202 protein-coding genes, 2 tRNA genes and 5 pseudogenes (1 of these 209 only partly in view) are annotated in these 228,786 nt (G+C 59.2%); 99 read left to right on the forward strand and 110 right to left on the reverse strand.

Annotated features, from left to right (window positions below; all coding sequences use genetic code 11):
• Positions 1-298: 298 nt before the first annotated feature.
• Both PSEUDOMOFG3G_RS00005 and PSEUDOMOFG3G_RS00010 read right to left on the reverse strand, forming a co-directional pair.
• Positions 299-1,192 (reverse strand): PA4780 family RIO1-like protein kinase, encoded by an 894-nt coding sequence (locus PSEUDOMOFG3G_RS00005; protein ID WP_047227411.1) that lies wholly within the window; start codon positions 1,190-1,192, stop codon positions 299-301.
• Positions 1,193-1,417: 225 nt separating this feature from the next.
• Positions 1,418-2,209, reverse strand: coding sequence for a helix-turn-helix transcriptional regulator (locus PSEUDOMOFG3G_RS00010; protein WP_139048467.1), 792 nt, complete (start codon positions 2,207-2,209; stop codon positions 1,418-1,420).
• A 79-nt stretch (positions 2,210-2,288) separates the two neighbouring features.
• Here PSEUDOMOFG3G_RS00010 and PSEUDOMOFG3G_RS00015 point away from each other — a divergent pair, with 79 nt between their 5' ends.
• Positions 2,289-3,317 (forward strand): bile acid:sodium symporter family protein, encoded by a 1,029-nt coding sequence (locus PSEUDOMOFG3G_RS00015; RefSeq protein WP_139048468.1) that lies wholly within the window; start codon positions 2,289-2,291, stop codon positions 3,315-3,317.
• Here the strand turns inward: PSEUDOMOFG3G_RS00015 and PSEUDOMOFG3G_RS00020 are convergent.
• Positions 3,304-4,581 carry an acetyl-CoA C-acetyltransferase gene (locus PSEUDOMOFG3G_RS00020; protein WP_139048469.1) on the reverse strand — a complete coding sequence of 426 codons (1,278 nt, stop codon included), beginning with the start codon at positions 4,579-4,581 and terminating at the stop codon, positions 3,304-3,306. The two genes, PSEUDOMOFG3G_RS00015 and PSEUDOMOFG3G_RS00020, sit on opposite strands and share 14 nt — an antisense overlap.
• A gap of 145 nt (positions 4,582-4,726) precedes the next feature.
• Between PSEUDOMOFG3G_RS00020 and PSEUDOMOFG3G_RS00025 the strand changes: the two genes are divergently transcribed.
• Positions 4,727-6,079 carry a 3-oxoacyl-ACP reductase gene (locus PSEUDOMOFG3G_RS00025; protein WP_076382814.1) on the forward strand — a complete coding sequence of 451 codons (1,353 nt, stop codon included), beginning with the start codon at positions 4,727-4,729 and terminating at the stop codon, positions 6,077-6,079.
• Positions 6,080-6,081: 2 nt separating this feature from the next.
• Complete coding sequence (locus PSEUDOMOFG3G_RS00030) at positions 6,082-6,936, forward strand: MaoC/PaaZ C-terminal domain-containing protein (RefSeq protein ID WP_139048470.1); 855 nt, start codon at positions 6,082-6,084, stop codon at positions 6,934-6,936.
• A 292-nt stretch (positions 6,937-7,228) separates the two neighbouring features.
• Here PSEUDOMOFG3G_RS00030 and PSEUDOMOFG3G_RS00035 read toward each other — a convergent pair whose 3' ends face one another.
• The 4 genes from PSEUDOMOFG3G_RS00035 to PSEUDOMOFG3G_RS00050 are packed head-to-tail and all read right to left on the reverse strand — an operon-like array spanning position 7,229 to position 9,502.
• The gene (locus tag PSEUDOMOFG3G_RS00035; protein ID WP_139048471.1) at positions 7,229-7,786 is read right to left on the reverse strand and encodes a DUF4136 domain-containing protein; all 558 of its coding nucleotides are present in this window, start codon (positions 7,784-7,786) and stop codon (positions 7,229-7,231) included.
• A gap of 20 nt (positions 7,787-7,806) precedes the next feature.
• Positions 7,807-8,424: a DUF4136 domain-containing protein gene (locus PSEUDOMOFG3G_RS00040; RefSeq protein ID WP_076382818.1), complete on the reverse strand. Its 618-nt coding sequence runs from the start codon at positions 8,422-8,424 to the stop codon at positions 7,807-7,809.
• Positions 8,425-8,450: 26 nt separating this feature from the next.
• The gene (locus PSEUDOMOFG3G_RS00045) at positions 8,451-9,200 is read right to left on the reverse strand and encodes a methyltransferase (RefSeq protein WP_047227403.1); all 750 of its coding nucleotides are present in this window, start codon (positions 9,198-9,200) and stop codon (positions 8,451-8,453) included.
• Positions 9,197-9,502 carry a MazG-like family protein gene (locus PSEUDOMOFG3G_RS00050; RefSeq protein ID WP_076382820.1) on the reverse strand — a complete coding sequence of 102 codons (306 nt, stop codon included), beginning with the start codon at positions 9,500-9,502 and terminating at the stop codon, positions 9,197-9,199. Before PSEUDOMOFG3G_RS00050 ends, PSEUDOMOFG3G_RS00045 begins: the two co-directional genes overlap by 4 nt.
• Before the next feature lie 164 nt (positions 9,503-9,666).
• Between PSEUDOMOFG3G_RS00050 and PSEUDOMOFG3G_RS00055 the strand changes: the two genes are divergently transcribed.
• Both PSEUDOMOFG3G_RS00055 and PSEUDOMOFG3G_RS00060 read left to right on the forward strand, forming a co-directional pair.
• Entirely contained in the window at positions 9,667-9,960 is a 294-nt protein-coding gene (locus PSEUDOMOFG3G_RS00055; protein WP_047227401.1) for a hypothetical protein, read from the forward strand.
• Between the two features lie 210 nt (positions 9,961-10,170).
• On the forward strand, positions 10,171-11,520 hold the full coding sequence (locus tag PSEUDOMOFG3G_RS00060; RefSeq protein WP_047227400.1) for an MATE family efflux transporter: 1,350 nt from the start codon (positions 10,171-10,173) through the stop codon (positions 11,518-11,520).
• A gap of 5 nt (positions 11,521-11,525) precedes the next feature.
• Here PSEUDOMOFG3G_RS00060 and PSEUDOMOFG3G_RS00065 read toward each other — a convergent pair whose 3' ends face one another.
• From PSEUDOMOFG3G_RS00065 to PSEUDOMOFG3G_RS00090, 6 genes are all read right to left on the reverse strand, one after another.
• Positions 11,526-12,323 (reverse strand): DUF4123 domain-containing protein, encoded by a 798-nt coding sequence (locus PSEUDOMOFG3G_RS00065; protein ID WP_139048472.1) that lies wholly within the window; start codon positions 12,321-12,323, stop codon positions 11,526-11,528.
• Positions 12,320-13,636 carry a type VI secretion system Vgr family protein gene (locus PSEUDOMOFG3G_RS00070; protein WP_139048473.1) on the reverse strand — a complete coding sequence of 439 codons (1,317 nt, stop codon included), beginning with the start codon at positions 13,634-13,636 and terminating at the stop codon, positions 12,320-12,322. Before PSEUDOMOFG3G_RS00070 ends, PSEUDOMOFG3G_RS00065 begins: the two co-directional genes overlap by 4 nt.
• 234 nt (positions 13,637-13,870) lie before the next feature.
• Positions 13,871-15,784: an arginine decarboxylase gene (gene speA / locus PSEUDOMOFG3G_RS00075; RefSeq protein ID WP_047227397.1), complete on the reverse strand. Its 1,914-nt coding sequence runs from the start codon at positions 15,782-15,784 to the stop codon at positions 13,871-13,873.
• Positions 15,785-16,007: 223 nt separating this feature from the next.
• Positions 16,008-16,379 (reverse strand): translation initiation factor Sui1, encoded by a 372-nt coding sequence (locus PSEUDOMOFG3G_RS00080; protein ID WP_047227396.1) that lies wholly within the window; start codon positions 16,377-16,379, stop codon positions 16,008-16,010.
• Positions 16,380-16,550: 171 nt separating this feature from the next.
• A complete protein-coding gene (locus PSEUDOMOFG3G_RS00085; protein ID WP_139048474.1) occupies positions 16,551-17,108 on the reverse strand; it encodes an NUDIX hydrolase in 558 nt (185 codons plus the stop codon).
• A 3-nt stretch (positions 17,109-17,111) separates the two neighbouring features.
• Positions 17,112-18,179, reverse strand: a complete 1,068-nt coding sequence (locus tag PSEUDOMOFG3G_RS00090; protein ID WP_047227394.1) for a DUF2333 family protein — start codon at positions 18,177-18,179, stop codon at positions 17,112-17,114.
• 285 nt (positions 18,180-18,464) lie between these two features.
• Between PSEUDOMOFG3G_RS00090 and PSEUDOMOFG3G_RS00095 the strand changes: the two genes are divergently transcribed.
• The 5 genes and pseudogenes from PSEUDOMOFG3G_RS00095 to accC all read left to right on the forward strand — a co-directional run bounded on the left by PSEUDOMOFG3G_RS00095 (position 18,465) and on the right by accC (position 24,882).
• Positions 18,465-20,135 carry a PleD family two-component system response regulator gene (locus PSEUDOMOFG3G_RS00095; protein WP_047227393.1) on the forward strand — a complete coding sequence of 557 codons (1,671 nt, stop codon included), beginning with the start codon at positions 18,465-18,467 and terminating at the stop codon, positions 20,133-20,135.
• A gap of 1,492 nt (positions 20,136-21,627) precedes the next feature.
• Positions 21,628-22,134, forward strand: a pseudogene (locus PSEUDOMOFG3G_RS28265) (methyl-accepting chemotaxis protein); the annotation flags it as partial.
• A 412-nt stretch (positions 22,135-22,546) separates the two neighbouring features.
• Complete coding sequence (aroQ, locus tag PSEUDOMOFG3G_RS00105) at positions 22,547-22,999, forward strand: type II 3-dehydroquinate dehydratase (protein ID WP_139048476.1); 453 nt, start codon at positions 22,547-22,549, stop codon at positions 22,997-22,999.
• A gap of 48 nt (positions 23,000-23,047) precedes the next feature.
• Entirely contained in the window at positions 23,048-23,509 is a 462-nt protein-coding gene (gene accB, locus PSEUDOMOFG3G_RS00110) for an acetyl-CoA carboxylase biotin carboxyl carrier protein (RefSeq protein WP_047227391.1), read from the forward strand.
• 17 nt (positions 23,510-23,526) lie between these two features.
• Positions 23,527-24,882 carry an acetyl-CoA carboxylase biotin carboxylase subunit gene (accC, locus tag PSEUDOMOFG3G_RS00115; protein WP_139048477.1) on the forward strand — a complete coding sequence of 452 codons (1,356 nt, stop codon included), beginning with the start codon at positions 23,527-23,529 and terminating at the stop codon, positions 24,880-24,882.
• Between the two features lie 81 nt (positions 24,883-24,963).
• On the opposite strand, the gene PSEUDOMOFG3G_RS00120 is transcribed toward accC, so the two are convergent.
• Positions 24,964-29,049, reverse strand: coding sequence for a dermonecrotic toxin domain-containing protein (locus PSEUDOMOFG3G_RS00120; RefSeq protein ID WP_257220605.1), 4,086 nt, complete (start codon positions 29,047-29,049; stop codon positions 24,964-24,966).
• Positions 29,050-29,130: 81 nt separating this feature from the next.
• On the opposite strand from PSEUDOMOFG3G_RS00120, the gene prmA reads away from it, so the two are divergent.
• From prmA to PSEUDOMOFG3G_RS00160, 8 genes are all read left to right on the forward strand, one after another.
• The gene (gene prmA / locus PSEUDOMOFG3G_RS00125) at positions 29,131-30,009 is read left to right on the forward strand and encodes a 50S ribosomal protein L11 methyltransferase (RefSeq protein WP_047227388.1); all 879 of its coding nucleotides are present in this window, start codon (positions 29,131-29,133) and stop codon (positions 30,007-30,009) included.
• A gap of 30 nt (positions 30,010-30,039) precedes the next feature.
• Entirely contained in the window at positions 30,040-31,284 is a 1,245-nt protein-coding gene (locus PSEUDOMOFG3G_RS00130; RefSeq protein WP_139048478.1) for a DUF3426 domain-containing protein, read from the forward strand.
• A 185-nt stretch (positions 31,285-31,469) separates the two neighbouring features.
• Positions 31,470-32,477, forward strand: coding sequence for a tRNA dihydrouridine synthase DusB (gene dusB / locus PSEUDOMOFG3G_RS00135; protein ID WP_047227386.1), 1,008 nt, complete (start codon positions 31,470-31,472; stop codon positions 32,475-32,477).
• Positions 32,474-32,794: a DNA-binding transcriptional regulator Fis gene (gene fis, locus PSEUDOMOFG3G_RS00140; protein WP_025211617.1), complete on the forward strand. Its 321-nt coding sequence runs from the start codon at positions 32,474-32,476 to the stop codon at positions 32,792-32,794. Before dusB ends, fis begins: the two co-directional genes overlap by 4 nt.
• Before the next feature lie 83 nt (positions 32,795-32,877).
• Positions 32,878-34,485, forward strand: coding sequence for a bifunctional phosphoribosylaminoimidazolecarboxamide formyltransferase/IMP cyclohydrolase (gene purH / locus PSEUDOMOFG3G_RS00145; RefSeq protein WP_139048479.1), 1,608 nt, complete (start codon positions 32,878-32,880; stop codon positions 34,483-34,485).
• Positions 34,486-34,673: 188 nt separating this feature from the next.
• Positions 34,674-35,969 (forward strand): phosphoribosylamine--glycine ligase, encoded by a 1,296-nt coding sequence (purD, locus tag PSEUDOMOFG3G_RS00150; protein ID WP_047227384.1) that lies wholly within the window; start codon positions 34,674-34,676, stop codon positions 35,967-35,969.
• 99 nt (positions 35,970-36,068) lie between these two features.
• Complete coding sequence (locus tag PSEUDOMOFG3G_RS00155; RefSeq protein WP_076382840.1) at positions 36,069-38,843, forward strand: hybrid sensor histidine kinase/response regulator; 2,775 nt, start codon at positions 36,069-36,071, stop codon at positions 38,841-38,843.
• A gap of 63 nt (positions 38,844-38,906) precedes the next feature.
• On the forward strand, positions 38,907-39,503 hold the full coding sequence (locus PSEUDOMOFG3G_RS00160) for a MarC family protein (RefSeq protein ID WP_047227382.1): 597 nt from the start codon (positions 38,907-38,909) through the stop codon (positions 39,501-39,503).
• 54 nt (positions 39,504-39,557) lie between these two features.
• Here PSEUDOMOFG3G_RS00160 and PSEUDOMOFG3G_RS00165 read toward each other — a convergent pair whose 3' ends face one another.
• The 5 genes from PSEUDOMOFG3G_RS00165 to cobG all read right to left on the reverse strand — a co-directional run bounded on the left by PSEUDOMOFG3G_RS00165 (position 39,558) and on the right by cobG (position 51,457).
• A complete protein-coding gene (locus tag PSEUDOMOFG3G_RS00165; protein ID WP_139048480.1) occupies positions 39,558-46,631 on the reverse strand; it encodes a TcdA/TcdB pore-forming domain-containing protein in 7,074 nt (2,357 codons plus the stop codon).
• 465 nt (positions 46,632-47,096) lie between these two features.
• A complete protein-coding gene (cobJ, locus tag PSEUDOMOFG3G_RS00170) occupies positions 47,097-48,788 on the reverse strand; it encodes a precorrin-3B C(17)-methyltransferase (protein WP_139048481.1) in 1,692 nt (563 codons plus the stop codon).
• Positions 48,788-49,522: a precorrin-2 C(20)-methyltransferase gene (locus PSEUDOMOFG3G_RS00175; protein ID WP_139048482.1), complete on the reverse strand. Its 735-nt coding sequence runs from the start codon at positions 49,520-49,522 to the stop codon at positions 48,788-48,790. Before PSEUDOMOFG3G_RS00175 ends, cobJ begins: the two co-directional genes overlap by 1 nt.
• Complete coding sequence (locus tag PSEUDOMOFG3G_RS00180; RefSeq protein ID WP_139048483.1) at positions 49,519-50,145, reverse strand: precorrin-8X methylmutase; 627 nt, start codon at positions 50,143-50,145, stop codon at positions 49,519-49,521. The genes PSEUDOMOFG3G_RS00175 and PSEUDOMOFG3G_RS00180 overlap by 4 nt, the downstream gene beginning before the upstream one ends.
• Positions 50,138-51,457 carry a precorrin-3B synthase gene (cobG, locus tag PSEUDOMOFG3G_RS00185; RefSeq protein WP_257220606.1) on the reverse strand — a complete coding sequence of 440 codons (1,320 nt, stop codon included), beginning with the start codon at positions 51,455-51,457 and terminating at the stop codon, positions 50,138-50,140. Before cobG ends, PSEUDOMOFG3G_RS00180 begins: the two co-directional genes overlap by 8 nt.
• 405 nt (positions 51,458-51,862) lie before the next feature.
• Between cobG and PSEUDOMOFG3G_RS00190 the strand changes: the two genes are divergently transcribed.
• From PSEUDOMOFG3G_RS00190 to ureC, 23 genes are all read left to right on the forward strand, one after another.
• Positions 51,863-52,768: a zeta toxin family protein gene (locus tag PSEUDOMOFG3G_RS00190; RefSeq protein WP_139048485.1), complete on the forward strand. Its 906-nt coding sequence runs from the start codon at positions 51,863-51,865 to the stop codon at positions 52,766-52,768.
• Between the two features lie 277 nt (positions 52,769-53,045).
• Positions 53,046-54,257, forward strand: coding sequence for a precorrin-6y C5,15-methyltransferase (decarboxylating) subunit CbiE (cbiE, locus tag PSEUDOMOFG3G_RS00195; RefSeq protein ID WP_139048486.1), 1,212 nt, complete (start codon positions 53,046-53,048; stop codon positions 54,255-54,257).
• A complete protein-coding gene (locus PSEUDOMOFG3G_RS00200) occupies positions 54,250-55,347 on the forward strand; it encodes a cobalt-precorrin-5B (C(1))-methyltransferase (RefSeq protein ID WP_139048487.1) in 1,098 nt (365 codons plus the stop codon). The genes cbiE and PSEUDOMOFG3G_RS00200 overlap by 8 nt, the downstream gene beginning before the upstream one ends.
• Positions 55,344-56,072, forward strand: a complete 729-nt coding sequence (locus PSEUDOMOFG3G_RS00205) for a cobalt-precorrin-6A reductase (protein WP_139048488.1) — start codon at positions 55,344-55,346, stop codon at positions 56,070-56,072. Before PSEUDOMOFG3G_RS00200 ends, PSEUDOMOFG3G_RS00205 begins: the two co-directional genes overlap by 4 nt.
• Positions 56,073-56,282: 210 nt before the next feature.
• Positions 56,283-56,687, forward strand: coding sequence for a DUF2946 domain-containing protein (locus PSEUDOMOFG3G_RS00210; protein ID WP_139048489.1), 405 nt, complete (start codon positions 56,283-56,285; stop codon positions 56,685-56,687).
• Positions 56,688-56,734: 47 nt separating this feature from the next.
• Positions 56,735-57,214 carry a copper chaperone PCu(A)C gene (locus PSEUDOMOFG3G_RS00215; protein ID WP_047227371.1) on the forward strand — a complete coding sequence of 160 codons (480 nt, stop codon included), beginning with the start codon at positions 56,735-56,737 and terminating at the stop codon, positions 57,212-57,214.
• Between the two features lie 57 nt (positions 57,215-57,271).
• The gene (locus PSEUDOMOFG3G_RS00220) at positions 57,272-57,664 is read left to right on the forward strand and encodes a DUF2946 domain-containing protein (protein WP_139048576.1); all 393 of its coding nucleotides are present in this window, start codon (positions 57,272-57,274) and stop codon (positions 57,662-57,664) included.
• An 84-nt stretch (positions 57,665-57,748) separates the two neighbouring features.
• On the forward strand, positions 57,749-59,875 hold the full coding sequence (locus PSEUDOMOFG3G_RS00225) for a TonB-dependent copper receptor (RefSeq protein ID WP_139048490.1): 2,127 nt from the start codon (positions 57,749-57,751) through the stop codon (positions 59,873-59,875).
• Positions 59,876-60,046: 171 nt separating this feature from the next.
• Positions 60,047-61,426, forward strand: coding sequence for a PepSY domain-containing protein (locus tag PSEUDOMOFG3G_RS00230; protein WP_139048491.1), 1,380 nt, complete (start codon positions 60,047-60,049; stop codon positions 61,424-61,426).
• Positions 61,427-61,626: 200 nt separating this feature from the next.
• A complete protein-coding gene (locus PSEUDOMOFG3G_RS00235; protein ID WP_139048492.1) occupies positions 61,627-62,415 on the forward strand; it encodes an ABC transporter ATP-binding protein in 789 nt (262 codons plus the stop codon).
• Positions 62,412-63,359, forward strand: coding sequence for an ABC transporter substrate-binding protein (locus tag PSEUDOMOFG3G_RS00240; RefSeq protein WP_139048493.1), 948 nt, complete (start codon positions 62,412-62,414; stop codon positions 63,357-63,359). The genes PSEUDOMOFG3G_RS00235 and PSEUDOMOFG3G_RS00240 overlap by 4 nt, the downstream gene beginning before the upstream one ends.
• Positions 63,356-64,366, forward strand: a complete 1,011-nt coding sequence (locus PSEUDOMOFG3G_RS00245) for an iron ABC transporter permease (RefSeq protein ID WP_092395852.1) — start codon at positions 63,356-63,358, stop codon at positions 64,364-64,366. The genes PSEUDOMOFG3G_RS00240 and PSEUDOMOFG3G_RS00245 overlap by 4 nt, the downstream gene beginning before the upstream one ends.
• 243 nt (positions 64,367-64,609) lie before the next feature.
• On the forward strand, positions 64,610-65,875 hold the full coding sequence (gene urtA, locus PSEUDOMOFG3G_RS00250; protein ID WP_058545695.1) for an urea ABC transporter substrate-binding protein: 1,266 nt from the start codon (positions 64,610-64,612) through the stop codon (positions 65,873-65,875).
• Positions 65,876-66,036: 161 nt separating this feature from the next.
• A complete protein-coding gene (gene urtB, locus PSEUDOMOFG3G_RS00255; RefSeq protein WP_139048494.1) occupies positions 66,037-67,539 on the forward strand; it encodes an urea ABC transporter permease subunit UrtB in 1,503 nt (500 codons plus the stop codon).
• Positions 67,539-68,615, forward strand: a complete 1,077-nt coding sequence (urtC, locus tag PSEUDOMOFG3G_RS00260) for an urea ABC transporter permease subunit UrtC (RefSeq protein ID WP_047227363.1) — start codon at positions 67,539-67,541, stop codon at positions 68,613-68,615. Before urtB ends, urtC begins: the two co-directional genes overlap by 1 nt.
• On the forward strand, positions 68,615-69,475 hold the full coding sequence (gene urtD, locus PSEUDOMOFG3G_RS00265) for an urea ABC transporter ATP-binding protein UrtD (protein ID WP_047227437.1): 861 nt from the start codon (positions 68,615-68,617) through the stop codon (positions 69,473-69,475). Before urtC ends, urtD begins: the two co-directional genes overlap by 1 nt.
• 132 nt (positions 69,476-69,607) lie before the next feature.
• Positions 69,608-70,306 (forward strand): urea ABC transporter ATP-binding subunit UrtE, encoded by a 699-nt coding sequence (gene urtE / locus PSEUDOMOFG3G_RS00270; RefSeq protein WP_047227362.1) that lies wholly within the window; start codon positions 69,608-69,610, stop codon positions 70,304-70,306.
• Between the two features lie 30 nt (positions 70,307-70,336).
• Entirely contained in the window at positions 70,337-71,188 is an 852-nt protein-coding gene (locus PSEUDOMOFG3G_RS00275; RefSeq protein ID WP_139048495.1) for an urease accessory protein UreD, read from the forward strand.
• 167 nt (positions 71,189-71,355) lie between these two features.
• Positions 71,356-71,658, forward strand: a complete 303-nt coding sequence (ureA, locus tag PSEUDOMOFG3G_RS00280) for an urease subunit gamma (RefSeq protein ID WP_047227360.1) — start codon at positions 71,356-71,358, stop codon at positions 71,656-71,658.
• A gap of 9 nt (positions 71,659-71,667) precedes the next feature.
• Positions 71,668-72,201: a GNAT family N-acetyltransferase gene (locus tag PSEUDOMOFG3G_RS00285; protein ID WP_139048496.1), complete on the forward strand. Its 534-nt coding sequence runs from the start codon at positions 71,668-71,670 to the stop codon at positions 72,199-72,201.
• A 5-nt stretch (positions 72,202-72,206) separates the two neighbouring features.
• Entirely contained in the window at positions 72,207-72,740 is a 534-nt protein-coding gene (locus PSEUDOMOFG3G_RS00290) for an N-acetyltransferase (protein ID WP_003197345.1), read from the forward strand.
• Complete coding sequence (locus PSEUDOMOFG3G_RS00295) at positions 72,737-73,042, forward strand: urease subunit beta (protein WP_014336352.1); 306 nt, start codon at positions 72,737-72,739, stop codon at positions 73,040-73,042. Before PSEUDOMOFG3G_RS00290 ends, PSEUDOMOFG3G_RS00295 begins: the two co-directional genes overlap by 4 nt.
• Before the next feature lie 141 nt (positions 73,043-73,183).
• Positions 73,184-74,884 carry an urease subunit alpha gene (gene ureC / locus PSEUDOMOFG3G_RS00300; RefSeq protein ID WP_047227358.1) on the forward strand — a complete coding sequence of 567 codons (1,701 nt, stop codon included), beginning with the start codon at positions 73,184-73,186 and terminating at the stop codon, positions 74,882-74,884.
• Between the two features lie 169 nt (positions 74,885-75,053).
• Here the strand turns inward: ureC and PSEUDOMOFG3G_RS00305 are convergent, their stop codons facing one another.
• Both PSEUDOMOFG3G_RS00305 and PSEUDOMOFG3G_RS00310 read right to left on the reverse strand, forming a co-directional pair.
• Positions 75,054-75,353, reverse strand: a complete 300-nt coding sequence (locus tag PSEUDOMOFG3G_RS00305) for a chaperone modulator CbpM (RefSeq protein WP_047227357.1) — start codon at positions 75,351-75,353, stop codon at positions 75,054-75,056.
• A gap of 50 nt (positions 75,354-75,403) precedes the next feature.
• Entirely contained in the window at positions 75,404-76,345 is a 942-nt protein-coding gene (locus PSEUDOMOFG3G_RS00310; protein WP_047227356.1) for a DnaJ C-terminal domain-containing protein, read from the reverse strand.
• 297 nt (positions 76,346-76,642) lie between these two features.
• On the opposite strand from PSEUDOMOFG3G_RS00310, the gene PSEUDOMOFG3G_RS00315 reads away from it, so the two are divergent.
• Complete coding sequence (locus tag PSEUDOMOFG3G_RS00315; protein ID WP_047227355.1) at positions 76,643-77,917, forward strand: Hsp70 family protein; 1,275 nt, start codon at positions 76,643-76,645, stop codon at positions 77,915-77,917.
• Between the two features lie 132 nt (positions 77,918-78,049).
• Here the strand turns inward: PSEUDOMOFG3G_RS00315 and PSEUDOMOFG3G_RS00320 are convergent, their stop codons facing one another.
• The 4 genes from PSEUDOMOFG3G_RS00320 to PSEUDOMOFG3G_RS00335 all read right to left on the reverse strand — a co-directional run bounded on the left by PSEUDOMOFG3G_RS00320 (position 78,050) and on the right by PSEUDOMOFG3G_RS00335 (position 81,398).
• Positions 78,050-79,063 (reverse strand): AI-2E family transporter, encoded by a 1,014-nt coding sequence (locus PSEUDOMOFG3G_RS00320; protein WP_047227354.1) that lies wholly within the window; start codon positions 79,061-79,063, stop codon positions 78,050-78,052.
• Positions 79,064-79,295: 232 nt separating this feature from the next.
• Positions 79,296-79,586: a PsiF family protein gene (locus PSEUDOMOFG3G_RS00325; protein WP_047227353.1), complete on the reverse strand. Its 291-nt coding sequence runs from the start codon at positions 79,584-79,586 to the stop codon at positions 79,296-79,298.
• 213 nt (positions 79,587-79,799) lie between these two features.
• On the reverse strand, positions 79,800-80,690 hold the full coding sequence (locus tag PSEUDOMOFG3G_RS00330; protein ID WP_139048497.1) for a triacylglycerol lipase: 891 nt from the start codon (positions 80,688-80,690) through the stop codon (positions 79,800-79,802).
• Positions 80,691-80,759: 69 nt separating this feature from the next.
• Complete coding sequence (locus PSEUDOMOFG3G_RS00335) at positions 80,760-81,398, reverse strand: FMN-dependent NADH-azoreductase (RefSeq protein ID WP_139048498.1); 639 nt, start codon at positions 81,396-81,398, stop codon at positions 80,760-80,762.
• A 138-nt stretch (positions 81,399-81,536) separates the two neighbouring features.
• Here PSEUDOMOFG3G_RS00335 and PSEUDOMOFG3G_RS00340 point away from each other — a divergent pair, with 138 nt between their 5' ends.
• Both PSEUDOMOFG3G_RS00340 and PSEUDOMOFG3G_RS00345 read left to right on the forward strand, forming a co-directional pair.
• Positions 81,537-82,478: a LysR substrate-binding domain-containing protein gene (locus tag PSEUDOMOFG3G_RS00340; protein WP_139048499.1), complete on the forward strand. Its 942-nt coding sequence runs from the start codon at positions 81,537-81,539 to the stop codon at positions 82,476-82,478.
• A 56-nt stretch (positions 82,479-82,534) separates the two neighbouring features.
• On the forward strand, positions 82,535-83,065 hold the full coding sequence (locus tag PSEUDOMOFG3G_RS00345) for a bacterioferritin (protein WP_047227349.1): 531 nt from the start codon (positions 82,535-82,537) through the stop codon (positions 83,063-83,065).
• Between the two features lie 109 nt (positions 83,066-83,174).
• Here the strand turns inward: PSEUDOMOFG3G_RS00345 and PSEUDOMOFG3G_RS00350 are convergent, their stop codons facing one another.
• Complete coding sequence (locus tag PSEUDOMOFG3G_RS00350) at positions 83,175-85,250, reverse strand: AsmA family protein (protein WP_139048500.1); 2,076 nt, start codon at positions 85,248-85,250, stop codon at positions 83,175-83,177.
• A 386-nt stretch (positions 85,251-85,636) separates the two neighbouring features.
• Between PSEUDOMOFG3G_RS00350 and PSEUDOMOFG3G_RS00355 the strand changes: the two genes are divergently transcribed.
• From PSEUDOMOFG3G_RS00355 to PSEUDOMOFG3G_RS00385, 7 genes are all read left to right on the forward strand, one after another.
• The gene (locus PSEUDOMOFG3G_RS00355; protein WP_139048501.1) at positions 85,637-86,059 is read left to right on the forward strand and encodes a hypothetical protein; all 423 of its coding nucleotides are present in this window, start codon (positions 85,637-85,639) and stop codon (positions 86,057-86,059) included.
• A gap of 155 nt (positions 86,060-86,214) precedes the next feature.
• Positions 86,215-86,847 (forward strand): TetR family transcriptional regulator, encoded by a 633-nt coding sequence (locus tag PSEUDOMOFG3G_RS00360; protein ID WP_047227346.1) that lies wholly within the window; start codon positions 86,215-86,217, stop codon positions 86,845-86,847.
• Positions 86,848-87,118: 271 nt separating this feature from the next.
• Positions 87,119-87,619 (forward strand): urease accessory protein UreE, encoded by a 501-nt coding sequence (ureE, locus tag PSEUDOMOFG3G_RS00365; protein ID WP_047227345.1) that lies wholly within the window; start codon positions 87,119-87,121, stop codon positions 87,617-87,619.
• The gene (locus PSEUDOMOFG3G_RS00370) at positions 87,616-88,290 is read left to right on the forward strand and encodes an urease accessory protein UreF (RefSeq protein ID WP_076382884.1); all 675 of its coding nucleotides are present in this window, start codon (positions 87,616-87,618) and stop codon (positions 88,288-88,290) included. Before ureE ends, PSEUDOMOFG3G_RS00370 begins: the two co-directional genes overlap by 4 nt.
• Before the next feature lie 9 nt (positions 88,291-88,299).
• Positions 88,300-88,914 (forward strand): urease accessory protein UreG, encoded by a 615-nt coding sequence (gene ureG, locus PSEUDOMOFG3G_RS00375; protein ID WP_047227343.1) that lies wholly within the window; start codon positions 88,300-88,302, stop codon positions 88,912-88,914.
• A 44-nt stretch (positions 88,915-88,958) separates the two neighbouring features.
• The gene (locus PSEUDOMOFG3G_RS00380; protein ID WP_047227342.1) at positions 88,959-89,531 is read left to right on the forward strand and encodes a HupE/UreJ family protein; all 573 of its coding nucleotides are present in this window, start codon (positions 88,959-88,961) and stop codon (positions 89,529-89,531) included.
• A gap of 180 nt (positions 89,532-89,711) precedes the next feature.
• Complete coding sequence (locus tag PSEUDOMOFG3G_RS00385) at positions 89,712-90,842, forward strand: AGE family epimerase/isomerase (RefSeq protein WP_139048502.1); 1,131 nt, start codon at positions 89,712-89,714, stop codon at positions 90,840-90,842.
• 118 nt (positions 90,843-90,960) lie between these two features.
• On the opposite strand, the gene PSEUDOMOFG3G_RS00390 is transcribed toward PSEUDOMOFG3G_RS00385, so the two are convergent.
• The 8 genes from PSEUDOMOFG3G_RS00390 to PSEUDOMOFG3G_RS00425 all read right to left on the reverse strand — a co-directional run bounded on the left by PSEUDOMOFG3G_RS00390 (position 90,961) and on the right by PSEUDOMOFG3G_RS00425 (position 100,969).
• Positions 90,961-91,725: an SDR family oxidoreductase gene (locus tag PSEUDOMOFG3G_RS00390; RefSeq protein ID WP_047227340.1), complete on the reverse strand. Its 765-nt coding sequence runs from the start codon at positions 91,723-91,725 to the stop codon at positions 90,961-90,963.
• A gap of 853 nt (positions 91,726-92,578) precedes the next feature.
• Entirely contained in the window at positions 92,579-93,295 is a 717-nt protein-coding gene (locus PSEUDOMOFG3G_RS00395) for an ABC transporter ATP-binding protein (protein WP_076382886.1), read from the reverse strand.
• Complete coding sequence (locus tag PSEUDOMOFG3G_RS00400; protein ID WP_047227338.1) at positions 93,292-94,164, reverse strand: ABC transporter ATP-binding protein; 873 nt, start codon at positions 94,162-94,164, stop codon at positions 93,292-93,294. The genes PSEUDOMOFG3G_RS00395 and PSEUDOMOFG3G_RS00400 overlap by 4 nt, the downstream gene beginning before the upstream one ends.
• On the reverse strand, positions 94,161-95,441 hold the full coding sequence (livM, locus tag PSEUDOMOFG3G_RS00405) for a high-affinity branched-chain amino acid ABC transporter permease LivM (RefSeq protein WP_076382888.1): 1,281 nt from the start codon (positions 95,439-95,441) through the stop codon (positions 94,161-94,163). Before livM ends, PSEUDOMOFG3G_RS00400 begins: the two co-directional genes overlap by 4 nt.
• A 2-nt stretch (positions 95,442-95,443) precedes the next feature.
• Complete coding sequence (locus PSEUDOMOFG3G_RS00410) at positions 95,444-96,358, reverse strand: branched-chain amino acid ABC transporter permease (RefSeq protein ID WP_047227336.1); 915 nt, start codon at positions 96,356-96,358, stop codon at positions 95,444-95,446.
• A gap of 170 nt (positions 96,359-96,528) precedes the next feature.
• Positions 96,529-97,665, reverse strand: coding sequence for a branched-chain amino acid ABC transporter substrate-binding protein (locus PSEUDOMOFG3G_RS00415; protein WP_139048504.1), 1,137 nt, complete (start codon positions 97,663-97,665; stop codon positions 96,529-96,531).
• 365 nt (positions 97,666-98,030) lie between these two features.
• Complete coding sequence (locus tag PSEUDOMOFG3G_RS00420) at positions 98,031-99,314, reverse strand: FAD-binding oxidoreductase (RefSeq protein WP_139048505.1); 1,284 nt, start codon at positions 99,312-99,314, stop codon at positions 98,031-98,033.
• A gap of 164 nt (positions 99,315-99,478) precedes the next feature.
• Positions 99,479-100,969 (reverse strand): aldehyde dehydrogenase family protein, encoded by a 1,491-nt coding sequence (locus tag PSEUDOMOFG3G_RS00425; RefSeq protein WP_139048506.1) that lies wholly within the window; start codon positions 100,967-100,969, stop codon positions 99,479-99,481.
• Between the two features lie 177 nt (positions 100,970-101,146).
• On the opposite strand from PSEUDOMOFG3G_RS00425, the gene PSEUDOMOFG3G_RS00430 reads away from it, so the two are divergent.
• The 8 genes and pseudogenes from PSEUDOMOFG3G_RS00430 (at position 101,147) to PSEUDOMOFG3G_RS00465 (ending at position 111,452) form a co-directional block, all read left to right on the forward strand.
• Positions 101,147-102,052 (forward strand): LysR family transcriptional regulator, encoded by a 906-nt coding sequence (locus PSEUDOMOFG3G_RS00430; RefSeq protein ID WP_047227332.1) that lies wholly within the window; start codon positions 101,147-101,149, stop codon positions 102,050-102,052.
• A gap of 243 nt (positions 102,053-102,295) precedes the next feature.
• Positions 102,296-103,501 carry a nicotinate phosphoribosyltransferase gene (gene pncB, locus PSEUDOMOFG3G_RS00435; protein WP_047227331.1) on the forward strand — a complete coding sequence of 402 codons (1,206 nt, stop codon included), beginning with the start codon at positions 102,296-102,298 and terminating at the stop codon, positions 103,499-103,501.
• A 23-nt stretch (positions 103,502-103,524) separates the two neighbouring features.
• Positions 103,525-104,049 (forward strand): annotated as a pseudogene (nadE, locus tag PSEUDOMOFG3G_RS00440) (NAD(+) synthase); the annotation flags it as partial.
• A gap of 122 nt (positions 104,050-104,171) precedes the next feature.
• Complete coding sequence (locus PSEUDOMOFG3G_RS00445) at positions 104,172-105,434, forward strand: tyrosine-type recombinase/integrase (protein ID WP_139048507.1); 1,263 nt, start codon at positions 104,172-104,174, stop codon at positions 105,432-105,434.
• A gap of 332 nt (positions 105,435-105,766) precedes the next feature.
• Positions 105,767-108,208, forward strand: coding sequence for a tyrosine-type recombinase/integrase (locus tag PSEUDOMOFG3G_RS00450; protein ID WP_139048508.1), 2,442 nt, complete (start codon positions 105,767-105,769; stop codon positions 108,206-108,208).
• Positions 108,205-110,334 carry a phage integrase family protein gene (locus PSEUDOMOFG3G_RS00455; RefSeq protein ID WP_139048509.1) on the forward strand — a complete coding sequence of 710 codons (2,130 nt, stop codon included), beginning with the start codon at positions 108,205-108,207 and terminating at the stop codon, positions 110,332-110,334. Before PSEUDOMOFG3G_RS00450 ends, PSEUDOMOFG3G_RS00455 begins: the two co-directional genes overlap by 4 nt.
• Positions 110,331-110,837 (forward strand): hypothetical protein, encoded by a 507-nt coding sequence (locus tag PSEUDOMOFG3G_RS00460; protein ID WP_139048510.1) that lies wholly within the window; start codon positions 110,331-110,333, stop codon positions 110,835-110,837. Before PSEUDOMOFG3G_RS00455 ends, PSEUDOMOFG3G_RS00460 begins: the two co-directional genes overlap by 4 nt.
• Before the next feature lie 66 nt (positions 110,838-110,903).
• Positions 110,904-111,452: a hypothetical protein gene (locus PSEUDOMOFG3G_RS00465; RefSeq protein ID WP_131672243.1), complete on the forward strand. Its 549-nt coding sequence runs from the start codon at positions 110,904-110,906 to the stop codon at positions 111,450-111,452.
• 12 nt (positions 111,453-111,464) lie between these two features.
• Here the strand turns inward: PSEUDOMOFG3G_RS00465 and PSEUDOMOFG3G_RS27935 are convergent, their stop codons facing one another.
• The 4 genes from PSEUDOMOFG3G_RS27935 to PSEUDOMOFG3G_RS00480 form a co-directional block, all read right to left on the reverse strand.
• Positions 111,465-111,674 (reverse strand): hypothetical protein, encoded by a 210-nt coding sequence (locus PSEUDOMOFG3G_RS27935; protein WP_139048511.1) that lies wholly within the window; start codon positions 111,672-111,674, stop codon positions 111,465-111,467.
• A 222-nt stretch (positions 111,675-111,896) separates the two neighbouring features.
• Positions 111,897-112,394: a GNAT family N-acetyltransferase gene (locus PSEUDOMOFG3G_RS28270; protein ID WP_139048577.1), complete on the reverse strand. Its 498-nt coding sequence runs from the start codon at positions 112,392-112,394 to the stop codon at positions 111,897-111,899.
• Positions 112,395-112,595: 201 nt separating this feature from the next.
• Positions 112,596-113,297, reverse strand: a complete 702-nt coding sequence (locus tag PSEUDOMOFG3G_RS00475) for a DUF3223 domain-containing protein (protein WP_139048512.1) — start codon at positions 113,295-113,297, stop codon at positions 112,596-112,598.
• 69 nt (positions 113,298-113,366) lie between these two features.
• Positions 113,367-113,831 carry a hypothetical protein gene (locus PSEUDOMOFG3G_RS00480; protein WP_139048513.1) on the reverse strand — a complete coding sequence of 155 codons (465 nt, stop codon included), beginning with the start codon at positions 113,829-113,831 and terminating at the stop codon, positions 113,367-113,369.
• A gap of 809 nt (positions 113,832-114,640) precedes the next feature.
• Between PSEUDOMOFG3G_RS00480 and PSEUDOMOFG3G_RS00485 the strand changes: the two genes are divergently transcribed.
• From PSEUDOMOFG3G_RS00485 to chrA, 5 genes and pseudogenes are all read left to right on the forward strand, one after another.
• Positions 114,641-114,883, forward strand: a complete 243-nt coding sequence (locus PSEUDOMOFG3G_RS00485; protein ID WP_306670300.1) for a hypothetical protein — start codon at positions 114,641-114,643, stop codon at positions 114,881-114,883.
• 203 nt (positions 114,884-115,086) lie between these two features.
• Positions 115,087-115,296 carry a hypothetical protein gene (locus PSEUDOMOFG3G_RS27945; RefSeq protein WP_139048515.1) on the forward strand — a complete coding sequence of 70 codons (210 nt, stop codon included), beginning with the start codon at positions 115,087-115,089 and terminating at the stop codon, positions 115,294-115,296.
• Positions 115,293-115,770, forward strand: a pseudogene (locus tag PSEUDOMOFG3G_RS00490) (hypothetical protein). The gene PSEUDOMOFG3G_RS27945 and the pseudogene PSEUDOMOFG3G_RS00490 overlap by 4 nt, the downstream one beginning before the upstream one ends.
• A 158-nt stretch (positions 115,771-115,928) precedes the next feature.
• The gene (locus PSEUDOMOFG3G_RS00495; protein ID WP_139048516.1) at positions 115,929-116,873 is read left to right on the forward strand and encodes a chromate resistance protein ChrB domain-containing protein; all 945 of its coding nucleotides are present in this window, start codon (positions 115,929-115,931) and stop codon (positions 116,871-116,873) included.
• Entirely contained in the window at positions 116,866-118,224 is a 1,359-nt protein-coding gene (gene chrA / locus PSEUDOMOFG3G_RS00500) for a chromate efflux transporter (protein ID WP_139048517.1), read from the forward strand. Before PSEUDOMOFG3G_RS00495 ends, chrA begins: the two co-directional genes overlap by 8 nt.
• A gap of 104 nt (positions 118,225-118,328) precedes the next feature.
• Here chrA and PSEUDOMOFG3G_RS00505 read toward each other — a convergent pair whose 3' ends face one another.
• A complete protein-coding gene (locus PSEUDOMOFG3G_RS00505) occupies positions 118,329-118,481 on the reverse strand; it encodes a YHYH domain-containing protein (protein ID WP_223656464.1) in 153 nt (50 codons plus the stop codon).
• Positions 118,482-118,736: 255 nt separating this feature from the next.
• Between PSEUDOMOFG3G_RS00505 and PSEUDOMOFG3G_RS00510 the strand changes: the two genes are divergently transcribed.
• Positions 118,737-120,047, forward strand: a complete 1,311-nt coding sequence (locus PSEUDOMOFG3G_RS00510) for an MFS transporter (protein ID WP_139048518.1) — start codon at positions 118,737-118,739, stop codon at positions 120,045-120,047.
• 40 nt (positions 120,048-120,087) lie between these two features.
• Here the strand turns inward: PSEUDOMOFG3G_RS00510 and PSEUDOMOFG3G_RS00515 are convergent, their stop codons facing one another.
• Genes PSEUDOMOFG3G_RS00515 through PSEUDOMOFG3G_RS00530 form a run of 4 tightly spaced genes read right to left on the reverse strand, consistent with a single transcriptional unit; the run spans position 120,088 to position 122,723 of the window.
• Entirely contained in the window at positions 120,088-120,828 is a 741-nt protein-coding gene (locus tag PSEUDOMOFG3G_RS00515) for a TraX family protein (RefSeq protein WP_139048519.1), read from the reverse strand.
• Positions 120,825-121,262, reverse strand: a complete 438-nt coding sequence (locus PSEUDOMOFG3G_RS00520; protein WP_139048520.1) for a YqaA family protein — start codon at positions 121,260-121,262, stop codon at positions 120,825-120,827. The genes PSEUDOMOFG3G_RS00515 and PSEUDOMOFG3G_RS00520 overlap by 4 nt, the downstream gene beginning before the upstream one ends.
• A gap of 12 nt (positions 121,263-121,274) precedes the next feature.
• Positions 121,275-122,411 carry a nickel/cobalt efflux protein RcnA gene (locus tag PSEUDOMOFG3G_RS00525; RefSeq protein WP_139048521.1) on the reverse strand — a complete coding sequence of 379 codons (1,137 nt, stop codon included), beginning with the start codon at positions 122,409-122,411 and terminating at the stop codon, positions 121,275-121,277.
• Between the two features lie 6 nt (positions 122,412-122,417).
• The gene (locus PSEUDOMOFG3G_RS00530) at positions 122,418-122,723 is read right to left on the reverse strand and encodes a metal-sensing transcriptional repressor (RefSeq protein ID WP_139048522.1); all 306 of its coding nucleotides are present in this window, start codon (positions 122,721-122,723) and stop codon (positions 122,418-122,420) included.
• 513 nt (positions 122,724-123,236) lie between these two features.
• On the opposite strand from PSEUDOMOFG3G_RS00530, the gene PSEUDOMOFG3G_RS00535 reads away from it, so the two are divergent.
• The gene (locus PSEUDOMOFG3G_RS00535; protein WP_139048524.1) at positions 123,237-123,974 is read left to right on the forward strand and encodes a HupE/UreJ family protein; all 738 of its coding nucleotides are present in this window, start codon (positions 123,237-123,239) and stop codon (positions 123,972-123,974) included.
• A 12-nt stretch (positions 123,975-123,986) separates the two neighbouring features.
• Positions 123,987-124,622, forward strand: coding sequence for a transmembrane anchor protein (locus PSEUDOMOFG3G_RS00540; protein WP_139048525.1), 636 nt, complete (start codon positions 123,987-123,989; stop codon positions 124,620-124,622).
• A 325-nt stretch (positions 124,623-124,947) separates the two neighbouring features.
• Here the strand turns inward: PSEUDOMOFG3G_RS00540 and PSEUDOMOFG3G_RS00545 are convergent, their stop codons facing one another.
• On the reverse strand, positions 124,948-125,403 hold the full coding sequence (locus PSEUDOMOFG3G_RS00545) for a helix-turn-helix domain-containing protein (RefSeq protein ID WP_139048526.1): 456 nt from the start codon (positions 125,401-125,403) through the stop codon (positions 124,948-124,950).
• A gap of 159 nt (positions 125,404-125,562) precedes the next feature.
• Here PSEUDOMOFG3G_RS00545 and PSEUDOMOFG3G_RS00550 point away from each other — a divergent pair, with 159 nt between their 5' ends.
• Genes PSEUDOMOFG3G_RS00550 through PSEUDOMOFG3G_RS00560 form a run of 3 tightly spaced genes read left to right on the forward strand, consistent with a single transcriptional unit; the run spans position 125,563 to position 126,863 of the window.
• Complete coding sequence (locus tag PSEUDOMOFG3G_RS00550; protein WP_139048527.1) at positions 125,563-125,958, forward strand: hypothetical protein; 396 nt, start codon at positions 125,563-125,565, stop codon at positions 125,956-125,958.
• A gap of 42 nt (positions 125,959-126,000) precedes the next feature.
• Complete coding sequence (locus tag PSEUDOMOFG3G_RS00555; RefSeq protein WP_139048528.1) at positions 126,001-126,471, forward strand: hypothetical protein; 471 nt, start codon at positions 126,001-126,003, stop codon at positions 126,469-126,471.
• 2 nt (positions 126,472-126,473) lie between these two features.
• Positions 126,474-126,863 carry a hypothetical protein gene (locus PSEUDOMOFG3G_RS00560; protein WP_139048529.1) on the forward strand — a complete coding sequence of 130 codons (390 nt, stop codon included), beginning with the start codon at positions 126,474-126,476 and terminating at the stop codon, positions 126,861-126,863.
• A gap of 273 nt (positions 126,864-127,136) precedes the next feature.
• Here PSEUDOMOFG3G_RS00560 and PSEUDOMOFG3G_RS00565 read toward each other — a convergent pair whose 3' ends face one another.
• Together PSEUDOMOFG3G_RS00565 and PSEUDOMOFG3G_RS00570 are read right to left on the reverse strand one after the other, a co-directional pair.
• Positions 127,137-128,618 carry a Shedu immune nuclease family protein gene (locus PSEUDOMOFG3G_RS00565; protein ID WP_139048530.1) on the reverse strand — a complete coding sequence of 494 codons (1,482 nt, stop codon included), beginning with the start codon at positions 128,616-128,618 and terminating at the stop codon, positions 127,137-127,139.
• A 157-nt stretch (positions 128,619-128,775) separates the two neighbouring features.
• Entirely contained in the window at positions 128,776-129,216 is a 441-nt protein-coding gene (locus PSEUDOMOFG3G_RS00570; protein ID WP_139048531.1) for a 3'-5' exoribonuclease, read from the reverse strand.
• 468 nt (positions 129,217-129,684) lie between these two features.
• Between PSEUDOMOFG3G_RS00570 and PSEUDOMOFG3G_RS00575 the strand changes: the two genes are divergently transcribed.
• Complete coding sequence (locus tag PSEUDOMOFG3G_RS00575) at positions 129,685-130,017, forward strand: hypothetical protein (protein WP_139048533.1); 333 nt, start codon at positions 129,685-129,687, stop codon at positions 130,015-130,017.
• A gap of 177 nt (positions 130,018-130,194) precedes the next feature.
• Here PSEUDOMOFG3G_RS00575 and PSEUDOMOFG3G_RS00580 read toward each other — a convergent pair whose 3' ends face one another.
• From PSEUDOMOFG3G_RS00580 to PSEUDOMOFG3G_RS00605, 7 genes and pseudogenes are all read right to left on the reverse strand, one after another.
• On the reverse strand, positions 130,195-130,545 hold the full coding sequence (locus tag PSEUDOMOFG3G_RS00580) for a copper-binding protein (RefSeq protein WP_139048534.1): 351 nt from the start codon (positions 130,543-130,545) through the stop codon (positions 130,195-130,197).
• Positions 130,542-132,560 (reverse strand): annotated as a pseudogene (locus PSEUDOMOFG3G_RS00585) (efflux RND transporter permease subunit); the annotation flags it as partial. The gene PSEUDOMOFG3G_RS00580 and the pseudogene PSEUDOMOFG3G_RS00585, both read right to left, overlap by 4 nt.
• Positions 132,445-133,875, reverse strand: coding sequence for an efflux RND transporter periplasmic adaptor subunit (locus PSEUDOMOFG3G_RS00590; RefSeq protein ID WP_139048535.1), 1,431 nt, complete (start codon positions 133,873-133,875; stop codon positions 132,445-132,447). The pseudogene PSEUDOMOFG3G_RS00585 and the gene PSEUDOMOFG3G_RS00590, both read right to left, overlap by 116 nt.
• A complete protein-coding gene (locus tag PSEUDOMOFG3G_RS00595) occupies positions 133,872-135,128 on the reverse strand; it encodes a TolC family protein (protein WP_139048536.1) in 1,257 nt (418 codons plus the stop codon). Before PSEUDOMOFG3G_RS00595 ends, PSEUDOMOFG3G_RS00590 begins: the two co-directional genes overlap by 4 nt.
• 99 nt (positions 135,129-135,227) lie before the next feature.
• Positions 135,228-135,569, reverse strand: a complete 342-nt coding sequence (locus PSEUDOMOFG3G_RS27950) for a hypothetical protein (RefSeq protein WP_139048537.1) — start codon at positions 135,567-135,569, stop codon at positions 135,228-135,230.
• A gap of 98 nt (positions 135,570-135,667) precedes the next feature.
• Positions 135,668-137,056, reverse strand: a complete 1,389-nt coding sequence (locus tag PSEUDOMOFG3G_RS00600; protein ID WP_139048538.1) for a heavy metal sensor histidine kinase — start codon at positions 137,054-137,056, stop codon at positions 135,668-135,670.
• On the reverse strand, positions 137,053-137,736 hold the full coding sequence (locus PSEUDOMOFG3G_RS00605) for a heavy metal response regulator transcription factor (RefSeq protein ID WP_007247298.1): 684 nt from the start codon (positions 137,734-137,736) through the stop codon (positions 137,053-137,055). Before PSEUDOMOFG3G_RS00605 ends, PSEUDOMOFG3G_RS00600 begins: the two co-directional genes overlap by 4 nt.
• Before the next feature lie 279 nt (positions 137,737-138,015).
• On the opposite strand from PSEUDOMOFG3G_RS00605, the gene PSEUDOMOFG3G_RS00610 reads away from it, so the two are divergent.
• Positions 138,016-138,453, forward strand: a complete 438-nt coding sequence (locus PSEUDOMOFG3G_RS00610; protein WP_139048579.1) for a DUF411 domain-containing protein — start codon at positions 138,016-138,018, stop codon at positions 138,451-138,453.
• Between the two features lie 48 nt (positions 138,454-138,501).
• Here PSEUDOMOFG3G_RS00610 and copD read toward each other — a convergent pair whose 3' ends face one another.
• The 5 genes from copD to PSEUDOMOFG3G_RS00635 form a co-directional block, all read right to left on the reverse strand.
• Positions 138,502-139,437: a copper homeostasis membrane protein CopD gene (gene copD / locus PSEUDOMOFG3G_RS00615; protein ID WP_139048539.1), complete on the reverse strand. Its 936-nt coding sequence runs from the start codon at positions 139,435-139,437 to the stop codon at positions 138,502-138,504.
• Positions 139,438-139,439: 2 nt separating this feature from the next.
• A complete protein-coding gene (gene copC, locus PSEUDOMOFG3G_RS00620; protein ID WP_139048540.1) occupies positions 139,440-139,823 on the reverse strand; it encodes a copper homeostasis periplasmic binding protein CopC in 384 nt (127 codons plus the stop codon).
• Between the two features lie 69 nt (positions 139,824-139,892).
• Positions 139,893-140,978: a copper resistance protein B gene (locus PSEUDOMOFG3G_RS00625; protein ID WP_139048541.1), complete on the reverse strand. Its 1,086-nt coding sequence runs from the start codon at positions 140,976-140,978 to the stop codon at positions 139,893-139,895.
• Positions 140,979-140,988: 10 nt separating this feature from the next.
• A complete protein-coding gene (locus PSEUDOMOFG3G_RS00630) occupies positions 140,989-142,854 on the reverse strand; it encodes a copper resistance system multicopper oxidase (RefSeq protein WP_139048542.1) in 1,866 nt (621 codons plus the stop codon).
• 148 nt (positions 142,855-143,002) lie between these two features.
• On the reverse strand, positions 143,003-143,212 hold the full coding sequence (locus PSEUDOMOFG3G_RS00635; RefSeq protein ID WP_105223821.1) for a co-regulatory protein PtrA N-terminal domain-containing protein: 210 nt from the start codon (positions 143,210-143,212) through the stop codon (positions 143,003-143,005).
• 421 nt (positions 143,213-143,633) lie between these two features.
• Here PSEUDOMOFG3G_RS00635 and PSEUDOMOFG3G_RS00640 point away from each other — a divergent pair, with 421 nt between their 5' ends.
• Positions 143,634-143,960, forward strand: a complete 327-nt coding sequence (locus PSEUDOMOFG3G_RS00640; protein WP_007247291.1) for a four-helix bundle copper-binding protein — start codon at positions 143,634-143,636, stop codon at positions 143,958-143,960.
• A gap of 201 nt (positions 143,961-144,161) precedes the next feature.
• On the forward strand, positions 144,162-144,719 hold the full coding sequence (locus PSEUDOMOFG3G_RS00645; RefSeq protein WP_139048543.1) for an arsinothricin resistance N-acetyltransferase ArsN1 family B: 558 nt from the start codon (positions 144,162-144,164) through the stop codon (positions 144,717-144,719).
• Here PSEUDOMOFG3G_RS00645 and PSEUDOMOFG3G_RS00650 read toward each other — a convergent pair.
• Positions 144,676-145,242: a hypothetical protein gene (locus tag PSEUDOMOFG3G_RS00650; RefSeq protein WP_257220607.1), complete on the reverse strand. Its 567-nt coding sequence runs from the start codon at positions 145,240-145,242 to the stop codon at positions 144,676-144,678. The two genes, PSEUDOMOFG3G_RS00645 and PSEUDOMOFG3G_RS00650, sit on opposite strands and share 44 nt — an antisense overlap.
• Positions 145,243-145,288: 46 nt before the next feature.
• On the opposite strand from PSEUDOMOFG3G_RS00650, the gene PSEUDOMOFG3G_RS00655 reads away from it, so the two are divergent.
• From PSEUDOMOFG3G_RS00655 to PSEUDOMOFG3G_RS00665, 3 genes are all read left to right on the forward strand, one after another.
• A complete protein-coding gene (locus PSEUDOMOFG3G_RS00655) occupies positions 145,289-145,621 on the forward strand; it encodes a transposase (RefSeq protein WP_139048544.1) in 333 nt (110 codons plus the stop codon).
• Positions 145,618-145,953: an IS66 family insertion sequence element accessory protein TnpB gene (gene tnpB / locus PSEUDOMOFG3G_RS27955; RefSeq protein WP_139048545.1), complete on the forward strand. Its 336-nt coding sequence runs from the start codon at positions 145,618-145,620 to the stop codon at positions 145,951-145,953. Before PSEUDOMOFG3G_RS00655 ends, tnpB begins: the two co-directional genes overlap by 4 nt.
• A gap of 61 nt (positions 145,954-146,014) precedes the next feature.
• Complete coding sequence (locus tag PSEUDOMOFG3G_RS00665; RefSeq protein WP_139048546.1) at positions 146,015-147,550, forward strand: IS66 family transposase; 1,536 nt, start codon at positions 146,015-146,017, stop codon at positions 147,548-147,550.
• 33 nt (positions 147,551-147,583) lie between these two features.
• On the opposite strand, the gene PSEUDOMOFG3G_RS00670 is transcribed toward PSEUDOMOFG3G_RS00665, so the two are convergent.
• The 11 genes from PSEUDOMOFG3G_RS00670 to PSEUDOMOFG3G_RS00720 all read right to left on the reverse strand — a co-directional run bounded on the left by PSEUDOMOFG3G_RS00670 (position 147,584) and on the right by PSEUDOMOFG3G_RS00720 (position 156,578).
• Positions 147,584-148,117: an NUDIX hydrolase gene (locus PSEUDOMOFG3G_RS00670; RefSeq protein WP_139048547.1), complete on the reverse strand. Its 534-nt coding sequence runs from the start codon at positions 148,115-148,117 to the stop codon at positions 147,584-147,586.
• 92 nt (positions 148,118-148,209) lie between these two features.
• Positions 148,210-149,061 carry a universal stress protein gene (locus PSEUDOMOFG3G_RS00675; RefSeq protein ID WP_139048548.1) on the reverse strand — a complete coding sequence of 284 codons (852 nt, stop codon included), beginning with the start codon at positions 149,059-149,061 and terminating at the stop codon, positions 148,210-148,212.
• A gap of 11 nt (positions 149,062-149,072) precedes the next feature.
• On the reverse strand, positions 149,073-150,560 hold the full coding sequence (locus tag PSEUDOMOFG3G_RS00680; protein WP_139048549.1) for a SulP family inorganic anion transporter: 1,488 nt from the start codon (positions 150,558-150,560) through the stop codon (positions 149,073-149,075).
• A 419-nt stretch (positions 150,561-150,979) separates the two neighbouring features.
• Entirely contained in the window at positions 150,980-151,693 is a 714-nt protein-coding gene (locus PSEUDOMOFG3G_RS00685; protein WP_306670301.1) for an MFS transporter, read from the reverse strand.
• Entirely contained in the window at positions 151,693-152,766 is a 1,074-nt protein-coding gene (locus PSEUDOMOFG3G_RS00690) for an ArsO family NAD(P)H-dependent flavin-containing monooxygenase (RefSeq protein ID WP_139048550.1), read from the reverse strand. The genes PSEUDOMOFG3G_RS00685 and PSEUDOMOFG3G_RS00690 overlap by 1 nt, the downstream gene beginning before the upstream one ends.
• Positions 152,767-152,803: 37 nt before the next feature.
• Positions 152,804-153,226, reverse strand: a complete 423-nt coding sequence (gene arsC, locus PSEUDOMOFG3G_RS00695) for an arsenate reductase (glutaredoxin) (protein WP_007247287.1) — start codon at positions 153,224-153,226, stop codon at positions 152,804-152,806.
• Between the two features lie 20 nt (positions 153,227-153,246).
• Positions 153,247-153,960: an arsenical resistance protein ArsH gene (gene arsH / locus PSEUDOMOFG3G_RS00700; RefSeq protein WP_139048551.1), complete on the reverse strand. Its 714-nt coding sequence runs from the start codon at positions 153,958-153,960 to the stop codon at positions 153,247-153,249.
• 47 nt (positions 153,961-154,007) lie between these two features.
• A complete protein-coding gene (locus tag PSEUDOMOFG3G_RS00705; RefSeq protein WP_139048552.1) occupies positions 154,008-154,478 on the reverse strand; it encodes an arsenate reductase ArsC in 471 nt (156 codons plus the stop codon).
• Between the two features lie 16 nt (positions 154,479-154,494).
• Positions 154,495-155,778 (reverse strand): arsenic transporter, encoded by a 1,284-nt coding sequence (locus tag PSEUDOMOFG3G_RS00710; protein ID WP_131672255.1) that lies wholly within the window; start codon positions 155,776-155,778, stop codon positions 154,495-154,497.
• Between the two features lie 24 nt (positions 155,779-155,802).
• Complete coding sequence (locus PSEUDOMOFG3G_RS00715; RefSeq protein WP_007247283.1) at positions 155,803-156,147, reverse strand: metalloregulator ArsR/SmtB family transcription factor; 345 nt, start codon at positions 156,145-156,147, stop codon at positions 155,803-155,805.
• Positions 156,148-156,155: 8 nt separating this feature from the next.
• Complete coding sequence (locus PSEUDOMOFG3G_RS00720; protein ID WP_131672256.1) at positions 156,156-156,578, reverse strand: arsenate reductase ArsC; 423 nt, start codon at positions 156,576-156,578, stop codon at positions 156,156-156,158.
• 141 nt (positions 156,579-156,719) lie between these two features.
• Here PSEUDOMOFG3G_RS00720 and arsN2 point away from each other — a divergent pair, with 141 nt between their 5' ends.
• The 3 genes from arsN2 to PSEUDOMOFG3G_RS00735 all read left to right on the forward strand — a co-directional run bounded on the left by arsN2 (position 156,720) and on the right by PSEUDOMOFG3G_RS00735 (position 159,005).
• Complete coding sequence (gene arsN2, locus PSEUDOMOFG3G_RS00725; protein WP_233096766.1) at positions 156,720-157,172, forward strand: arsenic resistance N-acetyltransferase ArsN2; 453 nt, start codon at positions 156,720-156,722, stop codon at positions 157,170-157,172.
• 902 nt (positions 157,173-158,074) lie between these two features.
• Positions 158,075-158,443: a hypothetical protein gene (locus PSEUDOMOFG3G_RS00730; protein ID WP_131672258.1), complete on the forward strand. Its 369-nt coding sequence runs from the start codon at positions 158,075-158,077 to the stop codon at positions 158,441-158,443.
• Positions 158,444-158,519: 76 nt separating this feature from the next.
• Entirely contained in the window at positions 158,520-159,005 is a 486-nt protein-coding gene (locus tag PSEUDOMOFG3G_RS00735; protein ID WP_131672259.1) for a GIY-YIG nuclease family protein, read from the forward strand.
• Positions 159,006-159,125: 120 nt separating this feature from the next.
• On the opposite strand, the gene PSEUDOMOFG3G_RS00740 is transcribed toward PSEUDOMOFG3G_RS00735, so the two are convergent.
• Positions 159,126-161,723 (reverse strand): hypothetical protein, encoded by a 2,598-nt coding sequence (locus PSEUDOMOFG3G_RS00740; protein WP_139048553.1) that lies wholly within the window; start codon positions 161,721-161,723, stop codon positions 159,126-159,128.
• 421 nt (positions 161,724-162,144) lie between these two features.
• Here PSEUDOMOFG3G_RS00740 and PSEUDOMOFG3G_RS00745 point away from each other — a divergent pair, with 421 nt between their 5' ends.
• The 4 genes from PSEUDOMOFG3G_RS00745 to PSEUDOMOFG3G_RS00760 all read left to right on the forward strand — a co-directional run bounded on the left by PSEUDOMOFG3G_RS00745 (position 162,145) and on the right by PSEUDOMOFG3G_RS00760 (position 166,411).
• Positions 162,145-162,963 (forward strand): hypothetical protein, encoded by an 819-nt coding sequence (locus PSEUDOMOFG3G_RS00745; RefSeq protein ID WP_131672052.1) that lies wholly within the window; start codon positions 162,145-162,147, stop codon positions 162,961-162,963.
• Positions 162,964-163,902: 939 nt separating this feature from the next.
• Positions 163,903-164,493, forward strand: a complete 591-nt coding sequence (locus PSEUDOMOFG3G_RS00750; RefSeq protein WP_060765755.1) for a hypothetical protein — start codon at positions 163,903-163,905, stop codon at positions 164,491-164,493.
• Positions 164,490-164,726: an ABC-three component system middle component 6 gene (locus tag PSEUDOMOFG3G_RS00755; RefSeq protein WP_060765754.1), complete on the forward strand. Its 237-nt coding sequence runs from the start codon at positions 164,490-164,492 to the stop codon at positions 164,724-164,726. Before PSEUDOMOFG3G_RS00750 ends, PSEUDOMOFG3G_RS00755 begins: the two co-directional genes overlap by 4 nt.
• A complete protein-coding gene (locus tag PSEUDOMOFG3G_RS00760; protein WP_139048554.1) occupies positions 164,717-166,411 on the forward strand; it encodes a DUF2326 domain-containing protein in 1,695 nt (564 codons plus the stop codon). Before PSEUDOMOFG3G_RS00755 ends, PSEUDOMOFG3G_RS00760 begins: the two co-directional genes overlap by 10 nt.
• Positions 166,412-166,482: 71 nt before the next feature.
• Here the strand turns inward: PSEUDOMOFG3G_RS00760 and PSEUDOMOFG3G_RS00765 are convergent, their stop codons facing one another.
• On the reverse strand, positions 166,483-168,114 hold the full coding sequence (locus PSEUDOMOFG3G_RS00765; protein ID WP_139048580.1) for an NAD+ synthase: 1,632 nt from the start codon (positions 168,112-168,114) through the stop codon (positions 166,483-166,485).
• Positions 168,115-168,467: 353 nt separating this feature from the next.
• Between PSEUDOMOFG3G_RS00765 and nadE (PSEUDOMOFG3G_RS00770) the strand changes: the two are divergent.
• Positions 168,468-168,779: pseudogene (gene nadE, locus PSEUDOMOFG3G_RS00770) on the forward strand (NAD(+) synthase); the annotation flags it as partial.
• A gap of 170 nt (positions 168,780-168,949) precedes the next feature.
• Here the strand turns inward: nadE (PSEUDOMOFG3G_RS00770) and azu are convergent.
• Positions 168,950-169,396, reverse strand: coding sequence for an azurin (gene azu / locus PSEUDOMOFG3G_RS00775; protein ID WP_107321469.1), 447 nt, complete (start codon positions 169,394-169,396; stop codon positions 168,950-168,952).
• Positions 169,397-169,552: 156 nt separating this feature from the next.
• On the opposite strand from azu, the gene PSEUDOMOFG3G_RS27960 reads away from it, so the two are divergent.
• The 3 genes from PSEUDOMOFG3G_RS27960 to PSEUDOMOFG3G_RS00785 all read left to right on the forward strand — a co-directional run bounded on the left by PSEUDOMOFG3G_RS27960 (position 169,553) and on the right by PSEUDOMOFG3G_RS00785 (position 170,587).
• Positions 169,553-169,678, forward strand: a complete 126-nt coding sequence (locus PSEUDOMOFG3G_RS27960) for a hypothetical protein (protein WP_257220608.1) — start codon at positions 169,553-169,555, stop codon at positions 169,676-169,678.
• 61 nt (positions 169,679-169,739) lie between these two features.
• Positions 169,740-170,327, forward strand: coding sequence for a TIGR00730 family Rossman fold protein (locus PSEUDOMOFG3G_RS00780; RefSeq protein ID WP_107321468.1), 588 nt, complete (start codon positions 169,740-169,742; stop codon positions 170,325-170,327).
• A gap of 68 nt (positions 170,328-170,395) precedes the next feature.
• Positions 170,396-170,587, forward strand: coding sequence for a hypothetical protein (locus PSEUDOMOFG3G_RS00785; protein ID WP_047227327.1), 192 nt, complete (start codon positions 170,396-170,398; stop codon positions 170,585-170,587).
• A gap of 107 nt (positions 170,588-170,694) precedes the next feature.
• Here PSEUDOMOFG3G_RS00785 and PSEUDOMOFG3G_RS00790 read toward each other — a convergent pair whose 3' ends face one another.
• The 14 genes from PSEUDOMOFG3G_RS00790 to rnr all read right to left on the reverse strand — a co-directional run bounded on the left by PSEUDOMOFG3G_RS00790 (position 170,695) and on the right by rnr (position 189,544).
• On the reverse strand, positions 170,695-171,588 hold the full coding sequence (locus PSEUDOMOFG3G_RS00790; protein ID WP_092395774.1) for a transglutaminase family protein: 894 nt from the start codon (positions 171,586-171,588) through the stop codon (positions 170,695-170,697).
• Positions 171,588-174,074, reverse strand: coding sequence for a circularly permuted type 2 ATP-grasp protein (locus PSEUDOMOFG3G_RS00795; protein WP_139048555.1), 2,487 nt, complete (start codon positions 174,072-174,074; stop codon positions 171,588-171,590). The genes PSEUDOMOFG3G_RS00790 and PSEUDOMOFG3G_RS00795 overlap by 1 nt, the downstream gene beginning before the upstream one ends.
• Positions 174,075-174,175: 101 nt before the next feature.
• Entirely contained in the window at positions 174,176-177,451 is a 3,276-nt protein-coding gene (locus PSEUDOMOFG3G_RS00800) for a DUF2126 domain-containing protein (RefSeq protein ID WP_139048556.1), read from the reverse strand.
• 175 nt (positions 177,452-177,626) lie between these two features.
• Complete coding sequence (locus PSEUDOMOFG3G_RS00805) at positions 177,627-178,088, reverse strand: hypothetical protein (RefSeq protein WP_076382894.1); 462 nt, start codon at positions 178,086-178,088, stop codon at positions 177,627-177,629.
• Positions 178,089-178,550: a hypothetical protein gene (locus PSEUDOMOFG3G_RS00810; RefSeq protein WP_047227322.1), complete on the reverse strand. Its 462-nt coding sequence runs from the start codon at positions 178,548-178,550 to the stop codon at positions 178,089-178,091.
• Positions 178,550-179,467 (reverse strand): hypothetical protein, encoded by a 918-nt coding sequence (locus PSEUDOMOFG3G_RS00815; RefSeq protein WP_047227321.1) that lies wholly within the window; start codon positions 179,465-179,467, stop codon positions 178,550-178,552. The genes PSEUDOMOFG3G_RS00810 and PSEUDOMOFG3G_RS00815 overlap by 1 nt, the downstream gene beginning before the upstream one ends.
• Before the next feature lie 224 nt (positions 179,468-179,691).
• Positions 179,692-181,992, reverse strand: a complete 2,301-nt coding sequence (locus PSEUDOMOFG3G_RS00820) for a YgiQ family radical SAM protein (protein ID WP_047227320.1) — start codon at positions 181,990-181,992, stop codon at positions 179,692-179,694.
• Between the two features lie 251 nt (positions 181,993-182,243).
• Positions 182,244-183,641 carry a replicative DNA helicase gene (gene dnaB / locus PSEUDOMOFG3G_RS00825; protein ID WP_027911801.1) on the reverse strand — a complete coding sequence of 466 codons (1,398 nt, stop codon included), beginning with the start codon at positions 183,639-183,641 and terminating at the stop codon, positions 182,244-182,246.
• Positions 183,642-183,777: 136 nt separating this feature from the next.
• Positions 183,778-184,224 carry a 50S ribosomal protein L9 gene (rplI, locus tag PSEUDOMOFG3G_RS00830; protein WP_047227319.1) on the reverse strand — a complete coding sequence of 149 codons (447 nt, stop codon included), beginning with the start codon at positions 184,222-184,224 and terminating at the stop codon, positions 183,778-183,780.
• A gap of 18 nt (positions 184,225-184,242) precedes the next feature.
• The gene (locus tag PSEUDOMOFG3G_RS00835) at positions 184,243-185,136 is read right to left on the reverse strand and encodes a hypothetical protein (RefSeq protein ID WP_047227318.1); all 894 of its coding nucleotides are present in this window, start codon (positions 185,134-185,136) and stop codon (positions 184,243-184,245) included.
• Between the two features lie 36 nt (positions 185,137-185,172).
• Positions 185,173-185,403 carry a 30S ribosomal protein S18 gene (rpsR, locus tag PSEUDOMOFG3G_RS00840; protein WP_002551829.1) on the reverse strand — a complete coding sequence of 77 codons (231 nt, stop codon included), beginning with the start codon at positions 185,401-185,403 and terminating at the stop codon, positions 185,173-185,175.
• Between the two features lie 28 nt (positions 185,404-185,431).
• On the reverse strand, positions 185,432-185,860 hold the full coding sequence (gene rpsF, locus PSEUDOMOFG3G_RS00845; protein ID WP_003186395.1) for a 30S ribosomal protein S6: 429 nt from the start codon (positions 185,858-185,860) through the stop codon (positions 185,432-185,434).
• 301 nt (positions 185,861-186,161) lie between these two features.
• On the reverse strand, positions 186,162-186,929 hold the full coding sequence (gene rlmB, locus PSEUDOMOFG3G_RS00850) for a 23S rRNA (guanosine(2251)-2'-O)-methyltransferase RlmB (protein ID WP_107321462.1): 768 nt from the start codon (positions 186,927-186,929) through the stop codon (positions 186,162-186,164).
• On the reverse strand, positions 186,926-189,544 hold the full coding sequence (rnr, locus tag PSEUDOMOFG3G_RS00855; protein WP_139048557.1) for a ribonuclease R: 2,619 nt from the start codon (positions 189,542-189,544) through the stop codon (positions 186,926-186,928). The genes rlmB and rnr overlap by 4 nt, the downstream gene beginning before the upstream one ends.
• 226 nt (positions 189,545-189,770) lie before the next feature.
• Between rnr and PSEUDOMOFG3G_RS00860 the strand changes: the two genes are divergently transcribed.
• Positions 189,771-189,857, forward strand: a tRNA-Leu gene (locus PSEUDOMOFG3G_RS00860).
• A 175-nt stretch (positions 189,858-190,032) separates the two neighbouring features.
• Positions 190,033-190,119: transfer RNA gene (locus tag PSEUDOMOFG3G_RS00865), tRNA-Leu, on the forward strand.
• 223 nt (positions 190,120-190,342) lie between these two features.
• Here the strand turns inward: PSEUDOMOFG3G_RS00865 and PSEUDOMOFG3G_RS00870 are convergent.
• From PSEUDOMOFG3G_RS00870 to PSEUDOMOFG3G_RS00925, 12 genes are all read right to left on the reverse strand, one after another.
• Positions 190,343-192,277, reverse strand: a complete 1,935-nt coding sequence (locus PSEUDOMOFG3G_RS00870) for a methyl-accepting chemotaxis protein (protein WP_139048558.1) — start codon at positions 192,275-192,277, stop codon at positions 190,343-190,345.
• 150 nt (positions 192,278-192,427) lie between these two features.
• Complete coding sequence (locus tag PSEUDOMOFG3G_RS00875; RefSeq protein WP_003186407.1) at positions 192,428-193,720, reverse strand: adenylosuccinate synthase; 1,293 nt, start codon at positions 193,718-193,720, stop codon at positions 192,428-192,430.
• 54 nt (positions 193,721-193,774) lie between these two features.
• The gene (locus PSEUDOMOFG3G_RS00880; RefSeq protein WP_047227314.1) at positions 193,775-194,962 is read right to left on the reverse strand and encodes an ATP phosphoribosyltransferase regulatory subunit; all 1,188 of its coding nucleotides are present in this window, start codon (positions 194,960-194,962) and stop codon (positions 193,775-193,777) included.
• A gap of 313 nt (positions 194,963-195,275) precedes the next feature.
• Positions 195,276-196,145, reverse strand: coding sequence for a protease modulator HflC (gene hflC, locus PSEUDOMOFG3G_RS00885; RefSeq protein ID WP_047227313.1), 870 nt, complete (start codon positions 196,143-196,145; stop codon positions 195,276-195,278).
• On the reverse strand, positions 196,145-197,317 hold the full coding sequence (hflK, locus tag PSEUDOMOFG3G_RS00890) for an FtsH protease activity modulator HflK (protein ID WP_139048559.1): 1,173 nt from the start codon (positions 197,315-197,317) through the stop codon (positions 196,145-196,147). The genes hflC and hflK overlap by 1 nt, the downstream gene beginning before the upstream one ends.
• 85 nt (positions 197,318-197,402) lie before the next feature.
• Entirely contained in the window at positions 197,403-198,704 is a 1,302-nt protein-coding gene (gene hflX, locus PSEUDOMOFG3G_RS00895; RefSeq protein WP_047227311.1) for a ribosome rescue GTPase HflX, read from the reverse strand.
• A gap of 12 nt (positions 198,705-198,716) precedes the next feature.
• Positions 198,717-198,977 carry an RNA chaperone Hfq gene (hfq, locus tag PSEUDOMOFG3G_RS00900; RefSeq protein WP_047227310.1) on the reverse strand — a complete coding sequence of 87 codons (261 nt, stop codon included), beginning with the start codon at positions 198,975-198,977 and terminating at the stop codon, positions 198,717-198,719.
• Between the two features lie 91 nt (positions 198,978-199,068).
• Positions 199,069-200,040: a tRNA (adenosine(37)-N6)-dimethylallyltransferase MiaA gene (gene miaA / locus PSEUDOMOFG3G_RS00905; RefSeq protein WP_139048560.1), complete on the reverse strand. Its 972-nt coding sequence runs from the start codon at positions 200,038-200,040 to the stop codon at positions 199,069-199,071.
• Complete coding sequence (gene mutL / locus PSEUDOMOFG3G_RS00910; protein WP_076382898.1) at positions 200,040-201,953, reverse strand: DNA mismatch repair endonuclease MutL; 1,914 nt, start codon at positions 201,951-201,953, stop codon at positions 200,040-200,042. Before mutL ends, miaA begins: the two co-directional genes overlap by 1 nt.
• On the reverse strand, positions 201,950-203,380 hold the full coding sequence (locus PSEUDOMOFG3G_RS00915) for an N-acetylmuramoyl-L-alanine amidase (protein ID WP_047227307.1): 1,431 nt from the start codon (positions 203,378-203,380) through the stop codon (positions 201,950-201,952). Before PSEUDOMOFG3G_RS00915 ends, mutL begins: the two co-directional genes overlap by 4 nt.
• Positions 203,380-203,850 (reverse strand): tRNA (adenosine(37)-N6)-threonylcarbamoyltransferase complex ATPase subunit type 1 TsaE, encoded by a 471-nt coding sequence (gene tsaE / locus PSEUDOMOFG3G_RS00920; RefSeq protein WP_047227306.1) that lies wholly within the window; start codon positions 203,848-203,850, stop codon positions 203,380-203,382. Before tsaE ends, PSEUDOMOFG3G_RS00915 begins: the two co-directional genes overlap by 1 nt.
• On the reverse strand, positions 203,838-205,337 hold the full coding sequence (locus tag PSEUDOMOFG3G_RS00925) for an NAD(P)H-hydrate dehydratase (protein ID WP_139048561.1): 1,500 nt from the start codon (positions 205,335-205,337) through the stop codon (positions 203,838-203,840). Before PSEUDOMOFG3G_RS00925 ends, tsaE begins: the two co-directional genes overlap by 13 nt.
• 63 nt (positions 205,338-205,400) lie before the next feature.
• Here PSEUDOMOFG3G_RS00925 and queG point away from each other — a divergent pair, with 63 nt between their 5' ends.
• Complete coding sequence (gene queG, locus PSEUDOMOFG3G_RS00930; RefSeq protein WP_139048562.1) at positions 205,401-206,480, forward strand: tRNA epoxyqueuosine(34) reductase QueG; 1,080 nt, start codon at positions 205,401-205,403, stop codon at positions 206,478-206,480.
• On the opposite strand, the gene PSEUDOMOFG3G_RS00935 is transcribed toward queG, so the two are convergent.
• Both PSEUDOMOFG3G_RS00935 and orn read right to left on the reverse strand, forming a co-directional pair.
• Positions 206,462-207,076 (reverse strand): trimeric intracellular cation channel family protein, encoded by a 615-nt coding sequence (locus tag PSEUDOMOFG3G_RS00935; RefSeq protein WP_171061284.1) that lies wholly within the window; start codon positions 207,074-207,076, stop codon positions 206,462-206,464. The two genes, queG and PSEUDOMOFG3G_RS00935, sit on opposite strands and share 19 nt — an antisense overlap.
• Before the next feature lie 259 nt (positions 207,077-207,335).
• Positions 207,336-207,878, reverse strand: a complete 543-nt coding sequence (gene orn, locus PSEUDOMOFG3G_RS00940; RefSeq protein ID WP_047227302.1) for an oligoribonuclease — start codon at positions 207,876-207,878, stop codon at positions 207,336-207,338.
• Positions 207,879-208,130: 252 nt separating this feature from the next.
• On the opposite strand from orn, the gene rsgA reads away from it, so the two are divergent.
• Positions 208,131-209,162, forward strand: a complete 1,032-nt coding sequence (gene rsgA, locus PSEUDOMOFG3G_RS00945; RefSeq protein ID WP_047227301.1) for a small ribosomal subunit biogenesis GTPase RsgA — start codon at positions 208,131-208,133, stop codon at positions 209,160-209,162.
• Positions 209,163-209,330: 168 nt separating this feature from the next.
• On the opposite strand, the gene motB is transcribed toward rsgA, so the two are convergent.
• Positions 209,331-210,368: a flagellar motor protein MotB gene (gene motB, locus PSEUDOMOFG3G_RS00950; protein WP_139048563.1), complete on the reverse strand. Its 1,038-nt coding sequence runs from the start codon at positions 210,366-210,368 to the stop codon at positions 209,331-209,333.
• Between the two features lies 1 nt (position 210,369).
• Positions 210,370-211,221, reverse strand: coding sequence for a flagellar motor stator protein MotA (gene motA / locus PSEUDOMOFG3G_RS00955; protein WP_139048564.1), 852 nt, complete (start codon positions 211,219-211,221; stop codon positions 210,370-210,372).
• A 166-nt stretch (positions 211,222-211,387) separates the two neighbouring features.
• On the opposite strand from motA, the gene PSEUDOMOFG3G_RS00960 reads away from it, so the two are divergent.
• From PSEUDOMOFG3G_RS00960 to PSEUDOMOFG3G_RS00985, 6 genes are all read left to right on the forward strand, one after another.
• On the forward strand, positions 211,388-212,926 hold the full coding sequence (locus PSEUDOMOFG3G_RS00960; RefSeq protein WP_139048565.1) for an HDOD domain-containing protein: 1,539 nt from the start codon (positions 211,388-211,390) through the stop codon (positions 212,924-212,926).
• A gap of 42 nt (positions 212,927-212,968) precedes the next feature.
• Complete coding sequence (locus PSEUDOMOFG3G_RS00965) at positions 212,969-213,784, forward strand: rhodanese-like domain-containing protein (RefSeq protein WP_139048566.1); 816 nt, start codon at positions 212,969-212,971, stop codon at positions 213,782-213,784.
• Between the two features lie 19 nt (positions 213,785-213,803).
• The gene (gene asd / locus PSEUDOMOFG3G_RS00970) at positions 213,804-214,667 is read left to right on the forward strand and encodes an archaetidylserine decarboxylase (RefSeq protein ID WP_139048567.1); all 864 of its coding nucleotides are present in this window, start codon (positions 213,804-213,806) and stop codon (positions 214,665-214,667) included.
• Between the two features lie 104 nt (positions 214,668-214,771).
• Positions 214,772-215,989 (forward strand): O-antigen ligase, encoded by a 1,218-nt coding sequence (locus PSEUDOMOFG3G_RS00975; protein WP_139048568.1) that lies wholly within the window; start codon positions 214,772-214,774, stop codon positions 215,987-215,989.
• Positions 215,979-216,575, forward strand: coding sequence for a serine acetyltransferase (locus PSEUDOMOFG3G_RS00980; RefSeq protein ID WP_139048569.1), 597 nt, complete (start codon positions 215,979-215,981; stop codon positions 216,573-216,575). Before PSEUDOMOFG3G_RS00975 ends, PSEUDOMOFG3G_RS00980 begins: the two co-directional genes overlap by 11 nt.
• Positions 216,576-216,708: 133 nt before the next feature.
• On the forward strand, positions 216,709-218,469 hold the full coding sequence (locus tag PSEUDOMOFG3G_RS00985) for a molecular chaperone (protein WP_139048570.1): 1,761 nt from the start codon (positions 216,709-216,711) through the stop codon (positions 218,467-218,469).
• 92 nt (positions 218,470-218,561) lie between these two features.
• Here PSEUDOMOFG3G_RS00985 and serB read toward each other — a convergent pair whose 3' ends face one another.
• Positions 218,562-219,776 (reverse strand): phosphoserine phosphatase SerB, encoded by a 1,215-nt coding sequence (serB, locus tag PSEUDOMOFG3G_RS00990; protein WP_076382904.1) that lies wholly within the window; start codon positions 219,774-219,776, stop codon positions 218,562-218,564.
• 133 nt (positions 219,777-219,909) lie between these two features.
• Between serB and PSEUDOMOFG3G_RS00995 the strand changes: the two genes are divergently transcribed.
• A complete protein-coding gene (locus tag PSEUDOMOFG3G_RS00995; protein ID WP_047227293.1) occupies positions 219,910-221,427 on the forward strand; it encodes an AhpA/YtjB family protein in 1,518 nt (505 codons plus the stop codon).
• A gap of 237 nt (positions 221,428-221,664) precedes the next feature.
• On the opposite strand, the gene PSEUDOMOFG3G_RS01000 is transcribed toward PSEUDOMOFG3G_RS00995, so the two are convergent.
• From PSEUDOMOFG3G_RS01000 to PSEUDOMOFG3G_RS01025, 6 genes are all read right to left on the reverse strand, one after another.
• Positions 221,665-222,369, reverse strand: a complete 705-nt coding sequence (locus tag PSEUDOMOFG3G_RS01000) for a membrane integrity-associated transporter subunit PqiC (protein WP_047227292.1) — start codon at positions 222,367-222,369, stop codon at positions 221,665-221,667.
• A gap of 179 nt (positions 222,370-222,548) precedes the next feature.
• On the reverse strand, positions 222,549-224,813 hold the full coding sequence (parC, locus tag PSEUDOMOFG3G_RS01005) for a DNA topoisomerase IV subunit A (protein ID WP_139048571.1): 2,265 nt from the start codon (positions 224,811-224,813) through the stop codon (positions 222,549-222,551).
• Positions 224,814-224,823: 10 nt separating this feature from the next.
• On the reverse strand, positions 224,824-225,345 hold the full coding sequence (locus PSEUDOMOFG3G_RS01010; RefSeq protein ID WP_076382906.1) for a TIGR02281 family clan AA aspartic protease: 522 nt from the start codon (positions 225,343-225,345) through the stop codon (positions 224,824-224,826).
• Positions 225,342-226,328 carry an esterase-like activity of phytase family protein gene (locus PSEUDOMOFG3G_RS01015; RefSeq protein ID WP_139048572.1) on the reverse strand — a complete coding sequence of 329 codons (987 nt, stop codon included), beginning with the start codon at positions 226,326-226,328 and terminating at the stop codon, positions 225,342-225,344. The genes PSEUDOMOFG3G_RS01010 and PSEUDOMOFG3G_RS01015 overlap by 4 nt, the downstream gene beginning before the upstream one ends.
• Positions 226,328-228,232, reverse strand: coding sequence for a DNA topoisomerase IV subunit B (gene parE / locus PSEUDOMOFG3G_RS01020; protein ID WP_047227288.1), 1,905 nt, complete (start codon positions 228,230-228,232; stop codon positions 226,328-226,330). Before parE ends, PSEUDOMOFG3G_RS01015 begins: the two co-directional genes overlap by 1 nt.
• A 41-nt stretch (positions 228,233-228,273) precedes the next feature.
• Positions 228,274-228,786 carry the 3' portion of a YqiA/YcfP family alpha/beta fold hydrolase gene (locus PSEUDOMOFG3G_RS01025; RefSeq protein ID WP_139048573.1) on the reverse strand. It continues 96 nt past the right edge of the window, so only the last 513 of its 609 coding nucleotides appear in the window; its start codon lies beyond the right edge, outside the window — the gene reads right to left on this strand; its stop codon occupies positions 228,274-228,276.

Genomic DNA, 228,786 nt, shown 5'->3' on the forward strand with positions numbered 1-228,786 from the left:
CACATCCTACATCCATGCAAGCTGATCCACCGCTATCGCGAGCAAGCTCGCTCCCACAGGGGATTTGTGCAGGACGCAGGATCCATATACCCCCGAGAACCAATGTGGGAGCGAGCCTGCTCGCGATGACGCCGGCATATCCTGCATCCATGCAAGCTGATACATCGCTATCGCGAGCAGGCTCGCTCCCACAGGGAGTTGGTGGCGGACGCAGGTGTTGAGGGCCTCACAAAAACACTGTGGGATTTTTTGGGCGGCCACAAAAAACCCGGCCTGGGCCGGGTTTCTGGTCAAGCGCTCACTGCATCCACGGCGGAGGCGGTTCTTCGGTTTTGCCGGGTGGAGCGTCGTCAGCGGCGCGGACGGCCTGGCGGCGTTCCTCGTCCAGACGGGCAGCCTCGATTTCACGCATGATCCCGCCGACATCCGCCAGCTCTTCCGGCTCATCGAACTCGCCGGTCAGCACGCTGGCCGGGTGCAAGGTGCCGGCCTCATACAACGCCCACATTTCCTTGGCGTACCGGGTGCGCTTGAGCTCCGGGGCAAACCGGCCGAAGTAGGACGCCATGTTGCCCACATCCCGCTCCAGCATGCTGAAGGCATGATTGTTGCCAGCGGCGTCCACCGCCTGCGGCAGATCGATGATCACCGGGCCCGTCGGCGTAAGCAGCACGTTGAACTCCGACAGGTCACCGTGCACCAGACCGGTACACAGCATCAACACGATCTGGGAGATCAGGAACGCGTGATACTCACGGGCCTGATCCGGCTCCAGTACCACATCGTTCAGACGCGGTGCCGCATCGCCGTATTCGTCAGCCACCAGCTCCATCAGCAGCACGCCTTCGAGGAAGTCGTACGGCTTGGGCACTCGCACGCCCGCACCGGCCAACCGGAACAGCGCCGCCACTTCGGCATTCTGCCAGGCGTCTTCAGTTTCCTTGCGCCCGAACTTGGAGCCCTTGGCCATGGCCCGGGCCTGGCGGCTGTTACGCACCTTGCGGCCTTCCTGGTATTCGGCCGCCTGACGAAAACTTCGCTTGTTCGCCTCCTTGTAGACTTTGGCGCAACGTAGCTCGTTGCCGCAGCGCACCACATAAACAGCTGCTTCTTTACCACTCATGAGTGGGCGCAGCACCTCGTCGACCAGACCGTCCTCGATCAGGGGTTCAATGCGTTTTGGAGTCTTCATCAGCTTTTATTGTGGGTCCTTTATTACCGAACACGCGAATGACAGTCGTTATACGGCAATCCTCCCTCCACGGGGAGGGGTTGCCGACTTATGAACCCTTCGATGCACACAATGTGCCGGATTAAATCGACCGAGCCGATCATAGCCGAGACAGCGCATAGCGTTGGCAACTGAATGCAAAGGCATTTGCGACAAGAGCTGACAGCCATGCCCAGTGCAGCTGATTCAATGTTTAAACAACTCCCCCGGGGTCAATCCAAACATCCCCTTGAACGCCACTATGAAAGCGGACGTGGAATCGTAGCCACAGGACAACGCCGCGCCGGTCACGCTATCGCCTTTTTCCAACGACCCCAGGGACGACAACAGCCGCGTACGCTGGCGCCAGGCGCGAAAGCTCAGGCCGGTTTCGCGCTGGAACAGACGCATCAGGGTTTTTTCCGATGTGCCCAAGCGCTCGGCCCACACTTGCAAAGTCACGTTCTGGTCGGGCTGTTCGATCAGCTCGTTGCACAACGCCAGCAGACGCGCATGCCGGGGAAGTGGCAGGCAAAAGCCAACCTCCGGCAGTGCTGCCAACTGGTCCAGCAACACTTGCACCAGTCGCGCTTGCTGGGTATCGCCCTGAGCGTAATCGGCCGGCAACTGACAAAAAGCCTTGATCAGCTCCCGCGCCAGCGGCGTGACCTCCAGCACTCGGCAGCGTTCATCGGCCCACGGACAGGCTTCACGACGGACATAAAGGCTACGCATTTCTGCCCGGGTGGAGGTCACCACATGATGCTCCAGATCGGCAGGAATCCAGATGGCCCATTGTGGCGGGGCGAAAAAACTGCCTTCGGCGGTGTGCACACCCAGCACGCCACTGATGGCGTAGGAAAACTGCACCCAATCATGACGATGGGCCTGGGTCCACGAACCGGCGCTCAAGCTTTCGACACGGGCATAAAGCGGCCTGGGCAATTCCGTCAGGTCGGGAATGCGTCTTTCGAGTTGTTGGTGTCCGTTAGTCGGCATGGATTGGCCTTATGTCGCAAGACGGCTGCAAGTGCCGACGTTAGGCTAAGTCGACTTTTCTTACAACTTGCGGTGCCGTATGCACATTTTCAGACACCTCAAACGCCTGGTAACCGACTGGTTCCTGTGCGGCATGCTGCTTGCCACGTTGCTGGCGTATCTGTTTCCCAGCTTTGGCGCTACGGGTGGCGCCATGCATGCCGAGTGGGTGGTCAATATCGGCATCTTTGTCGTGTTCTTCCTGCACGGGATAAACCTGTCCGGCGAGCAGATCCGCCACGGTCTGAGAAACACCCGACTGCACTTGATGGTGCAGGTCTTTACCTTCGGCGTGTTTCCGTTGATCTGGCTGGTCAGCGATTGGCTTCTGGGCCGCCATGTGCCGTCACTGCTGATGCTGGGGTTCTTCTACCTGTGCGTCCTGCCCTCGACCATTTCATCCTCGGTGGCCCTGACCGGCAGCGCCGGCGGTAACGTACCGGCGGCGATTCTGAACGCGAGCCTGTCCAGCGTGCTGGGGATTTTCCTGACGCCACTGCTGGTCAGTTTCGTGGTCGGCAGCGGCGCCGGGGGTATCGATCTGGGTGCGACTTTGCTCGACCTTTGCCTGATGTTGCTGCTGCCGCTGGTGCTCGGACAGTTACTGCGGCGCTGGCTGGCCGGTTTTTTCGGGCGGTACAAACGCTACACCAGCATCATCGACAAACTGGTGATCCTGCTGCTGGTCTACGCGGCGTTCTGCAATTCGATGGTGTCCGGGATCTGGCAACAACAAGGCAACACCGTGCTGCTCAGTGCATTGCTTGGCAGTGCCGTGTTGCTGGCAATCATTTTGTGGATGACCACCCGCACCGCTCGGGCCCTGCGGTTCAGCAACGCCGATGAGATTGCTGCGGTGTTCTGCGCCAGCAAGAAATCCCTGGCGGCCGGGGTGCCGATGGCCGCGTTGATTTTCGGCAACAACCCCGGCCTGGGGCTGATCCTGCTGCCGATCATGATCTATCACCCGTTGCAGCTGATCGTCTGTTCGATCCTGGCCGAACGCTACGCCAACCGCCAACGGGAACTCATTCATCAACAACGCGAGGCGCCCCTCAACGCTCAATGATTGCCGTCACACCCTGGCCACCGGCCGCGCAGATGGAAATCAGACCGCGGCCCCGCCCCGCCGCGTCCAGCAACTTGGCGAGGTTGGCGACGATTCTTCCACCCGTGGCGGCAAACGGGTGGCCGGCGGCCAGGGAGCTGCCTTTCACGTTCAGCCGGCTGCGGTCTATGCTGCCCAACGGAGCGTCGAGGCCCAGGCGCGTCTTGCAATAATCCGGGTCTTCCCAGGCTTTGAGCGTGCATAACACTTGAGCGGCAAATGCCTCGTGGATCTCGTAGTAATCAAAGTCCTGCAACGTCAGGCCGTTGCGCGCCAGTAACCGAGGCACGGCGTAGGCCGGCGCCATCAACAACCCTTCTGCTCCGTTGACGAAATCCACCGCTGCCGTTTCGCCGTCGCGCACATACGCCAGGATCGGCAACCCCCGGGACATGGCCCACTCTTCACTGCCCAGCAGCACCAGTGACGCGCCATCGGTCAATGGTGTGGAGTTGCCCGCCGTCATCGTGCCCTTGGCGCTTTTTTCGAAGGCCGGCTGGAGGGCGGTGAGTTTTTCCAGGGTCAGGTCCGGACGCAGGTTGTTGTCCCGTGTCAGGCCGAGAAACGGCGTCATCAAGTCGTTCTGCCAGCCTTCGGCGTAGGACGCGGCCATTTTCTGATGACTTTCCAGGGCCAATTGGTCCTGCTCCTCCCTGGGAATCTGCCAGGTCTGAGCCATCAGTTCGCAATGCTGGCCCATGGACAGGCCGGTTCGTGGCTCGCCATTGCGCGGCAGTTCGGGAACGAGGTGCTGGGGACGCAGTTGCAGGAAGGTCTTGATTTTCTCAGCGGTGGTTTTGGCGCGATTGGCTTGCAGCAGGATTCTGCGCAGCCCTTCGTTGACGCCAATCGGCGCATCCGAGGTGGTGTCTACGCCGCCGGCAATGGCACTGTCGATCTGCCCGAGGGCGATCTTGTTGGCCGTCAACAGCACAGTCTCCAACCCCGTGCCGCAAGCCTGTTGCAGATCGTAGGCCGGGGTGGTGGGCGATAGCCGCGAGCCGAGCACGCATTCGCGGGTCAGGTTCAGATCCCGGGAAAGCTTGAGCACCGCACCGGCGGCCACCTCACCGATGTGCAGGCCATGCAGGTTATAGCGCTCGATCAGCCCCTCGAGCGCGGCGGTCAGCATCGCCTGGTTGCTGGCGGTGGCATAGGCCCCGTTGGAGCGGGCGAAGGGGATGCGGTTACCACCAATGATCGCGACGCGGCGTAGCTGTGTCATGAGGAACTCCCTGTGTATGTCCGGATGCGCCAATGGGCCTGCGGAAACCCGGCTCCCGCACAAGCTTAGGCTTTATCTGGCCAATCGAACGACTGATTGCCAATCATGGTCCACACTTTGAACCTCATCAGCCGGAGTGTGTTCCATGTCAGACCGTTATATCGACTTCGCCAATTCGCCCCTGGGCCTGCGTCTGGTCGGTGCGCTGGGCCTGCCATCGCCGGCCCGCCTGGAGCGCTGGCAGGCCGGGCGGCTGCGGCCGATCGAAGGTGCGTTGCTGTTGGGCGGCGGGCCGTTGACCGAACAGATCGGTGCATTTGCCAAGCGCCTGACCGATGCGATCTTCATCTACGGGGGCGAACCGACACTGGCCACCGAATGGATCCCCGGTCACGGTCCGAAAATCAAGGCGGTGGTGTACGACGCCAGTCATCTGGCGCAGGCCGACCAGCTCAAGCAACTGCGCGAGTTCTTCCAACCCCTGATGAAGAACCTCGACCACAGCGCCCATGTCGTCATCCTCGGCCGCGCTCCGGAAGGTCTCGCCGATCCGTTTGCCGCCAGCACGCAGCGGGCCTTGGAGGGCTTCAGCCGTTCCCTGGCCAAAGAGTTGCGCCACGGCGGGACGCTGCAATTGCTGTATGTGGGTGACGGCGCCGAGGCCCAACTGGAAGGTGCGCTGCGGTTTTTCCTGTCGCCCAAGAGCGCCTACGTTTCCGGGCAGGTCATTCGCCTTGATGCCTGCCAGGCCCAGGTCCAGGACTGGACGCGTCCGCTCACCGGCCTCAAGGCTCTGGTCACCGGCGCGGCCCGCGGGATCGGCGCCTCCATTGCCGAAACCCTGTCCCGCGATGGCGCCGACGTGATCCTGCTGGACGTCCCGCAGGCCAAGGCCGATCTCGAAGCCCTGGCTGCACGCCTTAGCGGGCGCAGCGTGACGCTGGACATTTGTGCTGAAGACGCCGCTACACAGTTGACTGAACACCTGCCCGACGGCATCGACATCGTGGTACACAACGCTGGCATCACCCGGGACAAGACGCTCGCCAATATGACCCCGGAATTCTGGGACGCGGTGCTGGCGGTCAACCTCAACGCGCCGCAGGTGCTGACCAAGGCCCTGCTCGACAGTGGCACTCTTCGGGACAATGGCCGAGTGATTCTGCTGGCGTCCATCAGCGGCATCGCCGGCAATCGCGGCCAGACCAATTACGCGGCGAGCAAGGCCGGGTTGATCGGTCTGGCCCAGGCCTGGGCGCCGGTCCTGCAACCTCGGGGGATCAGCATCAACGCCGTAGCCCCGGGTTTTATTGAAACCCGCATGACCGCCGACATCCCTTTCGCCCTGCGCGAAGCCGGGCGGCGCATGAGTTCCCTGGGCCAGGGCGGCCTGCCACAGGACGTCGCCGAAGCCGTGGCCTGGCTCGCCCAGCCGGGGACGGGCGCCGTTACCGGCCAAACGCTGCGGGTGTGCGGGCAAAGCCTCCTGGGAGCATGACCATGACGATCCAATGGCATGAAGTAAACGCCGCGCCCGGTATGTCCTCGCTGTACGTGAAAGCCGCGACACGGCGCAAGGTCACTGGAAAAACCTTGCCCCAGGACGGACTGCGCCAAGTGATACAGGTCGATCCGCAACGCCTGGCTGCCTATCGCAAGGTCTGCGGTTTTGCCGAAAACGGACTGCTGCCGCCGACCTACCCCCACGTACTGGCGTTTGCCCTGCAGATGCAATTGCTCACCGCCCGGGACTTTCCGTTCCCGTTGCTGGGGCTGATCCACTTGAGCAATCGCATCCGCCTACTGCGGCCCATGGGCGGGGTCAGCCAAGTGCAGGCTCGCGTCAACGTGCAGAATCTGCAAGCTCACCCCAAGGGCGCGGTGTTCGACCTTGTGACTCGCATTGATGATCAATTGGGGCCGTTGTGGGAGGCCGAGAGCCAGATGCTTTGCAAGGGCGTCCAGCTTGACGGCGCGCTGGTGGAAGAGCCGCTGCAAGAGATCCAGGCATTGACTGAAGTGGCGCACTGGACCGCGCCGGCTGACATTGGCCGGCAATATGCCAAGGTGTCCGGCGATTACAACCCGATCCATCTGAGCGGCCTCAGCGCCCGGCTGTTCGGCTTCCCTACCGCCATCGCCCACGGCCTGTGGAACAAGGCCAGGACCCTGGCGGCGCTGGACGAACACTTGCCCGATGCCAACGTCGAGATCGATGTCACCTTCAAGAAGCCGGTGCGCCTGCCCAGCGAAGTGACACTGCTGGCGAGTGCCGCGGGGTCCAGCGGGGACTTGCGATTGATCGGTTCGGGGGACTTGGAGCATATGGTGGGGAGCTGGCGGCCGGCTGGCTGAGGACCGGCATCTTTGTTGAATGTGCGATGGCTATCGCGAGCAGGCTCGCTCCCACATGGGTTCTCGGGCGTCATGGGCCTGCGTCCGACACAAATCCCCTGTGGGAGCGAGCCTGCTCGCGATAGCGGTGGGTCAGTTGGCTTCGATGCTGAATGGGCCGCCGTCATCGCGAGCAGGCTCGCTCCCACATGGGTTCTCGGGCGTTCATGGGGTCTGCGTTCGGCACAAATCCCTGTGGGAGCGAGCCTGCTCGCGATAGCGGTGGGTCAGTTGGCGTCGATGCTGAGTCCGCCTACCGCGGCGGATAGTTCGCCAGGATCCGCGCAACCGTCTCACGCACTGCGGTGCTGCGATCCGTCGGATTGGGCGAGTTGCTGAGCATTCGTTCATCACTGCCACGCCACACCAGCTTGCCGTCCTTGCCATCGAGCAGGTCAATCTGCACCGTGGCGACCTTGTAGCTGATGTTGCGGGTTTCGTTGTACATCGGCCCGCCCCAATAGCCATTCCAAGGGCTGCCCCAACCACCGCCGTAGTTGGTCGTGATCTGTTGCTGGCGATCCTCGACGATCAGGTAGGCCTGGACCATCACATCCCCTCGCCCGCCAGCCTGGGCCGGGCGCAGACCGCGCTGGTCGAGTTGATCGGCAACCGCCTGACGGATCCGCTGTTCGGTCAGGTCGCTCTTGATGCGCGGATCATCGGGACGATATTGCAGCGCCGGCTCTTTCCAGCTCCAACTGCGGTAAGCCGAGAAATCCCGGCTGGTGTCAAAGTCGTGGTTGACCGGGGTACCCGCACAGGCGCCGAGCAACAGGGTAAAAGCCAGTAGAGCGATACGGCGTAACATGGTTTTTCTCCGTTGCGTAATCAACTTGGAGGATAAGCCGACAGGGCTTTTTCCACCGCTTCGCGAATGGCATCGGTGCGCGCGCTCTGACTGCCGCGCTGGCTGGTCTCGGCGCTGGCGCTCCACACCGGCTGACCATTACGGGCATCGAACAGGTCCACTCGCACCACCACGACCTGCTCCCGATAAGTGCGCACCACCGGCACCGAGTGATACATGCCATAGCCGGGGCCGTAGCGGTCGTAACGGTTGTAGCCGCCGTAGTAACCGGAATCATAGTCGTCCCGAACCTGACGCACGCGCGTTTCCAGGCGCAGGTCGGCGCTGACGAACAGGTCGGCCGGGCGGTTGTCATGCAATGGACGCAGGCCGCGTTGATCCAGGGCGTTGCTCACCGCTTCAGCCACCTGGGCCGAGTCCGCCCAAGCGGTGCCCGGTGGCAGTCGCCCGTTGAGCCAGGCCCAACTGCGATAGCGCCCGTAGTCACGGGGTGGCGCGGGGTAAGCGCTGCGGTCAAATACCGTGGCGGCCTGCGGCGGCGCCGGTGGCAGCGGGTTAGACGTGGCGACATACGGGTTGCTGCCCTGGCAGGCAGCCAGTCCCAGGCACAACACCAACAACCCTGAACGACCTTTCATTTCGCGCTCCGATTTGCTCTTTCAGATCAGAGGGGACGGCAGACCCAGTGCAGATAACGCCCCAACCCGGCAAACGCCGGATGGCGGCGGTGAGCCAGCTCCATCTCCAGCAACTGCGCCAGCTCCACGCGGCCCTGGAACTCCACCGGCATGTAGTCATGGAAAACCCGCACGCCACTTTGAGTTTCGACCTGCCACACGCCTTCAAGTTGCGCCGCCAATTCCCGCGGATCAAGGGGTTGTTGCGGGGTCAGGCTCTGTTTTTCACCGGCCATGTCATTTTTGCGCAACTTGCGAAAATGCCCCTTGAGCAGATTGCGATAAACCAGCGCGTCGCGGTTGTAGAACGCCAGGGACAACCAGCCGCCCGGGACCGTGAGTTGATGCAGCACCGGCAGGATCGCATGGGGTTCGGCCAGCCATTCCAGCACCGCGTGGCACAGCACCAGGTCGTAAGGCTCAGTGAGCTGGTCGGGCAGCGCCTGCCACGGTGCCTGAATGAACGTTGCGCTCTGACCGGCATCGGCGAATCGCTGACGGGCACCTTCGAGCATGGGCTCGGCTGGCTCGGCCAGGGTCACTTGATGGCCGCGCTCGGCCAGCCACAACGACATGTGGCCCAAGCCGGCGCCTATGTCCAACACACGCAACGGACGCTCAGGCAAGGCTTCAAGCAGATCGGCCTGCAGCACCGCCAGGCGGATCGCACCTTTGGCCCCACCGTAGATTTTTTCAGCAAAGCGCGTGGCGAGCTGATCGAAATGACGGTCGCTCATTGGCCGAACCGCCGCTCGCTGTCGGCCAGCTTGCTGCGCACCACAGCCTCCATATCCAACCCCAGCTCGCTGCACAGCAGCAACAGGTACAACACAATGTCACCGACTTCCTGCCCAGCGTGGGCCAGCTTGTCCGCCGGCAACTGGCGCGACTGGTCCTCGGTCAGCCACTGGAAAATCTCCACCAGTTCGGCCATTTCCACACTGGCGGCCATGGCGAGGTTTTTCGGGCTGTGAAATTGCCGCCAATCGTTATGGTCACGAATGGCATGCAGGCGTTCGGTCAGTTCAACAAGGTTCATCGGGGTCTCCTGAATGCGCATAGCTTCGGGGGGATGACGAGGGAAGGCAAGCGTCTCGGTACGAAGCGGCGTTTTGCCCCATAATCGAACGATCTTGGCCTTCAGCCGCTCTTACAACCAGAAGCCCAAGGCTCGATTCCGATCTCTCTCATCAGGATGTACACATGCAGGTAGAAAGCTTTTTCGAATGGCTCGGCCAGGCGCTCGGTTCGGTGATCCGGTTTATCGTCGACCTGCTCAGCGGCCTGTTCAACACCCTGGCCAATGCTGGCGGCAACTTTGTCGATGGCCTGTCGCGCACACTGGGCATGGACACCTCGATCATCAGCATCATTGCGCTGATCCTCGGGCTGATGCTGCTGTACTCGGCAATCCGCGCCTTCATGCGGGCGTCGATCATCCTGGGCATTATCTGGTTGGTGCTGGGGTTGTGGTTGTTGAGCTGGATCATTCACTAGGGCCGAGAGCACTGTGTGGGAGCAAAGGCTTGCTCGCGATACAGGCGCCTCGGCGCCCTGAAAGACCGCGTCATCTTCATCGCGGGCAAGCCTTGCTCCCACAGAGTTTTTTGAGATCGAACGCGGAGCGTCCCTAGAGGCATTCCCACGCGGAGCATGAGAACGATCATGCGAGAACCCGCTACAATCGCGCTCCGCCAAGGAGCTCGCATGTCCAACCTGATCACCGACTGGCGCGACCGTCTTACCCACCGCCGGGTATGGGCGCTGGCCGCGCCGATGATTCTCTCGAACATTTCCGTGCCGCTGGTGGCGCTGGTGGACAGCACCGTCATCGGCCACTTGCCCCATGCCCATCAGTTAGGCGCGGTGGCGGTCGGGGCGAGTTTGTATACGGTGCTGGCCTGGGCCATGGGTTTCTTGCGCATGGGCACCACCGGGTTCGCCGCCCAGGCAGCCGGGCGTGGGGATGGAGCGGCGTTGCGGCAGGTGCTGCTGCAAGGTCTGCTGCTGGCGATGGGGTTGGCGCTGGTGCTGGGGGCGGTCGGCGTGCCGTTGAGTGGCGTGGCGTTGCATTTCATGCAGCCATCCGCCGAGCTTGAGCAGTTGACCCGGGACTTTTTCCACACCCGGCTGTTTGGCTTGCCAGCGGCGCTGGCCAGTTATGCGCTGGTGGGCTGGTTTCTCGGTGCTCAGAATGCCCGGGCGCCGTTGGCGATCCTGCTGGTGACCAACCTGGTGAACATCGCCCTGAACCTGTGGTTCGTGATCGGCCTGGACTGGGGCGTGACCGGTTCGGCCCGGGCGTCGGTGATTGCCGAGTGGACCGGCGCCCTGGTCGGTCTGATCCTGGCGCGCAACACGCTGCAGGCCTGGCCGGGGCAGATCGCCTGGGCGGCCCTGGGGGTGTGGCAAAGCTGGCGGCCGTTGCTGGCGGTGAACCGGGACATTTTCATTCGCAGCCTGGCGCTGCAAGCGGTGTTCTTCCTGATCACGGTGCAAGGCGCGCGTCTGGGGGATGCGACCGTGGCAGCCAACGCGCTGCTGCTCAATGGTCTGCTGCTGACAGCCCACGCCCTGGACGGTCTGGCCCATGCCGTCGAAGCGCTGTGCGGTCACGCCATCGGCGCCCGCGACCGCCTGGCCCTGCGCCGCTCGCTGGTGGTGGCCTGCGGATGGTCATTGATTGCCAGCGTAGGGTTTGCCCTGCTGTTTCTGCTCGCCGGCCACCTGTTCATCGATATGCAGACCGATATTCCGGACGTGCGCGACACCGCTTACCGCTACCTGCCTTACCTGGCAGCGCTGCCGTTGATTGCGGTCTGGAGTTATTTGCTCGATGGCCTGTTCATCGGCGCCACTCGTGCCAGGGAAATGCGCAACGGCATGCTGTTGACCCTGTTGCTGGTGTCGCCGTTTGCCTGGGTACTGCAAGCGCTGGGCAACCACGGGCTGTGGATCACCTTCCTGCTGTTCATGGCTTTGCGCAGCCTGACCCTGGGTGCTTTCGCCTGGCGCATGCAACAGCGCGATAGCTGGTTCGGTGCCGGCGCCCATTGACCTTTTCAACCTTGATTGTCCTGCCACAGCCGCCGCAGGTGATCCAGGCGTTCGCGCTGCGAACCGCCTTTGAGCCCCGGCACGGGTCGGGCATTGGGGTACTGCAGGCGCAGCCATAACCAGTCGTCGAGTACCGGTCGTTCGGTGAACCCCAGGGTCAGCCCTTGCTGCAAGTCCTCCCAGAGCAGGCGGAAATCCCGCCCGGTAGAACAAGACCACTGCCAGACGTGGCGTTCCAGCAGACATCGCTGCAACTGACTCTGCTGCCAATGGCTGAGACTGTGTTCATTTTCCAGTGCCGGTACTGCCAGCCCCGGATTGCAGAGTTGCTGCCAGCCCTGGCTGCCGATGGTCCTGTCGCCCCAGGTCCCGCCGAACCAGCGCACCAGGCTGATCGGCCCCAGCCAGCAACTGAGTTCCCGAGGATCGCAACCGTCGAAGAAATAACTGGCCGTGTGAGGGTTGTAATAGTTCAGCAAGGCCTTGTGATGCAGGCCTAACGTCACCGTCAACATGCGCCGCAGATGCGCCAGTAATTGCGCCTCTGACGCTCGGCTGACCAACAACAGCCCCGGCCAGGCGCCGGCATCCAGGTGACACAGGCTGGCCAGTGCCGGCGATTGCTGCAAATCCACCAGCAACGGACCATGCTCCCTCAGCCCGTGCAATTCGGTGCCTTCGAACAAGGCAAAGCGCCGGATCTCGGCGAACTGCTCCTGCAAACGCTGCGCGGTGTCCGGCGCACCGGGTACGTCGAGCAGCAGCCATTGCGGCGCTGATGCAGACATGGCGGCAGCATTCATGGAGCAGCGCCCGCGCCGAGCTGCGTGAGCATGCGGCAGGTGCACAACGGCTGGCTACAGGGGTTGAAGCTGCCGCCCCCGGGCAACAGACACAACAACACCAACGGCTCGGCACTCTGGATCGCCGCCAACAGAAGCGGGTCGAAGCCAGAGGCCTCATGGACTGGTCGGGATGTTTCGCTCAGGAGTGACTCATCCCCTTCTTCCCGAGATGCCGGCGCGTCGAGCAATGCGCTGATCAATGGACGATCCGGGTCGCCCTCGATAAAACTCACCAGCACCTCGGTGCCCTTGCCAATGGCGTGCCCCCAAGCGGCCAGCTCAGGGGCCAACGGCAGCCAGCAATGACTGGGACTGGCTCCCTCCCCCTGATAGACCCAGTCGAACTGCACCGCCACTCGCCCCGCCACCTGCATCTGCGGCTCATCGACCGTGACCACCCAGCCGCGCTGCCGACTCAGCATGCGAGGTTTTGCCGCAACCCCGGTCGCCACGAACGGCCATCCCGCAGGAATGGCGCGAAAATGGTTGCCATACACGCCGGCCTGCGCGCGATGCTCGACTTTCGTCAACAGCCAGGTCTGGTTCCAGCCTTCGACAGGGTGCCCTGCCAGCGACAGCGTCCGGCCGCAATGCAGCCCCATCAGATCGCTGCGGCCCAAGGCTACCTGCTCCCCCGAAACATCGCTTTGTACACGCCAGTTGCGCACCGCCGGAGCCGTTCCCTCGAGCCTGTAAAGCGTCTCGCCATCGGGCAGGGAATCGTCCGTGCTGTCAGCAAAAACCAGACAATGCCCATCCCGAGCCTGCTCGAAATGGAAGTAAATGCCCGCCTCGGCGCACACGCGTTGGAGAAACTGCAGATCTGACTCCCGATATTGGGTACAGAAATCGCGCAGCGGATAATCGCCACTCAAAGCCAGGCACACCTGGCGTCCGGCAATGCCGTGGGCCTTGAGCACCTGGCGAATGATTTGCGGCACTGAGCGGGCACTGAACACCCGCTGGCTGAATCGTTGCGCCAGGCACGCCAGCTTCGGCCCGATGCGTACCCGGCAACCAGCGCCCTGACGATGCTGGACAAGCTCGTGAATCTGCCCATGGATGCCCCGCCCTCCAGCGTCGAAACTCAACCAGACGCTGCGGTAGAGCAACCCGGCAAGGTCCAGGGGCGTATCGCCGATCAACAGCTCCACATCAAAGACAAAGGGTTCGCTGATGGCTTCGCTGCCCGTGAAGGCCACGACAACAAAGGATTCGGGCAGACCGGCTATCTCCAGACGAAATGACGGCTCGCTGGCTGGATCGGACATCGGCGTTTCTCTACAGGAGGGGCGGCTGAGGATTCTCGCTGAGAGCCATGGCCGAGTAGAGAGCCCAAGTACAAGTTAGGAAAGGGACTACACGAAATAAGGACACCACCGGTTAAATGCACCAGTGTTCGGAAATAACAGCGGCACAAATAAAAACGCCCTCCGGGACTATCCGAAAAAACCCGCAGCACACGGTGTATTTTCTGACAGTCCCGGAGGGCGTTCAGGCCGCCATCAGGAAGACAGGTAGGACGACCGCGTCAACCCCAGGCGCAGGGCATCCAAGAACTGGGTGCGTTCCGCGGCGCTGATACGGGCGCTGGCGCATTTGTCGCGGTAGTGGGTCATCAACTCCTCCGGCGACAGGTGCACGTAGCGCAGCATATCTTCGATGGTGTCGTGGGTTTCGATACCGGCGTGGTACACGCTGCCGTCGGCATTCTGGTAGATGTTCACCGAGTCGGTGTCACCGAACAGGTTGTGCATGTCGCCAAGGATTTCCTGGTAGGCACCCACCAGGAAGATGCCCAACAGGTAATCTTCGCCCGGATTGAGGGAATGCACCGGCAGGCTGGTTTCGATGCTCTGCTCGTCGACGTACTGCTTGATCTTGCCGTCGGAGTCGCAGGTCAGGTCTTGCAGCACGGCGCGGCGCAACGGCTCTTCATCGAGGCGATGCAGCGGCAGGATCGGCAGCACCTGACCGATGGCCCAGGTGTCCGGCAGGCTCTGGAACACCGAGAAGTTGCAGATGTACTTGTCGGCGAGCTTGTCGTTGAGTTCATCCAGCACCTGGCGATGGGAACGCTGGCGGGCCTTCAACGAGTTATGCAGGCGACGGCACACGGCGAAGTAGCACTGCTCGGCCAGGGCTTTTTCCGCCAGGGTCAGCTTGCCGTCGGCGTACTGGGCGGCCACGTCACTCATGTAGTGGGTGGCGCGCCAGTAGGTCTCGGTGACCATCTCGATATCGGTCGGGCCCAGCAGGTCAACCAGCCACTGCACGGTCTCCGGCAGGCTTTCCTTGTTTTCGATCACCGGCACGTCGTCGTGGTGCTTCTCGACGTCGGTCACCTGCACCACCAGCATCGCGTGGTGGGCGGTCAGGGAGCGACCACTTTCCGAGAAAATGTGCGGATGCGGCAGGCTCTGGGCATCGCAGAACTCCTTGAGCATGCCAACCACGACACCAGCGTAATCGTCCATGTCGTAGTTGATCGAACTGGCATTGCGCGAGTGCGTACCGTCGTAGTCCACGCCCAGGCCACCGCCAACATCGATGTGATCCACCGGCAGGCCGAGGTTGCGCAGCTCACCGTAGTAGCGGATCGCTTCCTTGAAGCCATGTTGGTAATCCGCCAGGTTGGCGATCTGCGAGCCCATGTGGAAATGCAGCAGGCGGATGCCCTGATCCAGGCCAGCGGCGCGGAAGCGCTCGACCACCGACAGCAGTTGCGCAGCAGACAAGCCGAACTTGGACTTTTCGCCACCGGTATCGGCCCACTTGCTCGACGCCAGGGACGACAGGCGTACCCGCAGGCCGACCTGTGGCTTGACCTTGAGCGACGCGGCTTCTTCGATCACCAGGCCGACTTCGGATTCTTTCTCGATCACGATGAAGACGTTATGGCCCAGTTTCTGGCCCATCAGCGCCAGGCGAATGAACTCGCGGTCCTTGTAACCGTTGCAGACGATAGTCCCGCCCTTGGGCGCCAGGGCCAGCACCGCCAGCAGCTCGGGCTTGGAGCCGGCCTCAAGACCGATGGAAACGTTCTGGGTGGCGATGATGTTTTCGATCACCGCTTCCTGCTGGTTGACCTTGATCGGATAGAGCGCGGTGTACTGGCTCTGGTATTCCAGGCGCGCGATGTTGCTGTCGAACGCACCGGTGAGCTGGCGCACGCGGTCTTGCAGGATGTCGGGGAAGCGCACCAGCAAGGGCAGCGACAGGCCGCTCTGGCGCAACTGGTCGACTTGCTCGAACAGGTCGATGGGCGAACTGCCTGGACCGTTCGGACGGACTTCGACGCGACCGGCGTCATTGATCGCGAAATACCCGGCCCCCCAATGGCGGATCCCGTAAACACTGCGGCTGTCCGCAACTGTCCATTGGCTGCCATCGTCTTTGCGTGTGCGTCGTACGGACATCGAAGTCCCCTATAAAGAAGTCAAAATGCACCATCCGGTAGGAGGCTGGAGCAGTCTAGAGAATGGAAATGACGATTTGCCTGTAAGCAAGGTAGACCCTGCTCACAGCGCTGAGTTTAGAAACCCGTTCAGAACAGGCTCTGTGAAAACCATGTGGGCGACTTCGAACCGTGCTTCGTAGAAAGGGTTCGAATCAAGCCGAGGGTGGTTTTCACAGAGGCTGCTAGCCGCCGGACTTTTTCGCCTTGAAGCCGTGTCGGGTCAGTTCCGCCAGCAGCAGCTCGACGTGATCGCCCTGGATCTCGATGATGCCGTCTTTCAAAGCACCACCGGTGCCACAGCGTTTCTTCAACGTGGTAGCCAGTTCCTTGAGCGCGTCCTCGGCCAGCGGCACGCCAGTGATCGTGGTCACCGTCTTGCCGCCGCGACCTTTGCTTTCACGGCGCACGCGAGCGATACCGTCACCTTCCGGGATGGTGGTCTGTTTGCAGATGCAGGCATCCACCGGCTGGCGGCAATCAGGGCAATGACGACCGGCGTCGGTAGAAAATACCAGGCCGCCCAAGGCGGCGAAGGATGCGGCTTTTTTGGCCACCGGCAATCCTCTTGGGAGGACAAAGACTGGCCGGGCAAAAGTAAGTGCCCCGACCGCGAAGCCCCACTCAGGCAGGGGCAGCGCTACTGGATCGCAGACAGCGATTCAGCTTGAAAAGTCGCGCAGTGTAACGGCAAAAAGCTAACTTGCTAAGGGCCAATCGGCGCCAATTTAGCGCTTCTTTGCGACATCATCGCCATGGGCTCGCAAATAGCGCTCCAGTGCCGCCAGAGAGTCCGGGCAGTAAGGCTTGTGCTGGATTTCATCGAGCACCTGGTCGACCGCCAGGAAACGCGCCTCGAGTACCTCTTCAGGTTGCAGAATCAGCGGCCCGTCCCACACGGCCGAGAACGCCGAGCACCACAGGCGACTGCCGCTGTCTTCGAAATAAAAATGGTCATGGGCCGTCAGTTCGACGCCGCTCACGCCCAACTCTTCCGCCAGCTCTCGAGCCGCCGACTCGGCATAGGTCTCGTTGGCCTGCACCATCCCGCCGGCCGCCACGTCCCAGAAACCCGGATAGATTGCCTTGCTCAGGGTCCGCCGATGAACGCACAACTCACCGGCCGAGTTGAACAGCATGATGTAGGTGCCGCGCCCGATCAGACCGCGCTCACGCAGGTCCGCACGCACCAGGCTGCCAAGCAGGTTGTCGTCTTTATCGACCCAAGCGATGAGCTCGGCATCCGAGGCCACTCGATGAGCGACCTCCCGCGGACTTTCTTCCATCTGTCAGCCCTGGTTCAGCAGTTGCCGCAAGTCGATCACCGCCGCGTTGGCGCGGGAAATGTAGTTGGCCATCACCAGCGAATGGTTCGCCAATACACCGAAGCCGCTGCCATTGAGGATCATCGGGCTCCAGACCGGCTCCTGGGAGGCTTCGAGTTCACGAATGATCTGCCGCACGCTGACCGTGGCGTTTTTCTTTGCCAGCACATCGGCGAAATCCACTTCGATTGCGCGCAGCAAATGCGACAGCGCCCAGGCCTGGCCGCGAGCTTCGTAGAACACGTTGTCGATTTGCATCCACGGGGTTTCGACCACCTCCTCGTCCACTTGCGGTACCTGGCCCGGGGCCGTGACTTCGGTTTTCAGCGAGGTGTTGAGCTTGACCCGGCCCACGCTGGCCGACAGGCGCTGGGACAGCGAACCCAGACGAGTGCCGACATCGCCCAGCCAATTATTCAGGTTATCGGCGCGGGCATAGAACAGCGCGCTTTTCTGGTTCGGATCGGACAGGCGCGCCTGATAGCGGCTCAGCAGAGTGATGCCTTCCTGGTACTCCGACTCACTGGAGGGCAGCACCCAGCTGCGGTTATCGAAGTTGAAGCGCGGCTCGGCCTTGGCCAGGTCGGCGTCCTCGGCGGACTGGGACTGGGATCGGGCGAAGTCCTTGCGCAGAGCGCGGCTCAGGTCGCGTACCTGCACCAGCACGCCATATTCCCAGCTCGGCATGTTGTCCATCCACAGGCCCGGCGGGAAACGGTCGTTGGAAATGTAGCCACCTGGCTTGGTCAGCAGCGTTTCGGCCACGGTCTTGAGGGTCTCGACGGTGGTGTAGCCGATCACCATTTGCCGGCCTTCCTTCTCCGCGGCCGCCTGGGCGTTCTGCTGCACGGGGAACAGGGCGGGCTCCTGGCTCCAGTACCAGCCGACGGCAATGGTCACCAGCAAATACAGGCCGACCAGGGTGGCCAGTGCCCGGCTGAAAAAAAGCCCACCCAGGTAGCTGCGGGTGGCCGATTTCGGCTCGGCGGCACGTTCAGGCGCGCTGCCCGCGCGGTTTTTCCAGTCCAGCATGGCGATGTCCCTTCAATCACTTGAGTTCACGGTTCGACCACAACCCTACGCCATCGTGCCTGATTTGAAACGCGATAATGCGGCGCAAATCATGCCGACCACGACAGGGCAATCGAACGGCCACTATAAAGGAAGCGCTGTCACCAGCCTACGAAACTGACCGGTCATAAACTGAATACCCTCCCAAGACAGATTATTGACGTATGACACTCATGCGAATGAAAAGAGGTGCTAGCATAGAGCCACCAGTCGATCTCAGCATGCACCCTAACTAGTAGTCAGGATATGACCGAGCCAGAAGACCCCAGCCGTGAGCGCCTCAAGCACCACTTTGCCCAGCGGGTAATTCACCAGGCTCGTCAGATCCTGGAGATCTGGCAGCGCCTGCAACGCAGTGAATGGTCAGGCGTCGACCTGTCGGAGCTCAGCGAAGCCAACCTGCGTCTGCTGCGCTTTGCCGAGCGCTTCGAGCAACCGGAGCATTGCCAGCTCGCCCAGGGCATCAGTCAATCGCTGCAAGCGGTGGAAGCCAATCGCGGGCGTCTGAGCAGCCACCTGATCACTGAAATCAATCGACTGATGCAGCGCCTGTCCCGCACCGGCCTGCGCCATGGCGATCAGCTCGAACAGACCTTCCTGCCGCCGCTGCGCAAACCCATCTACGTGATGTTGCAGGACCATGACCGCGCCGAGCGGCTGGCCAAGCAGTTGGAGTTCTTCGGCCTCAGCGCCCAGGCGCTCGACAGCGTGGCGGCGTTTCGGGCTTCGATGGTCGAGCGCCTGCCGGCCGCGATTGTCATGGACGTGGACTTCAGCGGCCCCGGCATCGGCCTGAAACTGGCCGCCGAAGCTCAGGAAGGTCTGGAGCAGCCGTTGCCGCTATTGTTCTTCAGCCTGCTGGAAACCGACACGCCGACACGCCTGGCGGCGGTGCGCGCCGGCGGGCAGGAGTTCCTCACTGGCACCCTGGAAGCCTCGAGCCTGCTGGAAAAGATCGAAGTGCTGACCTGCGTTGCCCAGTACGAACCCTACAAAGTGCTGATCATTGATGACTCCCGTGCCCAGGCCCTGCACACCGAGCGCCTGCTCAACAGCGCCGGTATCGTCACCCGCACGCTGATCGAACCGATCCAGGCCATGGCCGAGCTGGCGGATTTCCAGCCTGATCTGATCATCCTCGACATGTACATGCCCGCCTGCACCGGCACGGAGCTGGCGAAGGTGATCCGCCACAATGACCGCTATGTCAGCGTGCCGATCATTTACCTGTCCGCCGAAGACGACCTGGACAAACAGCTCGACGCCATGAGTGAAGGCGGCGACGACTTCCTGACCAAACCGATCAAACCCCGGCACCTGATCACCACCGTGCGCAACCGAGCGGCCCGGGCGCGCAACCTCAAGGCGCGGATGGTCCGCGACAGCCTCACCGGTCTTTACAACCACACCCATATCCTGCAATTGCTCGAAGACTGCTGCTTCCGCGCTCGCCGCGAAGGCAAGCCGTTGAGCTTTGCCATGCTCGACATCGACCATTTCAAACGGGTCAACGACAGCCACGGCCACCCCATGGGCGACCGGGTGATCAAAAGCCTGGCGCTGTTTCTCAAGCAGCGTCTGCGCAAGACCGACTTCATCGGCCGTTACGGCGGTGAAGAGTTCGCCATCGTCATGCCAGACACGGATATCGATGCGGCCTACAAGGTACTGGATGAAATCCGCCAGCGTTTTGCCGAAATTCACTACCCGGCGCAGCCCCAGGACCTGTGGTGCACCTTCAGCGCGGGCGTGGTGCAGATGAGCGAAGAGTCCGACAGCCTGATGATGGCCAGCCAGGCGGACGAAGCGCTGTACCGCGCCAAGCACGCAGGGCGCAATCGGGTACAAAGCGCGCGGCAGTCAAAGCAAAGTGCCACCTTTTCATCGGAATCCACCGATTCAGTCATAAACCTGTAACCCAAACGCAATAACTTCAAGCACTTACGATTCTGCCCTTGGTAGACCCTTGATGCGCCTGAAGCTGCTGACCAATCTCAATACCCTTCTTTTAGTTGCCGTGTGCCTTGGCCTGGCTTGCACCCTGTGGTGGTCGCAAATCGCGCTGGAGCGCCCCTATCTGTTGATGGAGCGCTACCTGAGCCTGTCGCGGCAGTTCCAGGGCGAGGTGGCGCGCAACATCGAAGATTACCTGGCCAGCGGCGACGCCTTGCGCCTCAGCGCAGCGACCCAGTCCATTGATACCTTGCAAAAGGACCTCGACCAATTTCCGCCCGAACTGGCCAAGAGCTTGCGCCCAAGCCTGTCCAGCCTCGACGGCTTCAGCAAGACCGATCTGCTGGCCGCCGGTAAGCTGGCGGGCGATCCGCAAGCCCTGCTGTTGCAGGCCGAACGGGAGCTGAGCGCGAGCCTGGACCGCCTTGCGCAATACGCCAATGGCGCCCCGGCCTACCTGCCGCCGTTGTTCGCCGCTTCGCAACATCTGGGCCGACTGTCCCTCGCCCGGGACAAACTGGTCAGCAGCGGACGCAGCGAATTGGCCGCCGATGTCGAACGGGAACTGCAGAGCATCCGCACACAGGCCGAGAGCCTCGACAGCCTGCCGCTGCTGGGCGTGACAGCCAGCAACGAAGCGCAGGGCGATGATTTCGCTGCGCTGATGGGCTTGCAGACCCAGGAAGAAACCGTCGCCGAAGACGCCGGCATCGCCCTCAAGCGCGAACTCAACAGCCTGCTCGGCCGCTACCCCGCCGAACTGGGGCGCACTCGCGCATTGATCCAGAAGCGCACAGAACTGAGCAGCGCCACGCACTTGAAAATCGCCGATGTGCAACAGGCGATCGATGCCATGGAGTCGGCGGTTCGCGCCCAACATGGCCAGATCCAGGGCGAAGTTCGGCTGATTCAGGGATTGATGATCGGCCTGATTCTGCTGATCGCATTGCTCATCGACACCTTGCAGCGGCGCCTGGCCCGGACTTTGACGAATCTGGCACCCGCCCTGTCGACTTGGGCCGAAGGGGATTTCAGCCGCGACATTCATGTGGGCGCCAGCAACCGCGAGTTACAAGACATCCAGGCCTCGCTCAATCGCTTGCGGGCGTATCTGGTGGATCTGGTCGGCACCATTCGCCTGAATGCCGAGCAGGTCGCTGGCAGCAGCCGGGCACTGGCCGAGCTGAGTGGAGAATTGCACAGCGGCGCCGAGCACCAGGCCGGTGACACGGCGCTGATCCGCGACTCTCTCAGCGAACTGGAAGCGACCATTCAACAAGTGGCCGGTGACGCCAGCCAGGCCGCCGACGCCAGCCGTAGCGCCGGGCATGCTGTGGAGCAAGGGCAGAAAGTCATCGGCCTGAGCCTCACCGGCCTGCATGCGCTGGTGGGCGAAGTGCAAGGCAACGCACAAATGATCGAACAACTGGCCGAGGAATCGGCCACCATCGGCGGCGTGCTGACAGTGATTCGCTCGATTGCCGATCAGACCAACCTGCTGGCCCTCAACGCCGCCATCGAAGCCGCACGCGCCGGAGACATGGGAAGAGGTTTCGCGGTGGTGGCCGAAGAAGTCCGCTCCCTGGCCCAACGCACGGCGGGCGCCACTGCCGAGATCCAGGAACTGATCGCCCGCCTGCAACTGGCCGCGCGCCAGTCGGTGGACGGCATGCGCGCCCAGGTCGAACACGCCGAAGCCACCGCCAACCAGGCACAAGCGGCCGACGGCGCACTGGATAAAATCGTCGGGGCCATCCAGACCATTTCCGAAACCGCAGTGCGCATCGCCGACGTCACCGCCCAACAAAGTGGCGCCGTAAGCGAAATCCGCGATCACAGTGAGCGGATTCATCAACTGGGTGGGGATAATCTGCTGCGCATTGGTCAGGGGCGGGAACAGGGCGACAACCTGCTGGTGCTCGGTGGGCGCTTGCACACGGCAGTGCAGGCATTTCGGGTTTAAGCAGCACAGATCCCCTGTGGGAGCGGGCTTGCTCGCGATTGCAGTGGGTCAGCTTGCAGAAATATTGAATCTATCGCCGCCATCGCGAGCAGGCTCGCTCCCACACGGGTTTCGGGTTGTTCCCAACCTTGATGTTCACCACAGATCCCTGTGGGAGCGAGCCTGCTCGCGATTGCAGTGGGACAGCTTGCAGAAATGTTGGATGTATCGCCGCCATCGCGAGCAGGCTCGCTCCCACAGGGTTTAGCGCAGGCATCCCAGGGGCCGGTGACCGGATCTTGGAGCATGGTCACAAATTTCGCGCAAACATCGGTCATCGTGCTGGCTATTGCAGAGAACTGGACAGTCATAAAGGCTTTGCGGCATAGTCGCCGGGTTCTGACACCTGCTCACAGATAACAAGGAACAGCAGATGGCGACCCTATTGGTCCTGCACGGACCCAACCTGAACCTGCTGGGCACCCGCGAACCGGGCGTCTACGGGGCCGTGACACTGGCCCAGATCAACCAGGACCTGGAACAGCGGGCCCGCAATGCCGGCCATCATTTGCTCTACCTGCAAAGCAACGCCGAATATGAATTGATCGACCGCATCCATGCCGCGCGTGGCGACGGTGTGGACTTCATTTTGATCAATCCCGCTGCTTTTACGCACACAAGCGTCGCATTACGTGACGCGCTGCTGGCAGTGAGCATCCCATTCATCGAAGTGCATTTGTCCAACGTGCACAAACGCGAACCTTTCCGCCATCACTCCTACTTCTCCGATGTAGCGGTGGGAGTGATCTGCGGCCTTGGCGCCAGCGGTTACCGACTGGCTCTGGAGGCCGCCCTAGAGCAGCTTGAAAAACAGGCAACAGCTTGAACAACAAGCGTTAAACGCCCCTGACCGACCCTTGGGAGTTGATGATTCATGGATATCCGTAAAGTTAAGAAACTGATCGAATTGCTGGAAGAGTCCGGCATCGACGAGCTCGAGATCAAGGAAGGCGAAGAGTCCGTACGCATCAGCCGTCACAGCAAGACCCCGGCCCAGCAGTTCTACGCGCCGGCACCGATGCAGGCTCCAGCCGCCGCGCCTGCTCCGGCAGCAGCGCCAGTTGCCGCCGCTCCAGCAGCACCTGCCGCGCCAACGCTCAACGGCACCGTTGCCCGTTCGCCAATGGTAGGCACGTTCTATCGCAAGTCTTCCCCGTCCTCGCCGTCCTTCGTTGAAGTCGGCCAGACCGTGAAGAAAGGCGACACCCTGTGCATCGTCGAAGCCATGAAGATGATGAACCACATCGAAGCTGAAACCAGCGGTGTGATTGAATCCATCCTCGTTGAAGACGGCCAGCCGGTTGAGTACGACCAACCGCTGTTCACCATCGTTTGAACCGCGGAGAGCCTTTGATGACTGCGAAGTTGGAAAAAGTTCTGATCGCTAACCGCGGTGAGATCGCCCTGCGGATTCTGCGTGCCTGCAAAGAGATGGGCATCAAGACCGTCGCCGTTTACTCCAAGGCCGACAAAGAACTGATGCACCTGGGCCTGGCGGACGAATCCGTCTGCATCGGTCCGGCGTCGGCTGCGCACTCTTACCTGCACATCCCGGCGATCATCGCCGCCGCTGAAGTGACCGGCGCCACCGCCATTCACCCTGGCTACGGTTTCCTGGCGGAAAACGCCGACTTCGCCGAACAGGTCGAAAACTCCGGTTTTGCCTTCATTGGTCCGAAAGCCGACACCATCCGCCTGATGGGCGACAAGGTATCGGCCAAGCACGCCATGATCGCCGCCGGCGTACCTACCGTTCCAGGTTCCGACGGCCCGCTGCCTGAAGACGAAGAAACCGCCCTGCACATTGGCCGCGAAGTCGGCTATCCGGTGATCATCAAGGCTGCCGGTGGTGGCGGTGGTCGCGGCATGCGTGTGGTACACAAGGAAGAAGACCTGATTTCCTCGGCGAAACTGACCCGCTCCGAAGCGGGCGCGGCGTTCGGCAACCCGATGGTCTATCTGGAAAAGTTCCTGACCAACCCGCGTCACGTCGAAGTCCAGGTGCTGTCCGACGGCCAGGGCCAGGCCATCCATCTGGGCGACCGCGATTGCTCGCTGCAACGTCGTCACCAGAAGGTCCTCGAAGAAGCACCGGCACCGGGCATCGACGAGCAGGCTCGCGCGGAAGTCCTGGCACGCTGCGTCAAGGCCTGCATCGACATCGGCTACCGCGGCGCCGGCACCTTCGAGTTCCTCTACGAGAACGGTCGTTTCTACTTCATCGAAATGAACACCCGTGTTCAGGTGGAGCACCCGGTTTCGGAAATGGTCACTGGTATCGACATCGTCAAGGAGATGCTCAGCATCGCCGCCGGCAACAAACTGTCGTTCACCCAGGATGACGTGGTGATCCGCGGCCACTCGCTGGAATGCCGGATCAACGCCGAAGACCCGAAAACCTTCATGCCAAGCCCAGGCACGGTCAAGCATTTCCATGCTCCAGGCGGCAATGGCGTTCGCGTCGACTCGCACCTGTACAGCGGTTATGCGGTTCCGCCGAACTATGACTCGTTGATCGGCAAGCTGATCACCTACGGCGCAACCCGTGACGAAGCCATGGCGCGCATGCGCAATGCGCTGGACGAAATCGTGGTGGACGGGATCAAGACCAACATCCCGCTGCACCGCGACCTGGTCCGCGACGAAGGCTTCTGCAAAGGTGGCGTCAACATCCATTACCTGGAACACAAGCTGGCTGATCAGGCTTGATGTCCCGAGTGATGTAAAAAAGACCCCGGTCCATTGGCCGGGGTCTTTTTTTGCCTGTCTTTCACAATGGCGGCGAATGACTCAGCTCAGCGCTACCGTAGGGAGTGCCTGTGCTTCGATCTGCGCCCTCGTCGCCGCCCTGCCCTGCAGGGTGCGAACGCCACCATTGGCATTGGCTACCAACGGCTCACTACGCAAGCGCGTCATGAACCCACGCGCACGCACCGACACCGGGTCGGAACTCTGTTTCGCCCTCGCCAGCACCGGTATGTAGTAGCGCTCAACGTGACTCTGTGATGTCTTGAACACCGACGTCACCCCAGTGCGCAGATCCAGCGACACACCATAGGTATTACCGAAGCAGGAAGAATACGACCAGTGATCCCAGGTTGGCTGCAGCCCCTGGCGCCTCATCACCGATCTGACCGGCTCGCCAATATCAGCGCCTGTCAGCCAATCGCCGCCCACCAGAATGGCGCGAATATCCTTCGCTGCCCCTCCCAAACGCTGCTTCACTTCGCGAACACTGCGCTCGATCAGTGCGCGGATGTTGTGATCGAAATGAATGACCGCCCCGACCTTGGTGGTCGGGTTGTACAACGAAGCGATCACGCATGTCTGGGCGTTCAGGGAGAACAGATAGTTGTCTGCCGCCGTCTCGCTGAACCTGGCGACCACCGCCTCGCCCTGCAACGCGCCCCGCGCCACGTCCGGGAAGACATGCCCGGGAAACGCTTCGCGAAGATCGCTCACTCGCCCAAGGTTACGCACATCATCATTGCCGCCACTCATTCCAACGGGTTTACGCGCCCACTTGCCATTCGCCATCCTGTACACGGGCGGTTTGTAAAACGCGCCGGGATAACGGGCATCCACCAGGCACAGACCATCGAAGTAGATATTCCCCCTCACCTGGTAGTACCTGCCCTTGTCGAGTATGTAGAAAGCATTTCGCGGCTGCGTAGCGCTGGACGGGCTGAGATAGGTGCCTTTGAAAGCCCCCTCGGTCACCTGCTGCAAATTCTTCGGCGTTTCCCTGACCGCCTGTTTCGGATCGAAACGGATAGGCTGGATCAGCGGCCCGCTCTCCCTGGCAGCGACTGATGTCACCTGCCTCAGGCGCTGAGCGGCCAAGGACATGGGCCTTACGGCGAGCTTCAGACTCCTGACAGCCTGACCGAGCAGCCGGGTCATGCTCATTGCCCCAAGCATGCCGAACAACGCGCCCCAGGTCGCTTGCAGCCAATGGCCGAGGGCGCGATCCGTGTCGCCCTGCCCATGCGCCTCGATCGCCTGCCTGGAACTGAGGGCAATGAAGCCGGCATCCAGCAACAGGGCAAAGGGCGGGTAAACCATGCACACCGGCGCGGAGGCGAAGAGCAGGCCCTTGAGCACCTGATCCCTGATCACCTCGCCGCGACTTTTCGTGACATCTTCCACGTCCGTGACAGCGCGCTCGATGTAGGCATCGAACTGCGACGAGATATCCATTACCCGATTGAATTCGCGCAATACTTCGAGGCCACGGGTCGTGGTCGCCAAAGCCGTCAGCGAGCGCCTTACCGCGGCACGAGCACCAACGGCCACCCGCTCCAGTACGTAATCACGCAGGCGTGCGGCGACCGCCCCGGGGAAGTCCTGGTATGGGCGAAATGTGACGCCGTCGGGAGCGTCGGGCGTGTACAGCCAATAGACACCTTTGGGATCAAAGTAGGCAAAGACATAGACGCCCAATACCACATGACCGCCGACGGTAAACCGGATCAGACCTTCGCGCTGCACCACCGCCTGCGAACTCACTGAGCCGGTCACCGGCGTCGACTCACTCAGCAGCGTGATTTGCCGGGTGAGCCACCAGAACTCACGGGCGTTCAACAAGGACTTGCCCGTCGCGATCCGCAGGTCGCGATCCATCCGGGTCAGCAACAGGTTGCGGTAGGCATTGCGCCGCTTGGTGTATTCGGCAGCGCTGGCATCGAGGAACCTGGCGCGGATCTGCCGCGCATACTGCTCGCCCACGTAGGCCCGCCGGATGTAGGTCGCCAGCTCCGCACTGCGAACCTGCCCCAGGTCCTGCCCGATCGATGACCGCACGCCTTTTCTGGGGTTGTCGATGCCCGAGTTGTCGTCATACCCATGGATGGCCAGCTCCAGCAAGCTGGCAACCTGGGTCTTGCCACTCGCCAGACCGGGTGTGTAGTCGATGAGCACCGTGGCAGGATCGACCGGTTCCTGCACCCCCTTGCTACGCATGTACGGTGCGATGGCTTGGGTGACGGTACGTTTGGCGAAGTCCACAAAGACCTCATAGCCGGCGATCTGCTCGTTGAAGACCTGCTGATGAACCAGGAGCTCCTGGCTCAAGCTGCTGATGATGCGTCGGGAGTCAAGCGGCAGGGCCGCGTACCACTGGGGCGATTCGTCCTGCTCCACCTGCGCCAGGTTGTTGGCCAGGCCCATTGCAACAGACGCCTCAAGGCAGGCTTTGAAGGCCATCGCAGTGCTCCTGAGGTCTTTGTTCAGATCCCATGCCGTCGGCTTGTCCGCCACGCCGGCAAAGTACTCCCGAGCCACATCACGCCCGGCGGCAGAGAGTTGTTGCAACAGGTATTCGCGACCCGCCTGGCTTTCAATCCAGGCGCCTATCTCTGCATTCACGGACCGAAGCGAGGGCAACTCGATCCACTCCTGCCCATCTGGCTTGCCGGGGGCGTACAACAACAGATCACTGACCTCGCCCGACCGGTCCTCGCGGTAGAACAACAGAAGATCGGAACACTTCAGTGCGTTTGGAAGCGCAAGGCAGGCCACACGCCAGGCACTGGCCGATTGCGCCGACGTCTCGTTTGCCCATAAGGTTTTGAGCGCCTCGTGATGGCTCACCTTCAAATGGCCCGCACAACGTGCCACGAACGCGCTTTGCTCCAGGCGCGCCACGAACCAATCGAGCATGGCGTCCTTCAGGTCTGCCCGGCCATATTGGCTGACCAATGCTGCCCCATACCCAGCGGGGGCATCCACGTCTGCCAGCAGTTGGGTAATGAACGCCGGCGAAAGAGGCTGGTTGCGCAGCATGGCGCCATTTTCCACCAGGAACACCGATATAGCGTCCGATCTTATCGGACCTGCCGCCAGCAATTCGCTCAGGCTATGGGTCTGCACCGGCTGGTCAATGATCCCTCGCCACTGCAACTGCACTCGAATGCCGTCAGGCTCGACTTCCATGTCCAGTTCACGCCTGACATAGTCCCTGGCCAGCCGCCGGGCAAACGCCTGCAGCGAGCCCAGGCCGTCGAGCAGCTCATCCACCAGCGCCTGCGCCTGCGAGGTCCGTGCCTCAAAAGCCTTCAACTGTTTACGCTCGACTTCACTCAGCGCCTTCAGCCAGCCAGGCAATTGCCCCCCAGCGATTGCCTGAAGACTCCGCCGTTCCTGAGCGGTTGCCAACGAGGTGATCTGGTTAGTGAGACGCCAGTGCGCCTGAAGGTTTTCAAGCTTCTCCCTCAGCTCATCGACGTCCACCCCCGCCAGTTGCTCCGGCTGGAAAATCCTATCGATCCGGGCCAGGTATTCAGCTAGCCTGTGCTTGACCACCTCCTCAAGAGAGGCGTCGCTCCCGGCCATGCGCCAGTGACGTTGCAGATAGTCTTTGTAGTGATGGGTAAAGCCCGCGGCGCTTGCTTCCACCACCTGCACGATGACTTCCCGACGTTCAGCCGCAAACCCCGGATCAGTCCCGCCGGGCCAGCGATAAGGAGCATCCTGTTCTTCATCAAAAGCCACCGGCGTCTGGTCGATCATCCGTTGCAGCACCGCATCGAGCAGGGTGCCGATGAAGTATGGATCGATGTTGCCCTGGTAATAATGGGTGCGCAGTTGGACCAGCAGGTACTCTTCCAGCACCTCCAGCAAGGGCATCTGAGCGTGTAATCGCTGGTCGATAGCCGCCTGCCAACGTGCCAACTTCTCCAGAATGACTTGTGCTGTTTCCGCCTGCGGGGAAGAGACCGTCCCCGCGCCGCTCGTGTTGCTGTGCCGTTCGGCAGTGTTGTCCATCACATTCCTCCCTGTTGTGTGGACCCGCACCTTATCCGCCCTGCATTGCCCCCATGTCATACATATATATATCGAAACACCACGCCGGCGGCACGAGACTCGCTTATCCACTTTGATGGCGACCTGGCGTACACTGCGCGCCTTTGCAGCCCTGCGCTGCCTCCTGTAGATTTTTTTCCAAAGGTGCCCGCCATGCCTTGGCTGCAAGTACGTCTGGCCATCAGCCCGGAACAAGCCGAAACCTACGAAGACGCGTTTCTTGAAGTAGGCGCCGTATCGGTAACCTTCATGGACGCCGAAGACCAGCCGATCTTCGAGCCGGAACTCAATACCACGCCGTTATGGTCCCACACTCACCTGCTGGCCCTTTTCGAAGGTGGCACCGAGCCGGCCAGCGTGCTGGCACATCTGGAGCTGCTCACCGGCAGCCCGTTGCCCGAGCATCACAGCGAAGTGATCGAAGACCAGGATTGGGAACGCAGCTGGATGGATAACTTCCAGCCGATGCGCTTCGGTCAGCGCCTGTGGATCGTGCCGAGCTGGCATGCCGCGCCGCAGCCGGATGCGGTGAACCTGCTGCTGGACCCAGGGCTGGCGTTCGGCACTGGCACGCACCCGACTACCGCGCTGTGCCTGGAATGGCTCGACGGCCAGGACCTTAAAGACTGCAACGTGCTCGACTTCGGCTGCGGCTCGGGGATCCTGGCGATTGCTGCGCTGCTGTTGGGCGCCAAGGAAGCGGTCGGCACCGACATCGACGTCCAGGCCCTGGAAGCCTCCCGCGACAACGCCGGGCGCAACAACATTGCCCCAGAGCTGTTCCCCCTGTACTTGCCGCAAGACCTGCCACAGGTTCAAGCCGACGTACTGGTGGCCAACATCCTGGCCGGTCCGCTGGTGTCCCTGGCGCCGCAGTTGTCGAGCCTGGTCAAGCCGGGCGGACGCCTGGCGCTGTCGGGCATCCTGGCCGAACAGGGTGAAGAAGTCGCTGCGGCCTATGCCGCGGACTTTGATCTGGACCCCATCGCCAATCGCGATGGCTGGGTGCGCATCACCGGTCGTCGGCGCTAGAATGGCCGCCTGTATCAACCGGATTGCCGCATGACTGACAGTTTCGTCACCCAGTGCCCGCATTGCCACACCAGTTTTCGCGTCAGCCATACTCAATTGAGCGTGGCCCGCGGGGTGGTTCGCTGTGGCTCGTGCCTGCAAGTGTTCAATGCCGCACGGCAATTGCTGGAACAGCATACTGCCAAGGAAACCGTCACGCCCCTGGCACCGCCAATCAAGACGCCCGCCGCCGAATCCCCGCCCCGTGCGATCAGCCAGAAGCAATGGACCGCCGCCGAGCTGGACCTCGATGATCTGGACAAGGAACTGGCTCGACTGGAGCGGCGTGACAAGCGTGCGCCGGATACCTTCGGCCGACGTCGTGAAGACAACCTGAGCGCGCAACGCGACCCGCTCTCGAACGATCAGGAGCCTTGGTCCGACAGCCTGTACAGCGAATCCGCCAGCGAGCGCGACGAAACGGCCCTACAAACCCCGGTCGAACCGTTCGAGCCCCATGAACCGGCCCGCCCACCGCGCACCGAACCGTCCTTGTCCTTGCCCCTGACCCTGGAACCGCTGGAACCGGACGACGAGCCGGTCACCCCGCTACGCCTGGAGCCGGACGACGAGCCCCACGAACACCTGGAAAGCCTGTCTGCCAGCGATGATCACGATGATCACGACGAAGCACCGTTGCAAGCGGTGCCGACGCGCAAGGCACGCGAGCGCCATGAACCCGGATTACGCGCCGAGGCCCTTCAGGACCTGGATGACGATCCGCTGCAACTGGACTGGCGCAAGCGTCGCTCGCCCTGGGGCCGGCGTTTGCTGTGGGGCCTGTTGATCCTGTTCGCCGCCGCGGCCCTGGCCGGCCAGTACATCGCCTACCACTTCGAAGAACTGGCCCGTCAGGATCAGTATCGCCCGTGGTTCCTGCAAATTTGCCCGACCATCGGCTGCGACGTGCCGTCCAAGGTCGACATCGGCAACATCAAAAGCAGCAACCTGGTGGTGCGCAGCCATCCGGAGTTCAGCGGCGCCCTGGTGGTGGACGCAATCATCTACAACCGTGCGCCGTTCTCCCAGCCTTTCCCGCTGCTGGAACTGCGTTTCGCCGACCTCAACGGGCATCTGATCGCCAGTCGCCGTTTCAAGCCCGGTGAATATCTGGGCGGCGATGTCGAAGGCCTGGGGGAAATGCCGCCGCAGACGCCCATTCATATTGCCCTGGATATCCTCGACCCGGGACCTAAAGCGGTGAACTACAGCCTGAGCTTTCATTCACCAGAGTGATGCACACCAGGGCCGGGCGATTGGCGGCAGCTTTCTGACTCAGCGCACCCGAACCAAACCGCTGGCGATAACAAAATAGCTGTTCAGATTTTATCCAATTCGACCTTTATCCAGTCATCGAGAGCGGGTATCATGCCAACCCTTTTTCGAAGTCTCATGATCCGGCCCCACTTCAGGGAAGTCCTATGTCGGCGGTACGCATCGGCCCATATACATTACAGAACGGCCTGGTTCTCGCCCCAATGGCGGGCGTCACCGACCAGCCCTTTCGTCAGCTGTGCAAGCGACTGGGCGCCGGGCTTGTAGTTTCGGAAATGGTCAGCAGCGACATGAGTTTGTGGAACACCCGCAAATCGCGTCTGCGCATGATCCACGAAGGCGATCCCGAGCCCCGCTCGGTGCAGATCGCCGGTGGCGATGCCCAGATGCTGGCGCAGGCGGCCCGGGCCAATGTCGAGCTGGGCGCACAGATCATCGACATCAACATGGGCTGTCCGGCGAAGAAGGTCTGCAACAAGGCTGCAGGCTCGGCACTGTTGAAGGATGAAGCGCTGGTCACCGAGATCCTGCAGGCGGTCGTCGCCGCAGTCGATGTGCCGGTGACCCTGAAGATCCGCACCGGGTGGGACCGGGAGAACAAGAACGGCCTGACGGTGGCCAAGATCGCCGAACAGGCAGGCATCACGGCGTTGGCGGTGCATGGCCGCACCCGTGCCGACCTGTACACCGGCGAGGCCGAGTACGACACCATTGCCGCGATCAAGCAGGCGGTGTCGATGCCGGTCTTTGCCAACGGCGATGTCGACTCGCCCGAAAAGGCCCGGTACGTGCTGGACGCGACGGGTGCCGACGGGTTGTTGATCGGCCGGGCTGCCCAGGGGCGGCCATGGATTTTTCGTGAAATCGAACACTTCCTGCGCACCGGCGAAAAGCTCGCTGCGCCGCAACTGTCCGAGGTGGAACGTATTCTGCTAGAGCATCTGGCCGCGCTGCATGCCTTCTACGGAGAAGTCATGGGTGTACGCATCGCTCGCAAGCATGTGGGCTGGTATCTCGCAACCCTGCCGGGCGCCAGGGAGTTTCGCGCCCGTTTCAATCGTTTGGATGGTACGCAAGCACAATGCGCCGACGTTCAGGCGTTCTTCGCTGAGCGTTACAAGAGCCTGACAGGGGACGAAGGGGTGGCCGCATGACGATGATGACCGAGACTTTAGTGAGTGGAATAACACCCGTGAGCGACAACGTAAATTTGAAACAGCACCTCAATACGCCCAGCGAAGAAGGTCAGACCCTTCGCGGGAGTGTCGAGAAGGCGCTGCACAATTATTTCGCCCACCTTGAGGGCGCTGCCGTCACGGATGTGTACAACCTGGTGCTTTCGGAAGTCGAGGCACCTCTGCTCGAGAGCGTGATGAACTACGTCAAGGGCAACCAGACCAAGGCCAGTGAGCTGCTGGGCCTGAACCGCGGCACCCTGCGCAAGAAACTCAAGCAGTACGATCTGCTGTAAGCATTCAATCAAACCAGAAAGGCGCCCGCGTAAAAAACGGTCGCCTTTTTTGCTGACTTCCCTTGCTTTTGATGGAAATTGAAATGACCGACCAGACCACCCGCCTGCCGATCCGCCGCGCCTTGATCAGCGTCTCCGACAAGACCGGGATCCTCGAATTTGCCCGCGAACTGCAACAGTTGGGTGTCGAGATCCTCTCCACCGGCGGGACCTTCAAGCTGCTGCAGGACAACGGCGTCGCCGCAGTGGAAGTCGCGGACTACACCGGTTTTGCGGAAATGATGGACGGTCGGGTCAAGACCCTGCACCCGAAGATCCACGGCGGGATCCTGGGTCGTCGCGGCATCGACGACGCCATCATGAACGAGCACGGCATCAAGCCGATCGACCTGGTGGCCGTCAACCTCTACCCGTTCGAAGCCACCATCAACAAGCCAGGTTGCGACCTGCCGACCGCCATTGAAAACATCGACATCGGCGGCCCGACCATGGTCCGCTCGGCGGCCAAGAACCACAAAAACGTGGCCATCGTGGTCAACGCCAGTGACTACGCCAGCGTGCTGGAAAACCTCAAGGCCGGTGGCCTGACCTACGCCCAGCGTTTCGACCTGATGCTCAAGGCCTTTGAACACACCGCCGCCTACGACGGCATGATCGCCAACTACATGGGCACCGTGAACCAGGCCGCTGAAACCCTGTCGACCGAAGGCCGCAGCGAATTCCCACGCACCTTCAACACCCAGTTCATCAAGGCTCAGGAAATGCGCTACGGCGAGAACCCGCACCAGAGCGCGGCGTTCTACGTGGAAGCCAAGCCGGCCGAAGTCGGTATCGCCACCGCCACCCAGTTGCAAGGCAAGGAACTGTCGTTCAACAACGTGGCCGACACCGATGCGGCGCTGGAATGCGTCAAGAGCTTCGTCAAGCCCGCCTGCGTGATCGTCAAGCACGCCAACCCGTGCGGCGTGGCCGTCAGCCCGGACGCCGAGGGCGGCATCCGCCAGGCCTACGAACTGGCCTACGCCACCGACACCGAATCGGCCTTCGGCGGCATCATCGCCTTCAACCGTGAACTGGACGCCGAAACCGCCAAGGCCATCGTCGAGCGTCAGTTCGTCGAAGTGATCATCGCCCCTTCGGTCAGCGAAGAAGCCCGTGCCATCGTCGCCGCCAAGGCCAACGTGCGCCTGCTGGCCTGCGGCCAATGGTCGGCCGACCGCGCGCCGGCCTGGGACTACAAGCGTGTCAACGGCGGCCTGCTGGTACAAAGTCGCGACATCGGCATGATCGGCAGCGAAGATTTGAAAGTGGTGACCAAGCGCGCCCCAAGCGAGCAGGAAATCAACGATTTGATCTTCGCCTGGAAAGTCGCCAAGTACGTCAAGTCCAACGCCATTGTCTACGCCAAGAACCGCCAGACCATCGGCGTCGGCGCCGGCCAGATGAGCCGCGTGAACTCGGCCCGCATCGCCGCGATCAAGGCTGAACACGCCGGTTTGCAGGTACAGGGCGCGGTCATGGCCTCCGATGCGTTCTTCCCGTTCCGCGACGGCATCGACAACGCGGCCAAGGTCGGCATCACTGCGGTGATCCAGCCGGGTGGTTCGATGCGTGACGCTGAAGTGATTGCGGCGGCTGATGAAGCCGGCATCGCCATGGTATTCACCGGCATGCGCCACTTCCGTCACTAACAAGACAACGGCCGCACTGAAGCCGGCATCTGCTGCGTTGGAGCCGACCTCGATGATGCTCATTGCCAAAAGGCAACTCCGCTCATCGAGGTCGACTCCGCCTTGCATCTACCGACTTCATTGCGACCTCCTATGGCGCAAAACGCCCTAGGCTCCAAACAGAATCAGCGTCATCCGAGGTTTTTGAAATGAATGTTTTGATCATTGGCAGCGGTGGCCGTGAACACGCCCTGGCCTGGAAAGTGGCTCAGGATCCGCGTGTGCAGAAGGTTTTCGTGGCACCGGGCAATGCCGGTACCGCCATCGAAGCCAAATGCGAAAACGTCGCCATCGACGTGCTGGCCCTGGAACAACTGGCCGATTTCGCCGAGAAGAACGTCTCACTGACCATCGTCGGCCCGGAAGTGCCGCTGGTCGCCGGCGTGGTCGACCTGTTCCGTTCCCGTGGCCTGGACTGCTTCGGCCCGACGTCCGGCGCCGCACAGCTGGAAGGCTCGAAAGCCTTCACCAAGGATTTCCTGGCACGTCACAAGATTCCGACCGCCGACTACCAAAACTTCACCGAGATCGATCCGGCCCTGGCTTACCTGCGCGAAAAAGGCGCGCCGATCGTGATCAAGGCCGACGGTCTGGCCGCCGGTAAAGGCGTGATCGTAGCCATGACCCTGGCCGAAGCCGAAGACGCCGTGCGCGACATGCTGGCCGGCAATGCCTTCGGGGACGCCGGTTCCCGGGTGGTGATCGAAGAGTTCCTCGACGGCGAAGAAGCCAGCTTCATCGTCATGGTCGATGGCAAGAACGTCCTGCCAATGGCCACCAGCCAGGACCACAAACGTGTTGGCGATGGCGACAGCGGCCCGAACACCGGTGGCATGGGTGCCTACTCCCCTGCCCCGGTGGTCACTACCGAGGTCCACCAGCGGGTCATGGACCAGGTCATCTGGCCGACCGTGCGCGGCATGGCCGAGGAAGGCAACGTCTACACCGGCTTCCTGTATGCCGGCCTGATGATCGACAAGGCTGGTAACCCAAAAGTCATCGAATTCAACTGCCGTTTCGGCGATCCTGAGACCCAGCCGGTGATGCTGCGCCTGCAATCGAGCCTGGTGCTGCTGGTCGAAGCGGCCCTGGCCCAGGCTCTGGACAAGGTCGAAGCCCAGTGGGATCCGCGTCCGAGCGTCGGTGTGGTACTGGCAGCCGGGGGTTATCCGGGCGACTACGCTAAAGGTAATGCGATACAAGGCCTGGAGGCTGCAGCCGGGCTGGAAGGCAAGGTTTTCCATGCGGGGACCGCGCTGAAGGATGGCCAGGTGGTCACCGCCGGCGGTCGCGTACTTTGCGCCACCGCCATGGGGTCCAGTGTCGACGCGGCTCAGCAGCAGGCCTACAAGCTTGCCGCCGAGATCGACTGGGAAGGCTGTTTCTACCGCAAGGACATTGGCTACCGTGCCATTGCCCGCGAGCGTGGCGAAAATCTGGAATAACCCGGCCATTCAGACAGGCAAGCGCCCATGGCCCTTGCCTGTCTGCTCCGGCGCCGCGCATAGTTATAATCTGGCATCAACCTACGAAGGGATTTCGCCGTGCGCTGGCTCAGGATTGCCATAGGTTTAACCGTCACCCTGCTGACACTGCTCTGCACGCTCCCGGCTCAGGCCGCGCCAGGCAGTGGCTGGGCGGTATTGCTCGACGAACAGGGCGACCTGAAGCTGAGCGACATCCGTTCTGCCCGCTACACCAATCAATTCAGCCCCATCGACCTGGACCGCCTGAAGGCCGCCGAGCCGGGTGGGGCATTGTGGTTGCGTTTCCGGCTGGCCCCCGACCCACATGAACAAATACTGCGCATCTTTGCACCCGACCTGTCTCGCCTGAACCTCTATGTGCTGGACGGCGATACCCTGGTGGACCAACAGGTCGGCGGGGATGCCCTGCCCCGTATCGAACAGCCCCTGCCCAGCAGCGATTACATGCTGGCCCTGCCGCGCAGCGACAAACAGCTGGACGTCTACCTGCGCCTGGCGTCCCGGCACGAACTGCGGCCCTATGTCACCCTGGAAACGGCGATTCAGGCGGCGGCCAATCAGAACCAGACACTGATCTACGGGTTGCTGTTCGGCTGCATCGCGATGCTGATCCTGCACAACCTGACCCGCTACGCCTATACCCGCTCACGCAGTTGCCTGTGGCTGGCGGCCTGTGAAGGGTTGTTGATGCTCAGCCTGGTGCTGCTATTGAACCTGGCTGGAGCCTGGCTGCCCGACTGGCCGGCCATTCAGACGCCGGGGGCCTATCTGGCCCTGCTGCTGACCGCGCCCTGCGGCCTGATGTTCGCCTACCGCTTCTTCGCCCCCCTGGGGCCGCACCCGTTGAACCGGCTGCTGCTGGGAGACATCGTGTTCATCACGCTCTGCAGTCTGCTGCTGCTGTTCGTGAACACACTGCCGCTCAATATCATGACCTATGCCCTGGTCGCGCTGGCCGGCCTGAGCATGCTGTTTGTCAGCGCCTGGCACTGGCAAAAGGGCTATCGCCCGGCACGGCTGTTTGTCGCCGCCATGGTGGTTTTCAACCTGGGCACGCTGATCATCCTGCCGGCCCTGCAAGGGCTGACGGAAGTCGCTCCCCAGGGCCTGATCATCACCCTGCTGGGGTTCATCTGCGTCAGCGGACTGCTGATGAGTGTCGCCCTGGGTGAGCGCCAGCGCTCGATCAACGAGAGCCGTTTCAGCATCAGCCGCGACCTGGCGGCGAGCAATGCCGAGATCAATGCCAAGGCCGAGTTCCTGGCCAAGATCAGCCACGAAATCCGTACGCCGATGAACGGCGTACTGGGCATGACCGAACTGCTGCTGGGCACGCCGCTGTCGGTCAAGCAGCGCGATTACGTGCAGACGATCCACAGCGCCGGCAACGAACTGCTGACCCTGATCAACGAGATCCTCGACATTTCCCGGCTGGAGTCCGGGCAGATCGAACTGGACGACGTGCAGTTCGACCTCAATGCGCTGATCGAGGACTGCCTGAGTATCTTCCGCGCCAAGGCCGAACAGCAGAATGTCGAACTGATCAGCTTTATCCAACCCCAGGTGCCGCGAGTGATCAGCGGTGACCCGACACGGTTGCGCCAGGCGCTACTGAGCCTGCTGGAAAACGCCCTGAAAAAAACCGACGAGGGCGAAGTGTTGATCGTCGTGGCGCTGGACGAGCGCAGCAATCAGCCGCGCCTGCGCATCGCGGTGCAGGACAGCGGAACACCCATGGACGCCGAAGAGCGCGACACGCTGATGCATGCCGAATTGCACAGCAAGAACTTCCTCTCGGCCACCCGCCTGGGCGGCAACCTGGGCCTGGTCATCGCCCGTCAATTGATCATGCTGATGCACGGCGAGTTCGGCATCAAAAGCGGCAGCAACCAGGGCAGTACCTTGTGGCTGACCTTGCCCCTGGACCCGGATCGCCTCGAACATCCGACCTCCGACCTCGACAGTCCGCTGCAAGGGGCGCGGGTGTTGATCGTCGACGACAATGACACCTGCCGCAAAGTGCTCGTGCAGCAATGCAGCGCCTGGGGCCTGAACGTCAGCGCCGTACCATCGGGCAAGGAAGCCCTGGCGCTGCTGCGCACCAAGGCGCACCTGCGGGACTACTTCGACGTGGTGCTGCTGGACCAGAACATGCCCGGCATGACCGGCATGCAACTGGCGGCCAAGATCAAGGAAGACCCGAGCCTGAATCACGACATCCTGTTGATCATGCTCACCGGCATCAGCAACGCGCCGAGCAAGGTCGTGGCACGCAACAGCGGGGTCAAGCGCATCCTCGCCAAACCGGTGGCCGGCTATACCCTCAAGACCACCCTGGCGGACGAACTCAACCAGCGCAACAAAGGCCAGGCGCCGAGCATTCCGATGGGCGCCGGTCCTGTCGTTCCGGTAAAAGTGCCCAGCGACTTCCGCATCCTGGTGGCCGAAGACAACAGCATTTCCACCAAGGTCATCCGTGGCATGCTCGGCAAGCTCAACCTGCAACCCGATACCGCCAGCAACGGCGAGGAAGCCCTCAAGGCCATGAAGGAGCAGCGCTACGACCTGGTCTTGATGGACTGCGAAATGCCGATCCTCGACGGCTTTTCCGCCACCCAGCAACTGCGTGCCTGGGAAATGGGTAACCAGCGCACCCGCACCCCCGTGGTCGCGCTCACCGCGCACATCCTGGCCGAACACAAGGAGCGCGCCCGTCAGGCCGGGATGGACGGCCATATGGCCAAACCGGTGGAACTGTCGCAACTGCGCGAGCTGATCGAACACTGGGTGGCCCAGCGCGACCAGCAGAATCGTACAGCGCAGACGTCCTGAGCCGACAGACACCAAAACGCCTGATAGACTCCCCGACGTCTTTCTCCGCCTTGAGCCTCGACCATGCTTCATGTGTTGTTCAGCGTTTATCTGAAGATGCTGGTGCTCTACAGCCCCTTCTTCGTGCTGTCGTGTTTTATCGGCCTGACTCGCGGCTACTCGCGCAAGGAACAACGGCGCCTGGCCTGGAAAGTCGCGATCGCGACGCTGGTGTCCAGCGTATTGCTGTATTTGTTCGGACGGGTGATTTTCAGCGTGTTCGGCATCACCGTGGATGCGTTCCGAATCGGCGCCGGCAGCGTGCTGTTCATTTCGGCGCTGGGCATGGCCCAAGGCAAATCAGCCGTACAGACAGATAATGTTCAGCAGGACGTGACCATTGTCCCGCTGACCATTCCGTTGACGGTCGGCCCCGGCACCATTGGCGCCCTGCTGGTGATGGGCGTGAGCCAGCCGCACTGGGACGACAAACTCATGGCCATCATCAGCATCGCCCTGGCCAGCTTTACCGTCGGCGTGGTGCTTTACCTGTCCAGCCGCATCGAGCGGATTCTCGGTGACCAGGGCTTACAGATTGTCAGCCGCCTGATGGGGTTGTTTGTCTGCGCGTTGGCCGCGCAGATCATCTTTACCGGGGTCAGAGGCTATCTGGTGCCCTGACACAGCAGCGGTCTGCTTGCGACGTAAGACCCCAGCGAGAATATCGGACCGTGGTCAACTCACCAGATTGCTTTCCTCCTCATACGATACGTGTGACAACTCTTTGAGCGCGACACCGTTGCTGGCATTCTGCAAAGCACCCAACTGCTCAATCAGTGTCGAGACGGTGTAATGCCGGTTTCCTCCAAAGCTGAGCACGACTTCTCCGCGCAAGTTGACATCCGCCGCATACACTTCACGAAAAATCACACTGTGCCCACTGTTCGGGTCGATGATCACCAGATGTTCATGGATGGGGCTCAGCAACAACTGGTCAGGCTCATCGTGCTCCCAGATCAACTTACCGGGGATTGTCTGCGCGCTGCCCAGCGAGTGCCGGCAATCGAGAATGACCGACTTGACTCTCAACCAGGCCGCTTTCGACAACCTGTAACTCACCGCGCCTTGTCCCATGCGCAGGACCAGAGTCGTAACATCGTCCGGCATCAGCGCAAGAAGATCATCAACCTTCATCTGGCCCTCAATAGCCAGAACCTCGGCATCACGCCGGATGTAACTGAGTGGCCCAAGATGCTCCATACCCGGCAAGGTCAGCAGCTTTCCGTTCCTGCTTTCATGAAGCAGCACGTTGCTCCGCTGCTGGGTGCCCAATAGTTCAAAGGACTCTGGAATGACCGTCTTGGGAACCCGAATCACACGCTCGGTCTCGGCGACGAACCATTGCAGGTTACCGGGCTCCTCCACTGACAGCAGTGCGCTGCGAAATGGCTGGGCCGCCAGCTGTTTGAGGCCCTCGAGCTTTCGGCCACCTTGTGCGACGACCCATTCGTGAGTGACGCCGGTAATCAACGCCGGCTCCCGGTCTCGCAGCACAACCACCACGCCCTCGAATGTCACGCCACGCAGCCCCACTCCTTCGACCGTCAGTTCGACAAACTGCCAGGGCGCCCATGCACGCTCCGCGGCGGGTAATGCATCAGCCTGCAGCAACTGCGAACCCTGGCCAAAAGCGGACTCCAGTTTCTGCGGATCGATGAATGCCTGGCGATAGACTTCGCCACTCGATACATCGAACAGCCAGGCCGCTTCGCTATCCGGGGTAACGCCGAGCAGGCGCACTTGCTTTGCATGCCCCCATTCGGCCAGCAACAATCGGTTGCCGACGTACCAGGCACACAACCTCGCGTCACCGTTCAAGTGGGTCAAGCCGATCAGGGCAAAGCTGTCGGTTGCGTATTGCCGGGCCAAGGGCTCCAATGCGGACCACCAGTGCGCCCGATCCTTGAGCCACACTTCACTCAAACCGCCGAAGGCCAGTCTGCCCTGGCTCGTCAGGTTGAAGAACAGGCCCTCTGACGTCAGGGCGACGTAGCCGCCGTCAACCGCCATGACGTTTTCCAGCTTCTGCGGGCGCATCCATGTTTCGGACCAGTGTCCCTTTCCCGCCACCTCGGTACGTTGCTTGCGACACAGTTCCTGTCTGAGCCGGTCATAGATGACAAACACATCGCTGTCGCCCGCCGGTGTCAGCAACGTCAGGTCAGTCATGTGCTTGATCGAGTCGGCCCAGCCACGGTGATGGTTGCGGCGGGGTGAGGGACGGATGATCAAGTGATCGCTGCGGCGAACCCAGGCCATGTCCCGCCACTGCGCCTCGGGCTTCCAGCAAACCGAAACAAAGGGGGCAGGCCGCCAGTTGACGGTGATGAAGCTGTCCTTTTCGCTGGCGGACGGGGTAAAGGGGTAGCCGTTACCAAGGATCAGCGACCAGTCGGCCAGTGTTTCGCTGGCACTCAGGACCGACTCCAATGCCAGGTCCAGGTCCCGAGTGATCGAACTGAGCAGCAGTTGCCCCTCATGTATCACATAAACCAGAACATCGCGGGCCTGATCCTTGCGGGTGATTTGCTGAACGACATGAATCACCCCCTGTGCATCCACCTCGACGCGCTTGATGGTGCTTGCGACATTGCTTGCGCCCCACAGCCAATAACGATGGCTCAACAGCCCGGTCACCGCGTCGACTTGCCAGATGATCAGGTTCTGCGGGTCATAGAAGTAACAGGAAGCACCCGCCACCGCTCCCAACACAGCGGCATCGACACCCGGCATATCGTCACGGATGTACAGGAAGCGGTCCTCCTTCGCGTCGTACCAGGCCGTAACGTAGCGGGGTTCGTCCGGTGCCTCGAACGGAATCAGATAATGGTGCACCGCCGTATACGGCATCACCAGGCGGTGCTTTTGAGCCAGAGTCTTGAGGTGCCCCTGCAACGCCTGTCGACTCATGCCCGGTGGCACATCCTGCTCGACGAGGGTGAGTTTGCATGCCTGCAGCTCAACCTGAAACACTTGATTGTCGGAGATCTTGAGCACAATTTCATGGCTCCCCGTTCCCGTTAGCGTCACCTGGAGCTCACCGATAAACAGTTTCCCTGAACCCTCGAAACGGATGTCGCTCTCGCCGACCCAAGGGGCGTCCAATACCCAACTGGACTTCTGCGCAGGCCCCGACTCAAGGATCAGGCCCACGCCGGGATTGAGTCCCAACGCGCAGCGTTTTCCGGCACCCCGAATCCGATAGGCAACCTTTGCGTGCCAGACGGCAGGGAGAACGGGCACCACCAGCGAGCGATCAACGGAATCGAGCCACACATCGATCACTGTTGGCCGATAGTCAGGCACCATGCGGTAGAGGATGTAGTCGCTGGGAAACGAATAGAACGAAAACAGGAACAGCCAGCCACCATCCGCTTTCCTTTTTTCCAGACGCCGGGCCGTGTCGAAACCGGTGTCATGGCGCAGGCTCGCGAAGGGCAGCGCCTTGTACTCGTAGCGATAACAGGTTTGCGGTGTGCAAGGCAGGACGACGACCTGGTCTGCCGGCGGCGTGAACTTGACCCGACCTGGCAGATTCAGCTCTCGACGGATATCGATTGCCCGGCGGTAATCGTCATCAAAGGTCGGCACGCCGAAATGATCACGTAGCGGATACAGCCTGGGGCTGTCCAGCACGAGCTCGGAGCGGGTCAGGTCCAGCGTCTGAACGATCAACGAAGAACGCGGCAGCCATGCCCCACTGGGGGCATCAAAGTGATAAGGCTGAAGATGAGCTTTTGTAGCCTCATCGAAGAAAAGCCCGACTTGCTTGGCTTCTTCAGCAATGGTGGCGAAACCCTGGGCCAGCGCGGCCACCCCCACCGCCAGCCCGCCCAGCATCACCGCGGCGCCGCCCAGAAACGCTCCGGCGGTGGTGGCACCGGCGGCGTAAGCGCCTACCGACAACGCCAGACCGGCCGAGTCGAACGCCAGTTGGGTGCCGAACTGCGCGCGTTCCACTTCGTTTCGGGCAGTCGACAACTGATAGATGTCGAAGCCGACATTCGCCAGTTGCAGCAGCCCCCCTGTCGCTTCGCTCACGCTGCTTCCCACCGCCGCCTTCACCACTGGCGCGACGGTACGGGCAATCAGTTTTTCTTCAGCCAGTGCCTGACGCACCAGCCCCACCAGGCCCGCGATATCCACCACGTTGCCGTGAACCAATTGCGCGTAATTGACATAGCCATGCAAGCGCACCGCCAGCGTCAGGGAGCGATCAGGCCCTTCCTGCCGTCTCAATGCATTCATCAATGCCTGTATGGCGAAACCGGCGTTCAGGGTATGGACGCTGCCCACTTCGGTGGGATCGCTGGGCACGGACGGTTTATTGGCCAAGGCTGAAAAACGTTCCGAGAGGTAGCTTTTTATACGCAAGAGTCGATGGTCGTCAGTGACGACCCGTACCAGGTGCTCGGGACTCTCAGGATCGATCAGGCTTATGCGGTACGATCCGTTCGACATGACCTCCAGGGTTTCGAACAACGGCACAAGGCCTGATGCCAATTGACCCGCCTGCTGAAGATGGGCCGTTGCCTGCGCGATCTGTTGCCCCCACCACTGGCCATCCAGCGCCAGCAGACAGTTGCCCAGTCGAGGATTACTCTGCAGCGACTGCCCCCGGGCATTGGCCAGGCGCTGCCTGACCGGGCGCAGCGCCTGCCCGGGCAGCGCGCCGGGTTGCAGCAGTTTGGAAACATCAATTGCACCAGACAATGCCAGGCTCGCCACCTTGGCACCGTCCAGGTCGATGAGATCGAAGGTCGGGCGCGCCGCATCGCCATACGCGGCGTAATAACTGGCCATCTCGTGCTGAAGGAAGAACTGCTCCAAGGCTTGCCTGAAGCGTGTCGCCTGCTGGAACTCGAATACGCCAAAGTTCGGATCGTAGAAGTGATACGTACTGCGCTCCCCCTCTAGGGTCTTGGCCACCAGCATGGCGTGATTATCGGAGTTGAGCATCAGCGTGCTGGTCGTTGTCCTGGCTTGCAGAATGTCCACCACCGCATTCAGATCCGAGCGCGCCAACCCACGGCCGACGTCGCCGATCTGCACGTCGCGCAACGACTCCACGCAGTTGAGGAACGTCTGCGAATCACTGGCCTGAGGCTCGATCACCCCCAGGTAGAACCGCTCACGCAAGGTGTTGACCGCAACCTTGTCCTGCGACAAGGCTGCCGCCATTGCCAGGGCCAAGGGATAACAACGTCCGCCCACCCTGTCGCCATCGCCCTGGAGCAGCAGATCCTGAGGTACAAGCTTGATTGTGTCGGCATCGAAATCGTCCAGGACAGTACCGAGGCGTTCAACGACCCGGACACGGTATTCAAGCTTCGCCACCTGGCGGATCCGGGCGACGTGCTGGCCCCATTGGCGCAATGTCAAAGGCTGCTCCAGGGCGTTTTTCTTCAGGGCCAGGGCGGTCTCCTCATGCCCTGGCGGATACTCGGCCGCACTGGCAAGCCCGGCCAGAAAAGCCGGCGCCTTACGTTGGTACAACGCATGCTCGATCGTTGCATAGCCGCCGGCGCTTCCCTGGTTCGCGACGTTGTTGGCCAGGTTATCCAACTGCGGGCGTACCGCATCGAAGCTGCGATTATCCAAGGCCGTCGCACCGGTCAAGCCCCCCAGCAGCAGACGTTGCAGGGGACTCAATTGAGCGACTTCAAAATCACCTTTGGCGAGGCGCTCCAGAAGCTCAACGACGGACAACCGGCGCGTTTGCTGATCGCTCAACGATGCTGGCGGTAACGCACTGGCGCTTTGGGCGAGGATCGACTGACGTTCATCAAAACCCAGCGGTATCGCCTTGTCGAAAATCACCGTCCCGTCATGGCCCAGACTCATCATCTGCATGAACGGCTTACCCAGCTCATCGGCAAGATGCTGCAAAAGCTCGGTGGACAACACATGTCGCCCCTCGATCACCGGCCAGCCTTCATCGAACTGGAGCGTACGGTATTTGAGCAGCTCGGCCATATCGCCGGCATAACGAGCCTTGAACCGGCCCTCTTGCCAGCGTTTTTTCTCGTTAACGAGCCATTGCCCGGTGTCACTTTCGTTTTCCTTCCAGGAGTGATCCAGCTCCTCCTCGGTGGCCCCATTGACGCTGCCGACGGCGGCGATGACCGCCTCCGCGCGCCACTGCTCGGCGGTTCGCGGGGTGAAATGCGCCCGGTGGTAATCGGCCATCCCCTCGCGCATGGCGGCTGGGCCGGTCAGGTAGATCGTCACTTCGCTCTGGGGGCGGATACCGTCGCTGTAGTAAGTGGCGGCCGCCTCCACCAGAAACGCCGCGGCCATTTCCGCTTCCGGCGACAGCTCGTGAAACGCACCGAAAACCTGCGTTGCGGCCTGACGCGCAAGGCCGATCATGCTCTGGGCATCGGTAAGGGCAACGTTTTGCTCATCGGCCAGGCGCGCGGTGGCATCGACGATTTCATAGTTGAGCCTGAAACGCTCGAGCACGGTTTTGAGCATCGCCGCCCCAGGGTGGCCCATCAAAAAAGCGTTGCTCAACGAGTTTCGCGCGGCAACGGCGCGCAGCTCGTACGGACGCGCCAGACGCTCCACCGGCGGGCGAAAAACGCGGTTCAACTCGGGCTGGCTTTTAGCGAACCGCTCCAGCGCATCGCGATGCTGCGACGGGATCGCGTGGAGATAATCCGTGTACTGGCTGCGCAATGCCTGACGGCCGGGCATCCAATCCGGGTTTCGATCAAGCAACAACTGCAACACCCCCAGGCGCGCGTCGGTCTTGAACTCACGAATGTCCACCTCCCCCAGTTTCTCCAGCAAGGGCGGCAGGTGATCGATATCGACATAGCTGCCCCCTTCGGCGAACAGGGCTTCGACACGCACAATGTCGGAGCCCCCGGCAAACATGCCACGCAGACTGATCTCGCGTTCGTAGATATCCCGCAAGTGAAGGGGTGCTTGACCGGCGGCAACGTCGCGCAGGCTCAGGCAACCCTCAGCCAAGGCCGTGAGGCTGAGGCGGTTATCGTTCATCAGGGTATTGAGCCGCGCCTTATCCTGGCCGTAGGCGCGAACCAGCAGATCGATTCGAGCCTCATCAGCACTGCCGCCGTTCTTCACAACCTTGGTGATATGCGCATACATCTGCTGCTTCAGGACGATGGCGCGTTCTTCATAACGGTCGCCCAACTCCAACGGATCGACACTGGCCTGCCCGCCATTGAGCATGGCATCGGCCTTCGCGGCTTCGACAATGATCCGGTTGGTCTCATAGGCCAGCAGCGCGTCGCTGTCATACCAGAGACTGAGGCGATAGCCCTGCGGGCCCATCACCTTTTTCCAGATATTGATGTAATCACGCTGAATCGCCCCGACGCCGCCCCCAAGCCAGACAAAATGCAGGTTTTTCGGCACTTCGGTAGCGGGTAGTTTCAACTGCTCGAAGCTGTTGTGCAGGCGCGCTTCGAAACCCTCGATTTTGTTTTGTATCTGCGCCAGGTTCGCAGGCCCGGCGCCATCGGTGCTCAGCGGCTCCGGCGCACGACGGCGCCGGCTGTTTCCCTGCAAGGTTCCCACCGCCTGCTTGAGCAGCCCCAACGGTTCCAACATGCGCGCAGAATCCAACAAGGCGATACAACCAAAGTAATACCGAAGTACCGAATCATATTGTTCGGAACCCTTGTACGGTATTAAGGCCCGTTCAAGATCCTTTAGTTTCAACAAACTCACAAAATCGACGTAGTCATCCGCCGATGAACGCTCAGGCTCACTCATAAACAATACTTCCATTTATCGTATATAAATACAGGACAGCCTTGCACGATGACCGCCCACAAGCGCTTCCAAGCACTCGAGCAGCCTCTGCATCAAGCAATCCAAAGAAATAATCTTGTCAGGAGAAGTTGCGCGCTCTCTCCTGCAATAGATAAGTAGCAGCCATCCGCAGTGCGCCCCAACAACAGCGTTCACTCAGGCCGCAAACAGCACTTCACAGTCCCAATAAATTTCAAAGCGGAAGCAAACATAGCCCACACTTCGAACGCTGTTCAACTCACAAGGAATTCAATAAGTTTCCGAACACAATGACTTAGCGCTCGCGCATCGAATCTTTATTTCATTATTCAAACAAACAGGTATTCGCGACGTCTACAGCGTCAAACAGCGGGTCGTCTTGTACCCACGAAGTCTCGAACATGACGAAGTCAGATAGAGGCGGCCCAGGCGGGCCGCCGGGTTTTATCAGAGCGGTTTGCTGCCATACCAACGCGGCGTGTACACCCAGTCGCCCCCTTCGGCGCGCGGGAATACACACGTGGTGGAGGAACCGATCAGCACCATGGTGCGCATGTCCACCTGGTCCGGGGTCAACTGTCCCAATGTCGTGACCCGCAGGGTCTGGCCCGGACGACCGATATCACGCCCCAACACCACCGGCGTGTGCGGCGTGCGATGTTGCGCAACGATCTCCAGCGCTCGCCCCAGCTGCCACGGTCGGGAACGGGAAATCGGGTTGTAGAACGCCAGGGCCAGGTCTGCTTCAGCCGCCAGATCCAGGCGTTTCTCGATGATCGACCACGGTTTGAGATTGTCCGACAGCGACATCACACAAAAATCATGACCCAGCGGCGCACCGGCCTGGGCGGCGGTGGCGAGGGAAGCCGAGACGCCCGGAAGGATTTGCAGGTCGACGCTATGCCAATGGGCATCCGTCGACTCGTGCAGCGCTTCGAGCACCGCGGCGGCCATGGCGAACACGCCTGGATCGCCGGACGACACCACCACCACGGAACCGCCCTGGGCCGCCAGTTCGAAGGCATGACGGGCACGCTGCATTTCTTCGCGGTTGTCGGTGCAGTGCTGCACCTGATCGGACCGGAAGGGACCGGCCATGCGCACGTAGGTTTCGTAACCCAGCACATCGGTGGCACGGTCGAGTTCGGCGCGCACGGCCGGCACCATCAACTCGGCAGCGCCGGGGCCAAGGCCGATCACGGCAAGACGCCCGCGCGGGCGGCCGATCTGTTCGGGGTCAAGGGGCTGCTCGGCCACGGCGATGGCATGGCTGCCCATGACCTGTAGCGATGCCGGTTGGCCGAGGGCATCGCTCAACCCTGTTTCGAGGTTGCCATTGATTGCGGCAAAACGCAGCGGCACACCCAAGGCCGATGCCGTTTCGTGCAGCTCAGGACGGGCCATGTCGCTGTCCGCCGCCAACAGGCACGCCAGCGACTGCGGCGCGAGGCCGGCCTGCTCCAGTATCGCGCCGATGTCCGCCGACGCCCCTGCACTCAACGCCACCAGCACATTGCGCGGATAAATACGCAGCTCATCCGCCGCCGGTGTACCCGCAGCACTGTCGATACGGATCGCCAACCGTGCCCGTTCATCCTCGGGTAACTGCGCCTGAGCCAGCCACGGCGCGGCGCCTTCGATGCGCACCGATTCACCTGCCAGCAGATCGGATACAAAGCGCTTGCCCTGCTCCAGATCGTCAAGACGGTAACCGCTCGGCGGATTGAGCAGGCAAGTGCCAAAACGCAATTCACCGCTGGTGGTGATCGCCGGGGTGACTTGCAGCGCTGTGGCGATATCACGGGCCATGACATTGACCCCGCCCAGCCCGCCAAGCAGCGGCACCACCGCGCTGCCGTCCTCGGCCACCGCCAGCACCGGCGGCTCGACGCCTTTTTCCAACAGCAGCGGCGCCAGCGTGCGGATGACGATGCCGGCCGCGCACAGGGCGATGATCGGCGTGTCCTGTTGGTAGAGCTCGCGCAGCGTTGTGCCGAACTCGGTGTATTGACGATCCACACCCTCGACCCGTCCGCTCAGGCCGTGAATCAGGGCGTCAGGGTAGCGCTGCTGGATCCGTCGGGCGGTGGCGAGACTCCCCGGGCCGAGGATGACAATGGCCGGCACTTTGGAAGTCATCAACCCTGCCACCGTTCGCCGGGCACGATGATCAGCGAGAAGTACGGCGAGGACATGGGCTCGACGTCGTCCAGCGGCACGATCTTCTGGTTGGCCATGGTTGCCCGCTCGACGTACAACGCCCGACCGTCCAGGCCCAGTTCCTGGAGCACCTGCCGGACCTTGGGGAAGTTACGCCCCAGTTTCATGATCACCGCCGCATCGGCGTCGGCCAGGCGGCGCTTGAGTTCCTCAAAGGGCAGTACGCCGGAGAGCACCGACAGGCTCTGATTGCGATAGACCAGCGGCGCACCCAGCACCGAGGCGCCACCGAGCATCGAGCACACGCCAGGAATCACGTCGGCGTCATAGCGCTCGGCCAGGCGATCGTGCAGGTACATGTAAGAGCCGTAGAAGAACGGATCGCCCTCGCAGATCACCGCCACATCACGACCGGCATCCAGATGCACGGCCAACTGCTCGGCAGCTGTGTCGTAGAAGTCGGCGATGACCTGTTCATAGGACAGCGGGGCCGGCAGCGCTTCGGTAGTCACCGGATAGACCAGCGGCAGCAACGTCTGCGCCTCCTGCAAATGCGCCTCGATGATGCCGAAAGCGTTGCCCGTCTTGCCCTTGGCGACAAAGTACGCCACCACCGGCGATTCGCGCAGCAGGCGCAGGGCCTTGACCGTAATCAGTTCCGGGTCACCGGGGCCTACGCCGAGGCCGATCAGACGTCCAGGCTGCTGCATCATTCAATCTCCGTAGCGAGGGCGTTGACGGCGGCGGCGGCCATGGCGCTGCCGCCGAGCCGGCCTTGCATGATCACGAACGGCACGCCACGGCTGTTGGCTGCCAGCATCGCCTTGGACTCGGCGGCCCCGACGAAGCCCACCGGGAAGCCCAGGATCAGTGCCGGTTTCGGCGCGCCGGCATCGAGCATTTCCAACAGGTAGAACAGGGCGGTCGGCGCGTTGCCGATCACCACGACACTGCCTTCCAGATGCGGACGCCAAAGCTCCAGGGCGGCCGCCGAACGGGTGTTGCCCAATTCAAGGGCCAACGCCGGCACGCTCTCGTCGCGCAAGGTACAGATCACCGGATTGTTCGCTGGCAGGCGAGCCCGGGTCACGCCTTCGCTGACCATCCGCGCATCGCACAGGATCGGCGCACCGGCGGCCAGCGCCTGGCGTCCCGCCGTGCCGGCGCCCTCGGAAAACTGCAGGCCATCGACGGCCTCGACCATGCCGCAGGCGTGAATCACCCGCACCGCGAGTTTTTCCAAGTCGGCCGGAATGCGCGCCAGGTTGGCTTCGTCGCGAATGATCGCGAAGGAGTTGCGATAGATCTCCTGACCGTCGCGGATGTAATCAAGCATCAAGGGGGCTCCGGGGGCGAGCGTCGAGCCAGTGGCCGAGCGCTTCAATAGTTCGATCGTGCGCCTGCAACGCGCCGAAACCCGGCAGCGTCGCATCGCGAAAATACAGGTCGTAACGACCGGGGGCGACCGCCAGCAAGGTGGCGGGCGCGACATGGGCCGCTGCGCAGGAACGCGGACAGCCCGAGAGATGGATCTTCAGGGCACGGCCCTGGCGTTGCAGCAGCTCGGCCAATTGACGAGCATCGGCCTTGGTGTCGGCCAGGGCTTTGCCGCAACCACTGGAGCCGGTACACGCGATGAGTTGCGCCAGGGGTTGCTCGAGCGAGCACAACAGCCCCAGTTCCTCGAGCCGCGCCAGCACATCGGGCGCATCCTCGCGGCGCACGTTGGGCAGCAACAGGCTCTGCCAGGGGCTGAAACGCAGGCTGGCGTCGCCCTTTTCCCGCGCCAATTGCGCCGCTGCGCGCAGCATGACGGCGTCGAGCCGGCCCAGAGGCGCCGCCGCGCCAACGTAGACCCGGTCGTCGTACTGGGAATGGATGCCGATGTGCAATCCGTCGATGGACTCGCCCCGCCGCCAATCCGGAGGGGGCTGCAACGCCACGCGGCGGGCCAACTGGACGAGGAACTCATCCCTCGGGATTTCGGCCAGCACGTGACGCATGCGCGTCTGGTCGGGACGGGCCAGGTCGAGAAACAACTCCAGCACCGCCACCACCAAATCATGTCCCTGGGCCAGGCGCACAGCGCCGTCCGGGTTATCCAGCGGGGTGCCGGCCAGCCCGAAGGCCAGCCACGGTTCGCCGTTGCGAACCAGCGCCGAGAGCCACAGGTCATGGTGATGTTCAAGCATCGCCAACCCTTCCCCGCCGTCCAATTGCACGGCGAACTTGGCCGACAGCTCATGGAAGCGTTCATGGGTTTGCAGGGTGAAAAGAATCCGCGCGGCCAACGGACGGGTATCGAGCAGCATCTGCCGGTCGATCCCGGCCGTGGGGCTGAGCATCAGGTTGCGCACGTCATCGCCGGCCAGTTTGCGGGGGCCAAGTCCGGCGTTCAGCAAGGGCTCGATCAACGCATCGTGCTGGGGCCCAATCCCACGGATTTGCAGGTTGGCGCGGTTGGTCGCCTCGATGACGCCACCGGCGAACCGCTCGGCCGCCAACGCCACGGCGTCGGCCTGATCCGCCTGGATGGAACCACCGTCGAGCTTGATCCGGCAGATCCCTCCGTCCAGCGCCTGGACGACACGCAGCAACCCCGGACAACCCGAGGGGCGTATGACGCTGGATGATGGACGTTCGTTCAAGGGCAAACCGGTCGATAAGGCACGCCGCAACGGCGAAGGCCCGCCATTATGCCTGCTTTGCCGGGGGGCATGAAAAGCTTGCTGGTCGGATTGCGGGCATCGCGCTGCGCCAGGGAGCCGATCACGGCCACAAAACGGGGGGAGCGAGCCTGTTCGCGATAGCGGTCCACCTGAAAGGGTGATGTTGAATGTGCCAGGGCCTTCGCGAGCAAGCCCGCCAAAGGGGTTCGGTGTCAGGCACGCTGACGTAAGTCTCCGGCGCCTTCCATGTAGGGATTTTTACCTTAAAAAACAGGTACATATCTTGGAACACACGCTCATTTGAACAAGCCGCAAAACCCCGCTTTATTCAAAGGGCAACCACTCACTTCACTTCATGGGAATCTTTGATAAGGACATCAGGATATGCCACACGCATCGAATTACGCCTACACCCCGGAACAGGTCACGACCGCATTCACCGGAATCACCGACACGCTGTTCAATGGCATTACGGTCGAGTCCGTCCCCAAAATGCTGATCATCGCCGGATCGCAGGGATCGGGTAAAACCTATCTACTGGAAAAAAGCCTCCTACCCTCCCAACGCTACGACAATCATGTGCGCCTGTACCTGCCCGAGTACCGGGAAAAACACCCTCACTACGCCGAAATGATCAAATACGGTGTGCTGCATGCTTATGAGCATACAGAGGCCTTTGTTCGAGAGGTTTGCTCGAAAATCTTCGCAGAGGCGTTCAGGAAAAAATACAACATCATCATGGAATGCGCGTTCGACAGCATCGATTTCGCGGCCTTCCCGGCGATGGCCACGGCAGCGGGCTATCAGCTGGAAACCCACATCATCGCCTGCAAAAAAGAGTTCGCTCATCTATCGAGTATCAAAAGAGCCCTCAGAAGCCTGGAAAAACAGGAGCTGGAAAGGTTCGTCACGCTATCGACGCTCAATGCCAGCCTGGGCAACGCCCAGCCGACCCTGCTGGCTATCGAGACGGCGGCCAAAGCAGTCAGCGGCTCGCAGATATACTTGTACGAGCGCGGGTTCGGCCCTTTGAAGGAACGGATCCTGCGCACCCAAAGCACCTATACCCTCGATCCGGACGGGACTTTGCTCATCGCGGGACCGAAGGTGGTTTATGCAAATGCCTTCGAGATCATCACCAACAACCGCCTCCACCTCATCGGCGACCGCGAAGAAATGGTAAAGGAGTGCCACCTGACACTGCTCAAGACCCAGCCCCATGCTGAACACGTACCCGACTCGGTCTACAACGATCTGTATGCCTATATCCTCAAATACGTCTACCGATGAATCGGCTGCCTGCTTGAGAAGGTGATGTTGAATGTGCCGGCGCCATCGCGAGCAAGCTCGCTCCCACAGGGGACCTGTGGCAAACACAGACCTTGTGCCTCCCCCAATCAAAGCTGTGGGAGCGAGCCTGCTCGCGAAGCGGTCTGTCTGAATCGGTGCCGCACGCCGGCAGGCTCCCAACAGCCCACGCCATAACCGAAGGCGCACGGTATGATGGCGGCCCGGTTCGCGTGCGCAACAAGCCCGCCGATCAAACCTATCCATTCGAGGAACAGAGATGACCCCCTGGCTGACCGTAGTGGGCATCGGTGAAGACGGCTTCAAGGGCCTGGGCCGAGCGGCTCGCCACGCTTTGCTGCAGGCCTCGCGTATTCTGGGCAGTGAGCGCCAGTTGGCGCTATTGCCGCTGTGCATCCGCGGTGAACGGGAGCTGTGGCCCAGTCCATTTTCCCTCGAACCGCTGCTGGCACGGCGCGGAGACCCCGTGTGCGTGCTGGCCAGCGGCGATCCCATGTTCTATGGCGTAGGCGCCAGCCTCGCCAAACACCTGCCTGGCGAGCAGATGCGGGTCATTCCAGCGCCATCGTCCTGTTCGCTGGCGGCGGCCCGCATGGGTTGGCCCTTGCAGGAGGTGGTCACCCTGTCGCTGGTGGCACGGCCCCTGGCGGCACTCAGCGCTCACTTATCCACAGGCGTCCGGCTGTTGCTGCTGAGCAACGACCGCCACAGTCCTGCCGCCGTGGCGGCGCTACTTCGCGAGCGCGGCTTCGGCCCCAGCCCCATGACCGTGCTCGAACATCTGGGCGGCACCGCCGAACGGCGGATCGAAAGCTGTGCGGCACAATGGTCCGATCCCACCGTCGCGGACCTGAACCTGATCGCCATCGAATGCCGCGCCGAACCCTCGGCGTTGCGCCTGTCGCGCCTGGCCGGTTTGCCGGACACTGCGTTTGAACATGACGGCCAGCTAACCAAACGTGACGTGCGCGCCATTACCCTCGCCCGTCTGGCCCCGATGCCCGGTGAATTGCTCTGGGATGTGGGGGCGGGCAGCGGCTCCATCGGTATCGAATGGATGCGCGCCCACCCCAGTTGCCGAGCCCTGGCCATCGAGGCCGACGAAGGCCGCCAAGGGTTGATCGAACGAAACCGCGACACCCTTGGCGTGCCCGGTCTGCAACTGATCCGCGGGCGGGCACCGCAGGCCCTGGAAGGACTGGAGCCGCCGGACGCGGTATTCATCGGCGGCGGCGTAACCCGCGAGGGCGTGCTCGACGCTTGCTGGGCTCGACTCAAGCCCGGCGGACGGCTGGTGGCCAACGCCGTGACGCTGCAGAGCGAGATGACGCTGATGAGCTGGCGCGAACTTCATGGCGGCGAACTGACCCGTATCCACATCGCCCAGGCCCAGCCATTGGGCGAGTTCGACACCTGGCGCCAGGCATTGCCCATCACCTTGCTCGACCTGGTCAAACCCTTCGATGCGTGACGAAACCGCCGAACAACCCGCGCCCCTGCGCAGCGGCCTGACCACCGGCAGTTGCGCCACCGCCACCAGTCTGGCGGCCGCCCGGCTGCTGCTTTGCGGCATCCAGGCCGATGCCGTGGAGATCGTGCTGCCCAAAGGCAAGCACGTGCAGATGCGCCTGGAATTCTGCCGCCTGACCGAGCAAGGCGCCGAAGCCGGGACGATCAAGGACGCCGGCGATGACCCGGACGTGACCCACGGCGCGCTGCTGTTTTCCCAAGTGCGGCTGACAGCCGAGCCTGGGGTGCGCTTCATTGCCGGGCGTGGCGTGGGCACCGTGACGCGGCCAGGATTGGTATTGGACGTCGGTGAGCCGGCGATCAATCCGGTACCACGTAAAATGATCGGCGACCACCTGGGACGGCTGGCCGAGCAAGCCGGGTATGCCGGCGGCTTCGAGGTCACGGTCAACGTTGAGGGCGGCGAAGCGCTGGCGCTGAAAACCATGAATCCCCGGCTGGGGATCCTCGGCGGCCTGTCGATCCTCGGCACCAGCGGCATCGTCCGACCATTCTCCTGCGCGGCCTACATTGCCTCGATCCACCAGGGCATCGACGTGGCGAAAACCAACGGTTACCTGCACATCGCCGCCTGCACCGGCAACGCCAGCGAAGACACCATGCGCCGGGTCTACAACCTGCCGGAAATCGCCCTGATCGAAATGGGCGATTTTGTCGGGGCGGTGCTCAAGCATGTGCGCAAGGTGCCCGTGGAGAAGCTCAGCCTCTGTGGCGGCTTTGGCAAAATCAGCAAATTGGCCGCCGGTCACATGGACCTGCACAGCCGTCATTCAAGTATCGACCTGCCACAACTGGCGCAATGGGCGGCCGCCATCGGTGCCGATGAGGCATTGCAGCAAGGCATTCGCCAGGCCAACACCAGCCAGCAAGCCCTGGCGATGGCCAGCGCCGCTGGCATCGCCCTCGGCGACGCAGTCTGCGAACACGCCTTGGCCTTCGCTCGCGGCATCGTACCGGCCCAGGTCCAGGTCGAAGTCTTCGCCATCGACCGCCAGGGCGGCATCGTCGGTCACGCCGGAGCTTTCAAATGAAACGCATCCTGCTGCTGGGGGGGGTCACCGAAGCCCTGGCCATCGCCCGCACCCTGGGCCCAACACACCTCTACAGCCTGGCGGGGATCGGCCGCGTTCCCACCGACCTGACCTGTCAGGTGCGCGTCGGCGGCTACGGCGGCGCCGAAGGGCTGACGCAATTCATTCGTGACCAAGGCATCGACCTGTTGCTGGATGCGACCCACCCCTACGCCGCACAAATCAGCCACAACGCCGCCCACGCAGCCCGCGCTTGCGGCATTCCCTGCTGGGCCCTGCGCCGTCCGGCATGGCAACCCCAGGCCGGGGATGACTGGCGCGAAGTGGCCGACTGGGCCGAACTGATCCAGGCCTTGCTGCCGTTCCACCGCCCCCTCTTCACCCTTGGCCGCGAGCCGCTGCAACACCTGCACGAAATCCCGCCCGAGCAATTCTGGACCCTGCGGGCCCTGGAGGTTTACCCCGGCAATGAGCGCTGCGAAGTCATAGGTGCCCGTGGGCCGTTTCATATTGACGGTGAGCGCGAACTGTTCGAACGGCGGCGGATCGATGTGCTGATCAGCAAGAACAGCGGCAGCACAGCCACCGAGCCGAAGCTGGAAGTGGCGCGGGAGCGGGGGCTGCCGGTGCTGGTGTTGAAGCGGCCGGTGTTGCCGGGGGTGGATCGGGAGTTTGGGACGGTGGATGAGGTGTTACAGGAACTGGCGAAGCCTGCGATCCTTTGATCTTTTCATGGTCGAAAATTCACGCGTTTCGACGCTGTCACCTATAGCAATACCAACTGATCAAAATCCAGCCATAAAAACACTCCCTTGAAGATCTGTTGCTACTGTTAACCCAAGCCCTGCGACCCTACACCGCACGTGCTCTTTTTACTTATCAACCCCGATCAGGCTAAATACCGCCACCTGATCGACCATCGAGCGGATTGCCCCATGTCCCGACAACGGCTTGCATTTGCCTGGATCGCCTGCTTCGCAGTGCTGTTCAACATGCTTGCCATGCCGCTTTCCGGCAGCGGTGGTGCGATGGCACAGGCCCAGTCGCCAGCCGAGCAATTGCTGTGGGGCAGTTTTTGCTCTTCCAGCGGCACGAAACTGGTGGCGATTTCCCTGGGCAAGTTCGAGCAGAGCACGCCGCAGAACGACGATCACTCGACGATGCAGCATTGCTGGTGCTGTGCGGGGTCGCCGCCCTTGGTGGCGCTGGCCGGGCATGAGCCGCAGTTGTACCTGAATGCTCAGCCGGCCCATCGCGGCGCTGCCCACCCACTGCTCGACAGCCCCACACCGCGCCAGCAATGGCCGAGCCTCAATCCCCGCGCCTCACCTCTGGCCTGATTCTTCCCGCATGACCCTGCGCCCTGAATCGTTCCGGAGAACTACCCATGCTGAACAGACTTATCCTGCTGGCCGCCCTGCTGCTTCCCGTCGGCTTCGCCCAAGCTCACCAGTACAAAGCGGGCGAGCTTGAAATCGCTCATCCATGGTCCCAGGAGTTGCCGCCCAATGCACCGACCGTGGCCGCGTACTTCGTGATTCACAACAAGGGCACAACCGCCGACAAACTGCTCAGCGTCGATTCGCCGATTGCCGACAAAGCCGAGCTCCACGAACACGTGATGCAAAACGACCTGATGAAAATGCAAGCGGTGCCCGTCGTTGATATCGCCCCCGGTGCGACTGTCACCTTCGCGCCGATGGCGTATCACGTGATGCTGCTGGGGCTGGAGGATCGCAGCCTGCTCAGCGACGGCAAACGCTTCCCTCTGACCCTGCATTTCGAAAAAGCGGGGGATGTCACGGTCGATGTCGCGGTGCAGAAAAAAGCCCCCGACAGCAGCAAAACCCAAACGCACGCCCACTGATCACCTTTGCCCATGCGAACGCCCCGCGCCAGGTCGGTCATGCCCCGCCGTCAGCTGATGAGCCTGACACGCGGCAGCTGGATCAGCCTGTTCGCCATGCTGATGATCTTTATCGGTCCGCTGATTTCTCAGTCGATGCCGATGGATCAGCGCATGTCTTCGTCCATGACCATGAACATGGAAATGGACATGTCGGCGGGCGTTCACGCCGAGCATGAAGCACCGAAAGCCGAACATTGCCCGCCCCAGAGCGAGCATCACGTACTGTGGGAAAAGTGTGGTTATTGCAGCCTGCTGTTCAATTGCCCTGCGCTGACGGGGGGGCATAGCTTCGCCGTCTTCGATACCCCGCCACCCCACACCTACACCAGCCCCTCGCCACGCCTGGGCCATGCCCGGACGTCATTCTTCCCCGGTGCCCGCACCCGCGCACCGCCCCTCGTCGCGTAGACCCCGACACTTACCTCACCCGGTCGCAAAAGACAGCCCCAGGTTGCCCGACCGTGTCGTTTACGTCTGTTCGATGGAATCATCATGTCCAGGTTTTCTGCCGGCATCGCATTGGGCGCAGCCCAGGTTCGCTGCTCCCCGAACGAGCCACGGGTTCGTTTTCGCTACACCGCCACCGCACTGTGCGGCCTGCTGCTCACGCCCTGTGCGCTGGCCGACGAGCATGCTCACCACGAAGCTCAGATCGAAGAGCTGAGCCCGACGGTCATTACCGCCGTCGCTCCCAGCTCGCCCCTGACCGTGGTCACCAACCCCAAGGATCCGCGCCAACCGGTGCCGGCCAGCGACGGCGGCGATTATCTCAAGACCATTCCCGGCTTCGCCCTGGTGCGCAACGGCGGCACCAATGGCGACCCGGTACTGCGGGGCATGTTCGGCTCGCGGCTGAACATTCTCACCAATGGCAGCATGCTGCTGGGCGCTTGCCCGGGCCGGATGGACGCGCCGACGTCCTATATTTCGCCGGAAACCTACGACAAACTCACCGTTATCAAGGGCCCGCAAACCGTGCTCTGGGGCCCTGGTGCATCGGCCGGGACCGTGCTGTTCGAACGCGAGCCGGAGCAGTTCGGCGAACTGGGCACCCGGGTCAACGCCAGCGTACTGGCCGGTTCCAACGGGCGCTTCGACAAGGTTGTGGATGCGGCTGCCGGCGGGTCTTTGGGTTACGTGCGGGTGATCGGCAACACAGCTCATTCAGACGATTATCGTGACGGCAACAACGACACGGTGCCGTCGCGCTACGACAAGTGGAACGGCGACGTGACGCTGGGCTGGACGCCGGATGCCGATACCCTGCTGGAACTGACCGCTGGCAAGGGCGACGGTGAAGCACGCTACGCCGGACGTGGCATGGATGGCTCGCAGTTCAAGCGTGAAAGCCTCGGCTTGCGTTTCGAGCGTTCGAACATGGGCGATGTGCTGGATACGCTCGAAGCGCAGGTCTACTACAACTACGCCGACCATGTGATGGACAACTACACGCTGCGCACGCCGTCCGGCACCGGGATGATGGCCGGCCCCATGGCGTCCAACGTCGACCGCCGCACCCTCGGCGCACGCATCAAGGCCACCTGGCGCTGGGCCGATGTGCAATTGATCAGTGGCCTGGACGCCCAGACCAACGAGCATCGCCAACGCAGCAGCATGGGCATCGACACCTACAAGGAACGGCCGCGCACCAAGGACGCCGACTTTCATAACTACGGCGTGTTCAGTGAGTTGACCTGGTACGCCGCCGACCGCGACCGGCTGGTCAGCGGCGCCCGCCTCGACCGCGCCTCGGCCAAGGATTACCGCCAAAGCATCGGCTCCGGCATGTCCGCCCGGCCCAATCCCACTGCCGACCAAACCCGCGCCGACACGCTGCCCAGTGGTTTCGTACGCTACGAACACGATCTGGCCGACAGCCCTACTACCCTCTATGCGGGCCTGGGCCACGCGCAACGTTTCCCGGATTACTGGGAGCTGTTTTCGGCCAACGCCGGCCCCGCCGGTTCGCTGAATGCTTTCGACTCGATCAAACCGGAGAAAACCACCCAACTCGACTTCGGCCTGCAGTACAAAACCGAAACCCTCGAAGCCTGGGCGTCGGGTTATGTCGGGCAGGTGCGCGACTACATCCTGTTCGACTACACGCCCGGCATGATGGGCACCACCTCCCGGGCCGAGAACATTGATGCACGGATCATGGGCGGTGAGCTGGGCGCGGCCTACAAGCTGACCGAGCGCTGGAAAGCCGATGCAACATTGGCCTACGCCTGGGGCAAAAACAGCAGCGATGGCAGCGCCCTGGCACAGATGCCGCCGCTCGACGCCCGCCTGGGCCTGACCTACAGCGAAGATCGCTGGAGCGCCGGTGCCCTGTGGCGCGTGGTGGCCGCGCAAAACCGTGTCGACGAGAACAAGGGCAACGTAGTGGGCAAGGACTACGGCAAGAGTTCCGGGTTCGGGGTGTTCTCCCTCAACGGTGCCTACCGCATCAATAAGCACTGGAAGGTCAGCAGCGGCGTCGACAACCTGTTCGGCAAAGCCTACGCCGAACATCTGAACCTGGCCGGCAACGCCGGGTTCGGCTACCCGGCGAGTGACCCGCAAGCCATCAACGAACCGGGGCGCACGTTCTGGACCAAGGTGGATATGAGCTTCTAACAACTGACCTGATTGATCGTTCCCACGCTCTGCGTGGGAATGCAGCACGGGACGCTTCGCGTCCTGCGGTGACGCAGAGCGTCACTGGATGCGTTCCCACGCGGGAGCGTGGGAACGATCAAAAGCGCCAAAAACATAACGATCACATTTGCCCTGCGGAGCGCTTTTAAAATGAGCCAACCGAAACCCAATTTCTACAACCTGGCCTGGCGCTGGCATTTTTATGCCGGGCTGTTCGTGGCGCCGTTCATGGTGATGCTGGCCCTGACCGGCATCATTTACCTGTTCAAGCCGCAACTCGACCCTCTGATGTACGGCAGCCTGCTGAACGTGCCGGCCGGCCATCACACGATGGCGGCGGACGACCTGCTCAAACAGGTCCGCCAGGCCTACCCCGAAGGCCAGGTCAAACAGTACCTGCCGCCGATCAATGCCGAGCGCAGTGCGCAATTCGTGGTGATCGACAAGGGCCGCGAGCTGAACGTGTTCATCGACCCCTACCATGGCGATGTCCTCGGTGAACAGGACGCCAAGGACAACCTGCAAGCCATCGCCCGGGCCATCCACGGTGAGTTGATGATCGGCACCGTGGGCGACCGACTGGTGGAAATGGCCGCCGGCTGGGGCGTGGTCCTGGTGGTGTCGGGCCTGTACCTGTGGTGGCCTCGCGGGCAGTCGTCGGCCGGAGTGTTGTGGCCACGCTGGAGCGCTCGCGGTCGTTTGTTCTGGCGCGACCTGCATGGGGTCGTCGGCTTCTGGGGCGCGGCGTTTCTGTTGGTGATGCTGCTCAGCGGCATGACCTGGACCGGCTTCTGGGGCAAGCAATATGCTGACCTCTGGAACCGCTTCCCGGCTGCCATGTGGAACGACATGCCCAAGTCCGACGTCGCGGCCGGCAGCCTCAACAATGCGCACCGCCAGACCGTACCCTGGGCCGTGGAAAATACCCCGATGCCGATGTCCGGCGACCATGCCGAACACATGGCCCACGGCGGCGCCCATGAAGGTCCCGCCGCGCCGACCATAAGCCTGCAAACGGTGCAGGACATCGCCACCGAACGCAAAGTGGAACCTGGCTACAGCATCACCCTGCCGACCACCGCCACCGGCGTATTCACCATCGCTGTATTCGCCGACGACCCGCGCAACGACGCGACCCTGCACGTGGACCAGTACACCGGCAAGGTCCTGGCGGATGTGCGTTGGGAACATTACGGCGTCGTCGCCCGCGCCACCGAAACCGGCGTGATGCTGCACGAAGGCAAGATGTTCGGCCCGCTGAACCAGATCATCGTGCTGCTGATTTGCCTGATGATCCTGCTCAGCGCCGTCAGCGGCGTGGTGATCTGGTGGAAGCGTCGGCCCCAGGGCAAGTTCGGCGTACCGGCGCTGCGTCACGACTTGCCGACCTGGAAGACCGGGGTGTTCATCATGCTGGCCCTGGCAGTGGTGTTTCCGCTGGTGGGGGCGTCGCTGCTGGTGATGGGGTTGCTGGATCGGCTCGTCACCCGTTTCAATCGCCAGCCTGAGGTGGTTTCATCTTCAAGTTGAAGACAGCGCGTTAACGAAAGACGGCGCGAAACCTCTACAATCGCGCCCGCTTTCCAAACGGTGAACACCATCCCTTGTGGGAGCGAGCTTGCTCGCGATAGCGGTGGATCAGCCAACAGAGATGTGACTGACCTACCGCTATCGCGAGCAAGCTCGCTCCCACAGGGGCTTCGGATCGATCCAATCATTTGAGTGTATGCATGACCTCGCTAACCCTCTCCCACCTCGCCTGGACACCCCTGGGCCATGGCCACTGCCATCATCAGTTCCAGCTGCGTGACGCCACGTTGCAGGTGGGTGCCGGGGAGTTTGTCGGGTTGATCGGGCCCAATGGCAGCGGCAAGACCAGTCTGTTGCGCTGCGCCTATCGGTTCAGTCAGCCGGAGGCGGGCGAGGTGAAACTTGACCATCACAACGTCTGGAAACAGTCCTCGCGCTGGTGCGCCCAACGCATCGCTGTGGTGTTGCAAGAGTTTCCCGACGCCTTCGGTCTGACGGTCCAGGAAGTGGTCGCCATGGGGCGCACGCCACACAAAGGCCTGTTCGATGGCGACAATCAGCGAGACCTGAGCCTGGTCAGCCAGTCACTGGAATCGGTGGGGCTGCAAGGTTTCGGCGACCATGCTTTCGCCACACTCTCGGGCGGGGAAAAGCAACGGGTGATCCTGGCTCGCGCCCTGGCGCAGCAGCCGCAGGTGCTGATCCTCGATGAGCCGACCAATCACCTCGACCCGCGTTATCAACTCCAACTGCTGCAACTGATCAAACGCCTGGGGATCGGCACCCTCGCCAGCATCCACGACCTGAACCTGGCCGCTGCGTTCTGTGATCGGCTCTACGTCATCGACCACGGACACATCGTCGCCAGCGGCACGCCCAAGGAAGTGCTGACGGTCACGCTATTGCGCGACGTCTTTGGCGTGCAGGCGCTGATTGACGAACACCCCTTGGCCGCCCACCCCCGAATCACCTGGATAACCCAACCATGATCTTGCGTTCCCTGCTGCTTCTGCCGCTGCTGCTCGGCAGTACACATGCTTTGGCCGAGACCACCCGCTACCCATTGACGATCCAAAGCTGCAATCGCGAAGTCACCTTCAACCAGGCGCCGAAACACGCCGTCAGCCATGACATCAACATGACCCAGATGATGCTCGCCCTGGGGCTCAAGTCGCGCATGGTGGGCTACAGCGGCATCAGCGGCTGGAAGTCAGTGACGCCCGACATGGAGAAAATCCTCGATGGCCTGCCGGAGCTGGCGGCCAAATACCCGTCGGTGGAAACCCTGCTCAATGCCAACGTGGATTTCTTCTTTGCCGGCTGGGACTACGGCATGCGGGTGGGCGGCGACCTGACGCCGCAAACCCTGCAACCGCTGGGCATCAATGTGTACGAGTTGACCGAATCCTGCGCGTTCGTGATGAAACGCCCGCCGGCCACCCTGGAAGACACCTATAACGACCTGCGCAACCTGGGAAGGATTTTCGATGTGCAGGATCGCGCCAATGAGTTGATCGCCTCGATGCAGGCCCAGGTGGCGCAAGTGCGCAAGCAGTTGCCTGCTGATCAGCCCCGAGTGTTCCTGTACGACAGTGGCGAAGACCGCGCCATGACCTCCGGCCGTCTCGGCATGCCACAGGCCCTGATCGATGCAGCCGGCGGGCGCAACATTCTTGATGACGTGCAGACCAGTTGGACCCGGGTGAGCTGGGAGAACGTGGTCGAGCGCAACCCCGAAGTGATCGTGATTGTCGATTACGGCGAAGTCAGCGCCGAGCAGAAGCAGCAATTCCTGCTGAACAACCCGGCCCTGCAATCGGTGGATGCGATCAAGCACCGGCGCTTCATCGTGATCCCTTACGTTCAGGCCACGCCGGGTATCGATAACGTATTAGCGGTGCAAACCCTGGCAAAGGGTTTTCACCGTCCATGAGCAATCGTCGCTATGGCGCGTTGCTGGTGTGCCTCGGTGCACTGATGCTGGTGTCGTGCGTGGTGTCCCTGGGGTTCGGTCCGGCGCGGGTGCCGGTGGCTGTGGTCTGGGACATCCTGCTGAACAAGGCTTTCGGTGTGGGTGACGTGTATTGGTCGCCCGGCCAGGAACATATCGTTTGGCTGATCCGCGTCCCGCGCCTGCTGCTCGGTGCCTTGGTGGGCGCGGGGCTGGCGTTGATCGGTGCGGTCCTGCAAGCGGTGACGCGCAACCCCCTGGCCGACCCGCACCTGCTGGGCGTCACGTCCGGCGCGACCCTGGGTGCGGTCATTGTGGTGCTGCATGTCGGTGAGATCATTGGTCTGCTGACCCTGCCGCTGGCCGCATTTATCGGCGCATTGTTGAGCATGTTGCTGGTACTGGCCATCGCCAGCCGCCAAGGCCGTCTGGAAAGCGATCGCTTGTTGCTGTGCGGCGTGGCGGTGTCATTCGTGATGATGGCGGCGGCCAACCTCTTGCTGTTTCTGGGTGACCATCGCGCCAGTTCCGCAGTGATGTTCTGGATGCTCGGCGGCCTGGGCCTGGCGCGCTGGGAATTGCTGGCGGTGCCGGCGGCCAGTGTGTTGCTGGGGCTGGGATTGCTGCTGGGCATGGCCCGGCCGCTGAATGCACTGATGGCGGGCGAACAGACCGCCGTGACCCTGGGCCTGAACGCGGCGAAGGTGAGGTTGTGGATTTTCCTGATCGCCTCGCTGATGACCGGCGTGCTGGTGTCCATCAGCGGCTCGATCGGTTTTGTCGGGCTGATGGTGCCGCACATTGCCAGGCGCCTGGTGGGTGCCGAACACCGTCGGCTGCTGCCTGCGTGTGTTCTGCTGGGCAGCCTGTTCCTGGTGTGGGTGGATGTGGCGGCCCGGACCCTGATCGCACCGGAGGACTTGCCCATTGGCGTCGCCACTGCCGCTATCGGTGGCCTGTTCTTCATCGGCCTGATGCGCCGTCGCTGAATCCACCCCTGTTTCCCTGACTTGCAAATAACAGGGGAACTGCAAGCCTTCGCCCCAATGTGGCGCATCTGATCGCACCAGCGCCTAGGCCGCGGTCGCTAGTGGTGCATTCGCACTTTTACCCCAGCGCGCCAACCCCGCATTCTCAATGCCTTTGCCCAACCGGGCACACCCCTTGCAAAAGCCCCTTCAGCGTCCGCATCTGCCATCGAAAAAAACTCATAATTGCACGGAGATCGCACAATGAAGCGTCGTAGCTTGATCAAGGCTTTTACACTCTCGGCAAGCATTGCCGCGATGGGCATGGCCTGGACCGTCCAGGCCGCCGAAACCATCAAGGTCGGCATCTTGCATTCATTGTCCGGCACCATGGCGATCTCCGAGACGTCCCTCAAGGACATGGCGCTGATGACCATCGACGAGATCAACGCCAAAGGTGGGGTCAACGGCAAGCAGCTCGAAGCGGTGGTCGTGGACCCGGCCTCGAACTGGCCGCTGTTCGCCGAAAAAGGCCGTCAATTGCTGACCCAGGACAAGGTCGCGGTGGTGTTCGGCTGCTGGACGTCGGTGTCGCGCAAATCCGTGTTGCCGGTGTTCGAAGAGCTCAACGGCCTGCTGTTCTACCCGGTGCAATACGAAGGCGAAGAGATGTCGCCGAACGTCTTCTACACCGGCGCGGCGCCGAACCAGCAGGCCATTCCGGCGGTGGAATACCTGATGAGCGAAGAAGGCGGCAGTGCCAAGCGCTACTTCCTGCTGGGCACCGACTACGTCTACCCGCGCACCACCAACAAGATCCTGCGTTCGTTCCTGCATTCCAAAGGTGTGGCAGACAAGGACATCGAAGAGGTCTACACCCCGTTCGGCCACAGCGACTACCAGACCATCGTGGCCAACATCAAAAAGTTCTCGGCCGGCGGCAAGACCGCGGTCATCTCCACGGTCAACGGCGACTCCAACGTGCCGTTCTATAAAGAACTGGCGAACCAGGGCCTGAAAGCCACCGACGTACCAGTGGTGGCGTTCTCGGTGGGCGAAGAAGAGCTGCGCGGCATCGACACCAAGCCGCTGGTGGGTAACCTGGCGGCGTGGAACTACTTCGAGTCCGTGGATAACCCGGCGAACAAGAAATTCGTCGATTCCTGGAAGGCCTATGCCAAGGCCAAGAACCTGCCAGGCGCCGACAAAGCCGTGACCAACGACCCGATGGAAGCCACCTACGTCGGCATCCATATGTGGGCGCAAGCGGTTGAAAAAGCCAAGTCCACCGACGTCGACAAAGTCCGCGAAGCCCTGGCCGGCCAGACGTTCGACGCACCGTCGGGCTACACCCTGACCATGGACAAGACCAACCACCACCTGCACAAGCCGGTGATGATCGGCGAGATCCAGGCCGACGGTCAGTTCAACGTGGTCTGGCAGACCGAGGGCCCGATCCGCGCCCAGCCATGGAGCCCGTTCATCGAAGGCAACGACAAGAAGCCTGACTATGCGGTGAAGAGCAACTGAGCCCATGGGGGGTCGACCCGAGCACGACGCTCGGGCCGACACAAATCCCTGTGGGAGCGAGCTTGCTCGCGATAGCGGCCCCCTGTTCAACACTGATGTGACTGACCCACCGCCATCGCGAGCAAGCTCGCTCCCACATTGTCCGTGCAAGGCGACTCTCTATGCCCACCGCCCTCTACCGCCTCATCCTCGCCCTGGTGCTGCTATTGCCACTGGAGGCCCACGCCGGTGATGCCGAAGATTTCCTCGCCGCCAAGCCGCCCCAGCAAGCCACGCTGCTGGAAACCTGGGCCGCGCAACCGGAACCTGAGCGTGTCGAACTGATCAACGCCTTGCAACAAGGTCAGTTGACCGTCGACGGCCAGCCCAAGACCCTGCGTCTGAACAACCGCTTGCGAGGGTTGATTGAAACCGCCCTGGCCAGCCATCAACTATTGGCCGCTGACGCCAGCGTGCGCCTGAGCGCCGCCCAGCAACTGCAAAAAAGCGCCCGCCCGGCCCAACTGGCATTTCTCGACAGGCAGTTGGCCGGCGAGCAGGACGAAGACGTGCATGCAGCCCTGAGCCTGGCGTTGGCGAACCTGCAACTGGTAGACCCCAACCCGTCGGTTCGCCTGGCTGCCGTGCGGCTATTGGGGGAAACCGGCGATCCGTTGGCCCGCACCCGCCTCGAAGGCCTGCTCGAACCCGGCGTTGAAACCGACGCCACGGTACGCACCGCCGCCGAAACCAGCCTAGGCCAGGTCAAGCGCAAGCTGCTGATCGGTGAATTGCTGGGCCAGGCCTTCAGCGGCATGTCCCTGGGCTCGATCCTGCTCCTGGCCGCCCTGGGCCTGGCAATCACCTTCGGCCTGCTGGGGGTGATCAACATGGCCCACGGCGAGATGCTCATGTTGGGGGCCTATTCCACCTACGTGGTGCAGATGCTGTTCCAGCGCTTCGCCCCGAATGCCATCGAGTTCTACCCGTTGATCGCCCTGCCGGTGGCGTTTTTCATCACCGCCGCCATCGGTATGGCTTTGGAGCGCACGGTGATCCGTCACCTCTATGGGCGCCCCCTGGAGACTCTGCTCGCCACCTGGGGCATCAGCCTGATGCTGATCCAACTGGTGCGCCTGGTGTTCGGCGCGCAGAACGTTGAAGTCGCCAACCCGTCCTGGCTGTCCGGCGGCATCCAGGTGCTGCCGAATCTCGTACTGCCCTACAACCGCATCGTGATCATCGCCTTCGCCCTGTTCGTGGTGGCGCTGACCTGGCTGTTGCTGAACAAGACCCGCCTGGGCCTGAACGTGCGCGCGGTGACCCAGAACCGCAACATGGCCGCTTGCTGCGGCGTGCCCACCGGCCGCGTGGACATGCTCGCCTTCGGCCTCGGCTCGGGCATCGCCGGGCTCGGTGGCGTGGCCCTGAGCCAGATCGGCAACGTCGGCCCGGACCTGGGCCAGAGCTACATCATCGACTCGTTCCTGGTGGTGGTGCTCGGTGGCGTCGGTCAGTTGGCCGGCAGTGTGTTCGCCGCGTTCGGGCTGGGCATCGCCAACAAGATTCTTGAACCGCAGATCGGCGCCGTGCTCGGCAAGATCCTGATCCTCGCGCTGATCATTCTGTTCATCCAGAAGCGTCCGCAAGGCCTCTTCGCGCTCAAAGGACGGGTAATCGACTGATGAACCAGCCCCTGATGCTCACGGCCGCGCAAAAGGCCGGCCCGAAAGTCACCCTCGCCGTCGGCGTGGTGATCCTGGCAGTGCTGTTGAGCCTGCCGCTGCTGTCGCTGTTGGCAGTGGATAACCCGCTGCATGTCTCGGCTTACACCCTGACCCTGGTGGGCAAGATTCTCTGCTACGCCATCGTCGCCCTCGCCCTGGACCTGGTCTGGGGCTACGCCGGCCTGCTCTCCCTGGGCCACGGTCTGTTCTTCGCCCTCGGCGGCTATGCCATGGGCATGTACCTGATGCGCCAGGCCGCCGGTGACGGCTTGCCGGCGTTCATGACCTTTCTGTCGTGGAGCGAATTGCCCTGGTACTGGAGCGGCACCGACAGCTTTGTCTGGGCCATGTGCCTGGTGGTGCTGGCACCGGGGTTGCTGGCGCTGGTGTTCGGCTTCTTCGCCTTCCGCTCGCGGATCAAGGGCGTGTATTTCTCGATCATGACCCAGGCCCTGACGTTTGCCGGGATGCTGCTGTTTTTCCGCAACGAAACCGGGTTTGGCGGCAACAACGGCTTCACCAACTTTCGCTCGATCCTGGGCTTTGGCATCACCGAGCCGGGCACCCGAGCGGTGCTGTTCCTGGCCACGGTGCTGCTCTTGGTGGCGAGCCTGTTCATCGGCTGGCGCCTGGCCCGCAGCAAGTTCGGCCGAGTGCTGACCGCCCTGCGCGACGCGGAAAACCGCCTGATGTTCTGCGGCTACGATCCCCGTGGCTTCAAGCTGTTCGTCTGGGTATTGAGCGCGGTGTTGTGCGGCCTGGCCGGGGCGTTGTATGTGCCGCAGGTGGGCATTATCAACCCCAGCGAAATGTCGCCGACCAACTCCATCGAGGCCGCCGTGTGGGTGGCCCTCGGCGGGCGCGGCACGCTGATCGGGCCGCTGCTGGGGGCCGGTGTGGTCAACGGCATGAAGAGCTGGTTCACCGTGGCCTTTCCCGAGTACTGGCTGTTCTTCCTCGGCGCGCTGTTCATCGTTGTGACCCTGTATCTGCCCAAGGGTGTGATCGGGCTACTCAAGAAAAGGGGCGAATGATGCGAATCACACCCACAGCCGATTTCATGCTCGAACCCATACTGGATCCCAACAAAGACCAAGGCAGCAGTCGCGACGCCATCGGCCTCGGTCAGGCCGCCGGCAAGGGCCTGAACACCCGTCACGGCACCATCCTGACCCTGGAAGACATCAGCGTCAGTTTCGACGGTTTCAAGGCCCTGAACGCTCTGAACCTGTACATCGGCGTCGGCGAATTGCGCTGCATCATCGGCCCCAACGGCGCGGGCAAGACCACGCTGATGGACGTGATCACCGGCAAGACCCGGCCCAGCCACGGCAAGGCCTGGTTCGGTGAAACCCTGGACCTGACGAGCATGAGCGAAGTGCAGATCGCCCAGGCCGGCATCGGTCGCAAATTCCAGAAACCCACGGTGTTCGAAGCCTTGAGCGTGTTCGAGAACCTGGAGCTGGCGCTGAAAACCGACAAATCGGTGTGGGCCAGCCTGCGGGCCAAACTCACTGGCGAGCAACACGAGCGCATCAGCGAAGTGCTGGAGACCATCCGCCTCACGACGTCGGTCAATCGCGCCGCCGGGTTGCTGTCCCACGGGCAGAAACAGTTTCTGGAGATCGGCATGCTGCTGGTGCAGGACCCACAACTCTTGCTGCTCGACGAACCCGTGGCGGGCATGACCGACGCCGAAACCGAGTTCACTGCCGAGCTGTTCAAATCACTGGCGGGCAAGCATTCGCTGATGGTGGTGGAACACGACATGGGCTTCGTCGGCGCGATTGCCGACCACGTCACCGTGCTGCACCAGGGCAGCGTGCTGGCCGAAGGGTCGCTGGCGCAGGTGCAGGACAATGAGCGGGTGATCGAGGTGTATCTCGGGCGCTGAGGCGCAAAATTGCTTTTTATGTGGGAGCGAGCCTGCTCGCGATGGCGGTGTGTCAGTCAGCATCCATTCTGAATGTTCTGACGCTATCGCGAGCAGGCTCGCTCCCACAGGGGTTCGAGGAGAATCTGGAAAATGCTGCAAGTCGACAAGCTGCACCAATACTACGGCGGTAGCCACATCCTGCGCGGCCTGTCATTCGACGTGAAGGTCGGCGAGGTGACGTGCCTGCTGGGCCGCAACGGCGTGGGCAAGACCACCCTGCTCAAATGCCTGATGGGCCTGTTGCCGGCCAAGGAAGGGGCGGTGAGCTGGGAAGGCAAACCCATCACCACCTTCAAACCGCACCAACGGGTGCACGCCGGTATTGCCTACGTGCCTCAGGGCCGGGAGATTTTCGGACGGCTGACGGTGGAAGAAAACCTGCTGATGGGCCTGTCGCGTTTTCCCGCCGCCGAGGCCAAAGAGGTGCCGGCGTTCATTTACGAATTGTTCCCGGTGCTGCTGCAAATGAAACAACGCCGTGGCGGTGACCTGTCCGGTGGCCAGCAACAGCAACTTGCCATTGGCCGGGCCCTGGCCAGCCGTCCGCGCCTGCTGATTCTCGACGAGCCCACCGAAGGCATTCAACCGTCGGTGATCAAGGAGATCGGCGTGGTCATCAAGAAACTGGCGGCCCGGGGCGACATGGCGATTTTGCTGGTGGAGCAGTTCTACGACTTCGCCGCCGAGCTGGCCGATCAATACCTGGTGATGTCCCGGGGCGAGATCGTGCAGCAGGGGCGCGGAGAAAATATGGAAGCCGAGGGTGTGCGCGGGCTGGTTACGATCTAGTCTGTAGCGCTCTAACGATAATCGGAAATCATGAACCTACCTGTCTCCTTACTGGCGCCTTCGGCCCTATTCACCCCCAGCTGGCATGCCGAGCTGGAACTGGGTTATGCCCGGTTCGGTGACTGCACGCGTCCGGTGCAGCGCCGCCACAAAGGTCCGCTGCGGGTGCAAAAACACCTGTACGCCGAAGGCCCCGAAGTGTGCCAGCACATCATCGTCCACCCGCCCGGCGGAATTGCCGGCGGTGATCGGTTGGACATCGCGGCCCACGTCGGCCCCGCTGCCTGGGCGCAGTTGACCAGTCCCGGCGCGGCCAAGTGGTATCGCGCCGCCGGCCCGGCCTATCAGCAACTGAACCTGAGCGTGGCCGCGGGGGCGACCCTGGAATGGCTGCCCCAGGAAACCATCGTCTTCAGTGCCGCCCAGGCCGAACTCAGCACCAGCATCGACCTGCAGGGTGACGGGCGCCTGTTCTACTGGGACATGGTGGCCCTCGGTCGGCCGGCCAGCGGTGAACGATTTGACCTGGGACATTTCCAGTCGCGGCTGGACATCCGCCGCGACGGGCAGTTGCTCTGGCATGAACGCCAGCGCATTGTGGGCGGTGACGGATTGCTCGACTCGCCCATCGGGCTGGGCGGCGATCCGGTGTTTGCCACACTGCTGGTGACTGGCGAGATTGATAGCGAGTTGCTGGAACAGTGCCGATCCCTGGGCCATCACGTGCGCGGCGACCTGACTCAATTGCCCGGCCTGATCGTGGCCCGATGTCTGGCGAGCGAGGCGCTGCTGGCGCGGGGTTGGTTGATTGAATTGTGGCGTTTGCTCAGGCCTGCATTGCTTGGAAGAGAGGCCATGCCGCCCAGAATCTGGAGTACATGAATCTGCTTTCCTGTGGGAGCGAGCTTGCTCGCGATGGCGATGGAACATTCAACATTAATGTCGACTGACACACCGCTATCGCGAGCAAGCTCGCTCCCACAAAGGATCTCCCACAAGGAGATCTGTGTTTACAGCAAGAATTTTTTATCTGCCCTTATGGATTGCACATGGACCTGACCCCACGCGAAAAAGACAAGCTGCTGATCTTCACCGCCGGCCTCGTCGCCGAGCGACGGTTGGCTCGCGGCTTGAAGCTCAACTACCCGGAGGCGATGGCCTATATTTCCGCCGCCCTGCTCGAAGGCGCCCGCGATGGCCAGACCGTGGCCGAGCTGATGCATTACGGCACCACGCTGTTGACCCGCGAACAGGTAATGGAGGGCATCCCGGAAATGATCCCGGAGATCCAGGTCGAGGCGACGTTTCCCGACGGCACCAAACTGGTCACTGTCCACCAGCCGATCGCGTGAGGCCGCACCATGACCTATGACATTCGAGACGCCCGCCACGCCGACTTGCCAGCGATCCGTGACATCTACAACGACGCGGTGCTGAACACCACGGCGATCTGGAACGAACAGGCCGTGGACCTGGGCAATCGCCAGGCATGGTTCAGCGCCCGGCAATCGCAAGGCTATCCGGTGCTGGTGGTGGTCGATGACGAAGATAACGTCCTCGGCTATGCCTCGTTCGGCGACTGGCGACCCTTCGATGGTTTCCGGCACACCGTGGAGCATTCGGTGTACGTACGTGATGACCAACGCGGCAACGGCTTGGGCTCACTGTTGATGACGGCCCTGATCGAGCGCGCCAGGGCGTGCGGCAAACACGTCATGGTCGCGGCCGTCGAAAGCGGCAACGCCGCCTCGATTCGCCTGCACGAGCGGGCTGGCTTCATCACCACCGGGCAGATGCCCCAGGTGGGCACCAAGTTCGGCCGTTGGCTGGACCTGACTTTCATGCAGTTGATCCTCAACCCAGGGGCGCTACCGCCTGCCGTCGACAAGGAGTGATGCCTATGAACCCCGCCCAGTTGCGCCGAGTCCACGCCGAGAGCTTTGCGCACTACCGCCAGGGCCTGATCGATCTGTTGCTCGACGCCGTCGGCTATGGCGCCAGCGTGGGGTTCATGGCCGATCTCGATGCGGTCCAGGCACGCGCCTATTTCGATGAGGTTCAGGCCAGTCTCAACCAGGGCCACTTGCTGCTGTGGGTGGTGGTCAAGGATGAACAGGTGCAGGCCAGCGTCCAACTTGCCCTGTGCCAGAAACCCAACGGCCTCAACCGTGCCGAAGTGCAAAAGCTGCTGGTGCGCGGCGAGGCTCGCCGCCGCGGCCTGGGCCAGCAATTGATGAGCGCCCTGGAACTCGGCGCCCGCCAGCACAAGCGCGGCCTGTTGTACCTCGACACGGAGGCTGGTTCCGAGGCCGAGGCATTCTACCGCGCCATGGGCTACACCCGCGTCGGTGAACTGCCCGACTACTGCCAGAGCCCGGACGGGACGTACACCCCGACCGCCATTTACTACAAGACTTTGGGGCAACCGCAATGATTCCAGGCCAATACCAGGTCCAGCCCGGCGACATCGAACTCAACGTCGGTCGCCGCACCCTCACCCTGAACGTCGCCAACAGCGGCGACCGGCCGATCCAGGTCGGCTCGCACTATCACTTTTTCGAAACCAACGACGCCCTGACCTTCGACCGCGCCGCCAGCCGTGGCATGCGCCTGAACATTCCGGCCGGCACCGCGGTGCGCTTCGAACCGGGCCAGAGCCGCGAGGTGGAACTGGTGGATTTGGCGGGGCATCGCCGGGTGTTCGGGTTTGCCGGGCGGGTGATGGGCGACCTGTAAGTCATAGGGTGCCAGCACCGGCCCCATCGCGAGCAGGCTCGCTCCCACAGGGGAATGCGATCAACTGTGGGAGCGAGCCTGCTCGCGATGAGTGAGCGAAGCGAACGGTTTCCACATTCAATTGAATTCCAAGGCAAGCACATGAAGATTTCGAGACAAGCCTACGCCGACATGTTCGGCCCCACCGTCGGCGACAAGGTCCGCCTGGCCGACACCGAACTGTGGATCGAGGTGGAAAAGGACTTCACCACCTATGGCGAAGAAGTGAAATTCGGCGGCGGCAAAGTGATTCGCGACGGCATGGGCCAGAGCCAGCTGCTGGCCGCCGAGGTCGTCGACACGCTGATCACCAACGCGCTGATCATCGATCACTGGGGCATCGTCAAGGCCGATGTCGGTCTCAAGGACGGGCGCATCAAAGCCATCGGCAAGGCCGGTAACCCGGACATCCAGCCCGATGTGACCATCGCCATTGGCGCCAGCACCGAAGTGATCGCCGGTGAAGGCATGATCCTCACCGCCGGCGGTATCGACACCCACATTCACTTCATCTGCCCGCAGCAGATCGAAGAAGCCTTGATGAGCGGTGTCACCACCATGATCGGCGGCGGTACGGGCCCGGCCACCGGGACCAATGCCACCACATGTACCTCCGGGCCGTGGCACCTGGCGCGCATGCTCCAGGCCGCCGACGCTTTCCCAATGAACATCGGCTTCACCGGCAAGGGCAACGCCAGCCTGCCCGAGCCGTTGATCGAGCAAGTCAAGGCCGGTGCCATCGGCCTGAAGCTGCACGAAGACTGGGGCACCACCCCGGCGGCCATCGACAACTGCCTGAGCGTGGCCGACCAGTACGACGTGCAGGTGGCGATCCATACCGACACCCTCAACGAATCGGGTTTCGTGGAAACCACCCTGGCCGCGTTCAAGGGCCGCACCATCCACACCTATCACACCGAAGGCGCCGGTGGCGGCCATGCGCCAGACATCATCAAGGCCTGCGGTTTTGCCAATGTGTTGCCCAGCTCCACCAACCCGACCCGGCCGTTCACCCGCAACACCATCGACGAACACCTGGACATGCTGATGGTCTGCCATCACCTGGACCCGAGCATCGCCGAAGACGTGGCCTTCGCTGAAAGCCGCATCCGTCGTGAAACCATCGCCGCCGAAGACATCCTCCACGACCTGGGCGCGTTCTCGATGATCAGTTCCGACAGCCAGGCCATGGGCCGCGTCGGTGAAGTCATCACCCGCACCTGGCAGACCGCCGACAAGATGAAAAAGCAACGCGGCGCCCTGCCCGGCGATGGCGAAGGCAACGACAATTTTCGCATCAAGCGCTACATCGCCAAGTACACCATCAACCCGGCGATCACCCATGGCATCAGCCATGAAGTGGGCTCCATCGAAGTGGGCAAGTGGGCCGACCTGGTGCTGTGGCGCCCGGCGTTCTTCGGCGTCAAGCCGACCCTGATCCTCAAGGGCGGGGCGATTGCCGCCAGCCTGATGGGCGACGCCAACGCCTCGATACCGACACCGCAACCGGTGCACTACCGACCGATGTTCGCAAGCTTCGGCGGCTCGCGGCACGCCACCAGCCTGACGTTCATCAGTCAGGCCGCCGCCGAGGCGGGGCTGCCCGAACAGCTTGGACTAAAGAAGAGAATTGCCGTGGTCAAAGGCTGCCGCAATGTGCAGAAAACCGACCTGATCCACAACGATTACCTACCGAACATCGATGTCGATCCACAGACCTACCAGGTCAAGGCCGATGGAGTGTTGTTGTGGTGTGAACCGGCTGATGTGCTGCCGATGGCGCAGCGCTATTTTCTGTTTTGAGGTGAATCAGGCCAGACACATACCCCTGTGGCGAGGGAGCTTGCTCCCGCTCGGTTGCGCAGCAACCGCCAAAGGAGGGGCTGCTACGCAGCCCAGCGGGAGCAAGCTCCCTCGCCACAGAATGAGGAAATCATGTGCCTGGCCCTGGTCTCGGGCAGGCTTAATCAACCTACTCCACCAACCGTCCCAACCGCTGCTTGAGCATGCGGTTTTCGCTGCGCAGTTGCTGTACTTCTTCCAGCAGGTCCAGCGCCAGGGCGACACCTTCCCATTCCAGTTCCAGCTCGCGGCGCAGCTTGGCCGCACGCCGGGCCAAGACCAGTTCGTAATCGGTGAAGCGCCAATCCGCCGGGGCCGCGCCATGGGGTTCGAGAATGCCATGCTCGACGATTTCGATCACATGGACATCCGCCAACGCAGCGGCCTCGCAAAATTCCATCAGGTTCAGTTCAATGATCGGGTTGTTCATGGTCTGCTTCTCCCAATGCTTTAACTGTCGAGTCTAGCGCCTCAAAACAGTCAGAAATTCTCCCGCGGATCGAACGCAGCCTTCTTCGCCAGCTCCGCCCACAACGCCTTGACTGCCTCGTCGCTGGCCTTGGGCATCACGGCCTTGAGCTGTACGAACAGGTAACCGCGCTCGCCGGCCTTGTTGCGCAGGCCGTGGCCCTTGGCGCGCATGCGCTGGCCATTCTGGCTGCCGGCCGGAACCTTGAGGTTGATCTTGCCGGTGAGGGTCGGCACCGCCACTTCAGTGCCCAGTGCCAATTCCCACGGCGCCAGGGGCAACGTGATGATCAGATCCTGGCCTTCGACGTCGAACTTGGGGTGCGGGGCAAAACGAATGGTCAGGTACAAATCGCCATTGGCACCGCCGCCAATACCCGGCGCACCCTGGCCCTTGAGGCGGATGCGTTCGCCGTCGGTCACGCCCAGGGGAATCTTCACGTTCAGGCTTTTGCTGGTATTGCTGACGTGCTGGCCGGCGGCGTTGTACTGCGGCACCTGGAAGCTGACCTTCTTCGATTCGCTCGACAGGGTCTCTTCCAGGAAAATCGGTAGTTCCATTTCCACGTCTTGCCCTCGACGGCCGGTGCTGCGGCCTGACTGTCCGCCACCGAAACCCGGCCCGCGATTACCAAAAATCGAGCTGAAGAAATCCGAAAAATCGCCGGTGTCCTGTCCACCGCCAAAGCCGCCCCGGCTTTGCCAGCCCGGCGGTCCCTGGAAAGGCTGGCCGTGCTGGCCATAGCGACGCAGGTCATCGTACTCGGCGCGTTTGTCGGCGCTCTTCAGCGCTTCATAGGCTTCGGAGACGTCCTTGAATTTGGTCTCGGCATCCTTTTCCTTACTCACATCCGGGTGGTATTTGCGGGCCAGTTTGCGATAAGCAGCCTTGATCGTGGCGTCATCAGCCGTCGGCTCCACACCCAGAATCTTGTAATAGTCTTTGAAGTCCATCGAAGGATCACCATCCGTTATCGATATCGCACCGCCACCCGCAGCATGCTCGTGATACAAGTCCTGGGGTTTGACCGATCTCAAGGTTTGTGACCGGGCGGCGCTTCAGAAGTTTATCGGCAGCCGGTGGCGGTTCTTGTACTCGCCTTGTGGCTGCCAGGCCCATGCCAGCAAGTTTGGGGGTGCGACGCTGTCTTTCAAGGCCAGAGTTTACGAATTAGCAGATAACCGGCCTTCGAATCCGTGCCGCACTGACATACACTGCGCGGCCGTTTTTTCAACTGGAATCCGAAAGACATGAAAAACGCATCTCCGGCCCGTGCCTGCGGCATCGACTTTGGCACGTCCAACTCCACTGTCGGCTGGCTGCGCCCCGGCATGGAAACGCTGATTGCGCTGGAGGACGACAAGATCACCCTGCCCTCGGTGGTCTTTTTCAATCTCGAGGAACGCCGCCCGGTGTATGGCCGCCTGGCCCTGCACGAGTACCTGGAAGGCTACGAAGGCCGGCTGATGCGCTCGCTCAAGAGTCTGCTGGGGTCCAAGCTGATCAAGCACGACACCAGCGTGCTGGGCACGGCCATGCCGTTCAAGGATCTTTTGGGGCTGTTCATCGGCCAGTTGAAGAAGCGTGCCGAAGCCACCGCCGGTCGGGAATTCGAAGAAGTGGTGCTGGGCCGCCCGGTATTTTTCGTCGACGACGATGAAATGGCCGATCAGGAAGCGGAGAACACCCTCGTGGACGTAGCCCGCGCCATCGGTTTCAAGGAAGTCTCGTTCCAGTATGAGCCCATCGCGGCGGCCTTCGACTATGAGTCGACCATCGAGAGGGAAGAGCTGGTACTGATCGTCGACATCGGTGGCGGTACTTCGGACTTCTCCCTGGTACGCCTGTCGCCCGAGCGGCGCACCCATGACAACCGTCACGCCGACATCCTCGCCACCGGCGGTGTGCACATCGGCGGCACCGACTTCGACAAGCAGCTCTCGCTGGCCGGCCTGATGCCGCTGTTCGGCTACGGCAGCCGCATGAAAAGCGGCGCCTACATGCCCACCAGCCACCACATGAACCTGGCGACCTGGCACACCATCAACGCGGTGTACTCGCAGAAATCCACCCTGGCCCTGGGCAGCATGCGCTACGACATCGAAGACACCGGCGGCATCGACCGGTTGTTCAAGTTGATCGAACAGCGCGCGGGGCACTGGCTGGCGATGGAAGTGGAAGAAACCAAGATCCAGCTGACCCACTCCGACCAGCGTCATTTGCTCCTGGACCGGATCGAGGCAGGCCTGAGCGTGGACCTGAGCCGGGAACTGTTCGAATCGGCCATCGACGGCCTGCTGGAGCGGGTGCGCGGCAGCGTCACGCAATTGCTCAACGATGCCAACGTACGCGTCGATCAGGTGGATACGGTGTTCTTTACCGGTGGCTCCAGCGGCATCCCGGCACTGCGCAACAGCGTCTCGGCGATGCTGCCCCAAGCGCGGCATGTGGAAGGCAATATCTTCGGCAGCATCGGCAGCGGGCTGGCGATTGAGGCGATGAAGCGCTACGGCACGCAGGTCTGATTCAAGTTCTGCGGCGCATCTATCGCGAGCAGGCTCGCTCCCACATTGAACCGCATTCCCTCTGAAGGAACTCGCTCAACGGTGGGAGCGAGCCTGCTCGCGATGGCGTCAGAACAGGCGACGCCGATCAGGTCAAACCATCCCCACCTGCTTCAACTCACTCTTCAAGTAAGCATAATAAATCGGCCCCGCCACCACGCCCGGCAGGCCGAACGCGGCTTCGAACACCAGCATCGCCATGAGCAATTCCCAGGACTTGGCGCTGATCTGCCCACCGACGATGCGGGCATTGAGGAAGTATTCGAGCTTGTGGATCACGATCAGGTAACCCAGCGCCGCCATTGCCACCCAGATCGACAGCGACAAGGCGACGATGGTGATCAGGGTGTTGGACATCAGGTTGCCAATGACCGGCAGCAGCCCCAACAGGAACGTCATGACGATCAGGGTCTTGGTCAGCGGCAGGTGGATGCCGAACAGCGGCAGCACCACCGCCAGGAAAATCCCGGTGAAGAAGGTGTTGAGCAGGGAAATCTTGATCTGGGCGAACACAATGTTGCGGAACGCCTTGACCAACAGGCTCAGACGGTCGAACAGCGCCGCCGCCAGGGGCTTGCGCTTGGTCAGGTCGGGGATGCGCTGCAGGGCGACGATAGCCCCCAGGACCATGCCGATCAACAACGTCACGAACATGTGGGCCGCATCCTTGCCCACCAACTGCAGCTCGCTCAGGTGCTTGCTCATCCAGTCGCCAATGGCCACCCGGAACTCGGCCGCGCTGGCCGGCAGGTAGGCGTCGATGAACGGTGGCAACTGCCCCCGGGCGCGGTCGACCACCGTCATGAACATGTCCAGGGATGCGCCAGGGTTTTCCGCCTCATGGAGCAGGAAACTGAAGGCCCCGGCGAAAATCAACGACAGCACACTGACCACCAGCGTGCCCAGCAGCGCCACCGCCAACCAGCGGGCCCGCCGGCCCTCGATCAGCCGTTGCAACTGCGGGGTGAGCATGTTGACCAGCTCGAACACCAGCAAACCGGCCAAAAGGCTCGGCAACAGGCGCAGTGGCAGCACCAGCAACAACCCACCAAAAATGATCACCCAACTGATCACCAACAAGACATGACGCTGAGAAAACGTTGGCATACAGCCTCAGAACAAAACGGCGTGAAAGGATCGGCAGTCTGCCAGCGTTCCACCAACAGCACTAGGGATTGTATCGGCTGACCTCGATCACAGTGCAGGTGTTTTTTTGTAGCGCCTTTGCCGGCCCCATCGCGAGCAGGCTCGCTCCCACAATGGACCGGGCAGTGCAAATCAACTGTGGAAGCGAGGCTGCTCGCGATGAGGCCTTCACCGTCTGAAAAAATCCCGGCGGTTATTTTTTCTTCAGACACTCACTCATGAACGCTTTACGCGCATCGCCTTTCAGTGCCTGGGTCGTGGCCGTGGCGTTGCAGGTTTTCATGCGTTCCTGCGGGGTGCTGGCATCGACGGGGGTGGCCTTGAGGCAGTTGCTCATGAAGGCTTTGCGCTCGTCGCCCTTGAGGGCCTTGGCGGTAGCGTCGGCATTGCAGGTGGTCATCTTGTTCTGTTGGGCCGTGGCGGCGAAACCCTGGGAAGACAGCAGCAACCCGATCACCAACAAAGGAACACGCAGCATCTTCATGATGTTTTCTCCTGGCTGCCGCACGATGGGTACGGCGATGAGGTGCAGTGTAGACAACGCCTGTTACACCTTCATCTGCGCGAATTTCCGTGTCTGATTGACCGTCATCGCGAGCAGGCTCGCTCCCACAGTTGACCGCACTCCGCCAGAAGAAACCCGATCCGAATGTGGGAGCGAGCCTGCTCGCGATGACGGACAACCCGACCTGAAGCCCTACACGCCAGCAGCCTTCAACCGCTGCGCATGCTCGACGAACAAGCGAACCGGCTCGGCGCCCTTGCCCACCAGCCCCAACGACTGGTTGACGATATCGAAGTGATCCAGCGGATAGTCATCGCCGATCACCGTGCCCAAATGCGAGCTGTAACGCCCGACCATGCCGTCGCATTGCCCGGCCTCACGCACGAAAGTGCGGGCGAACAGCCGGCAACTCCGGTGGGTGCCATCAAACAGGTTACGCCCCCTGTTGGTCTTGCCTGGCTGCAAGGTTCCGGACCAGGAGTAATAACGCACGCCATTGACCACTTCCGGTCCGTTCCCGCCCCACGTTTCTGGCAGGCCCTGGGGATATTGCTGGTTGAACAGGGCCACGCCCGCGGTAGTGAGAGAGGCGTGGGACGCCTGGATATCCACCGGCAACCGGGGCCCGCGATAACCGGTTTCCAGCAGGCTCATCAGGGCGCCGATCAACCGCAGCAAAGCACTGAGCAGGCGACCCTTGGCGCTGTTGGCCGGGTAATGGGCCTGCAGGTAATCAGCCAGCTCGGACCCATGGTTGGTGCCGGCCACCGAAGTGACCGATGCCACCAGGTCCGGGCGCTTGGCCGCCGCGTAGCGTGCCGTGAGGGCGCCCTGGCTGTGGCCGATCAGGTTGACCTTCTGCGCACCGGTTTGCGTGAGGATCTCCTCGATCCGCGCGAGCAACTGCTCGCCGCGCACCTCGGATGAGTGCAGCGGTGACACCTGCACAGCAACCACCACTGCCCCACCCCGGCGCAACGCCGAGACGATCCCGTACCAATACGGATACAGCACCAGACGAATGAACCCGAGCATTCCGGGGACCAGCACCAGCGGGTAACGAGTGGCGCACTGTTGTGACATGGCGACATCCTTGATCAATAGGTGGTCAGCATCGGTATCGATGATGACCAGTCTATGACACCCGCGCCATCAGAACGTCTGCGCCAACCCCAGCAAGCGTTGCTCGGCCTCGGCACAGGATTGGGCGAAACTGCGCTCAGCCGACTCCTCACCTTCGGCGGCAACCACCGTCACATCGGTGATACCGATAAAACCCAGCACGGTGCGCAGCAGCGTGTCGGCGTGGTTCATCCCTTCAAGCTGACCACCCGGCCCGAAACCGAAGTCGCCACGACTGGTCACGATCAGCGCTTTCTTGCCCAGTACCAGCGGTTCGTACTGTGACACACCGTTATCCAGGCTGTGGTTGAACGTCAGCCCGATCCGCACGATCTGGTCGATCCAGGCTTTTACACCGCTGGGCACGCTGAAGTTGTGCATGGGCGCGGAGATGACCAACCGATCATGGACCTGCAATTCCGTCACCAATGCATCACTGAGTGCCAGATCCGCCTGCATGGTCAGCGGTCGGGCTTGCGGTTCGGGGTAGAACGCCGCCGCGATGAACGCTTCGTTGACCGGAGGAATCACGGTGCGCCCCACTTCGCGCCGGCTCAGCTGGGAGTGCGGATGGGCCGCCTGCCAGGCCGAGACAAAGCTTTCGGTCAGGCGTCGGGAGTGAGAGCGCTCGCCACGAGGGCTGCCATGCACGACAAGAATTTTGCTCATCTGAATCTCCTTGGGTTGCGACTACAATCAATAGAACTTTTCGGCTTAAAGCTTGATGTCCAACGCGGCAGCCGGGCAAATGAGGGCTCGTCACGCAAGATGAGTTAATTTCACCCATGGCACTTCAGGAGATCAGTAATGTTTGCCACGCTGCCCCTCAACGCACTGCGGGCCTTTGAGTCTGCCGCACGGCTGCTCAGCTTCAAGGCTGCGGCGGCGGAGCTGTCGGTGACACCCACAGCGGTTTCCCATCAGATTCGCGCCCTGGAAACCTGGCTAGGTGTGCAGCTGTTCGAACGCCAGCCGCGCCAGGTGCGGCTCACCGACGGCGGCCAACGCTTGTTCCACAGCCTGCACGGGGCCCTGCTGGAAGTGGCGCAAAGCGTCGACACCCTGCGCCCGCAACGCACCAACACTCACCTGACACTGTCCACCACCGCAGCGTTTGCCACCCTGTGGCTGGTGCCGCGCCTGGGCCGGTTTTATGCGCGTCATCCGAATATCAACGTGCGCCTGGACACCCACTGCGAAGTGGTCGATCTGCATCAGGACGCCAGCGTCGATCTGGTGGTGCGCTACAGCCTGGACAGCTACCCGAACCTGTACGGCCTGTGCCTTTTCGATGAACACTTCGGCGTGTACGGCTCGCCGGAACAAGTGGCCCTGGCCGCGCAGAGGCAGCCCACGCTGATCAGCGTGCGCTGGCACAATTCCAAACTGTATGCCCATGGCTGGGAAGCCTGGTGCGCTCAGGCCGGCGAAACCTGGCTGGCCCGGCAACCTTGCATGCGCGAGTACGACGAGGAGCATTACGCCCTGCAAGCGGCGATAGCCGGGCAAGGCCTGGTACTGGCGAGCAACATCCTCGCTTCCGAAAGCCTCGCCAGTGGCCTGTTGGTGGCTTATCGGCCGCAGATTCAGGTCAACGGCGCTGGCTACAGTGCCCTGTGCGTTCCAGGCCGTGAACGCCATCCACCGGTGCGGGCATTCTTCCAGTGGCTGGAGGAAGAGGCGCGGCAGTCCGCTCATGCGCTGAAAAATTCGGTAAAACTTTTCGAGGATCGCATCACTCAGATTTAGAGCGATCACGCCAACAGAGCGTGACGCCCTACCGGATCAGCCTCCAGGAGAATGCTATGAGTGACATGCACCTATCCGATGTAACCACCCTGCGCGAACGGGCACGGCAGAACGTGCAGAACGGCGCGGTGACCGAGGGCTACAGCGCCGATCGACCGGAAGTCATTCGCCTGCTCAATGAAGCGCTGGCCACGGAGCTGGTGTGCGTGCTGCGCTACAAGCGCCACTACTTCATGGCCACCGGCCTCAAGGCCAGCGTGGCGGCCAGCGAGTTTCTCGAACACGCCAACCAGGAAGCCGAACACGCCGACAAGCTCGCTGAGCGCATTGTGCAGTTGGGCGGCGAGCCGGAGTTCAACCCCGACCTGTTGACCCGTAACTCCCACGCCCAGTACGTGGCGGGGAACACCCTCAAGGAAATGGTCTACGAAGACCTGGTCGCCGAACGGATCGCCATCGACAGCTACCGGGAAATCATCCAGTACATCGGCGAAAAGGACCCGACCACCCGGCGAATCTTCGAAGACATCCTGGCTCAGGAAGAAGAGCATGCCGATGACATGGCCGACATTCTGGCCGATTTGTAATACCGCTATCGCGAGCAGGCTCGCTCCCCCATTGAATCGTGTCCTGTCGCGGTCGATGTGGGAGCGAGCCTGCTCGCGATGGGGCCAGTAACCTCACCGCAAAGCCTGGCTAGCGGGTTGGTTTGACCGTCACCGGTGCCTTGCCGGCCTTCATCTGCTCCAGCAACGGCGCACACTGGTTCGGCTCGCCACCGCTGGGCGCAACCAGAGCCAACAACCCGGCCGCCGGCGCGGCAATGACGCCCAGCGCCACCATCCCGGCCCCACGCAGTATCAACGGCACGGCCTTGACGCCCGCTGCGGGCTTGGCGAAGGTGCCGCGCACGTACAAGGGCGAGCGCAGGGAAATCAAGCGCCAGCCCTTGGACTCCGGAGTAATGGTCAGGTCCAGTTGTTCGGTGGCCATGTTCGCCGTGCCATCGACATAAATGATCGCGTTCGCCGTGTCGAACACGAACAGGCGAGTGGTCGCCAGGCCGGTCTTGATGTCGAAGTCCGCCGCCGCGCAGTTGATCTTCACTTCCTCGTCGCCAAAGATTTTCCCCACCACATAGTTACCGACGTTCAGCCCCGCCAGTTCCATCAGCTCCCGACTGATGGCGCCGTCGTTGATGAGCATTTTCAACGTGCCGTTGGAGGTGCCCAGCAACGCCGCCACCGAATTGCCACGGCCGATGATATCGGCATCGCCGTTCAGCTCACCGAAGCTGGTTTTCATCGGCGCGAAACCGGGGAACAACTCCTTGAGCTTGAAACCCCGCGCCGTCAGCTTCGCCTGTCCCGCAAGGGGCCGGGTGCGGCCGTTGAGGCGGATCTGCGCGTCGAGCCGGCCACCGGCCACACCGAAGCGCAGGGGCTCGAGGCTTAGTTGGCCGTCGTTGAGCACCAGATGCGTGTAAAGGTCGGTGAACGGTAACTGCTCACTGTGGACGATTCGTTTGCCAGTGAACTCCACATCGGCATCCATCACGCCCCAGCGCTCGGTACGAAACTCTTCCACGGGCAGTACTTTGTCGGACGGCTGTTTGCTCGCGCCGCCTCGGGCCTTTTGTTCGGCGTTGGAATCGGCGCCGATCAGGGGGGCCAGGTCGCTGAACAACAGTTGATTGGACACCAGCGCGCCACTGAGTTTTGGCCGCGGCTGGCTGGCAACGTAGGCCAGGTCACCGTGAATATCGCTATCGCCGATCTTGCCGTTGAAGGCCTCATAACGAAACAGTGCCCCGCCGGGCTCGTGGAGTTTGGCGATCAGGCGGCCATCGGTGGAATAGGGCGGCGAATCCGGCAGGGTCACGCCGGTCAGCGGATAAAGATTGGCCAGGCTGTTCCCGGCCAGCTTCAAGCGCAGATCCAGCGCCCCCAGGTTCATCGGGTCGGTCAGCGTGCCGGCCAGTTCGACACGGGTATCACCGATCTTCGCCTGAGCCTGCAACGGAAAAGGTTGCGAGGCATCCTGCAGAGCCAACAGGCCACCGACCTTGCCGGAGCCTGCCAGGTTCTGCCCGTGGTACTGGCCGTTGACCTTGAAGGCAAACGCATAATCCTGGGGAGCCGCACCTGCGTCCCGGGCTTTTTTCGCAGCTTTGTCGCCGACGATATCGCTGAACGGGATGGGTTTGCCCAACGGGTCGATCAACAGGTCCAGGCGGGTTTTCAGCGTCTGGTCATCAACAGTGACATGGCCTTTGTCAAAGCCGATGGTGCCAATGTCCACGACCCAGCTGGACGGCTCGGCGTCGGGGTCTTTCGGATCGAACTCGAACGTCCAGTTGGCGCGACCATCGGCCAGGCGTTGCAGGTTGGCGTCGGGCTCGGTCAGGTCGATGCGGGGAATTGCCACTCGCCGGGCCAGCAAGGCCAGGGGCGAAATGCGTAATTCGACGCGCTTGAGCGTGACCATTTGCGCAGTTTTCGACCAGTCCGGGTTGCCCAGGCTCAAGTCTTCGGCCACCACATGGGGCCACGGCACCCAGGCCCGCCAGCCGCCTTCCAGCGGTTCGCGCTGCCAGACCACCGCCAGGTTGCCATTGATGGCGAACGGGCGATGCAACTCTTCGGAAACCTTGGCATTGAGCGGCGGCTTTATCCGGTTCCAATCGAAGAACGCGATGACCAGCACCAATACGGCCAGCAGGAAAACAAGGCTGGCGAAGGTCCAGGCGAAGATTTTTGAGGTGCGCGTCATGCACAAGGCTCCTGATGACAAATCTGCGTCCGGACGGCGACGCCTTGGAAACACGAGCCTGTAATCGGCTCGTTGTGAAGAGTAGGACTGGCGATACGGCCAACTGGTTTAACACTTTGGGCGACGGGCGGTACAAAAAACTGAAAAAATCCTGACCAAACCGCCAACTACCTGTTACCGCCCCCGCACTTTTGCGTGGCATCAATGGGTACAAAATACCCACTGCGGTGCAAAACCACGCCTCGCAAAGGCCCGTTCTAGAGCCTTTCCACAGAACAATCAATTCCGTTGATTATTACCATTGTCTTTATGAACTTTTATATCGACTTATCGAGAGTAGCATTGCCTCCGTACCCACTTTATCGCCCTCCCAAGGAGCAATGATCATGAAACGCCAATTACTGATGAGCCTCACCCTTTCAATGCTGGCCTCCACTGCTTTCGCACTGCCAGCCTCCGAACAAGCCACGCCGCAGGTTAAAGACAGCCGTTCGGTCTATAGCCAGACCGTTGCTGAAGATGGCTTCGACCAGACCCGTCAAGGTCAGGAAGTGGCTGAAGGCGGCTACGAACGTACCCCTCAAGGTCAAGAAGTAGCCGAAGGCGGCTACGAACGTACCCCTCAGGGCCAGGAAGTGGCTGAAGGTGGCTACGAACGTACCCCTCAGGGTCAGGAAGTCGCTGAAGGTGGCCGTGACCGCCTGGAAGAAAAAGGCCTGGTTGAAGGTGGCTACGAGCGCACCCCACAGGGCGCCATTGCCGAAGGTGGTGGTGACCGTGTGATCGAACGCAACAGCGCAGTGAGCTGAGCCCATGGTGGCCTGGAAAAAAGCCCGATTCCTGCAATCGGGCTTTTGACTTTCCGAGAACCTCGTTTCCCGCTATATCCCCCTCTACCGTTCGACGTCGGCAAAGCCGATTTGCTAGAGTGCGTCGCTTCCGTGAATCAGAAGTCAGCCCTGCGATGCTGCCCCGCGCCGAACAGAAACAACAGACCCGAAATGCCTTGATGGATGCAGCCCGTCATTTGATGGAGTGCGGCCGAGGGTTCGGCAGCCTGAGCCTGCGCGAAGTCGCCAGGACCGCCGGCATCGTCCCCACCGGGTTCTACCGGCATTTCGACGACATGGACCAACTGGGCCTGGCTCTGGTCAGCGAAGTCGGTCAGACCTTTCGCGAAACGATCCGGCTGGTACGCCACAACGAATTCGTCATGGGCGGCATCATTGATGCCTCCGTGCGTATTTTCCTCGACGTGGTCCAAGCCAACCGTTCGCAATTCCTGTTTTTGGCCCGTGAGCAATACGGCGGCTCGCTGCCCGTGCGCAAGGCCATCGCCTGTCTGCGTGAAGGCATCAGCTCGGACCTGGCCGCCGACCTGGCATTGATGCCCAAGTTGCAGCACCTGGACCTTGCCGCTTTGAGCGTAATGGCCGACCTGATCGTCAAAAGCGTGTTCGCCACCCTGCCTGACATCATCGACCCACCCGCTCACGCTCTCCCCGAACACCTCACGCCCCAGGCGAAGATTACCCAGCAACTGCGGTTCATCTTTATTGGTCTCAAACATTGGCAAGGGCTGGGCAGTACCGAGTAGCCGCCGAGATGTTTCCTTTGTGGGAGCGAGCCTGCTCGCGATAGCGGTGGGTCAGTCAGCGTTGATTTTCTGATGCACTGATATCGCGAGCAGGCTCGCTCCCACAGTGTTTCGCGAAAGCTGCAAAATGGTGCGCGATATCGACAAGCGCACCATAACGGCACGCAATCCGCCCCATCCTGAAACGCCATCCCAGCTATTTCCTACACCTTCTTCGATTGGCAAGCCCCTTGCTCTAAACACAGCACCGTTCATTGCTGGAAGCACTCCGATGCTGGTGATTCACCGCAGAATCGACACTCAACCCCGCTGGGACGCCGAGCTGCACCTGACCTTCGACGCCCGCAGCAAAAGCCGCCTGCGCTGTTTCAGTGCCGAGGGTGAAGATGTGGGGTTGTTCCTTGAGCGAGGTCAGCCGCCGTTATACGACGGCGAATGCCTGCAAGCTGAAGACGGACGCATCGTGCGCGTCTGCGCCCGCCCCGAACAATTGCTGCATGTCACCTGCGCCAATGCATTTGAACTGACCCGCGCGGCCTATCACCTGGGCAATCGCCATGTCGCCCTGCAAGTGGGCGATGGCTGGCTGCGCCTGCTGGACGATTACGTGCTCAAGGCGATGCTCGAGCAACTGGGTGCCAGTGCCGAAAACATAGAGGCTCCGTTCCAACCGGAACACGGCGCGTATGGCGGCGGCCATCATCATTCCCGACACGGCGACGAAGATTTCAACTACGCGCCACGCCTGCATCAGTTCGGCGTACGCACATGAACCCGGCGTGGGCGCTGCTGCGTCTGGCCAGCCCGCAATTGCCGATCGGCGGCTACAGCTATTCCCAGGGATTGGAGATGGCAGTGGATAACGGCCAGGTCAAAACCTGCGACGACGCCCGTCGCTGGATCAGCGATCAGTTGCTGTTGAACCTGGCACGCTTCGAGGCGCCTTTGCTACTGGCCCACTGCACCGCCGCCGCCGCCGACGACTGGGACGCCTTGCTGCAACACTGCGAGGAACACCGCGCCAGCCGGGAAACCCGCGAGCTGCATCAGGAAAGTCGGCAGATGGGTTATTCGTTGCAGCAGTTGCTGGGCGGCCTGCCGGAACTCGATGCCGCGGCACGGCGCTTTCTTGAACAACGTACTGAACCGCACCTGGCCCTGGGCTGGGCCTTGGCCGCCCGCGCCTGGAACATCAGCCCCCAGGACGCCCTGGCCGCCTGGTTATGGAGCTGGCTGGAAAACCAGTTGGCCGTCCTGATGAAGACCCTGCCCCTGGGCCAGCAAGCCGCCCAGCGCCTGACCAGCGAACTGCTGCCACTGCTGCAACAGGCTCAACACAACGCCTCGAACATTGATCCCGACCATTACGGCAGCGCCACGTTTGGCCTGTCCCTGGCGTGCATGGCCCATGAGCGCCAGTACAGCCGCCTGTTCCGTTCCTAGGAGACCCTCATGAATACACAACCTCTGCGCGTCGGTATCGGCGGCCCGGTAGGCTCCGGCAAAACCGCCCTGACCCTGGCCCTGTGCCTGGCCCTGCGTGAACGCTACAACCTGGCGGTGGTCACCAACGACATCTACACCCGTGAAGATGCCGATTTTCTGGTGCGTAACGAAGCCTTGGCGCCGGAGCGGATCATCGGCGTGGAAACCGGCGGTTGCCCGCACACGGCGATCCGCGAAGACGCCTCGATCAACCTTGAGGCCGTGGATCAATTGAACCGACGGTTTCCGGGGCTGGATCTGATCCTGGTGGAATCGGGCGGCGATAACCTTTCGGCGACCTTCAGCCCAGAGCTTTCGGACCTGACCATTTATGTGATCGATGTCTCGGCCGGCGACAAGCTGCCGCGCAAAGGCGGGCCGGGCATCTGTAAATCCGACCTGCTGGTGATCAACAAAATCGACCTGGCGCCACTGGTGGGTGCGTCCCTGGAAATGATGGACAGCGACACCCGTCGGATGCGCAACGGCAAGCCGTTCGTGTTCAGCAACCAGAAAACCGGCCAGGGCCTGGAGCAGATCATCGCCTTCATCGAACGCCAGGGCCTGCTGACCGCCGCCTGATTTTCAACTTCAACTGTTCACACGCTCAACAAGGAAGCTTATCCATGACATTCAAACGCCTGCTTGGCGCCCTCGCCCTGTTGCTGACCCCGGCCTTGGCCTTTGCTCACCCTGGCCATGGCGATAACGGCCTGATGGCCGGCCTCGGTCACCCCATCGGCGGGCTGGATCATCTGCTGGCCATGCTGGCGGTCGGCTTGTGGGCCGCCCAACAACAAGGCGCGGCGCGCTGGGCGCTGCCGTGCACCTTCGTCGTCAGCATGCTGATCGGCGGTTTGCTGGGCTTTGAAGGCCTGGACCTGCCTGCGCTGGAAAGCGGGATTGCCGCCTCGGTGCTGGCCTTGGGCCTGGCGGTGGCACTGGCGGTGCGCCCGCCGCTGAGCCTGGCGATTGGCGCGACGGCGGTGTTCGCGCTGTTCCATGGCGTGGCCCATGGTCTGGAACTGCCGGACATGACAAGCCCTTGGGCTTATGCGGCCGGTTTTGTCGCGGCGACGGCGGCGTTGCATGGCGCAGGCTACGCCGTGGTTCGCGTCTTGCCGCAAGCGGCCGCCCCTCTGGTGCGTCTGGCCGGAGCGGGTTCGGCGGCGGCTGGAGTGTGGTTGTTGGCGGGTTGATTTTCAGCACCCATCAAGGCTAATCGCGAGCAGGCTCGCTCCCACAGGGTATGGCGTACGCCAATAAATGTGGGGGCGAGCCTGCTCGCGCTGACAGACTGGAAGGCCTCGCCTCTCTCGAACTTGCCACTCTGCTACCATGTCGCGCAATCACCCCTCCAGCCGTGACGACGTCCACCAATGCCCGATGCTTCCCGCCCCGCTCCTGCACCTGAACTGACTGCCCTGTTCGCCACGGTACGTCAGCACTTTCACGACGTGATCGTGCCGATGTGGCAAGGCCCGGGATGGAATGCCGAGCTGGCGCTGCCCTATGAATCCCTCGATACCCGGCACAAGCCGCTCGAGCCCCAGCGCTACCGGGCGATGGCCTGTGCGCGGCAGCTATACGTGTTCGCCAGCCTGATCGGCGAAGCGCCACAGGCCGAAGAACGGGCTGGCGCACTGTTCCGCTCGCTGCAGCGGCACTTCCATGATGGCGAACATGGTGGCTGGTTCTACAGCATTGACCCCCAAGGCGTACCGCTGGACACCGGCAAAGACCTCTACACCCACGCTTTCATCCTGTTTGCCTGTGCCCATTACTGGAGCAAGGTCCGCGAGCCGCTGGTGGAGTCGGTACTCAACGCGGCCCTGGAAGTCATCGCCCGGCGCTTTGCGACCGGAGACGGCCTTTACGAGGCCAGCCTGGGACGCGATTGGTCGACCCGCGCATCCGGCCCGCTGCAAAACCCGTTGATGCACCTGGCCGAAGCCTTCCTCGCCACCCTCTCGGTTCGCGACGACATCAACGTGCGCCAGGCATTGCTGGCCCTGTGCGATGCCATGTTCAAGCACTTCATCGACCCGCAGCAGCGCGTCATGATGGAGAAACCGGTCAAGGCTGTGGATAACTGGTTTGAGCCAGGCCATCAGTTCGAGTGGTATTACTTGCTGGCCTCATCGCCCCTGTTGCGCGGCGGCAAGTTGCACACAGCCCTTGATAGCAGCTTCAGCCGTACCGAACAGCAAGGCGTGAGCCCGCAGTCCGGCGCGGTGTGCGCCATGCTGAGCCTGGGATCACAGGTACCGCGGGACGCCACCCAGCGCATCTGGGCTCAGGCGGAATATTTGCGGGCACTGACATTACGCCCGGGCAATCAGGGCGCATTGCTGCATCAACTACGGGCGTTGCAGCAGCACTTCCTGCATGCCAACGGCTGGAACGAATGCCTGGACGCCGACGGCACTGTCAGCCGCCAGGACATGCCATCGACCACGCCGTATCACCTGCTGACCTGCTATCGCGGGCTGGCTGATTATCTGGCCTGACCGGTAAATCGCTATCGCGGGCAAGCCTTGCTCCCACAGAGTTGGCTCATCTATGGGGGCAAGGTCGGCCAAATCCCTGTGGGAGCAAGGCTTGCCCGCGATGAACGATAACGCGGTCTTACGCCTTGTTGCGCTCAATGGCAAACCCGGCCCAGGTCTGGCTCACAGGCATCAATTCCAGACTGTTGATATTGATGTGGGCCGGAGTGTTGAGCACCCAGAAAATGGTGTCGGCGATATCCTGCGGCTGGATCGGCTCGGCCCCGGCATAGGTCGCGTTGTAGCGTTCCTGGTCACCCGCAAAGCGCACCAGGGAAAACTCGCTCTCGCACAGACCCGGCTCAATGTTGCTTACCCGCACGCCAGTGCCTTGCAGATCGCAACGCAGGTTCAGGGAGAACTGTTTGACGAACGCCTTGCTCGCCCCGTACACGTGGCTGCCAGGGTACGGATAGTTGCCGGCGATGGACCCCAGGTTGACGATCCCGGCACCACGGCCATGAGCGATCAGCCGCGGCAACAGCAGGCGGGTGCTGTAGATCAAACCTTTCACGTTGGTATCGACCATCGTGTCCCAGTCATCGAGGTCGCACTTGGGCGCGGGATCAACGCCCAGCGCCAGACCGGCGTTGTTGATCAAGCCCCGCAACTTGGCGAAGGACGGTGGCAGGTTGGCGATCGCCTCCTCCATGGCTGTGCGGTCACGCACATCAAGCACCAGACCATGGACTTCAGTCTGCTTCGACAACTCGGCGCACAGGGCAGTGAGGCGTTCTTCACGACGACCGGTCAGCACCAGTTTCCAGCCTGCTTCGGCAAAACGACGGGCACAGGCTTCACCGAAACCGGACGTTGCGCCGGTAATAAACAGGGTGTTGGACATCGTGTTCTCCTTGGGGCTCAAAACAGCCAATGAATGGAAATCGGCCCACAGCATGCCCGGCCTGGCACAGCATGGGCAAGACTTCTGGAAGCGAGGTTTCATCCGAGCATTGCTCATAAAACAACCAATCGGCGCCAGGCCTTATGAAACAAGGGCCACAGGCGGTTGCCCGCACCTTATCCACAGGCGGGTCCACAGCAATCGGGGGCAAGTGCAAACTCCACAAGCCGCTGTGCATAAGGCTTTGCGAGGGATTTGGAAATTTTTTTCCCTTGACCCTGCAATGCAGGTTGTGCAGATCGACTTATCTGCTATAAGCCGACGGTAAAAAGAACGATGGCTTCAAGCCAGCAAATTCGGCCCTCAGCGCGGTCTTTCCAGAGTTTAATCACAGACTTATCCACAGGCTTGCGCACAGATTTCCAAGCCTTCGGCGACCCTCATAAAAGTGTTGACAACCCTCGTACCCGCTTGACCGAAATCCTCTGATCAAAAAACAACCACACGCCTGAAAGCCACGTATTCAGAGGCTTGCAGCCAGCTACTCCCACGTTACCCACAGCCGGTTCCACAGCAAACGGGGACAAGTCAAAACCGTGACAAAACAACTGTTTGCGGCGACTTTATGTCGCGGTTTCGCAGGGGCTCAGGATTGTTGTCCACAATTCTCGGGCACAGCACCAAACCCTGTGGGAGCGAGCCTGCTCGCGATGGGGGGCATGTCCGATACAGAGAGGTTGGATGGTCCGGCGCCATCGCGAGCAGGCTCGCTCCCACAGGGGGAATGGTGGTGGATTTGAAAGATAAAAAAACCGGCGATTCAATCGCCGGTTTTTTCATGGCTGGCCTTGTGTCAATGGCCGCCCAGATACGCGTTGCGCACCTCTTCGTTGACCAGCAGTTCCTTGCCGGTGCCGGTCAGGCGGATTTCACCGTTGACCATCACATAGGCCCGGTCCGACAGCCTGAGGGCGTGGTTGGCGTTCTGCTCCACCAGAAAGATCGTCATGCCGGTGGACGCCAGTTCCCGCAAGGTGGCGAAGATCTGTTTGACCACGATCGGCGCCAGTCCCAGGCTGGGTTCATCGAGCAGCAACAACTTGGGCCGGCTCATCAGCGCCCGGGCGATGGCGAGCATCTGCTGCTCGCCGCCGGACATGGTCATGGCCCGCTGGTTGCGCCGCTCCTTGAGCCGCGGGAACAGCTCGAACATGCGCTGCATGTCTTCGCTGGCGTGCTTGTCACCGATGGGAATGGTGCCCATCAACAGGTTTTCCTCAACAGTCATGTCAGGGAATACCCGCCGTCCTTCCGGCGATTGCGCGATGCCGTTGGAGGCGATGTAGTGGGACGATTTGTGCGTGATGTCCACGCCCTGGTAGATAATTTGCCCACTCGCCGCCCGCGGCTGGCCGAAAATCGACATCAGCAACGTGGACTTGCCTGCACCGTTGGAGCCAATCAGGCTGACGGTTTCACCTTCCCCAATGTGCATCGAGACTTTTTTCAGGGCCTGGATCGGCCCGTAGAATACGTCCAGCTCCTTGAGTTCGAGGATAGGTCCACTCATACCAGCTCCTCTTCATCGGCACCCAGGTAGGCTGCGATCACCTTCGGATCGTTGCGAATCGCCTCGGGACCGCCCTCGGCGATCACGTTGCCGTGGTCCAGCACCACGATGTGGTCGGAAATGCTCATTACCATGCCCATGTCGTGTTCGATCAGCACCACGGTCAGATCGTGCTCGTCGCGCAGCAGCCGGATCATCGCGCTCAGCGCTTCGGTTTCCTGAGGGTTTAGGCCGGCGGCCGGTTCGTCGAGACAGATGATCTGCGGGCGGGTGCACATGGCCCGGGCAATTTCCAAGCGCCGTTGCTGGCCATAGGAAAGTTCGCCCGCCAGCCGGTTGGCGCAATCCACCAGGTCCACCACTTCCAGCCAGTAGAAGGCGTGGTCCAAGGCATCGCTTTCTGCCTGGCGGTAACCCTTGGTGTTGAGCACGCCCGCCACCAGACTGCGATTGACCCACATGTGCTGAGCCACCAACAGGTTCTCCAGCACGGACATTTCCTTGAACAGGCGAATGTTCTGGAAGGTCCGCGCCAGGCCTGCACGGTTCACCAGGTGGGTGCCGCCGAACATCTTGTAGAACACCCGGCTGGCGAAGGATTTGGGGGACACGAAGTCAGTGGGACGAAACGGTTCGCCCAACAGCTTGATGACATCGGTCCGCTCGCCGCGCACATTGAGCTCGATTTTGCCGCCCGTGGCCTTGTAGAAACCGGTCAGGCAGTTGAACACCGTGGTCTTGCCCGCACCGTTGGGGCCGATCAGGGCGAAGATCGAGTTGCGCTTGACTTGCAGGCTGACGTCGCTGAGGGCCTTGATCCCACCGAATTGCATCATCAGGTTTTCAACGGTAAGCACGACTTCGCTCATGGCGCTACTCCCTTACGCGGCGTCACCCCGGTACGACTGATGCGAATCAGGCCGCGCGGGCGCCAGATCATCATCAACACCATCAGCACGCCGAACAGCAGCACCCGGTATTCCGAGAAGCTGCGCAGCAACTCCGGCGCCACGGTGAGGACAAATGCAGCGATGACCACGCCCACTGTCGACCCCATGCCGCCCAGTACCACGATCGCCAGAATCAGCGCCGACTCGAAGAAGGTGAACGACGAGGGGTTGACGAAGCCCTGGTAACTGGCAAAGAACACGCCTGCCAGGCCCGCCGTGGAAGCACCAATGGTGAACGCCGAGAGCTTGACCAGCACATGGTTCAGGCCCATGGAGCGGCAGGCGATCTCGTCTTCGCGCAAGGCTTCCCAGGCGCGACCGACCGGCATGCGGGTCAAGCGATGCTTGACGTAGAGCACCAGCAGCACGGTGATGAACAGGACGATGTAGATGAACAGGAATTTGACGTTGGGGTTGTAGGCCATGCCGAAGAACTCGTGGAACGGCACCCCGCCCTCCTTCGCTCGCCGGCCGAACTCCAGGCCGAAGAAGGTCGGCGACGGCACCGGCATGCCATTCGGCCCGCCGGTAAACGACAGCCAGTTGTTGAGCACCAGCCGGATGATCTCGCCAAAACCCAGGGTCACGATGGCCAGGTAGTCACCGTGCATTCGCAACACCGGGAATCCCAATATGCACCCGGCCATCGCCGCCGCAATCGCCGCCAGCGGCAGCACCGTCCAGAACCCCAGGCCCAGGTATTGGTAACCCAGCGCCAGGCCATAAGCGCCGATGGCATAGAACGCCACGTAACCCAGGTCAAGCAGCCCGGCCAGGCCGACCACGATGTTCAGGCCCAGGCCCAGCAATACATAAATCAGCCCGAGGATGACCACCGTGAGCACGTATTTGTTGGCAAAAAACGGGAACACGATGGCAATCACGATCAACGCCGGGATGATCCAGCGCAGGCGCGACTTGTAGTCTGGCGGCAGCACATGCACGCCGGAACTGGTGCTTTCGAACCCCTGGAGAATCTTCAGACCCTTGGGGGTTTGCAGAAACAGGCTCAAGGCAAAGCGCCCGACCATCACGATCGCCACCAGCCAGCCCACGCGGGCCGGTTGCAGGTTGAAGCTGTAGCCGTCGAGCACCACGCCGACAATCGGCCCGAACACGATCAGCGAGATCAGGCCGGCCAGGATCGCGTCGATGACGCTCTTTTTGATATCAATCGGTTTATTGGCAGCAGACATACTTATACCTTCGCCACGTGTGGGCGACCCAACAGGCCTTGGGGACGGAAAATCAGAATCAGCACCAGCAGCGAGAAACTGAACACGTCTTTGTAGTCAGAGTTGATCAGACCGGCGAACAGCGACTCGGAGATGCCGAGGATGATCCCGCCCAGCATCGCCCCAGGCAGGGAACCGATGCCGCCGAGTACCGCCGCGGTGAACGCCTTGATGCCGATGATGAAGCCGGCATAGAAGTCGAAGGTGCCGTAGTTCATGGTGATCAGCACACCGGCCAGGGCCGCCATGGCCGCACCGATGACGAACACATAGGAAATCACCCGGTCGGTGTTGATCCCGAGGATGGAGGCCATCTTGCGGTCTTGCTGGGTCGCGCGGCACATACGGCCGAGCTTGGTGTACTTGATGATGTAGGTCAGCAAGGCCATCCCGGCGAATGCGGCGACCAGGATGAAGATCTTGGTGTAGGTCAGCTGGACGAAGCCGCTGCCGATGTCCACGCGCATGGCGCCTTCGAGCAACGTGGGCACGCCCTGTTGGCGAGCGCCCTGGCTGATCTGGGCATAGTTCTGCAGGATCAGCGAAATGCCGATGGCACTGATCAGCGGTGCCAGGCGAGTGGAGTTACGCAGGGGTTTGTAGGCGACGCGCTCGATCACCCAGCCGTAGACGCCGGTCACCACCACGGTGAACACCAGCGTGCCGAGAATCATGAGGGGGAAGGATTCGATACCGAACCAGGCCAGCAGAGCCAGACTGATCGCCGCGAGGTACGCAGAGATCATGTAAACCTCGCCGTGGGCGAAGTTGATCATGCCGATGATGCCGTAGACCATTGTGTAGCCGATGGCGATCAGACCATAGACCGACCCGAGGGTCAGGCCATTGATCAGTTGCTGCAGGAAAATACCATCCATAACGCAATCTCACGCATTTGAGAGACTGCACGCACACCGCTGCGACGGACCGGGGTTCAGCCGCCGACGCTGCACGATGTGCGCGCAGCTCTCGGGAGAAAAGACAGGTACTGCATGAACACGGGTAAACCGCCCGGCACCAGGGGCGCCGGGCGATTCAGCCGTTCATGTCACTTCTGTTTTTCCAACTGATGGTATTTGCCGTCCTTGTCCCACTGGTAAACCACGTAGTCGGAGACTTTCAGGTCGCCCTTGGAGTCCCACTCCTTCTTGCCCATCACGGTCTGGACCGGATTGGCCTTGAGCCATTCGGCCGCGGCTTCGCCGTCATTTTTCTTGGCGCCGTTGAAACCCGCCGCCAGGGCCTGGACCGAGGCGTAGGCGTACAGGGTGTAGCCTTCCGGCTCGGTGCCCTTGGCACGGAACGCGTCCACCACGGCCTTGCTGTCTGGCAGCAGGCGTGGGTCGGCGCCGAAGGTCATGTACACACCATCCACGTATTGCGGGCCGCCGGCGGTGGTGACCAGTTCGTCGGTGACGATGCCGTCGTCGGACATGAATTTCACGTCCTTGAGGCCTTGCTCACGCAACTGGCGGACCAGTGGGCCGGCTTCCGGGTGCAGACCGCCGAAGTAGACCACGTCGGCACCGGCCGCACGGATCTTGGTGACCACGGCGCTGAAGTCTTTCTCGCCACGGGTCAGGCCTTCGTACAGCACCGGCTCCACGCCACGCTTGGCCAACTGCGCCTTGGTAGCATCCGCCAGGCCTTGGCCGTAGGTGTCCTTGTCGTGCAGGACGACGACTTTCTTGCCCTTGAGCACGTCAACGATGTAGTCGCCGGCGACGATGCCCTGCTGGTCGTCACGACCGCACATACGGAACATCGCGCTCAGGCCGCGCTCGGTGACCTGCGGGTTGGTGGAACCCGGAGTGATGGAGATGATGCCGGCATCGCCGTAGACCTCGGACGCCGGGATGGTGGACGAGGAACAGAAGTGACCGACCACGCCAAGAACCTTGTCCTGATCGACAAAGCGGTTGGCCACGGCCACGGCCTGCTTCGGTTCGCAGGCGTCGTCGCCCTGTACCAGAACGATTTTCTCGCCGTTCACGCCACCCTTGGCATTGATCTCGTCTGCCGCCGCTTGTGCGCCTTTCATGTACTGCTCGCCAAATGCCGCGTTGGCACCGGTCATCGGACCCGCTACGCCGATCTTGACGTCGGCCTGAGCAAACGCAGAAACACCCAGCGCAGCTGCCACTGCGAGGGCCAGAAAGCCTTTCTTGTAAAACGTCTGGGACATGAGGTGGTGCTCCAAGGTTTTTTTTAGTTGGCACTGCGACTTCACTGAAAAGCTCAGAGCAAGCGCCGTGCCATCGGTTTTTTATTCTTAAAAAAGTCGCTGCTTTATTGTTATTTCGACTGTTTCGAGCCCTTTTTTATTGGGCGTGCAACCGTCTAAACCGCACAAGGTACAACCATAGAACCAAATGGGTACAACCCTCCCTGAGCCATCATTGCAACCATCACACGAAACGACGTGCAACCCACCTGTAACAACCCGCGTCACCGAACTGCACACTGGCGGTGCACAACTGCTACAACCCGCACCATAACAGGCTAGACGTTGTGGTGGAAAACGAGCGCTGCGGCAACATTTTTCAACATTCAGATCACAATTCGCAGGCACTGGCCGGCGTGATACAGCGAAAAACCCGCTTCATACAAGCAGCTGCGCAAGCCTGTCCCGGCCAGTGGCCGCATGGCGGCGAAGGGAATCGGCAGCGTGCTGGCGTCGCCGTGACACAGATAGTCGGCAAAGGCTTTGCCCACTACTGTGCCAGTCGTCACGCCGCGGCCGTTGTAACCCGTCACGGCCACCAGACCGGGGGCCGGCTCGAACAGGCGCATCAGGTGATCGGGGGTGAAGGCGATACATCCGGTCCAGGTGCATTCCCATTCCACCGGCTTGAGGTAAGGGAAATAGTGCTGTTGCACCCGGTCGGCCCACGCCTTGAGGAACCAGGTGGGTTTGCGATTGCCATTACCCAGGCTGCCCAGCAACAGACGCCCGTCCTTGTCCCGACGAATGCTGCTCAGTACCTGGCGGGTGTCCCACGAGCCCTGGCCGCCTGGCAGGATGCGCTGCGCCGCTTCGTCGGTCAGCGGAGCGGAAGCAACCTGATAGTAGTAACCGGGAAAGAAATTGCGCCGCAGCTCGGTCCAGTCACCTTCGGTGTAGGCATTGGACGCGATCACCACTTGCTCGGCCAGTACCGAACCCTGGGCAGTTTGCACCGACCAGCGCTGGCCCTGGCGTTCCAGGCGCGTGACGGGGGAATGATCAAACAACTGGCCACCAAGGTCGCTGGCAGCCTTGGCCAGCCCACTGGTGTAGGCCATCGGATTGAGCGTGCCGGCACGCCGGTCGAGCAATGCCGCAGCGATTTTCGAGGTGCCCGTGGCCTGGGCACACGCCTGGCCGGTGAGCAACTCCACCGGGGCGCCACGGCGCTTCCATTGTTCTTCACGACTGCGCAGGTCCGCTTCGCCCCTGGCGTTGTGAGCCATGTGCAGCGTGCCTTCGCGTCGCAGCTGGCAATCAATGTTGTATTTATCGACGAGGCTGAACACCAGCGCCGGCGCCGCCCCGAGCATACGATTGAGCTGGCTGCCCACCGCTTCGCCGAAGCCGGCTTCTATCTCATCCGGCGGGATCCACAAGCCGGCGTTGACCAATCCGACATTGCGCCCCGACCCACCATGCCCGGCCCGATGGGCCTCCAGCACAGCCACGCGCTTGCCTTGTTCGAGCAAATGCACCGCCGCCGACAAACCGGTAAAACCTGCGCCGATCACGCAGACATCCACCGTGATTTCGCCGGTGAGGGCGGTATTTTCAGGTCTTTGCGGCGTCAGTTTTTCCCACAGACATTCTTCGCGTAACGGCATTGCCAGACTCCGGAAATGAAACCCAACCACTGCACAGTTCAATTGTGGGAGCGAGCTTGCTCGCGAAGGCGGCAGACCAGTCGACATTGATGTTGAATGACAGTCCGCTTTCGCGAGCAAGCTCGCTCCCACAGGGGATCTTCATCGGTCGAAGATCCAGTTTCTCAGTCGAAAGTAATCCCCTGCGCCAACGGCAGCTCCAGCGAGTAGTTCACGGTGTTGGTCTGGCGACGCATGTAACCGCGCCATGCATCGGAGCCTGACTCACGTCCGCCGCCAGTCTCTTTCTCGCCGCCGAACGCGCCGCCGATTTCCGCGCCGCTCGGGCCGATGTTGACGTTGGCGATGCCGCAGTCGCTGCCCACTGCTGACATGAATTGCTCGGCTTCACGCACGTCCGTGGTGAAGATGCAGGACGACAGGCCTTGAGGCACCGCGTTATTGAGTTGCAGGGCCTGGGCAAAATCCTTGTAGCCGACCACATAAAGGATCGGGGCGAAGGTTTCGTGGCACACCACATCGCTCTGCTCCGGCATCTCGACGACGGCCGGCGATACGTAGTAGGCATTCGGGAACTGGTCTTCAAGCTGGCGTTTGCCACCAAATACTCGCCCGCCTTCGCTCAAGGCCTGCTCCAGTGCATCCTGCATGTTTTCGAAGCTCTGCTTGTCGATCAGCGGCCCGACCAGGTTGCCTTCCAGCGGATGGCCGATGCGCACTTTCGAATAAGCGGCCTTGAGCCGGCTGACGATCTCTTCTTTCACTGACTCATGGGCAATCAGGCGGCGCAGCGTCGTGCAACGTTGGCCGGCGGTGCCGACGGCGCTGAACAGGATGGCGCGCACGGCCATGTCCAGATCGGCGCTGGGGGCCAGGATCATCGCATTGTTGCCACCCAGTTCGAGGATGCTGCGGGCAAAGCGCGCGGCGACTTTCGGCGCCACTTCACGACCCATGCGGGTGCTGCCGGTGGCGCTGATCAACGCGACGCGCGGATCGTCCACCAGCGCTTCGCCGGCATCGCGACCGCCGATGATCACTTGACTGAGGTACGGTGGCGCATCGCTGAAGTTCTTCAGCACACGTTCGAACAACGCCTGGCAGGCCAGGGCGGTGAGCGGGGTCTTTTCCGAGGGTTTCCAGATCACCGCATTGCCGCAAACCAGGGCCAGCGTGGTGTTCCAGGCCCAGACCGCCACGGGGAAGTTGAAAGCGCTGATCACGCCGACCACGCCCAGCGGATGCCAGGATTCACGCATGTGGTGGCCCGGACGCTCGGAGGCGATGGTCAGGCCGTACAGCTGACGGGACAGACCGACCGCGAAGTCGCAGATGTCGATCATCTCTTGCACTTCACCCAAACCTTCCTGGGTGATCTTGCCGGCTTCCCAGGACACCAGCTCGCCGAGGTCGGCCTTGTACTCGCGCAGCAGATCACCAAATTGACGTACCAGCTCGCCGCGGCGAGGGGCCGGCACCTGGCGCCACAGGTCGAACGCATGCTCGGCGCGGCTGACCTGCTGCTCAACCTCTGCGGCGCCCTCCCAGTTCACGGCGCCGATGCGACTGCCGTCGATGGGCGAATGCACCGGTTGTGTGCCGCTCTGGTACAAGGCCGGTTCAACACCCAGACGATCAAGCAATGCAGCAACCATGGTTAATTCCTCAAACAAAAGACAAAGAATTGGCAGCCGGACGATCACGGCTGATCAGACCTGTAGTTGTAGCTGGCCCGAGACTTGCCAACAAACGACCTTTAAGCGAGATATCATTCCGTTTATTCATGCTGGCCATGACCGGATAAGCAGCGCCACAAGAAATAAGGCCTCATCATGATCAATAAACGCTATTTGCCGTCGATCACGGCGCTACAGTGCTTCGAAGCGGTGACCCGACACCTGAGCTTCACTCGCGCCGCCGAAGAGCTGAACCTGACTCAGAGCGCCGTCAGCAAACAGGTCGCACAGTTGGAGGAACTGCTACAGCATTTGCTGTTTCGCCGCGTACGTCGACGCTTGCAGCTGACACCGGCCGGGGATTTGTACCTGGGGGAGGTACGAAAAATCCTTACGCAGGTGGAGATGTCGACCCACTACTTGCGCTCCTACGGCGGCGATACCGAAGTCCTACGGGTTTCCACACCGCCAACCTTCGGAGCTCGCTGGCTGGTCCCACGGCTCAAAGGCTGGCGCCTGCGGCACCCGAAAATTCATCTGGACCTGTGCAGCGAGCAGGAGGCCGACGACTTGCTTCAGGGGCGCAGCGACCTGGCGTTCTATTTCGGCCAGGGCTCACGGCCCGGCGCCGAATCCCTGAAACTGTTCGGCGAAGAACTGGTGCCGGTCTGCGCGCCTGGCAATCTGCCGGCCCAGCCCTTCAGCGACCCGACGCAACTGACCGATCTGGTGCTGCTGCAAAACGCCTCACGCCCCCAGGCCTGGCACGACTGGTTCGCCAGCCAGGGTTATCACACCGAACACAGCTACCACGGGCCGCGCTTCGAAACGTTCTACATGTGCATCCGGGCCGCCCAGGTTGGCTGCGGCGTCGCCCTGCTGCCGCGCTTTCTGGTGGAAGAAGAACTGGCTGACGGCAAGCTGGTGATCCCCTGGCACTATGCGATGCCCAGTACCGATGCCTATTACCTGGCCTATCCTGAACATTCGGCGGAAGTGCCCAAGGTCAGGCTTTTTGTGGAGTGGATGCTGGAGCAGATCGAGGCCTCAATGGCACCTTGAGAATGCTATCGCGGGCAAGCCTTGCTCCCACAAGGGCATAGCAACGCTGTCAGTCGCACGCTCTTCTGTGGGAGCAAGGCTTGCCCGCGATGAGGCCCGTTGGCATATCCAGACACTCCAGCGGAGTACCCGCCGTTAAAAAATCGCTGGCAATACTCACCAGGGTTATGCGCCACTAGCCCCTTCACCACCAACCGCTGCACCCCGCTGCCCGCCGCAGCGGCCTGTCTGGAGATTCCCGCCATGAGCGAGAGTGTATTTGCCGATCGCATCGTGCAGAACCTGCTCGACACCGACTTCTACAAACTGACGATGATGCAGGCGGTGCTGCACAACTACCCCAACGTCGAAGTCGAATGGGAATTTCGCTGCCGCAACAGCGAAGACCTGCGCCCGTATCTGGCGGAGATCCGCTTTCAGATCGAACGCCTGGCCGAGCTGAGTCTGAGCGTCGACCAGTTGGGCTTCCTGGAGCGCATCAGCTTCCTCAAACCCGATTTCCTGCGTTTTCTGGGCCTGTTCCGTTTCAATCTGCGCTATGTGCACACCGGTATCGAGAACGGCGAGCTGTTTATCCGCCTGCGTGGGCCATGGTTGCATGTGATTCTGTTCGAAGTGCCGCTGCTGGCCATCGTCAGCGAGGTACGTAATCGCTATCGCTACCGCGAGATCGTTCTGGAGCAGGCGCGCGAACAGCTGTATCGCAAGTTCGACTGGCTGACCGCCAACGCCAGCGCCGACGAGTTATCCGAACTGCAGGTCGCGGACTTCGGCACCCGCCGGCGGTTTTCCTATCGCGTCCAGGAAGAAGTCGTCAACGTGCTCAAGCACGATTTCCCTGGACGCTTCGTCGGCACCAGCAATGTGCACCTGTCCCGCGAGCTGGACATGAAACCCCTGGGCACCATGGCCCACGAATGGATCATGGCCCATCAGCAACTGGGCCCGCGGCTGATCGACAGTCAGATCGCCGCCCTCGATTGCTGGGTGCGTGAGTACCGGGGCCTGCTGGGAATCGCACTGACCGATTGCATCACCATGGACGCTTTCCTCAAGGACTTCGATCTGTTCTTCGCCAAGCTGTTCGACGGCTTGCGCCATGACTCCGGGGACCCGGTCATCTGGGCCGAAAAAGCCATTGCTCACTACCACAAGCTCGGTATCGACCCGATGAGCAAGACACTGGTGTTCTCCGATAGCCTGACACTGCCCAAATGCCTGGAGATTTTTCGGGCATTGCGTGGTCGCATTAATGTCAGCTTCGGTATCGGCACCAACCTGACGTGTGACATCCCGGGTGTGGAGCCGATGAGCATCGTGCTTAAAATGATCAGCTGTGACGGGCAACCCGTGGCCAAGATTTCAGACGAGCCCGGCAAGACCCACTGCAAAGACCCGAATTTCGTCGCTTACATGCGACACGTTTTCCAAGTACCTGCCGCCCTTTGACACACCAAGCAAGGAGTGAATTCATGCAAGCCGTACAGCGTGAGATTGCTGAACAGCTCAAGGTTCAGCCACCGTTCGCCGATGACGCTGCCCTCAAGGCCGAAGTCGCTCGTCGGGTGGGCTTTATCCAGGATTGTCTGGTCAACTCCGGACTCAAGACCCTCGTACTGGGCATCAGCGGCGGGGTCGATTCGCTGACCGCCGGCCTGCTGGCCCAACGCGCAGCGCGTGAACTGCGGGAGAAAACCGGCAACGCCGCCTACAAGTTCATTGCCGTGCGCCTGCCGTACGAAACCCAGTTCGACGAACATGAAGCCCAGGCCTGCGTGGACTTCATCGAGCCGGACGAGCGCCATACCGTCAACATCGGTCCGGCGGTCAAGGCACTGGCCAAGGAAGTGCTGGCGTTCGAAGGCAAAGGGCCGGGCTCCCGGGATTTCGTGCTGGGCAATACCAAGGCGCGGATGCGCATGGTGGCGCAGTACACCATCGCCGGTGCCGAGCAAGGCCTGGTCATCGGCACCGACCATGCGGCCGAAGCCGTGATTTCTACCCCCCTACACTGAAGTGCACAATCACTAGGCGCACTCGCCTCGAGTCCATCCAGAATCTAATCCGTGAGTCATACTCCACACTAGACATTCTGAGTTGATGAGTGGGGCGTCAGATCATGAAAGTGGTTGCTGTACGAGAAAGAGAGCTCGACCTTAGCAATTCAATCCTCGCCAGCGGCCCATACCGTGAGCAATTCTTAGCTCAGCCAGAGGGCAGTAAACCAGGCGTGAAAGTGACAGGGTGCGCGTTGATCGGTAACGATGAACAGCTTCTTCCCTTGGTGTCCTCCTACCTTTGCCGGAACTACAGAAACACCTTACTCGCGGACAAAACCGTTGTGTCCTATGCAAGGCGTATCTCTTACCTGCTAGATGACCAGAGGAGAAAGCCTGAGTACGAGACCACCGTCAGAGACGACCTCCTACTGAGTATCGGATTAGGTAATCTCGAAGTGTACCTGGGTCGTCTGGATGCTGCGGGCCTAGCCCCCAAGACAGTGCAGGGTCGAGATGCTGCATACAATCATTTGTTCAGCAACCACCTGAGCATCAGCCTTAACGATCAGCCACCTCTCCGGACTGATAATCCTTATGAGCACGGGCCGATTCGCCCAGGCAAGGCACACACAAAAGAAATCGTCCAACCGTGCAGCATGCTTGAGCTTGAACAGTTGATCTTGCATGCACACTCAGAACGAGAAAGGTGCATGCTGCAGTTGATATACGACTCTGGCATTCGAGAGTCTGAGCTGCCTCATATCACGCTTCAGGACATCCGCAATGCACTTGAGTACCAGAAGCTCCAGTATGTTTCCGCTGACAGTAATATCCCGGTGAATGCGGATTACAGTCCGTTGCATATCTTGGGAAGCAAGGGTAGAAAAAATGCAAAAAAGCCTAGGATAACACTCGTCAGTAGGACAACCCTGGAGCGCATCGAGAACTATCACAGAACACCGCTCTATCACCGACATAGCCAGCGGATAAGAGACCCAAGTAAGACGCCTGCGTTTTTCAATTCACATGGGAAGCCCTATACCACCAAGAGCGTTGAAAAGCTTATTGAGCGTGTAAGCAAGCGGGCCCAGAAGGCCGGGAAGACCAAGCGAAAGATCTCGGCGCACAAATTTCGTCATGGCTCGGCGTATCTCCTCCTCACAAGCCCAGATCTGGGAAAGGATTATTTCGAGCGCCTCGGAATGCTTTCGATAGGGCATGGTCACAGCCACTCCACGACATCTGAGGGCTACACCCAGATCCCTCATGACATCTACCAAAAGCTCTGCAAGCCTGACTCACTCATCAAGACCAAATGCGGAGAGATGCAGGCACTGCGCGAGCGGACGACCAAACGAATCAAAACCGGTGATAGAAAGTGATATCTCAGACCACACCCGCCAGTACAGTTTTCCACGCTGAACCGATCACTTGAACAAACCAGCGACCTCGTCGTAGTCCCTTACTTTCGTCCGTAAAAACTCCCCAGCAATTTCTGACGCAGCTGGGCACGACATAGCGACGAAAAAGCCTGGCAGGACAACGGCTTAGCTTAAGGGTATGCTAACAGCATACCCTTAACTCATTGATTTACATGGTTTTTTTACTTTAACCTGCTTGACCATCGCTTCGCTATGGTGTTCATTTCCGGCTACAAACCGGGAGGAACCCTCATGCTGCTCTGTGCCCACCTGTACGCCCAAAGAAGCCAAAAATGAGCACTACACATCATTCGCCCGATGAGCTAGCAGCAGCTCATGCTCACACCGAAGCCGAGCTCGCCAGCCAAGCCAGACGCCCGAAACGTTTGAAATCCGAAGTCACTGTGGCGATTCAGACTTGGGCCACAAGGATTAAAAGCAGCCGCCAATCTCTCTTGAACGTGCAGCTTTCTCAAAGGGGAAAGCTGAGGCCGGCTTACACGTATCTCTTAAAAGAGCTGGAAACGAGCGGCAACACCTTCAACACTAGGGAAGACATCCTCGACTCAATCATCCAGCGAATGATCGAGGAAAAGATCGTGATCCCCGACCACCCCTCAATCGCGAATGAGTGGCGCCGCAAACTTCTCTGCTGGTACGAAAACCTAAGTGAGACAGAGAAGCGAAACATCCCAGGGTTCGGCAATACCATCTCGTCGAAAGCCAGCCTTTATCAGGTTGACGGCATGAAAAACCTGAAACAGGCTCGCGCCAATTTCTCCATCGTTGAACAAACCTTCCAAGAGATCCTCCTCGACCTGACGAACCTTGGCGTAATCAATGCTAATTACAAGAACTGCAAAGAGCGGACGGCTGAAGCTGGGCAGAAAAAACAAGAAGCAACGCCAAAAGACTCTATTACCAAGGCGCTCTCTCAGCTAAGGCTGGTTGGACTTTCGAAGTTCGGTGATCTGGCGGAAGACTCGGGTCGCCCCTTCAGCAAGCTTCTGCATATGTTCGCCGCCGCGTCGATGAAATCGAAATCCTCATCCGGTCAGCAAAAATACAGTGACGCCTTCCGGCAGATGTCCATGCATTTGACCGAGGTAGGTTTTAAGGGAGGTGAGGATCCTCGGGAATACGTCACGGCCCACTACTTAACGCGATTCAGGAAGTACCTTGTCGACCAAATGGAATCGGGCACCCTAACGTCGAATTATGCTAATGGGGTTTTGTCGGCAGTCCGTTCAATGTTAAAGCGCACAGTGAAGATTCGAGGCTTTGGCCTTTCATCTTTTATTGATGTGCAGGGATTCGACACCGGTCGGCAGACCGATATGTATCGCCCTTACCCTAAGTTTACAAGGACGGCGATCCAGAAAGCCTGTGACATGGAACGGCAACAGACCAACGAGTTGGCGAAGGAGTATGTTTCCTTCCATGGCGGCTGTGATCCGTTGGACGTGAATGGACACATCGTCAAAGGTATGGCCACCTTAGAAAACGCTCGGTGGATCTTCGAGAACAAACTCGACTGTCGGCCCATCAGCAGGTGGTCGGCGGATGCTGAGAGCAAGTACGAGCAGGGCTTCGCACGTTTACTGAGAATCGGGGGGCTTGGGGTCACGAAAACCTATGCCAGCTGGGGGGTAATCTACCAAATAACATCTAGGACGATTGCCCCTTACATTACTCGCTTGGCACAGGTAACAGGCCTTAACGCCGACTCTCTGAAGAGCCTGGATGTCGATGATTTCGTAGAGAGCCACGAACTGACCCAACGCCCTTATCTTCGTTACTGGAAAGAGCGGTCAGGTGGAGGAAAGGTTCTTCACCTTGATCTCATGTACGCGGATTGGACGTGGCTCACACGGGCACAAAGCATGGAGGTCAGGAAGATCTTCAGCGAGGTCGCTCATCTGACTCGGCACATTCGAGAGCTCGCCGAAAGCTCTGTCAAAGAAAGACTGTTCATTTACGAGTCCCAGAAACAAAGCGAATTCAGGAAGGTGAAGTCGTTCGAAAACTCCACACTTATCAACAATGTGATGAACCAGTTTGCCAAGGATCACAACCTCAAAACTGAGGGAGGTGAGGATCTGAATATCTCGGCTTCTCGACTCCGGCCCAGTCTTGTGGCGGATCTTGTTGAGCAGGGCGTCTCAATCAGGGAAATCCAAGTGATTCTTGGTCACGGATCCCACAAAACCACTATCAATTATCTCGATAAGTTGGAATTCAACAAGACGGCTCGAGAGGTCAACTCCAAAGCTCTTACCGAGATTCACAAAGGTACGATCATCCAGGATGCTAAATCGGCGACCAAGCAGAAGCCAAGTACCCCAGGTACAAGTTCGTCACCGGTGATCATTAAGACAGGTTTGGTCAGTTGCAGGGACGCCCTAAATCCTCCTGATGAAATCACAAAGCTGCCGAGCTACAAAAAAGGCAGTAAGTGCTCGCTGCTGAACAAGTGCTTGTCATGCAGCAACTCCATCATCACCGTATCCAACCTGCCAGACCTATTTGCGATGCAGTGGGACTACATTTCGATTATGTCCACCAGCAATGTCGCAGAAACACCATACGGCAGTGTCATCCGTGAAAATCTGGAGGTACTGAACAGCATTCTCACGCCTTCCGAGCAGGGGTTCACGGCGGAGCAGCTGGAGGAGGCTCGCCGGTTGGCAGAGCACATCGTCACTAACCCGATGATTGAGGCAGTTTCCCTATGAACCTTGGATTCGATAAGCTCATTTACAAGATCAAAGCGGTACGTGAGCGGTTCTTGGGCTATTTAGGCAATGAGCTCATTGTGGCTATCTCTCATTCCAACGATGGAGTGACCGCACTTGAGTTGCTCGAAGCACTGATGAACCTTCCTGCCAGCAAGTTGAGCCTCGTGAAGCATTTGATCTGGGACTTCAACGGTGAGTCTCACATCTTGGCAAGAGACATACAGGGCTCAAAATCCCGGATTGACTTCGGAATCTATGAGAGCCTGAACAGCACAATCCTTTTCGAACTGAAGGTCGCTATCCTTTGCATGTTGGAGATCCCTGGAGCTCTTCGCCATACCAAGAAGCCTAGAAGCTACAAACCCCATACCGTGTTGGATATCTTCAAATCTGTGATCCCGTTTATCAATCAGATGTGCGCACGCAAGCGAGTGGAGCATGGGGATCGCTTCTTCGAAGGATCGCATTTCAGCCTCGCAGACTTTACCGAACAAGATTACCGGACTGAGGCTGAGGTCTTCGACCGAGCATTCCGGGGAGTGATGCTCAATGGTTTCCAGGTTCTCAGGTCTCACTTCCTTGTCGAAAATCTTTTTCCCAGGCCGTTGGTGTACGTCGACCTTGAGAATCTTGGGTGGAAGCAAAACAGCGTCAAAAATAAACAAACCCGTACCAGAAGCAAATGGTTCAGCAACAAAATTTTCGAGAAGAGCTCCCGAGAAGGTTCTTTCGCAGTTGTAGATTTTCTTAAAGCGCTGAAAGAGGACATCTCGGATCAGGATACGCTGAGCCGGATCGATATGATGGGCTATGACCAGGCTAAGAAAGCCAAGATCACGCGGAGAAATTACGACATTTATGTGGCGATACGCCTGACCTCGCGCGGTTATACAGGACTCGAAGTGGAGCCTTACTTGTATAACCTAGAGCCTGTTTTCTGGTCGCCTCAAAACCTTGGCATGCTCAAGGACAAAGAAGCGCTGTGTAAATTGACTCGCGCCCCGATGGACAACGACCTGTATGAGTACCTGACACACATCAGCAACAGCGCAAGCTACATCATCGGTCAGTACACCGGTATGAGGCCGTCCGAGCTTTCCGGCTGCTTGATTGATGACTGTCTGACGGTCGACGAATTTGGACACGATCTCATCACCAGCAGGGTCATCAAAAATCGAGAGGCTGTCAGGAAACTCTTTGACGATATGTGGGTTGCAATTCCAATCGTCAAGGACGCGGTAAAGGCACTACAGATCTTGAACCGGTTCAAGCAGAATCCATACCTCTTCTCAAACATGAATACCATCAAGCCGGGCATGCAGCATGAGGCGAATTCGCTGAGCGGGTCTGGTCTAGGTCATCAGCTTTGCGCATTTTTGTCTAAAACCTTGACCGTCGAAGAGTATGACGAGATCGAAGTATCGCCATACACGCTCAGACATTCGTTAGCGAACCAGATGCTCAGGGCTGCCGTGGGCCTGCCGTTCATGTCCTATCAGCTCAAACACTTTGGTCACCATGCCAGCACCATCGGCCAAGATGAGCGCTGGAATCAGTTAGGCACCGTCACGATTGACTATGGCGGTATTGGTGAGGCTCTTACGTCAGGTGGTGGCCCAGATGCTCCTGGTCGAGTGCATGCCGAGACGGAATTCATCATGAACTCCCTGAATCCCGCCGGGGGTTATGCAGGCGAGAACGCTCCCGCGCATCGTGCTCGGCTTGAAAACTATTTTAAAGGTTATCTCGAGGCCGGTTATTCGAACAAAGAAATCTTTGAGCGAATGGCTGAGCTGAATTTCGCGGTAATCAATGTGGGCCAAGGCTATTGCTATGGCAACGCAACGGAGTTGGACGATCCCTCAATTCCTTGCATCGGTTCACTGCGCTGTAACCCCAACCGATGCAAGAATGCCGTGGTAACTGAGGCTAATGCGCCAAAGTGGCAAGAAATCTACATCCAAAATACCTTAGCACTCAGGGGGTATGAGACAGATCCTGCAGCAGCTTATGCGGAGCTGCGAGACTCAGATGACGCGACCTTGTCCATCGAGCAAATGAGGCTCGCAATTTCAGAGGCCAAAGGAGTGCTCCTTCAACTGGGCATCGAGATGGTGGTATGAGCAGCGCCTATGACTCCAAGAATGAGGAAAACTTTGAGGCTGTCAGTCGGGCGATTGATGCAGCGCTGGAAAAAATAGCAAAGGATCCGTCCATTCCGGCAACTATAAGCCGGCTGGCCAAGCTAGCTAACGTGCATCGGAACACCCTCTACTTCCGCCAATGGCCGAAAGCGCGAATCGAAGAGATCAAGACGAAACGTGCCCAGCAGAAGAAAGACCACGCTGCAGCAAAAGCAGCATCTGGCTCACCCGAGGAGCAGTTGGAGCGAAGCAGGCTGGAAATCATCTACTGGTTTACTCAGCTTCAAGATGCGAGGGCTGACAGTGCTTCGCAGGCGAGGACGATCAAGCAGACAGCAGCGGCGCGTGATTACTACAAGGAAGAGAATCAGAAACTGCTTCATAAAATCAACGAGATGCACCATGAGAATCAGCAGCTACATAACATGGTCGATGTATTGGAGCAGGAAATTGCCAGCGGACAACGACAGCCGAATAGATAGCTCACAGTATTCTCCCCGGTTACTACGACTCTCTAATTCAGTATTTCTGTACGGTTGAGACAGCAGATGCTCCTATTGAATCTCCTCGCAAAGCTGTGGTGCTTTATAAACCACGACCGTCGCCCTGACTGGGAGAAAGCGCGTGAACGCGAGTTCATCCGGGCGGCGAACTCCTTGAAGACCCTCTCGGTGACTGACCGGGGTGGCGTGTCAATCGACCCCGAAGAGCTCCGCGACCACATAAACGCCGCACGTGAGCAGTTGAAGCATCTTGTCCACAAGCCACGAGCGCCTGGCCTGGAATCCACTTCCGTGGCAGATCAGGGAGGGAGTCTTATCGTGGAGGCTCTAGAAAGAGACCTGGACTGTATCGAGGTCGTGGCTTGGCGAAGGCTTACCAGCGGCGCTGCTGTGCGCTACACGTGCCTCCAGGGCTTGAGTACAGGTCGATTCGCGGTAACGGTAGTTAGCCTGTTCTCCGAGGATGCGGAGAGTCTTCCGCGTTGGATCGACAGCGATACACCCACCCGAGTCGCTTATGCCCTGCAGTGTGGTGAACTTCATTGGTTCACGACTGTTAGTGAGGCGATGGACGCTTGGGATGCCGAGCTCTGATGGTCGGGGATGTTACTGGCACCATGGGCCCCAAGTCGGTGGGTTTTCAACGATATCGATTGAGATGCTCAGCTCGCGCTGCATGCGCTCGAAGACCCTGTTGAGCGTCGGATGGGCAGTGGACTCCCTCAGTGTTGTCACCAAGAGCAATAGCTCTCGACCTTGAGCCAAGGGCATCTGAATGTCGCAGTAGACTGTGTCGTCATCGTCTGTCATTCCCATCGAAAAATCCTCGTAGCTTGGTCTTCACTTCTCGCTTATCGACCTGGCGTTGGGGCGTCCCCTCCGGGGTGGGCTGTCGTGCACCGAGACCGTGTCTCGGCCCTTCGGGCTTCCATCCCGCACGCCTGCGCGCTCCGCTTGCCATGATTAGCCAGCCGCATGATCACCAACCTCAACTCGAGAAACATTCACTTTAGCCGGGCGCGCGATTGGCTTAAGTGATCAATTCCACATTAAATTGATGCCCATCTCATGCCAGGTGCTGATCTCGTCAGATCTCATTTCCTGAAGGTATCGGTAGCGCTGCTCCCGAAAAAAGTCGACGTACTGATCCCTGCAACGCAAATGAACTGACTTTTTGTTGAGCTCTTCCGGAATGGACTCAAGATTTTCGATCAGTGCTGACAGGAAGCGATGTCGTGCAAACGACGGGCCGACCGCAATGGATCTGACGTGGAGGTAGGGGGCAGATGCATCCTCATTGCACTGTTCCTTGAAACCTTCTTCCGAGATGAAGTCGTCATTCGAGTGGCCAAAATGAGCGAAGCCTACGAACTTGCCTTCATGCTCATAGATGAGGAAGTTCTCAGGAGTACGTTGAATCCAATCCTGAAAGTCTTCCAGCGTGGCGTTCGCGTCGCCAGCGCAGGCTAGGCTCTCAACGCGAAAACAATTCGCCGCATCCCCTGGGGTGGCGGAGCGGTATACAGATGCCCATATATCATTACCTCGATGATCCTAGAAGCGGGCATGGTAATGGGTCTGCAGCTTCCACGCACCACAGGTAAAAGGCTGCGATGCCCGTCATAGAGCCTTCGCCACCAAATCTGCGCTTCTAACTGTTCGAACATTCGAGCCTCTACTGAGCCCTGGTACTGCGCGATGCTATCTTTCTAATGACGTGTGACGGTTACCAGCCCTTTAGAAAGGCCTGCACAGCTCCGCCCAGGGGATGGATGGCTTGGGTAGCTTGAGGTTACCGGTCTTCGAAATGATCCTCAGCTGTGCCTGCTTGAGGTGAAAGTCTTCCCAGGCTACGCGCAGGCTCGTGTCCTCCAGAAAGGCGACCACACCATCACGCGATCCCACAACCACGTCGAGCGGATTGATTTGGTTTGCCTGGCAGAAACTGAAAAGCAGCTGATCAAAAGTGTTGGGTGCTAGGTGGTCTACGGCCACGTTATGTCGCCCCAGTGATTCTCCTGTCACCGGACACGAAGCTGCAACGACCAACCCTTGGTCTCGGAAAAGTCGGATCTGTTCAGTGATTGCTGTGCGAGCACCTGCCCGAAAGTCGAGGAGTTTTTGTGGCTGACGCTCTTTTGCTCGAGTGCTAGGGATGAGCTTTACCGCGTGCGTGAAGCCAATATCAATTTCCGTATCGCAATGCCGACGAAGCATAAAGCAGCGAGTACCGTGAGATGTCATTTGGGTGGTGATGCACTTGACGCCCTCTCCGGCTTTCTCCGTCCATTCATCGTGGTGCTGGAAAAGCTCGTACAGAAAATCAGAATCAGCGTCACTCACCAGCGTGCTGTCAGGCGTCCTAGCCAGGATCTCTCGGCAGCGATCTTTGACTGCGTCCTTCGTTGCAAACCATTCATCATTGATCAGATATGGCACCGTCTTCTCTCAGGTTGTGTCTCGCAAATTAATCGTTATAGCAGGAAGTGTTAACCGTCTCTTGAAAGCTCAAACTTGGAAAAATGCGCGGCAAGCACTCATCAAAGCGCTCGCGTCATCGAGGGCGCGATGGTGCTTGGTTGTTGGCAGTAGGCGGTAGATCTCACTCGCAGCCTCCCGCCCCACAAACACCTCCAACGGCTTCAGCTCGAAGGTAGGTATAAGATCTGCTGCCTCGTACAGGACATCGAGCCAAAAGCTGTCTTGTGGCGAGTCGCTGCAAAGAACCTGCCCTAAAAACAGCTGGTTCATACGTCTCGCCACAGCATTTGGGGTATCACCCTGCTCACGCAATTGATCCTGACAAAGACCATGCATGTCTTGCGCATCGAACGACCAATGCGTCCAGTAGCGGGCTGGCTTGATCAGCGAGTTGAAGGAGCTCTCACTCGACACCACAGCCACCTGGATTGGATAGCTATCCGGGGCTATTCCTGATGCCTCGAAATCAATAAAGAACGAAGGCTGCTCCACCCTGCTGCTCCTGTTTGAACCCTGCGACTTCTACGGGCTACATGGACTGCTCATGCATAAGTGTTCCCATCGCCGAACTAGCCTCGCGCCGCTTGTGCGTCACGGTGACTCTGCAGATGCTGCATCTCCTGCTCCCATTCATCCAAAAACTTCTCCCAATCGTGTGCGTATGGCCCTTCTGCTACACGCGTTGACCCTAAGCTCGCATGAAGGAATCGCTCTCGCCACGGTAGTGGGATGTTTTCTTCGCGGACTATGTGGCAGCCAATCGGATGAGGCTCGATAGGAATGGCATCACGGAGCTGTCCCACACTGAGTACCGTTACCGGGCGTGAGATTTCATAGGCCTCGCTCAGCTCAATGTCGTCGAGAACATCTAGGACGTCGAGCGCCCTAGGATCTCCAGGTGGAAGAGAGGCCAACGCCCACAAAGCCTTCCGCCTGGCCTTCTCTCGATTCCGGAGTTCTTCGTTATGACTCATCTACCTGATTCTCCAATTTACCTGGAGGTCGCTCCTGGGCGTTGATAGGACGCAACATATCCTCACACGCTGCGATGCATTGCATGGAGCCTAGCCGCTCGCACCTGCGGTGTATCCTTTGCGGAAGTTGTGTGGCGAATTCAAGGGAAGGAGTGGTCGCAGTGCGAACATCTTGCATTAAGCGTATCAGGCTGATCCGTCATGGAGAACTTGCTGCCAAGCCGCGCAGGCCTTCGAGGTTGTGAAATGCCCACTGACACTGCAACTCACCTCTCAGCGAGAGAGGTTTGTCAGGTACTGCGAGACGTCATATTCGAGCGTCATACCATGAAAAAGGTGGGGCATCAGTCCTGGGATGAGATCTATGCAGGCCATTTACTGGTGAACGTCGACGGTTGGCGGCTATCGATTTACAACGACTGCGACGACCTCGACTACTGCGAAGAATGCGTGAGCCCGGGTGATCGGCGCTGGTCGTTTGACTCAGGTGATCGATATGGGACTGATCCTGTTGCCCTGCTCTCCGTCTGGGAACACCAGACGCTTGAGAGGCTTTTGAAGGAAATCTGACTCAACGCATTCATGGCGCGCCCCTGACGGGGACGGCTGTCGTGAACCATGCTCTGGCTGACGCCAGGGTCATGGCCCTGCGGGCTTCCATCCTCGCGCCTTCGGCTGTCGCCTGCGCGCTCCGCTTGCTTGATCATCTTTGAGTGAATAACACCGCGCTTCGGCTGCTGCTATTCTGCCTTTCCTACCATGGAGGTGATCAAATGCAGGGCGACTATTCACTACCAGACATTTTGGAAAGGCTGTACCAAAACCAGCTAGCCCTTGAGGCCGCCCTGATTGAATTGACCCTCCAGGTAGAAGCGCAGGGACACACGGAAGTCGGAGTTAACATCCGTGGCGCCCTTGAGACAATTGGCGATAACGCTGGCCCCATTAAGCGGGGTATAGCCCGCCTCAAACAGCTGCCATGACGCATCCACTGTTCGATTTTGATCTCAAACGCGTTTCGCGCGAGCACGACATCACTGGAAAAGCTGCGATCAATTTCCCGCACCCTGGAAGCACCACCGGGGGATGGCATTTCCTGTCCTGCTTTGACCGGGATTCGGGCATAGCGAAAATTTCCTTGGCGGGTATTCATTACCCGGATACCGCCCACTTTTTTGGTAGCGCCGGGATCATCGACGTGACTGATGAACTCGCAAAACGTGGCTGGCTGGTCGAGGACAAGCGCCTTTTCATGGCAGATCATTACCGGGCCGCTTCAAACATGGTTATCAAGTGGGCACTTAGGCGATGCCCAACGTTGCAGTGTCGAAATCACTGATTGGTTCCCTTCAAAGATCGAGAGACAGGGATTGCTGGCGCTGTTGGACTTAGGCAAACCAACGCTATTCGAGATAGGTAGGCTTCGAAAAATGGAGGCTTGGCTCAGCTCGCAGTAACCTCAAATTTGAATCTTGGCTTCGACAGCCGACCAGACCCGTCCGCACGACATTTGGCGCCGGACGCGCTATCAGCAAGCCCGTGTTGATTGTCGCTTCCCAAACGCCACAGCCAAGTGTAACGTAACGATTAATACATTAATCGTAATAACCTCTACATGAAAAACTGGCTTGCACTTATTCTTTGTCTGCCTACCGCCAATGCCACCGAGCGTATGCGAGCATGGCGAGCCTTGAAAGCCTCAGGTGCGGCGGTTCTGCGTGATGGTGCTTATCTACTGCCTGATACGAGTGTCTGTCGCGAGGCTCTGACTTCTGTCGAGCGAGATATCTTGGCGATCAATGGCACCGCTTACATCCTGCCGGTCGTCGACCCGGACGGTGAGCGCTTTATCGAGCTTTTCGACCGTAACGATGATTACACCAAGCTTGGTGGAGAGATCGAAGACTGCCGTCGGCAGTTGAATGCTGAAAATGCGCTGGCAACGACCAAGCAAATTCGTAAGCTGCGCAAAACCTACGATCAGATAGCGAGCATCGATTACTTTCCAGGTAAGCCGAAGCAGCAGATCGATTCGGCTCTGCAGGAGTTAGAGACGGCGGTCAGTAGAGCCCTGTGTTCTGATGAGCCCCACAGCAGTGACCAACCGATAACGGCACTCAATATTGACGAATATCAGGGCCGTATCTGGGCAACCCGCAAACGTCCTTGGGTCGACCGGCTGGCCTGTGCTTGGCTGATTCGCCGCTTCATTGACCCGCAAGCTCAGATCCGCTGGTTGAACACTCCACAGGATTGCCCCGTCGATGCCTTGGGTTTTGATTTTGATGGCGCGACCTTCAGCCATGTTGGTAACCGCGTCACTTTCGAAACCCTCCAAGCCAGTTTTGAAATCCAGGAACCAGGTCTAGGGCGCATGGCTGCCCTTGTGCATTACCTCGATGTCGGCGGTATTCAGCCGGTAGAGGCTGCCGGCATCGAACGTGTACTGGCAGGGCTGCGAGAAACCATTACCGACGACGACCTACTAATGGCTGCCGCGTGCGCCATCTTCGATGGCCTGCTTGCCGGGTTCATGAGAGAGGAGCAACTCGATGAGTAAGGTTCTGGCACCAGAGGTTGAAGCGGATCTATCGAGGCCTGAGCAGATCAGCCTGCGTGAGGCGTTCTGGTTCTGGTTGAAACTCGGTTTCATTAGTTTCGGTGGGCCAGCAGGCCAGATCTCGATCATGCACCAGGAGTTGGTGGAGCGGAGACGCTGGATTTCAGAACGCAGATTTCTGCATGCCCTCAATTACTGCATGTTGTTGCCAGGGCCCGAGGCTCAGCAATTGGCGACTTACATTGGTTGGCTGATGCATCGAACGTGGGGAGGCGTGATCGCCGGCGCGCTATTTGTGCTGCCCTCACTATTCATCCTGATCGCGCTGTCGTGGATGTACATCGCGTTCGGCGAAGTACCCGTGGTAGCCGGACTCTTCTACGGCATCAAGCCCGCCGTGACGGCCATCGTGGTGCAGGCGGCGCATAGAATCGGCTCTCGGGCTCTGAAGAATAATTGGCTGTGGGCGATAGCAGCGGCTTCATTTGCTGCGATCTTTGCATTCAATGTTCCGTTCCCGCTGATCGTCTTAGGGGCAGCATTGATTGGATATCTCGGCGGGCGATTGGCACCTGAGAAGTTCAGAGCCGGTGGCCATAGCGCCGCCAAAAAATCCTTCGGCCCGGCCTTAATCGATGACGACACTCCGTCCCCTGCACATGCTCGGTTCAGCTGGTTGAAGTTGGCCTCGCTCGCACTTATTGGCGCCTTGCTATGGGCTTTGCCGATGGGTGTTTTGACCGCGCTCTTTGGTTGGGAAGGAACCCTGACCCAGATGAGCTGGTTCTTTACCAAAGCTGCATTGCTGACCTTCGGCGGGGCTTATGCCGTACTGCCGTATGTCTATCAAGGCGCAGTCGGTCACTATGGCTGGCTAACCCCGACACAGATGATCGACGGCCTTGCGCTGGGGGAAACCACGCCAGGGCCGCTGATCATGGTGGTGGCTTTCGTCGGCTTCGTCGGGGCCTATGTCTCGCAAGTGTTCGGGGCTGATCAGGTGTTTCTGGCCGGAGCTGTCGCAGCCGCCCTGGTGACCTGGTTCACCTTTTTACCCTCGTTCCTGTTCATCCTTGCGGGTGGGCCTCTGGTTGAGTCGACCCACAACGAACTCAAGTTCACTGCACCGCTTACCGCCATCACCGCCGCCGTAGTTGGGGTGATCCTCAATCTGGCGTGCTTCTTCGGGTATCACGTGCTTTGGCCTAAAGGCTTCAGCGGTAACCTCGACTGGCCCTCTGCATTGATCGCCATCGCAGCCGCAATAGCATTGTTCCGCTTCAAGCGCGGCGTCATTCAGGTACTGATGGCCTGTGCGCTCGCTGGTCTAGCAGTACATCTGTTGCGCTAGCTGGCACCAGCGGATTAAACAGCGTCCGTCAGACACCAAGGCCCCTTCGGATCTGAAGTGACCAGCTCACACCAAAGCCCAGCCTGACGCTGGGCTTTTGCCATTTAATGGCAGTGGTAGTCGTTGGTTTTATGGTTGCGATGGCAACCTTTTGAATCAGTACCGCCGCTGTGCGCGAAGGCAGCAACGGACGTAATCGAAAGTAAAGCGGCGATCAAAATGGCGGACAGTTTCATCAGGGCTTGCTCCTTGCTCATATTTTTATATCCGTGAGAGGTCTCACGCCCGGCAGCGTATGGCTAAGTGCCTTCACTGAGCAAGCTACTTCTCCGGAGACTCGATCAAAGGTCGGATGCTTATTTCTTGAGCTACTTCCGGCTCTGGTTTAGGATGAATTCATATCCCCCTAGGGGGGATATAAAATCATCTGAAAACGAGAAACTCGTAGTTCTTTTATCTTCGGGAAATCTCAGTAACCAGATAGGCGCACGCGTTTCCTTTTGAGATTTCTCATGCTGAAAATCCTAGCCAACCGAACCTATCGCCATCTTTTCTTGGCTCAAGTGATTGCACTCGTAGGTACTGGCCTTGCCACCGTTGCGCTCGGTTTACTGGCGTTCGATCTAGCAGGCGCCCAAGCAGGTGCCGTTCTCGGCACGGCATTGGCTATCAAAATGACGGCCTACATTGGCGTAGCGCCCATTGCAGCGGCTTTTGCAGAGCGCCTGCCTCGCAGAGCCATGCTTGTCTCGCTGGATCTGGTGCGGGCGCTGGTCGCACTTGCTCTCCCGTTTGTGACCGAGGTTTGGCAAATCTACGTGCTGATTTTCGTCCTTCAGTCCGCATCGGCAGCGTTCACTCCAACGTTCCAAGCGACCATTCCAGACATCCTGCCGGATGAAGACGACTACACGCGTGCGCTGTCGTTATCGCGCCTGGCCTACGATCTTGAAAGTGTCGCGAGCCCGATGCTCGCTGCCGCACTGCTGACCGTGATCAGCTTCCATAACCTTTTCGCCGGCACGGTCATCGGCTTCCTCGCTTCTGCCGCCCTAGTCGCCACGGTGTTGTTGCCAAAGGCGAAGCAAGTACCACGACGCAGCATCTATGAACGAACTACCCGTGGCATGCGCATATTCCTAGCGACGCCCCGCCTGCGAGGGCTGCTGGCTCTCAACCTGACGGTAGCGGCTGCCAGTGCCATGGTCATCGTCAACACCGTGGTGCTGGTTCAGTCGCGCTTCGCTCTGCCCCAAAGCTCAACGGCATTGGCGCTGGCTGCGTTTGGTGGTGGTTCCATGATCTCGGCCCTGGTCTTGCCTCGCCTGCTGAAAAACATCAAAGACCGAACGGCCATGTTGTGTGGCGGAGCAATACTGGTCGCAGGCTTGGCTGTCGGTATCAACCTGACCACCTACAACTTCCTGCTGCCGCTGTGGATGGTGCTCGGGGTGGGCTATTCGCTGGCCCAGACTCCGAGCGGTCGCCTGTTGCGTCGCTCGGCACATGCCGAAGATCGCCCGGCGTTGTTTGCCGCCCAATTTGCGCTGTCCCATGCTTGCTGGTTGATTACTTATCCACTGGCGGGATGGCTGGGAGCCAACATCAGCCTCACGGCGTCGTTTGTTGGCCTCGCTGTGGTGGCAGGCAGTGCACTGCTGGTCAGCATCGTGATCTGGCGCCCAGTTCATGACCAGGAGTCGATCAAACACACCCATGAGAATCTCCCGGGCGATCACACGCACATCGACGGCCAGGACGGTGTGGATCACGAACATCCATACGTGATCGATGATCAGCATCGCCGATGGCCCAACAGATGATCGTGAGTTCCTAGGACTTGCTAAAGCTGGTGACCGGTATTCAGACCAGCAACCTTAGCGCTTGCAAAGCGGCAAGGTGGCCCGGATAGAACCAGTATCCCCATTGCCGCACCGGCCAGACCTTGAAGGTGAAGGTCTGACGCAGTAGCCAGAGTCCGATCAGCGGCGCCGCGAACGCGGTGCTCAACGCCACCAATGAATAGACTTCCAAGTCCAGCGCCCTGGTTACGATGCTACTTCGCGTATTGCTCATCAAGCATAGAGCCGCAGGCAGCAGCCAAAGAACACCGGGGCCTTTAATTGCCATTAAGACAGCCGCAGGAACAAGTGCACCGTAGAAGCCGTACATAAGTGGATCATCCAGCACGTAGGCAATCGCGGCGGCCAATAACGCCATAGCGCTGCTCAACAGGGTGCGATGTTGCCATCCCCAGGCAATCACCAGGCCCAATGCCAGCGTCACCAACACGTTGAATGATCCCGAGGTGCTGATGTAGCGATAAGGCACTTCTGAAATGGCGGCGAACACCAGCATCAAGGCAAGGTATCGACCATTCGCCGCCGTCAACAACTCGCCCTGTTTGGAGCGCGCCACGTTGGCCGCAATGGCGACACAGAACAACGGAAAGGAAAGTCTTCCCGGAATGAACAGGTTGCTCATCTCCGGCCACACCAACCGCAAGTGATCGATAACCATGGTCAACATCGCTAGCCACTTGATCAGATCCAGGCTACTGCTTCGGCTCTTGAGTGGGGAAAGCGGGACAGTAAGCATCGTCATGCCCACCCCAGCGTGACGGCGGTCAGCACGAGATAACGAACGCCCTTGGCCAGGGTGACAATCAGCAGGAAACTCCAGATTGGCTCGCGCATGACTCCGGCGACGACTGTCAGCGGGTCGCCAATGATGGGCATCCAGCTCAACAACAGTGACCAGCGCCCGTAGCGCAGATAGGACTGCTGGGCTTTTTCTAACTTGCTCTCGCTCACGGGGAACCAGCGCTTGTGGCGGAATCGCTCAACGGAACGGCCCAGAAGCCAGTTCAGTGCGGAGCCAAGCACGTTGCCAACAGTGGCTACAGCCAATAGCGTAGAAACGACGTACCGGTCGGAGAGCAACATCCCGACCAGCACGGCTTCAGACTGCATCGGCAATAACGTCGCGGCACCGAATGCCGCCACGAACAGACCAATGTAGCTCGTGAGTTCAAACACCAAAGACTTGCCTCAAGCGTTCAGCCCGATCCAGCCATGGAAGCCCACGTACAGACCAACACCAATGATCAGCACGCTGGACAGGTACGGAGCACGACGAGCCACGGTGCCCAGCCAAGGCCAACGGTTGGAGGCCTGCTTAGCACCAATTGCCGCAGCAGCACCTACAGTGACCAAGGTGAGCGCCAATCCTGTGCTGAAACACAGGACAAGCATGCCTCCCAGCGCGACTTCTTTAACCTGAAGACATAGCAACAGAACGGTAATGGCTGCCGGACAAGGAATCAGACCGCCAGTCAGACCGAACATGACGATCTGGCCCGTGGTGACTTCGCGGTTGGTGAAGCGTTTACGGATATCGTTGGCATGAGCACGTTCATGCGCATCCTGATAGCCATCAATCGATAGCTCCAGACCTTCCAGTTCGGAATGCGCATGCCCGTGAGCATGCTCTTGGAACGTCAGATCGTAATCATGGGAATGCCCGGCATGTCCAAGGCTCAATCGAGCCCTGAACTCATGCGGCTCCGGAATATCGACCGTCGACTCCAGGAAACCTTGGCGCTCGACGAAAGCGAACGATTGGGTACTGCCGTCCGGACGCGTCGTGATCAGGCGAACATCTGAGGCTGCCCAGGCGTGCCCGCTCAATGTCCTCACGCGCCAGTGCGGTGGCATGCCTTTCTCGAAGATCGACAGTTCGACATGGCCGTGGCCAGTATCGATTCGGTGAGTCTCATCATGATGATCATGGTCATGCTCGCCGTGGTGGTGGTGATCATCCTGCTCAAGCTTAAACATCTGCTCGCCACGCCAGGTACGCCACAGCATCCACAGAGCAATCAGGATGATCAGTGCAGCAGACGCGAGCTGGAAGTACGGCTCGGTGGTTTGCGCGTCCAGGCCTTTGCCCAGATACATGCCACCGATTGCGACCAGCCAGACCACTGCGGTGTGCGATAGCGTCGCGGCGAGTCCCAACAAAACAGCCTGTTTAACCGAGCCACGGATGGCCACGATGAACGCAGCCATCATGGTTTTCGAGTGTCCCGGTTCCAGGCCATGCAAAGCACCCAGCAAGATAGCGCTCGGGAAATACAGCCAGGCGTTAGCCCCACCTTGTTGCAGCAGTTCAGCGAAGTTCGGCATGTCGACTTAGAGGTACTTTGTGATTTGTTTGAAGGCTTCCAGCGGTGCGCGCTCGCCATTGCCTAACGCCGAAACGGTGTCTTCCAGGCAGTGATCGATGTGATCCTGGATGAGTGTACGTTTGGCTTGGCAAACGGCTTTTTCGACCGCGTGAAGCTGCTGGGCAATGTCAACGCACTCACGACCTTCTTCGATCATGGTGATGATGCCGCGTAAATGCCCGTCCGCCCGCTTGAGACGTTTGATGATCGCCTCGTGACTTTGGTGGGTGTGGGGATGGCTGTGTTCGTGTTCGTGTTCGTGCTCACTCATGACTTGAGCCTCAGGCCTCAATGAATTACGCTGGCATCCTATCCCCCCTAGGGGGATCCGGTCAAACGCGTAAAAGCCCTATAATCCGAGTTGAAACCCTAACGCCATGTTCAGCAGAACACTGACAACTACGGTGGTAATCGCGCTTGCTCTCGCCATGTTGGTGGCTTGGGCCGGGCATACCTATTCGTTATCAGTGGCGTCGAAACAGCCAGCCTGGGAGATCACGCAAGACGCCCATCACTCCCACGGCGAAGAGGCTTCATCCAGCTACTCGAGTCTTTCAGATCACTACCATTCGCCATTGACCCCTGATCACCAGCACGAAACACCGCAATTCACAGCGGCGTTGATGCTGGCGACATCCCCAATGCTATCCATCCGGGTCGATGTGATTCGACACTCTGTTCCCCTCCCGCCGATATTTTTGATCGAGCGTCCACCCCGTCCTTCGTTCGCATCTTGACCTTGGCCGCACTGCGGCCTTCGATCTCTGCAACGTAGGATTAATCTATGCATTCGTACTTGATGAGCGGCGCTGGCGCGTTTATTACGCCTTCGCACCGCCCCCTATTGCTGTTGTTTTTATTCGTCGCTGCACTTTTCCTCGGAATGCCCGAGGCGATGGCTCACGCTGTTGCGGAAGGCGACAAGGGCTTCATTCAGGAAAGCTCCGGCGTCATGTTGGTGCCCTTCATCTACATGGGCGCCAAGCACATGATGACCGGATACGACCACCTGCTGTTTTTGTTCGGGGTGATCTTCTTCCTCTATCGCCTGAAAGACGTGGGGCTGTATGTCACGCTGTTCGCTGTAGGCCATTCGGTCACGCTGCTGCTGGGCGTGCTGACTGAGGTCAGCATCAGCTCGTACATCATCGACGCCATCATCGGCTTCTCGGTGGTGTACAAGGCGCTCGACAACTTGGGCGCATTCCAGCGCTGGTTCGGTTTCCAACCCAACACCAAAGTGGCGACGCTAATTTTCGGTTTGCTCCACGGTTTTGGTCTGGCGACCAAGATTCAGGAATACGAGATCTCACCGGATGGCCTGATTCCGAACCTGATCGCCTTCAACGTTGGTGTTGAGATCGGCCAACTGCTGGCCCTAAGCGCGATTCTCATTCTGATGGGGTATTGGCGGCGCACCGGCAGTTTCTGGCGCCACGCCTATACCGCCAACGTCGCCATGATGAGTGCCGGTTTCCTCTTGATGGGTTACCAGATCACCGGCCTGTTTGTCTCCGCGTAAGGAATTCTGACCATGTTTAATACTCCGCTTCCAACTGTTAATGAATTGCCAAGCACCCGCAAACTGGTGCGCTCCACTGTCATTGCCCTGCTGACTGCGGTCGGCCTGCTGGTGACAGTTGTTATGGCTTCGGAATATGCCGTCGATCCAACGGGTGTGGGCCGAGCACTGGGACTGACCCAAATGGGCGAATTGAAGATCATCCTTGCTCAGGAAGCTTTGGCGGATGCCGCGCCACCGCAAGCTGCTGCTCCAGCTCCACTGGTTGCGCCAGTCCAGCCTATTGCGAAACCTGTTGCTCAGCCGGCGCCCACACCCACTTCAGCTTTGAAGACTAATCAAATGAGCGTCACGCTCAAGCCCGGAGAAGGGACGGAAATAAAGCTCGAAGTCTTGAAGGGCAAGTCTGTCAGCTATGAATGGACTGCGGTTGGTGGGCCTGTGAACTTCGATACCCATGGCGAACCCTACAACGGTGAGAAGGGGTACTTCCACAGCTACAGCAAGGGCAAGCAGGTCAAAAGTGACAAGGGTGAATTTACCGCCATTTTTGACGGCACCCATGGTTGGTTTTGGCGTAATCGCAGCAACAACGCCGTGACCATCGCGCTGAATACAACCGGCGATTACTTGAGCGTCAAACAGTAATTCAAAACAGCGATGGCTGTCCTGCTGCGGAAAATTCAGCGCTCCGCCAGCACCAGACCATTTATTTCATCCAAATTTTGAAGAGTCCTTCCAATGAAAACCCCAACCACTCTGTTTCGTTCGATGCTCCTGATCTGCTTCTTCGGCCTGATGACGGCATGCGGCGGTGGTGAGAAAGGAGAAACCTCCGAGTCCGCTGAACACGGACACTCACACGAGTGACACCCTGAATAGAACAAGGCCGCAGTTGCGGCCTTGTTCCTCCAAGAATGGCACGGAACCATCAGCGCTGATACCTTCATCAGTGATGGGTTGTACACCTCAGTCAATCTTCAGGATGCCATAGGCGCCGGACAGTGGTTCTGGGCATTCCTAGCAGCCTGCTTACTTCAGTTTGTGAGAGCCCTGTGCTTTTCAGTTTCTGTACCTTGCTGAGTTTCTCTACTACTGCCGCCGTTTGGGGAGGGATAAGCGCTTTTGGCTCACTTGGCAAAACCTCATCCAATACACCGAGTTGCGTCAATTCAGCAAGCGCTTCATCCAAGACAGAACGCGCTGTCTTGCCCTCATCAGCTGCAGCCACAAGTGTCAGAAATGATAGAGGCCTCAGGCCCAAAGCATGAGCTAGATCTGCGCTCAGATCGACGCTGGCTGAAGTCTTTGAGGCTTCCAACCTACTGATGTGGGCTTGATCAGCTTGACCCGGAAAATCAGCTTGCGATAAGCCTCGCTTCACTCTCAGCCACTGCAGCGTCGCTGCGTAAGCCTTCCGCAAAGACATCAGAGCAACCTCTCCCAAAAAGAGGACGGTATGCCGGGTTTGATCGAGGCCAAACAAATGTATATAGTCATTGCGATGGCCACTTAGGCATCAACGCTCGCTGATTTGCACCCGCAGAAAGCTCCGTTTTCTGTCCGCTTTTTCTAGGAGCTGCAATTTATGGATAATTCTTCAGAACCTGGACTGCTGCAGGAGGGCGAGATTTCCTCCGCTGGCACGTCGCTGTCTCCCGCAGAAATTGAGGTTCTGGTATCTGAGCGCTTTCCACGCAAGGCGTATTGCACCGTCGAAGATTGGCTCATTTTCCACGTGGACGAGTCTCCTGAGTCACTTGCCAAGGTACGTGCGACAGGCTTGGAGCCGATGTTCATGTATGCACATTGTGTGACCTTTGACGGTCATGGCCGATTCCCGCCGGGGAGCTGGGTACGCTCGACGCTGTGCAAGTCGTTCGACGGCGTTTGTTTGTTCGAGACCCGGAACACGGTGTATGTGCTGGTGGGCAAGGGCCGCGAGATGACCGCATCGCTCAAGACAATATTCGGCCTATGTTAACCGCAGGTGCGCCGGTCGGGCCTGCTTCACTCGAGAAACACGATGTTCAGGATTAGCATGCAAGACCAGGCCGGCCCGGTGGGTATGTTCGGGGACGGTCTCGCTCACTTCCACGCCATGTCGCGATCCTTGGTCACACATTGGTATCACGTGAGCCTCAAGCGCCGGCATGAGGGGCGATTCGTAGCTTATGAAGAGATGCTGAACGATGAGCCTCGCTTGGTGGAGCTGCTGGTCTCCCAAGACGAGAGCATGGTCATTCAAGATGTCCAGGTCGTTACCCCGGCATGGATGAACAAAGGGTCAGGCTGGAAGATGGAAAAGCTGAAATCACTTTCCATGGGTTTCAACCAGGCAGAAGTGCCAATCTGTGTTCTGCAGGTCGAGAGTGGTGAGGTGTACGTCAATACTCATCAGCGCGATCTGGATGTTGATGCCTTGGTTGGGGTCAGGGAGCTATATCGGCACAGTGCTGCGACCACCGGCGTAGCCTCAGCGTCTGAGGCCGTGTAGCCATGGACGACATCAATACTGTTGCAGTCGATTTACACGAAAAGCGCTACTCGGACTTCGACCTCCTTCGCATCGCCAAAGCAGTGAGTCAAGACTACGGCGGGCTGGTCACAGCCTATCTGGTGAATGTCCATATTCATGCATGCAGTGCAGTTGGCGTTGTGTTCAGTCACATTTGCCCTGGGCCGTACCAACGATTTGCAGATGGTAGGTTGATTCGGACATCGGACATTCAGTCTGTTACGAAGGAAGGTAGGTTTTGGGTGATCAACACGGTCAACTCCAAGTATGTCATTGCGACGTTTAGGCGTGATGTCGGACGGCGTAGTCTGCGTGAGTTCATGCGCATAGCGGGAGACAGGTATCTGCCAACACCTGATCGCCTCCAGTAGTCGTTGATCGTTGTTGTGGGCTTGCCCCTCTTCAGGGACGGGTGTCGTGAAGCAACCCGGAAAATCCGGGTTTCTGCCTTGGCGGGCGCCCACCCACAGGCCTCTGGCTCATTTAGCGCCTGCGCGCTCCGCTTGCTATCCTGATCGTCAGATTCACGGGGTGGCTTTCAACCCCTGATCAGTCTGGACACCATAGATCAGCAGCCCGACCTCTTTGGGCGACCCAAAACTGCTGTACAGCCTCAGCGGCCCCTCTATCCAGTGACGGACATTCTAAAATGGTAAGTCTTCATCGCTGAGGGGCAAGTGCGCTACTGGCGGTTTTGGCGTCAAAGCTTTATGAATGCCCTCAAGCCGACCTAGCATCTCGTCGAAGGTAATCACCAGGACATCCTTGAGGCTGTTCCGATACTGCTCGAAGGCTCGCTGCTCACCAATCTTTGATGGGGTACGGCCAATGATGACAATGGCCGCCACGGCATGTGCGTGGACACGGTCATCGAGATCCTCGCTCAGACCGAGAATGTTCTTCTGCAGAACGCTTCGCTGGCTAATGACCTGGGCCACGGATCCGCTGAGCTCGTAAGAGGGTACGTAGGTCTTGCGGTAGGCTTTTCCGAGCAGGTCGTGCTGAGGGTGCTTGATCTCGATCAGAGCAAGGTTTCCGGTGGCCTTCGCAGCCATCAAGAAGTCGGAATACTGGCCCCCTTGACCTCTGATGTCTTTACCACCTACATAGGGCTGTTCTGCAATCATCTTGACGGGATAACCGAACGCCATGTCGAGTACGAAAGAGTGCTCACTCAGGAAGCGTTGCCACTTGTTCTCGGCGGCGTTGCTTTCCAGCATTTTCCGGTACACCTCAATGAGTTCGCCGAGCGTTATGAGCTCAATCTCAGACCTCAGCTGATACAGGGTTTTCGGTGAAGATTTCGCCAGCGCGGAGACGCTTTGCTGGGCAAGCATGACTGCCTGCTTTTGATCTTTGGGTGATAGACGAGTCGCCACTGACCCCAGCGCTACAAGATTTGCAAGCAGATCTGGCGGGAGCTTGCGTTCACGTGGAGGATAAAGCTCGGGGGCCGCTTTGTGCAGGAGCCCCGTGTAGCAAACAAGTTTTTTGTCGGCAGCGGTTTCTCGCTGATGCCGCTGAGTTAGCCGATCAAGGCTTCGCTCCATTTTCCCAAGCTGAGCAACGCCTAAACAGAAATGATTGCCCTCGATTTTCGCATCAAAATTCCCTGGCCCACCATGCAGAAACAGTGTGTCGATCCCCTCCAGATCATTTAAAGCCTGGATGATATATCGGTACTCGTAGTGGAAGCCGAGACCGTAGCGCCAGTCTTTGGTGAGCCCTGCAGGGAGAAGTCCTAGTAAATCCTCAAGCTCATCCTGATTGTTAGGATGTGGATATTCTTGGAAGACAGGGCGAGTAATCACTATCGACTGGATGTTGTTGTACTTGGGCTTACCGTACTCAGAGTGTTCCGAGCGGGCGTTGATAGGATAAATGGTCAAATACTCGGAGGTGACCATCAATAGGAGATGCCAGCCTGACCCATTGTCCGGCAGGGGTACATCGCTGTAGAAAACGAGTGTGGGGCCATAGTAGTCATTTTCGTCGTATTCGCCCGACTCCAGTGCTTCGAGTTCTCCCTCGCTCAACCCTCTCGCTTCACCATTGTCGAAACGAAGGAATGGGCCGCCATCCGCGCGCTGTTGCATGGCGTACTGTGAGGGGCGCATGGATGGCATGTGCTTTCGTCCTTGATCGAGATATGGTTTCTACTTGCCCACGCACTGGCGGGCCGAGTGCGAGTCTAGCGAGCCGCTAGTGTTTTGGAGAAGGGATTGATGAGAGCTTGTCTGGAGAGGGCGGTATAACACTGCGAAGGCTCCAAGTCGTTTATATTTAACTGAACATGCCAGCGATAATCTTGGCGTCGAGCAAGGCGTGGTGAGGCAGCTCTTCACCCTCGCTAGTCGGAGTAAGTGTCGTCGCGTCAGTGGGGAAATTACGAACGATTCTGGGCCATCGTCCGCCGTCATAGACCAGATCGCAAAAAAGCTCCCAGTCGAACTGGGGAGCGTCCGTGACGATCTCGATCTCCTTTTTGAACGACGTCAGAAACCTGAACAGCGACTTCCTGGCTTCAACTATGGGCAGCGCATAGCTCCCACCCCACAGCTGCGGAAGCACGATTTTCTTTACGAAATCACTGCAGTCTTCTTCTTGCCAACCTTCGAGCAATTCCACGTAGAATTCGCGCCCATCCTCAGCCACCAATGCGAGTGATATCAGCTTCGCTGCTGCTGATAGCCGGGTAAACTCGCAATCAAGAAAGAGTCTCAAGTGGGTAGAACTCCGCAATGACTAGGGGTCGCCTGGATATGGTGCAGGAAGGTCAGTTGTGGGAAATGGCTCTCAAGCATTTTGGCTCAGACGGGCTCCTCAAGGTAGTCATAGAAATGTGGAGTCACGCTGCGCCTCCGCCCAAGCCAGTCGTGGAATACCTGTCCACCAAACAGGTGAGCCGAGAAGTCCTGAATATACTGAAAATTGCTCAGGAGCGAGTGGGTGCATTCGTTGCGGATCGGACACCGGTTTCAGACACCGTAATGCTGTACTCCCGGCACGCCAGTGACCTAGCAGACGGGCTCATTACGCGACTGCCGAAGGTGCAACTTTCCCGAGCCTGGAGGGGTTTTTGTCTTGAAATTGACCTAGGGATTTGAAATCTCCGCCTGCTCCATAGGGCCTCTTGGCGTAAGCCTTTCCAAACAACTTGTTGAGTTAATTGCTGTTCTATAGAGACGATTTATGAAAGCTGATTTAACTGAAGAAGAAATGCGCCGCGCCTTATTCGGTACAGCTAAGCCTGAAGAGGTTCTTGCATCTCCAGCACCGGAACCTGTGACAGAAGTCGTCTTCACAAAGCCGATAGCTGACTCTGCAACCAAGAAGAAACCGGCGAAACCGTTCACGCCTAGGCTCAGGGTCACGCTTCGAGTTGGAAACGAATTTGAGGGGAAGATGCACGAGCTGATCCATGAGGCCGACACGCTGAGTTCGTTGCTTGCTGAGCAAGAAGCTGTGAAGGCTGCTAGGAAGAAATACAAATACGTGGAAGTGGAATCCGTTCAGTCGATGTAAAAGACACAGCTGTGAGGATTGCCTACCTGGTAAAGATCGCTGAGCAGCATCGGGGGATATTCTGATTGTTGATCGAAGCGTCGATGCGGCCAGTGGAGATGTCGCTATCGCAACGTTTGGCGATACTTGAACTGCAACCGACACGACGAACCGTGCCGGTTTTTTAGCATCGCAGGCTCATTTTCTTATAGAAACGATTGTGGCTTTGCCACCCTCTAGACGAAAGGTAAACGAGACACGGTCTCCGGCTGCCAGCCCTTTCAACTGATCCTCTGTCGCGGAAAACGCCATAGTCATCGGCGGCCATTGCACTGATGGAACAGCGCCGTGGGCAATGGTCACGGTATCCTTCGTAGGATCGATAGCCTTGATCGTTCCGTCGGCGGTGGCTACTGGAACCTGCTTTGTTTCTTGCTTCATCTGCATGCCCTCCATACTGTCCATTTTCCGGCCCGGCATGTCCTCTGCCAGGGCAGAAATTGAAAGCGTAAGTGCGGTGCTAGCAGCTGCAATCAGGGTCAGTTTCATACGACTTTTCCTTGAGTGAGGTTGGGTTCAACTTGGAGGTGACGGCGACGCATCAGGCGATACGCTGCCGGAATGACAAACAGGGACAGCAAGGGTGCCGTGACCATGCCGCCGACCATGGGCGCGGCGATGCGGCTCATGACTTCGCTGCCGGTGCCGCCGCCCAACAGGATGGGTAACAGACCGGCAATGATGACCGCCACGGTCATGGCCTTGGGTCGAACGCGCTGCACAGCGCCTTCACGAATCGCCGCCACCAGCCCGCGCTCAGTGCTGTCGCCGAGGTCTTCACGCTCGGCCCAGGCGTTTTTCAGGTAGAGCAGCATAATCACGCCGAACTCGGCAGAAACCCCGGCCAAGGCGATAAAGCCGACTCCGGTGGCGACCGACAAGTTGAATCCCAGCAGATAGAGGAACCATGCTCCACCAGTCAGTGCGAATGGCAATGTGGCCATGATCAGCAAGGCCTCATCGAATCGGGCAAAAGTCAGGTAGAGCAACACGAAAATGATCAACAGCGTGGCCGGCACTACCAGTTTGAGCCGTGCGTTGGCCCGTTCCAGAAATTCGAACTGTCCTGAGTAACTGACGCTCATGCCTGGCTGCAACTTGACCTGCTCATTGACGACCCGGCGTAGATCGGCGGCCACCGAAGCAATGTCCCGACCACGCACATCGATGTACACCCAGCCTGAAGGCCGTGCATTCTCGCTCTTGAGCATCGGCGGCCCGTCGCTGACCTTAACCTTCGCCACCGTTCCCAAGGTGATCTGACTCCCTAACGGGGTGTAGATCGGCAATTGCTCCAGGGCGCCGAGCGAGTCACGCCACTCCCGTGGGTAACGTACGTTGATCGGGAAACGTGCGAGACCTTCGATTGTCTCCCCTACGTTTTCACCACCGATAGCGCCAGCCACAATGGACTGCACATCAGCGATATTCAGTCCGTAGCGGGCGGCGGCCTTGCGGTCGATATCTACATCGATATAGCGGCCACCGGTCAGTCGCTCGGCCAGAGCCGAGCTGACACCGGGTACATCCTTGGCCACCCGCTCGACCGCCTGAGTTGCTGCATCGATCTCGGTCAGGTTTGTGCCGGCAACTTTTACTCCGATGGGGCTTTTGATCCCGGTGGCCAGCATGTCGATACGGTTGCGAATCGGCGGTATCCAGATATTGGTCAGCCCTGGAACTCGTACCACTCGATCCAGTTCTTCCACCAGTTTCTCCTGGGTCATGCCAGGGCGCCATTGCTCGTGTGGCTTGAACTGGATAGTGGTTTCGAACATCTCCAGCGGTGCCGGGTCGGTGGCGGTTTCGGCGCGCCCCGCTTTACCGAAGACGTGTTCGACTTCGGGCACGGTCTTGATCAGGCGGTCGGTCTGCTGCAGCAATTGCGCCGCTTTCTGCGCCGATAATCCCGGCAGGGCTGAAGGCATATAGAGCAGATCGCCCTCGTCCAACGGGGGGAGAAACTCGCCGCCCAAACGGGACATTGGCCATAGCGCACTGGCAAACACCAACAGTGCCACCACCATTGTGATCTTTGGTCGACGCAAGACTGCGTCCAGGGCTGGCTGATAGATCCGTATCAACCACCGGTTCAACGGGTTCTGTTGCTCACTGGGGATTCGTCCTCGAATCCAGTAGCCCATCAGCACGGGCACCAAGGTCACTGACAATCCCGCCGCTGCCGCCATGGCGTAGGTCTTAGTGAAAGCCAAAGGGCCGAACAACCTTCCTTCCTGAGCCTCCAGCGTGAACACCGGAATGAACGACAGGGTGATGATCAACAAACAGAAGAACAGCGCGGGGCCTACCTCTGCCGCCGCTTCGGTCATTACATGCCAATGACGTTCACCCTTCAGTTCTTCCCCCGGATTGGCCGCGTGCCATGCCTCAACCTTCTTGTGGGCGTTCTCGATCATCACCACAGCGGCATCGACCATAGCGCCAATGGCGATGGCAATCCCGCCCAAGGACATGATGTTGGCGTTGATGCCTTGGTAGCGCATGGGCGAGCGTGACTTCTTTGTCGTTGATCTCAACGATCTGACCATCAGCCTCATGAAGACTGGAGGCTGTTTCACTGGGTGCCGACTCTTCATCCGTGCGAGCAACAATGCCTTTAAGACTGGCCTCCGAGTCGAGCAGGAACTGGCCAGATGTAACCACCTTCTGGCCTGCTTCCAGACCTTTCACTATCGCAGTTTTGCCATCGCTTTCCTGCCCAAGGAACACCTCCACGGGGCGGTAGCGGCCAGCGTCTTCGGCGAGCATCACCAGAGCTCGTCGGCCAGTGCGAATCACCGCCTCACTCGGCACCCACAATACACTTTGCTCGGTCGAACGATTCAGGCGTACTTGCGCCGTCAAACCCGGCTTGAGACGCCCGTCCGGATTGGGTAACTCGACACGTACCCGAAGTGTGCGGCTGTCCGGATTGGTCTCGGGCAAAATCGCGCTGACGTTGCCGCCAAGTGTAGTTCCTGGGAAGGCTGGCAGACGCGCTTCGACTGCCTGCCCCACGGTGATAGCTCCGGAATCCGATTCTGGAACGGCCACGGCTAACCAGACACTGCTCAAGCCATTGACGCGGGCCAGAGTATCGCCAACCGACACGGTCATACCCGCACGTACATTCAGCTCTTGCAGCACGCCGCTGATAGGACTGGTGAGGGTCAGGTTCGGCTGGACTTTGCCACTGCGCTCTACCTGGGTGATCAGCGCAGCTGGCATCCCTGTGAGCCGCATTCGCTGTCGGGCCGCAGCCAATAGGTCAGCATCACCGTTGTGCTTAATGGCAAGGAACTCTGTCTGGGCAGCCGCCCACTCCGGCACCAGGATATCTGCCAGGGCCGCGTTGGCCTTGAGCACATCACCGGGAGCATGGGCATAGACCCGTTCCACAAAGCCAGGGGTGCGTGCCTGTATCACCGCAACATCTCGTTCGTTGAACGCCAAGACACCCGTCACATCAAGGCTGGAGTCAAAGATTCCACGGGTGACTGTTGCAAACCGCAGACCGAGATTCTGGGTCAGACTCGGATCGATACTGACGGTCGCACGATCTCCTGCGCCACCGGCGTACAGAGGAACCAGCTGCATGTCCATGAAAGGGGATTTACCCGACTTATCGAACTTTTGCTGCGGGTACATGGGATCGTACCAATACAGAGCCTTGCGTTCCTCTGAGGAGTTGGGACTCTGCTCCGGGCTGGCACCAGGTACTCCGCTCACGCGTTGATGCGCGAACCAGTAACCCCCGGCAACCCCGAATGCCAGCGAGACGCCTACCAACAATGCCCCGTTCCATTTTTTTAGGATCATTGGCTGGACTCCCCATAAGCGAAGTACAGACGTGCACTTGTCAGCGCTCGCTGCTCTTCTACGTCGATCTGTTTAAGGCGGGCTTCGATGAGTTCACGTCGGGCGGCAACCACCGCGTTTAAATCGCCTTTGCCGACGCGATAACTCGCCATGCTGAGTTCGACCTTTTCCTTGGCCAGCGGCAATAGGCTTTCCTGGTTTCGACGCACGGCACGATTCAGGCGCTCATAGTCAGCTAGTTCGTTTTCCAGTTGCTGGGTGTGCTCGCGAGACAGAGCCTCTCGCTCGGCCTCAAGCTGGCTGAGCTCAGCCTGTTTGGCCGCGATTTTGGGGTTTTGCCGGGAGTCAGGAAACAGTGGCAGATCCCAGGAAAATTGCACACTTACCATGTCGCCAAACTCACGGCCACGGCGCTGGTAATCCAGTTCCCAGCTCCAGTCCGACTGTTTCTCCGACACGGCTTCACGAACCTTGGCTTGCGCTTCACGGGTCATCGGCGCAAACGCTGCCAATTCGGGATGGTGTTGCAGCTTATGAGTGTAACTTGAGGTGTCGACGGGCCATTCAGGCAAGCTATCCACAGGCTTGTCGTTGGCGGCGGAGCCAATCCAGCGTTTGAGGGCCGCATGAGCCTGCGCTCTCTGGAGAATCAGATCGTCCTGCTGCTCCGCCAGTTGAGCTGCTTCCTGCTTGGGTGTCACCGCATCGGCTGGTTGAGCACGGCCACCGGCAATTTGAGCCCGGACGGTATCGCTCAGCAGGCGGTTTTCTTTGTAGAAGTCCTGGAACAACACATCTTTGCGCTCAACCGAGTAGCTGCTGATCCAGGCCAACGCCGTGGACTGGCGCACCTTCAGACGTTCGACTCGACGCTCCGCAGAGGCACGATCAATAGCTGCATCGGCGATTTCGATACGCGCTTTGCGCTTGTCGCTATTGGGCATCTCCTGCCTGACCCCGACCATCTGCATGGTCATGAAGTCCTGGTCGATACTCCAACGATCCGGGCCGCCGATGGGGTAGTTCTGCACGCCCACCAAGAGCTTGGGATCAGGTAATTCACCAGCAGGGATGGCCGTACTGCTGGCGGCCTGAATTTCCGCGTCTTGTGCGGTCAGCGACGGCGCATTGTTTTCTGCCAGCCGCAACGCTTCATCGAGCGTCAATGCGGCAGCGAAACTCGGCAACGCCAGCACGCTTGCCGCTAGGCCGGCCACGAGAGACCAGCCTGTGCAATTGCACTTGGAGTTCATGTTTACGATTCCTGTAATCATCCACTGCACGCGTCAAAAGACATGCGCGCAGCTAGTCCATCCCGCTAATGCAGAATGAGGCTCAATGTCGGACAGGAATTAAACGCGAGGGGGTCGCCATACTCCGGACGGGGTATGTACAGGCAATGAATCGCTAGAAAAGGAAAGGACTACAGGATCAAACAGTGTGACAGGGGGCTTAAAGACCGAAACTTCCAACATACCGCCTGTTTTGCATTCTTGGCCCGGCTTACAAGGCTTTCCGTGCTCAGAAGGGCTTTTCATGTCGTTGCAGCAGTCCATCTTCATGTCGTCCATCATCGCCATGCCCATGGTCTTCATGGGGCAAGGTTCTGTGGGTGCCTGAACGCCCGCCATTCCGGACAAGGGAAGCGTCAAGCTGATCAGAAGAAGCATGCAAAGCCGCAAATAGCGTTTCATAGAGGCGGAGTGTAGTCGGTGCAAATGGGACTTACAATTGGACAGCTAAAAGTGAAGTTTCGACCTGGTAGCTCTGATTTCGGAGCGCCCCCAGCCTTTCACCCATGCGCAACAGGCCAAGCAGGCAGGCTTATCGTAAAAGTCGTTCGCCCTGCAGCGGAAACACACCCAACGGTGCCGCCATGAGCATCTACTAACGACTTTACAATTGCCAAACCCAGCCCTGCATTGTTTGTAGAGCTCTCCCTTCGCGCAGGGTCAACCCTATAAAACCGGTCAAACAGCCGAGGTAGATGTTCAGCGGCGATTTCTTCGCCAGGATTTTGCACTGATAAACTGATCATGCTGCCGTACGACTCGATTTTTACAGAAATGGTGCCACCAGAGGGCGTGTACCGGATCGCATTCGATAGCAAATTGGAAACCATCCTGTCCAGCATAGTCCTGTCACCACGCACCTCACCGTGTCCAATGACCTGTAGCTTCAGACCGGTGTCATCTGCCAGCAGTTGGTAATACTCTAAAAGTTTCTCCACCACCGACCGCATTTCGACTTTTTCTTTCGCGGGTAAAACCAGACCGTTATCAGACTTCGCTAAAAAGAGCATGCCATCGATGATGCTTGAAAGTCGGTTGAGATCTTCCAGATTGGAGTAAAGATTCTCCTCATATATTTCTGGCGCACGCTTTTTTGTGAGAATCACTTCAGTATGTGTTCGCAGATTACTAATTGGCGTACGTAGCTCATGGGCGATATCGGCTGAGAAATTAGATAATCGAGAAAACGATTCTTCTAGCCGAGCAAGCATGGCATTGAACGAAGTGACGAGTAGCTCAAGCTCACGGGGCACAAAATCCATCGGAATTCGCTCTTTCAGCGATCCAGCTGACATCGAAGCGGCAACCTGCGTCACCCGTGCGACGGGTTTTAACCCGCTACGCGCAACCAACCAACCCAAGCCGGCGCTGACCAACGCACTGATCGCCAAACCTATCACCAACCACCAACGTAAAGTCTCCACGAAATGCATGTGGCTTGTGATATCCATACTCAGCCAGGCCGTCAGTGGCTCTGATTCATTCACCAAATGAACTTGGGCTTTCATCCCTCGGTACAGATGGCCTCCGTCTGTCCACTCCCACATATCATCATCAGGGGCATCAGGAGGAATAGAAGGATGCTGAGCTGCGTTAGAGGTTGCAAAGATCGTTTTTCCCCCCTGCATGACAATCGAGGCTGAGAGTTCCTGGTGCGCCCCCAACAACGCTTGTAACTGAAGCAATACATCCGAACGGTCAGCTGAGCCAGCTTCACCGTCCATGATTTGACGAATTGATTCGAGCTTTTCTGTCATAGCTTGCCGGTCGAGTGCCTTGAAGTGATGCCGGCTGAAACCGTCGAAGGTAAAGCCTGCTACCACGAGCACTGCGACTACAGCGCACACAAACATCAGGCTTAGACGAAGCGTTAGAGACGGGCGCTTCATTCTGCGTCCGGGGCATCAAGCATGTAGCCCATGCCTCGCGAGGTCTGAATCAGCTTTGTATCGAAATCATCATCAATCTTGGCCCTAAGCCTGCGAATGGCGACCTCAATCACGTTGGTATCGCTGTCGAAATTCATATCCCAGACCTGGGATGCGATGAGCGACTTTGAGAGAACCTCCCCCCTGCGGCGCATCAGCAGTTCCAGCAAAGCAAACTCCTTGGCTGTCAGGTCAATGCGTTGACCTGAGCGCGAGGCTCGACGTTTGAGCAAGTCGACTTCAAGATCGCCGATTTTGATAGACGTCAGATTGGGAGCACCGGCACCCCGACGCAGCAGGCTTCTGACGCGAGCGAGTAGCTCAGAAAACGCGAACGGCTTTACTAAATAATCATCTGCACCAAGCTCTAAGCCTCTAACTCGGTCATCGACTCCGTCCCTTGCTGTAAGGAACAAAACGGGAACCAAGCTTCCCGCTGCGCGAACACTTTGAATGACGTCCCAGCCGTCAATCCCGGGCATCATCACGTCCAGAATCAGAAGGTCGTAACTCTCGTTCAGCGCCTGATGCAATGCCTCCGTGCCTGTCAGCACCCGGTCGACGTTAAAGCCCGCTTCCAAGAGTCCTTGCTGGAGATACATTCCGGTTTTGGGTTCGTCTTCTGCTACCAGGATTTTCATGGTGGAACTCCAGCTGGGCGTACCTCAAGTGTGCTACGAAACCGACAACGATGCGCAAGCTGACGCAAATGTAATCGCTCTGACAGGTGGCAGAAAGCGCCTAGGCACCATGGCATGGAAGGGCGTAAGCAGCTAGACGGCAGCTTACGAAAATGTAATCGGCAATGATCAGTTGTTGCGCTTAACCTACCTTGGAACGGTGCGGATGCGAGGTAATGAGTCCGGACAAGGAATACATAGCAACCGCGCTACGAAATGTTAAAGAGGTGCATCAAAATGATGAAGCGTAAGTTATTCCTCGCTACGGGGCTGATGCTCATGGGCGTTGCACAAGCTGCAGAGCAGCTCAGCATCGATGTCCACCGTGACGCGAATTGCGGATGCTGTAAGGAGTGGGTCAAGCACTTGGAATCCAATGGATTCAAGGTGACTGACCATGTGGAAAGCGATATGAGCGCTATCAAGAAAGGGCTGGGTGTGCCGCAGGGACTAGCGTCCTGCCACACGGGAGTTATTGGCGGAAAATTCGTAGAAGGCCATGTTCCGGCGGATGAAATTAAGAAGTTGAATGACCGTCCCGGCCTTGCAGGGATTGCAGTGCCAGGCATGCCAGCAGGTTCGCCTGGTATGGACTATGGTCAGAAACATCAACCTTACCAGGTCTTGGGCCTCACAAAGGGTGGCGCGCAAGAGGTGGTCGCTGACTACCCGAAATGATCGTCACGCAGATCTGAGCGACCAGCGTTGCTCAGATCTGCGCGGGCATTACCCTTGGGCCATCTCGATTGAGGGGCTTAGCGTTCCTAGCCACGCCACCAAGCAAACAATGACAACTGCACAGGTCGATTCGAGCAGCACGCTCTTTTTCAAAGCAGCGACTGCGACAGAATAATTACCCCCGCTCACAGAGCATTCCAGTGAAGGGCTCAGGTAGAAACGATTGAGGGTCGCGAGTCCGAGCATGCCAGCGAACAATATGATTTTCGCTAGGAGGAGAATGCCATAGGTACTGGTCACTACCTCTGTAATGGTCGGCCCGACAATGAAAAGATAATTAGCGACTCCTGTGAGTATGATCGTACCCACAATGAACCCGCCCGCTGTTTCGAATCCTTTGAGCGCCCGAGTCAAAACCCGTACGAGTTGCTCAGGATTACCTGCCCTCACGCTCAGCATCAGAGCAAAGGCTGCCAAGGCTCCAATCCAACCGCCAGCAGCCAGTAGATGAAGAATATCCGCTGCGAAATGCCAGAACCGTCTAGCCCCCTCATCCATCGCCCCGTGACCTGTCCACGGGAGCGTAGCTAAGGCAATACTACCCGCTAGGGTAGCAATCCAAAGACTAGCAGATGGCAATCGAGTGCTTTGGCTTGCAGCGATTATCACCACCGCAAGCGAGACCATACGTGCCATCCAGCTGTAACCGACCTCGGTTTCGGACAGCATCATTTCCAGGTGAGGGAACAGCTCCGCCCAATCGGACGCACCGCTCATGTTTTTCGTCATGACCAAGAACGTGGCCATAGACAGAAGAATGCCTATAACGGCAGCCCCACTCAGCAGCGACCCAAAATGCAACACCGTTCCCGATACGCGCTCTTTCCCGCGAAAGCTGTACAGCCCGAACACCGCGAGTCCGAACAGGAGCATCAAATCCAGATAAAGCGCGAGGCGCAGCGCCACATTCAAAGGGTCGCTCATGCTTATTTCACTTTGAAAGTTACGGCACCGGTAATTGGATGAGTGTCGGACGATACTGCCCGCCATTCTACTTTATAGGTGCCCGTTGTCAGGGGCGATGAAGGCGTGATTACCATGGTCTTCGGATCATTGCCGCCTGCTACGCTGGCTTTGACACCCATAGGTGAATTCGGCATGCCTGGCATATCAGTCATGATCAGCTTGGCTCCGGAAAATTGGGTGACCAGGTTTTCGGAAAAGTGCAGTTCAATTTTCGAGGGGGCCGCACCGGAGTCGCGTTCTGAAGGAGTCGAAGACAACAGTTTCGGATGGGCTTGAGCGACCGAGCTCAGCAAAATACCGGATGAAAGAGCGACGGCCACAACACAGGATTTCAAGAACGACATGCAAGGCTCCTCACAGCGAATAGCTGTTGTAATGAGGTTAAGTAATTATTTTGGTGCTATTAACTTGGTCTAGAACCAGACCCGAACGCCAAGCACCAGGCGAGCTTCGTTACTGTCTTCGCCTTCCTCCTTGGCATAGTCAGCGGTCTTTCCATAACTACGGTTCCATGTCACACCCACGTATGGTGCGAATTGTGGACGGATCTCATACCGGAGCCGCAGACCAATCTCACTTTCTGATAACCCGGAGCCAATGCCACGCTGAGGATCGTTTTTCCCGTAAAAATTCAATTCTGCAGTCGGTTGCAAAATAAGCTTATTGGTCAGAAGGATGTCGTAGTCTCCTTCCAGCCGCGCCGCAGTCTGGCCACCTTCGCCCAGATATGCAGTAGCCTGGGCTTCGAAGTTGTAGAGCGCCAAGCCCTGGATGCCGAAAGCCGCCCACGTTTGTGGATCACCTGGTTTGAAGTCTTGGCGAACCCCACCGACGAGATCCCACCAAGGGCTGATAGCGTGCCCCCACAGAGCTTGAATCTCGGCTTCCTCTGTCTTCCCATTGGTGCGCTCACCTTCAGAACGCAACCATAGACGATCCACATCACCGCCTATCCAACCTTGAGCTTCCCAGTTCAGCGCGCTCCCTTCATCAGCATCCTGCCATTCCAATTTTTCGAAAATGAAATACGAGTTAAGAGCGGTGTCATGAACCTCATGGCCGCCAGGAGCTTTATAAACTGCGGCTCTCGCAGCATTTGTAATTGGGGGTATTGGAGTTCGGCTCTCAGTTCGACCCTGCTGCTTGGCGGGCTGCATCCCCTGCATCTGGCTATGATCCATGCCCTGCATTTGGGAGTGATCCATGCCCTGCATTTGGGAATGATCCATGCTCTTCATCTGGCTGTGATCCATGCCCTGCACTTGGGAATGATCCATGCTCTTCATCTGGCTGTGATCCATGCCCTGCATTTGGGAGTGATCCATGCCCTGCATTTGGGAGTGATCCATGCCCTTCATCTGGCTGTGATCCATGTTCTGCATTTGCCCGTCGTCTGCAGACTGAGTGGTGTCAGCGGCTGCCGGCAGAACAAAGCCAAGGCTGAGAGCGACCGTAGCTACAACCGAGTGAATGCGAGTGCCACAAAAATAGTTGCTCATAGTCGACCCCTTATTCCTCTACTCGCACTTCTCGGAACATGCCCATTTCCATGTGATACAGAAGATGGCAGTGGTAGGCCCAGCGACCTAGCGCATCGGCGGTGACTCTGTAGCTGCGCTTCGATCCTGGCGGCATGTCGATGGTGTGTTTTCGAACAAGGAACTGACCATTTTCGTCTTCAAGATCGCTCCACATCCCATGCAAATGAATGGGGTGCGTCATCATAGTGTCGTTAACGAGGACGAACCGAACCCGCTCGCCATACTTCAGTTTCACCGGCTCGGCGTCAGAAAATTTCACGCCGTTGAACGACCAAGAGAATTTCTCCATATGCCCGGTCAGGTGCAGTTCGATAGTGCGGCTTGGCTCACGGCCATCAGGATCTTCAAACGTGCTCCTGAGATCGGAATATGTCAGCACCTTGCGACCGTTATCACGAAGGCCCATACCAGGGTCATCAAGCTTCGGTGAGGTGGACATTGCTTGCATATCGACTAGAGGGTTGTTGGATTCCGTCTTGGGGTGCGACTGCATATTCCCCATCCCACCCATGCCTTCCATAGACATTTTGCTGTGATCCATTCCGGTCATGCCCTCCATGCCGGACATATCCTGCACAGCGCCATGGTTCATCGATGTCATGGAGCCGCCGTCCATTCCCGACATGCCATCCATCGAACTGTCACCCACGCTGGCCATTTTGCTGTGATCCATACCAGCCATATTGCCCATACTCCCCATCGAGCCATGATCCATACCCGCCATACCCATGTCGGCCATGGTGACGAGAGGACGAGGATCGAGCTCGGGTACAGGGGCGACTAAGCCTGACCGAACGGCCAGAGTACCTCGGGCATATCCCGACCGATCCATCGACTGTGCGAACAATGTGTAGGCTTCTTGGGTAGGCTCGACTATTACATCGAACGTCTCAGCTGTAGCTATTCGGAACTCATCCACGCTCACAGGCTTTACATACTGGCCATCAGCGGCGACAACGGTCATTTTCAGTCCAGGAATACGGACGTCGAAGTAGCTCATGGCCGACCCGTTGATGAATCTCAACCTAAGTTTTTCGCCTGGCTTGAATGTGCCCGTCCAATTCGAATCAGGGGCAAGACCGTTCATCAAGTAGGTGTATGTAGCGCCACTGACGTCTGCGATGTCAGTGGGGTTCATCTTCATTTCTGCCCACATCTTGCGATCAGCAACGGTGGCTGACCAACCTTTGTCAGCCACGTCATTTATAAAGTCGCTAACCGTTCGCTTATGGGTGTTGTAGTAGTCAGCCTGCTTCTTTAGCGTTTTCATCAACGAGGCCGGATCTTCATCCGTCCAATCGGTGAGCATCACCACGTAGTCGCGGTCATACACAAACGGCTCGGGGTCTTTCGCTTCAATTACTAACGGGCCGTACACACCCACCTGTTCTTGGAAGCCGGAATGACTGTGATACCAGTACGTTCCATTCTGGGTGACCTTGAATTGATAGACGTATGTACCGTCCGGCTCGATCCCGTGGAAGCTAAGGCCAGGTACACCATCCATATTGGCGGGAAGAATGATCCCGTGCCAGTGAATGGAAGTCATATCCTTCAGGCGGTTTTTGACGCGTAAAGTGACCGTATCACCCTCACGCCAGCGCAGGAGGGGCCCCGGAAGCCCACCATTGATTGTCAGCGCTGTACGGCGATTGCCAGTGATGTTTACCGGCGTTTCTCCAATAAACAGGTCGAACTCCGTTCCTGATAGAACATTCGCTTCCCCTAGGCCTGGTGCAGCCCATACAGGGGTGCGCCAGAGCCCTAAGCCCGCAAGAATTCCGCCTGCGGTGAGTCCCTTTACGAAGGTGCGCCGAGAGGTGTTGGAGTGCATACCGATTCGTGTCCCGTCAGTCGGAGGGAGGCGCGCACTACTGCGCACATTCCAATGGTCAATCACTTGATCGCCTGCGCGATTTCATACATCGAAAGATGCCACAGGCCAGCAAACGAGGTAATTACATTTCCGTAAGCTGGGCGACTCAGCAGTGATGGTTTGGCTTTTCAGCCACAGGTTTTTCCTGCGCAACGTCCCCCTTTGGCTGTGTTCCCGAACTCGGGGTAAGCGTGGACATCGCCGTCTCACGGGCTCGCTCCATACGCTCAGCGGCGCGGTCGCCACCGCCCTCAGCAAACGCCAGCGACGATATAGCCAAACTGAACGTAAGAATCAGAACATTGGTTGCTTTCATGGCGCATCTCCTCAACAGAATCAGCTCTCAGGTAGTCCAGAGAGATTGAGCATCGGCTCAGTGAGGATGATGGGGGCTCGCACCTGTCAGCAGGCTTAGCCTGCGATTACAACTTTGACATCGGCGTTGGCCGGGACTGATCAACATAACGGGAGCGCCAAAGATGGCTTAGATCGCTGACCGTCTACTCCAGCCGTCCACCTGCTCCACGCATTGCCTACGCCTGCATGGAAAGCTGAACTTTTCAGACCTATGCCTAAAAGCGACTGCTTGATGAGGCAAGCTGAATAGCGAAGGTTCGCCTACCTTACAAAACTGTAATTATTTTCTCGAAACCCGGCCAATCTGCTTGGGTCGGACTGAGTGTACCTCCAAGAAAAGTACATCAACTGAATCGACCGTCGACCTCGGAGAATTGGTTATGAACAGTAGCTATGAAGATTGCATTTCGGAATGCCTACGCTGCGCATTGGCCTGTGAAACCTGCGCATCAGCCTGTCTGGAAGAGCAGGACGTTAAGATGATGGCGAACTGCATAAAGCTCGATAGGGATTGCGCAGATATCTGTAGGCTCGCAGCGACCCTAATGGCACGGGGAAGCCCCTTCGCGAATGAGATTTGTATGCTTTGCGCAAAGATTTGTAGAGCATGCGGTCAGGAGTGCGGCGCTCACGAAGCAGAACATTGCCAGAACTGCTCAAAAGCGTGTTTAGCTTGCGCACAAGCATGCGAATCAATGGCTGCTTGAGCTTCCCTTCGGCCAATAACTTATCAACCTAGTGGCCAACCATTGAATGATGGGGTGGCCACTAGGTTGAAAAACCGACACGGCGTTTTTTGGGGGCATCCAAATCATTGCATGCTCCAACCCACTACAAGGAAGCGCGGAAGAATCGAATATTTGCTCCGCAAAATGTACTGTTAACGCTTTCCATCATGGACGACCGATATGGCTTTAAAGATCCGCACGGCGGTGACAGCAGATGCAGAAGCCATTCAGCGCATTTATGCGCCAATAGTTTCGAACACGGCGATTTCATTCGAAGAGACGCCGCCAAGCGTTGAGGAGATTTCTCAGCGGATTGCGACGACACTTCAGACATATCCCTACCTTGTGGCTGAAGAAGGTGGTGAGATCAAGGGCTATGCATACGCAAGTCAGCATCGTGCACGTGCAGCTTACCGATGGGCCGTAGACGTGACGGTGTATATAGCTGAATCAGCTCGCCGCCAGGGTATTGGCCGCAAACTCTACGAGACTCTACTTCCAATACTTGAGAAACAGCGGTTTCGCGCCGCTTACGCTGGAATTGCGCAGCCCAATGAAGGCAGCGTGGGCCTGCACGAGTCGCTAGGATTCACCCATATAGGGATGTATCCAGAGGTAGGCTTCAAGCTTGGGAAATGGCACGACGTCGGCTATTGGCGGCGCGGGCTGTGCCAGGCAACCCCTCCACTGGAACCTATTCTCTTCCCCCAGGTTGAAATAAAGCCAGTGATGGGGTGAAGGCTCGTAGTTTGGTGAATGCGACCAAAGCGCCGATGCCCAATATCCCGGCCATGATCCAAATTAGCCAGTTTGGGCCAAGCTGCACTAGGATGTATGCGCATGCCATGGGCGCTACCGCTTGTGCAACCAACACTGGGCGAGCGATCAGGCCAAGGTGGATGCCCAGGTTGGTGCTGCCCAACAGTGTAAGTGGGACTGTTCCTCTGGCGATGGTCATGATCCCATTTCCACCGCCGAAGGTAATCACTGCGATAAGGGACAGCATCACCATCCCCGGCACCAAGGCCAACAGTCCGACGATGCAAGCCAGAATTCCTAGCCTTGCTATCCATACCGGATGAGCGTTGCGGCCAAACGCATATTCCAAAAGCCGAGCGACAACTTGAGACGGCCCCATCAGCGCTCCGAGCGTTACTGCCATGGCGGCGGAAATTTCATGGCTACGCAGGAGTGCTATTAGATTGTAACCGTCCGGCCAACTCACCTTCCTGACCCCGACGCCAAAGGCGATGGTGTCCACCTAATTTAAGTGGACACCATTTCTAGCCTTTTAAGCGGGTCTTTCCATGCAGTCACAACGCCGTTCCTATTCAAAATCCTTCAAGGCCCAAGTTGTCAAAGAGTGCGATCAGCCCGGCGCATCGATTGCCAGCGTCGCGCAGAAGCACAGCCTTAACGCGAACCTCGTCCATAAATGGATTAGGGTACTCACGAACAAAACCATGGCGCTGCAACCTGCTTTCATTCCAGTGCCCTTGCCGCTAGCCGGAGGACATTCGCAGGCAGCTTCATCGAGTATCAGCATTGAAATCCAGCACCCGCGTGGCACCGTCAAAGTGAACTGGCCGACCGAAAGCGCTGCCGCCTGTGCCACCTTTCTGCGAGACCTGTTGGTATGATTCGGATCGATGCTATCTGGCTTGCCACCGAGCCTATGGACATGCGCGCCGGTACCGAGACCGCCCTGGCCAGGGTGATCAAGGTGTTCGGTGTGGCGAAGCCGCACTGCGCTTACCTCTTCGCTAATCGCCGTGCCAACCGAATGAAAGTCTTGGTGCATGACGGTGTGGGCATTTGGCTGGCAGCGCGACGCTTGAACCAAGGCAAGTTTCGTTGGCCTGGCATCCGTCACGGATCGGAAGTCGAACTCGATAACGAGCAACTTCAAGCCTTGGTACTGGGTTTGCCGTGGCAGCGGGTCGGCGCAGGCAGCGAGATCACAGTGCTTTAGTCCCTGCCATTAGCCCATCGGTTTATCGCTGTTGACGACCTGCTCTGACACAATCAGCGGCATGACTTCCTCGCCCAACCTCGACCAGATGACACCGGAACAACTGCGCGGCTTGGCCGAACAGGCTATGCAGTTGCTGTCCCAGGTCGACTCCATGAGCCAGAAAATCCAACGCCTCGTAACGGTCAACGAGCAACTGGCTCATGAAATCGCCATGCTCAAGCGACACAAGTTCGCCAAGCGCAGCGAGCAACTGAGCCCCGACCAGGGCTGTCTGCTCGATGATCTGCTCGATACAGATATCGCAGCTATCGAAGCCGAGTTGAAAGCAGCCAATCCGCCGGCCGCACCGGCCGAGCCACGTAATAAGCCCAAGCGTGCACAACTGCCGCCGCAGTTTCCGCGAACCGTGATCCGTCACGAACCAGAGAATACTCAATGCGTGTGCGGCTGCCAGCTTCAGCGAATCGGCGAAGACGTCAGCGAGAAGCTCGATTACACTCCGGGTGTGTTCACCGTTGAGCGGCATGTGCGTGGAAAATGGACGTGCCGTCAGTGTGAAACCCTGATCCAGGCGCCTGTACCGGCCCAAGTGATCGACAAGGGCATCCCGACCGCAGGCCTGTTGGCCCACGTGATGGTGGCGAAGTTTGCCGACCATTTGCCGCTGTACCGGCAGGAGAAGATTTTTGGCCGGGCCGGACTGGCAATTGCTCGCTCGACACTAGCGCAATGGGTCGGACAGACCGGCGTGCAACTCCAGCCTCTGGTCGATGCGCTGCGTGAGCATGTGTTGGCCCAGGGCGTGATCCACGCCGATGAGACCCCGGTTCAGATGCTCGCACCAGGCGAAAAGAAAACCCACCGCGCTTACGTCTGGGCCTATAGCACCACGCCTTTCTCGGCCCTAAAGGCCGTAGTCTACGACTTCAGCCCCAGCCGTGCCGGCGAACATGCGCGTAACTTCTTGGGCACGTGGAACGGTAAGCTGGTCTGCGATGACTTCGCCGGCTACAAGGCCAGCTTCGAGCTGGGCATCACCGAAATCGGCTGCATGGCCCACGCACGCCGCAAATTCTTCGACCTGCATGCAGCAAATAAAAGCCAGTTGGCGGAGCAGGCGCTTCACTCGATTGGCGGGTTGTATGAAGTCGAGCGACACGCCAAGGAAATGAGCGTCGAAGACCGCTGGCGATTACGTCAGGAAACAGCGGTGCCCATCGCTGAAAAACTGCATGAGTGGATGTTGGCCCAACGCGAACGTGTGCCCGAGGGGTCGGCCACGGTCAAGGCCCTGGATTACAGCCTTAAACGCTGGGTAGCGCTGACGCGCTACCTGGAAGATGGTGCTGTGCCCATCGACAATAACCAGGTCGAGAATTTGATTCGGCCGTGGGCGCTTGGGCGCTCGAACTGGTTATTTGCCGGGTCGCTGCGCAGTGGAAAAAGGGCGGCGGCAATCATGAGCCTGATCCAGTCGGCGCGTATGAATGGGCACGATCCGTATGTCTATCTCAAGGATGTACTGATGCGGCTTCCGACACAGCGGGCGAGCGAAATCACGGAATTACTCCCGCAGCATTGGATGCTTGCCTGATACAGGCTAAGTGGACTTCTCCAAATAGTCAGCTCAGAGGCTGATTGGCATCAACAACTCGGAAGCGACTTTTCTCAGCATGTAGGTTTCACGCAGAATTGATTGACCCATCGAAGGCTCGTGACGCTGCATGACGGCTTCATTGTGCGTGATGGCTTCATGCAGGTTGATCCAGACAGGCCGCATACCATTAGCGATTTCGTGGCTTTCCATTCTCACGGGCTCTAGCTGGGGCGCTACTTCGCATTGATAAAAATGCGAGGTCATGTGCATCAGATCGTACTGTGGCTTCCAGTAGGGCCGGTACTCCTCGATGTAGCCGTAGTGCTGGAGCACCTGTATTTCACGAGCACCAGTCTCTTCTTCTAGCTCACGCTTCAGGCCTGTGACAATGTCCTCGTCACCATCAAGGCCACCCCCAGGAAAGCTGAAGTCGTTATAGCGCTCGGTGAACAGCAATAGGATCTGTTCACCCCGCATCACGATGCCTCGTGCTGCATGTCGACGGAATACTCTGCCCTGTCTGGATTTCAGCTCGGGGTGAACAATTTCAGTTATGAGTTGCATGTGGTCTCGTTACGGCAAGATCAGTTAGTCATCGTCCAGGTTGGCCACGGCATTTCCGCAGTTCTGGAAATACTGTGGCCAGTGGAACTGGCTCAGCGAAGCAGCAATACGGGTAAAGTGGATGTTCGCAGCATCGTCGTGGTCGTGCTGCCTACCAGAAACTGCCTGATGCGTGAGTGCCCGTACGCCCCCATGACCAAGAGGTCAATGCCGTGCTCTGCCTGATACGCATGCAGTACCGACTCTACTTCGCCTGAGCGGATCTCGGCATGCACCAGCGAGCCAAAAGAGGCAAGTGTGGCTCGTGCTTTCTCCAGCTCGTTCTGATTTTCTTCAGAGTCCGTACCAACCATGACGATATGAATTGGCAGGCCTTCGCACAGCGGGCTTGAAGCAAGCATCTGTAAGGTCTTGTGGCCTGTAGCGCTGCCGTCAAATGCCACCATGACCGTTTCAGGTTTCCTGAAATGGCTAGTTGTAATCAGGATGGGGCGGTGGATAGTTCGGACTACCGCTTCAATCTGGCTGCCAAGACTTTGGGCACTGCGCGTGCTGTCCTCACCGACTCTTCCAATCACCAGTAATCGAATATCGTCTTGGAGATCGCTCAGGCTCTCGACGAGATGGCCATGGCGCTGCTTCAAATCAGGTGACATGGCGCCAGAGATGACTGTTCGCTCGCGAGCTTTTTCAAGCATATGCTGCCCATGCTCCAAGGCCAGTTTTGCACGCTGCGCATCCAGCGTGGCCAACTCTTCCAGTAGATGTTCTCTGCTACCGAGACCGATATTGCCGCTGAGGTCAGCGGATGCAGGATATTTTTCCTTATCCAGCACATGAAGCAAGGTCAGGGGAGCGCTGAGTCGCTGCGAGGCCCATGCTGCGTAATCGCAGACCGCCAATGAGGATTGTGAGTTATCAATGCATGCCATTACGTGGGTCATTGTCGTTCTCCTTAGTGGCTCATGAGCTTGTCGATGGCACCGGGTTTGTCATGCACGCCGAAGCGGTCAACGATTGTCGCGCTGGCTTCATCGAGACCGAGCACTTGAACCTCAGCGCCTTCACGGCGGAACTTGATCACGACCTTATCCAGCGCTGCGACGGCGGTGATATCCCAGAAATGCGCCTGTGTGAGATCGATGGTGACCTTGTTGAGCGCTTCCTTGAAGTCAAAAACCTCAGTGAACTTGTCCGCAGAGCTAAAGAACACCTGGCCCACGACGTGGTAAGTCCGATGCGATTCCGTCTCTTCCAGAGTGCTCTTGATATCCAGGTAGTGCCCAACCTTATTGGCAAAGAACAGCGAAGCCAGCAACACACCTACCAGTACGCCATAGGCTAGGTTGTGAGTGGCCACGACGACCACGACGGTCGCCACCATCACGAGGTTGGTCGACAGCGGATGCTCTTTCAGATTACGCAAAGAATCCCAGCTAAAGGTGCCGATGGACACCATGATCATCACAGCCACGAGTGCCGCCATAGGGATTTTGGAGAGCCATTCGCCAAGAAATACCACCATCAGCAGCAGGAAAACGCCGGCACACAACGTCGAGAGACGGGTGCGGCCACCAGACTTCACGTTGATGATCGACTGGCCAATCATGGCGCAGCCGGCCATACCACCGAGCATCCCTGCTGCGATATTGGCAACGCCCTGGCCTTTGCACTCCCGGTTTTTGTTACTGGTGGTATCGGTCAGGTCATCGACGATGGTAGCGGTCATCATGGACTCAAGCAGGCCGACAACTGCCAGCGCTGCCGAGTAAGGAAAGATGATGCGCAGGGTTTCAAAGTTCAGAGGGACTTCAGGCCACAAGAAAATCGGCAGTGTGTCCGGTAGCTGACCCATGTCCCCAACGGTGCGGATATCCAGTCCCAGGTAAATCGCGATAGCAGTCAGGGTCAGAATGCACACCAACGGCGAGGGAATCAGCTTGCCGATTTTCGGTACATACGGGAACAGGTAGATGATTCCCAGGCCCGCAGCGGTCATGGCATAGACATGCCAGGTGACATTGGTCAGCTCAGGCAATTGCGCCATAAAAATCAGAATCGCCAATGCGTTTACGAACCCGGTGACTACCGAGCGTGAAACAAAGCGCATCAACGAGCCAAGCTTCAGGTAGCCGGCAAGGATTTGAAGTACGCCACATAGTAGAGTCGCGGCCAGCAGGTACTGGAGTCCATGCTCTTTTACCAGCGTAACCATCAGCAGTGCCATGGCGCCTGTCGCCGCCGAGATCATTCCGGGGCGCCCGCCGACAAAGGCGATGACAGCACAGATACAGAAGGAGGCGTAGAGACCGACTTTGGGATCTACCCCGGCGATGATGGAAAAGGCGATGGCTTCCGGGATCAACGCGAGTGCGACCACCAGCCCCGCGAGCACGTCGGCACGGACGTTGGAAAACCACGTTTGTCTAAGTTTTTGCAGCATAGAAATATCCAAGGCAAAGCATCGCGCACGCCAAGGGAATGGCGAGCGAATCGATACAAATTCAAATTTTGAGGATTTTTTTGCTGTGCGCTTAAGGTATAAAACCACGCGTACAGCAGTGCGCACCCGCGAGCGAGGCTAGCGGAAGCAGGTTGTTGCGAGGGGGCGTAGCGCTAAGGCGGCGTAGGCTGCCAGTAGATCGTTTGGAGTACAGTCATGCTGATGTTCCTGTAGCTCAAGGGGTATGCGGAGCAGAAGTATACAATGAAGCCATCGTCGATTGCGACCCGCTGGCAGGCTCTGCATGAGCTACGTCAGATACAGGCTTATTTCAATGGGATACCTGCGGGCAAGGCTTTGCTTTCCACTGGTTCTTGTCTGAGCTGGTCTGTGTGCTGAGAGGTGAGTTGGCCAGACGGTTACATTAGATTGACCGCCAACGCTGACATCACGAACGCATGTAATGTGAACAGCAAGGAGATCCACGCTAAGCATGGATCAGCAGGCGCGTACGATGTTTTGGCGATCTTGGCGGACTCACTTGCTCGCGGCGTAGGGACTGGAACCGTTAGCAGGTGAAGGGGCAAACCTACAGCAAGATGGATTAAGGCGAGCACCCTGCAGGTGGTTTGCCATCCATGGCTCGCATCCATCGACGCCAGGAAAGGCCAAGCGACCGTGCTTGCGAAGCCCGCTATGAGTGTCAGTCCGGTCATCGAGCCTCTCGCCCTTGCCCCCATCAGTCGGCCCAGTGTCGCGAATCCAGCGTCATACAGGCCTGCGGCCATGCCCAAACCCAAAACTGTCCATGCGATGTAGTAGACGAACAGCCCTGATGCGAAAGACATGGTGATTAAACCAAGGGCCAGCAAAAGCGAACTGCTGGCGAGCACCCATTTTCCGCCATGCTTATCAATAGTCCTGCCGACTACAGGCGCGCATATTCCAGCGACAAGCAGAGACCACGATAAGGCGCCCACTACAGCGGGAACGGATATATTTAGTGAGTGCGAAACGGGTTCAGCTAGAACTGCCGGCAGATAAAACGTGGAGCCCCACGCAAGAATTTGGTTACAACCCATTGAGCCAATCAGGGTCGCATGCTGCCTTGTCGTCGGGGCTGCGGTAGACATCAGTCCAACTCAGCAAGATATCTTTGCACTTGCTTGACTACATCTCGAGCGGTGCGGGTTACTCCGATCAATGTCGCGGAGGCGAGCCCCGTCCAATCGCCGTAACCCACCAGCCACAGATTGGATGAAGCAACACTCCGGTTTTCGTCCACAGTCACTTTGCCATCCTGGCCTACAATGCCCAGGCTGTTTAGGTGGTCGAGCGCAGGAGAAAACCCAGTGCACCAGATGACGACATCCACCGCTGTTTCGTCTCCTGATGACCAGACAATGCCTGTTGAAGTGAAGTGCGTGAATGGCCGTACAGCGCTCAACACACCGCGTTCACGAGCGTCCTTCACCGATGGCACCATTACGATGTCGCCCAGCCCTCCAACGGGTTTTTCAGGCTCCACGCCATCCTGTTGCGCCTTCAATCGAGCAGTAGCTCGTGCGAACAGGACACGCCCATCAACCTCATCAGGTAGAAACTTTGGGGCCTCTTGAGTCACCCAGGTTGCCTGAGCCACTTTAGAAACCTCGGCGTAAATCTGTGCTCCCGAGTTGCCACCACCCACGACAAGGACGGTTTTACCCTCAAACTCATTCGGCCCAACGTAATGAGCGGAATGAAGCTGCTCCCCTACGAACAACTCCTGTCCGGCATAGCTCGGGGTAAATGGGCGGCTCCAGGTGCCTGTTGCACTGATAACCGCCTTGGCATCCCAGTATCTATCCCCGGAGACAACCCGTAACCCTTCTTCGACTTTTTCGACACGGGTCACCCTGGTGGATCGGATGATGGGGAAGTCATATCGACGCTCGTACAGAGTCAGATAGTCGATAACATCATCACGGTGAGGCGTTTCTTCTGATACGGCAGGCATCGGCCAGCCCGCAATCGAGCTCCATGCCGATGGAGAGAAGAGTCGCAGCGAGTCCCAGCCATGCCGCCAGGCTCCTCCTGGTGCCGACTCCGCATCGAGCAGCACGTAAGACAAGCCTGACCGCTTCAAAAAATAGGCGACTGTCAGCGCTGATTGACCACCGCCAATGACCACAACATCAAGTTTCGAATTCTGACTCACCAGCATCCTCCAGGCTCAATCGCGGCACCTCACCGTTGTCGTATCAGACTCTGCGACCGTGCTCATCAATGACGACTTGTCCGTCTTCTTTGACGAAGCTGCCGCGCTGCTCCTGCGGTAGAAGGTCGAGGACTGCCTCTGACGGACGACACAAGCGTGTACCCAAGGGCGTCACGACGATGGGGCGATTGATGAGGATAGGGTGAGCCATCATGGCATCGATGAGCTGTTCGTTCGTCAGCGATGCATCGCCCAATCCCAGCTCTTCGTACGGAGTGCCTTTGATACGCAAAAGAGCCCGCACCCCGATACCCATATCCTCTATGAGTCTGACAAGTGTGGTGCGATCAGGCGGGTTCTTCAGGTACTCGATAACCGTCGGTTCTTCCCCGCTGTTACGGATCAACTCCAAGGTGTTGCGAGAGGTGCCGCATTCGGGGTTGTGGTAGATCGTGATCTGGCTCATATCGCTTCCTCGTACTGACGTTAGATGGAGCGCTGGTTGACGCGTTTGGAAAGCTCTTCGGCGGACTCTTTACGCTCGGAGTACCGATCAACCAAATAATCCTGGCGATCCCGCAACAGCAGGGTGAACTTCATCAGCTCTTCCATCACGTCCACGAGACGGTCGTAGTACGAGGACGGCTTCATACGACCTGCCTCGTCGAACTCGGTAAATGCCTTGGCCACCGAAGATTGGTTTGGGATGGTGAACATTCGCATCCATCGACCCAGTACGCGCAGCTGATTGACCACGTTGAAAGATTGCGAGCCGCCGCAGACCTGCATCACAGCAAGGGTTTTGCCTTGCGTAGGTCGTACAGCGCCAATCGCCAGCGGAACCCAGTCAATTTGGGCTTTGAATACTGCACTCATGGAGCCGTGACGCTCAGGGGAGCACCACACCTGTCCCTCAGACCATTGCATCAGCTCGCGCAGCTCAGCGACCTTGGGATGTGTATCGGGAGCGTCATCCGGAAGCGGCAGACCCGATGGGTCAAAGATCTTGGTTTCAGCACCAAACTCATTCAGCAGGCGTGCCGCCTCTTGCGTGACTAACCGGCTGAATGAGCGTTCTCGCGTTGATCCGTACAGCAGAAGAATACGAGGTTTATGGAGCAAAGGCGTACGAGGCGACAGTTGCTCCAGCGAAGGAATGTCGATCAGGTCGGCGTGTACGTTCGGCAATGTGTCTTGCATATAAACTCCTACGGCGGCGCCTGGTTGGGTGCCGCCTCGGTAGATCTTTAAAGCGAACCGATGCGGTTCAGTTCAGCTTTCAACTGTTCAGCGCTGATGGTCTTCAGTGGCAGCGCAAGAAATTCGCTCACGCGCTCGTGAATTTTGGCGAGTGTGGTTTCAAAAGCTGCGGTGATCTCGGCTTCCGAACCGCTAGCGTCAGACGGGTCGGCCAGACCCCAATGCGCCTTCAAAGCTGGCCCAAAGAAGATTGGGCATGCCTCACCCGCTGCCCGGTCACAGACAGTGATCACGATGTCTGGAGGTGAGCCTTCAAAAGCATCCGAAGCCTTGCTGCTCAAGCCCGCCGTGGAGATACCCGCCGCCTCCAGCGTTTGCAATGCCCGTTGATTCACCCGGCCACTGGGAAAGCTTCCTGAGCTGACGGCTTCTACACCCTCGGGCGCCAAGTGGTTGAAAAGCGCCTCGGACAGAATGCTGCGGCAGCTGTTGTGGGTGCACATGAACAAGACTTTCATCAGACGATTCCTTGATTCAAAAACTGAGGCGCAGTGCCAGGGCGGACAATGTGGCGACGAGGATGGGCACGGTCAGCACGATCCCAGTCTTGAAGTAGTAACCCCAGCTGATCGTTATATTTTTCCGGGCTAGCACGTGCAGCCACAACAGAGTTGCCAAGCTCCCAATTGGGGTGATCTTCGGGCCCAGGTCGCAGCCGATGATGTTGGCGTAAACCATCGCTTGCTGGACAACACCATCGACTTCGGCGGCATGAATGGATAAGGCGCCTACCAAAACGGTGGGCATGTTGTTCATGATCGAAGACAGCAACGCTGTTAGCAGCCCTGTACCAAGGGACGCGCCCCAGACGCCATAACCGGCGAACACGTTCAGGATCTGCGCGATGTGGTCGGTCAGGCCGGCGTTCTTTAGGCCATAAACAACCAGATACATACCCAAAGAAAAAATCACCACCTGCCATGGCGCCTCTTTGAGCACCTTGCCTGTGTTGATGGCGTGACCACGAGCCGCGATGACGTAAAGAATGAATGCACAGACCGCTGCAATGGCGCTGATTGGCACCCCCAATGGCTCAATGACAAAGAAGCCGATCAGCAGTAGTGCCAGCACCCACCAACCAGCTACAAAAGTGGCCCGGTCGTGGATCGACTCGTCCGGATTGTCCAGTTGGTTGAGGTCATAGGTCTTTGGTAGATCTTTGCGGAAAAACCACAGCAACATGGCTAATGTCGCCGCCACGCTGACGATGTTTACCGGCACCATGATCGAAGCATATTCGTTGAAGCCGATATCGAAGTAGTCGGCAGAAACGATATTTACCAGGTTGGAAACCACCAGCGGTAAGCTCGCCGTATCGGCGATAAAACCGGCTGCCATGACGAATGCCAAAGTAGCCGCAGGAGAAAAACGCAACGCCAACAACATCGCGATCACAATGGGTGTGAGGATCAATGCCGCTCCGTCATTGGCGAACAGGGCCGACACCGCTGCGCCCAGCAGGACGATAAATGCGAACAGCTTGCGGGTGCTCCCGCCTCCCCATCGGGCCACATGCAGCGCAGCCCACTTGAAAAAACCTGCCTCATCAAGCAGCAGACTAATGATGATGACCGCGATGAAAGTCCCAGTGGCATTCCAGACAATGCGCCAAACCTCTGGTATATCGGCAAGGGTAACGACACCTGCCAGCAACGCCACGATGGCACCGAACATCGCACTCCAGCCAACCCCAAGCCCCTTGGGCTGCCAGATGACAAGGACGATGGTGGCGATAAAGATCAATACGGCAATCAGCATTTCATTAATCCGGTTGGGCGTGAATCAGCTACACACGGCTTGGTTGATCGGACGGTCGTTCATGCCGCAGAGGCGCTTAGCCTCGGTTTCCAGCCATTGCTGATTGGCGTCTACCACTTCCTTCAAAACTGCAGTCACCCATGTGGGCAAATCAGGATTCAGCCGGTAGTACACCCATTGGCCTTGGCGACGATCCAACAACAAACCGGCAGAGCGCAGCAGCGCCAAATGACGAGAAATCTTCGGCTGACTCAGGTCGAGTGCTGCCGTTAGCTCGCATACACACAGCTCACCTTCACTCACGACAAGCAGCGAAATTTTTGCTCGGGTGTCATCCGCCAGGCACTTGAATAAGGTGGTGGGGTTCATGGGTTCTGTCACAGATCCTCCAGGTGCTTGGTCTTGACCAAAACGAAAAGCTTGATGCGCTCATGGATGTCGTGGAGCGTGTGGCGAAATGCGCCGGGATCATCGCTCGTTACTGGGTCAGGAAAGTCCCAGGCAATGACTTCACCTGCACTGGGCATTGGTAGGCATTCGCTTGCGGATTTATCGCAAAGAGTGATTACGTAATCGAATCGATCAGCTTGAAACTCGCTGATGGATTTGCTTCGTAGGCCCGTTGCATCGACTCCAACTGCTTCCAACGCCTGAATCGTGCGCGGATCAACCTCAGACGGTTGGGATCCTCCGCTGAAGGCCTCGAAACGCAGGTCGGTGTGCCGCAGCAAAGCCTCTGCAAGCTGGGAGCGGGCTGAGTTGGCAACGCACACGAAAAGCACTTTGATACCAGGGCTCATGGTGGAGCTCGATGCATATGGAAAATCGAATATACGCTTTGGCGAATATTCGGTAAAGCGAATATGATGTCTGTTGTTTCGGCATGTGCCCTAACGTTCCATGCGTGTCGGCATAACGGAGATGAGAGGATGGAGGGGGATATGATGATCCAGACAACGGAAATAGCCGGAGGGCAGTCGCAGCGCTTTCGCGATGCACTGAAATCTGCTGACCTTCCAGCAGACGATATAGATCTTCCAGGCCGAACCTTTTTTGAGTTCACACTGGATAGCGAGACGGTCGCATGGGGAGGATTCGAAACGCATGGTACGGACGGGTTGTTGCGTTCTCTGGTCGTGGTGTCGACATACAGATCGAAGGGGGTCGGTGTCGCGGCTCTTCGGGTCATTGAAGCGAAAGCCGCCGAGAAGGGAATCGCTCGATTTCATTTGCTGACAACAACTGCGTCAGGCTTTTTTAAGCAGCAGGGCTATGCAGTAAATCAACGAGGCTCAGCGCCACCTCTGATTTCTCAAACGGAGCAGTTCAGGGGGCTTTGCCCTGGCTCGGCTTGCTACATGTGCAAGGCGTTATCTGGGGCGGCGAGAAGATAATCGGTGAGATAAAGATGTACGTTGTGGTCAAACGTGCAAGCGGAGCGCGCCGGCCCACGATGGGCCAGAGGCTTGAGGATGAAAGCCCGCAGGGCCAAAACCTGGTGCAACCAGGGTTCGGTTCACGCCAGCCGTACCCCGAAGGGGGCAAGCCCAAAGGTAGCTACCGCACTCAACGCAAACAACAATCGCACCATGAAAGCTGGTTTCAATCACTCGAGCAGATGCCCCACAAATTGAGTAGTTCATCCTTACTCCCTGCCAGTCGTTGAACTGTAGCCGAACGCTAGTCCCCTCCACCTGCCACGGAGGACTCATGACAATTCTTGGCAACAAAAGCTGTTTCGACTCGGCATGGTGGCACGGATAGAAGCTTCTGAAGATCTTCGAGCCTTGCTACTCAGCTGCAGAGCTGCTCCCTTCCACCGGTCGACCATCAAGGGCGGGCATTGGATCGATTTGAATTCCCGTGAGGATGGAGGCCCACGCTGCATACGCTTGCTTATGACGAGACACAGCGTCATCCCAACGGCTGCCTGTCATCTCGCGTGACACTACAAGCATCATTAGGTGGTTTGTAGCCGCATCCAGATCTAGCAGGAGGTGATGGGCGTTGAATCGGAAATCGTCGGTCGCAGGCATGGTGTCACGCATATTATGGGAGGGGTGGGGAGGCTTCGCCGCCTCCCACATGACATCATTGTGACATTGCGCTGCATCATTAGTGCGAGCGTCCAGACAACCGGCGGCTAGAGTGGCCGGTTTCTGAACGATGCTGTTGAAAGTCGATCCGCAGAGATGGCTCCTCGAACTGCGAGGACATCCAAACCCAAACCACGTGAATAATGGCTTTTGGCCCCAATGCCAGCTAGATTTGGAGCTTTCTTAGATCAAGGAAAGATATGAAAAAGCTCATCGCAGTAATGGGGATCTGTGTCGCACTAGGCGGTTGCGCTACGTCCCACTACACGGCAGGCCGAGACTTTCCTTCGGCCAGTGTAGCGAGCATCACTAAGGGTAAAACCACCACTGCAGAACTAAAGTCGCTATTCGGCGAGCCCTACGCCAAGAGTGCAGTCAGCGAGACTGACGAGAAGTGGATCTACACCTACACCAATGGCTCAGCCCATGCTCAAAGCTACGTGGTCACCATGAAGGTGACGACTACAGGCACTCAGAAAACGCTCGACGTTTTGATCCGTAATGACGTGGTCATCAACTACACGTTCAGCGAAGGCCCTGCGCCTGGTACGACTATCGCCACAAACTGAGACTTGCACCTTGTGTAGCGATCTCTTTGCTGTTTAGTGCAATGGCAAGGAAAGGCGATGTACGGAGAGCGCGGCGATGATCTACTTCTTCATTGAAGACAGTAATGAGCACGTGAAGATAGGTCGGTCTAAGGACATCGAGCGCCGTAGAAAAGGCCTTCAAACTGGGAATCCAAGGAAGCTTTTGCTTCTTGGTTGGGTTCGTACAGATGATGACGTGCGACTGGAGAAAGAGATTCATCAGAACTTCTCTCGCCTTCGCGGTACTGGCGAATGGTTCGATTTGGATCCTGCGGACATCTTGCCGATCCTAGAGCATTTCGGCATTGATGGGTTTGTCGGTACGACCGGCGATTCTTTCGAAGTCATCGGTAATGATCGGGATGGCGTGCCCGAATATCTCGGCGTCTGGAACTGGGGAAACCTAGAATGGAGTGAGTGCTGCCCTTTCTGCGGAAGCTTTTGTGGCATGCACTTTCAAGAGGCGTCGAGTATGTACCACTGCCTAAATTGCGACACGCTTACCACCTTTGATTTTCTGAGTCATCAGGAGGAAGAGTGACAGCTCCCGAACAGCTTTTGCATTGGTAATGCCGAGCTTGATTTGATGTCTGCTGCTGTCCAGCATCAGGCCAGAATCAGGAGTTTCATCATGATTCTGACCCTCGCTCAATGAGCCGTGCTAGCTCGCTCTCGATCCAAACTCGGCAATCCATTTCTGTAGGGCTGTTACGTCGGTTTCAAAGACATCCAGCTCAAGAGCACTACTGGGCATCTCCTCAGACTGAGCATGCTCATACACCGAGTAGCGTGTCATCAAGTCATCAATGAATACGCAGTCGTCATTTGTTACCTTGGCTACCTTGTGTAGCTTGCCTTGAGTGTTGATTGCACGTCTGAAGCGGCCTACGACGTCGGCCAGTAAAATGTACTCAATCGTCTTCTCGACGATGATCCTGAAGTCACTGCAAGCGCTCTTGGCGAGCGACTCATAAGCCTCGACTTCCGCCTTCTCCTGGTGTTTTTTCAAGCGCGTAATCGTATTGTCGATCAACCCACGGACAGCACTTTCTGGTCTCAGGTCTCGAGCACTCGCAGTGGCGACGATACCAGCAGTCTTCGCCATCCTTTGAAGTGACGTGAGTGTTGGCTTAATTGAGGGCATCCCTGGAGTCTGCTCCCATTTTTTGGTGACCGCTTCTACTTGGGCTACTAGAGACAGCCGGTGGGTGAATATGATGACCTGCCTGGTCTGTGACAAAGACACGAGACGTTCGACAACCTTCTCTTCAAAGTCTTGGTCGAGTGAAGATATCGGGTCATCGAAAATGAACGGAGCTAACTGGTTTGATCCTGTCGTGTCCGCAAGGAATGCTGCGAGTGCGGCGATCCTGGTTTCACCCTCGCTCAAGATATATTCCAAGCCATGGGTGCCGTGCGCGCCCACGAGATTCAAACCAAAGGTGATCTTGCCTTTGCCACCCGATTTACTTAGGGGGGCTATTGGAATGCGGTGGCCGCCCAGTAGCTTCAATTCTTCGATGAATCGAGCTTGGTAGCCAGCATCCAGTTCAGTTTTGGCCAAGTCGTTTTTCTTGGTAGTCAGGGCATTGGTGGCCGCTGAGCGTGAGGCTTTGTCTATTGCTGCGACTGCTATCAGCCTAGCCCTTTCGGCGCTAATAGAGGTCTTGTTTTGTGAGAGCCACTGCTTGGCTTGAAGGTTCTGAACTCGTTCATGCATTGCTTGACGATGCTCATCCTTCAGCAGGGATGAAAGGCTCCCTTCTTCGGCAATCAAATCTGCTGACTTGGTTGTAACCGCCTCGCTGATGCCCTTCCAGTCGAAAGCTGGCAAGGTGCCGACAGGACTTCCCAACACGATTTGATCGCGCCTCGCTTTGAGCATGCCCAGCCAAGTGATCGCATCGGCTTCCTCGAAGCCCAGAGTGGACATGTGAACGATCCAGTCGGCTTGCCCTGGAAGAGTTGGCACCAAGTTTTTTTGATCAGTAAAGCTCTTTTCAGCCTTCTTGGCGGCTGTCTCGAGGCCATCAGTAACGAACTTTTCAAACCCTGACAGCCGGACTTTGGCATCCTCATCAAGGCTTTGGTGGCAAAGTACGCAGCGTGAGTCAGCCGCGATATTGGGAAACTGGGATTCTGTGTAGGCCGTGCCGTTGGAGTATGCGCGTGCGTGCTCCCACATATCCTGCCAGGTCGCAGAGCCAACACCGTCGAGCTCGGCTTTACCGAAAATCGCTGCCGCCGCTTCTTCACTCGAATTCCTGGCCTTAACAGCGGCGTTTTTCAGGGTTTCTAGCGTACCTGCCGTCGCATCGTTCAATCCCTGTTGAAGCGTCGACATTGCTGTTTCAATACTCTTCAGCGCTGTTTTTTCTTTGTTAATGCTCAGCAGCCGGCCTGCAATGTCTTTCTCTGCGAGGAGGGCCTCCTTCTCGATGCGCTCCCGATCAAGCAGATCCGTGTATAGACACTCCTTATCAATACTCGCGGTCGTGGTCGCGCTCTTCAGACCCTGAAGCCATTTTGCTTCGGGGGTGTGACTTAAAGTTTCTGGGATGGCGGGTAACGATTTGCTGAGTAGTGCCTTCTCTCTTGAAAGCTCTGCGTTAACAGCGTCCGCTATGACGATCAGCGCGGATACAAACTTCATCCGGCTGGGCTCATAGCATGCTTCAGTCCTGGTCATGTACTGCTGGGCAGCCTTGCTATCGAACACCTGTGCATGTCGTAGAGCCTTGTGAGGCCCGCTTGGGATGTCCCAGTGAACATCCGCCGGCTTACCGTCAATGGACACCTTGAAATGAGCACGGCAGGGCGTAGGCGTTGGATCAAAGACATTACCGCGTATATCGTCCTTGGATCGTGATCCGCAAATTTCCTTTAGCAGCCGTGCAAAACCGCTCTTGCCGGTTCCATTCTGCCCGTAGATCACCGAGAGATTGCTCTTGCCGAATGGGAGATTTGCACCAGCCTTGATAGCGTTCAGCCCATGCACATCCAAGATATCCTCGATCCGAAGCAAAGGCCTATTGGCTACCTGAGATAAAGCGCCAGGGGTTACCGTCAGGAATCCTGGATCGGCTTCATCCTTGGCTTCGAGCTTGCAAAGCCTAGCTAGCGATTTAACTTCATCCTGGTTCAGCTGCCGCTTCAGGTCGATGATCATTCGAGCTGCTGTCTGAATCCACTTGGGGCGCGAATTCAGCCATGTCTCGAAATCGTCAGCGACTACCGGCCCTACCTCAATCTTCGTCATGGTGCGCTCATCTCAGAGAGGAATTGCTGAGCGTAGGCGCTAACTGGCTTTTTGCTATTATTTCCCAATGAGCTGATTGCAGGATGTAACCGGAAAAAGTTGGTGCACACGGATTAAGGCAAAAAAATGGTGCAAGCAACGCTTTCTGAGCTGCGCCAGCAGCGCGATGAATAGGAACCTATGGGAAAAACCTGCCCAGCCAGTATTCGTCTCACAACAACCCCACGATGCTGAGAGTCAAAAACGAAGTTTTTTATGCAATGATCCCGAAAAGGTACATTAAAGCAGTTTATGGTACTTAATGACCCCAAAACAGGACATTAGGAGTGAGGCTGCCTTGCGAAGACTAACCTAAGCTCCTGGCGCAAGACAATCTGGAACCTATACTGGAGGCTTTATTGAAACTATAGGTAACAGCGCCATGGTGACTTTGGGCCAGATTCAAATGCGCGGCTTCTCCACACTTCACCCCGAGGCGATCAAAGATTGGCTAAAATCTTGTGCCACCTCTGAAAACACTGCTCAATTGAGCATGCTTGAGGCTCTTGAGATGTTCGACGCATATCTCACCATCACCGAATTTAATTCAGCCACTGTATGCTCAGACGACCTCGCAGGCCTCAGAGGATTTCTGAAAATCGAGATGGGGCTTATCGAAGATGTTGCTAAAAGAGTTACATTTAACCTATGCGATATGATTATCGCCCTAGGCATTTTGAGTGAAGAAAAAGTTTCATTCGCCCTGAAAGAGTCCCAACTCGAGTGCAACGAAAAATACGCCACACGTCAACCTTCCAAATCTCAACTGCTGATTTATAAATCGCTGTTCCCAACAATGGAACCGGGCGGTGTCGTATACGTGGATTTTCTCTCCCTTGGTTCCGCACTCAACGAATCATCATTACAATTCCTGAGTAGTTTGCTTTCAAAATACTTTGCTTCACTTACCAATGAGCAGGCCGAAACTGATGCCGGTCTCATCATCGCATTAACGAAAGGCCTGCTGCATCAAAACCCTAGCGTCGACTTCGGCAATATCAGCCTCTCAATGGCTAAATCAACAAACTTCATTTCAGGCGCTCGCATCCATGCCGAATGGCAAATGCACAACGCAGGCTACTTCCGTGGAGATGCATACGAAAACTGGAAGCTCATATCAGGGGTAATCCTAAACTTCTTTGTAGCCAATAATATTCTACACCTGAGTAAAGCAGGTCGCCAACTGCTATCTACTGACTAACTCAACGTTACATTAAAATCCTGCGCTTAGCGTCAACTGCTTTTAACAGATACTCAATGGCATTCGTTTGTAACCGGAGAGCCTTACGGCATCGTGCTTCATCACGAGCTGAACTTGCAGACAAAGCTTCAGCTTGCAAATAGTCTATTTCGCACTTTAGATGAGCAATCATTTTATTGACAAGACGCTCACGCATACTAAATCCCTCAATAGAACATGGGTTGAAGTCACTACGTTGCCGTGCGACATGGATTCATCGATTGCAGTATAGCCGCGATGAACGCTTTTGCTCGGCCTCGAGTGATCTCGTCCCCCTCGCATGACCTAGGCACACCAGAATTTAGGCAGAGCGTTTTGGCGAATCCTATCTCGACCCGGAGACAGTAGCCTAGGCGCAGCTATCGAGAGACATCGGCACGAGAAACCTTGTCCGTGCAGAGCCTCGGACTCAACCCTGCGGGAGGTCATCCACACCGGGGTACTCAGCCTCCTACAGAGGATCTGGCAAACCTTGGGCCTCTTGGCTGCAGTTACTACACACAAAGCTGCTGTGCAGGCAGAGCGCCCTTGTGGAGCAATACGTGAAATCTGTAACATCACACTGATGGCACTCGGTGCCGGGTGAACAACTACCATGGAGAAAGGAATGTTCAGCTTCTTGAAGATTGTCGTAGGCGCAGGTGGAACCTTCGCAGCTCTGGGAGCTGCGATGCTTTACGCACTGTACGCCGGTTGGTTCAAGTCAGACTTGCTCAAAAGCTTGCCAAGCGAATCAATCTATAAGCTGTTTCTGTATTCCATTGGAAGCGGTGTCTTCTGTTTTGTATTATTAATAATTTTGCAAGCGTGTAGCAGAAAGCCTTCAATCATTACGAAGGCGGATAACGGGGGCACTGCGGTCACCTCCACGGGTAGCGGTAGCGTCACTGTACATAAGCCATGAGCTTCTTCCCACCTAAGCTTGAAGCTGAGGCAACACACGGTGGCATAGCAGTAGTTAACAACGGAAGCGGGCCTGTCACGATTGCAGCAACCACTGCTGCAATCTCATCTTTGCTCAATCCACTACTGATTAAAATTGTGTCAACTCACACTCCGTATGATGAGATCCCAGACGTGGAACTGGACTACCCTGGGGTCGATGAAAAAATCGAGTACAATAGGGTCTCGGTGTATTCAGAAGTCATCGTTGATAATGTGGGCTACATGGAGCTCATTGAAAATCTTATTTCGACTATCGATGACGAGGAACCTGGCGCACAAAAAAGATTCCTTTTCGCCATTAACCAGAAGTACAAATCTGCAAGGCGCGAATTATTCTTGAACCAGACTGAGCGCCCAGTTACGCCTGAGCAAAAACTCAATATTACTCGGATAGGCTCGGATGAACTCATACTGAAAGTCTCCGAACTTATCGTTGACATCAAGACCGGTTTCCATGGCGCCCCATCTGAGCTAGTTGATTGGGCCAGACAGCTTATAGTTTGCTATGGCTTCATTCACTGCAAGATATTGGAGCCGCCTAAATGATCATTCAAAATACCAGCTCCCCGCTTAAAAGCCTCTACATCATTGGTGGGCGGATACTAATAGTCTTAAACTCTAGTGATCTTGGCGCCATGAGCCCACTGGCACTTCTTGAAAAATATCAAGAAAAATTTGATCGCGTTTCTTTTGCTTACATTCTGTATGCGCTCGATTGGCTTTACATCACTGGATGTGTAGAGCTCACGAAGCAAGGTGATATTTCTTTATGCAACTAATTAAGCTATCTGTCTTTGATGGAAGCAAAGAGATACGCACCATCAACTTCAAAGAAGGACTGAACATAATTACCAACCTGGGCGAAACTGGTAATCAGATTGGCAAAAGTACATCGCTTCGAGCCTTGGCATTTTGTTTGGGCGGGAACTCCGAACCACTGTGGAAAGACCCGGACAACGATAAGGTAAACGAAGGAGTTAAAGGCTTCCTGACTAAAGGCGATGTAAAATTTGAGCTAATAGTAAAGATTGTATCTATTACTCATACCATCACTCGAGTGCTCTCAATAAAAACAGGCGCCCGACGCGAGAGCATCACAGCCATCAGCACCATCGATGGTGTCACATATAAAAGCCGCGCAGCTTTCACTCGCGAACTGCCACGCCTGTTTGGATACACTAGAGAGCATCCAAAGTTTAACTCAATAAGAAGCAAGTTCTTCAGAACCAATAGAGCCACGAGCAACAACACTCTTAAATACCTGCACACATATACAAGCGACAATGATTACGATCTGATCTACGCGTACCTTTTTGACTTTGAGTTTATTGATTCCGTTCGCCAGATTAATCTAATTGAGCACCAAATACTCCTAGAAGACACTCGAATCAGGACATTGCTTGGGGGTATTTCTTTGGAAGGCCGCCAGGAACATCTTTATGAGATCGACTCGAAAATATCTGACCTTCAAGTAAAAGAGGATGAATATGACATCTTTGAATCTCAAAGCTATGCGATCTCACAACTCCGTGAATCTCGAAGAAGCGTAGCCATTTTAACATCACGCATTGTTAACTTGGAAACAAAGCTTTACTACAATAAAAAAACAATTGATCGCTACAAGAACAGTCTAGTAGAGGTCAACGTAGATGAGATCACCTCCCTTTACAATGAAGCTAAATCATTAGTCCCAGACCTAAGCAAAACCTTGGAAGAAACAATCGAATTTCATAACTCGATTATGAGCCGCAAGGCTGCTTATGTCGAAGAAATGTCCATCGAGACGGCAGATGAGCTCGATAGCTTAAGATTGAGCTTAGGACGACTGCTGACTGAGGAAAAAAGCAAGGTTAAAGATCTTTCCAGAGATAGTCACTTCAGTGGTTTGATGCTGGTTGAAAAGCAGATGCAAGACTTGCGAGAAGCTCGAGGCAGGCTTGCTTACGTCATAAGCGAGGTAGAGGACTCTCGCAACAGGATTGCGGATTTGGAAACTACATCCGAAGACGTGAAGCGTAGTATTGCAGTCCACTACTCAGACCTAAACTCGAAGCTTGATGTTTTCAATGAGGCATATGCCGACATTACCAAGAGATTGTTCATCACCCACCATAACGAACTTCTAGTTTCCCCTGGGCAGAATGGCAAGGCAGATTTTACAATCGTCAACGAAGAACGCAATACTGGCGACGGCGTTCCTCGGGCTGCAGCTATGGCATTCGACATGTCCTATGTCTATTTCTTAAATAAGTTTAAATCAAAGCTTCCAGCATTTACCGTCCAAGACTATCTAGAAGTCGTCGATGAAGACAAGCTAATCAAGCTATTCAACTTCGCAAACGAGAAAAAAATTCAGACTGTGGTAGCCATATTGAATGACAAACTGGGTAGCTTTGACAAAAAGTTTATTAAAGAAAACACTATCCTAGAACTGACGAATGAAGAAAAGTTTTTCAAACTTTAGCGAAACCGCACCAGGCAAAGAAAAAGGGGCGCAACGGCGCCCCTAGCATATTCAATCATCTGCCGAAGCTATTAATCTCCAATGCTCCAGCCAGAAGTAATTGGATATCGGCGGTCACGGCCAAAGCCACGCTCGGTCACACGTGGGCCAACTGCAGCCTGGCGCCGCTTGTACTCGTTCAGGTCGACCAAACGAATTACCTTCCTCACCACCTCCTTGTCGAAGCCCTTCTCGGTGATCGCATCGGCAGACAAATCCTGCTCGATGTACAGGCAAAGGATTTCATCAAGGACTGGGTATGGAGGCAGGGAATCTTCGTCCTTCTGATCAGGAGCAAGCTCAGCAGACGGTGGACGATCAATGACGCGTTGCGGAATGACGTAGCCCAGGGTGTTGCGGTATTCACAGAGGCGGAATACCAGAGTCTTCGGCACATCCTTCAGGACGTCGTAGCCACCAGCCATGTCTCCGTACAAGGTCGCATACCCCACAGCCATCTCACTCTTATTACCGGTGGTCAGAACGAGATACCGCTTCTTGTTGGAGATCGCCATCAGCATCGTGCCGCGACACCGCGCCTGGAGGTTTTCCTCGGTGGTGTCCTTTCCCAGACCTTCGAACATTGGCGCAAGCGTTGATAGAAATGCTTCTACCATGGATGCGATGGGCAGTACGCTGTACTTCACGCCTAGAATGTCGGCTTCTTTTTTCGCATCGTCCTGGCTCATCTGGGCCGTGTAGTGGTAAGGCATCATCACGGCTTCGACGTTTTCTGCGCCCAGCGCATCAACAGCAACAGCAAGCACCAGCGCCGAGTCGATACCACCCGAAAGGCCCAGCACAACCCCTTTGAAACCATTACGCTGCACGTAGTCCTTAACTCCGGCTACCAGTGCCTTGTAAACGCTGGCCTCCAGGCTCAGAAGTTCGGTGGTCTGAGCTGGAACCGGCACCAAGGCACCCTCCTTGATCTCAAACTCCGTTACGAAGAGTCCCTCTTCGAAAGCAGGGGCGCGTTGAGTGACCTTTCCGTCGCCATTCACCACAAAGCTATTGCCGTCAAAGACGAGCTCGTCCTGACCACCTACCTGGTTGACGTAGATCATCGGGATTGAGCATTCACTGGCGCGTTTGGCTAAGAGTTCTTCGCGTTCAGCCTGCTTCCCACGATGGAACGGAGACGCGTTGAGGGTGAGCATAATTTGAGCACCGGCATCACATGCCTGCTTAAGAGGCTCGGAGAACCAAATGTCCTCACAGATGGTGATACCGACCGGTACGCCGAAAAGTTCGACCACACAAGGGCCGCTGCCTGACTCAAAGTATCGCTTCTCGTCGAACACACGATAGTTCGGCAGACGCTGCTTGTTGTAGCGGGCGAGCTCTTCGCCGTCCGAGATTACAGCGCAGCTGTTATAGCGTGCTCCATCCTCGACCCATGGGAAGCCGATTACTGTAACGATGCCTTTAACTGCATCCTTAACTTGCTGTAGCGCCTTCTCGATACGGCTCTGCATGCTGGAGCGAAGGAGCAAATCCTCTGGAGGATAACCACAAAGGGTTAGCTCAGGGAAAACGATGACCTGGGCGTTGAGGTCGTCGCGGGCCTTACGGGCTGCTTCAATGACCTTCTCGACGTTGCCGTACACATCCCCAACGCGGATGTTCAGCTGGGCCATTACCACTCTCAAACGTTGCACCATGGTTCCTCCAGAAATGTCTAGATCGAGATCGGCAAGATGCAGCGTTGTCCTGACATCCGCGATCAAGGGAAGCATCATCGGAAGCTCCACGCCGAGCGATGAACTATCGGACTACTGCTAGCCATTGCGGTTCATCGAACATCGGTCAGAACTGCCCGGAGGGTCGCGGGCATCTTGCGAACTAGGACATTATGCCCTATCCAAGCTACGCCCCCGCGACCGAATTTGGGCGGGAGTTGGGAGTGATGAAAATCGACGAGCTGCCATTTTGGGCAGATGCAGAATCTGCACATCGGAAAAATCAGTTAATTGCTTAGCAGACACGGCGGATTGGGCACTATTTGGGGGGGAGGAAGGTGATGGGTTTCTTCACCAAGTTCGGTGACGGCGCCTGTGACCTGGCGCCGTTGAGCGGCCTGGTGAAAAACCAGGTCCGGGCTATTGCCCGAGACTTCGGCGCGCCGGAATCGCTGGTGGAAAAAGTCCCCACCGCCGACCTTGAGGACCTGTCGCCCGGCAAGCCCGACGAAGCCGCCCACGGCGTGACCTATGGCGAGATCGATGCGTTCCTGCATGGGCTGCCGGTGCGCGAAGAAGCCGCTCGAATCATTTGCGAGACCTATCGCAAGACCGAGCACAAGCGGGTGATGCCGTACGCGCCGTGACCGGCAATCCCTGTGGGAGCGAGCCTGCTCGCGATAGCGGTGGGTCAGTTTGCATTGATGTTGAATGTGCTGCCGTCATCGCGAGCAGGCTCGCTCCCACAGGATGTGCGGTTATTGGCGAGGCACAAAAAAGCGCCCTGAAACGGGCGCTTTTTTTATGCCTGATGTGATTACTTCAGGGTAACCGTGCCTTTCATCATCGAGATGTGGCCCGGGAACGAGCAGAAGAAGCCGTATTTCTCATCGGCGCTCAGTTTCGATACATCGAAAGTCACCGAGTCCTTCTCCTTGGCCCCAATGAGCTTGGTGTGAGCGATGATGCGCGCATCGCCTTCTTTCAGGTAGTTCTTGTCGATGCCGGCTGCCAGGCCATCGGTAGCAATCGGCTGCATGTCAGCCTCTTTGCTCAGTACCCAGTTATGGCCCATGACGTTCTTCGGCAAGCTGCCTGAGTGAGTCAGTTCAACGGTGAAGGTCTTGCAGCTCTTGTCGATCTCGATGGCCTTGGTGCTGAAGGACATCTGGTCGGTCGAGTCGATGGTGGTCTTGCACTCGGCTGCCATCAGCTGGCTGCTGGCCAGCGTCAACAGGGATACTGCAGCAAGTTTGGCAAACATGGTGAATCTCCAAGGCATGGTTAGAAAAATTCCGTCAATGGGGAAGACTGCCTGAATTTCAGACAAGTTCCTATGACCTGAGTCAAAGATTGTATACAACTTAAGGCTATCAGCCTGATGAGCATAATCAACCAGCCAAAGGTATGAGGCGGCCATATGATCAGCTCCATCACCTCTCTGGAGTACCGCATCATGAACCTCAACGGCCTGCTGTGCAGCTTGCTTGCCGCCTACGCCTGCGGTGCCAGTGGCACCTACGAAAAACCCCGGCGCGAGGTTTAATTGCTTTGCGCAGCCAAAGCCAGGCTTTACTCTGGTCCAGTTACTGACCACGGAGTAAGGCATGTCTTTAGCGTCTGTTTGTGTATTTTGCGGCGCCAGCACCGGTAGCCACCCAGCCTATCGTGAAGCGGCGCAGGCCTTGGGGCGTGCGTTGGCAGAACGAAAACTGACCCTGGTCTATGGCGGCGGCGCGGTCGGCTTGATGGGCATCGTCGCCGATGCGGCCCTGGCGGCCGGCGGCGAAGTGATCGGTATCATCCCGCAGAGCCTCAAAGACAAGGAAATCGGCCACAGCGGCCTGACCCGCCTGGAAGTGGTGGACGGCATGCACGCCCGCAAGGCACGCATGGCTCAGCTCAGCGATGCCTTCATCGCCCTGCCCGGCGGCCTTGGCACGCTGGAGGAGTTGTTCGAAGTCTGGACCTGGGGCCAGCTCGGCTATCACAGCAAACCGCTGGGGCTGCTGGAAGTGAACGGTTTCTACAGCAAACTCACCGGTTTTCTTGATCATATCGTCGGCGAAGGCTTCGTCCGTGGGCCCCACCGTGACATGCTGCAAGTGAGCGAATCACCCCACCACCTGCTCGATGCGCTGGACGAATGGCAACCGTCGGTGCAGCCAAAGTGGGCCGAACAAAAACCCAGCTAACGGCTCGACCCCGATACAGGGCAGAATACGCGCCGCTCAACCTCACCTTCGACCCCAGAGGATCGCCCATGGCCAAACCCAATTATTCCTTCGCCAAACGTCAGAGAGACTTGGCCAAGGAGCAGAAGAAAGAGGAAAAGCTTCAGCGCAAGAAAGCTACCGCTGAAGAAGAAGCAGCAGCACTGACCCCGGATACCGAAGGCGACGTGGCAGCAGACGTAGATGTTGATGCACCGAAAGATCAGACGCCCGACGCCTGATACCCTCAGGGCCCGATGATCTGATCCGGCCCCCCGGTTCTGTGTCCAGGGTCGGCAGCCTCGCTGCCGGCCCTCACAGTCCAGTCCGTTCCCACACTGGGATCAGTTTACGATTCAAGCGGCATCACCGTCACCCGCACTTCGGGGTCATGATCACCGCCGCCCAGAATGACTCCCCGCAACGGCGACACATCGGAAAAATCCCGGCCCCAGGCCAATGTGATGTGCTCCAGCGCCGGCTGAACGTTGTTGGTCGGGTCGAAGTCCACCCAGCCCAGCACTGGGCAAAACACCGAGATCCAGGCGTGCGAGGCATCGGCACCGATCAACCGTGGCTGACCCGGCGGTGGTTGAGTCAACAGGTAGCCGCTGACGTAACGCGCCGCCAACCCGCGGGAGCGCACGCAGGCCAGCATCAGGTGAGCAAAGTCCTGACAAACGCCCCGCCGCCGCTCCAGCACCTCCACCAGCGGCGTTGCCACCTGGGTGGCTTCGGCATCGAAGGTGAACTCTTCGAATATCTTTTCCATCAGCGCCCGCACGCCGAGCATCAATGGGCGCCCCGGCGCGAAACAGCTTTCGGAAAACTCGACGAAGCTGCGCTTGAGGTGCACATAGGGTGACTCGAAACGATAGCGGCACGCATCCAGCAATGGAGCCGCCAGTGGCCGGCCGCTGTAGGTCAACGCATGGCAGGTTGACTCCCAGGCAGGGGACAAACTGAAGTCCAGCACAGGACGCGCCAACACTTCCACGCTCAGACGCGCGTTGACCAGCAACTCGTCATGGGGCCGTTCGAACGCCAGGCGGGTCAGTGGGTTGCCGAACACATCCAGCTCGTCGCGGCGGGTCGTCGGCTCCGGGCTGATCAACAACTGCTGCTCGGTGCAACGCTGCCACTCACAAGGGCGCGGCCACAGATGTGCAAGTTGCTGGGCCAGGGATACCGGGCTGTCGTAATGGTAGTGGGTGTCGTGGAAAATCTGGTAACGAGCGCTCATCAGACGGACACCGTGCGCTGGCTGACGTCATCGACGTGAGCGAAATGACGCAAGGCCAGGCGATCGGACACCTGGCCACTGACGTCGGCCACTTCCTGCAACAGATCAGCCAAGCCATCGAGGGCTGCGCGCAGGCTGGCCTCGCCGAACAGCGGACTCTCCAGGCAACGCAGGTCAAAGCATGAAAGGCGAGCGACCAGCTCTGGCAAGGCGGTTTCCCTGGGCGCGCCGAAGTCATCGTTCAAGCGCTTGAGGGTACGGGCCACCAGTTTCAACTGGAAGAGCACCGCGTGAGGGTTTTGTTCGTCCAGCAACAGCAGGTCGAGCACCGGAATCAACTGGGCCACCGCCAGGTAACGCGAACGATAGGTGATGCTGCTGTTGCCCAGCTCCAGCAACCAGTCCAGCCCCGCCTGATCGAACACCGCCTCGCCTCGCAGGAACGCCGCCAGGCTGCTGCTGAGAAATTGCAGGCGCTCCAGACGACGACCGATCATCAGGAAACGCCAGCCCTCGTCGCGGGTCATGTCGTCCAACGCGAATCCGGACAACGCCGCCAGGGACATCACCAAACGGTTGAGAAAATCCAGCAACTCACCGAAATCCGGCTCCGCGGTTTCTAGCTCCATGGCTTCGCGCTGCAGCTCCACCAGTGCCTGCCAGTTCTCCCGGGACAGCTTGCCGCGAACCTGGGAGGCCGCCCACTGCAATCGCTGCAGGTTGGAACGCAGGCTGAACGACCAATCGTCCCCCAACAAGGCCGCCAGCAGTCGCTCGGGCAGCTCGCCCTCCTCCGGCAACAGCATCAGGCTTTCCCCCAGGGACACCGCCGACTGCAGCGCTTGCGGGTCGTCGCCATCGACATAGCGCGCCAGCATGATCCGCAGCAGCCGCGCACTGTCGTCACAGCGCTCGCAGTAGCGACCGAACCAGAACAGATTTTCCACGACGCGGGACGGCAGATAGGGATCACGCCGAACCAGATCGTGGACGCCCACGGTTCGCTGGGCCTTCCATTGTTCGCCACTGGGTGGCTGTTCTCCCAAGACCCAAGTGTCCTTACTGGCGCCACCTCGCTGCATCGACACCACTTCGGCGTCGGCCTCGGCCGCCACGCGGGTCAGGCCGCCCGGCAGCACCCGATAGTCATCCTCCCCGGAAACGGCATACACGCGCATGCCGATGGCCCGCGGCTGAAGCTGACCGTCTTCGGCCTGCCAGACCGGTGCCTGGGACAGCTGCGCCAGTTCCTGGGCGACATAGGCGTAGGGACGCGCCTGCATGCGCGCGGCCAGAAGTGCACGCTGTTGTTCGTTCAGGTCGCGCCCCAATACCGGGCTGAAACTTTGGGAAGGAAACGCCGGTTTGATCAGCAAATGCGGCAGTTTTTCCAAGGCCTGGGCCAGCACCGGCGGCTCACCGCACCACCAGGTGGCGATGGACGGCAGTATCAGTTCCTCACCGAACAGAAACTGGCTGATCTTTGGCAAAAAGCCCAACAAGCCCGGTGATTCCAGCACGCCGCTGCCCAAGGCATTGGCCACCAGAACCCGGCCCTGGCGCACCGCCTCCAACAATCCCGGTACACCCAAGGCCGAATCGGTGCGCAGCTCCAACGGGTCGCAGAAATCATCGTCGAGCCGGCGCATGATGGCGTGAACCCGTCGTAGCCCGCTCAGGGTCTTGAGGTACACCGTGGCGTCGCGAACAGTCAGGTCGCTCCCTTCCACCAGCGGATAGCCCAGCTGGCGCGCCAGGTAAAGGTGTTCGAAATAGCTTTCGTTGAACCGTCCAGGCGTCAACAGCACCACCAGCGGCGACTCGCCATCACTGGGGGCCTGACGCGCAAGGGTCTGCTGCAAGGTGCGGAAGAAACCGGCCAGGTGCTTGACCTTCAGGTCACGATACAAGTCGGGAAAGGCGCGGGAGACGATCATGCGATTTTCCAGCGCATACCCGGCCCCCGAAGGCGCCTGGGTTCGATCCGCCGTGACCCACCAGCGACCGTCGGGCGTACGGGCCAGGTCCACGGCATACAGGTGCAGGAAAATGCCGTCCGGCGGCGTGATGCCCTGGCACGGCCAGAGAAAATTGTTGTGCCCGAACACCAGTTCCGCCGGCAGCAGCCCCTCACTGATCAGCCGTTGCGGCCCGTACAGGTCGGCCAGTACTGCGTTGAGCAAGCGTGCACGCTGGGCGATGCCCGCCGACAGGTGCTTCCACTCCTGCGCATCGATCACGTGGGGCAGCAGGTCCAGCTCCCACGGCCGGTCGGCGCCCTTCGGGTCCGCATAGACGTTGTAAGTGACACCGTTTTCCTGGATCTGCCGGGCCAACAGTGCCTGACGCTGGAGCAGTTGGGCCGGCGTACTGCGCTGCAAATGGTCGAGCAGGCGGCGCCAGTGCCCGCGCACCGCGCCACTGTCGTCCATCAATTCGTGATAGGTGCCCGTCGTCAGCGGGTAACGGTCAAGCAGGTCAGGCATGGAAAGCTCGGCAGACAGCAATGAAACGTGAGACTAGCGCAAGCGCATGACACCCGGATAGTTGAAATATCCGGGTGTCGTGTACGACTTAGGGAGCGCTCTCAAAAACGTCGCAGATCGAGCGTGAGGGGAAACTCGTCGTCCACTGTCAGGTGAGGTATCGGAAGTTTCCCAGGCGTGTGTCCGAGACGGAAAAAACGCGCCATTCGCCGGCTCTCCGCCTCATTGGCATTCACCGGCAGGCTGTCGTAATTACGTCCCCCCGGATGGGCCACATGATACTGGCACCCCCCCACCGAACGTTGCGTCCAGGTGTCGAGTAAATCGAAGACCAACGGCGCATGGACCGCAATGGTCGGCTGCAGGCAGTTGGCCGGTTGCCAAGCGCGAAAACGCACCCCGGCGACAAATTCGCCGACCCGGCCGGTGGCTTGAAGCGGCACCGGAACACCGTTGCAGGTCAGCAAATACCGTTGCGGCGCCAGGCCGCTAAGCTTGACCTGCAAACGTTCAAGAGAAGAGTCCACATACCGCACGGTGCCGCCCGCTGCCCCCTCTTCTCCCAGTACATGCCAGGGTTCAAGGGCCTGGCGCAATTGCAGTTCGATGCCGCTGACCGCGTAATCACCCACCTTGGGAAAACGAAACTCCAGGTGCGCGGCGAACCATTCGGCCCGCAGCGGGTAACCGGCGGCGTTCAGTTCATTGATGACGTCGGCAAAATCCTGTTCGATAAAATGCGGCAACAGGAAGCGGTCATGCAGTTCGGTCCCCCACCGCGCCAGCTTCGCAGGCAGGTAGGGCTCACGCCAGAACCGCGCCACCAGCGCCCGCAGCAATAGCTGCTGGGCCAGGCTCATACGGGCGTGGGGCGGCATTTCAAAAGCCCGCAGCTCCAATAGACCGAGACGCCCGGTGGCGCCGTCCGGCGAATAGAGCTTGTCGATGCAAAATTCGGCACGATGGGTGTTGCCGGTCACGTCGATCAACAGATTGCGCAACAGCCGATCAACCAGCCAGGGCGGGCACTCTTCGCCAGGTTGCGGCATTTGTGCGAAGGCAATTTCCAGCTCATACAACGCATCGTTGCGCGCTTCGTCCACCCGGGGCGCCTGGGACGTCGGTCCGATGAACAAGCCGGAAAACAGGTAGGACAACGACGGGTGGTTATGCCAGTAGCTGATGAGACTGCGCAGCAGGTCAGGGCGCCGTAGAAAGGGAGAGTCGGCCGGGGTTGCGCCCCCCAGTACGAAATGGTTGCCACCACCGGTGCCGGTGTGCCGACCGTCGATCATGAATTTCTCGGTGGTCAGCCGGGTCTGTCGCGCCTCTTCGTAAAGAAACTCGGTGCGCTCGACCAGTTCATCCCAGGTCGCGGACGGCTGCACGTTAACCTCGATCACACCCGGATCGGGGGTGATGCGAAAGTTACTCAGGCGCGGGTCGCTCGGTGGCTCGTAGCCTTCCAACAGTACTGGGCAATGCAGCTCCTCGGCTGTCGCTTCGATGGCGCTGACCAGTTCCAGATAATCCTCGACCCGCTCCAGGGGCGGCATGAACAGGTACAAACGCCCCTCGCGAGCCTCGGCACAAAACGCCGTGCGGGTCAGCCAGTCGGCGGATTCGTCAATCTGCGGGGCACGATCCTGCTCGGTTGCCGGCTCACCATGACGAGCCAGGCGTTCAGCATCGGGCAGCGCCGGCAGGTCCTGGTTCGGGTCGGTGGGATGAATGAAAGGGTATTCGGCCGCTGTCACCCAGGGCTGGGAAGCCAATGGCAGGCGGTAGCCCAAGGGCGAATCCCCCGGAACCAACCGGCAGTGACTATCGCGCAGGTACCATCGACCGCTTTGCCATTGATCGCCCTTGGCGGTACGCGCCAGCGGCAGGACCTGCCCGATCACTTTATCCAGGCCCTGACTGAAGACCTTGCGCAACCGTTCCCGCTCCAAAGCATCTTCCAGGCGGGGGTCCTGGGCCGTGACGTTCGATGGCAATGCACCTTCGCGCCAGAGGTAATAGAAATTGTCCTCGTAGGCTGGGAACACGAATCGCGCAGGAATTTTCAAACGCTCGGCAACGCTTGTCAGAAAGCGCCCGGCCATTTCGCCGTCGGCGCCGTAGTCCTGCTGCTCGTCAGCGATCAACGCGCTGTTGTGCCAGATCGGCACTCCGTCACGCCGCCAATAGCAGTTGAGCGACCAGCGCGGCAACTGCTCACCGGGGTACCACTTGCCCTGGCCAAAATGCACAAGCCCCTGGGGCGCATAATGCTTGCGCATGCGCTGGAACAGCTCGGCGGAGAGGCGACGTTTGTCCGGTCCCAGCGCGGCGGTGTTCCATTCGGCGCCGTCCGGGTCATCAATCGAGACGAAGGTCGGCTCGCCCCCCATGGTCAGGCGCACATCGCCTTCCAGCAGGTCGGCATCAATTTTCCGGCCCAACGCCTGAATCGCCAGCCACTGCTCTTCGGTGTAGGGCTTGGTGACCCGTGGCGCTTCCCAGATCCGCTCGACGGACATTTCGTGGCTGAATTCGCACTCGCACGGTTCCACCAAGCCACTGATGGGCGCCGCCGAGGACGGATCGGGACTACAGGCCAACGGGATATGCCCTTCACCGGCGAACAGCCCGGACGTCGCATCCAGGCCGATCCAGCCGGCACCGGGCAGGTAGACCTCGCACCAGGCATGCAAGTCGGTGAAATCCACCTCGGTACCGGACGGACCGTCGAGGCTTTTCACGTCGGCGGTCAACTGGATCAGGTAACCGGAAACGAACCGCGCGGCCAGGCCAAGGTTGCGCAACAACTGCACCAGCAACCAGGCCGAGTCGCGGCAGGAACCGGACGCATGCTCCAGGGTGTGCTCCGGGGTCTGGACGCCCGGTTCCATACGGATCAGGTAGTTGATGTCTTCGCTCAGGCGCTGGTTGAGCGCCACCAGGAAATCCACCGCCGGCAACGGCGTGCGGTCGATGCCGTCCAGATAGGCCTGGAATCTCGGCGTCAACGGCAGGGTTTCAAGGTAAGGCGCCAACTCCTTGCGCTCATCGGCGGCATAGGTGAACGGGATTTTTTCCGCGTAGGGTTCCAGGAAAAAGTCGAACGGATTGAACACCGCCATTTCAGCCAGCAGATCGACTTCAATGCGCAGCTCCCGGGTTTTCTCGGGAAACACCAACCGTGCCAGGTAATTGCCCTGGGGATCCTGCTGCCAGTTGATGAAGTGCTGGTCAGGCGCGACCTTCAGCGCATAAGAAAGAATCCGCGTGCGGCTGTGGGCCGCCGGGCGCAGGCGAACGATCTGCGGACCGAGCTCGACAGCGCGGTCGTATCGGTAATGCGTGACATGGTGCAATGCGACGTGAATCGACACGACGTACCTCCTGCGAGCCTGGGCGTTATCGAAAGCGGCGCAAGACTTATGCCATGCAGGCAAGCCGGACACTTTCTTCGTCTACTCAAGGCAGTAGAGCACTAAAAGCGCGCGATGCTCGCATTCGGGTGCAAAGCTAAGCACATAAATGTGGCAGCGGCGGTAGCGAATCGACTCAACGCCGTGAGCGGGAGGCTTTGGCGGCCTGGATGAAGAGTTCGCGTTGGCGGCGGACTTCTACCAGCTTGCTGCGCATTTCGCGGTGACGTTTGCTGTTGAGCAGTAGCAGCCCGAGCAATGGAAAAAACAGACCCGCCGCATAAACGAATCGATTCGGGCGATAACCAATAGTCGGCAAGACACACAACAGACAGACCACAAAAAGCCCGGCAAACACCCAGACCCAACCCGCTCTGCCGCGCACGACCATAAAGTTGCTATGGACCAGAACCAACGTACAAATAGCAATGCATACAGCGGAAATTTTCGCTTGGCTCGACAACGTAGCGCGCACAAAAAAACTGTCGAGAAGAGCAAAGAGCGCCAGTAAACACGATATTTTCGCCACGAATATCGTTGCGATGAAGGTCGGAAAGTAGCGCTTCATAAAATGGATGAAAGTCGGATAGTTTTCCATCTAGCGTCCTTTCCTTTTCTTCTGTAAACGGACGGCAGACCTTATCGCCATACGCTCCTCGCGCAACTCCGACAATTTCTGGCGCATCTCTCGATGGCGCTTACTGTTGAGCAATAGCAGCCCCAGCAACGGGAACAACAACCCCGTCACATAGGCAAAAGGATGCGGCTTGTAGCCGTAGGTGGGGAGGACCGTGAAGAGACACGCCAGATAGAACACAACGATGGCACGAACACCCCATGACCGCCCCCTGATCATGACGAAATGGCTCAACGCCAAGAGCAGAGAGAGGATCAGCGCAACCAGAAAAGAATACTTGGCCCGTTCAGGATCGCCTCGAAAGTAAGTGCTAGAGACTAATGAAATTGAAGCGGAAACCGCGAAACAGGCTAGAAAAAAAGCGCAGATGAAGGTTGGAAAATAATGAGCGAGGAAAGCGTTCAATGAATGCTTGCGGTCCATTATTCAACTTCCTCATACAGCCCCACGGCAATTGTCTTCAGGTTCCCAGACAAGCTACTGCCCGTTAAGCCGATGGCTGCCCCCAGGGAGTCGCGAATCTGGGTCACGGTCGCGTGATTGATCTGGGTAGCCGTGAAACGCTTTGCAAGCGTCCCCGAACGCTGGCGAAGCTTTAATAGTTTGTTAGTCAGGCTTGGGTCCTTCAGTGTTAACAACTCTTTGGTCAATGCCTTTCTTTGCTGACGAGTCAAACCTTTGGAAAGCTCGTACCAACTCCTGCCAGTCGAGACCTTCCTCGCTTGCAAGAGTTTGAGCGTTGTTAAAGTGGATGCCCCGGCTCCCAGCAATGACGCGGCATCCAACACTGGCATTGCGTAGCGATACCAGTCCTCACTGTCCATATCATCATTAGCTGCTGGATCGTTGAGTTCGTTGTAGGTACGCATGCTCCCAACCACGCACTGCGCAGTACTGGCAGCGGCGGCGGTTGCCCCCACGGCTGTGACAACCAGGCTTGCACCCGCTGTAAATGGAACTGCGATCGTGCCACTGAAAACCACAATCCAGCCCAGAATGGCGCCAGCGCAGGATAACGTCGTATTGACAGCCTCTCCCACTAAACGAGACTCACGCGGGTTGTTCTTTACCTGATCAGCAAACTGAGCCGGCGCAATGTACTTCTGCGCCTCGCGCAAGATGATCCGCTTGGGCTTGATACTGCAAATCGGCTTGAACTCGCGCAGGGTCACCACGTTGAATTCGGCATCGATGTACACCACGCCAGCGCCGACGATACTGGGATCGGCGTCGATGGCCGCGAACAGGCGCGGCAGGTTGATCTGGCTTTCGATGCGTTGGCGGGCCATGAACTGGGAGGGGCTGTAGTCCATGCCGATACCCGGTAAAGGGGTACTCATATGAATCGTCCTTGAAAATCCGAGGGTGAGAACTTTATTGCCTGTGTGGCCGTGATTGCGGGCAAGCCGGGCCCTCCCAGGGCCAACACTGACAAGAGCGGTGTTTGGCTTTATTGCACGGAACTGACTGGCATTGGCGGTCGCCACGATAGCAAACGAGTAGCACAGCCGCTAGAAAGCAAAACGCCAGCTTTTAAGCTGGCGTTTGCAATGTGGCTTGGCGATCAGCGCGGTACGACTGGCTTGCGCGCCGGTTTCGGCCCTTTGCCCTTGGCGGCGTCCTTGCGCTCCTTGGCGGCCTGCTGGTTGCGGGCGAATGCCGCGGCCTTGGCCTGCTCGCGCTTGTCCCACGGGTTGCCGCCGTCGCTGGCGCGCGGTGGCAGACCGGTGTGCTGGGTCAGGATCTTGGTGGTTTCCTTGCCTACCTTGTGGCTGCCAGCCGGCGTCGAGTTCTTGCGACGGGCGCTCTGGTAGCTGTCGGTGGCTGGCTGGTGCAACGGAATCAATTGATTCTTGCCCGGCCCGATCAGGTCGGCGCGGCCCATGCGGGTCAGCGCTTCGCGCAGCATCGGCCAGCCCTTGGGGTCGTGATACCGCAAGAAGGCCTTGTGCAGGCGGCGCTGCTCCTCGCTCTTGACGATGGTCACCGCGTCGCTCTTGTAGGTGACCTTGCGCAGCGGGTTCTTGCCCGAATGGTACATGGCCGTGGCGGTCGCCATTGGCGACGGGTAGAACGCCTGCACCTGGTCAGCGCGGAAACCGTTGCCCTTGAGCCACAGCGCCAGGTTCATCATGTCTTCGTCGGTGGTGCCCGGGTGGGCGGCGATGAAGTATGGAATCAGGTACTGCTCTTTGCCGGCTTCCTTGGTGTACTTCTCGAACATCCGCTTGAATTTGTCATAGCTGCCGATGCCCGGTTTCATCATCTGGTTGAGCGGACCTTCCTCGGTATGTTCCGGGGCGATCTTCAGGTAACCACCCACGTGGTGGGTCACCAGTTCCTTGACGTATTCCGGCGACTCGACCGCCAGGTCGTAACGCAGGCCGGAGGCAATCAGGATCTTCTTCACCCCAGGCAATGCCCGGGCGCTGCGGTACAGCTGGATCAGCGAAGAATGGTCGGTATTGAGGTTCGGGCAGATCCCAGGGAACACACAGGATGGCTTGCGGCACGCGGATTCGATTTCCGGGCTCTTGCAGGCAATGCGGTACATGTTCGCGGTCGGGCCGCCGAGGTCGGAAATGACGCCGGTGAAGCCCGGGACCTTGTCGCGGATCTCTTCGATCTCGCGAATGATCGATTCTTCAGAGCGGTTCTGGATGATCCGGCCTTCGTGCTCGGTGATCGAGCAGAAGGTGCAGCCGCCAAAGCAGCCACGCATGATGTTCACCGAGAAACGGATCATCTCGTAGGCCGGGATCTTTTCCTTGCCGTACGCTGGGTGCGGAACACGCGCGTAAGGCATGCCAAACACGTAGTCCATTTCCTCAGTGGTCATCGGAATGGGTGGTGGGTTGAACCAGACATCGACTTCACCATGCTTCTGCACCAGAGCACGGGCGTTGCCCGGGTTGGTTTCCAGGTGCAGCACGCGGTTGGCGTGAGCGTAGAGCACCGCATCGCCACGAACCTTTTCCACTGACGGCAGACGAATCACTGTCTTGTCGCGAGTCATGCGCGGGCTCGCCAGGATCTGCACGACCTTGGCTTCGCTCGGGTCTTCAACCGGACCTTTCTCTTGCTCGATGGCGCAGGCAGCGGTGTCCTGGGTGTTCACATACGGGTTGATGATCTTGTCGATCTTGCCCGGGCGGTCGATGCGGGTGGAATCGACCTCGTACCAGCCTTGCGGGGTGTCGCGGCGGATGAACGCGGTGCCACGAACATCGGTGATGTCTTCAATCTTGTGGCCATAGGACAGGCGCTGGGCGACTTCGACAATCGCCCGCTCGGCGTTGCCGTAGAGCAGGATGTCGGCGCAGGCGTCGATCAGGATCGAGTTGCGCACCCGGTCCTGCCAGTAATCGTAATGGGCGATGCGGCGCAGGGACGCTTCGATACCGCCGAGCACGATCGGCACATGCTTGTAGGCTTCCTTGCAGCGCTGGCTGTAGACCAGGCTCGCACGGTCCGGCCGCTTGCCCGCCATGCCACCCGGGGTGTAGGCGTCGTCGGAACGGATTTTCTTGTCGGCGGTGTAGCGGTTGATCATCGAGTCCATGTTGCCGGCCGCGACGCCAAAAAACAGGTTCGGCTCGCCGAGCTTCATGAAGTCGTCTTTGGACTGCCAGTTTGGCTGGGCAATGATCCCGACGCGAAAGCCTTGGGCTTCCAGCAGCCGACCGATGATCGCCATGCCGAACGACGGGTGATCGACGTAGGCATCACCGGTCACAATGATGATGTCGCACGAATCCCAGCCGAGCTGATCCATCTCCTCCCTGCTCATGGGCAGGAACGGCGCTGGGCCGAAACATTCGGCCCAGTACTTGGGATAGTCAAATAACGGCTTGGCTGCTTGCATGTCGATGACCGGTATGAAAGATGAAAAATCGCGGGCGCGGAATATAGCACAAAATTTGACCAATTCCGACGACTATGGTCGGAAATCGGTGGCGCACCGCACATCAAATGTGGGAGCGAGCTTGCTCGCGAAAGGGCCAGCACATTCAATGCATGTGCTGACGGTTACACCGCTATCGCGAGCAAGCTCGCTCCCACAGGGGAAGTGCAACCTTCTGGAGAAGGGGCTCGCTCCCACAGGAGCCAAACAGGTTACTCATCATCATCAAAATTGTAGCTACCCGGCGCCAGGTTCTCGAATCGGGTGTATTTACCGATAAAGGCCAGGCGAATGAAGCCGATCGGGCCGTTACGCTGCTTGCCGATGATGATTTCAGCGATGCCCTTGTGCTCCGTCTCCGGGTGGTACACCTCGTCACGGTAGACGAACATGATCACGTCGGCGTCCTGCTCGATCGCTCCGGATTCACGCAAGTCGGAGTTCACCGGGCGTTTGTTGGGGCGCTGTTCCAGGGAACGGTTCAACTGAGAGAGCGCCACCACCGGGCAGTTGAATTCCTTGGCCAGGGCCTTGAGGGAACGGGAGATTTCGGAAATCTCGTTGGTCCGGTTGTCGCCACTGGAGCCCGGAATCTGCATCAACTGCAGGTAGTCGATCATGATCAACGCGATATCACCGTGCTCACGCACCAGGCGACGGGTCCGGGCGCGCATTTCCGAAGGGCTGATACCGGCAGTATCGTCGATGAACAGCTTGCGGTCGTTGAGCAGGTTGACCGCCGAAGTCAGGCGCGGCCAGTCGTCATCTTCCAGTTGGCCGGAACGGACCTTGGTCTGGTCGATACGCCCCAGGGACGAGAGCATACGCATAATCAGCGATTCACCTGGCATCTCCAGGGAGTACACCAGAACGGCCTTGTCGCTGCGCAGCACGGCGTTTTCCACCAGGTTCATCGCAAAGGTGGTTTTACCCATGGACGGACGGCCGGCGACGATGATCAGGTCCGATGGCTGCAGGCCGCTGGTCTTCTCATCGAGGTCGGTGTAGCCGGTGGACAGGCCGGTGATGGCGTTGTCGGTGTTGAACAGGGTGTCGATGCGGTCGATGGCCTTGGTCAGCAGATCGTTGACGCTCACTGGGCCACCGGTTTTTGGCCGGGCCTCGGCGATCTGGAAGATTTGCCGTTCCGCTTCATCGAGGATCTCGGCAGCGGTTCGGCCTTCCGGGTTGAAGGCGCTGTCCGCGATTTCGGTGCTGATACCGATCAATTGGCGCAAGGTCGCCCGTTCGCGCACGATCTGGGCATAGGCCTTGATGTTGGCGACAGACGGCGTGTTTTTTGCCAACTCACCCAGGTAACCGAGGCCGCCAACCTGAGACGTCTGGCCTTCCTTGTCCAATTGCTCGGCCAGGGTCACCACGTCGATCGGCATGTTCTGATCGGCCAATCTTGCGATGGCACGGAAAATCAGGCGGTGGTCATGTCGGTAGAAATCGCCGTCGGATACTTGATCGAGCACGCGTTCCCAGGCGTTGTTGTCCAGCATCAGACCACCGAGCACGGCCTGTTCGGCCTCGATGGAGTGCGGAGGCACCTTCAGGGCTGCGGTTTGCAGATCGTATTGCTCGGGAGCGGTGATTTCGTTCATGGCCACTTGATTCTTTTGGAAACGCAGGGGGTTTTGAAAATCAGCAATTGCAGAAAGACAAAGGGCACGACCTGTAAACAGGATCGTGCCCGATGTTACCGACTAGTACCCGAGGGTGCCAGCCGACAGGTATTGCTTAAGCTGCTACCACGACAACGCGTACGGTGGCTTCAACTTCGGCGTGCAGGTGCACGGCTACGTCGAATTCGCCTACGTTGCGGATGGTGCCGTTCGGCAGACGAACTTCGCTCTTCGACACTTCAACGCCAGAGGCGGTCAGTGCGTCAGCGATGTCGTGAGTACCGATCGAACCGAACAGCTTGCCTTCGTCGCCAGCGGTGGCAGTGATGGTCACTTCCAGCTCGGCCAGTTGGGCAGCACGGCTTTCAGCCGAGGTCTTACGGTCTGCTGCGGCTTTTTCCAGCTCAGCGCGACGCTCTTCGAACGCGGCCAGGTTGGCAGCGGTCGCAGCGGTGGCTTTGCCGTAAGGCAGCAGGTAGTTACGACCGTAACCGGCCTTAACGTTTACTTTGTCACCCAGGTTGCCCAGGTTGGTGACTTTTTCCAGAAGGATCAGTTGCATGTGAAAATCCTCTAACTTTTAACCTTCACCGTTCGCGTTGTCGGCGTCTTTCGGCGCCATACGACCGCGAAAATCAATCAGGCTGTCGACGATGGCCAGGACCACCAGCAACGGATAGATCAGCTGCATGAACAGCAACAACGTGACGTACAACCCCACCAGCCAGAACCTGGCCAGTCGCTTTTGCGCCACCAGCCCGTGAATCAGGGCCAGAGCGGCAAATACCAGCGGTACACTGCACAACGGCGTGAGCATGGCCATCTGCGGACCGAAGTTCGGCCCCAGAAGCATGCCCGCCAGCAGCAACATCGCCAGCCCAAGCGGGAAACGGATGGCGCGAAATTCGCGACCAAAACCACCCGGGTTGTACAACAACGCCTGCCAGTAGCGCCCGATAATCAGGCTCAGCACACTGACGATTTGTAACAAGGCCGCAATCAGGCCGGTCAGGACCGGTGCGATCAGGGACGCGAAACGCGCTTGCTCCTCTACCGACATCTGCTGGTAGAGATCACCGAGGGCCTCGGGCAGGATTTTTATCAAAGCCTGCGACAGCATCTCGATCTGGGGCGCGAAAGCCACCCCGAGCACCACTGAAAACACCACTCCCATCGCTATGCTGACCAGCAGCACGCGGTTCCAGGATTCGCTTGCGCGCAACACCAACGCCAGCGCCGAAGACCCCAGCAGCACCATCAGTGCCCGCGGGTCAGCGGAATACAACCACCAGAGCAAAGCCGGCAGCAGTCCCAGAGCAAGAACGCCAAGGGCGTCCTTCAATCCGCGCCGCAGGAGTACAAGACTCACCGCGGCAGCACCCAACCAATACAACAACGGCAATGCCGCGCATCCAGCCACTACCAGAGTGGCCTGCATACGACCGCGCATGATGAACTCAGCTAAGGCGCGCATGCATTCAATCCTTTGCTACGTGTCGACTGCCCGGTCTCAGCGGCCGTGGCTGTCGGTGTAGGCCAGCAGGGCCAGGAAGCGGGCGCGCTTGATAGCGGTGGCCAGCTGACGCTGATAACGAGCTTTGGTACCGGTGATACGGCTTGGAACGATTTTGCCGGTCTCGGATACGTAGGCTTTCAGAGTGTTGAGATCTTTGTAATCGATCTCTTTCACGTCTTCAGCGGTGAAGCGGCAGAATTTACGACGACGGAAGAAACGTGCCATGTGATTGGCTCCTTAAAAGGTCCGTGGATTACTCGTCAGCGTTATCGCTGTTGTCGCTGTCGCTATCGCTGTCATCGCCATCGGCGCTGTCAGAGTGCTCAGGACGGTCGCGACGCTCACGGCGCTCACTGCGGTTTTCTTCAGCCTTGAGCATCTCGGATTGGCCGGTGACGGCTTCTTCGCGACGGATGACCAGGTTACGGATCACTGCATCGTTGTAGCGGAAGTTGTCTTCCAGCTCGGCCAGGGCCTTGCCGGTGCATTCAACGTTCAGCATCACGTAGTGAGCCTTGTGAACATTGTTGATTGCATAGGCCAGTTGACGACGGCCCCAATCTTCCAGACGGTGGATTTTGCCGCCGTCTTCTTCGATCAGCTTGGTGTAACGCTCAACCATGCCGCCGACTTGCTCGCTTTGATCCGGGTGGACCAAAAAGATGATTTCGTAATGACGCATGAATGCTCCTTACGGGTTGTAGCCTGCCGCTCAAAAACGGTCAGACAAGGAGTGAATGACACTTATGGACTTGTGGACGCTAGACACATAAGTGCCTGCCATCACAGCAAGGGGCGCAATTGTAGAGAAGGGCCGAGGGCGGCGCAAGGTGATTGGTGATTATTTGAACAACCCCAATGTTTACCCACACAAACCATTGTGGGAGCGAGCCTGCTCGCGATGAGGGCGCTCCATTCAACATTTGCGTTGAACGGCACTCCGCTATCGCGAGCAGGCTCGCTCCCACAGGAATACAACTGGATCAGGATTTCTTGGCGGCCGCAGCAACCTTGACGCTACGCTGGCGCTGAGCCTCGAACAGGCACACGCCGGTCGCGACCGAAACGTTGAGGCTGCTGACACTGCCGGCCATCGGCAGCTTGACCAGGTAATCGCAATGCTCGCGGGTCAGGCGCCGCATGCCCTTGCCTTCGGCCCCCATGATCAGGATCGTCGGGCCCGTCAGGTCCTGGTCATAAATGCTGACCTCGGCCTCGCCCGCCGTGCCGACCACCCACAGGCCACGCTGCTGGAGTTTCTCCAGGGTACGCGCCAGGTTGGTCACGGCCACCAACGGGATCACTTCCGCCGCGCCACAGGCGACTTTACGCACCACCGGCGTCAACGTCGCCGACTTGTCTTTAGGCACGATCACCGCCAATGCACCCGCCGCATCGGCCGAACGCAGGCAAGCGCCAAGGTTGTGAGGATCGGTCACGCCATCCAGTACCAGCAACAATGGCGCGCCTTCGGTGCGATCGAGCAACTCGTCGAGCATCGCCTCGCCCCAGACCTGGCTCGGGCTGACCTCAGCCACCACCCCCTGGTGCACACCTTCGACCCAGGCGTCCATTTCCCGCCGTTCGGCCTGGCCGACCGCTACGCGATTCTCGCCAGCCAGCTCGATCAGGGTCTGGACCCGCGGATCACTGCGGCCTTCCGCCAGCCAGATCTGCTTGACCCGCTTGGGATGGTGACGCAGCAATGCTTCCACGGCATGCACACCGTAGATTTTTTCCAACTGACTCATGACTTGGCCTTGGGTTTACGCGCCCCGCCGCTCTTGGCTGGGGCCGAGCCCGCTTTCGGCGGGCCTTTACGGTGTTTGCTCGGCTTGCCGGTCGCCTTGTCCGGCGCCGACCGTCCGGTCTTTCCCCCAGACGCCGCTTTACCGCCGCTCTTGGCTTCGGCCAGCAACGCCTGTTTCATCTCACGACTTTTGCGCAGCTCGGCGTTTTTTGCCGCCGCATCGCTCGGGCGATAGGCTTCGACGGCCTTTTCCTTGGCCGGACCGCGACGCCCGGACTTGGCCGCAGCAGGCTCGGCGGCGGTCTTGGCCGCAGGCGCAGAGGTTTCAGTGCCGCGCTTCTTGCGGCCAATCGGCGCGCTGATGGTTTTTTCCGCCATCTCGAAGTCGATCTTGCGCTCGTCGAGATCAACGCGCATGACCCGCACTTCGACCGTATCGCCAAGACGGAAGCTGCGACCGGTGCGCTCACCCGCCAAGCGGTGATGCACGGGGTCGAAGTGGTAGTAATCGCCCGGCAGCGCGGTGACATGCACCAGGCCTTCGACGTAGATGTCGGTCAGTTCGACGAACAGGCCAAAACCAGTCACGGCAGTGATCACGCCCGGGAACGACTCACCCACGCGATCCTTCATGAACTCGCACTTGAGCCAGTTCACTACGTCGCGAGTCGCTTCATCGGCACGGCGCTCGCTCATCGAGCATTGCTCGCCGAGTTGCTCCAGGGCCGCCTCGTCGTAGGGGTAGATGCGCGCCTTGGGAATGGTCATCGCACCGGCACGTTTGACGTGCGGGGTGTCCATCTTCGAGTGGATCACGCTGCGGATCGCCCGATGCGTGAGCAAGTCAGGGTAACGACGGATCGGCGACGTAAAGTGGGTATAAGCTTCGTAATTCAGGCCGAAGTGACCCTGGTTATCGGCGCTGTATACCGCCTGGCTCAACGAGCGCAGCATCACGGTCTGGATCAGGTGGAAATCCGGGCGATCCTTGATACCGGCCAGCAGGGCCTGGTAATCCTTGGGCGACGGACCGTCCTTGCCTTTGTGCAAGGACAGGCCGAGCTCACCGAGGAAGGCCCGCAGTTTTTCCAGGCGCTCCGGCGGCGGGCCATCGTGGACCCGGTACAGCGCAGGAATCTCGTGCTTCTTCAGGAACTCAGCAGTGGCGACGTTGGCGGCCAGCATGCATTCCTCGATCAGCTTGTGGGCATCGTTGCGCACCGTCGGACGAATCTCGGCGATCTTGCGCTCGGAGCCGAAGATGATCCGGGTTTCCTGAGTTTCGAAATCGATCGCGCCACGCACGTGACGGGCCGCCAGCAGCACTTTGTAGAGCGAGTACAGCTCTTTGAGATGCGGCACGACATCGGTGTATTCGCCACGAAGCTTGCGCGATTCGGCAAGTTTCGGGGTTTCCAGCATCGCGCTGACCTTGTTGTAGGTCAGGCGGGCGTGGGAATGGATCACCGCCTCGTAGAAGCAGTAGTCGGTCATCTCGCCGGATTTGGAGATGGTCATCTCGCAAACCATGGCCAGGCGATCGACGTGAGGATTGAGCGAGCAAAGGCCGTTGGACAGTTGCTCTGGCAGCATCGGTACGACGCGCTCGGGGAAATACACCGAGTTGCCGCGCACCTGGGCTTCGGCGTCCAACGCCGAGCCGAGTTTCACGTAGCTGGAAACATCGGCAATCGCCACGTACAACTTCCAGCCGCCGGAGAACAGGCGCAGCTTGCCAGGCTTGGCTTCGCAGTAGACCGCGTCGTCGAAGTCCCGGGCGTCTTCGCCATCGATGGTGACGAACGGCAAGTGGCGCAGGTCGATGCGCTTCTCTTTGTCTTTCTCTTCGACTTCCGGTTTGAGCTTGGCGGCTTCTTTCAGGACCGCTTCGGGCCAGACGTGGGGAATGTCGTAGGTGCGCAAGGCAACATCGATTTCCATGCCCGGCGCCATGTAGTTGCCGACCACTTCCACCACATCGCCCTGGGGCTGGAAGCGCGGGGTTGGCCAGTGGGTGATTTTCACCTCGACGAACTGACCGACCTTGGCGTTGGCATTGCGGCCCGGGGTGACCAGCACTTCCTGCTGGATCTTCGGGTTGTCGGCGACAACAAAGCCGATGCCACCTTCTTCAAAGTAACGACCGACGATGCTTTCGTGGGCACGGGACACCACTTCGACGATCACGCCTTCACGGCGGCCGCGGCGGTCCAGGCCGGAAACCCGGGCCAAAGCCCGGTCACCGTCGAACACCAGACGCATCTGCGCCGGGCTCATGAACAGGTCGTCGCTGCCGTCGTCCGGGATCAGGAAGCCGAAACCGTCACGGTGACCGGCGATGCGGCCCAGGATCAGGTCAAGCTTGTCCACGGGCGCATAGGTGCCGCGCCGGGTGTAGATCAACTGCGCATCGCGCTCCATGGCGCGCAGACGGCGGCGCAGGGCTTCGAGCTGGTCTTCGGTGGTCAGACCGAACTCTTCGACCAGTTGCTCGCGGCTAGCAGGCGAACCCCGATCGGCGAGATGCGCCAGGATCAGTTCGCGGCTAGGAATAGGGTTTTCGTATTTTTCCGCTTCACGAGCGGCCTCGGGATCGAGGGACTGCCAATCGGCCATTAGAGAGTTTTCACCTTGTCTATATGCGGGTTAGTTTGGCATAGGCGTAATGAAACGGGAAATTTCAAGCATCCAATGCCTTTTTCTGAAGCCTTTTGACCCCTCTTGAAGCCCGGAAATGCACCGCTCGTGAAATTTAGCGGTTTTTTTCTCGTGAGGGGTTTACAGTTAAAAACACGCTCCGTATAGTGCGCGCCATCGACGACGCACACGCGTTGCCGATACTGCCCAGATGGTGAAATTGGTAGACACGCCAGCTTCAGGTGCTGGTGACCGAAAGGTCGTGGAAGTTCGAGTCTTCTTCTGGGCACCAATTTCGAGCGACAGATCAATGATCTGCCAGCTCCCCAAAAACCCGCGAAAGCGGGTTTTTGCATTTTCGGCCCCTGGAATCTGACTGGTAATTACTAAAACAAAAACAGGGGTTTACAGATCAAAACTCGCTCCGTATAGTGCGCCACATCGACAGCGGCAACGCTGAAGATGCTGCCCAGATGGTGAAATTGGTAGACACGCCAGCTTCAGGTGCTGGTGACCGCAAGGTCGTGGAAGTTCGAGTCTTCTTCTGGGCACCAATTCAAGCTTCAAGGTTACGGCCTTGAACTCACAAAAACCCGCGAAAGCGGGTTTTTGCGTTTCTGGGGTTGGCGATTTATTCGCTCACGACAAGATGCCTCTGAGCCACTGAAACCGCTATCGCGAGCAGGCTCGCTCCCAAACGGGATCTCCAGCGCTCACAGATACTCTGTTCACAGTGGATCAATGTGGGAGCGAGCCGCTCGCGATGAGGCCAGCCCATCAAGCCCGGAACTGCCCCAGGCTCGCCTTCAATTGCGCAGCCAGACTATCCAATACCTTGCCACTGGCCGTGGTCTCGACCACAGCCTGAGCCGCTTTCTCGGCCTGGGCGTGAATGGTTTCCACCCGCCCACGCACCGCTTGCGCACCTTGCGCCTGGTGAGCCGCCGCTTGCGTGGCCAGACCGATGGCCGCATGCACCTGCTCTACAGAGGTCTGTACCGACTGCTGCAAGCGCGCGCTGTCACGCAATACCAACAACCCCTCGCTGGCCTGACGCCCGGCCTGGCCGATGGCAGCCACCGCCTCGCGAGCGCCCTGCTGCAGCGCGACGATATGCGCCTGGATGTCGCCGGTCGAACTCTGGGTCTTGCTTGCCAGCGCCCGCACCTCGTCGGCAACCACTGCGAACCCACGCCCGGTTTCCCCGGCCCGCGCCGCTTCGATGGCCGCGTTCAAAGCCAGCAGGTTGGTTTGCTCGGCAATGCCGTGAATGACCGTGAGCACCACTTCGATCTGCTCGCTCTGTTGCGCCAGCCGCTCGATGACTTTTGCCCCCGTATCGACCTGCCCTGCCAGCGCTTCGATCAAACCACCGACCTTGGCCGAGGTTCGGGTGTTTTCGTCGGTAGCCTTGCGAATCTCCACCACCTGCTGCAAGGCAGCCTGCATCGCCTGACTTTCCGATTGCGCCTCATCAGCCATTTGCGACAACGCTCGCAGGCTCTCGGCCACTTCATCACGCTGCATTCCGGCCGCCGCATCGGCACCGGAGTTACGCAAGGTCATTGCACCGATTTCCACACCGGTGCGCTGGGCCACATCACCCGCCTCTCGCACGATGGGCTGCAACTTATCCACAAAACGATTGACCGCCGAGGCCATCTCGCCGATTTCGTCCTTGCTGCTGATTTGCACGCGCTTGGTCAGGTCGCCCTCACCCGCCGCCAGATCGTTCATCGCGGCAATCAACAGTTTCAAACGATTGACCACTCGCCGCCCCAACACCACCGCCAGCAGCACCAGCACGCCAAACCCCACCAGCGCTAGACCCAGGCCGATCCGCCAGCGCAAAGTGCCCGCAGCGTCCTGCACGGTGGTGGCGGTGTTGGCCTGCATTTGCGTCGCGGTGGACTGAGCCGACTCCAGGCGCCCGCGCATTGCCGTGGCGCTGTCGGCTGCCGCCCCCTTGAGGCTATCACCCACCAACTGGTCACCACTGGCGATCAAGGCCGAGAAGCGCTGGTCCAACGCCTTCAGGTCAGCTTCAACGGAGGCCGTGGAAACACCCATCAACACCTTGCCGATCTCTACGCCGTTGGGGTTGATCGAGGCCTCAAGGTAATACACCGAAGGGTCGTTCTTCGCCGCGTCCAACACCTTGTCCAGCGCCCGGTCGCCCTGGCCTTTCTCCAACAAAGCCTTGTTGATCGGGTTCTCCCGATTCAGGTAGCGAGTCAGGTGCTGGCCGGTGGCGTCGTCATAAATGACGAAGAGTACGTTGGGATTGCGCTGGGCCCGACGGGCAAACTCGGAGAGCGCAGGCACGTCGCTGTCCCACATGGCGCGGGGCGCAACCGAAGCCAGGAGTTGCGCCATATCATTGGCAGAGTCCTTGAGCGATTTTTCCAGCGTCGCCCGCAACTGTGCCTGCTCATCCTTCAGCCGCGTAGATAAACCGGCGGTGAGGCGCTGACGAGTGCTGGCAGACAAGCTGTCCAGGCTCGACGTCACTTCACGCCCGGCCTGCTCCAGTTCGCCAGACAACTTCTGGCTGTCGCCGCCGAGCCGCGCCTCCAGATCTGCCTCCAGCGCAGTGACCGTGCTTCGCGTCAGCGCGACAGCGACCAGCACCTGCACCAAAAGGGCGACACCAAGAGTAACGAACACAGGCCGCAACAGGCGGCTTTGTAACAATGAGAGAACGGCCGACACAGGGAATCCCTCTACTAACGCCATTAATTTGATGGCACTTCACAAGAAGCACTTATTATTCATGGTGTATAGCAAGTGTCGTGCCGTCTGGCAGGCAGAAACGACAAAGGACCCAAACGAGGGTCCTTTGTGTTTTACATCAACGACTTATCAGGCAAACGGGTGACGCAGAACGATGGTTTCGTTGCGGTCCGGCCCCGTCGAAATAATGTCGATCGGTGCACCGACCAACTCTTCGACGCGCTTGATGTAATTGCGAGCCGCCACTGGCAGCTCTTCCAGGGTCTTGGCACCCACGGTCGACTCAGTCCAGCCTGGCATCTGCTCGTATACCGGCTCCAGACCGATATAGCTGTCAGCGTCAGTCGGTGCGTCGATGACCGCGCCGTCCTGATTCTTGTAGCCCACGCAGATGTTGATGGTTTCCAGGCCGTCCAGTACGTCCAGCTTGGTCAGGCACAGGCCCGAGATACTGTTGACGTCGATGGCGCGACGCAGGATGACGGCATCGAACCAGCCGCAACGACGTGCACGGCCGGTGGTGGCGCCGAACTCATGACCACGCTTGGCCAGGAACGCACCAACATCATCGAACAGCTCGGTCGGGAACGGACCCGAACCGACGCGAGTGGTGTACGCCTTGGTGATACCGAGGATGTAGTCCAGGTACATCGGCCCAAAACCCGAGCCGGTGGCGATGCCGCCGGCAGTGGTGTTGGAACTGGTGACGTACGGATAGGTACCGTGGTCGATGTCCAGCAGCGACCCCTGGGCACCTTCGAACATGATGTCCTTGCCCGCGCGACGCAGCTCGTGCAGCTCGGCAGTGACGTCGAGCATCATCGGTTTGAGCAGCTCGGCGTACTCCATGCACTCGTCCAGGGTCTTCTGGAAGTCGATGGCCGGCTCTTTGTAGTAATTGACCAGGACAAAGTTGTGGTAGTCCAGCAACTCGCCCAGCTTGGCGGCGAAGCGCTCACGGTGAAACAGGTCACCGATGCGCAGGCCACGACGGGCCACCTTGTCTTCGTAGGCCGGGCCGATGCCGCGACCGGTGGTGCCGATCTTCAGCTCGCCACGGGCCTTTTCGCGGGCCTGGTCCAGCGCAACGTGATAGGACAGGATCAGCGGGCAGGACGGGCTGATACGCAGGCGCTCGCGCACCGGTACGCCTTTCTCTTCCAGCTTGATGATTTCCCGCAACAAGGCGTCAGGGGCAACCACCACCCCGTTGCCGATCAGGCACTGCACGCCTTCGCGCAACACGCCCGACGGAATCAGGTGCAGTACGGTTTTCTCACCGTCGATCACCAAGGTGTGACCTGCGTTGTGGCCACCCTGGTAGCGCACTACGGCGGCAGCATGTTCGGTCAGCAGATCAACGATCTTGCCTTTGCCCTCATCACCCCACTGGGTGCCCAGGACTACGACATTCTTACCCATAACACTTGTCCTCATTCGCGCAAACTTGGTGCCGGCCGCAGCCGGCAGGAAAACTCAAGAAGCCAGCGGCAATACTTGCCAAAGCCCGTTCTGCTGAATCAATTGCCGGTCGCAGTCCGCTTCACGGGCGGCGGCCAAAGGCTGCCCAGGCAAGGCCTGGACGACACGCTGACCCTCACTGCGCAACTGGCAGACCGTCTGCCAGAGTGCTGCATCCGTACTGTCAGGCATCCAGATACCGCCAGACGGTAGCTCGACTTCAGCACGCCCCAGGGTCACCAGGGTTTTCAAATCGGTAGAGAAGCCGGTCGCCGGACGGGCACGACCGAAGTCGGCGCCAATATCATCGTATCGACCGCCCTGAGCGATGGACTGGCCAACCCCCGGCACGAACACCGCGAACACCACACCGGTGTGGTAGTGATAACCGCGTAGTTCACCCAGGTCGAAATACAGCGGCAGCTCGGGGAAACGCACGGACAGCCGCTCGGCAATCGCCAGCAAATCGTCCAGTGCCGCGAGCACCGGTGCCGGCGCATGGGCCAGCCGCTCGCGGGCAGCGGCCAGCACTTCGCGACCGCCGCACAGATCCACCAGCGCCCGCAACATGCCGGACAGATCGGCCGGCAGGCCTTCGGTCAGACTGATCACTTCATCGATGGCCTTGCGCTGCAAGGCATCGAACAACTGCTGCTCCACTTCGCCGGACAAACCGGCCGCACGCGCCAGGCCACGATAGATGCCGACGTGGCCCAGGTCCATGTGGACATCTGGTACGTCGGCCAGTTGCAGCATGGCAAGCATCAGGCTGATGACTTCCACGTCGCTGCTCGGGCTGGCGTCGCCATACAACTCGGCACCCAGCTGGATCGGACTGCGCGAAGACGACAGGGCGCGCGGCTGGGCGTGCAGCACACTGCCGGCGTAGCACAGACGACTCGGACCTTCACGACGCAGGGTGTGGGCGTCGATACGTGCCACTTGCGGCGTGATGTCGGCACGAAAGCCCATCTGCCGGCCCGACTGCGGGTCGATAACCTTGAAAGTGCGCAGATCCAGGTCCTGGCCCGCGCCGGTCAGCAGGGATTCCAGGTACTCGATATGCGGGGTAACGACGAATTCGTAACCCCAGCTCTGGAACAGATCCAACACCTGCCGACGCGCTACTTCAATACGCGCAGCTTCCGGTGGCAGTACTTCTTCGATGCCATCTGGCAGCAGCCAGCGGTCTACCGTTGCCATTACGCCATTCCCCTATGGTCCGGGCGGCCAGCCCTCGGGCAAGCCTTGAGTGAAGCAGAAAATGCCCGCCCCATGCGCAAACCCCGCGCATGAGCAACGTGACGAATGGCCTGTAGTCGGCCTCGCCAAGCACTTTCCTCGAAAAACCTGTCGAGCCGTTCAACCCGACGCCTGCAACAAAAACCGCAATCGAACGTGCAGACGCAAAAAAGCCGGGAATTTCCCGGCTGCCGCATCATACACACGTTTTCCCAAAGGATCACCCCGCCCGACGCTTTAGCCGCCGGGCGGAGTGCTTCAGGTCAACGTCGCATCAAGGCTTGGACTTTTCCAGGTACTGGAAGAAGTCGCTGCTTGGGTCAAGGACCAGGACGTCGGATTTGTCCGCAAAGCTTTCACGGTAGGCACGCAGGCTACGGTAGAACGCGTAGAACTCCTGATCCTGACCATAGGCTTTGGCGTAGATCGCAGCGGCCTGGGCATCACCGTCACCGCGCAGCTCTTCCGATTCACGGTAGGCTTCGGCCAGCAATACGCGGCGCTGACGATCGGCGTCGGCACGGATGCCTTCAGCCAGCTCGTTACCCTTGGCGCGGTGCTCGCGAGCTTCACGCTCACGCTCGGTGCTCATCCGCTCGAACACACTGCGGTTCACTTCCTTGGGCAGGTCGATGGCCTTGACCCGGACATCGACAACTTCGATACCCAGCTCTTTTTCCGCCATCGCGTTCAGTGAACGAGTGATGTCGGCCATGAGCGCATCACGCTCACCAGACACGACTTCATGCAGCGTACGCTTACCGAACTGGTCACGCAGGCCCGACTCAAGACGACGGGACAGACGCTCGTCGGCAATCTGCTTGAGACCGGAAGTCGCGGTGTAGAAGCGCTCGGCATCTTTCACGCGCCACTTGGCGTAGGCGTCCACCATCACGGCTTTCTTTTCCAGCGTCAGGAAGCGTTGTGTCGGTGCATCCAGTGTCATCAGGCGGGCATCGAACTTACGCACCTTGTTGACGTACGGGACTTTCACATGCAGGCCCGGCTGGACATCCGCCTGGACCACGCGACCGAATTGCAGCAACACCGCACGCTCGGTCTGAGCCACGATGTAGAAGCAGTTCCAGGCAGCGATCGCCACGACGACACCGACAATAAGGGCGATCAGCGATTTATTGCTCATCAGCGACTCTCCCTGGTACGTGCTTGCTGTTGCTGCTGCTCCGCCGCCGCGCGGGCATTGGCTTCATTGCTGGCCGCTGCCGTGCTGGACGGTGGCGTGCCGGTTTTACGACTGCCTTCGACCATCTTGTCCAGCGGCAAGTACAGCAGATTGCTCTGGCCGTTCTTGTTGCCGGTCACGAGGACCTTGCTGGTGTTGCTGAAGACTTCCTGCATGGTGTCCAGGTACAGACGCTCACGGGTGACTTCAGGCGCCTTGCGATACTCGCTCACCAGTTTGGTGAAGCGATCTGCCTCACCCTTGGCGCGGGAGACCACTTCGTCGCGGTAACCGTTGGCATCTTCAATGATGCGCTGGGCCTGACCACGGGCTTCCGGCACGACGCCGTTGGCGTAGGTCTCGGCCTGGTTGCGCGAACGCTGCTCGTCTTCACGGGCACGGATCACGTCATCGAAGGCTTCCTGGACTTCACGCGGTGCCGCTGCGCTCTGAACGTTGACCTGGGTAACGGTGATACCGGTGCGATAGGTATCGAGGAACCTTTGCAGGCGCTCCTTGATTTCGCTGGCCATCAACTCACGACCTTCAGTCAGCACCTGATCCATGGCGGTAGAGCCCACCACATGACGCAAGGCACTTTCAGTGGCGTGCTGCAGGCTGATTTCCGGTTGGTCGACGTTCAGCACGAAGTCTTGCAGATTGGAAATCTTGTATTGCACGGTCAGCGGCACTTCGACGATGTTCTCGTCTTCGGTGAGCATCTGGCCCTGCTTGGTATAGGCACGCTCACGCGTGACGTTTTCCATGAACTTCTTGTCGATCGGCGGGAAATAGATGTTCAGACCCGGACCGACAGTCTCGTAGTACTTGCCGAAGCGCAGCACCACGGCCTGCTCCTGCTCGTCCACGACATATACCGCGCTGTACAGCCAGACAGCCGCGAGCACGACAAGACCAATGCCGAGCAGGCCATAACCGCCACCCTTGCCCGAACGGCCACCACCATCGTCACCGCGTTTCTTACCACCACCGAACAAACCGTTCAGGCTTTCCTGCAGCTTTCGGAAGGCCTCGTCGAGATCCGGCGGCCCCTTGCGGTCGCCGTTGTTACGACGTTTTCCACCCCAGGGATCCTGATTATTCGAGTTGCCACCCGGCTCATTCCAAGCCATAGCGCTCTCCATCTGATAAAGCAAAGACGCACCCACGGCGCGCCGACCAATGCTACAGAATGCCTGACACAGCTTTCTCAGGCTTTTATTGCAAAGTGTGTTGCTCGATGAATTCCATCGGCTGCAGCCCTTCGCGACTGACCAGTCGATTGAGCTCCGTCCGAGGCAGGCGAACCGCCAGCAGGCAGACGCCTTCTTCGTCGTGTTCTTCTTTCTGCACCGCTCCGAGCTCAAAGAACTGGGCCCGCAACCGGGCGAAACGTTGCGGCAACTTCAGCGTGCCAACAAACAGGTCGTTGCCCAGCAGCTCCGCCACGGCCTGCTTGAGCAGGTCGAGGCCGGAGCCGTCGCGGGCCGATAACCAGACCCGCTGCGGCTTGCCATCGGCATCGCGCTGGATCTGCGGCTCCACGCCTTCGAGCAAATCGAGTTTGTTGTATACCTCGAGGATCGGCAAGTCCTGGGCTCCGATCTCGCCCAGCACCACCATGACCTGCTCGATCTGCAGCATCCGGTCCGGCTCGGCGGCATCGATCACGTGCAGCAGCAGGTCGGAGTTGCTCGACTCTTCGAGCGTAGCCCGGAAAGCCTCGACCAGCTTATGTGGCAGGTGCCGAATGAAGCCCACGGTGTCGGCCAGCACAATCGGCCCGAGGTCGTCCAGATCGAGCCGGCGCAGGGTCGGATCGAGCGTGGCGAACAGCTGGTCGGCGGCGTAGACATCGGACTGGGTCACGTTATTGAACAGCGTCGATTTGCCGGCGTTGGTGTAACCCACCAATGAAACCGTCGGGATATCAGCACGCTTGCGGCCACGCCGGGATTGCTCGCGCTGGCTGCGGACCTTTTCCAGACGCCCCTTGATCTGGCGCAGGCGAACCCGCAGCAGGCGCCGGTCGGTTTCCAGCTGGGTCTCACCCGGACCACGCAGACCGATACCACCCTTCTGCCGCTCAAGGTGGGTCCAGCCACGAACCAGTCGCGTACTCATGTGCTCAAGCTGGGCCAGTTCGACCTGGAGCTTGCCTTCATGGGTACGGGCGCGTTGGGCGAAGATATCGAGAATCAGCCCCGTCCGGTCGATCACGCGACACTCGAACACACGCTCGAGGTTACGCTCCTGACTGGGCGTGAGGATGTGATTGAAAATCACCAGGTCGACCTGCTCGGTTTTGACCAGGTCGCGCAATTCCTCGACCTTGCCGCTACCTATCAGGTATTTGGCGGTTGGCCGATGACGCGGCACGTTAAAAAACGCGACGGTCTCGGCGCCGGCCGAAAGTGCCAATTCCTGAAACTCCTGCGGATCTTCGCGCGCCTCAGGGTCTTGTCCATCCAAGTGAACGAGAATGGCCCGCTCACCCCCACCGTGGCGCTCAAAGAACAAAGGAGACTCCTATCAAGCGTTACCCGGTTCAGCGTCACCGGCTTCGGATTCGGTTGCGCTAGGCAGACGAATCGCACGCACAGGCACTACTGTCGAGATCGCGTGCTTGTAGACCATCTGGCTGACGGTGTTTTTCAACAGGATGACGAACTGGTCGAAAGACTCGATATGGCCTTGCAGTTTGATCCCGTTGACCAGATAGATGGACACCCCAACTTTCTCTTTACGTAAAGTGTTCAAGTAAGGGTCTTGTAGCGAATGCCCTTTTGACATGTGCCGCACTCCTTTAAGGATCAATAATTAAAATCGGAATCAGATGGCTTGGGCCGTCACACCCCCAAGGATAGACGGCAATTGCAAGGACTCAGCTCAATATGGAGATGGTCCCAAGGTATTTCAAGGCGCGCGGCAGATTGTCGCAATCAAGACTGTCAAGCCAATGCAAGTCAGTCCAGCTCCGCAGCCAGGTGAACTGGCGTTTCGCCAATTGGCGCGTGGCAATGATTCCACGCTCCTGCATCTCGGCTGACGTCAGCTTGCCGTCCAGATAGTCCCAGACCTGTCGATAACCCACCGCACGTATAGACGGCAACCCGGCATGCAGGTCACTTCGCTCACGCAGGGCTACGACCTCGTCTATGAATCCCTGTTCCAACATTAATGTGAATCTTTGTTCAATTCGCCGATGCAGCACTTGCCGGTTCGCCGGAGCGATGGCCAGATTGGCGACAGTATAGGGCAATTGTTGCATTCCCGAAGCGGCTGCTTCAGTACTTTGCGCAGATTGTCGCTGTCGCAGGGCCGTCATGCTCTGCCCGCTGACCCGATAGACCTCCAGCGCCCGGCTGAGCCGTTGCGGGTCGTTGGGGTGAATGCGGGCCGCCGACTCCGGGTCGATGATCGCCAGTTGCTCATGCAGGGCTTGCCAGCCAAGGCGTGCAGCCTCTTCTTCGATCTGCGCGCGCACGTTGGGATCGGCAGCCGGCATGTCCGCCAGCCCCTCGACCAGAGCCTTGTAGTACAGCATCGTGCCGCCCACCAGCAGCGGAATCTTGCCTCTGGCGGTGATGTCGGCCATGGCCTGAAGGGCATCGCGACGAAAATCCGCTGCCGAGTAAGCTTCGGCCGGATCCAGGATGTCGATCAGTCGGTGCGGGAACTCGGCCAGCAGCTCTTTTGACGGCTTGGCCGTGCCGATGTCCATGCCCCGGTAGACCAAGGCCGAATCGACGCTGATCAGCTCGCAGGGCAGCACTTTGGTCAACTCAATGGCCAGGTCGGTCTTGCCGGCTGCGGTCGGCCCCATCAGAAAGATCGCAGGTGGTAACTGGCTCATCAACGACCGCGCAGGAACAGTTTGTCCAGGTCGTCCAGGCCCAGTTGGGTCCAGGTCGGCCGGCCATGGTTGCATTGGCCGCTGCGCTCGGTGTTTTCCATATCCCGCAGCAGGCCATTCATTTCCGGCAAGGCCAGACGCCGGTTGGCGCGGATTGCGCCGTGGCAGGCCATGGTGCCGAGCAGTTCGTTCAGGTGCGCCTGGATCCGGTCGCTGGTGCCGTACTCCATCAAGTCCGCCAGCACGTCGCTGACCAGTCGGTTGGCCTCGGCCTGCTTCAACAACGCCGGGATCTGCCGGATCGCCAGGGTTTCCGGGCCCAGGCGCTGCAGCTCAAAGCCCAGGCGCTGGAACCAGCTCACATGCTCCTCGGCGCAATCGGCCTCACGCTGGCTGACCGCCAGGGATTCAGGCACCAATAGCGGTTGCCCGCTAAGGCCTTCGCTGGCCATGGCGATCTTCAGCCGCTCGTACATGATCCTCTCGTGGGCGGCATGCATGTCTACCAGAACCAGGCCTTGGGCATTTTCCGCGAGGATATAGATGCCTTTGAGCTGCGCCAGGGCATAACCCAGTGGCGGAATATCACCCTGGCCGTCCGGCAACGCCGCCGCACCGGCCTCAGGCAGGGGCTTGAAGAACTCGCGATAAGCCGCCTGAGCTTCGGCGGCGGGCACGCTCGATTGCGCACGCGGGGTGTATTGGTACTGGTAACCGCTGCCCGCGCCGGTCCCGGCGGCGTTGTAGGTCGGCTGGGGCTGGGGTTGCTCCAGCAGTGCGTTGGCGGCCAGGCGCATTTCGCCCTGAGGCCCGAATTCGCCAGCCTCCAGCCCCGTTGGCCGGACCATGCCGGCAACTGCCGCTGGTGCCGCCAATTGATCTTCGGGGCGCACATCACCCAAGGCGCGGTGCAAGGTGCCGTAAAGGAAATCGTGCACCATGCGCCCGTCACGGAAGCGTACTTCATGCTTGGTGGGATGCACGTTGACGTCCACCACCGCGGGATCGACTTCGAAAAAAAGCACGAACGTTGGATGCCGACCGTTGAACAACACGTCGCGATAGGCCTGGCGCACCGCGTGGGCCACCAGCTTGTCGCGCACCGCCCGCCCGTTCACGTAAAAGTACTGCAAGTCCGCCTGGCTGCGAGAAAAAGTCGGCAGCCCGACCCAGCCCCACAGGTGCAGGCCATTGCGCTCCACTTCGATGGGCAGAGCCTGCTCCAGGAACCCGGCACCGCACACCGCGCCAACGCGTCGAGCACGGGCCGCATCATCATGGGCCTCGTGCAGGCTGAGGATGGTCTTGCCGTTGTGGCGCAAATGGAACGCCACGTCAAAACGCGCCAGCGCCAGACGCTTGATGACTTCCTGCAAATGATCGAATTCGGTCTTCTCGGCCTTGAGAAACTTGCGCCGGGCCGGGGTATTGAAGAACAGGTCGCGCACTTCCACCGAGGTGCCCACCGGATGGGCCGCGGGCTGGACGCGAGAGGCCATGTCCCGGCCTTCGGTCTCGACCTGCCAGGCCTGGTCGGCTTCGCGGGTACGCGAGGTGAGCGTCAGGCGCGACACCGAACTGATGGAGGCCAGCGCCTCGCCACGGAACCCCAGGCTCATGACCCGCTCGAGGTCTTCCAGATCGCGGATCTTGCTGGTGGCGTGGCGCGCCAGGGCCAACGGCAGGTCGTCGGCAGGAATGCCGCCACCGTCATCGCGCACACGCAGCAGCTTGACACCGCCCTGCTCGACATCCACATCGATGCGCCGGGCCCCGGAGTCGAGGCTGTTCTCCAGCAACTCCTTGATCACCGACGCCGGACGCTCGACCACCTCACCGGCGGCGATCTGGTTCGCCAGCCGGGGGCTGAGCAGTTCGATGCGGGCAGTGCTGCCGGTCAGTTCATCGCTCATTGCTTGACCACCACTTCGTTGCCGGGAATGGTCAGGGTCTGGCCGATCTTGAGCTCGTCGCTCTTGAGATTATTGGCACTGCGCAACGACGCGGGCGACACCTGATAGCGCACCGCGATCATTGCCAGGGTTTCGCCAGGATTGACCCGATGGTCTCGCGGCCCCTGGGCGATCTTGCCGGAGTCTCGTAGCCAGGCGATGTAGGTGCCCGGTGGCGGGTTCTGCTGGAAGAACTGTCGCACGCCGCTGCTGATGGAACGGGCCAGGGCCTGTTGGTGGCTGGAGGATGTCAGCTTCGAGGCTTCGTTGGCGTTGGAGATGAACCCGGTTTCCACCAGAATCGACGGGATATCCGGTGACTTGAGCACCATGAACCCGGCCTGCTCGACGCGTCGCTTGTGCAGCGGCGTGACACGCCCAATGTTGCTCAAGACTTTTTGACCGACGTTCAGGCTGGACGTCAGCGAGGCGGTCATCGACAAATCGAGCAGCACGCCGGCGAGCATGCGGTCCTTGTCATCGAGGCTGACGTTACCGGCACCGCCAATCAGGTCGGAACGGTTTTCGCTGTCAGCCAGCCAACGGGCGGTCTCGGAGGTGGCCCCCCGGTCAGACAGGGCAAACACCGAGGCCCCGAACGCGGCTTTTGAAGGGGCGGCGTCGGCATGGATCGAGACGAACAGGTCCGCGCCCTTCTTGCGGGCGATTTCGGTACGGCCACGCAAGGGGATGAAATAGTCTCCGGTACGGGTCAGCTCCGCGCGAAAGCCCTTCATACCATTGACCTGACGCTGCAACTCACGGGCGATGGACAACACCACGTCCTTTTCACGCTGCCCTCGCGAGCCAGAGGCACCCGGGTCCTCCCCCCCGTGACCGGCATCGATCACAACGATGATATCGCGCTTGCCGGAAGGCGCCGGCGGTAGCTTGAGAGCAGGCTCGGTCGGCGTGACCGGCACCGCCGGCACTGTGGCGACTTTGGTCGGCGGCGCAGGCGGTGGCGCGGCATCGCCCGGGTTGTCGAACAAGTCCACCACCAGTCGGTTGCCGTACTGGGCGTTGGGCGCCAGGGTGAAGCTTTTCGGGGTCACCGCCTTATTCAGATCGACGACCACCCGCAGGTCAGTCGGCGTGCGCTGAGCCGAGCGAATGGCCGTGATCGGCGTGTTGGCGGTGGCGGCTGTCAGCGGCGCCCCCAGGGATGCGCCATTGATGTCGATCACCAGGCGATCCGGAGCGGTCAGGGTGAATACGCTGTGCTGCACCGGCCCCGTCAGGTCGAACACCAGACGAGTGTTGTCCGGCGCCCGCCACAGACGAACGCTGCTGACCTTCGTCTGTGCCACAGCATCGACGGCCAGTGCCGTAAGCAACATTCCTACGACAGCAACCACCGCGCGAAAGCGCATACCAAACCCCATCATCAATTAGTTTCCAGTGCCAAAGCGGCACACCACGACTCGCCACGCGAGCCTTGCGGCGTCAGTATCAACGAACGCCCGCCGTTCTGCGCGCCAATGGTAATGGTCAGGTCGGGCTTTGGCAAAAAGCCTGCACCCTTCTGGGGCCATTCGATCAGACACAAGGCGTCATCTTCGAAGTAATCGCGGATACCGAGGAATTCCAACTCTTCAGGGTCCACCAGTCGGTACAGGTCAAAATGGAAGGCACGAATGTCGCCGATTTCGTAGGGTTCAACCAACGTGAACGTAGGACTTTTCACTGCGCCGACGTGTCCCAGGCCACGAATAATGCCGCGGGACAAGGTGGTTTTTCCCGCGCCGAGGTCGCCCTCCAGAAAAATCAGACCATGGCCAGCCGTGGTACGCGCAATGCGCGCCCCCAATTGCGTCATGGCTTGTTCGTCCGCCACGTACAGGGTTACTTCAGACACGGTGAATGCTCCTCCAACAACTGACGAATGGCCGGGATCAGATCGGTCGCCGCCAATCCCCGGCCCGACTGACCGGCTTGCGCACCGGCATTGGCATGCAGCCACACCGCCAGGCAGGCGGCGTCAAAGCCATCCATGCCTTGGGCGAGCAACGCACCGACCACCCCGGCCAGCACATCCCCGAGGCCTGCCGTGGCCATGGCCGGATGGCCCTGGCTGCAAACCGACAGGCGACCGTCTGGACTGGCAATCAGGCTGCCAGCGCCTTTGAGAATCACTGTGGCCGCGTATTGTTTGCTCAATGCGTGGGCCGCCGCCGGACGATCGGCCTGCACCTGAGCCGTGGAGATACCCAGAAGCCGCGCCGCCTCGCCCGGATGAGGGGTGATCACACAGTGCGCGGGCAAACTGACCGCGCCACTGCTCAGCAGGTTCAGCGCATCGGCATCCCACACCTGGGGCAGCAATGCGTTGGCCGCCGCCGACAACAAGCTACGTCCCCACGCAGCCTGGCCGAGGCCCGGCCCCACCACCAACACACTGACCTGCTCAAGCAACCCCATCAATTGGTTTGCTGAGTGGGTGCCCTGCACCATGACTTCGGGTAAACGCGTCAGCGCAGCGGACACATGCTCGTTGCGAGTGGCCATGGACACCATCCCCGCGCCGCAACGCAGGGCACTCTCGGCGCTCATCTGGATAGCCCCGCCAAAACCTCGATCGCCGCCGATCAATAGAACATGACCGAACTTGCCTTTGTGGGATGCGCGCGCGCGCGGCGTCAGACCCGGCAGATTAGCGGGCTGCAGAAGCCGGGCCGTGGCCGGCGCCGCCTCGACGATGTCGGGATCGGCATGCAGATCATTGAATATCAGTTCACCGACCCGGTCCGCCGCATCGCCTGTGAACAGGCCCAGCTTCAGGCCGATAAAGGTTACGGTCAGGTCGGCCGTCACTGCCGTACCCAGCACCCGTCCCGTGTCGGCACACAAGCCCGAAGGGATATCCACCGCGGCCACTGGCAGGCCACTGACATTGATGGTGTCGATTGCCCGAACGTAGGGCTCGCGTACTTCGCCACTCAATCCCGTGCCGAGCAAGGCGTCGAGCAGCACGCCGCGCAAGTCGGACTCGTCCGACCATGGCTCCACCGGCACACCCACCGCCACCGCCTCGGCGTGGGCATTGGCGGCATCCCCCTGTAAACGCCGGGGCTCACCCACCGTCAGCACCCGCACTGACCAGCCGGCACGGCGGGCCAGGGTCGCCACCAGATAACCGTCGCCGACGTTGTTGCCATGCCCGGCCAGCACGGTCAGCTCGCTGGCGTCTGGCCAGTGCCGGACAATGGCGCGCCAGGTGGCGCGGGCGGCTCGCTGCATCAATTCGAAGCCAGTCGTGCCTGCCGCAATCAGCTGTGCGTCAAGGGCCCGAACCTGCGCGGCACTGTACAGCGCGTCGGGAAAATCATCTTTAGTGTGCGGCATGCGTCTTCGGGCTCCGATGTCTGGCAGAATTATACGCATCTCAGCTCCGGTTTCTCTCGCCTCATGCCCGTCATTCCCACAGACCTCCCCGCCCTCGCCCAATCCATCAAGGACTGGGGCCGCGAGCTGGGTTTCCAGCAAGTCGGCATCAGCGGCCTGGACCTTGCCGAGCATGAGCAACATTTGCAGCGCTGGCTCGACGCGGGCTATCACGGCGAGATGGACTACATGGGCGCCCACGGCAGCAAACGCTCGCACCCCGAGGAACTGGTGCCGGGCACATTGCGTGTGGTTTCCCTGCGCATGGACTACCTGCCGGGCGACACGCAAATGGCGCAGATGCTCGGCCAACCGGAAAAAGCCTACGTCTCGCGTTATGCATTGGGCCGCGATTACCACAAATTGATCCGTAAACGCGTGCAGCATCTGGCAGAAAAAATTCAGGCGGCCATTGGCCCCTTCGGTTATCGCGCCTTCGTTGACAGCGCACCGGTGCTGGAAAAAGCCATCGCCGAGCAGGCCGGCTTGGGCTGGATCGGTAAAAACACCCTGGTACTGAACCGCAAGGCCGGCAGCTATTTCTTCCTGAGCGAACTGTTCGTCGACCTGCCGCTGCCGGTTGACCCGCCCCACGCCAGCGAACACTGCGGAAAATGCACCGCATGCCTGGACATCTGCCCTACGAATGCCTTCGTCGGCCCCTACGTCCTGGATGCCCGACGCTGCATTTCCTACCTCACCATCGAACTCAAAAGCGCCATCCCCGAGGAACTGCGGCCATTGATCGGCAACCGGGTGTTCGGTTGCGATGACTGCCAGATCGTCTGTCCGTGGAACCGCTTCGCCCGACCGTCCGGAGAAAGCGACTTCAAACCGCGACACAACCTGGACAACGCCGGGTTGGCCGAGTTGTTCATGTGGGACGAGGAAAAATTCCTCAGCAGTACCGAGGGCTCGCCCCTGCGCCGCGCCGGGTACGAACGCTGGTTGCGCAACCTGGCGGTGGGGCTGGGAAATGCACCTTCAACCATCCCGGTCATGCAAGCGCTTGAAGCGCGGCGCGATTACCCATCGGAACTGGTGCGCGAGCACGTGGAGTGGGCGTTGCGCCAACACGCCGAGCGTCAGACCTCGTCGTTGTAGACGAACTTCGGCATTTCCCAGTGAAAGCGGATCGCCAGGAGCCGCAACAGGAAACCGCCGAACAAGGTGATGAGGATCGCCTGTTCACTCGGCAACTGCAGATAGACACACAGCATGTAACACCACGCTGCGGCAAACGAAACGCTGGCATAGAGCTCGCGACGGAAGATCAGCGGGATATCGTTGCAAAAAATGTCACGCAGGATGCCACCGAAAACGCCGGTAATCACGCCACTGACCGAAGCCACCAACATGCCGTGGCCCATTTCCAGGGCGGTCATGCAGCCGATCAGGGTGAACGCCACCAGGCCCACGGCGTCAAGCACCAGGAACAACGAGCGCAAATGGCGCATCCAGCGCGCCAGGATCACCGTCAGCATCGCGGCCGCGGTGGTCAGCACCAGATATTCCGGGTGCCTGACCCAGGTGAGCGGGTAATGACCGAGCAGCACATCGCGCACCGAGCCGCCACCCAACGCGGTGACGCAGGCGATCAGCACCACGCCGAACCAGTCCATGCCACGACGCCCGGCAGACAAGGCCCCAGTCATGGCTTCGGCGGTGATGGCGATCAGGTAAAGCATCAGCAACATGATGGCGGTCCTTGCAGGAAGGCGCGCAGTCTAGCCAGTTTGGGCAGGCACCAAAAGAGGGCGCGACACCGTCTTCTGCCTGAGCGCCATGCCGCCCGTTCAAACTACCCCTGTGGCGAGGGAGCTTGCTCCCGCTCGGCTGCGCAGCAGTCGCCAAACCGGACAACTCGATCTACCTGAAGCTGTTGGGCCTGCTTCGCAGGCCAGCGGAGCAAGCTCCATCGCCACAAAAGCGTGCTCGCACAACAGCCGAGGAGCCGACTTAGAACTTGATGAAGTGCTTACGGTAGTGCTGCAGCTCGGCGATGGACTCGCGGATATCGTCCAGGGCCAGGTGGCTGCCGCCCTTCTGGAAGCTGTCACGCACCTCAGGTGCCCAGCGGGCGGCCAGTTCCTTGAGGGTGGAGACGTCCAGGTTGCGGTAGTGAAAGTAGCTTTCCAGGGATTTCATATGGGTATAGAGAAAGCGACGATCCTGGCAGATGCTGTTGCCACAGATCGGTGACTTGCCCTTGGGCACCCACTGCTCAAGAAAGGCGATGGTTTGGGCTTCGGCCTCAGCCATGCTGATTTTGCTCTCGCGCACCCGTTGGGTCAGGCCTGAGCCGCCGTGCTGGCGAGTGTTCCATTCGTCCATACCCGCCAGGACCTCGTCGCTGTGATGGATCGCGATCACAGGGCCTTCGGCCAGGGTGTTGAGATCACTGTCGGTGACGATGGTGGCCATTTCGATGATGACGTCGGTGTCCGGGTTCAGACCGGTCATTTCCAGGTCGATCCAGATCAGGTTCTGCGGGTTCTGCATGGGGGAGCTCCTCGGCGTAGCTGCGCAGTTTAGCTTAGGCTTTGAACGAAAAGTGCCTGCGCGACGATCATGCTGCGTTGAAAACAGCCTCGGAATGCTCATTGACCACCAGTCAACGCCGCTTCCTCGCCTGTTTTCGCCCTGCCTGATCGCTGCTCGGCGACTTTTCGTTCAAACCCGAGGCAGGGCCTTGAGCGTGCTAAACTCGCGGCCGTTTTTACCTAATCGCTGCATTCTTCATACGGAACACCCATGGCCAAACGCCAACTCAATCGTCGTCAAAACTGGCGCATCGAAAAGATTCAGGGCGAGCGCGCCGCCCGCGCCGCCAAACGCGAATCCAGCGCGGTACAAGCGCTGGAGGGCGGCGACCTGGGCCCTGAACAGACCGGCCTGGTGATCGCGCACTTCGGTGTACAGGTCGAGGTCGAGGCCCGTGAAGGCGAATTGGCCGGCCAGGTATTCCGCTGCCACCTGCGAGCCAACCTGCCGGCCCTGGTCACTGGTGATCAGGTGGTCTGGCGTGCCGGCAACCAAGGCATCGGCGTGATCGTGGCTCAACTGCCGCGCCACACCGAACTGTGCCGTCCGGACAGCCGAGGCCAGCTCAAGCCGGTGGCGGCCAACGTCGACATGATCGTCATCGTCTTCGCCCCGCTACCCGAGCCCCACGCCAACCTGATCGACCGCTATTTGGTCGCGGCCGAACACGCCGGCATCCGCCCCTTGTTGCTGCTCAACAAATTCGACCTGATCGATGAACACAACGCCCCGGCGCTGAACGCACTGCTCTCGGTCTATCGGCACTTGGGCTACCCGGTGCTGGAAGTTTCGGCTCACCACGGCGATGGCATGGAGAAATTGCAGGAACAACTGGACGGGCGCATCAGCGTGTTTGTCGGCCAGTCCGGTGTCGGCAAGTCGTCGCTGGTCAACAGCCTGCTGCCGGAAGTCGAGACGCGCGTCGGGCCGTTGTCCGAGCTGTCCGGCCAGGGCACTCACACCACCACCACGGCGCGGTTGTTCCACTTCCCCGGCGGCGGTGAATTGATCGACTCGCCGGGCATCCGCGAGTTTGGCCTGGGCCACGTCAGCCGAGCCGACGTGGAAGCGGGGTTCATCGAGTTCAACGACCTGATCGGCACCTGCCGTTTCCGCGACTGCAAGCACGACCGCGAACCCGGTTGCGCCCTGCTCAAGGCGCTGGAAGACGGTCGTGTGCAGCAGCAACGGATGAACAGCTATCGCTCGATCATCGCCAGCTTGCCGGAAAGCAGTTACTGATCCGAAAGGAAGACAAGCCGGACACAGTTGTGGCGAGGGGATTTATCCCCGCTGGGGCGCGAAGCGCCCCCCCTTTATCACCCCGAATATCAGATGAAAAAAGAGGGGCTGCTTCGCAGCCCCACGGGGATAAATCCCCTCGCCACAGGTTTACGCTCGCCAGTCAGGTCACTGCGCAGGCGGCTCGGCCGGTTTCGGCGCGAGATCATCGAACAGATTCAGACGCTCACGTACCTCATGGGCGGGAACAGGCTGCTGGTCCGCCGGCAATGCGTTCGGATCCGCCGCCGCGCCGGGCGTACCCGGCACTTCACCCGGCGCGCCGGCGCCCTGGGCCGGGTCCGGCGCCGGGTCATCGGTTTGCGAACCTTCGATGGCTTTCTGGGCCTTCTTGGTCAACACCACGATATCGATCCGCCGATTGACCGGGTTGAACGGGTCTTTGCGGTCGAACAGCGCCGAGGAGGCATAACCGACCACCCGCGCCACCTGCTCGTCCGGATAACTGCCGGCCACCAGGGCCCGACGAGCCGCGTTGGCGCGATTGGCGGAGAGTTCCCAGTTACCGAAATCGCCTTTGCCGATGAAGGGCTTGGCATCGGTATGGCCACTGATGCTGATCTTGTTCGGCACCGCTTTGATGGTGTCGGCCATGGCCAGCAGAATATCTTCGAAATAAGGTTTCAGGCGCGCGCTGCCAGAGTCGAACATCGGACGATTCTCGGCGTCCATGATCTGGATGCGCAAGCCGTTCGGCGTGATTTCGAACAGGATCTGATCCTTGAACTTCTGCAGCTCTGGGTTCTCTTCGACTTTGTTCTGCAACTCTTGCAGCAACAACTCCAGACGCTCGCGCTCGACCTCCTCGGCCATGCCTTCGGCGTCATTGGCGTCTACCGTCGCCTTGTCGGGCTGAGGCTGGGATTCGACTTCAGGGTTGAGGGTGTTTTCCGGCGCCAGGACCGGCGAGCCGCCCAGGTCGATGATGTACGGTGTGCCGCTTTCGGAAAAACCCACCGGGTCCTTGAAATAACCGGCGATGGCGATTTTCTGCTCTGGAGTCGCGGTGGACAGCAGCCACAGCACCAGAAAGAACGCCATCATCGCCGTCGCGAAGTCGGCGAAGGCGATTTTCCAGGCGCCCCCGTGATGCCCGCCGGCTATGCGCTTGACGCGCTTGATAATGATCGGCTGGTTGTTTTCCATCTTAGCGACCGCGAACCGCTTGTTCTAACTCGGCGAAGCTTGGACGGTGCGCCGGGTACAGGACCTTGCGACCGAACTCCACAGCCAGCGATGGAGGCATGCCCGAGGCCGAGGCCACGAGCGAAGCCTTGATGGCTTCGTAGACATTGAGTTCTTCCTTGGCGTCGTGGGCCAGGGAATGGGCCAACGGGCCAAAGAAGCCATACGCGGCGAGAATACCGAAGAAGGTACCTACCAGTGCCGCACCTACGTGCAGGCCGATAGATGCCTGGTCGCCTTCGCCCAGGGAGGCCATGGTCACCACGATGCCCAATACCGCCGCGACGATACCGAAACCCGGCATGCCGTCGGCGATGCCGTTGACCGCGTGAGACGGGTGCTCCAGGTCTTCCTTGAGGCTGTACAGTTCCATGTCGAACAGGCCTTCGAGCTCATGGGGAGCCATGTTGCCGGACGACATGATGCGCAGGTAATCACAGACGAACGCCGTCATGCGCTCATCCTTGAGTACCGTGGGGTACTTGGCGAAGATCGGGCTGGACGCTGCGTCTTCGATATCCCCTTCGATCGCCATCATGCCTTCGCGGCGGCTCTTGTTGAGGATCTCGTAGATCAGCCCCAGCACCTCAAGGTAGAAAGTGTGGCTGAAACGCGAGCCGAACATGCTCAAGGACTTCTTGAGCACGTGCATCGTCATGTAGCCGGGGTTGGCCTGCAGGAATGCGCCAAGGGCCGCGCCGCCGATGATCAGAACCTCAAAGGGCTGGATCAGGGCGGCAATCTTGCCATGGGAGAGCACGTATCCGCCCAGAACGCTCGCGAACACGACAATGATGCCGATAATTTTAGCCATAGATAGAAAGTACTTATTTAAGTCGGGTTCAAGGTCATATTCGGAAGCTGAAAAATCTCTTCTTCTACTTATCGGCAAAACTGCGCCAGACTATAGCCAGTTCAGGCGAAAAGCCAATTTGCCCCGTTCCGGGCGTAGATACTCCCTATGATGATCGCGTCCAGCCATGGCTAATGAAACGAAGGTTCCAACTCCACGACCGAACACGCTCGAAGGCTGGGTCAAGCTGCTCGAGGGCGTCCATCTGCCAGTGCCGCAAGCCAGTCATGACCTGGTCTGCAAAGCCATTGCCGACAGCCGCCGCTCACTGCGCGACATTGCCGAGCTGATCCAGGACAGCCCCGCCCTGGCGCTGAGCGTCATTCGTGAAGCCAACCATCACACCCATGGCAATTTTGCCGAACCGGCAGAAAATCTCGAAGTGGCCATCAACCGCCTCGGCCTCAAGCGCACCGAAGAACTGCTCGCCCGCCTGCCCTCGTTGCCGGAACAGCAAATCCCCCTCGTGCTGCGCCAACTGCAATTGATCAGCCAGCACGCAACGCAACAGGCCAATGGTTTTTTTGCCAGTCGCCTGGCGCGGCTGTGGCAAGACATCCACTGGGGCAGCCTGCTGTTTCTGTCACCGCTCTGGCCGCTGGCACTGACTCATCCGGGATTGCTGGGCGAGTGGGAATTGCGGGTTGTCCATAAAGGCCAGTCAGCGAGCAAAGTGGAGCGCGAGCTGTTCGGCGTCAGCCTGCTGAAAATCTGCCTGGCGCTGGTGGAGACCTGGCGCCTGCCGGCCTGGGTGGCGCAGGGCTACCGCCTGCTGCTCAACGAACGCCGCGAGCTGGTGAAAGTGCTGCGCATCGCCCGGGACAGTGAACACCCGCTGCGCCAGCAGAATCGCCTGGACGATGACCCGACCCTGCGACGCTGGCTCAATCAGCCAGCCAACACCGTGCTGCTAGCCAACGGCCTGGCCCTTTCAGCGCAACAGGCGTGGGACGGCCCTCACAGCACCCGCTGGCAATATCTGACAAGTTTGTATCTGCAGATGTCCATGGATGACGTCCAGCAGCAATTGCACCAGCAAGCCGTCATCAGTGCCCGCCACAACACCATGCCGGACCTCTGGCATCCGGCTGTGGCGTTGATCTGGCCCTGGGGCAGCCGACGCGTCCACCCGGGGCTGCTGCCGGCCGCCCCGCCCAGCGCCGAAGACCTGACCCAGTGGCGCAAGCAATGCGCCGAACTGCTGCTGGAACCGAGCCCGTTCAGCAACGCCATGCACCTGACCACCTCGGCACGGGACGCCTTGGTGGCCTGCGGCATGCGGCGGGTGATGATTCTGATGGCCGACCGCAGCCAGACCAGCTTGCGCGTGCATCAGATCGCCGGCCTGCCCAAAGAAGCGGCGGCCATGAGTTTTTCCATCAGCCAAAGCAAAGTGTTGCAACGGTTGCAGGCCCAGCAGGCCCAGGTTCGCCTGAACCCGGACAACAACGCTCAGTTTTCGGCGTTGCTGCCGCCGGGCCTGCGCAGCCTGTTTCGCGGCGAACACCTGCTGCTGCGTTCACTGACCTGCAACGGCCGGGTGATCATGCTGGTGGCGGTGGACCAGGGCGGCGGGCCCTTCTCGGACGTGACGGTGCAAGCCTTCGGTAAAACCGTGCAGTGTATCGAACGCGCCTTGCACAGCTTTACCAACCGCGGTCGCTGATCTTGATACAATCTTTTCCCTTTGCGCCCCTGGAGACCTCACATGCCTGACTTCTCTGGCTTGCCGCTGGTAATCGAGCCGAGCGACCTGCTGTCGCGCCTCGACGCCCGCGAACTGATTCTGGTGGACCTGACCAGCGCCGCCCGCTATAGCACCGGGCACATCCCTGGCGCACGCTTCGTCGACCCCAAGCGCACCCAACTGGGCCAGCCCCCGGCACCAGGCCTGTTGCCAGCAAAAGCCGACCTCGAGACGCTGTTCGGCGAACTGGGGCACAACCCGAATGCGGTCTACGTGGTCTATGACGATGAAGGCGGTGGCTGGGCCGGGCGCTTTATCTGGCTGCTGGATGTGATCGGCCATTCGAACTACCACTACCTCGACGGCGGCTTGCTGTCGTGGCTGGACGAAGGCCTGCCGGTGTCCACTGAAGTGCCGCCGTCCGCCACAGGCCCGGTGAACCTGACCCTGCACGATGAACCCACCGCCACCCGCGAATACCTGCAAAGCCGCCTCGGTGCCGCTGACCTGGCGATCTGGGACGCACGCGGGCCGCTGGAATATTCCGGCGAGAAAGTCGTCGCAGCCAGGGGCGGACATATTCCCGGCGCGATCAACTTCGAATGGACCGCCGGCATGGATCAGGCACGCAACCTGCGCATCCGCAGCGACATGCCGCAGATCCTCGAACAGTTGGGCATCACGCCTGACAAAGAAATCATCACCCATTGCCAGACCCACCACCGCTCTGGCTTCACCTATCTGGTGGCCAAGGCGCTCGGTTATCCGCGAGTCAAAGGCTATGCCGGCTCCTGGGGCGAATGGGGCAACCACCCTGATACCCCCATCGAGCTCTGAAGGTTCTTAAGGACAGTTAATGAAAAACCGCTTGTTCATCCTCAGCCAATACCTGCTACCCCACCACCTGCTGTCTCGGCTGGCCGGCTGCATTGCCGAATGCCGCGTGCGCTGGTTCAAGAACGCCTTCACCCAATGGTTCGCCAAACGTTATCAGGTGGACATGTCCCAGGCGCTGGTCGAAGACCTCACGGCCTACGAGCACTTCAATGCGTTCTTCACCCGAGCGCTGAAAGAAGGCGCCCGCCCGCTGGACCCAACACCGGGGGCTATCCTCAGCCCCGCCGACGGTGCCGTCAGCCAACTCGGCCCCATCGAGCACGGCCGGGTATTCCAGGCCAAGGGCCACAGCTTCAGCGTGCTGGAACTGCTGGGCGGCGATGCAGCCAACGCAGCGCCGTTCATGGGCGGCGATTTCGCCACCATCTACCTGTCGCCCAAGGACTATCACCGCGTGCACATGCCACTGGCCGGCACCCTGCGGGAAATGGTCTACATCCCGGGACGGATTTTCTCGGTGAACCAGACCACCGCCGAAAACGTTCCGGAACTATTCGCCCGTAACGAGCGCGTGGCGTGCATTTTCGACACCGAGCGCGGGCCGATGGCCGTGGTGCTGGTGGGCGCGATGATCGTTGCCTCCATCGAAACCGTCTGGGCCGGCCTGGTGACGCCACCCAAGCGCGAACTGAAAACCTTCCGTTACGACGAAGCCGCCCGGGCACCGATCCACCTGGAGAAAGGCGCCGAGCTGGGCCGCTTCAAACTGGGATCGACCGCTATCGTGCTGTTCGGCCCGAATCAGGTGCAATGGGTCGAAGACCTGGTGGCCGGTTCGCCGGTGCAGATGGGCCAGGGGTTGGCATTGCCTCAGCTTGATTAAAGGGAGGCGGCTCGACTGGATTGAGCCGCCTTCTCTCAAGCGAGACTTCCACTGCTCCGAAAAAATCTGACGAAGCTATTATCTATTACCCCTGGAAAACAGGCATGAAGAGTTCGGCTGTTTTAAGATACACATTGTTCATTTTAACGATCGGATTCACTACACACCTAACCGGGTTACTCTTCATCGTTGACGGCAGTACTTACACGACCATATCCAATCTTGGTCTTTTCCTGCCTGCGTTGATTTTATGTATTGGCGACACAGACCTGCGCAGAAGCCTTACCCAAAAACGATATCGACCCATTCTTCTACTGCTTGCCTTTTCTATGCTAATGGCATTGCTGAACCCCAACGCAGCGACATCTGCTTTTATACAATTCAAAACCGTGTTGTATATTACCCTGTACTTGGGTGCAATCCATATATTGAACAGGGAGGGACTACTTGAAAAATGCCTCACCCTTACCTTTGTAGTGGCGGGACTCTTTGCCATTGCTGGCTTGCTGATCCACTCCGTGCAACACGGGCAGAACATCCTGTTCAGTGGCAAGCGAATATTTAGCCTGGGTTATGGCGATTACGCGAATTTCAAGAACCCCATCATTGCCGCTCTTTACTTTGGTTTTTTTGGTATCTACGGTTTTCACCTCCTGCTGACCAAAACCTTCGGTTTGTGGTCCAGAGTTCTATTCTCGGTGTGCATACTGGGCTTATCGATGTATCTGTTTTGCACCCTCTCCAGAGCTGTCTGGCTTGGTTACGGCATGGCCGCCTGCACCACCATTCTTTTCCACCATAATTACAGATCAAGAAAATGGTTGTACCTGGCAGGTATATTTTTTATCGTTCTCGCGGCATGGTTATGGCCCATACTGATTCAGCAGCAAGGCCGTGGCTTCAGCCTGCGGGATGATATATGGGCCGGCTGGCTGAGCCGCTTTGGAGATTTCTGGATATTCGGCGCGGGAGCAGGTCGTGATTTTGACTTCTGCATTGCCGGGACAGTATGTTTCAACCAAGCACACAACTTGCTCCTTCAGTTCTTTTATGAATTTGGGATCATGGGCGCTGCACTGATGCTCCTAACCATTTTTTACGCCTTCAAATACTCTCTGGACAAGAGAGCCTGGAGGCTTCCCATGGGTTCGATTGGTCTGCCTCTATTCTTATTTGGTATTACCGCCGCCCTGTTTGACTATCACACCGTATTCAACAGACCGGGTGTCTATTGGATTGTCTTCTGGTTACCGATCGGAATAATTCTCTCCCAAACAACCCGTCCAGTTGTCCCGCACAAAGAGGCGGCTCATGCTCATTGATATTTTCCGGTCAGCCAAGCGTTACTGGCATATCGAAATTCTGGGTGGCCTGGATAAACCGTTCAAATGGAGACGGCTTTTCCTGAAGTGCCATAAGATCAACAGATACCGTTATTTGTTCTGGTTTCGCCTGGCCTATGCCATGCATCAGCAAGACAGTAAATTCTGGAGACGACGCGGCAAGCTGCTCAACGAACGAATAAGCCGCCAATTCAACGTCGAGATCATGCTGGGAGCCAGCATCGGGGAAGGACTTTGGATTGCCCACCCGAACGGAATAGTCATAACCTCCCATGCCATTATCGGGAAAGACTTCAGGATCTGGCAAAACTGCACACTTGGCATTAAGGGACAACGCGAATTCGCGGCATTGCGCATTGGCGATGGAGTAAGGGTTCACGCACACGCGTGCATTATTTCTGATGATCTCGAGCTGGGTGACAATGTCATTATTGGCGCCGGTGCTTTCGTCAACAAGAGCGTACCGTCCAACCACATGTACATCACTAAGAGCGTAGGTGAAATGAAGCGGTACGATCCTCAATCAATGGGTCGCCTGCAAAACCAGACGAAAAAAGGGGGCTGAAGAAGCGCAACCGCTCTTCGATTGCACCTCGAGCAATGAGCGCCCAACGAACGTCGATACCACACGCTCTTTCGGCCACAGCTGCTAGAGTTGGGAACATCCCTTTCATTTCCCGACGGAGCCCATCCACGGCATGAATGAGACCAGCCCTCTCCAGCTTTCGCGCGTTCTGACACCGACCCAGTCGCGCCTGTCGTTCTGCGACGCCACGCCGCGCGACCTCAAGCGCTGGATCGCCAACCTGCCCAAGGCCAATATCGGCGAAACCGCACGCCTGTTGTACCAGGCCATCGGCGAACTCAACCAACTGCTCACCCCCAGCGAGAATCGCCTGCTACTGCTCGAATTGTTGCGGCCCGAGGTGTATTACGTCTGCAAACACCTGGAGCGGCATTTTTTGCAACAGGCCATCGTTCTGGATGAGCGCTCGCGCAAGATCGTCAACCTGTGCCAGGCCCTGCAAACCCAATTGGCCATGGGTTACAAACAGATCGTCGCGCGCATCTCGCCGAAATACTCCAAGGACCGCGCCCGACTGCTGAGCACCGCGCTGCAACGCGCGATGCATGCGCTGGACGGCACGCTGCTGCGTATCAGCCAGTTGTATAGCCCGGTACCCGAAGGGCTGTGGCTCGATTTGCATCAGTTGTACCGAATCGCCTGCCACCATCGGCTGCAACACCTCAGCGTCAGCGATGAACTGGCCAGCCAGGTGCATCAGTTGAATGTTGAGCAAACCTACGTGGTCGCCCTGCTGCTGGGCACCTCACGCAGCAATCAACTGCGCCAGGGCCAGATTGCGCGACTCGTCGAGGTGCTCGAATCCTGGAGTCAGAAGGTCACGCTGGACCCGGCCACCACCGCCACGAGCCTGTTCGCCGTTGCACCGCAACTGGATATCGGACCGCGCTATCGCTCCAAGTTCAGGGCCGAGCAACAGCCCAGCCTGCTGGGTTTCGATCCGCAGCCGCTGGTGCGCGCCATTGCCACTCATCTGGAACAACCCGACGATCACACCTTGCCCGTGCCTGGCGCAATGAACGCCGACACCTTGCATCACCTGCAAGCGGCCTGGGGCGAAGCGGTCGAACGCAGCTTCCAGCGCACGGAGGGCAACGGCACGCTGACGCTCTGCGTGGGCATGAGCGCTTTGCACTATTACCTGGGCGGCGAGCGCTCTTTCAGCGAAATCCTGAAGGACTCTGCAACGCGCAAGGCCCGGTTCGAGGCCACACCGACCAAGACCAACGACACCTGGAGCCAGGCTTTCGACGCAGCTGCGACCGGTGACAGTGATCTGTTGCCCTATGAAGAAATCGAGTACCCGGTCAATCCGGCCGATGACGACGGCGCCAGCTCCGACAACCAGCACCACTTCGCGACCTACGACCTGCCCATCATCAATCACAGCCCCGGAGGTTACTGCCTCGGCTGGCCGAAGGAGGTGCCTGAGCAACTGCAGGCCGGGGAAATGGTCGGCATTCGCGACACTAACGATCAAGCCTGGAGCATCGCCGTGGTGCGCTGGATCAGGCAAGTGCGCAATGGCGCCATGCAAATGGGTATCGAGCTGGTCGCGCCTCATGCCCAGCCTTGCGGGCTGCAACTGGTACGAGAGAAGGATGAGCATGGTCACTACCTGCGAGGGCTGCTGCTGCCTGAGATCAGCGCTATTGACCTGCCTCCCACCATGATCGCGCCCCGTCTGCCTTTCCAGGAAGGCCAGCAAGTGCTGATCAACACCAACGGCCAGGAACGCCGCGCCAGCCTGGACCGACGGGTGACCAGCACGCACAGCTTCAACCAGTTTGCTTATCGACAGGAAGACTCAGCGACCACCGGAGATGGCCACGACAATGAAGGGGATTTTGATTCGTTGTGGAAGTCGCTTTAGACCGCCAATACATAACCCTTTGTGAAGAGAGAGCTCTCTGTGGGAGCAAAACTTGCTCCCACAGATAAATCCCCTTGCCACAGGAGATTGAGTCAGAGCTGCCCGTCGCGATCCCTGAAGCCCAGCAGATACAACACCCCATCCAACCCGAGGGTGGAGATCGCCTGCCGGGCCGACTGCTTGACCAGCGGCTTGGCGCGGAACGCCACGCCCAGACCGGCGATCGCCAGCATTGGCAGGTCATTGGCGCCGTCGCCGACGGCGATGGTCTGTTCCAGGCGCAGGCCTTCCTTCTCGGCCAGTTCGCGCAACAGATCCGCCTTGCGCTGGGCATCGACGATCGGTTCGACGGCCACGCCCGTGACCTTGCCATCCACGACTTCCAGTTCATTGGCGAACACGTAGTCGATGCCGAGTTTGGCCTGCAACTGCTTGGCAAAGTAGGTGAAGCCCCCGGACAGGATCGCGGTCTTGTAGCCCAGACGCTTGAGTTCGGCGAACAGGGTTTCGGCGCCCTCGGTCAGGCGCAAGGAAGCGCCGATGGAGTCCAGCACGCTGACGTCCAGCCCCTTGAGTAGCGCCAGGCGCTCCTTGAAGCTGGCGCGAAAATCCAACTCGCCGGCCATGGCTCGCTCAGTGATGGCCGACACCTTGTCGCCCACGCCGGCGGCCTTGGCCAGTTCGTCGATGACTTCGGCTTCAATCAGCGTCGAATCCATGTCAAACACCGCCAGGCGGCGGTTGCGGCGGAACAGCGAGTCTTCCTGGAACGCGATGTCGACATTCAACTCCTGGGCCACGCTGAGGAACTCGGCACGCAGCGCCTGGGGATCGGCCGGCTCGCCGCGCACGGAGAATTCGATGCAGCCCTTGCCCTTGTCATCCGGCGTATCCAGCGGCATGCGCCCGGACAAACGGTCGATGTGGTCGATGTTCAGGTCGTATTTGGCAGTGATCGAACTGACCCGCTGCAATTGCTCGGCGGTAACCTTGCGGGTCAACAGGGTCACGATGTGACGCTTCTTGCCCTGGCCATTGACCCAATGCTGGTAATCGGCTTCGGACACCGGGGTGAAACGCACCTGTTGGTCGAGTTTGTAGGCGGTGAACAGGATGTCCTTGAGCACCGACTTGCTTTGCTCGGCGTCCGGGATTTCAACCAGGATGCCGAACGACAGTGTGTCGTGAATCACCGCCTGACCAATGTCGAGAATGTTCACACCACCCTGGGCCAGAACGCCGGTAATGGCCGCAGTCAGACCCGGACGGTCACTGCCAGTGATGTTTATCAGGACGATTTCGCGCAAGGCGCACCCCCGCAGGTGGAAAAAAACCGCATTCTACCCACTTTCAGTGACCATCGGGCACCGTCGGTGCTTTGCCGGTCATGGGCCTGTCGCTATACTGCGCGTCAATTTCACGGACAAAGAGCCGAGCTCAGTGAACCGGCCCACGCCAGTCAAAACCGACAATTTCTTTCTGCTGATCTTCCGTGCACTGCGCCACCGTCGCGTGCCGATTGCATTGCGCATTGCCAGCCATAACGTGATCCTGGTCGCCCTGGCCCTGGTGATCTATGCCTGTGTGATGGGCCTGCAGTTCAAGCAGGCAATGCACGAGCAGGCCGATGCCCTGGGCGAAAGCCTGACCACGCAGACCGCCACGTCCGCCACCGAGCTACTGGTGTCCAACGACATCCTCAGCCTCAACGTGCTGCTCAACAACCTCACCAAAAACAAACTGGTGGCCCACGCCGCCATTTATAGCGTGGACAACCGCATCCTCGCCGAAGCCGGCCAGCGTCCCAAGCCGGGCCTGCTGGGCGAATCCGGCGGCATGTACCAGAGCAGGATCACTTTCCAGGACGTGACCGCCGGGCAACTGCGCATCAGCCTGGACATGGACCAGTTCCAGCAGCCGATGACCATCAGCCTGCAAAGCATGGGCATCCTCAGCGCGATATTGCTCGCGCTGGCGCTGGCCTTGAGCTTGCGCCTGGGACGGCACATCTCTACGCCATTGCTGCAACTGCGGGTCTGGCTGCGGGATATCGACGAGCACACCCCAGCGACCCAGCGCCAGGACGAAATTGGCGATCTGGCTCGGCAACTGCACGCCAGCTTCGCCCCGGAACCTGCCCCCGTGCCGGAGCCTGAAGACATCGACTACAGTGACGACGACGAAGCCGAACCAGGTTTCGAAGTGCGTAACCTGCGGGACCCGGACTTCGATGAAAGCCAACCTCTACCCGCCTCCAGGCCCGGGCCACGCCGCGTGGTCCGCACGGTAGAGGACGATGAAGACGACGATGCTTTCGCCGACCTGCGTGACGACTCAATCGCCGATGAGCCGCAATCGGTCGCCAGACCCGTCGCCTCGGACCTGCCCCAACACAGTGCCGTGCTGGCCGTGCAACTGGGCGCCCAGGACCAACTGCGCCGGCTGCCCCAGGCGCGCCTGAAGGAACTGCTTGAGCGTTACCGCGACTGCCTCGACCAAGCCGCATCGCTGTATCAGGGCCAACTGCACACCCTGAACGATGGCAGCACGCTGATGCTGTTCCATACCGAGGACAGCGGTGATGACTACCTCACCAACGCCATTTGCTGCGGTGAGTTGCTCCGAGCCCTGGGCCACCAGTTGCAGATCGAAGTCGCCGACAGCGGCATCACCCTGCAATTGCAGTTGGGCCTGACCTTGGGTGACGGGCTGTTCGGCCTGAGCCAGATCGACCTGCTGCTGACCGAAACCGCCCAGGACGCCCTGGCCCTGTCGCAGCACAGCCGCAACTTGCTGCTGGTGGAGCGCAAGATCAACGACGACGCCCTGATCCGCCAGCGCGCCCGCATCCGCCCTATCGCCAGCCCGGAAGGCGCATGCTGCGTCGAGCGACTGATGGAGCCTTATCCGTCGATGCTGGAGCGACAACTGGCGCGGATGCATGAGCGTCAGGCCTGAGCCTCAACACCTGAAATGACGAAGCCCGCAGATGAATGATTGTCTGCGGGCTTTTTTGTGGCCTTCGCCTACCTCATCGCGAGCAAGCTCGCTCCCACAGGGACCTCTGCTAGCCACAGATCCAGTGTGGGAGCGAGCCTGCTCGCGATGAGGCCGGCATAGACACCCGAGACTGCACCCCACAGAAACAACAAAGCCCGCATCAACGCGGGCTTTGTTTTGCATCCAGTTCAACCATCAGAACCTGAACACTTCCATGTCCGTACGGATCGGCAAGGCCATTGGAATCTTGTCCTTTTCCTTCTCGACCTTTTTGGTCGCTGCGGGAGCAGATTTGCGCGGCACCTCTGCGACAGGCGGCTGGTTGGCCAAAGGCTTGAGCGCCACGGACAGTTGCTCGGCCAGACGTTGCAGCAGCACGCCCTGAGCCTGGACCTGCGCCGCGGTACCGCCGGCATGTTGCTCCTGCAGATGAATGATCCGGTTCTCGCGAACCTTTCCGCGACGATCGATCAGGCGCCACTGGGCATCCAGTACCGCCGGTTGCGATTCGCCCGAATCCAGCCGGGTAATCGACAGCAAGACCTGAACATCCGGGGTAAAGCCCTGGGTGGCCGGCGCGAGTACTACGCGCTGGCTGTCCAGATGCCCGGCGACCTGACGCAGCAACAGCTGGTCAATGTCCGACGACAGGCTGCCGGCCCAACGACCGTCGGTGGCAGCCTGCAGGCTGCCGTCCGGTTGGCGTTGCAATAGGGTTTCACGTTGCAGGTAATCGGCAATCAATACCGGGCCCAGTAATACCGCCATGCCTGCGCTTTGTGCAGGCTGGGCCGGGTTTCCGCTGTCGAGTTGATACAGCGACACTGGCTGATTGACGCTACAGCCCGCCAGGCCAAGCAGGCCGGCGAGCCACAAAATAGGAAGGCGCAGAGCAGTCATCGTCCCGTCCAGGTGGCGGCCACAAGGCTTACCACAGTGAAAAAATACTCGGTCAATATGAAGAACGCTCGGCCACGCCGGCGCTTGAAAGGGCCTATCATCCGTGAATATGCGCTCCGACTCCAGCGCGAAAGTGCCGATCTGCGGCTTTTAATCGCAGACCGAGCGCTCTAGCACGCTTAATTGAGGTTTTCGACGAGCAGTGCATCGACCCGCTGAAACCCTCTCGGAAGCTTGTTGCCCCGCCGACCGCGTTCACCTTTGTAGTGTTCAAGATCGTCTGCCTTCAACGAAAGCGTACGCTTTCCAGCCTGCAGCACAAGCGTGGCGCCTTCCGGCAACACTGCAATATCCGTGACATATTCCTCACGACTTGCCACCCGTTCGCCGGAAATACCGATGATCTTGTTGCCTTTACCTTTACCCAACTGTGGCAAGTCACTGATTTTGAAGACCAGCAACCGACCTTCGGTCGTCACCGAAGCCAGCCAGTTGTTCTCACGATCGGACACAGGTCGCGGCGCTATGACCTTGGCGTTATTCGGCAGGCTCAACAACGCCTTGCCCGCCTTGTTCTTGGCTTGCAGGTCCTCACCCTTGACGACAAACCCGTAGCCGGCGTCCGACGCAATAACGTACAGCCCGTCATCATCAGGCATCAGCACGCATTCAAAAGTTGCACCCGGTGGAGGAGTTAATCGACCGGTCAGTGGCTCGCCCTGTCCGCGAGCCGATGGCAGGGTATGCGCCGGCACCGAATAACTGCGTCCGGTGGAGTCGACGAACACCGCAAACTGGTTGGAACGCCCGGCCGCCAGCGCCTTGAAACCATCCCCGGCCTTGTAGGAAAGCCCCGTCGCGTCAATATCATGACCTTTGGCAGAGCGCACCCAGCCTTTTTCTGACAGCACGACAGTCACTTTCTCGTTCGGCAGCAGATCGTGCTCACTCAGCGCCTTGGCTTCGGCGCGCTCGACGATAGGCGAGCGACGGTCGTCGCCGTAGGTTTCGGCGTCCTTGAGCAGTTCGGTGCGCACCAGCTTCTTGAGCTTGGCTTCGCTGCCCAGCAAGGCTTGCAGCTTGGCCTGCTCCTTGAGCAGTTCATCCTGCTCGGCCCGCAGCTTCATCTCTTCCAGCCGCGCCAGTTGCCGCAGGCGGGTATCGAGAATGTAGTCGGCCTGGATTTCGCTCAAGGCGAAACGCTCGATCAGGCTGGCCTTGGGGTGCTCCTCGGTACGGATGATATGAATAACTTCATCCAGGTTGAGGTAGGCAATCAGCAAACCGTCCAACAGGTGCAGGCGACGTTCGACCTTGTCCAGGCGAAATTGCAGGCGCCGGCGCACGGTCTTGAGCCGGAACTCCAGCCATTCCACCAGCAGCGCCCGCAGGTTTTTCAGCTGTGGCTTGCCGTCCAGACCGATGATGTTGATGTTGACCCGGTAGCTGGACTCAAGATCGGTACTGGCAAACAGGTGCTGCATCAGCGCGTCATGATCAACCCGACTGTTGACCGGAATAATCACGATCCGGCAGGGGTTCTCGTGGTCGGATTCGTCGCGAAGGTCAGCGACTTGCGGTGCTTTCGACGGCTTTGCCTGCATCATCGCGGCAATCTGTTCCAGCACCTTGGCCCCGGAAACCTGGTGCGGCAGGGCGGTGACGATGATGTCGCCATCTTCGATGTGGTACACCGCGCGCATACGCACCGAACCGCGACCGGTTTCGTAGATCTTCAGCAAGTCGGCGCGCGGCGTGATGATTTCCGCTTCGGTCGGGTAGTCCGGGCCCTGAATGTGTTCGCAGAGCTGCTCCACCGTGGCTTTGGGCTCGTCCAGCAAGCGCACGCACGCGGTGGCCACTTCCCGCAGGTTGTGGGGCGGCACATCGGTGGCCATGCCCACGGCGATACCGGTGGTGCCATTGAGCAGGATGTTCGGCAAACGCGCTGGCAACACCAGAGGTTCATCGAGAGTACCGTCGAAGTTAGGCCCCCAGTCTGCGGTGCCTTGGCCCAGCTCGCTGAGCAGCACCTCGGAATAACGCGACAGCCGCGCCTCGGTGTAACGCATGGCAGCGAAAGACTTGGGATCGTCTGGCGCACCCCAGTTCCCCTGGCCGTCCACCAGGGTGTAGCGGTAGCTGAACGGCTGGGCCATCAGCACCATGGCTTCGTAGCAGGCCGAGTCACCGTGGGGATGGAACTTACCGAGCACATCACCGACGGTACGCGCCGACTTCTTGTGCTTGGAATCGGCATCCAGCCCCAGCTCACTCATGGCGTAGATGATCCGCCGCTGAACCGGCTTCAGACCGTCGCCGATGTGCGGCAAGGCGCGGTCCATGATCACGTACATGGAGTAATTGAGGTAGGCATTTTCGGTGAAGTCAGCCAGCGACCGGCGCTCTACGCCGTCTAAGCTGTCTGCAAGAATGTCGCTCATGCGGGCCTCATCAGTTCGTTGTCTGGCGCAGCAACATGGTGCCGCCGCGCTGGGTAAATTCAAGTTTGTTCAGGGCGCTCATGCCCAGCAGCACTTGCGTGCCGCCCAGGCCTGGCGCCACCAGAGCACGGACATCGCGCAATACGATGTCACCCAATTGCAAACGGTCGATACGGGTGCGATAACCCTCGCTCAAACCGTTGGCGGTGCTCAACGTCACACCGAAACCTTTTTCCAGCTTGAGGCGCGCGGCCAGCTCCTGCGGGATCGCCACGTCCGTGGCGCCGGTGTCGAGCATGAAGTCCACCGGTTGGCCGTTGATCTGGCCGCTGGCGACAAAATGCCCCTGTTTATTGCTGACCAGCTTCACCTCGATAAAACCTTCACCCTTTTGCGAATACACCTCGGTATTGGGATTCTGCGCACGCTGCTCCCACTGGGCAAAAAACCGCGTCGCCAGAAACAGCGCCGCGCACCAGGCCAGTATCATCAACACCCGGCCGGCGCGCTTGCCCGGCGGTTGCTGGCTCATGGCGTGGCGCCCCAACCACCGTCCGGCGCGGCAAAGCGCCAGATGATCGGCCGCCGTTCACCGTCGGCCCGTGCCCCGTCGTTGTTATCCAGACCAACCCAGGCGCCCTCGGCATCCACCACCAGCGCTTCGGCCAAGCCGTAGTTCTGTGAATAACGACGGTTTTCCTGCAACGCCTCGGCGGCGAACGACCAGCAACGCTCCACTTGAGCGGTTTGCGAGTCACGCCGGCAGATCTGATAAGCGTTGCGCTCCAGGGTAAACAGCTTGCCGTCGAACAGTGACAGATCGGCGAAATCCCGTGATACCGCCCGGGCATTGAGAAACTGCTCAGGTTGCATCTGCTTCCCCGCTTCACTGAGCAACACGCAGCTGCCATCACACTCCCACACCGATTGCTGACGCTTGATCAGCAACAACCCGCGACGCTCCCGCTCAGCGGCCAGCCATAGCTGATCACCGGCCGGATTGATCGCCAAGCCTTCAAACAAAGCATTGAAATGCAGCAACATGCCGCTGGCCCGCGCCTGACGGATCATCGCCGGTCCGATTTTCAACCAGGACGCGGCGCCCGTTGGCGACACCTGCAACACCGCGGCATGGGATTCACTGACCACGTAGCGATTGCCGGCACTGTCACAACTGATGCCTTCGAAATCCAGCTCGCCACCGCGCAGGTACGACGCCGCCCAGGTCCGTGATCTCAAACCCCACGGCAAACCGCTGTCCGGCACCGGCGGCACCTCGATTTCAACGGCTTCTGCTTGCCAGACCGGCGCATCAGAAGACTTGAGGCGGTAGATCCGATCGTCATCGCGATCCGACACCGTCCACATTTCACCCCCGCACACGGCCAGCCCGGACAAGTTACCGCCACGCAAATCCTCGACGGCATGCTCGGACAGCAACTTCAACTGCGGTGCAGGACCTGCGACCACCACCCCCGCCCACAGCAACAACGCCAGGGCGAAACCGTTGCGCATCAGGCCAGCACCTCGGCCAGGTCCCCTTTGGATTCGAGCCAGGACTTGCGATCGCCAGCGCGTTTTTTCGCCAGCAGCATGTCCATCATTTCCGAGGTCGCTTCGAAATCATCCAGGGTCAACTGCACCAGGCGGCGCGTGTTCGGATCCATGGTGGTTTCGCGCAGTTGCGGCGGGTTCATCTCGCCAAGGCCCTTGAATCGGGTGACCTGCGGTTTGCCGCGTTTCTTTTCGGCCACCAAACGATCAAGAATGCCATCGCGCTCAGCCTCGTCCAGGGCGTAGTAGATCTCTTTGCCCAGGTCGATGCGGTACAGCGGCGGCATCGCCACGTAGACGTGACCGGCGTCCACCAGCGGGCGGAAATGCTGGACGAACAACGCGCAGAGCAACGTGGCGATGTGCAGACCGTCGGAGTCGGCGTCGGCGAGGATGCAGATCTTGCCGTAACGCAGTTGGCTCATGTCCGCGGCGCCCGGATCGACACCGATGGCCACGGCAATGTTATGCACTTCCTGGCTGGCCAGCACTTCGCTGCCGTCCACTTCCCAGGTGTTGAGGATCTTGCCGCGCAACGGCAGGATCGCCTGGAACTCTTTGTCCCGCGCCTGCTTGGCCGAACCGCCGGCGGAATCACCTTCCACCAAAAACAGCTCGGAACGCATCGGGTCCTGCCCGGCACAGTCAGCTAGCTTGCCGGGCAACGCCGGCCCCTGGGTGATGCGCTTGCGCTCGACCTTCTTGCTGGCCTTGAGGCGCCGGCCGGCGTTGTTGATCGCCAGTTCTGCCAGGGCCAAGCCGGTTTCCGGGTTAGCGTTGAGCCACAGGCTGAACGCATCCTTGACCACCCCGGAAACAAACGCCGCTGCTTCGCGGGACGACAGACGCTCTTTGGTCTGGCCGGAGAATTGCGGCTCTTGCATCTTCATCGACAATACGAAGGCAATGCGCTCCCAGACGTCTTCCGGCGCCAGCTTCACGCCACGGGGCAGCAGGTTGCGGAACTCGCAGAACTCGCGCATGGCATCGAGCAAACCCTGGCGCAAACCATTGACGTGGGTGCCGCCCTGAGCGGTGGGGATCAGGTTGACGTAGCTCTCCTGGACGCTTTCGCCGCCTTCGGGCAGCCACAACAGCGCCCAGTCCACCGCTTCCTTGTTACCGGCCAGACTGCCGCAGAATGGCTCGTCCGGCAGGCGTTCGAAACCGTTGACCGCGTCCACCAGGTAAGAACGCAGGCCGTCCTCGTAATGCCACTCGACTTTCTCGCCGGTGGCTTTGTCTTCGAAACTGACCAGCAGCCCCGGACACAACACGGCCTTGGCCTTGAGCACGTGCTTGAGGCGGGTGACGGAGAATTTAGGCGAATCGAAATACTTCGGGTCCGGCGCAAAATACACGCTGGTCCCGGTGTTGCGCTTGCCGACTGTGCCGACCACTTCCAGTTCGGTGGCCTTGTAGCCATCGGCGAACGTCATCTGGTACTCGTTGCCGTCACGCTTGACCCGCACGCGGACCAGGGTCGACAAGGCGTTGACCACGGAAATACCCACCCCGTGCAAACCGCCGGAGAACTGGTAGTTCTTGTTGGAAAACTTGCCACCCGCGTGGAGCTTGGTGAGGATCAACTCGACGCCGGACACGCCCTCTTCAGGGTGAATGTCCACCGGCATGCCGCGACCGTCGTCGCTGACTTCCAGCGAGTGATCGGCGTGCAGGATGACCTGCACCGAACGGGCGTGCCCGGCCAAGGCTTCGTCGACACTGTTGTCGATGACTTCCTGGGCAAGGTGGTTCGGCCGACTGGTGTCGGTGTACATGCCGGGGCGCTTGCGCACCGGGTCGAGGCCCGAGAGGACTTCGATGGCGTCTGCGTTATAAGAGCTAGCGCTGGGAGTGGCCATGGGGTCTCGTCGTCAGTGTTCAATGAAAAAGAGGCGATGGCTCACAGCGACGTGAAGTCGATCGCCTGGTACAAATCGGCGCCAATGCCGGCAAAACTCAACAGTGCCGGCAACTGCTGGGCAAACCCTTGAAAACTGTGGTCGCCGCCGGCCTGGATGCGCAAGGCACAGGCGCGGTAATACTGCTGGGCGTGGCGATAATCCAGCGTTTCGTCCCCGGTTTGCAACCATACCTGATACCGCTGCGGATCCTGGGGCGCCGGCACTTCCAGTTCGGCCAGGGCCGTGACGTGGTCGTGGGTCAATTCCCAGGTTTCATCGGTGTACAAATTCTTCTGCGTGCCCAGGTAACCGTCGAACATCCGATGGGGGCTGACCGCAGGGTTGACCAGCAGGGCCTTGAGCCCGTGGCGCTCGGCCAAGTGAGTCGCATAGTAGCCGCCGAGCGAGCTGCCGACCAGCAGTGGGCGGCCCAGTTGTGCAATCGCCTGTTCCAGCTGACCGATGGCCTGGCGGGGGTGGTGGTGCAAGGCTGGCACCAGCAGCTGGTCGCT

It is taken from the genome of Pseudomonas sp. FG-3G (assembly GCF_901007645.1).
In the GTDB taxonomy this organism is placed as follows: domain Bacteria; phylum Pseudomonadota; class Gammaproteobacteria; order Pseudomonadales; family Pseudomonadaceae; genus Aquipseudomonas; species Aquipseudomonas rhizophila.

Coding starts and splice junctions, on each gene's coding strand:
- PSEUDOMOFG3G_RS00530 (WP_139048522.1), bottom strand. CDS start 122,723: ATGAGTGAGCACGAACACGAACACGAACACAGCCATCCCCACACCCAC.
- PSEUDOMOFG3G_RS00590 (WP_139048535.1), bottom strand. CDS start 133,875: ATGATCCTAAAAAAATGGAACGGGGCATTGTTGGTAGGCGTCTCGCTG.
- PSEUDOMOFG3G_RS00720 (WP_131672256.1), bottom strand. CDS start 156,578: ATGAGCCCTGGTATCAAAGTGCTTTTCGTGTGCGTTGCCAACTCAGCC.
- PSEUDOMOFG3G_RS00445 (WP_139048507.1), top strand. CDS start 104,172: ATGAAAGTGGTTGCTGTACGAGAAAGAGAGCTCGACCTTAGCAATTCA.
- PSEUDOMOFG3G_RS00635 (WP_105223821.1), bottom strand. CDS start 143,212: ATGAAAGCAACCAATGTTCTGATTCTTACGTTCAGTTTGGCTATATCG.
- PSEUDOMOFG3G_RS00915 (WP_047227307.1), bottom strand. CDS start 203,380: ATGATGGGGTTTGGTATGCGCTTTCGCGCGGTGGTTGCTGTCGTAGGA.
- PSEUDOMOFG3G_RS00370 (WP_076382884.1), top strand. CDS start 87,616: ATGAACCCGGCGTGGGCGCTGCTGCGTCTGGCCAGCCCGCAATTGCCG.
- PSEUDOMOFG3G_RS00290 (WP_003197345.1), top strand. CDS start 72,207: ATGAACCCCGCCCAGTTGCGCCGAGTCCACGCCGAGAGCTTTGCGCAC.
- PSEUDOMOFG3G_RS00380 (WP_047227342.1), top strand. CDS start 88,959: ATGACATTCAAACGCCTGCTTGGCGCCCTCGCCCTGTTGCTGACCCCG.
- PSEUDOMOFG3G_RS00975 (WP_139048568.1), top strand. CDS start 214,772: ATGAAGAGTTCGGCTGTTTTAAGATACACATTGTTCATTTTAACGATC.
- prmA (WP_047227388.1), top strand. CDS start 29,131: ATGCCTTGGCTGCAAGTACGTCTGGCCATCAGCCCGGAACAAGCCGAA.
- PSEUDOMOFG3G_RS00220 (WP_139048576.1), top strand. CDS start 57,272: ATGAGCCTGACACGCGGCAGCTGGATCAGCCTGTTCGCCATGCTGATG.
- pncB (WP_047227331.1), top strand. CDS start 102,296: ATGAGCGAGAGTGTATTTGCCGATCGCATCGTGCAGAACCTGCTCGAC.
- PSEUDOMOFG3G_RS00015 (WP_139048468.1), top strand. CDS start 2,289: ATGCACATTTTCAGACACCTCAAACGCCTGGTAACCGACTGGTTCCTG.
- PSEUDOMOFG3G_RS00180 (WP_139048483.1), bottom strand. CDS start 50,145: ATGCTTGATTACATCCGCGACGGTCAGGAGATCTATCGCAACTCCTTC.
- PSEUDOMOFG3G_RS00205 (WP_139048488.1), top strand. CDS start 55,344: ATGAAACGCATCCTGCTGCTGGGGGGGGTCACCGAAGCCCTGGCCATC.
- accB (WP_047227391.1), top strand. CDS start 23,048: ATGGATATCCGTAAAGTTAAGAAACTGATCGAATTGCTGGAAGAGTCC.
- PSEUDOMOFG3G_RS00400 (WP_047227338.1), bottom strand. CDS start 94,164: ATGAGCGAAGTCGTGCTTACCGTTGAAAACCTGATGATGCAATTCGGT.
- PSEUDOMOFG3G_RS00275 (WP_139048495.1), top strand. CDS start 70,337: ATGAACCTACCTGTCTCCTTACTGGCGCCTTCGGCCCTATTCACCCCC.
- PSEUDOMOFG3G_RS00215 (WP_047227371.1), top strand. CDS start 56,735: ATGCTGAACAGACTTATCCTGCTGGCCGCCCTGCTGCTTCCCGTCGGC.
- PSEUDOMOFG3G_RS00330 (WP_139048497.1), bottom strand. CDS start 80,690: ATGTCACAACAGTGCGCCACTCGTTACCCGCTGGTGCTGGTCCCCGGA.
- PSEUDOMOFG3G_RS27960 (WP_257220608.1), top strand. CDS start 169,553: ATGATCAGCTCCATCACCTCTCTGGAGTACCGCATCATGAACCTCAAC.
- queG (WP_139048562.1), top strand. CDS start 205,401: ATGCCCGTCATTCCCACAGACCTCCCCGCCCTCGCCCAATCCATCAAG.
- PSEUDOMOFG3G_RS00980 (WP_139048569.1), top strand. CDS start 215,979: ATGCTCATTGATATTTTCCGGTCAGCCAAGCGTTACTGGCATATCGAA.
- hflK (WP_139048559.1), bottom strand. CDS start 197,317: ATGGCTTGGAATGAGCCGGGTGGCAACTCGAATAATCAGGATCCCTGG.
- urtA (WP_058545695.1), top strand. CDS start 64,610: ATGAAGCGTCGTAGCTTGATCAAGGCTTTTACACTCTCGGCAAGCATT.
- PSEUDOMOFG3G_RS27950 (WP_139048537.1), bottom strand. CDS start 135,569: ATGAAACGCTATTTGCGGCTTTGCATGCTTCTTCTGATCAGCTTGACG.
- PSEUDOMOFG3G_RS00925 (WP_139048561.1), bottom strand. CDS start 205,337: ATGCCGCACACTAAAGATGATTTTCCCGACGCGCTGTACAGTGCCGCG.
- PSEUDOMOFG3G_RS00645 (WP_139048543.1), top strand. CDS start 144,162: ATGGCTTTAAAGATCCGCACGGCGGTGACAGCAGATGCAGAAGCCATT.
- PSEUDOMOFG3G_RS00705 (WP_139048552.1), bottom strand. CDS start 154,478: ATGAAAGTCTTGTTCATGTGCACCCACAACAGCTGCCGCAGCATTCTG.
- PSEUDOMOFG3G_RS00020 (WP_139048469.1), bottom strand. CDS start 4,581: ATGACACAGCTACGCCGCGTCGCGATCATTGGTGGTAACCGCATCCCC.
- PSEUDOMOFG3G_RS00735 (WP_131672259.1), top strand. CDS start 158,520: ATGATCTACTTCTTCATTGAAGACAGTAATGAGCACGTGAAGATAGGT.
- PSEUDOMOFG3G_RS00655 (WP_139048544.1), top strand. CDS start 145,289: ATGCAGTCACAACGCCGTTCCTATTCAAAATCCTTCAAGGCCCAAGTT.
- PSEUDOMOFG3G_RS00325 (WP_047227353.1), bottom strand. CDS start 79,586: ATGAAGATGCTGCGTGTTCCTTTGTTGGTGATCGGGTTGCTGCTGTCT.
- PSEUDOMOFG3G_RS00755 (WP_060765754.1), top strand. CDS start 164,490: ATGATCATTCAAAATACCAGCTCCCCGCTTAAAAGCCTCTACATCATT.
- PSEUDOMOFG3G_RS00065 (WP_139048472.1), bottom strand. CDS start 12,323: ATGAATGCTGCCGCCATGTCTGCATCAGCGCCGCAATGGCTGCTGCTC.
- PSEUDOMOFG3G_RS00320 (WP_047227354.1), bottom strand. CDS start 79,063: ATGCCAACGTTTTCTCAGCGTCATGTCTTGTTGGTGATCAGTTGGGTG.
- PSEUDOMOFG3G_RS00495 (WP_139048516.1), top strand. CDS start 115,929: ATGAAAAACTGGCTTGCACTTATTCTTTGTCTGCCTACCGCCAATGCC.
- PSEUDOMOFG3G_RS00710 (WP_131672255.1), bottom strand. CDS start 155,778: ATGCTGATTGCCGTATTGATCTTTATCGCCACCATCGTCCTTGTCATC.
- motB (WP_139048563.1), bottom strand. CDS start 210,368: ATGGAAAACAACCAGCCGATCATTATCAAGCGCGTCAAGCGCATAGCC.
- PSEUDOMOFG3G_RS00455 (WP_139048509.1), top strand. CDS start 108,205: ATGAACCTTGGATTCGATAAGCTCATTTACAAGATCAAAGCGGTACGT.
- fis (WP_025211617.1), top strand. CDS start 32,474: ATGACGATGATGACCGAGACTTTAGTGAGTGGAATAACACCCGTGAGC.
- PSEUDOMOFG3G_RS00395 (WP_076382886.1), bottom strand. CDS start 93,295: ATGAGTGGACCTATCCTCGAACTCAAGGAGCTGGACGTATTCTACGGG.
- PSEUDOMOFG3G_RS00315 (WP_047227355.1), top strand. CDS start 76,643: ATGAAAAACGCATCTCCGGCCCGTGCCTGCGGCATCGACTTTGGCACG.
- PSEUDOMOFG3G_RS00565 (WP_139048530.1), bottom strand. CDS start 128,618: ATGCCATCCATGCGCCCCTCACAGTACGCCATGCAACAGCGCGCGGAT.
- PSEUDOMOFG3G_RS01000 (WP_047227292.1), bottom strand. CDS start 222,369: ATGACTGCTCTGCGCCTTCCTATTTTGTGGCTCGCCGGCCTGCTTGGC.
- PSEUDOMOFG3G_RS00230 (WP_139048491.1), top strand. CDS start 60,047: ATGAGCCAACCGAAACCCAATTTCTACAACCTGGCCTGGCGCTGGCAT.
- PSEUDOMOFG3G_RS00795 (WP_139048555.1), bottom strand. CDS start 174,074: ATGCCTGACCTGCTTGACCGTTACCCGCTGACGACGGGCACCTATCAC.
- PSEUDOMOFG3G_RS00820 (WP_047227320.1), bottom strand. CDS start 181,992: ATGCAAGCAGCCAAGCCGTTATTTGACTATCCCAAGTACTGGGCCGAA.
- PSEUDOMOFG3G_RS00665 (WP_139048546.1), top strand. CDS start 146,015: ATGACTTCCTCGCCCAACCTCGACCAGATGACACCGGAACAACTGCGC.
- PSEUDOMOFG3G_RS00160 (WP_047227382.1), top strand. CDS start 38,907: ATGCTTCATGTGTTGTTCAGCGTTTATCTGAAGATGCTGGTGCTCTAC.
- parC (WP_139048571.1), bottom strand. CDS start 224,813: ATGAGCGACATTCTTGCAGACAGCTTAGACGGCGTAGAGCGCCGGTCG.
- PSEUDOMOFG3G_RS00390 (WP_047227340.1), bottom strand. CDS start 91,725: ATGTCCAACACCCTGTTTATTACCGGCGCAACGTCCGGTTTCGGTGAA.
- PSEUDOMOFG3G_RS00090 (WP_047227394.1), bottom strand. CDS start 18,179: ATGCTGGACTGGAAAAACCGCGCGGGCAGCGCGCCTGAACGTGCCGCC.
- PSEUDOMOFG3G_RS01015 (WP_139048572.1), bottom strand. CDS start 226,328: ATGCGCAACGGTTTCGCCCTGGCGTTGTTGCTGTGGGCGGGGGTGGTG.
- PSEUDOMOFG3G_RS00680 (WP_139048549.1), bottom strand. CDS start 150,560: ATGCTGCAAAAACTTAGACAAACGTGGTTTTCCAACGTCCGTGCCGAC.
- tnpB (WP_139048545.1), top strand. CDS start 145,618: ATGATTCGGATCGATGCTATCTGGCTTGCCACCGAGCCTATGGACATG.
- PSEUDOMOFG3G_RS00355 (WP_139048501.1), top strand. CDS start 85,637: ATGAAACGCCAATTACTGATGAGCCTCACCCTTTCAATGCTGGCCTCC.
- PSEUDOMOFG3G_RS00790 (WP_092395774.1), bottom strand. CDS start 171,588: ATGAGCGCTCGTTACCAGATTTTCCACGACACCCACTACCATTACGAC.
- orn (WP_047227302.1), bottom strand. CDS start 207,878: ATGCAGAACCCGCAGAACCTGATCTGGATCGACCTGGAAATGACCGGT.
- PSEUDOMOFG3G_RS00350 (WP_139048500.1), bottom strand. CDS start 85,250: ATGACGCGCACCTCAAAAATCTTCGCCTGGACCTTCGCCAGCCTTGTT.
- PSEUDOMOFG3G_RS00525 (WP_139048521.1), bottom strand. CDS start 122,411: ATGCCGAACTTCGCTGAACTGCTGCAACAAGGTGGGGCTAACGCCTGG.
- PSEUDOMOFG3G_RS00035 (WP_139048471.1), bottom strand. CDS start 7,786: ATGTTACGCCGTATCGCTCTACTGGCTTTTACCCTGTTGCTCGGCGCC.
- PSEUDOMOFG3G_RS27935 (WP_139048511.1), bottom strand. CDS start 111,674: ATGGGAATGACAGACGATGACGACACAGTCTACTGCGACATTCAGATG.
- PSEUDOMOFG3G_RS00295 (WP_014336352.1), top strand. CDS start 72,737: ATGATTCCAGGCCAATACCAGGTCCAGCCCGGCGACATCGAACTCAAC.
- PSEUDOMOFG3G_RS00190 (WP_139048485.1), top strand. CDS start 51,863: ATGCCACACGCATCGAATTACGCCTACACCCCGGAACAGGTCACGACC.
- parE (WP_047227288.1), bottom strand. CDS start 228,232: ATGGCCACTCCCAGCGCTAGCTCTTATAACGCAGACGCCATCGAAGTC.
- PSEUDOMOFG3G_RS00605 (WP_007247298.1), bottom strand. CDS start 137,736: ATGAAAATCCTGGTAGCAGAAGACGAACCCAAAACCGGAATGTATCTC.
- PSEUDOMOFG3G_RS00750 (WP_060765755.1), top strand. CDS start 163,903: ATGAGCTTCTTCCCACCTAAGCTTGAAGCTGAGGCAACACACGGTGGC.
- ureA (WP_047227360.1), top strand. CDS start 71,356: ATGGACCTGACCCCACGCGAAAAAGACAAGCTGCTGATCTTCACCGCC.
- PSEUDOMOFG3G_RS00760 (WP_139048554.1), top strand. CDS start 164,717: ATGCAACTAATTAAGCTATCTGTCTTTGATGGAAGCAAAGAGATACGC.
- PSEUDOMOFG3G_RS00535 (WP_139048524.1), top strand. CDS start 123,237: ATGCATTCGTACTTGATGAGCGGCGCTGGCGCGTTTATTACGCCTTCG.
- PSEUDOMOFG3G_RS00060 (WP_047227400.1), top strand. CDS start 10,171: ATGTCCAACCTGATCACCGACTGGCGCGACCGTCTTACCCACCGCCGG.
- PSEUDOMOFG3G_RS00575 (WP_139048533.1), top strand. CDS start 129,685: ATGAAAGCTGATTTAACTGAAGAAGAAATGCGCCGCGCCTTATTCGGT.
- urtD (WP_047227437.1), top strand. CDS start 68,615: ATGCGAATCACACCCACAGCCGATTTCATGCTCGAACCCATACTGGAT.
- PSEUDOMOFG3G_RS00630 (WP_139048542.1), bottom strand. CDS start 142,854: ATGCACTCCAACACCTCTCGGCGCACCTTCGTAAAGGGACTCACCGCA.
- rlmB (WP_107321462.1), bottom strand. CDS start 186,929: ATGAGTCAGTTGGAAAAAATCTACGGTGTGCATGCCGTGGAAGCATTG.
- PSEUDOMOFG3G_RS00210 (WP_139048489.1), top strand. CDS start 56,283: ATGTCCCGACAACGGCTTGCATTTGCCTGGATCGCCTGCTTCGCAGTG.
- PSEUDOMOFG3G_RS00745 (WP_131672052.1), top strand. CDS start 162,145: ATGGTGACTTTGGGCCAGATTCAAATGCGCGGCTTCTCCACACTTCAC.
- PSEUDOMOFG3G_RS00420 (WP_139048505.1), bottom strand. CDS start 99,314: ATGCCGTTACGCGAAGAATGTCTGTGGGAAAAACTGACGCCGCAAAGA.
- urtC (WP_047227363.1), top strand. CDS start 67,539: ATGAACCAGCCCCTGATGCTCACGGCCGCGCAAAAGGCCGGCCCGAAA.
- PSEUDOMOFG3G_RS00730 (WP_131672258.1), top strand. CDS start 158,075: ATGAAAAAGCTCATCGCAGTAATGGGGATCTGTGTCGCACTAGGCGGT.
- rsgA (WP_047227301.1), top strand. CDS start 208,131: ATGGCCAAACGCCAACTCAATCGTCGTCAAAACTGGCGCATCGAAAAG.
- PSEUDOMOFG3G_RS00025 (WP_076382814.1), top strand. CDS start 4,727: ATGTCAGACCGTTATATCGACTTCGCCAATTCGCCCCTGGGCCTGCGT.
- rplI (WP_047227319.1), bottom strand. CDS start 184,224: ATGCAACTGATCCTTCTGGAAAAAGTCACCAACCTGGGCAACCTGGGT.
- PSEUDOMOFG3G_RS00385 (WP_139048502.1), top strand. CDS start 89,712: ATGCCCGATGCTTCCCGCCCCGCTCCTGCACCTGAACTGACTGCCCTG.
- PSEUDOMOFG3G_RS00765 (WP_139048580.1), bottom strand. CDS start 168,114: ATGGTGCAACGTTTGAGAGTGGTAATGGCCCAGCTGAACATCCGCGTT.
- ureE (WP_047227345.1), top strand. CDS start 87,119: ATGCTGGTGATTCACCGCAGAATCGACACTCAACCCCGCTGGGACGCC.
- urtB (WP_139048494.1), top strand. CDS start 66,037: ATGCCCACCGCCCTCTACCGCCTCATCCTCGCCCTGGTGCTGCTATTG.
- PSEUDOMOFG3G_RS00240 (WP_139048493.1), top strand. CDS start 62,412: ATGATCTTGCGTTCCCTGCTGCTTCTGCCGCTGCTGCTCGGCAGTACA.
- PSEUDOMOFG3G_RS00045 (WP_047227403.1), bottom strand. CDS start 9,200: ATGAGCGACCGTCATTTCGATCAGCTCGCCACGCGCTTTGCTGAAAAA.
- asd (WP_139048567.1), top strand. CDS start 213,804: ATGAAAAACCGCTTGTTCATCCTCAGCCAATACCTGCTACCCCACCAC.
- purD (WP_047227384.1), top strand. CDS start 34,674: ATGAATGTTTTGATCATTGGCAGCGGTGGCCGTGAACACGCCCTGGCC.
- dusB (WP_047227386.1), top strand. CDS start 31,470: ATGTCGGCGGTACGCATCGGCCCATATACATTACAGAACGGCCTGGTT.
- PSEUDOMOFG3G_RS00740 (WP_139048553.1), bottom strand. CDS start 161,723: ATGACGAAGATTGAGGTAGGGCCGGTAGTCGCTGACGATTTCGAGACA.
- PSEUDOMOFG3G_RS00415 (WP_139048504.1), bottom strand. CDS start 97,665: ATGTCCCAGACGTTTTACAAGAAAGGCTTTCTGGCCCTCGCAGTGGCA.
- PSEUDOMOFG3G_RS00005 (WP_047227411.1), bottom strand. CDS start 1,192: ATGAAGACTCCAAAACGCATTGAACCCCTGATCGAGGACGGTCTGGTC.
- PSEUDOMOFG3G_RS00685 (WP_306670301.1), bottom strand. CDS start 151,693: ATGTCTACCGCAGCCCCGACGACAAGGCAGCATGCGACCCTGATTGGC.
- PSEUDOMOFG3G_RS00410 (WP_047227336.1), bottom strand. CDS start 96,358: ATGGATGGTATTTTCCTGCAGCAACTGATCAATGGCCTGACCCTCGGG.
- speA (WP_047227397.1), bottom strand. CDS start 15,784: ATGTCCGTACGACGCACACGCAAAGACGATGGCAGCCAATGGACAGTT.
- PSEUDOMOFG3G_RS00165 (WP_139048480.1), bottom strand. CDS start 46,631: ATGAGTGAGCCTGAGCGTTCATCGGCGGATGACTACGTCGATTTTGTG.
- copD (WP_139048539.1), bottom strand. CDS start 139,437: ATGAGCGACCCTTTGAATGTGGCGCTGCGCCTCGCGCTTTATCTGGAT.
- hflC (WP_047227313.1), bottom strand. CDS start 196,145: ATGAGCAATAAATCGCTGATCGCCCTTATTGTCGGTGTCGTCGTGGCG.
- PSEUDOMOFG3G_RS00460 (WP_139048510.1), top strand. CDS start 110,331: ATGAGCAGCGCCTATGACTCCAAGAATGAGGAAAACTTTGAGGCTGTC.
- PSEUDOMOFG3G_RS00550 (WP_139048527.1), top strand. CDS start 125,563: ATGGATAATTCTTCAGAACCTGGACTGCTGCAGGAGGGCGAGATTTCC.
- PSEUDOMOFG3G_RS00515 (WP_139048519.1), bottom strand. CDS start 120,828: ATGACGATGCTTACTGTCCCGCTTTCCCCACTCAAGAGCCGAAGCAGT.
- PSEUDOMOFG3G_RS00335 (WP_139048498.1), bottom strand. CDS start 81,398: ATGAGCAAAATTCTTGTCGTGCATGGCAGCCCTCGTGGCGAGCGCTCT.
- PSEUDOMOFG3G_RS00085 (WP_139048474.1), bottom strand. CDS start 17,108: ATGGAAGAAAGTCCGCGGGAGGTCGCTCATCGAGTGGCCTCGGATGCC.
- PSEUDOMOFG3G_RS00430 (WP_047227332.1), top strand. CDS start 101,147: ATGATCAATAAACGCTATTTGCCGTCGATCACGGCGCTACAGTGCTTC.
- PSEUDOMOFG3G_RS00625 (WP_139048541.1), bottom strand. CDS start 140,978: ATGAGCAACTATTTTTGTGGCACTCGCATTCACTCGGTTGTAGCTACG.
- arsC (WP_007247287.1), bottom strand. CDS start 153,226: ATGAGCCAGATCACGATCTACCACAACCCCGAATGCGGCACCTCTCGC.
- PSEUDOMOFG3G_RS00580 (WP_139048534.1), bottom strand. CDS start 130,545: ATGAAACTGACCCTGATTGCAGCTGCTAGCACCGCACTTACGCTTTCA.
- PSEUDOMOFG3G_RS00965 (WP_139048566.1), top strand. CDS start 212,969: ATGCCTGACTTCTCTGGCTTGCCGCTGGTAATCGAGCCGAGCGACCTG.
- rpsF (WP_003186395.1), bottom strand. CDS start 185,860: ATGCGTCATTACGAAATCATCTTTTTGGTCCACCCGGATCAAAGCGAG.
- PSEUDOMOFG3G_RS00815 (WP_047227321.1), bottom strand. CDS start 179,467: ATGAGTACCCCTTTACCGGGTATCGGCATGGACTACAGCCCCTCCCAG.
- PSEUDOMOFG3G_RS00175 (WP_139048482.1), bottom strand. CDS start 49,522: ATGATGCAGCAGCCTGGACGTCTGATCGGCCTCGGCGTAGGCCCCGGT.
- PSEUDOMOFG3G_RS00040 (WP_076382818.1), bottom strand. CDS start 8,424: ATGAAAGGTCGTTCAGGGTTGTTGGTGTTGTGCCTGGGACTGGCTGCC.
- PSEUDOMOFG3G_RS00805 (WP_076382894.1), bottom strand. CDS start 178,088: ATGGAAAACTATCCGACTTTCATCCATTTTATGAAGCGCTACTTTCCG.
- accC (WP_139048477.1), top strand. CDS start 23,527: ATGACTGCGAAGTTGGAAAAAGTTCTGATCGCTAACCGCGGTGAGATC.
- chrA (WP_139048517.1), top strand. CDS start 116,866: ATGAGTAAGGTTCTGGCACCAGAGGTTGAAGCGGATCTATCGAGGCCT.
- PSEUDOMOFG3G_RS00960 (WP_139048565.1), top strand. CDS start 211,388: ATGGCTAATGAAACGAAGGTTCCAACTCCACGACCGAACACGCTCGAA.
- PSEUDOMOFG3G_RS00610 (WP_139048579.1), top strand. CDS start 138,016: ATGAAGCGTAAGTTATTCCTCGCTACGGGGCTGATGCTCATGGGCGTT.
- PSEUDOMOFG3G_RS00810 (WP_047227322.1), bottom strand. CDS start 178,550: ATGGACCGCAAGCATTCATTGAACGCTTTCCTCGCTCATTATTTTCCA.
- PSEUDOMOFG3G_RS00545 (WP_139048526.1), bottom strand. CDS start 125,403: ATGTCTTTGCGGAAGGCTTACGCAGCGACGCTGCAGTGGCTGAGAGTG.
- PSEUDOMOFG3G_RS00540 (WP_139048525.1), top strand. CDS start 123,987: ATGTTTAATACTCCGCTTCCAACTGTTAATGAATTGCCAAGCACCCGC.
- PSEUDOMOFG3G_RS00510 (WP_139048518.1), top strand. CDS start 118,737: ATGCTGAAAATCCTAGCCAACCGAACCTATCGCCATCTTTTCTTGGCT.
- PSEUDOMOFG3G_RS00010 (WP_139048467.1), bottom strand. CDS start 2,209: ATGCCGACTAACGGACACCAACAACTCGAAAGACGCATTCCCGACCTG.
- PSEUDOMOFG3G_RS00050 (WP_076382820.1), bottom strand. CDS start 9,502: ATGAACCTTGTTGAACTGACCGAACGCCTGCATGCCATTCGTGACCAT.
- PSEUDOMOFG3G_RS00555 (WP_139048528.1), top strand. CDS start 126,001: ATGTTCAGGATTAGCATGCAAGACCAGGCCGGCCCGGTGGGTATGTTC.
- aroQ (WP_139048476.1), top strand. CDS start 22,547: ATGGCGACCCTATTGGTCCTGCACGGACCCAACCTGAACCTGCTGGGC.
- rpsR (WP_002551829.1), bottom strand. CDS start 185,403: ATGGCACGTTTCTTCCGTCGTCGTAAATTCTGCCGCTTCACCGCTGAA.
- PSEUDOMOFG3G_RS00560 (WP_139048529.1), top strand. CDS start 126,474: ATGGACGACATCAATACTGTTGCAGTCGATTTACACGAAAAGCGCTAC.
- PSEUDOMOFG3G_RS00235 (WP_139048492.1), top strand. CDS start 61,627: ATGACCTCGCTAACCCTCTCCCACCTCGCCTGGACACCCCTGGGCCAT.
- PSEUDOMOFG3G_RS00785 (WP_047227327.1), top strand. CDS start 170,396: ATGGCCAAACCCAATTATTCCTTCGCCAAACGTCAGAGAGACTTGGCC.
- cobJ (WP_139048481.1), bottom strand. CDS start 48,788: ATGACTTCCAAAGTGCCGGCCATTGTCATCCTCGGCCCGGGGAGTCTC.
- PSEUDOMOFG3G_RS00670 (WP_139048547.1), bottom strand. CDS start 148,117: ATGCAACTCATAACTGAAATTGTTCACCCCGAGCTGAAATCCAGACAG.
- livM (WP_076382888.1), bottom strand. CDS start 95,441: ATGTCTGCTGCCAATAAACCGATTGATATCAAAAAGAGCGTCATCGAC.
- mutL (WP_076382898.1), bottom strand. CDS start 201,953: ATGAGCGATGAACTGACCGGCAGCACTGCCCGCATCGAACTGCTCAGC.
- PSEUDOMOFG3G_RS00130 (WP_139048478.1), top strand. CDS start 30,040: ATGACTGACAGTTTCGTCACCCAGTGCCCGCATTGCCACACCAGTTTT.
- PSEUDOMOFG3G_RS27945 (WP_139048515.1), top strand. CDS start 115,087: ATGCAGGGCGACTATTCACTACCAGACATTTTGGAAAGGCTGTACCAA.
- ureG (WP_047227343.1), top strand. CDS start 88,300: ATGAATACACAACCTCTGCGCGTCGGTATCGGCGGCCCGGTAGGCTCC.
- cbiE (WP_139048486.1), top strand. CDS start 53,046: ATGACCCCCTGGCTGACCGTAGTGGGCATCGGTGAAGACGGCTTCAAG.
- PSEUDOMOFG3G_RS00030 (WP_139048470.1), top strand. CDS start 6,082: ATGACGATCCAATGGCATGAAGTAAACGCCGCGCCCGGTATGTCCTCG.
- dnaB (WP_027911801.1), bottom strand. CDS start 183,641: ATGAACGAAATCACCGCTCCCGAGCAATACGATCTGCAAACCGCAGCC.
- PSEUDOMOFG3G_RS00640 (WP_007247291.1), top strand. CDS start 143,634: ATGAACAGTAGCTATGAAGATTGCATTTCGGAATGCCTACGCTGCGCA.
- PSEUDOMOFG3G_RS00360 (WP_047227346.1), top strand. CDS start 86,215: ATGCTGCCCCGCGCCGAACAGAAACAACAGACCCGAAATGCCTTGATG.
- PSEUDOMOFG3G_RS00225 (WP_139048490.1), top strand. CDS start 57,749: ATGTCCAGGTTTTCTGCCGGCATCGCATTGGGCGCAGCCCAGGTTCGC.
- PSEUDOMOFG3G_RS00985 (WP_139048570.1), top strand. CDS start 216,709: ATGAATGAGACCAGCCCTCTCCAGCTTTCGCGCGTTCTGACACCGACC.
- PSEUDOMOFG3G_RS01010 (WP_076382906.1), bottom strand. CDS start 225,345: ATGAGCCAGCAACCGCCGGGCAAGCGCGCCGGCCGGGTGTTGATGATA.
- ureC (WP_047227358.1), top strand. CDS start 73,184: ATGAAGATTTCGAGACAAGCCTACGCCGACATGTTCGGCCCCACCGTC.
- PSEUDOMOFG3G_RS00485 (WP_306670300.1), top strand. CDS start 114,641: ATGAAAAAGGTGGGGCATCAGTCCTGGGATGAGATCTATGCAGGCCAT.
- PSEUDOMOFG3G_RS00245 (WP_092395852.1), top strand. CDS start 63,356: ATGAGCAATCGTCGCTATGGCGCGTTGCTGGTGTGCCTCGGTGCACTG.
- rnr (WP_139048557.1), bottom strand. CDS start 189,544: ATGGCCGATTGGCAGTCCCTCGATCCCGAGGCCGCTCGTGAAGCGGAA.
- PSEUDOMOFG3G_RS00345 (WP_047227349.1), top strand. CDS start 82,535: ATGAGTGACATGCACCTATCCGATGTAACCACCCTGCGCGAACGGGCA.
- PSEUDOMOFG3G_RS00070 (WP_139048473.1), bottom strand. CDS start 13,636: ATGTCCGATCCAGCCAGCGAGCCGTCATTTCGTCTGGAGATAGCCGGT.
- PSEUDOMOFG3G_RS00340 (WP_139048499.1), top strand. CDS start 81,537: ATGTTTGCCACGCTGCCCCTCAACGCACTGCGGGCCTTTGAGTCTGCC.
- urtE (WP_047227362.1), top strand. CDS start 69,608: ATGCTGCAAGTCGACAAGCTGCACCAATACTACGGCGGTAGCCACATC.
- PSEUDOMOFG3G_RS00690 (WP_139048550.1), bottom strand. CDS start 152,766: ATGCTGGTGAGTCAGAATTCGAAACTTGATGTTGTGGTCATTGGCGGT.
- copC (WP_139048540.1), bottom strand. CDS start 139,823: ATGTCGTTCTTGAAATCCTGTGTTGTGGCCGTCGCTCTTTCATCCGGT.
- PSEUDOMOFG3G_RS00200 (WP_139048487.1), top strand. CDS start 54,250: ATGCGTGACGAAACCGCCGAACAACCCGCGCCCCTGCGCAGCGGCCTG.
- PSEUDOMOFG3G_RS00450 (WP_139048508.1), top strand. CDS start 105,767: ATGAGCACTACACATCATTCGCCCGATGAGCTAGCAGCAGCTCATGCT.
- azu (WP_107321469.1), bottom strand. CDS start 169,396: ATGTTTGCCAAACTTGCTGCAGTATCCCTGTTGACGCTGGCCAGCAGC.
- hfq (WP_047227310.1), bottom strand. CDS start 198,977: ATGTCAAAAGGGCATTCGCTACAAGACCCTTACTTGAACACTTTACGT.
- PSEUDOMOFG3G_RS00310 (WP_047227356.1), bottom strand. CDS start 76,345: ATGGACTTCAAAGACTATTACAAGATTCTGGGTGTGGAGCCGACGGCT.
- PSEUDOMOFG3G_RS00595 (WP_139048536.1), bottom strand. CDS start 135,128: ATGAACTCCAAGTGCAATTGCACAGGCTGGTCTCTCGTGGCCGGCCTA.
- PSEUDOMOFG3G_RS00780 (WP_107321468.1), top strand. CDS start 169,740: ATGTCTTTAGCGTCTGTTTGTGTATTTTGCGGCGCCAGCACCGGTAGC.
- PSEUDOMOFG3G_RS00600 (WP_139048538.1), bottom strand. CDS start 137,056: ATGAAGCGCCCGTCTCTAACGCTTCGTCTAAGCCTGATGTTTGTGTGC.
- PSEUDOMOFG3G_RS00305 (WP_047227357.1), bottom strand. CDS start 75,353: ATGAACAACCCGATCATTGAACTGAACCTGATGGAATTTTGCGAGGCC.
- miaA (WP_139048560.1), bottom strand. CDS start 200,040: ATGAGCCAGTTACCACCTGCGATCTTTCTGATGGGGCCGACCGCAGCC.
- PSEUDOMOFG3G_RS00055 (WP_047227401.1), top strand. CDS start 9,667: ATGCAGGTAGAAAGCTTTTTCGAATGGCTCGGCCAGGCGCTCGGTTCG.
- PSEUDOMOFG3G_RS00715 (WP_007247283.1), bottom strand. CDS start 156,147: ATGAACCCCACCACCTTATTCAAGTGCCTGGCGGATGACACCCGAGCA.
- PSEUDOMOFG3G_RS00095 (WP_047227393.1), top strand. CDS start 18,465: ATGACCGAGCCAGAAGACCCCAGCCGTGAGCGCCTCAAGCACCACTTT.
- PSEUDOMOFG3G_RS00875 (WP_003186407.1), bottom strand. CDS start 193,720: ATGGGTAAGAATGTCGTAGTCCTGGGCACCCAGTGGGGTGATGAGGGC.
- arsH (WP_139048551.1), bottom strand. CDS start 153,960: ATGCAAGACACATTGCCGAACGTACACGCCGACCTGATCGACATTCCT.
- PSEUDOMOFG3G_RS00425 (WP_139048506.1), bottom strand. CDS start 100,969: ATGGTTGCTGCATTGCTTGATCGTCTGGGTGTTGAACCGGCCTTGTAC.
- PSEUDOMOFG3G_RS00675 (WP_139048548.1), bottom strand. CDS start 149,061: ATGACCCACGTAATGGCATGCATTGATAACTCACAATCCTCATTGGCG.
- arsN2 (WP_233096766.1), top strand. CDS start 156,720: ATGATGATCCAGACAACGGAAATAGCCGGAGGGCAGTCGCAGCGCTTT.
- PSEUDOMOFG3G_RS00835 (WP_047227318.1), bottom strand. CDS start 185,136: ATGCGCGCCTTAGCTGAGTTCATCATGCGCGGTCGTATGCAGGCCACT.
- purH (WP_139048479.1), top strand. CDS start 32,878: ATGACCGACCAGACCACCCGCCTGCCGATCCGCCGCGCCTTGATCAGC.
- PSEUDOMOFG3G_RS00285 (WP_139048496.1), top strand. CDS start 71,668: ATGACCTATGACATTCGAGACGCCCGCCACGCCGACTTGCCAGCGATC.
- PSEUDOMOFG3G_RS00465 (WP_131672243.1), top strand. CDS start 110,904: ATGCTCCTATTGAATCTCCTCGCAAAGCTGTGGTGCTTTATAAACCAC.
- motA (WP_139048564.1), bottom strand. CDS start 211,221: ATGGCTAAAATTATCGGCATCATTGTCGTGTTCGCGAGCGTTCTGGGC.
- PSEUDOMOFG3G_RS00505 (WP_223656464.1), bottom strand. CDS start 118,481: ATGAGCAAGGAGCAAGCCCTGATGAAACTGTCCGCCATTTTGATCGCC.
- PSEUDOMOFG3G_RS00880 (WP_047227314.1), bottom strand. CDS start 194,962: ATGGCAACGGTAGACCGCTGGCTGCTGCCAGATGGCATCGAAGAAGTA.